Here is a 226,704-nt window from a genome sequence, read left to right as displayed (position 1 = left end):
ACGCCGAGCCCCGCCAGGCAGGCCTGCGCGACCGTGCCGAACTGCTCGAACTGCATGCCGGGGCCGGTCGGCGCGTCGAGCTCCTGATGCTCGAACCATTCGCTCCAGGCGTCGGGACGCGTTGCCATGTGCAGCAACGGCAGGCGGCCGATATCGGCCGGCGTCGCGACCTTCCGCTGCGCCAGGAATTCGGGCGCGGCGACCGGCATCACGGTCTCGCGCATCAAAAGCGTGCAATCAGCGTCCGGCCAATCAGGCATGCCGTGGTGGATTGCGGCGTCGAGCCGCTCACGCGCGAAGTCGAAGCGGCCAATGCGCGTGGCGAAATTGATCGTGATGTCCGGATGACGGGCGACGAAATCTGGAATGAGCGGCATCAGCCAGCGCGTGCCGAAGGTCGGCAGGATGGCAAGGTTGAGAACACCGCTATGCCGATTGCTCATCAATCCAAGCGCCGCATCGCGCAATTGCGCAAGTGCTGAGCGCACCGCGCCGGCATAGATTTCGCCCGCCGTGGACAGCCTGACATTGCGGCTGTCGCGTTCGAAAAGCCGGCGCCCGAACTGCTCTTCCAGCAGATTGATCTGCCGGCTGACGGCACCTTGCGTGAGATCGAGCTCGCGGGCCGCGGCGGTGAAGGAGCCGAGACGCGCCACCGCCTCGAAGGCGGCAAGCGCGCTGATGTTTGGCAAGAGGCGACGCTGGACGTTCATGATCTATTACTATCGCTCATTGATGCTTGATGCAATTTCGTTTGATTTTTTCCAGATGGAGGCGGATAAGCCGGGCCATCCAAGATTTTACCGGGAGACCCACCTCATGGCCGCCGAGAAGAACGCCTTCGTCTGGAACGATCCCTTCCTGATCGAGGACCAGCTTTCCGAAGACGAGCGGATGGTGCGCGACGGCGCAGCGGCGTTCGCCGCCGACAAGCTGGCGCCCCGCATCGAGGAAGCCTATGCCGATGAGAAAACCGATCCCTCGATCTTCCGCGAGATGGGCGAGGCGGGCCTGCTCGGCATCACCATTCCGGAGGAATATGGCGGGCTCGGCGCCAACTACGTCACCTACGGGCTGGTGGCGCGCGAAGTCGAACGCATCGATTCCGGCTATCGCTCGATGATGAGCGTGCAGTCGTCGCTGGTCATGTATCCGATCCATGCCTACGGCTCGGAAGAGCAGCGCAAGAAGTACCTGCCGAAGCTCGCCTCCGGCGAATGGATCGGCTGCTTCGGCCTCACCGAGCCGGATGCCGGCTCCGATCCGGGCGGCATGAAGACACGGGCCGAGAAGACGGCGAACGGCTACAGGCTTTCCGGCTCCAAGATGTGGATTTCCAACGCGCCGATCGCCGACGTCTTCGTCGTCTGGGCAAAGTCGGCCGCGCATGACAACCAGATCCGCGGCTTCGTGCTGGAAAAGGGCCTGAAGGGGCTGTCGGCGCCGAAGATCGGCGGCAAGCTTTCGCTGCGAGCCTCAATCACCGGCGAGGTTGTGATGGAAGGCGTCGAGGTCGGCGAGGAGGCGCTGCTGCCCAATGTCTCGGGCCTGAAGGGACCCTTCGGCTGTCTCAACCGCGCGCGCTACGGCATCTCGTGGGGCGCCATGGGCGCGGCCGAGGATTGCTGGCACCGCGCGCGGCAGTACGGCCTCGACCGCAAGCAGTTCGGCAAGCCGCTCGCCGGCACGCAGCTCTTCCAGAAGAAGCTCGCCGACATGCAGACCGAGATCGCGCTCGGCCTGCAGGGTTCGCTGCGCGTCGGCCGGCTGATGGACGAAGGCAAGATGGCGCCGGAGATGATTTCGATCGTCAAGCGCAACAATTGCGGCAAGGCGCTCGACATCGCCCGCCAGGCTCGCGACATGCATGGCGGCAACGGCATCCAGATCGGCTATCACGTGATGCGTCATGCCCAGAACCTGGAGACGGTCAACACCTATGAGGGCACGCATGACGTGCATGCGCTGATACTGGGTAGGGCGCAGACGGGGCTTCAGGCGTTTTTCTAAGCCGGCAACGCTGCTTAAATTAGGTGCAGCGCAACATCTCTGCTTGGAGAATGCCCAGCACTTATGTCAGGGTTCGGCGATTGAAACGTCGTTCCCCGGGGCACCATGGCAATTCTGGCAGCCGTCCACCACCTGACCCATTACAAATACGACCGGCCGGTCGTTCTCGGCCCTCAGGTGATCAGGCTGCAGCCGGCGCCGCATTCGCGCACCAAGGTGCTCAGCCATTCGCTGAAGGTCGAGCCGAAGAACCATTTCGTCAACCTGCAGCAGGACCCGTACGGCAACTTCCTCGCCCGCTTCGTCTTCCCGGAGCCGGTGACGGAACTGAAGATCCAAGTCGATCTCGTCGCCGATATGACGGTCTATAATCCGTTCGATTTCTTCGTCGAGGAATCAGCCGAGAATTTCCCGTTCGAGTACCCGGAAGAGATCAGGCAAGACGTCGCCATATACCGCACGCCCGAGCCGGCCGGCCCGTTGCTGTCGGCCTTCCTGAAAACCATCGACCGCAGTCCGACAAACACGGTCAACTTCCTGGTCGGCCTCAACGCGCGGCTGCAGCGCGAAATCGCTTATATCGTGCGCATGGAGACCGGCGTCTATTCGCCGGAGGAGACGCTGGCCGCCGGCAAAGGCTCGTGCCGGGATTCAAGCTGGCTGCTGGTGCAGATCCTGCGCAACCTCGGCATCGCAGCGCGTTTTGTCTCCGGTTACCTGATCCAGTTGAAGCCGGACCTCGTCTCGTTGGACGGACCGCCTGGAACCTCGGTCGATTTCACCGACCTGCACGCCTGGTGCGAAGTCTATATTCCGGGCGCCGGCTGGATCGGTTTCGACCCGACTTCCGGTTTGCTCACCGGCGAAAGCCATGTGCCTCTGGCGGCGACGCCGCACTTCCGCAATGCCGCGCCGATCTCCGGCATGGCGAGCTTCGCCAATGTCGATTTCGGCTTCGACATGCGCGTCCAGCGCATCGCCGAGCATCCGCGCATCACCAAGCCGTTCTCGGATGAAAGCTGGGAGGCGCTCGACGCCTTGGGCAACAAGGTCGACGCGGTTTTGCGGGAACAGGATGTGCGGCTCACCATGGGCGGCGAGCCGACCTTCGTGTCGATCGATGATTTCGAGGCTGCCGAATGGAACACGGCGGCCGTCGGGCCGACCAAGCGCGACAAGGCGGATCAGCTGGTCCGGCGGCTGCGCGAGCGCTTCGCGCCGGGCGGTTTCCTCCACTACGGGCAAGGCAAGTGGTATCCGGGCGAGAGCCTGCCGCGCTGGACCTTCTCGCTCTTTTGGCGCACCGATGGCGAGCCGGTCTGGCGCGACCCGTCGCTGATCGCGCGCGAAACGAGCACCGTCTCTGTCGGGCCTGAGCAGGCCGCAAGCTTGCTCACGGCGATCGCCGCCGAGCTCGGCATCGACAAGGCGATGGTCGGCGAGGCCTATGAGGATCCGGCCGAATGGCTGCTCAAGGAAGGCAAGCTGCCGGATAATGTCGACCCGTCCAACTCGAAGCTGGAGGATCCGGAAGAGCGCAGCCGCATGGCACGTGTGTTCGAGCGCGGCCTGACCAAGCCGTCAGGCTATGTGCTGCCGGTGCAGCGCTGGAACAGCCAGGCCGCCGGGCAGCGCTGGCGTTCGGAAAAGTGGAAGACGCGGCGCGGCCGGCTGTTCCTGGTGCCGGGCGATTCCCCGGTCGGTTATCGGCTGCCGCTCGGCGCGCTGCCTTACGTGCCGCCGGGGCAATACCCCTATATCGTGCCGGTCGATCCGTCGCTGCCGCGCGCTACGCTGCCGGCGCGCGACGCTCTCTTGCCGGAACCTGCCCCAGCAGAACTTGAGGGCCCCGACGAAATGGCGCGCCGCCAGCTGGCAGCGTCCTTCACCGCGACAACGGGCCAGCAGGACCGCGTCGAGCAGGAGATCACCGAGATCGGCGGTGCGGTGCGCACGGCGCTCACCGTCGAGCCTCGTGACGGGCGGCTCTGCGTGTTCATGCCGCCGGTCGAGGCGCTTGAGGACTATCTTGAGCTGGTGGCGGCGGCCGAGAACGCGGCCAAGGCGATCGGCCTGCCGGTGCATATCGAGGGTTATGGGCCGCCGCACGACCCGCGCCTCAACGTCATCCGCGTGGCGCCCGATCCCGGCGTCATCGAGGTAAACATCCACCCGGCCGCCGACTGGCGGGAATGCGTCGCGACGACCGCGGCGATCTATGAGGAAGCCAGGCAGTCGCGGCTCGGCACCGACAAGTTCATGATCGACGGCCGTCACACCGGCACGGGCGGCGGCAATCATGTCGTTGTCGGCGGCGCGACGCCCAACGATAGTCCGTTCCTGCGCCGGCCGGACCTGTTGAAGAGCCTGGTGCTGCAATGGCAGCGGCACCCATCGCTTTCCTATCTGTTTTCCGGCCTGTTCATCGGCCCCACCAGCCAGGCGCCGCGCATCGACGAGGCACGGCATGATTCCCTCTATGAACTCGAGATCGCGCTCGCCCAGGTGCCGCATCCCGACAAGGGCGAGGCGCCGTTGCCGTGGCTGGTCGACCGGCTGTTCCGCAATCTCTTGACCGACGTGACCGGCAACACGCACCGTTCGGAAATCTGCATCGACAAATTGTTCTCGCCGGACGGTCCGACGGGACGGCTCGGTTTGGTCGAGTTCCGCGGCTTCGAAATGCCACCCAATGCCCGGATGTCGCTCGCCCAGCAATTGCTGGTCCGCGCTATCATCGCGCGGGCTTGGAAGAACCCGCTCGACGGCCGCTTCGCGCGCTGGGGCACGTCGCTGCATGACCGTTTCATGCTGCCGCATTATGTCTGGGCGGATTTCCTCGACGTGCTGGAAGATCTGAAGCTCAACGGCTTCGACTTCCGCCCGGAATGGTTCGCAGCCCAACTCGAATTTCGCTTCCCGTTCTGCGGCGAGGTGCAGCATGGCGGCGTCAAGCTGGAGCTCAGGCAGGCGCTCGAGCCCTGGCATGTGATGGGCGAGCAGGGCGCGATCGGCGGCACGGTCCGCTTCGTCGATTCGTCCATCGAGCGGCTGCAGGTGAGGACGCAAGGCCTCAATCCGGAGCGTCACGCGGTCGTCTGCAACGGCCGCATCGTACCGATGAAGGCGACCGACAGCAGAGAGGTCGCGGTGGCAGGCGTGCGCTTCAAGGCCTGGCAGCCGGCCTCCGGCCTGCATCCGGCCCTTCCGGTCAACACGCCGTTGGTGTTCGACATCTACGACCGCTGGTCGGGCCGCTCGTTGGGAGGCTGCGTCTATCATGTCGCGCATCCGGGCGGCCGCAACTACGACACCTTCCCGGTCAATGGCAACGAGGCGGAGGCGCGGCGGCTGGCCCGCTTCGAGCCGCGCGGCCATACGCCGGGTGCCTATGTGCTGCGTGAAGAACAAGGTTCTGAAGAGTTTCCCATGACCCTTGACCTCAGGCGACCGGCGAGATTCTGATCGAGCATGGCCAAGGGGAATCAGAAACGGGCGGGCGGCAGGCCGCGGGCGCAGAGCCTGTTGGAGCATTACCGGCCGATCGAAGGCGTCGTCGACGAGATGGTCGACGCGTCGGGCAATCCGCGCCCGGCCTGGCAGTCCTTCATCGGAGCGCTGGACGATCTGGGGGCTGAGGCGCTCGGACAGCGCTTTGCCCGCGCCGACCAATATCTGCGCGATGCCGGCGTCTACTACCGCGTCTACGACAAAGCCGGCGCCAACGAGCGCGAATGGCCGCTGGCGCATGTCCCGCTGCTGATCGACGAAAAGGAATGGGCCGAGATCAGCGCCGGCCTCGTCCAGCGCGCCGACCTGTTCGAGACGATACTGGCCGACATTTACGGGTCGAACCGGCTGATCGAGAAGGGAATCCTGCCGGCGGGGCTGATCGCGGCGAGCCCGGAATATCTGCGCCCGGTGGTCGGCGTCCGTCCGGCCAGCGGCCATTTCCTGCACATGGTCGCCTTCGAGCTCGGCCGCGGCCCCGACGGCCGCTGGTGGGTTCTGGGCGACCGCACGCAAGCGCCGTCGGGCGCCGGCTTTGCGCTGGAGAACCGCGTTGCCACCACGCGCGCCTTGTCTGACATCTATGGCGAGCTGCATGTGCATCGCCTGGCCGGCTTCTTCCGCCGCTTCCGTGATGCGCTGAACGGCATGGCGAAGGATTCCGGCGGCCGCGTCGCCATCCTGACGCCCGGACCGCTCAACGAGACCTATTACGAGCACGCCTATATCGCGCGTTATCTTGGCATTATGCTGCTCGAAGGCGAGGACCTGACGGTGTCCAGCGGCCGGCTGATGGTGCGCACGGTTTCGGGCCTGATGCCGATCGGCGTTTTGTGGCGGCGGCTCGATGCCGCTTTCGCCGATCCGCTGGAGCTCAAACCGGACTCGCAGATCGGCACGCCGGGGCTGGTCGAGGCGATCCGGCGCGGCACCGTCTCGGCCGTCAACGGGCTCGGTTCCGGCTTGGCGGAAACGCGGGCGCTGCTTTCTTTCCTGCCGCGGATCGCGCGGGAATTGCATGGCGAGGAACTCAAGCTGCCGAACATTGCGACCTGGTGGTGCGGACAGCAGGCCGAACGCGACCATGTGCTGGCCAATATCGACCGCATGGTGGTTGGCCCGGCGCTGTCGACACGGCTTGCCTTCGAGGACGATGGCGCGACCAGGCTCGGTTCGGCGCTTTCGGCCGGCGAGCGGGCGGAGCTTATCGCGCGGATCGAAGCCGACGGGGTTGGCTTCGTCGGCCAGGAGGCGGTCACGCTCTCGACTACGCCGGTCTTTGCCGGCGGCCGCTTGGAGCCGCGGCCCGCCAGCCTGCGCGTCTACCTGGCGCGAACACACGAAGGCTGGACGGTGATGCCCGGCGGCTTTGCACGCGTCGGCTTCTCGCTCGACCCGACCGCGATGGCCATGCAGCGCGGCGGTCAGGCTGCGGATGTCTGGGTAGTCAGCGACAGGCCTGTCGAGCGGGAGACGCTGCTGCCGCAGGAGAGCGACGGCTTCACCCGCACCATGCCCGGCAGCCTGCCGAGCCGCGCCGCGGAAAACCTGACCTGGCTCGGCCGCTATATCGAGCGCTCGGAAGACACGGTGCGGGTGCTGCGCGCTTATCACGTCAGGCTGGCGGAGACATCCGATCCCGAGATGCCGCTGCTCGCCGACATCAGAGACTATCTCGAACCGTTCGGCATCGAGGTCGAAACCGCGATCCCGCTTGGATTGATCGGCACATTGGACAGCGCGGTCTACAGTGCCGGCCAGATCCGCGACCGCTTCTCGCCGGATGGCTGGCTGGCGCTGAAGGATCTGTCGAAGACCATCCACAAATTCGCTGAGACGGTCGCGCCGGGCGACGACGCGACGCGGGCGATGACCGTGATGCTGCGAAAGCTTGCGGGCTTCTCGGGGCTGCTGCACGAGAACATGTACCGCTTCACCGGTTGGCGCTTCCTGGAGATCGGCCGCCGACTGGAACGTGGCATCCAGATCGCGCGCACGCTAGCCAGGCTGACAAAGGCAGACGCGCCCGACGGCGCACTCGACATGATGCTGGAGATCGGCGACAGCGTCATGACCCACCGCCGGCAATATCCGGTTCAGTCAGGCCGGCGCACGGTTATAGACCTCTTGGCGCTCGATCCGCTCAACCCGCGCTCGATCCTGTTCCAGCTCGAGCGGCTCAAGGCCGAGATCGGCATGCTGCCTTCCGTCGGCGGCGAGGGACATATGTCGCCCGCGGCGAAAGAAATCCTGCAGCTCAACACGGCGCTCGCCGTGATGGAGCCTCAGGACATGACCGCGAAGGTGCTGGACGATCTCGCCATTCAGATCGGCGATCTCTACAACAGTCTCGCCAAGGCCTATTTCGGATAAATGCTCTACGACATCAGGCTTCATCTTCATTACGGCTATGCGGCCGCAGCCGGCGGCGGCAGGCACCAGGTGCGCGTGCTGCCGCAGACGATCGCCGGCGTGCAGCGGGTTATCGCCGCCTCGCTGTCGTTCCAGCCGAATCCGGCCGAGCGCGCGGATTTTTCCGATTTCTTCGGCAACAACGTCACTGCGATCGCCGTTCGCGACGCGCATGAGGAGCTCCACGTCAGGATGAGCGCCCGTGTGTCGGTGTCGCGGCCGGAAGCCGGCCTCGACGTCTCTCCCGACATTCACGGCTTGAGGGCGGAACTCGACGCGGTGCGTTCGCTGTCCCCCGACGCGCCGCATCACTTCCTCGCCGCCAGCGACCACGCCAGCATCGATCCGGTAATCACGGATTATGCGCGGGAAAGCCTCGCCGGTTCGGCGATCGCCACGGCGGTCGATCTCTGCAATCGGATCCACCGCGATTTCACCTATGACGGCAAGGCAACTACCGTGCAGACGCGCGCCAGCGATGCCTTTGCGCTTCAGCGTGGGGTTTGCCAGGATTTCTCGCACATCATGATCGCCGGGCTGCGCGGGCTTGGCATCCCCGCCGGTTATGTCAGCGGCTTCCTGCGCACGATCCCGCCCAAGGGTAAGCCGAGGCTCGAAGGCGCCGACGCCATGCATGCCTGGGTCAAGGCCTGGTGCGGGCGCGATGCCGGCTGGCAGGAATTCGATCCGACCAACGGCATGCGGGCGAGCAACGACCATATCACGGTGGGATACGGCCGCGACTATTCCGACGTGGCGCCGATTGTCGGCGTCCTGAAAACCACCGGCGAGCAGATCGGCGAGCAGGCGGTCGACGTCATCCCGGTCGCTGCCTGAAGGCGCACGATCGGTGATGCGGCTGCTTCTCAAATCGCGATCCCGCCGCTATCTTGCCGCCGGACCGTGGACCGGCCTGCCGGGCACTTGCGCGGAGTTCAATTGTTGACATCGGTCAGCATCATCATTCCAGCACACAATGCGTCGGCAACCGTTGCAGACACGTTGGCAACCTTGCGCTCGGAAGCCGAGGTCATCGGCGAAGTGATACTGGCCGACGATTCCTCGACGGACAACACGGCGGCCGTGGCCGCGGACGCAGCCTCGCGGCTGGCGCTGCCGTTCCGGGTCATCCGGTCCAATTGTCGGGACGCGGGCGGCTCCCGCAATCTTGCGCTGGCCGAGGCGCGCTTCCCCTGGATTTACATGATCGACGCCGACGATCTGCATATCGAGGGTGGGTTGCGGACGCTGCTGTCCAAGAGCAGGACCAAGCCAGGCGCCGACATGGTGGTCGGCGCTTACCGCCGGCGGACCGATGGCCGGAACCGACAGTTCAAAACGCCGGCCGGCTACATGGCTGCCGGGCTCGCCAATGCCTCCGCCTATGTGGAAGGCAGGATACGGTCGATTGCCGTCGGCAGCGCGCTGGTGTCGCGGCATACGGTCGGCGACACGCGCTTCCCGACCGGGCTTGCCTACGATGAGGACACGTTGTTCTGGGCGCGGGTTATGAGCAAGGCATCGCTCGCGGTCGCGACACAACCGATCATGATCTACTTCGTATCGTCGGACCGTTCGGATGACCGCTTCGCGATAAAGCCTGCGCGACGCTTCCTCGAATGGCGCCTGGCGCTGCGCGAACTCGCCGACTGCGGCATTGCGAAATCGTCGTTGAAAGCGAGGGAAGGGCTTGTGGCGCTCAAGATCGCTCGCGTTCACTACGCCCGCGGCGATCTCGAAACGGCGGCAAGATTCCTGGCGGTTGCCGAAGCCGCGCCCAAGGTTTCGACCGATATCTGGCGTTGCATGCGTTATCGGCTCAAAATCGCGGCGCGGCGCCGGTTCCCGGCTCATCGCGTCCAGTTGCAAAGTGCCTGATGGCCGACGGGCCGGAACTTGCAGTCGTGGTAATAGGTTTTCGGGCTCCGACCGATCTGGTCGCGGCGGTCAGGTCGGTGCTCGGCCAGAACATCCCGCTCGAGGTGGTGGTCGTGAATTCCGGCGGCGGGAATGCCCAGGCGCTTCTGGCCAATGCCGGACTCGACGTGCCAGTCATCGAGTGCGAAGAAAGGCTCTTTGCCGGGGCCGCGAGAAATCGCGGCATAGCGGCGACGAAAGCTCCTTTCATCGCCTTTCTCGCGGATGATTGCCTGGCATGCCCGCGATGGGCAGAGGTCCGGCTGCGCCATCACCGGGAAGGCGTCGCGGCCGTGGCAAGCGCCATCGCCAACAGTCATCCGCGCAATCTGGTCGCGTGCGCGGCCCATCTCGTTACCTATATGCGGCGCCTGCCAGGTCTTCCCGCTCATAAGGCACTTCGCTACGGTGTTTCTTTCGACCGAAAATTGTTCGATCGGTATGGGCTATTCGACGAACAAATGGCGACGGGAGAAGACACGGAATTCCTGGAAAGACTGCCGAAGGCGATAGCGCCGCTATGGGAGCCGGCGGTGCTTACCGTCCATCGCAACGAGACACGGCTGATCCGAGTGATTGTCGACCAGTATCTGCGCGGATACCGATATGGGACCTACCTCAAATCCGTTGGGCACCGAAAGCCATTGCGGATTTTCAAAGGGGTGTTTCGGGACCGGCGCAATGTCGGCAAGTTCGCAAAAGAAGGCCTGGCCGAAGAGGATAGACGTTTCGCGATGTTATCGCTGCCGATCGTATGGGCGGCATTGTTCGCAAAATCGCTGGGGGCAGCCGTCGGCGTAACGCATGGCGATAGGACAGGCACGCGGCCATGATCACCATGGAGATGAAGCAGCCGCGCCGGCGGCGCGGTCGATGGCTTTGGTCGCGGCAAAGGATCGTCGCCATTTTCAGCTATCGCTACGATGCGCATCTGGTGCCAGACCTCCTCGCCAATCTCGATGCAATCGTCGATGGGTGGATCGCCTATGACGATCGGGCGGCGGATGCGGTCTTCAGCAATGAACCGCAGAGGCGGCGCGCGCTTGTTGCCGCGGCCTATGAGGCGGGTGCCGATTGGCTTTTGGCGATCGATCCGGACGAAAGGCTGGAAGATGCCGTGGCCAGCCGGATCGGCCAACTGACCAGCGGGTCGAGGCGCAATGCCTGGGGATTTCGCCTAAGGGAGATGTATACGCCGGCAAGCTATCGCATCGACGGCGTCTGGGGCCAAAAGATGCAGCACAGGCTTTTCCCCGCCTATCACCCGGATCTGAGCCGGTCGCAAGGGCTGCATGACGCCTGGTTCCCCGAACATCTGCGCTTCAAACTTCGGGACAGCGGCCTTAACCTTTATCATTTGAAGATGATCGAGCCGAAACGGCGCGCGGCACGTCGCGACCTCTACAATCATCTCGATCCGGAGCAACGTTTGCAGCAGATCGGCTACGACTATCTGACGGACGAGTCGGGAGCGGTTCTGGAAGCGATACCGGCCGGGCGAGACTACTTTCCCACCCATGTCGACGACGGCAGGCTTTGGATGGCTGAGGTGTCCGCCGACCGGCGGAGCTGAAGGACGCTCTCTGGGGACGGGCGGAACCAGCCGCTGTCGCGCGGCTTATCTACGGACCAGTTCCGTGGAGTTACCATGCTGCAACGAGCACAATCGTCCTTCGGCCGCCTGGCGGGTGGTCTGGAAATACAAGGGAACGGCGCGCAGAGTTCCGCCGAGCGCGCCGCGCTCAGCTATGTCAGCGATGCCGATCCGGGCATCCGGCGCCTGAGAAAAGGCAAGGGATTTTCCTATGTCGGCCCGAACGGGAGTGCGGTCACCGCGGCGACGCTCGACCGTATCAAGGCGATCGTCATTCCGCCGGCGTGGACGGATGTATGGATCTCGCCCGACCCGAACGGCCATATCCAGGCGACCGGCCGGGATCAGCGCGGACGCAAGCAGTACCGCTATCATCCGCAGTGGACCGAGGAACGGGACGGCGTCAAATACTCCAGCCTCGTTGCTTTCGCGGAAAGCCTGCCCTCCTTGAGGCGCCAGGTCGATGCCGATCTGCGCCGTCATGGACTGCCACTGGAGCGCGTTGTCGCCTCTGTCGTCTGGCTGCTCGACAACACCATGATCCGTGTCGGCAATGCCGCCTATGCCCGCGACAACAAGAGTTTCGGCCTGACCACGCTGCGCGACCGCCATGTCGAAATCACTGGTTCCAGCCTGCGCTTCTCCTTCATGGGCAAGTCCGGCAAGGAATGGAAGCTGAAGCTCGTCGACCGACGCATCGCCAAGATCGTGCGCGGCGCGCAGGACCTGCCTGGCCAGAAGCTGTTTCAGTATCTTGATGACGAGGGAACACGCCGGCCGCTGCGGTCGGAGGACGTCAACCGCTATATTCGCGAGGCATCTGGCCCGGAGTTCAGCTCCAAGCATTTTCGCACCTGGGGCGGCACCATCCATGCGGCATCCCTGTTCGCGCAGGCGGAGTTGCCCGAGAGCATCACCCAGAAAAACCGCGTGATGAACAGTATCGTCGACAAGGTCGCCGAACGACTCGGCAATACGCGAGCCGTCTGCCGCCGGTGCTATATCCATCCGCTCGTATTCGAGGAGTGGGCCGAAGGGAAGCTGCTCGGCGAAATGGCCGAAGCCAACAAACGAAAGCGCCTTATACCGGGCCTCGACGAGGAGGAGACGCTGGTGCTGAGATGGCTGCAGGCGCGCGAAGCCTGACCACACCCGGGTGACAGTGTAAACCCGTGATCGCCCTACAACTTTTTTGTCGACCATGTGTCGGGAAGGGTCTTACTGTTGCGTCCTTTGATACGGAAAGGACGCGCCATGCTTTATGCCATTCTCTGCTATGCCTCCGAAGACGTCGTCTGCTCCTGGAGCAAGGAACAGGACGAGGACGTCATGGCAAAGCTCCTCAACGTACAGGACAAATACGCCAGGGCAGGCCGGCTGGGGCCGGTGGCGCGCCTGCTGCCGACCACAGCCGCGACGACGCTTCGCAAGGTCAAGGGCGAATCGGTGGTGCTCGACGGCCCGTTCGCCGAGACCAAGGAGCAGTTCCTCGGCTTCTACACGCTCGAATGCAATCACCTGGACGAAGCCGTCGAGTTCGCCCGCGAACTCTCCGAGGTCAATCCGAGCGGTGGTTCCTACGAGATCAGGCCGATCTCGGTCTTCAATCCGACAAAGGTTCCCGCATGACCGAACTTGCCTGGATCAGCAACGCGATCAGCACCGCCCGTCCGCAGGCGATGGGCGCGCTGCTGCGCTATTTCCGCGACCTCGACGCCGCGGAAGAAGCTTTCCAGGATGCGTGCCTGAGGGCGCTGAAGAACTGGCCGAAAAACGGGCCGCCGCGCGATCCGGCGGCCTGGCTGATCTTCGTCGGCCGCAACAGCGGCATCGACGCGGTGCGCAAGCGCGCCAAGCAGGCGCCGATGCCGGAAGAGGATCAGATCTCCGATCTCGAGGATGCCGAAGGCGATATGGCCGAGCGGCTCGACGGCGCGCATTATCGCGACGACATCCTGCGGCTCCTGTTCATCTGCTGCCATCCCGATCTGCCGGCGACGCAGCAGATCGCGGTCGCGCTGCGCATCGTCTCCGGCCTGACGGTCAAGCAGATCGCGCGCGCCTTTCTCGTCGGCGAGAGCGCCATGGAGCAGCGCATCACCCGCGCCAAGGCGCGCATCGCCGATGCCGGCGTGCCGTTCGAGACCCCAGGCGCGATCGAGCGTTCCGAGCGCTTGGCGGCGGTCGCGGCCATGATCTATCTGATCTTCAACGAGGGCTATTCGACCAATGGCGGCGAGGCGCCGGCCCGCGCGCCGCTCTGCGAGGAGGCGATCCGGCTCGCCCGGCTGCTGCTCAGGCTGTTTCAGCAGGAACCGGAGATCATGGGGCTGACGGCGCTGCTGCTTCTCCAGCATGCGCGCGCGCCGGCGCGCTTCGACGCGCATGGCGAGATCGTGCTGCTCGAGGATCAGGACCGGTCGCTCTGGAGCCGCAAGATGATCGACGAGGGCCTTGCCCTGGTCGACAAGGCGCTGCGTCATCGCAAGCCTGGCCCATACCAGGTGCAAGCGGCGATCGCGGCATTGCATGCGCGGGCGGCAACACCCGAGGATACGGACTGGACCGAGATCGACCTGCTCTACGGCTTGCTCGAGCAGATGCAGCCGTCGCCGGTAGTGACGCTGAACCGCGCGGTTGCGGTAAGCAAGGTGCGCGGCCCCGAAGCGGCGCTGGCAATGATCGAACCGCTCGAAGATCGGCTGGCAGGCTATTTCCACTTCTTCGGCCTGAAGGGCGGCCTGCTGATGCAGCTCGGCCGCAGCGAGGAGGCGCGCGTGGCCTTCGACCGCGCGATCGCTTTAGCCAATACCGCCGCCGAAGCCGCTCATATCCGCATGCATATCGACCGGCTGATCAAGGAAAGCACCGAGACGTCGCAGGCCAAGAAGGCGCGCTGATCCCACTTTCACTGCTGGCCCAATTTTGCGCGCCGGGGTTGGACCATCCCGGGGTGGCGGTTTTTCCCTGAAACGAGTAATGCCACGCCATGAAAGCGCCGTCGTGCCTCAGGGCGGCGACAAGACGTGGCGCAAGGCTTCGACGCTCGCCATATCCAAGGCGAGATCTGAAAAGGAACAAACATGACGATTGCGAAGGAAACGGCCTCACTTCTCGAGAAGCTTGGCGTCGCCAAGGATACGCTTTCCGGCGGCGACCTCATCGTGCGCAGCCCGGTGACGGGCGAGCAGATCGCGGCACTGAAGTCGATCTCGGCGGTCGATGCCGGCAAGGCTATCGATGCCGCGCACAATGCCTTCCAGGCCTGGCGGCTGGTGCCGGGGCCGAAGCGGGGCGAACTGGTGCGCCTGCTCGGCGAGGAGTTGCGTGCTCACAAGGCGGAGCTCGGCCGGCTGGTGTCGATCGAGGTCGGCAAGATCCCGTCCGAGGGTCTCGGCGAAGTACAGGAGATGATCGACATCTGCGATTTCGCGGTCGGTCTTTCCCGCCAGCTCTACGGCCTGACCATCGCCACCGAGCGCCCTGGACACCGCATGATGGAAACCTGGCATCCGCTCGGCGTCGTCGGCGTGATCTCGGCCTTCAACTTCCCCGTCGCGGTGTGGTCGTGGAACGCGGCACTTGCACTCGTGTGCGGTGACGCGGTGGTGTGGAAGCCGTCGGAAAAGACGCCGCTGACGGCGCTTGCCTGCGAGGCGATCTTCGAGCGCGCCGCCAGGCGTTTCGCCGATGCGCCGGAAGGCCTGCTCCAGGTGCTGATCGGCGACCGCGCCGTCGGCGAGGTGCTGGTCGACCATCCGAAGGTGCCGCTGGTCTCGGCCACGGGCTCGACCCGCATGGGCCGCGAGGTCGGTCCGCGGCTGGCCAAGCGTTTTGCACGCGCGGTGCTCGAGCTCGGCGGCAACAATGCCGGCATCGTCTGCCCGAGCGCCGATCTCGACATGGCGCTGCGCGCCATTGCGTTCGGCGCCATGGGCACCGCCGGCCAGCGCTGCACGACGCTCAGGCGTTTGTTCGTGCATGAGAGTGTCTATGACGCGCTGCTGCCGCGCCTGAAGAAGGCCTATCAGAGCGTTTCGGTCGGCAATCCGCTGGAGACCTCGGCGCTGGTCGGTCCGCTGATCGACAAGGCCGCCTTCGACAATATGCAGAAGGCATTGAAAGAAGCGGAAGCACATGGCGGCAAGGTGACCGGGGGCAAGCGGTTCGAGAACGGCCATCCCGATGCTTACTATGTGCATCCGGCGCTCGTCGAAATGCCGAAGCAGGTTTCGCCCGTGACGGAAGAAACCTTCGCGCCGATCCTCTATGTGATGAAATATGCCGATTTCGACGAGGCGCTCGACCTGCACAACGCGGTCGGCGCCGGCCTGTCGTCCTCGATCTTCACCCGCGACCTGCAGGAATCGGAGCGCTTTCTCGGCGTCGACGGTTCGGACTGCGGCATCGCCAATGTCAATATCGGCACGTCGGGCGCCGAGATCGGCGGCGCATTCGGCGGCGAGAAGGAAACCGGCGGCGGCCGCGAGAGCGGCTCGGACGCCTGGAAGGCCTATATGAGGCGCGCCACCAACACGGTGAACTTCTCGAAGGCCCTGCCCTTGGCGCAAGGCGTATCCTTCGACATCGACTGAGGACATAGAGCGGTTCACCGTTTCACGGAAACGGCAAACCGCCCTATCTCTTTGATTTGACAATTCCGGACGGAAAACCGTTTCGCAATATCCTGGAATTGCTCTGAGCGCCGCGTCATCGTCGAAGCGGCTCAACGGCGCGTCTCTTTGCGCGCCGTCACGGCAAGCTCGGAGCAGGCGCCGCGGCGCTCAGCCTTCGCTCGCGCCGGAAAAACACGCCTCGAAGGCTGCGTCGACGATCGCGAGCTTGGCTGCCTGAACGGCCATATACTCGTCGAAGAACTGCCGCGACACCCACATGACGGAATGTCCGCGCTGCCCGACCCAGCCGATGCTGCCGAGCGCCTCGGCGTCGCGGAGCTTGCGCGCCAGATGCGTGCGCGACAGTTTCAGCCAATGCGCGAATTCGCTGATCGAAATGACGCCGGTCGGAATCTTCTCGAGGCTGGCGTCCTCCGGATCGATACCCGACATCAGCCAGTCCATGACGATGCCGCCGTTGTTGAGCCAGATGAACAACGAGAAGGTTTGCTGGGGTTCCCGCACCGGAATGGATGCGAGCAATCCGTCGCAGATCAATGGCTGCAGCTTGGCCAGCATATCGGGGTGTTCGAGGAAAGTCGTCAGCCGGGCTCCGCCATCGATGCGGTCGAGCGTTCGCAAATGGGCATGGATCCAGCCGGTAAAGGTCTCGATGGTGGCCGCGGTCACCCGCAAGGGATGAGCTCGGCCATCGCCACGCGACGAAATGTATTCGGCGACGTTGTAATGGAGCATTTCCTTGACGAACGCTTCGGCGGTGTTGCGGCTGGCAACTGAATTGCGGCGCACGACCTCGATGAAACGCGCTACGGTCATTTCGGTGCGGCGGTCATCGGGGTCGCGCCTGAAATGCAGCGCAAGTCCGACATGGCCGAGTAGCCAGCGCTGCTGGGTGGCAAAAACGGCGGCAAGGCGCGGGCTGGTTTCGTAGATATGGATGAGCGCGCGCGACTGCTCCTTGACACCGCGCAGAGCTGCCGGATGACTGGCGATTTCTTCGGCGCTCAGGGGCATTTCCTCGGGCACTCCATTCAATTCGAAGCAACGACCAAAGAAGATTCCCCGCCTTCGACGGTCGTGTCCAGTTGCCCATTGGAACAACGGCTGATGTTTCGGGCGCGTTCTTGCTAACCCTTTGCATCGATTCGAAAAACCCGGATAGCAATCCGCTCGACGGTCTAGCGTTCAATGGGCGGCCTCTTCGCCGAATCGGCGAAGGAGCATCGACGGTTGGGCTTCGTGGCGTGGACAGGTCGGCAACGTCCAAAACCGGTCTTTGCAACCTGCTGGCGGCGACCTATCCTGGCGACTTAAAATCCGTTGCCGCGCCGAGTGAAGCCATGCCGAGAACGATCCGGACGCTGACCGCCAGCGAGGTGGAAACGCTCGTCGAGTGGGCGGCGGGGGAGGGATGGAATCCGGGCATCGGCGATGCCGCCGCGCTCAGGGCCGCCGATCCGGAAGGATTTGTCGGTGCCATCGTCGGCGGCGAGATGGTGGCCGGCATCTCGGCCGTCGCCTATGGCGCGGAGTTCGGTTTCATCGGCCTCTATATCTGCCGGCCCGATCGGCGCGGTGAAGGCCATGGCAAGGCGGTCTGGGATGCCGGCATGGCTCGGCTCGGCGACCGCATTGTCGGCCTCGACGGCGTAGCCGAGCAGCGGGCCAACTACCAACACAAAGGGTTCGTGCCGGCTTATGAGACCGTCCGCTTCAGCGGTCGTCCGGCGGGACTGACCGGGGGGCGGGAAATCCGGTCCGTGGAGGCCGCCGAGACAGCCGAGATCCTGGCCTATGACCGCCAGTGCTTTCCGGCGCCTCGGGAGGCCTTCCTGCGGGAATGGCTGCGGCCGCCCCGGATCGCGATGATGTCCACTGGCTCGACCGGCCTTGCCGGCTACGGCGTGGCGCGCCGATGCCGCGAAGGTTTCAAGGTCGGTCCGCTGTTCGCGGATGACATGGAAACAGCTCTGGCTTTGATGGTGGAACTGACGGGAAGGACGGCGGGCGAAGCCTTGCATATCGACGTGCCGGCCACTCAGATCGGCTTTACCGCCGTGCTTCAGGCTGTCGGCATGGTCCCCGGTTTCACGACGACCCGCATGTACCGCGGCGGGAAACCAGGCAATGCGCCGTCGAAGGTTTTCGGCATCACGACGCTGGAGCTGGGGTGATCGCGAAGCGAATGGCTTCGGTCCTGTGATCATTGATTGTCGGGCTTGGCGCATGCGAGATGTCTCTCCGACGTGGTTCGGATGCCGGACTGTGTCTCGCCGCAACGCTCATCGCACAGCGGAGGTTATCGAATGGCTGGAAGAACCGTCCTGATCGCGGGCGGCGCCGGGGGAATGGGTCTTGCGACGGGGCTGCGCCTGGCGGCTGACGACGAGCGGATCGTGCTCGCCGACCTTCCCGGCGCGAAACTCGACGAGGCCGTGTCAAAGATTGCTGCGACCGGTGCGAACGCGATCGGTCTGCCGCTCGACGTCCGTTCCGTCGCCGCCTGCCGGGAGGTTGTGGACAAGGCGCGCGAGTGGGGAGGCGGCCTGGACATTCTCGTCAACGCCGCCGGCGTCTGGCTCGAGGGAGCGGCAAGCGAGGTCCGCGAAGAGCAATGGGACCTGGTGCTGGATGTCAATCTCAAAGGCGCCTTCTTCCTGATCTCGGCCGCCATTCCGCACCTGTCGGCGGCGCAGGGCGTTATCATCAATATCGCCTCCGACGCGGGCATCGTCGGCAACAGCGGCGCGGCGGTCTATTGCGCCTCCAAAGGCGGGCTGGTGCTGCTGACCAAGGCTCTCGCCCTGGAGCTTGCGCCGCACGGCATTAGGGTCAACGCCGTCTGTCCTGGCGACACGGCGACGCCGATGATCGAGTATCAGGCAAGGACCTATGGCGGAGATGACCCGGACGGCTACAAGCGCCGGCTCCTTGGGCACTACCCGCAAGGGGAAAGAGCACGGTTCATCGGCGTGGAAGAGATCGCCTCCTTCATCCATTATCTTTGCCAGCCCGGCGCGGCGCCGATCACCGGGGCCGCGCTTTCGATCGATTTCGGCATCAGCGCCGGATACTGACTCGCGGCATTGGCGTCATCGCCTTGGAGGGCTCATGACCACGTTTCGCAAATCCCGCACAGCGCTGGTGACCGGCGCGGGCGCCGCCGACGGCATCGGCGCCGCGGTGGCGCGTGCGCTCGGAGACGCCGGGCTTGCGGTCGCGATCACCGCCTCGTCGCATCGCGTCGAGCAGCGCGCCGAAGAGCTGCGGGCGGAGGGGCTCGACGTTCGTGCGGTGGTGGCCGATCTGACGCGTGCAGCGGATGTCGAGCGGCTCTGCTCGGAGGTCGGCGAAATCGATATCCTCGTCAACAATGCCGGGATGGGAACAGTCGCCCAGCCGGCGCTGCAGCGGCGATTTCTCGATCTCAGCGAGAGCGACTGGGACCGCGGCATCGATGTCAGCCTGAAGACCACATTCCTTGCCACACGCGCATTTCTGGCCGGCATGGTCCGACGCGGTCATGGACGCGTGGTGAACATGGCCTCGGTCACCGGCCCTTACGTCTCCAACGAAGGCGAGGCCGCTTATTCCGCCGCCAAAGCAGGCATGGTCGGGCTGACGCATGCGCTTGCGCTGGAGGTCGGCCGCAGCGGCGTCACCGTGAACGCCGTGGCGCCGGGCTGGATCGCGACGGGCGCCTCGACACCGGAAGAGCTCGTCGCCGCGCAAAACACGCCGCTTGGACGCGCCGGCGCTCCGGAAGAGGTCGCCGCGGCTGTGCTGTTCCTGGCGTCCGACGGCGCCAGCTATGTCAACGGAGCCGTCCTCGTCGTGGATGGCGGCAACATCCTTCAGGAGCGCAAGGGCTAACCGCGAAGGTCAACCGGTCGGCCGCCGCCATCGGTCGCTACTTGTTCGTGTCGGCAATCGCGTCCGGCACCACCACCAGCTTGCCGACGAAGTCCTTGGCCATGAAGTCGGTCTGGGCGCGGTGGAAGTCCGACAGCTTGTAGACGCCGCCGACCAGCGGGCGGATCTTCTTCTCCTCGATGTAGCGCACGATGCGGCGGAAATCGGCCCTGGTGCCCTGGCTCGAGCCGTGCAGCTGAAGCTGCTTCAGATACATGGTGCGCAGGTCCAACTGCACCACCGGCCCCGCGATGGCGCCTGCGGTGGTGTAGCGTCCCTCGGGCCGCAGGATGCGCAGCAGATCATTGAAAATGGCGCCGCCGACAAGGTCGGCGACCACGTCGATGGGTTGGCCAGCGGTCGCTTCGTTGACGGCGGCAGGCAGGTCGGCCACGCCGCGCGTGACCACTTTCTCGGCGCCGATGTCGAGCACCGCTTGCTCCTTGCCCTTGCCGACCACGGCATAGGGAATGGCGCCCCGCGCCCGCGCCAGCTGCACGATGCCGGAGCCGACACCGCCGGAGGCGCCGGTGACCAGCACCCGTTCGCCGGCCTTCAAGCCTGCACGTTCCAGCATCTGCTCGCCGGTGAGATAGGCGCAGCAGAAGGTGGCGAGCTCGACATCGCTCAAATCGGTATTGACGACATGCGCGTTCTCGGCCGGCAGCGCCTGGTATTCGGCATAGCCGCCGTCACGGCCGTGGCCCATATAGTCGATGTCGGCAAGCGAATCGTCGTCACGGTTGTAGATGGAGAAGTCGACCATGACGCGTTCGCCGATGCGCTCGGAGGGTACACCGTCACCGACGGCGACGATGGTGCCCACCGTATCGGTGCCCTGGATGCGCGGAAAGGTCAGCGTGTTGCCTTGCCGGCGCCAGGTCGACACGGCGGCCGCGTCTTCCTCGGTGCCGTAGGCGCCCTGGCGCACCCAGACATCGGTGTTGTTCATGCCGCAGGCGCTGACCTTGACCAGCACCTCGCCGGCAGCCGGCGGCGGCACCTTCACATCGGTGCGATAGACGAGTTTTTCCAGGCCGCCGTGGCCGGTGAGTTGCACGGCGGCCATCGTGGCCGGGACGGTTCTGGTTATGGCATTCATGTCGGTCTGTTCCTTTGCTTTCACGCAACTCCGGACGGAAAACCGTTCACACCTTTCCTGGATTGCTTCAGAGGCTGGCAAACACGCTGTTCACGGCGTCGGCGGTCTTGGCGACGATGGTGTCGGCCTCCTCGCGCGTCAGGCAAAGCGGCGGCGCGAAGCCGAGGATGTCGCCCTGCGGCATGGCGCGGCCGATGACGCCGCTTGCCGCGAGCGCCGTGGCGATCTGCGGGCCCACTTTGAGCGCCGGATCGAAGAAGACGCGATCGTCGCGATCCCTGACGAACTCGACCGCAGCCAGCATGCCGTCGCCGCGGACCTCGCCGACGTTTCTGTGGCCGCCGACGGCCTTGGTCAGTTCGGCGCGGAAATAAGCGCCGGTCTCGCCGGCATTCCTCACCAGATCCATCTCGTCGATCAGTTCGAGATTGGCGACGCCCGCGGCGACGCAGATGGGATGCGCCGAATAGGTCCAGCCGTGGCCCAGCGAGCCGAGCTTGTCGGAACCCCTGACCAGCACCTGCCAGGCCTTGTCGGACACGATGACGCCGGAAAGCGGCGCATAGGCCGAGGTCAGCCCCTTGGCGATGGTGATCAGGTCCGGCTTGATGCCGTAATGGTCGGAGCCGAACATGGTGCCGAGACGGCCGAAGCCGGTCACCACCTCGTCGGCGACAAGCAGCACGTCGTATTTGTTCAGCACCGCCTGGATCTTTTCCCAATAGCCGGCGGGCGGCGGCACGATGCCGCCGGTGCCGAGGATTGGCTCGCCGATAAAGGCCGCGACTGTCTCCGGGCCCTCGGCGAGGATCATCTCCTCCAGCTTGTCGGCGCAATATTGCGAAAACTGCTCCTCGCTCATCGAGCGGTCGGCGCGGCGGAAATAATAGGGTGCCTCGGTGTGCATGATCGGCGCGCGCGGCAGGTCGAAGGCGTTGTGAAACAGCTCGAGCCCGGTCAGCGATCCGGTCATGACGCCAGAGCCGTGGTAGCCGCGCCAGCGCGAGATGATCTTCTTCTTCTCCGGCCGTCCCAGAACGTTGTTGTAATACCAGATCAGCTTGATGTTGGTCTCGTTGGCGTCGGAACCCGAGAGGCCGAAATAGACCCTTGACATGCCCTTCGGCGCGCGGTCGATGATCATCTTGGCGAGCGTAATCGAGGCCTCGGTGCCGTGCCCGACATAGGCGTGGTAATAAGCTAGGTTCTTGGCCTGATCGGCAATGGCATCGGCGATCTTGTGGCGGCCATAGCCGACATTGACGCAATAGAGCCCGGCAAAGGCATCGATGCTCTTCTTGCCGGTGTTGTCCCAGACGGTGACGCCTTCGCCGCCGGCCATGATGCGCGCCGGGGACTCGCCCCGCGCATGCGTGCCCATATGCGTCGAGGGATGGAAGAAGTGGTCGCGATCCCAGGCCGAAAGTTCGTTGGACTGTTCGAGCATCTTTTTTCTCCTTGCAGGGAATTCTTCCGGCGTGCGCTAGGCGACGTCCAGACAAAGGTATTTCAGATCGGTGAAGGCTTCGAGGCCATGGCGCGAGCCTTCGCGGCCGATGCCGGACTGCTTGACTCCGCCGAACGGGATCGGCGCGCCGGTGATCTTCACCCGGTTGATCGCGACCATACCGTATTCCAGCGCGCGACCCATGCGCGCCTGGCGCGCGCCGTTCTCGGTCACGACATAGGCGACGAGGCCATATACGGTAGCATTGGCGCGGGCGACGACTTCCGCTTCCTCGTCGAACGGGGTGACGGCGGCGACCGGGCCGAAGGTTTCCTCATGCATGATCAACGCCTCGTCCGGCACATCGACGAGCAGCGTTGGCTGATAGAACAGCGGCCCGGCCGCATGGCGCTTGCCGCCGATGAGGCAGCGCGCGCCGCGAGCCAGCGCGTCTGCGACCTGCTCCTCCACCTTCTTGACGGCGCGCTCATGCATCAGCGGGCCGATATCGGCGTCGGGCGAAAGCCCGTTGCCGGCGCGCAGACGCTCGATGCGACGGGCGAGGGCGGCGCAGAAGCGGTCATAGATCTGGCGCTGCACATAGATGCGGTTGGCGGCAAGACAATCCTGGCCGGAGGTGGCGAATTTGGCGTCGAGGGCGATCGTCACCGCCTTTTCGATATCGGCATCACCGAAGACGATCAGCGGCGCATGGCCGCCGAGCTCCATGACCAGCCGCTTCATCGTCGGCGCGCTCTGCGCGGCAATCAGCCGGCCGACGTCGGTCGAACCGGTGAAGCTCATGGCGCGCACCCGGGCGTCAGCGCACATCGCGCCGACGATGGTGCGCGCATCCCCGGTGACAACGTTGAAGACGCCGGCGGCCAGGCCGGCACGCTCGCCGAGCTCGGCTAGCGCCAGCGCCGAAAGCGGCGTTTCCGAGGACGGATGCGCCACCACGGTGCAGCCGGCGGCAAGCGCCGCAGCGGCCTTGCGGGTGAGCATGGCCGACGGAAAGTTCCATGGGGTGACGACGCCGACGACGCCGAGCGGCTCGCGGCTAACGGTCATCTGAGCATTCGGCAGATGGCTGGTGACGCTTTCGGCATTGAGGCGCTTTGCTTCCTCGGCATACCACTCGACGAAGGAGGCGGCGTAGTCGATCTCGCCCAGCGATTCCTTTAGCGGCTTGCCCTGTTCAAGCGTCATCAGCAGCGCCAGGTCGTCCTTGCCGGCGACGATCAGCTCGAACCATTTTCGCAAGATTCTGGAACGCTCTTGCGGCAGCGCGGAGCGCCAGGCCGGCAGGGCACGCGCTGCAGCGTCGACAGCCTCCGCCGTTTGGCTTGCGCCGAGCGCGGCAACGAAGGCGACTGTGGCGCCGGTGGCCGGATCAGTGACTGCGAAGCTCGCGGCCGAGTCGCCGGCCGTCCAATGTCCCCCGATATAGCCGAGATGGCGCAGCAGCCGGTGATCGGCGAGACGATCCAGTGCTTCGTGGCGGTGTGGGCGTGCAAAATGCGCGGACATCGTTTGTCTCCCGGTGCCAAGGCGATGCGGAGAGATTAGCCGCGCGACCGAGACAGAGAGGCTTTTTCGTCAGCCGCCAGGAGAGAGATTGTCTCTCATCGCCCGCCGGGCCAGACGATCTCTCCGGCTTCAGCCTGGCAACAGGTCGGCGACAGGCACCACGGACTCCTCCTTCACCGTCTTGGTGACAATGTAGGTGAAGTAGCGGTCGATGCCGATCTCGCGTTCCAGAAGGGCGTCGACCAGCCGCTGATAGGCGTCGATGTCCCGCGCCATCACTTTCAGCACATAGTCGACGCCGCCGCCGACCGACCAGCAGGCGACGATCTCGGGCACGTCGCGGATGACCCGCTCGAAACGGTCGAAATCGGCTTGCCGGTGGCTGGCCAATGTCACCTCCATCAGCACGGTCGCCACCGGCGCGATCGCGCGCATGGCGATTGCGGCGTGGTAGCCGGAGACGATGCCAGCCTTTTCCAGCTTGCGCAGCCGCATCCAGCAAGGCGTCGGCGACAGGCCGACCTTCTCGGCCAGCGCCAGCTTGGTGATGCGCCCGTCGCGCTGGATGGCGTCGAGGATCTTGAGGTCGATCGGATCGAGTTTCGCTGCCGCCATGCCGGCCCCGCTTTTTGTTCCGGCCACCATGACGATGCATTATTTCGATTGTCAATTGCACTGATTTCGATCTCTAATAAAGTCATGACATTATGGCAGCCAGATCCTGCGCTCATCCGCCGCCCGGCCTACCTCTCGCTGGCCGATCAGTTCGCGCGCGCCATCCATGACGGAAAGCTCGCCAATGGCGCGCGACTGCCGACGCACCGGCGGCTTGCCGACGACCTGAAACTTTCGGTCCAGACGGTCAGCCGCGCCTATGAGGAACTGATCCGCCGCGGTCTGATTGCCGGCGAGGTCGGCCGCGGCAGCTTCGTGCAGACGCAGCGCCGGGAGCCGGAGCCGCCCTACCTTCCGGAACGGTTGGGCGAGGTCATCGACCTCTCGATCCTGAAGCCGGTCTGCGAGCCGATGCATCTGGAGAAGCTGAAGCAGGCGTTGGGGTGGCTGGCCGAGAACCTGCCGTCGAGTTCGGCGCTGTCGTTCCGGCCGAACATGGTGTTCCCGCGTCATCGCACGGTGGCGGTCGGATGGCTGAAGCTCTGCGGCCTCGACGCCTCACCGCAGAACATCAGCCTCACCAACGGCGCCACCGCCGGCATGACGGTAGCGCTGATGAGCGTCGCACCGCCCGGCTCGACGGTCGCCACCGAGGCGATCGGCCACCACACGCTGGTGCCGCTCGCCCGCTATCTCGGCTTCAATCTCGAAGGCCTGCCGATCGACGACAACGGCCTGATCCCGGAAGCGTTGGACGAGGCCTGCCGTCTCTCCGACATTCGCGCCGTTTTCGTCCAGCCTTCGGTCATCAACCCGACGGCGAGCTTGATGGACGCCAGCCGGCGCGAGCAGATCGCCGCGGTCGCGCGCAAACATGACATCGCCATCATCGAGAACGACGTGCTCGGGCCGCTCGTCGAAGGCCGGCCTCCGGCGGTTGCCGCCTTCGCGCCCGAGCGGACGCTCTACGTCACCTCCTTCACCAAGATCACCGTGCCCGGCCTGCGCATCGGCTATCTCGCGGTGCCCGACCGCTATGTCGCGGCCGTCGCCAACCGCCATCTCGTCTCGAACTGGATGGCGACGCCAATGGTGGCGGAAATCGCGACGCGGTGGGTGAACGACGGCACGGCTTTTGAGTTGGTCAACTGGCAGCGCGGGGCGCTGAGACGCCGGCAGGAAATCGCAGCCGAAATGCTGGCCGGTGTCGACTATCGCTCCCATCGCGACGGGCTGCATCTGTGGCTCGAATTGCCGGGCGACCGCGCCGAGGAAAGCTTCGTTGCGCAGGCGCGCCTGCGCGGCGTGGCGATTGCCCCGGGCACGTCGTTCCGCATCGCCGACACGCCGTGGCACCCGGCCGTGCGCATCTCGCTCGGCTCGACCACCGAAGGGGAACTGCGCGCGGGCTTGAGCGTTGTCGCCAAGCTCCTGCTGGGCGATCCGGAGCATCTTCTGCTCGCCATCTGATGCAAATGCGGAGCGCCAATTGCCCCGAAATTGTGCAGCGCTCGAAAAATTGTCATGATATTATTTTCCTAATTGACATGATTTAGCGCGTTTCGCATCGTTAGGACCATAGGCCGCTTTAGAACGGGGAAATGGATTGCCCGCGCCCATCATCAAGGTCGACGCCATTTCGAAAAGCTTCGGCGCCTTCAAGGTGCTCGACGGCCTGTCGATGCAGGTCATGCCAGGCGAGAAGCTGGCGCTGATCGGCCCATCCGGATCGGGCAAGACGACGATCCTGCGCATCCTGATGACGCTGGAAAAGATCGACGGCGGCAATATCCAGATCGACGGCGAGCAGCTCTATCACATGGAGCGCAACGGCCAGCTGGTGCCGGCTGACGAGCGGCACCTGGCCAAGATGCGCCAGAAGATCGGCATGGTCTTCCAGCTTTTCAATCTGTTCCCGCACAAATGCGTCATGGACAACGTCACGCTGGCACCCATGCTGACCAAGGGCGTGGCGCGAGCCGCCGCCGAAAAACGGGCGATGGAGCTGCTCGACATGGTGGGCCTCGCCGATAAGGCGAAGAGCATGCCGGCACAGCTTTCCGGCGGCCAGAAGCAGCGCGTCGCGATCGCCCGCGCGCTGGCGCTGTCGCCCAAGATCATGCTGTTCGACGAGGTCACCTCGGCGCTCGACCCCGAGTTGGTCGAGGAGGTGCTCAACGTCATGCGTAAGCTGGCCGCCGAAACCGACATGACGATGCTGCTCGTCACTCATGAGATGGGCTTTGCCCACGACTTCGCCGATCGCGTGCTGTTCTTCGATCGCGGCAGGATCGTCGAGGAGGGCAAGCCCGATGAGATTTTCCGCCATCCCAAGCAGGAACGCACGCAGGGCTTCCTGAAGAAGATCATCGCGGCCGGACATCGCGTCTGACCGCCATGCCAGGGCGGCGAAGCCGTCCCGAAAGCCAGAAACGGGTGGCAAGTACGCCATCCGAACCGAGCGAACCAAGAAGAGAAACAAGGAGTTGGGAACGATGAAGAAACTTGGCATCCTGGCTGGCGTCGCCGGTCTCGCCGTAAGCACCATGCTGCTCGCCTCCGGCGCGCGTTCAGCAGACGACGCAAAGTTCGAGCAGCTCAAGCAGCAGGGCTTCGCCCGCGTCGCCATTGCCAACGAGCCGCCCTACACCGCGGTCGCCGCGGACGGCAAGGTCTCGGGCGCCGCACCCGACGTAGCGCGCGAGATCTTCAAGCGCCTCGGCGTCAACGATATCGTCGCCTCCATCTCCGAATATGGCGCCATGATCCCCGGCCTGCAGGCCGGCCGCTTCGATGTCGTCACCGCCGGCCTGTTCATGAAGCCCGAGCGCTGCGCGGCTGTCGCCTATTCCGAGCCGGTGCTGTGCGATGCGGAAGCGATGCTGGTGAAGAAGGGCAACCCGAAGGGTTTCAAGAGCTATGAGGACGTCGCCAAGGACACGTCGGCCACTATCGGCGCGCCGGGCGGCGGCACCGAGGAGAAGCTGGCGCTCAATGCCGGCGTGCCGCGCGACCGCGTCATCGTCGTGCCGGACGGCCAGAGCGGCCTGAAGATGGTGCAGGACGGCCGCATCGACGCCTATTCGCTGCCCGTTCTGTCGATCAACGACCTCATCAAGAAGGCCAATGATCCGAATCTCGAAGTGATCGCGCCGGTGCAGGGCGCGCCGGTCTATTGCGACGGCGCCGCCTTCAAGAAGGGCGACGAGGCGCTGCGCGATGCCTATGACGTCGAGCTCGCCAAGATGAAGAAGTCCGGCGAGTTCGCCAAGATCATCGAGCCCTACGGCTTCTCGGCCAAGGCGGCGATGTCGACGACGCGCGAGAAGCTCTGCGCGGCGAAGTAATCTCCCTTCTTACCACCTGCGGGGAGAAGATGGCTCGAAGAGCCGGATGAGGGGCGGCGCGCCAGCATTTCAAGGTCAGCGCTGCCCCTCATCTGCCTGCCGTCATCTCCTCCCCGTGGGCGGGGACAAGGCTGTCGCAGCCTCTCGCAACGACTGCAAACGTTAGGAAAATTTGAAACTCAATGACCCAGTGGTCCGGCTATCTCGGCCTGATATTGCAGGGAGCGCTTGTCACCATCGAGCTGACGCTGATGGGGTCGGTGCTTGCGCTCGTCATGGCCTTTCTCGCCGGCATGGGACGTGTGTCGCGCTTCTTCATCGTGCGCGCGATCGCCACGACCTATATCGAGTTCTTCCGCGGCACCTCGATCTTCGTGCAGCTGTTCTGGGCCTATTTCGTGCTGCCTTTCGCCGGTCTGTCGCTGACGCCTTTGCAGGCCGGCGTGCTGGCGCTGGGGCTCAATGTCGGAGCCTATGCGGCGGAAGTCGTGCGCGGCGCCATCCTGTCGATCGGCCGTGAGCAATATGAGGCCTGCACGGCGCTTAATTTCGGCCGCTGGCAAGGCATGCGCCACGTCATCCTGCCGCAGGCGCTGCTCATCATGCTGCCAACCTTCGGCAACAACGCGATCGAGCTGCTCAAGGCGACTTCGGTCGTATCGCTGATCTCGCTTGCCGATCTCACCTTCCAGGCGCAAGTGGTGCGCTCGCAGACCGGCAGCACGCTGATGCCCTTCCTCTCCGTTCTCGTCATCTATTTCGCGCTCGCGCTGATCATCTCCTGGGGCGTGCGCTCGCTGGAGCGCCGCATGGCGCGCGGTCTCGACGGAGTGCGTGTCTGATGGAATGGGCCCGCTGATGGAATGGGATTGGAACTTTGTCTGGGAGATCATGCCGACCCTGATCCAGGGGGTGAAGATCACGATCCTGGCGACCGTGCTCGGCTCGATCCTGGCCGGGATCGTCGGTCTGGCGATCGCGCTGGCGCGGCGCTCGCCTAACCGCACGGTGTCGCGCAGCGTCGGCTGGTTCGCCGAATTCATCCGCGGCACGCCGCTTCTGGTGCAGCTCTATTTCATCTTCTACGTGCTGCCCGATATCGGCATCCTGCTGCCGCCCTTGGTGGCGGGCGTCATCGGGCTTGGACTGCACTACGGCACCTATACGGCCGAGGTCTATCGCGCCGGCATCGACAATGTGCCGCGCGGCCAGTGGGAGGCCGCCAAGGCCTGCAATCTTAACGGCCGCCACACCTGGACGCATGTCATCCTGCCGCAGGCGATCCCGCCGATGATCCCGGCTTTGGCCAACTACTTCATCGCCATGTTCAAGGAGACGCCGCTGCTTTCGGCGATCACCGTGCTGGAGCTGATGAACCAAGCCAAGAGCGTCGCCAATACCTATTACCGCTACATCGAGCCGATGACGCTGGTTGGCGCCTTCTTCCTCGTCATCAGCCTCTGCTCCGTCGTGCTGTTGCGCTGGCTGGAGCGTCGTTACGGCAGGATCGAGAGATGAAAGTCATGAAACTGTTGCCCGAAATCGAGCTGGCATCGACCCGGCCCGCACTCGATGCGCGTCCGCTCGAAAAGCGCGTCGGGCTGATTGCTTTGGCCACCGATCATACCAGCGAGGTCGACTTCCGCCGCATGGTGGCGAGCGAGCGGATCGGCGTCTACGTCGCGCGCATCCCCTACGCCAATCCGACGACGCCGGACAATCTGCGCAAGATGCAGCCCTCGCTTTCGGCGGGCGCGGCACTGATCCTGCCGGACGAGACGCTCGATGCCGTCTGCTATTCCTGCACGTCTGCTTCCGTGGTGATCGGCGACGCCGAGATCGAGCAGGCGATCCAGGCGGCCAAGCCGAATGTTCCCGTGGTCACGCCGCCCATGGCCGGCGTGCGCGGCCTCAACGCTTTTGGCGTGAAGCGGATCAGCATTTTCACCCCTTACACTGTCGAGACCAGCCGGCCGATGGCCGCCTATTTCGCCGCGCACGGCTTCGACATCGAGAGCGTCACCTGCCTCGGCTTCGAGGACGATCGGGAGATGGCACGCATCGAGCCTACCTCGCTCGTCGATCTGGCGCGCAAGGCGACGCATGCGCAGGCGGATGCGCTGTTCGTTTCATGCACCGCGCTACGCGCGGCGCTCGCCGTTCCAGGCATGGAGGAGGCAATCGGCCGCCCGGTCGTCACCAGCAACCAGGCGAGCGCCTGGAACTGCCTGCGGCTTTGCGGGGACGACACGGCGCGGCCGCAGTTCGGCCGGCTGATGACGAAGCCATTGGCCCGGTGAGCGGGCATGCCAATGACCAAAACGGAAGTCACGCTTCAGCATATCCGCGCTGCGCGCGAACGCATTGCCGGAAAGGTCGAGCGGACGCCGACTGTGTTGTCGCAAAGCCTCTCGGATCGGGCGGGACATCCCGTTCACCTCAAGCTGGAACATCACCAGACGACCGGCGCGTTCAAGCTGCGCGGCGCGTCCAACGCGATCGCCGCGTTGAGTCCGGAGGAAAGGTCGCGCGGCGTCGTCGCGGCATCGACCGGCAATCACGGCCGCGCGCTGGCCCATGCGGCGAAGCTCGAGGGCATGCGCGCGGTGATCTGCATGTCGAGGCTGGTGCCCGAGAACAAGCTCGACGCAATCCGCCGCCTCGGCGCGGATATTCGCATCGTCGGCAACAGCCAGGACGATGCCCAGCAGGAGGTCGACAGGCTGGTCGCGGAGGAGCGGCTGGTCATGCTGCCGCCCTTCGACCATCCCGACATCGTCGCCGGGCAGGGCACGTTGGGGCTGGAGATCATGGAGCAGGTTCGGGACGCAGCAAGTGTGCTGGTGCCGCTCTCCGGCGGCGGCCTGGCAGCCGGCGTTGCCGCGGCGGTCAAGGGGGTGAGCCCGGCCACCAAAGTCGTCGGCGTGTCGATGTCGCGCGGTGCCGCGATGAAGGCGAGCCTCGATGCCGGCCGCCCCGTGCAGATCGAGGAATTGCCGACGCTTGCGGACTCGCTAGGCGGCGGCATCGGCCTCGATAACCGGCTGACCTTTGCCATGTGCCGTGAGCTGCTCGACGACGTCATCCTGCTTTCCGAGGACGAGATCGCCGCCGGCATTCGGCATGCCTATGAGGAAGAGCGCGAGATCGTCGAAGGCGCGGGCGCGGTCGGCATCGGCGCGCTGCTTGCTGGGAAGGTCACTGCGAAAGGACTGGTGGTGGCCATCCTGTCTGGCCGCAACATCGACATGAGCCTGCATCGCCGCATCGTCTGCGGCAACGCTGCACTGACGGAGCGCCCCACATGAGCCGCATGACCATCCTCACCGAAGCCGAGCTGCGCAAGATCGTGACGCTCGATCTGGATGCGGTCGCCTGCGTCGAGAACGCGTTTCGGGCTTTGGTGACAATGCCGGTGGCGATGCCGCCAATCTTGAGGATTGACATTCACGAGCATCGCGGCGAGGTCGACGTGAAGTCCGCCTACGTGCCCGGCATAGATGGCTTCGCCGTCAAGATAAGCTCCGGCTTCTTCGACAATCCGAAGCTCGGCCTGCCGAGCGGCGGCGGCATGATGGTGCTGCTTTCGGCCAAGACCGGTGTGGTCGAGGCGCTGCTGCTCGACAATGGCTATCTGACCGATGTGCGCACCGCCGCAGCCGGCGCGGTCGCGGCCAAGCATCTGTCGCGCGAAGACTCCAGCATAGCGGCGATCTTCGGCGCCGGCTTGCAGGCCGGCCTGCAATTGGAAGCGCTGCGCCTCGTCAGGCCGATCGCGGAGGCGCGCGTCTGGGCGCGCGATGCGGCCAAGGCCGAGGCGACCGCGGCCCGCTTGCGCGAGAGACTGGGCATCATGGTGCGTGCCGAGCCGGATGCGGCGAGGGCGGCAGCGGGCGCCGACATCATCGTCACCACCACGCCTTCGACCGAGCCGCTGATCAAGGCCGGGTTCGTCTCGGCCGGCCAGCACATCACCGCGATGGGCTCGGATGCCGAGCACAAGAACGAGATCGCGCCGGCGATCCTTCGCCTGGCAGATCTCTATGTCGCAGACAGCGCGAAGCAGACGCGGCGCTTGGGCGAGCTTCACCACGCCATCGAGGCAGGGGCGATGGCGGCCGACGCGGAAGTCATTGAGCTCGGCCAGGTCATCGCCGGGAAAAAGCACGGACGACGATCGGCCGGCGACATCACCATCGCGGATCTCACCGGCACCGGCGTGCAGGACACCGCGATCGCCACCTTAGCCCGCGACCGCGCTGGGGCGGCGAAGACGGGAACGATTTTCGAAAGCTGAATATGGCCGCGAGGCCCAACAAACGAGGACCAACAAAATGCAGCCGAACCTGAAATTCTCGCGAGGCGAATTTGCCGATCGCCTGGCCAAGACGCGGAAAGCCATGGAGGCCAAGGGGGTCGATCTGCTGATCGTCAGCGATCCGTCCAACATGGCGTGGCTGACCGGCTATGACGGCTGGTCCTTCTATGTGCATCAGGCGGTCATCGTGCCGCCTTCGGGCGAGCCGGTCTGGTATGGCCGCGGCCAGGACGCCAACGGCGCCAAGCGCACCGCCTATCTCGCGCATGACAACATCATTGGCTACGCCGATCACTACGTGCAGTCGACCGAGCGGCACCCGATGGACCATCTCGCCAGCGTGCTTGCCGATCGCCGCTGGGACAAGCTGACCATCGGCGTCGAGATGGACAACTATTGGTTCTCGGCGGCGGCCTTCGCCTCGCTGCAGAAGCACCTGCCCAACGCCCGCTTCGTCGACGCCACCGCGCTGGTCAACTGGCGGCGCGCCGTGAAGAGCCCGACCGAGATCGACTATATGCGCAAGGCCGCCCGCATCGTCGAGGCCATGCATCAGCGCATCGTCGACAAGATCGAGGTCGGCATGCGCAAATGCGATCTGGTCGCCGAGATCTATGATGCCGGCACGCGCGGCGTTGAGGGCATCGGCGGCGACTATCCGGCGATCGTGCCGCTCTTGCCATCGGGCGCCGACGCCTCGGCGCCGCATCTCACCTGGGACGACCAGCCGATGAAGGCGGGCGAGGGCACCTTCTTCGAGATCGCCGGCTGCTACAACCGCTACCACTGCCCGCTGTCGCGCACCGTCTTCCTCGGCAAGCCGACGCAGGCCTTCCTCGACGCCGAGAAGGCGACGCTCGAGGGCATGGAGGCGGGCCTTGCCGCCGCCAAGCCGGGCAATGCCTGCGAGGACATCGCCAATGCCTTCTTCGCCGTGCTGAAGAAGTACGGCATCGTCAAGGACAACCGCACCGGCTACTCGATCGGTCTTTCCTATCCGCCGGATTGGGGCGAGCGCACGATGAGCCTGCGCCCCGGCGATCGCACCGAGCTCAAGCCCGGCATGACCTTCCATTTCATGACGGGTCTGTGGCTCGAGACAATGGGACTTGAAATCACCGAATCGATCCTGATCACCGAGACCGGCGTCGAGTGCCTAGCCAATGTGCCGCGCAAGCTGTTCGTGAAGGATTGAGGCCTATGTCAGCTCTGCCTCCATCGCCGATCACGCCGACGGTCGATTTCGAGCGCGACGGTGTCCAGCACGGCTTCCTGCGCCTGCCCTACAGCCGCGACGATTCCGCCTGGGGGTCGGTGATGATTCCGATCTGCGTGATCTGCAACGGCAAGGGGCCGACGGCGCTGCTTACCGGCGGCAATCACGGCGACGAGTATGAGGGGCCACTGGCGCTCTACGAGCTCGCTCGCACGCTCGACCCGAAGGATGTCACCGGTACCGTCATCATCGTGCCGGCGATGAACTATCCGGCGTTCCGCGCCGGCAGCCGCACCTCGCCGATCGACAAGGGCAACATGAACCGCAGCTTTCCTGGCCGGCCGGACGGTAGCGTGACGGAAAAGATCGCCGACTATTTCCAGCGCGAATTGTTGCCGCGGGCGGACATCGTGTTCGACTTCCACTCCGGCGGAAAGACGCTGGACTTTGTGCCGTTCTGCGCCGCGCATACGCTGCCGGACAAGGAGCAGGAGGAAAAGGCCTTCGCCGCGGTCGAGGCCTTTTCGGCTCCGTTCTCGATGCGCATGACCGAAATCGATACCGTTGGCATGTATGACACCGCGGCCGAGCAGATGGGCAAGGTCTTCGTCACCACCGAGCTCGGCGGCGGCGGGACGGCCCGAGCCGTGACGGTGCGCATCGCCCGCCGCGGCATCCTCAATGTGCTTCGCCATGCCGGCATCGTTGATGGCGCCGTCGAGAAGAGCCAAACCCAATGGCTCGACATGCCTTCGGGCGACTGCTTTGCATTTGCCGAAGACGAGGGCATGATCGAGACCATGATCGATCTCGGCGAGAAGGTGGAAGAAGGCCAGGTCGTGGCGCGCATCCATTCGACCGGTCGCACCGGCACCGCGCCCCAGGAGATCAAGGCGAGAATGTCGGGGCTCTTGGCCGCGCGTCATTTCCCCGGCCTGGTCAAGGCCGGAGATTGTGCCGCGGTGCTTGCCGTCGAGATTGACTGAAGCGCGCCAGGTAGAAGCGACGCCGTAACGCCGCCAAGGCCACCTGCGTTACGGCTCGAATTCAACTGTGGAATAGGTAGGCGGCGATCGAGTCCGGCTTCATCTCGATCGAGAAGCCCGGCGCCGTCGGCGGCATGTAGGCCGCATTCTCAATGACACAGGGCTCGAGGAAATGCTCGTGCAGGTGATCGACATATTCGATCACCCTTCCATCCTTGGTGCCCGACACCGCGATATAGTCGATCATCGACAGATGCTGGACATATTCGCACAGGCCGACGCCGCCGGCATGCGGCCAGACCGGCAAGCCGAACTTGGCGGCGATCAAAAGCACGGCCAGCACCTCGTTCAGGCCGCCCATGCGGCAGGAATCTATCTGCACGATATCGATCGCGCCGCCGGCGATGAACTGCTTGAACATGATGCGGTTCTGGCACATCTCGCCGGTCGCAACCTTGATCGGCGCCACCGCCTTGCGGATCTTGGCATGGCCGGCGACATCGTCCGGGCTGGTCGGCTCCTCGATGAAGAAGGGCTTGGCGAAGGCAAGGTCGCGCAGCCAGTCGATCGCCTGGTCGACCTCCCAGACCTGGTTGGCGTCGATCATCAGGTAACGGTCCGGACCGATCACCTCGCGGGCGATCCTGAGACGGCGGATGTCGTCGTCGCGGTCGCGGCCGACCTTCAGCTTGATGTGATTGAACCCCTCGTCGACTGCTTCCTGGCAGAGGCGCCTCAGCTTGTCGTCGGGATAGCCGAGCCAGCCGGCCGATGTGGTATAGCAGGCATAGCCTTCGCGCTCGAGGCTGGCGATGCGCTCGGCCTTGCCGGCCTCGGCCTTCCTCAGGATCTCCAGCGCTTCGGCCGGCGTGATCGCATCGGTGAGATAGCGGAAGTCGACGATGCGCACGATCTCTTCCGGGCTCATGTCGGCGACAAGGCGCCAGACCGGCTTGCCGGCTTCCTTGGCCCACAGATCCCAGACCGCATTGACAACCGCGCCGACGGCGAGGTGCATGGCGCCCTTGTCCGGGCCGATCCAGCGCAACTGGCTGTCGCCGGTCACGTGATGCCAGAAGCGGCTGGGATCTTGCTTGACCCAGTCGAGGTCGATCCCGACAACAAGATGGCGCAGCGCCTCGATCGCCCCGCAGCAGATCTCGTTGCCCCGGCCGATGGTGAAGGTGAGCCCGTGGCCGCTGAGCCCCTCGCTATCGGTGTCGAGGATGACATAGGCGGCCGAATAATCGGGGTCCGGATTCATCGCGTCCGACCCGTCGAGGCTCTGCGACGTCGGGAAGCGCAGATCGAAGACGCGAAGATCGGTAATGCGGGTCATGCTCGGTGCCTCATCAGATCGACCAGCCGCCGTCGATATTATAGGCCTGCCCGGTGGTATAGGTGGCGCCGGCGAGATAGACGGCAAGGTCGGCGATCTCCTCCGCCGTGCCCAGCCTTCCCATCGGCTGGCGGGAGATGAAGGCGGCACGGGCGGCCTCATAGTCGCCCTGCGCCCGCATGCGGCTTTCGAGCGAGGGGCTCTCCACCGTGCCGGGGCAGATCGCGTTGCAGCGAATGCCGCCGCCGACATAGTCGGCGGCGATCGATTTGGTCAGCCCGATCACGGCCGCCTTGGTCACGCCATAGGCGAAGCGGTTCGGCACGCCTTTCGGGGCGCCGGCGACCGATGCCATGTTTATGATCGAACCATCGCCGCGCTCCAGCATGCCGGGCAGCACGGCGCGGATAGTGCGGATCATGGCGCGCACATTGAGGTTGAAGGCAAAGTCGAGGTCCTCGTCCTTCATGTCGAGGATCGAGCCGGAATGGACGAAGCCGGCGCAGTTGAACAGCACATCGACGCGGCCGATTTCGGCGAAGGCGGCCTTCACGGCCTCGTCGTTCAGCACGTCGAGCTTGCGAGTCTTGATGACCGAGGTGTTGCCGAGCTCGGCCAGCGCCGCTTCATTTATGTCGGTGGCGTGGACGATCGCGCCAGCCTTGGCGAAAGCCAACGCGCTAGCCCGGCCGATGCCTTGCGCAGCGGCCGCTACGACCACCACCTTGCCTGTCAGATCAGCCATGTTGTTTTGTCTCCGTCTTCAGCCGAGCCGGGGGCGCCGCTCGACGATATAGATGTGATCGGCGGCCAGCACGACTTCGTCGCGCTGGTTGATGACCTCGACGCGTTCGATGACGCGCCCGGAGTCCGGCCGCTTCGGATCGTCTTCCTTCGCGGCGATCGTCGTGCGCGTGCGGATCGTGTCGCCGATGAAGACCGGCTTGATGAAGCGCAGCCTGTCATAACCGTACGAGAAGGCGACCGGGTTGATGACGCTCGCGGTCAGGCCGACGCCGACCGAGAACACCAGCGTGCCATGCGCGATGCGCTGGCCGAAGGGCGTCGTCTTCATGAACTCGGCGTCCATGTGGTGCGGAAAGAAATCGCCGGTGTGGCCGGCATGGACGACAAAGTCGGTCTCGGTGATGGTGCGGCCGCTGGTCAGCCGCGACGAGCCGATCTCGTAGTCCTCGAAATAGGTGACCTGTTCCATGCCGTTCCTTACGGTTTTGCGGTGAGCGGCATCGCTGGCGCGGCGCTCGAACGATAGGCGGCTTCCACCAGTGCCATGGTGTTCCAGGCATCTTCGACGGAGCTGACCAGCTCTTTGTCTTCCCCGGAGGCGAAGCGCTGCACATTGGCCATGCGCCCGACAAAGGCGTCGGGGAACCATTCGCCGGTGAGCGGCACGCCGACCCAATCGGAGCCGCCTTTAGGGTAGATTTCGAGCACGTCGGGCTCACCGCGCGGATAGTCGAGATTGAGGCCAAGCTTGACGTAGGCGGCGCCCTCGGTGCCGCAGATGCGGAACTCGCAGGCCTGATGCCGCCGTCCGAACTTATGATCGTGGTTGATCGAGAGCGCGCAGCGCACCGTGTCGCCATAGTCGAGGATGGCGCTGGTACGGGTCTGCGCGACCTTGTGATGGGGATGGCCGAGCGTCTTGGCATGCACGCCCCTCGGGTCGCCGAGAAGCTGCCGGATCAGGTCGAGATAGTGGATCGAATGCATGGCGATCTCGACGCGCGGCGCCGCGAGCAGGAATTCCCAGAGCTGCCACGGCGTTGCGAGCGCCAGCCAGGCGTCGAAGTCGACGACATCGCCAAGCCAGCCCTTGGCGATCGCGTCCTTCAGCGCCAGCATCATCGGCGCGAAGCGAAGCTGGAAATTCACTGCAACCTTGAGCTTCTTGGCGCGACAGATTTCAAGGATCTCGGTTGCCTCGCCAAGGTAGTTGCCCATCGGCTTCTGGATCAATGCGACCGCGTCGTCGGGCAGGGCCTTCAGCACCTCGGCGTGCCGGCCGGGCGGCGTTGCGAGATCGAAGATCGCATCCTTGACGGCGGCCGCCTCGTCCACCGAGCCGAATGCCGTCACGCCCCATTGTTCGGCCAGTTTCCGAGCCTTGGCCTGGTCCGGATCGTAGAGACCCACCATTGGAAAACCAGCCTTGCGATAGGCCGGGAAATGCGCATCGCCGACGATCGAGCCGGCGCCGAAGGTGACGATCGGACGCGGCTTTGCAGGCCTTGGCCAGGATTGCGCCAGCGAGGCGGGATCGAAGGCATCAGTCATGGTGGAAGACTTCATCCATCGTCGTCCACCACTCGGCCTCCTGCCGTGTCGGCAAGGGTTCCTGGCATGGCATGCAGACCGACCACCATTCCTGGGTCTTCGGATCGGCGGCCATCTTGGCCATGTCGGCGGCATAGTCGGTGCCGTGATACTCGAAATAGGAGAACAGCAGGTTCTCCGGCCGCTTGAGGTAGATCGAGTAGTTCTTGATGTTGCAGGCGGAGATCATCTCGAGCACGTCCGGCCAGACGGCGGCGTGCAGGCGCACGTATTCCTCGACCTTTTCCGGCTTCAGGCCAAGCACCATGCCCATTCGCTGCATTCTCAGTTCCTCCGTTCCGTGACGGTGACGCTGAATTCGGCGATGCTCACGGCCCTAATCGCATCGAAATCCCAGTCGATGCCGAGGCCCGGCTCGTCCGGCGCCAGCGCGTGCCCGTTTTCGATCACCATCTTCTTGCCCGTCAACTCATCCAGCTGCGGAATATATTCCACATATTTGCCGTTCGGCACCGCGCAGGCCAGGCTGACATGCAGTTCCATCAGGAAATGCGGGCAGATCGGCATGTCGAAGGCTTCCGCCGTATGTGCCACCTTCAGCCAGGGCGTGATGCCGCCGATGCGGCCGACATCGACCTGGACGATGTTGCAGCCGCCCTTCTGCATATATTCGCGGAAATGGCGGATCGAATAGAGCGACTCGCCGACGGCGATCGGCGTCGCCGTCGAATTCGATAGCCGCACATGGCCGTCTATGTCGTCGGCCGGCAGCGGCTCCTCGATCCAGGCGAGATCGAGATCGCGCAGCCGCTCGGCGCGCCGGATGGCTTCGTCGACGGTAAAACCCTGGTTGCAGTCGGTCATGATCTCATAGCCGTCGCCGACCGCCTTGCGCACGGCCGACAACCGGGCAAAATCCTCGGCGCCGTGCGGCTTGCCGATCTTGACCTTCGAGCCGGTGAAGCCTTTCGCCTTGGCGGCCAGCGCATCTTCGACAAGCGCTTCAGTCTCGATGTGCAGCCAGCCGCCTTCGGTGGTGTAAAGCGGACAGCGGTGCTTGGCGCCGCCGGCAAGCTTCCAGAGCGGCAGCTTCTGCTTCTTCGCCCGAAGGTCCCAGAGCGCAGTGTCGATGGCGGCGAGCGCGATGGCCGTGATGGCGCCGATGGTGGTGGCGTGCGTGGCGAATTCGAGATCGTGCCAGATGGCCTCGATCCGGTCGGCATCCTCACCGATCAGGCGCGGCGCGAGGTGGTCGGCCAGAAGCCGCATCACCGAAGAGCCGCCGGTGCCGATCGTGTAGCTGTAGCCGATGCCGACCGCCCCGTCGACGTCGGTGATGGTGACGATCGGCGTCTCCTGGCTGACGAAACTCTGGATGGCGTCGGTGCGCTTCACCTTCGGCACCAGATCGACCATTGCAAGCTCGACTTTCTCGATCTTCGCCATCGTCAGGCCCTCAAGGATTTGCCGGTTTCCGCGGAAAAGAGATGCGCCTGCGACAGGTCGAAGCTCATCGCCACGCGATCGCCCGCCCTCAATGGCCTCGGGTTCAGCATCCGCGAAACCCAGTCGCGGCGGTCGAACTCGGCGAACACCAGCGTCTCGTTGCCGAGCGGCTCGGTCACCGTCACCGGCAGCTCGATCTCGTGGACGTCAGCGGCATCGCCCGAATGCAGGCCGTGGCCCACGGGGTAGAGGTCGTCGGGACGCAGGCCGAACACTACCTTGTCGCCGGCGTTCACCTTGGCCTTGAAGCGGCCTGGCAGCGGCAGGCTCTGTCCGCCGGAAAAGACGATTTTGCCGTCGTCCACGGTCGCCTCCTGCAGGTTCATCGGCGGCGAGCCGATGAAGCCCGCCACGAAGCGTGTCGCCGGCCGCTGGAAGACCTCGTCCGGCGTGCCGACCTGCTCGATGTTGCCGTCCCGCATGATGACGATGCGGTCGGCGAGCGTCATCGCCTCGACCTGGTCGTGGGTGACGTAGATGACCGTGGACTTCACCTTGGCGTGCAGCTTCTTGATCTCGGTGCGCATCTGCGTGCGCAGCTTGGCGTCGAGATTGCTGAGCGGCTCGTCGAACAGGAAGACGTCCGGATCGCGCACGATGGCGCGGCCCATGGCGACGCGCTGGCGCTGGCCGCCGGAAAGCTGGGAGGGGCGGCGCTCGAGCAGCGCATCGAGGCCGAGAATGGCCGAGGCCTCGGCGACGCGACGGTCCATCTCTTCCTTCGGCGCGCCGGCGATCTTCAGGGAGAAACCAAGATTTTCGCGCACCGTCATGTGCGGATAAAGTGCGTAGGATTGGAACACCATCGAGATGTTGCGCGAACGCGGCGGCAGATCGTTGACGATGCGGTCGCCGATCTCGATCGTGCCGCCGGAGATGTCTTCCAGCCCGGCGATCATGCGCAGCGTGGTCGACTTGCCGCAGCCGGACGGCCCGACCAGCGCGATGAATTCGCGGTCGGCGACATCGAGGTCGATGCCGTGCACGATCTCCATGTTGCCGTAACGCTTGGTCAGTTTCTTGAGCGAGACAATCGCCATCGGATCAACCTTTCACCGCGCCGGAAGTCAGGCCGCCGACGAGGTGTTTCTGGACGATGAAGGTAAGGAGCAGCGCCGGGATGATCATCACCACCGCCAGCGCGCACATGCCGCGCCAGTCGATGGTGAATTCGGCGGTGTAGTCGAGCAGCCCGACGGGGAGCGTCTTGGAATTGATCGAGCGCGTCAGCTGCGAGGCGAGCGCGAATTCGTTCCAGGAGGTAAGGAAGGCGAAGATGCCGGCCGACGCGATGCCTGGCCCGGCGAGTGGAAACTCGACCTGCCAGAAGGCCTGCCAGCGCGTGCAGCCGTCGATTTGCGCGGCCTCGGCGAGATCCTTCGGCACCTGGCGGAAGAAGCCGTCGATCAGCCAGATGGTGAACGGCACATTGAGCGCGACATAGGCGAGGATCAGGCCGAAATGCGTGTCGATGATGTCGAGCCGCGCATAGACGAAAAACAGCGGCAGCGACAGCGCGATGCCGGGCACGGTGCGGGTCAGCATCAGGCCGAGGAACATCGCCGACTTGCCGCGGAAACGGTAGCGCGCGAAAGCGTAGCCACCGGCCATGCCGATGGCGATGGCAATGACGGTCGAGGTCACCGAGATGATCAGGGAATTGCGGAAATAGTCGAGGACGGGAATGCCGCCCTTGCCGACACCGCTGAACATGGCGACGTAGGCATCGAGCGAGACCTGCTGCGGGATCCAGACCGGCGGCTTGGCAAGGATCTCGACCGTCGGCCGCAGCGAGGACAGCACGATCCAGATGCCGGGCAGACAGATCAAAAGCATGGCGAGGAACAGGCCGACGCGGTGGGCGACGACGCCGGCGCGGCGCCTCAGACGGGCGGATGCGTTGGCGTCCATCGTCACCACTCCGCGCCGATCTGGGTCCGCGCCGCTGCGAGCTTCTTGAAGAAATAGACGGTGAAGACGATCGACAGCAGGATCGAAAAATAGGCCATCGCATTGGCCACGCCCATGCGCGCGTCACTGTATGCGGTGCGCGCGACCAGCGTCCACAACAGTTCCGTGCGGCCGGCCGGGCCGCCATCGGTCATGATCTTGACGATGTCGTAGGCGCGCGCAACGTCGAGCGAGCGGATGGTCATGGCGATATAGGCGAAGGGCATGATGAAGGGCCAGGTCACATAGCGGAAGGTTTGCCACGGCGTGCAGCCGTCGACGCGCGCCGCTTCGACCGGCTCCTTCGGCATGGCAAGCAGGCCGGCGAGGATCAGGATCGCGAAGATCGAGGTCGACGACCAGATCTCCGCGACTGAAATGGCGATGAAGGCGAGATGGCCTTCGATTAGCCAGGGGATGGCGTCCCGCGTTATGCCTAGCGACTGCAGCGCGTTGTTCACCAGGCCGATATTGTCGTTGAACATGAACTTGAACTGGAAGCCGACCAGGATCGGCGAGAACATCATCGGGAACATCATGATGGTGCGCAGCAGCCGCTGGCCGCGGCTCGCCTTCTCGACCAGCAGCGCGAGGCCGAGACCGAGCAGCATTTCGAGATTGAGTGCGATGGTGAGGAGGAGCACGGTGCGGCCGAAGGCCCACCAGAAATTCGCGTTGGACAGAATGTTGCGATAGTTGCGCAGGCCGATGAAGGTGAAGAAGGTTTCCGGCCGCGTCAGCCTGAACGGCGTGAAGCTCGAATAGAAGGACAGGCAGAGCGGCACGACCACCACCGCCGCCAGAACGAGCACGGCCGGCAGCAGAAGAAGCGTTGGCGCGGAAAGCCGCTTGGCCGTCATGCAGTGTCCCAGAATAATTTGCACGGCCGGCGATCCAATCGCAGGGCGGCCGCTTCGGTCAAAGCGGCGCCGGTCGCGAAGACCGGCGCCGCTGGGAGGATAGTCCTTAGAGCTTGCCGGCGTCCTCGAGTATCTGCGTCGCCTTGGCGGCAGCGTCGTCGAGCGCCTGCTTGGAGGTCTTGTCGCCCAGAATGGCGGCCTGAAGTTCGGGATAGACGGCGTTGGAGATCTCGATCCATTCCGGCGTCTGCGGCACCGGGAAGGCGTTCTTGGCGGCTTCCTGGAAGGCCTGCAGCACTTCGGTTTTGTAAGGATCGGACTTGGCCTGCTCGAGGTCCCATTCCCACACCTTGGTGCGGGTGGGCAGCGGGCCAGCCGCGGCTTCCAGCTTCCGGCTGTCCTCGTTGGTCAGCCACCAGACGAGGGAGGCGGCGGCCTCCTTGTTGGCGCAGTTTTCGGTCACCGAGAAGCCATGCGCGCCGGACCAGCCCGAGCGCTTGCCGGATGAGCCCTTCGGCTGCACCTTGACGCCGACATTGCCGGCGACCTTGGACGACTTCGGGTCGTTGAAGAAGCCGGCCCAGCCCGGCCAGTCGAGGTTGAGCGCCACCGTGCCGGACGCGAACCCCTGGCCGAGATCATCCCACAAATAGTTGGTCGTGCCGGCGGGCACAGCCTTGGCCTTGTAGAGCTTGACGAACCAGTCGAGCGCCTTGACGCCGGCCTCGGAGTTGAAGGCAGGCTTGCCGTCCTTGTCGAGATATTCGCCGCCGTCGGCGATCAGCATCTCGTAGAAGCGGCCGTTGATCGCCTCTTCCTTGCCGGCATATTGCGTGCCGTAGAAGTCGGGCGGGCTGGCGAAGAATTCCGCCTGCTGAGCCATCTCGTCGAAGGTGTCCGGCGGGGCGAGCTCCTCGCCGTACTTCTCCTTGTAGGCCTTCTTCTTGGCCTCGTCCTGGTAGAGGCTCTTCTGGTAGTAGAGCGCCGAGACGTCGAACTGCGCGCGCGGCAGCATCACCAGCTTGCCGTCGAGCGTACCGGCGGCGATGTTGGCCGGGACGAAAGCGTCGATCTCCTCCTTCGGCAGCAGCTTGGCGAGGTCAGTGTAGATGCCTGGATATTGGGGCGCGAACGAGGTGTGGTTGGAGCCGACGCACCAGGTGATCGAGTTGGAGGCGATGTCCGACTTGATCTCCTTGTCGAGATCGAAGTGGTTCTTCTTGGAGATGACGTTGACCTTGGCGCCGGTCGCCTTCTCCCACTCGCCGATGCGCGCGTAGAGTTTTTCGTATTGCTGGCCGCCGATCAGCTTGGCGTCGATCGTGACGCCGGTGAACTTGCCCGGCAGGTCGGCCGCAAAGACCGCACCCGATGCCATGAGCAATGCGCCGGCGGCGACGCCGGAAAGCAGTCTGTTCATGAATATCCTCCCTGGAACGGCCGCAGGCCGTCATGGCTGAAGCTCCATGCTTCATTCATATGCAAACAAATTATTCATAAGTCGTCAAGCCGAAACTTCTTCCCTATGAAGGCTGTCTTGCGTATATGAAGATCACTATTCACCAGAGGGCATCGGGTGCAGGACGACGAGGAAGACCGCTATCGCGCGCCGGCACTGGACAAGGGGCTGGACATTCTGGAACTGCTCGCCAGCGTCGATGGCGGCCTGACCCAGGCCGAGATCGCCAAGCGGCTCGACCGCAGCCCGAACGAATTTTACCGGATGCTCGACCGTCTGGTGAAACGCGGCTACGTCACCCGGCCAGACGGCGACCGCTATTCGCTGACGCTGAAGCTCTTCGGGCTTGGCCAGCTGCATGCACCGGTGCGCAGGCTGGTCTCCTACGCCACCTCGATCATGCGCGAGCTGGCCGAGACCTCTTGGCAGGCAAACCAACTCGTCGTGTTCGACCGGGGCAGCGCCGTGGTCATTGCCCAGCAGGAAGCGCCGCGATACTGGGGCATCTCGATCCGCGTCGGCTCGCATATCAGCCTGTTCGACACCGGCTCGGGACATGTGCTGCTGGCCTTCCGCTCACCGGAAGAGCGCGAGATGATGATCGCCGAGCATTTGCGCAGCAACGAGGAGATGAAGTTGTCGCCCGACTTCTTCGCACGCCTCGACCAGGTGCGCGATCGTGGCTACGAGATGATGGCTTCGTTGCAGACCGCCGGCGTCTACAATCTGTCGGCGCCGGTGCTCGGTTCCGACGGGCACGGCATCGCCGCGCTCACCATACCTTATATCACTCTGGTCAACGCGCCGGCAGCGCCCGATATCACCAGGACCATCACGCTGCTCCAGGCAGCAGCGGCCCGCCTGTCGCAACTCGCCGGGTCGGATGTGAGGTCATAGGAACAATTCTTATTTGAATGATGAATTCTCCCGTGAGATGATCGAGCTCATTTTTGAAGCATGTCGTTTGCGCAAAAGCCGCTGCGCAATTCGGCCACGTGGATAGCGCGACAAGGGAGGAAGCCATGATCGTCGATACGCACCTGCATCTCATCGACAGGGCGGCGCTACGCTATCCATGGCTCTCCGGCGTGCCGGCCCTCGACCGCGATTTTTCCCACGACGAATACGCCACCGAGGCGCGCCGCGCAGGCATAGAATTGGCGCTCCATATGGAGGTCGACGTCCACCCGGCCGATATCGCGGCCGAGACAGCCCTTGTCGAAGGCCTGTCGAAGAAGCCCGGCAGCCTGGTGCGGGGCGCGATCGTGTCGTGCCGGCCGGAAGAACCTGGCTTCGCCGCCTGGCTGGACAAGGTGAAGGCCGATCCATTTGTCAAAGGATTCCGCCGCGTGCTGCATGTCGTGCCCGACGACGTCTCCGAGGGCGCCCTGTTCCGCGAGAACATCAGGCGCATCGCCGGCAGCGGGCTGACCTTCGATCTTTGCGTCCTGCCGCGACAGATGAGCCAAGCGATCGCGCTGGTCGATCTGGCGCCTGACGTGCAATTCGTTCTCGATCATTGCGGCGTGCCCGACATCCGGGGCAAGGCCGAGCATCCCTGGCGCGAGCAGATCGCCGAGATCGCCCGGCGCCCCAATGTCGTCGGCAAGATCTCCGGCGTCGTCGCCTATGCCGATCCGGCGAGCTGGACCGTCGAGACCCTGCGGCCTTATGTCGAGCACACGATCGGCAGCTTCGGCTGGGATCGCGTCGTGTGGGGCAGCGACTGGCCGGTCTGCACGCTCGGTGGCGGGCTGCTCGGCTGGGTAGCGGCGACGCACGCGCTCCTTGCCGGGGCGAGCGAAACCGAGCGCGCGAAACTGCTCTCCGGCAACGCGAAGAAGCTCTGGCGGCTGTGAGCCGCAAGGCCGATGCCCGACTGTATTAGCGGGGCGCCGCGAAGCTCTGCCGGAACAGGCGATTGATGTCGGCGACGACGCGGGGGGCGTCCTGCCGGCCGGCAAGACCCTCGTTGAGGCGATCGGACGCCGCCTGCTGAAACGCCATGTAGCCGTCGTGGCGCGGGCGCACCCAGGCGCCTTCCAGCGTCGCCCGCGTGCCGCGGTAGAAGTCGCCCGTCGCGACATTCACGGCTTCGTCCTCCCAGGCGGCGGCATGGCCGGGCTGGCCGCCGGCGGCGGCATAGAGGCCGCGCTGCACGTCGCCGTTGGCGATCCAGTAGGCGAAGTCGATCGCTTCCTCGCCGGCAGCGGAAAAGGCGGAGACGGCGATGCCGGTGCCGCCGAGCGCGGAGCCGACCGGGCCGTTGCCGCCCACAGTCGGCATGTCGCAAAAGAAGAGCCGGTTCGGCCGGAAGCCTGCAGTGGCATAGGGCACGTAGCCATAGATCAGCGGCGCGCAGGCGATGCGCGAGCCGGCCTCGGCCATCTTTTCGAACACCGCAATCGGATCCATCGTAAGGCACTCGGGATCGAGGAGTGCCGCGATCTCACGCAGCATTTCGAAGACGGTCTCGCCGGTATCGGGATCGATCAGATCGCTCGGGCTTTCGACTGCACATGGCCGGCCGAGATCGGCGGCAAGCGTGAAGAAGCACATCAGCGAGTGCGGCGGCCTGAGCGGCAAGAGCACGCGGCCCCGCTGGGCAAGCTCCAGCACTTCGGTCCAGATCTTCGGCGCGGCGTCTATCAAATCGGGTCGCCAGGCCTGCACCTGCGTCGCGGCGTCGATCGGAAAGGCCCATTGCCGGTCCTGCCAAGTGTAGCTCGGATAGGACCGGCCGACGCTTGCCTTCGCCAGCGCTTCGCGCTCCGCCTCGCGGCCGGGCACGTCGAGCGGGGCCAGGCACTTCTCGGCGGTGATCTGGCCGACATGCGGATGATCGATGACGATCAGGTCGTAGGCGCGGGCGAGTTCTTCGACAGAGAAGGACTCGAAGTCCTGCAGCGAGCGCTTCTCCCACTCGATAGAGACGCCGGTCTTTTCCCGCCAAAGCCGGGAGCAGGCGACCATCGGATCATAGCCGCGCGGATGGTTCCAGGTCATGCCCTTGAGCGTCGTCACAGGCCGAACTCCTTGCGGATTTTTGCGCTGTGCTCGCCGACGCGCGGCGCCGCCTGCTCGACTTTGGCGCGCATGCCGTCGATCCTGAGCGGTGACCGCGTGGTATCGATCGAAACACCGTCCTCGCGCGTCACGGTCTGCAGCAGGTCGAGCGCCTTGAAGCCGTCGCTTTCCAGCACCTCTTTCCAGTTCAGCACCTTCGCGCACCAGATGTCGGCGGGCTCGAGGATCGCCAGCCATTCGTCGACCGACTTCTGCGCGATGCGCTGCGCGATGATCGCCTTGATCTCGTCGCGCGCCGTGAACCAGGTCACCGGCTGGTCGCGATAGGGCGCCAGCGCCTCGATCTCGAGCAGGTCGGCGAGCTTCGGGATCGGCGTCATGGCGATCGCCAGGAAGCCGTCCTTGGCCGGATAGACTCCGTAGGGCGCCGCCAGATAGGCGTGGGCGCTATGGAACGACGAACGGCGCGGCAGCCGCCGGCCGTCATTGAGATGGGTCGTCAGCACCTCGAACTGGAGGTCGATCAGCGCTTCGAAGAGGCTGGTCTCGATATGGCCGCCCGCGCCGGTGATGCCGCGCCGGACCAGTGCTGCGAGGATGCCTTGCGCACAGGCGGCGCCGGCCAGCATGTCGGCGATTGCCAGGCCGAACGGCACCGGACCCTGATCTTCGTCGCCGTTCAGCCACATGACGCCGGAGCGCGCCTGGGCAAGCAGGTCCTGGCCCGGACGCTTTACCCACGGTCCTTCCTCGCCATAGCCGCTGATCGAGGCGTAGACCAGGCGCGGATTGATCGTGCGCACATGCTCGTAATCGAGGCCGAGCCGCTCGATGACGCCGGGGCGGAAGTTCTGAATCAGCACGTCGGCCTTGGCGAGCAGCCCGCGCAGCGCTTTAAGGTCGTCCTCGTTCTTCAGATCGACCGCAAAGCTTTCCTTGGCACGGTTGATGGCGTGGAAGATGGTGGAATCACCACCGATCTCGGTGTCGCTGAGATAGAGCCGGCGCGACAGGTCGCCACCATCGGGCCGCTCGATCTTGATGACGCGGGCACCAAGGTCGAGGAGCCTCAGCGAGCAGTAAGGTCCCGACAGGAACTGGCTCATGTCGACGACGACAAGGCCGGACAGCGGCTGTTCGGCGGCCATCATTGCTTCTCCGTCTTGCCGGCGAAGTCGGCCGGGTCCCTGTATTTCACCGTCTGCAGATGCTCGCAGTAGAGCACCAGGTCGCCTTCGCCCTTGAACACTTCATAGCTGGCGCGGATCAGCCCCATGTCCTTGTAGCGGGGCTTCTTTTCCATGTTGGTGCGGATCGAATAGATGGTGTCGCCGATGAAGACCGGCTTTATGAAGCGGAGCTTGTCATAGCCGTAGGAAAAGGCATTGACGCAGTTGGTGGCGACTAGACCAAGCCCGGCCGAGAAAACGAAGGCGCCCGCCACGAGGCGCTTGCCGAAGATACCTTCGCGCTCGGCGAACATCTGGTCCTGCACATAAGGGTGGATGTCGAGCACCAGGGTGTTGAAGAGATGGCTGTCGCCTTCGGCCATAGTGCGCCGGAGCGAGCGGATTTTCTGACCGATCGGCCAATCCTCAAAGAACCAGTTTTCGGCATTCCATACCGGCAGCAGGGCGTGATCGGCCGGCATGTCGGCAGGGCAGGTCGAAGCGACGCCGACGGTAGGCGGGAAGCTGGTCATTGCGCTGTTCGTCCGCTCCGGGAGAATGGCCGCAGCTCCGGCAAGCCGAAGTCGGATGCGATCGATCCTCCAAATCTTCTTTTGTGAATATTATATTCACATATGAGATTTCGGCACAAGCCGGTTAGGTAGAAATTTTGCGCCTTGGCAGAACCGGCTCGCCGGCAGCGTGAAAGCGTAGCGAGCGCTTCGGCCGTGCCTCGCGGCGGAATGCATTTGCACTCCAGCGCAAGGGGTCGCGGTGGGCTAGGGCTGGGCAGAGCAGATCCATGTGACGGGTTTGCGAGAAATCCCGGGGAAGACATATTAGCTAATTGAACAAGCATTAACTGCCAAAAGGTTGTAAAGCTCGCTTGTCGGTTGCACGGGCGCAGAGTGACGTAGCATCGCCAAACGGATCAGTAAAATTGACTTCTGTGACGATGCAATTCGTTGGTAATCGATCGCCAAGGATAATACTGACTTCGGCGACATCCAGTGCTTTTCTCTTGAGTCGACTATGGCGGTTCTCGGCGCATTCCCTCCCGGTATCGGTTGCCGGCCCTTCGACGAGAGGGATTGGGGAGGCGTGGCGGATTGCCTGCACCGAGGGTTTCCGGAGCGCAGCAGGAGCTATTGGATAGAAGCGCTGACCCGCCTGTCGCAGCGGCCAGCGGTCGCCGATTTTCCGCGATATGGGTTCGTCCTGGAGAAGTCGGGCTGGATCGTCGGCGCGGTGCTTACGCTCTATGCCAAGCACAGAAGCCTGGAAGGCGATGAAATCCGCTGCAATCTCTCGAGCTGGTCCGTGGACGCGGAATTCCGGCCCTATGCCAGCCGGATGATCGCGACGGTTATCCTGCGCAAGGATGTGGTCTACACCAATATTTCTCCATCGCCCGGGACAGTGAGGCTCAACAAAGCCTTCGGTTTTCGCCTGTTTTCCGGCGGACAGATCGCCTTCTTGCCCATTCTGAATGGTATGCCGCGTCCGGACCGGGTGTTGGAAGCCCATGCGGACCTCGCCGAAATGGCTGAACTCATCGACAACGAAAGATACATATTGCTCGAGCACGCCGCGTTGGGCTGTCTTTCGCTGGTCTGCGTCTGCGACGGTCTGGCGTTGCCGCTTGTTCTGAAGCCGCGCCGGATATTGCATGGCCTCGTGCCGTGCTGCCAGGTCGTCTACTGCCGATCCCACGCGGATCTGGTCAGGTGCGCCGGGGTCGTGGGCCGCTTTCTCCTGCGGCGCGGACAGCTGCTTTGCCTCGTCGATGCGATGGGGCCGGTTCCCGGTCTGTCCGGCAGGTATTTTCCGAACAAGGGAATCAAATATTTCAAGGGTCCGAAATCGCCTTCTCCGGGAGACCTGACGTTCACCGAAATGGTGCTGTTCGGTTCCTGAACGAAATCGCGAAGCCAGTCTGGAATCAGCCGATGCGAAGTCAGCCCGCCGCTTCGGCTCTTGCCGCCGCGGCCATGCGCCAGCGTGTTCCCAGCGAGACGCCCACGAGCAGCAGACAGAAGGCGAGGGCAAGAGGGGAGTAGAAAGCCTCCTCCTGCAATACGGCATTGGCCGAAATGGTGACGATGCCGACAAAGCCGAACAGGAAATCCGGGTCGCCGGTCTGGATAAGCTGCCGTCGCAATGCCACGGCCAGCGCCGCCAGGAAGCCGAAGAAGACGAGGCTCCCCACGCCCATCTGGTAAAGCATGACACCGACCGCGCTCTCGACCGGCACGGAGGCGGCGCCTTCGGCCTGGGCGGTCTGCCAGTTGAGATTGATGCTGGTGCTCGACAGGTTGCCGCCGAGACCCAAGCCCTGGCCGAGCGGATCAGCCAGGAAATCGCGCATGCCGGCAATCAGACCGAGGACGTGATAGTCGCCATGGGTGGCGCCATAGCCGATCGCCGCCGTCGTCCAGACCACGGCCAGGGCCATCGCGCCCATGAGCGCCAGACCGGCGCGGGAGGGGCTGTGGATCAGCCGCACGGTAATTGCGACGAAAAGCATGAAGGTCGCGCCCTTGGAGCCGATGACGAGCAGCAGCGGCAGAGCCGCGAGAGGCAGCACCCATCGTCCTTTGAAGAGCAGCCAGGCCGAAATGATGCTTAAGGCGTAAGCATAGCTGATCGGATGGAAGTTCGGGCCGCCGATGCGGAAGACGCTTGGCAGGATGTCGTTGAACAGGGGCGTGTTGAAGAAGGTCGTGGTCATCACGTCTTCGATCCCACGGTAAACGAAACCGGTTTCCTGAAGCGCTTTTTCCCACACGCCGGTCTCGACCTGCCGCGAGATGCTGCGCTCGACATATTGGTCGCCGTGGAACAGTCCGAGGAAATCCATGGTGAAGGTCAGTTCCGCATAGCCATAGACGATCGCGCCGGCGCCGAGCCACAGCATGCTCTTGCGCAGATCGACGGGATAAAGGCTGGCGGCGAGGACCGCGACGTGGAAGCAGGCGAGCGGCGTGATCGTGTTGCGGAAATAGACGACAGCGTCCTTGGGGTCGCCATGCACGACGCCGAGAGCGAAATAGAAACAAATCGTTCCGCACAGGACCATGCTCAGCAGCAGCCACGGGCGCAACTCGGTCAGCGCGCGGACGCGGTACTGAAATGAGGCGGCCAGGAAAATGCCGAACGCTGTCATCAGGATGATGAAGTTGGTGCCGCGCAGCGCGTCGAACGTGTCGTTGTCGGGAATGTAGGGGGTGAACCAGGCGACCACGAGGTTCTGAAAGAGAAAGGCGCAGATGATCAGCACCGGAACGCCCGCCGGCATCGCGTTCGAAACGATCAGCGTCAGCACGAATGTTGCGGCAATCCCGAACGGCGTCCACACGGCAAATGCGGAGACGGCCAGCGCAACGACAAGCAAGGCCGTGCCGACATGGAGCATGGTTTCGGGCGTATTCCTGCCCGGCAAACCCAGTCCGACGGGCGAAGAGACCTGCGTCGTGCTCATCGCTGATCCGCTCCGCTCGTCACTTGTCCCAGCAAGCGTAGATGGCGCCTGTCGTCCATTTCCGGCTTAACCTCCAAGGAGCGCGGCAATCATTGAGCCGTCGAAACCCTCGACGCTCTGCCTGGTCCTGATGAAGCCGAAACCCTGATCGAGCTCCCAATAGGTCCATGCCACATGGTTCGCTTCAGCCGCCTTGCGCACGGCGCGTACCCAGGAGGCGCGGCTTTCGGCATCCACGCAGAAGTTGAGCACACCGAATTCGTTCAGCATGACCGGGCAGCCGTTGGTCGTGGACCAGCGCGCCAGATCGGCAAAATCGGAGCCGATCCGCGCGCCCGTCCAAGGCGCCGACAATTCCTCTTCAACGAGGTTGGCGGCTTCTTCGTCGCCGGCCGACCGCAGTTTTGAGATAAGCCGGCTCACCTGGGCCATTTCCTTGCTTGCGGGAAAGGGCAGGTCCGCGATGCGGGCAAGCGGCGAGGCATCCCAGGTCTCGCACTGGTGGGTGAAGGCCAAGGGGGCGTAATAGTGAACGGCGGCAATCTGGTTGTCGTCGGCGAGCGGCGGCGTGTCGGCGATTTCCCAGATACCCTGAAACCGTGCCGGTCCCCAGATCAGCGTGTGGTGCGGACATTTCGCCCGCAGCGCCGCGGCGATCCGTTCCCGCAGCACCAGCCAGGCGCTCCGTTCCATCGGGGGCTCGTTCAGCAGCTCGGGATAGACCCACTCCGCAGGCAGATCGGCAACGACGGCACGTAACGCCATCCAGGCCTGAAGCACTCTTCCTGCGGCCGCCTCGGCATCGTTTCGAAAAGCCGCCACGAGCTCGCCAGAAGGATGCATGTCGAGGAGGACCGAAAAGCCCAGCCCGACAAGATCCCTGATCCCGTTCTGGATGCGGCGAAGCGTTGCCGGGTCGCCGTTGGAGACGAGATCGCCGTTGACCGGCAGCCGGATCGTTTCGAAGCCTGATTGGCGCAGCTTCTCAAGCGTGGCCGTGGCGGGAGCAAGCCCATCGTTTCGGTCGAGCCATCCGGGAAGGTTGAAGCCGTGCGACGGAACGTGGCCGGCCGTCGCGAGCGCAGCGGATTGCGGCAGAGGGGAGGCCGCGAAAACGGCTCCGGCGGCAAAGGCCAGCGCCTGTCGCCTCGACACCTTGGGCGGCGATGTCATCGATGCACCGCCTCCACGGTCTAGCCCCGGGCGGCGGCGCTGCGGCGCTGCTCGCCGGCCGCTCGCGGACTGTCGATCGCCGCGGCTGGCCGCGCGTCAGCCGGCGCGACGACAAGAGTGGCACTGCGACCGATCTGGCCGGCACCGAATTTTTGCGCGAGCAGCCTGGCGGCTTCCGAAGGCTGCTCGGAGGGGCTGAGCGCCAGAAGCGCAAGATCGGCTTTGGCGAAGAGCTCCGGATTCCAGCCGTTCTCATTGAGCGAGGGCGCGATCACGAGCACGAAATCGAACGCGCTCCCGGCTTCGGCCAGAATGCCACGGAACGAGTTGCGATCGGCAACGCCAGGACTTTTTTCCGCCACTGAGCTGCACACGATCGCCTGCAGACCGGTCGCGCCATCGATGAACAATCCGGCGCCGTCTGTCGTCGCGCTGGACAGACGATCGCCAATTTCCACCATCAGCACGTTCTGATCGGCCCGTTGCATGCCTATGCCCAGCATCGCGCCCGCAATCCTTGCCTCGAAACTGCTGTGGATCGAAGACACGAGGATGACGAACGGTTTGCCGTGGTCGTTCAGGTGCAAGACCATCTGTCGCATGATCTTCAGGGCGGCGAGCGACAGCGTTTCGTTTCCGGTCTGGAAGAGCTGTTTCCTGATCGCCTTGATGTTTGAATAGGCGGTCCCACCGGCGACGCCGGGCAGACGGTACTCGCCGAAATTGGCTGGCATCGGCAATGGCCGGGGGCTGACCGGCGCGCTGTCCTTACGGTCCACGACCGGCTGCGGCACGGCCGCCTTCGGCGCCTGCGGGTCCTCTTGCGGCTGCGGGACCGGACCAAGCGCCAGAGCGAGGCCGCATCCGGCGAGGAGCCCCAGAACGGCGCTCACCAAGAGAAGCAGGACCGGCTTCGGCCATGTCGGCTGGACAGGCGGCGAAGCCACGCCGATCTTGCGCGCTTCGGAAGTCTGCACGCCCTGCATCTGCGACGTTTCCTGCGCCCGCTTGAGATAGTCGTCGAGCACGGCGCGCGCCGCCTGGGCTTTCGATTCCAGCTGCCGCAGCTGTACCTGCGCGATGTTCGAGTTCGTCGACTGTTGGCGCAGAGCTTCGAGCTTGTCCTGCAGCTTGCCGACATTCTGCACGGCGAGATCATAGCTGGCCTTCAACTGCTGCCTGATGCGATCCGCCTCGGCGGACATCAGCCGCTTCAACCGCTCCAGCTCGGACTGCAGCCGCCCGATGGTCGGGTGGCGCGGCCCGTACATGGTTTGCAGGCTGGCAAGCTCGGTGGCGCGCTGGTTGTAGTCGTCGCGCAACTTGATGGCCGAGGTGGAGGTAAGAATATCCGCAAGCTTGGCGAGCCCGGCCGGCGAACTGCCCGCAGCCAGCGCCTGATTGTAGCGGTCCTTGGCCTGGTCGGCGTCGCCCTGGGCGGCGATCAGCTGCGTCGTCAGCTGATCGAGCTGCGACTGCAGCGTGCCGCCGTCCGTCGAATTGACGATATTGTGTTTCGTCTTGAAGTCCTCGACCGCCCGCTCGGCGTCGCTGACGTCCTGCTGCAGGCCGGAGATCCTGTCCGTGAGCAGCGTATTCACGTCGCTGTTGGCGCTCTCGCGTTCTCCCACCAGGCCTGCCCGGTACTGATCGACGATGGCATTGGCGATGCGCGCGGCCTTTTCCGGCGACGGCGACGTGAAGCTGACATTGATGACGTAGGTCAGCCCTTCGCGCTCGACAGAAACCTTGCTCTGGAAGCGCTTGAAGGCGGCGTCCTGCGGCGCGCTTGCGCCGGCTCCGAACAGACGTGAAGCAAGGCCGCCGCCGGCGAATTCCGGATCGCTGTCGAGCTTCTGGCTTTTGAAGACGGCGCCGAGCAGGTCTGGCGACTGGATGACGAAGACCTGGCTGGCGATAGCGGCGCTGTCGGAGCCGATCCCCGGAAGCACGTTGTTGAAATTGGTCGCGCGCGTGTCGCGGGGGTCGATCAGTATCGAGGCCGTTGCGGTATAGCTTGGTTTGGTCACCGCAAGATAGGAGAGCGCCAGCAGCACTGCCGCGCCGGCGATGGCAAGCACCATCACGCGTCGCGCCCAAAGGATGGCCCACACTGCACCTATGTCGAACAACGGCGTAAGAGTGCGCTCGTCGATACTGGCTGGCTTCATCGATTTTCCTCGTCGAGAGCCGCGACTTCACGACCTCACTCGTCTCCACAGTATTAAGGATTATCGTTAGCCATCCGTTAAGCTTGGCGGCGTGACGATGCGCTCGGCGCTGGCGATGCCGGTAACCATGCGAAGCGTTCGCGCTGGCGCGGTTGCGGCATTTTGCTTATGCAGGATCGGGTTTTGAGCGTCGTCGTAGGTGCGGGTAGCCCATCGCCGATCGTCTCAGGAGGCGAGGTTGAAGGACAATAAAGGGAACCGCGAGGCCGCCCCCGGGGCAGGGGCCAGCCCGGCGACCGACATACGCATGTCGGTCACGGCGCTTGCCAAGAGCGGCGCCGTGGCCGGCATCATCAAGCTTGCCAGCGCGGGCCTGTCCTTCCTGATGTTCGTGGCCGTGGCAATGGTGACGAACGAACGCGAGTTCGGCCTTTACAGCGCTGCCTATGCCGGCGCGAGCCTGGTTTCCTTCTTCGCTTCGGTGGGCCAGCAGAGCACCGTGCTCAGGTTCTGGCCTCAATATGCCGGGCTGGGCGATCTCGGCTCGGCTCACGGGCTGATGGCGCGTGCCATTCTCGTGGCGCTGGCCGGGCTTGTCGGCACCAGCCTGCTCATCATCGTGGTGGGATTCCTGCCCTTCGTCGGCAGGGGAACGCCGGAATGGCTGCCGCTATGCGTGGCGGCGGCGGTGCTGTCGTTCTCGCTCGGCTGGTCGGAGTTTACCTCGGGCGCCTTCCGGGCCAAGAACGCGCTGATATCGGGCCTGCTGCCGCGGGACATCATTTGGCGCGCGGCGACAATCGCCGCCGTTGCGGCGCTGCACTTCATGCAAGTGAAGATCGATGCGATCGCGGCGACATATCTGACGGCGCTGCTGCTCATCCTCTCGGTCGTCCCGCAAACAATTGTGCTGTTGCGCGACACGGCGCGGGCAGATCGAGGTGGTCTCACGGAAGGGCAAAAGCAGGAATTCAAGACGGTGACGCTTGGCCTGTGGGGCGTCACCTCGCTGCCGCCCGCGCTCGGCCAGGTCAGCACCCTGCTCGTGGCGATGATCCTCGGGCCAGAGGCGGCAGGCGCGATCTTCGTGGCGGACCGGACCACGCGCTTCGTGACCCTTGCCCTCAACGGCATCAACCAGGCGCTGGCGCCGCAGATATCGGCGGCCTTCTACAGCGGCGACAGGGCTCACGTTCAACGCATCACCAGCCTCGCCGCGCTTGGCGGCTCGGCCATTGCGCTGTGCGTGCTGGCGTCCTTCTGGATATTCGGCGACTTCATCCTGTCCATCTTCAATCCGGCCTATGCGACGCCGACCATGAGGGCGACGCTGGTCATCTTCGGCATCGGGGCGACGTTCGGCACCGCTTGCGGCCCGATCGAAGTCCTGTTGCAGTTGACGGGTCTGCAGCATGCGCTCTTCAAGGTGCTGGTCATCGTCAACGTTGTCGGACTTTGCGTGACGGCCGTGGCAACTTACTACCTCGGGTCCATAGGAGCGGCCCTCAGCATTGCCGGAACCGTCATCGCATGGACGGCTTTCGGGGTATTGATCGCCCGGCGCAGAATCGGCATCAACCCGTCGATCCTCGGCTTGTCCCTGGACAGGATCGGGCTGGTGCCTCATGCCCTCCTGAAAGGGCGCACGTGAAGATCGTCCAAGTGCAGACCCAGGCGGAGGCTGCGGGGGCGCAGCGCATCTCCGACATGGTGGGCGAGGGATTGCGGGTGCGGGGGCACGAGGTGCGCACCGTCTTCATGTACCGCAAGACCGAAGCCTACGACCGCGATCCCAATGTGGATTTCGTCCTGACGGATAGACCGCGCGGATTGCCCGGGCAGATCCGGGCGACCGTCGGCTTGGCGCGATATCTGCGCGCGGCACGCCCCGACGCAGTCATCACTTACCAACACTATGGCAACATCTTCGGCACGCTCGGCGCCCGGCTGGCCGGCGTCAGGCACATCGTCGCAAACCAAAGCGGCGCCCCGCAAAGCATCGGCGTCATGGGGCTGCTCTCCCAGATCGACAAGCTGATGGGCACGGTCGGCCTTTACCAGGCGAATGTCGTCAATTCCGGCTGGACGCAAGCGCAGTTCGATCGCTATCCGCGCTCCTATCGGCGGCGTATGCGTCGCATCGATCACGGCGTACCCGCGCCGGGCGAGGAATTCGACAAGGCAGCGGCGCGCGCCGCCTTCGGCCTGCCGCAGCACGTTTGGCTGGCCGTATCATCGGGCCGACTGACGCCGATGAAGAACCAGATCGCGCTTGTCGGCGCGCTCGATCGACTGCCCGACGTCCATGTCGCGCTGGCAGGCGCGGGGCCGGAGCGCGAGGCGCTCGTCGCCTTTGCCGAAAGCCGCGGCATTGCCAACCGCCTGCATCTCGTCGGCGAGGTTCCGCCGACGCGCATCTTCGAATTCCTCGCGGCCGGTGATGCCTATGCGTTTGCCTCGATGACGGAGACCTTCGGCCTCGCCTGCGTCGAAGCCGCCATTTCCGGGCTGCCGGTCGTGGCGAGCAACCTCGACGTCTTGCGCGAGGTGCTGACCGCGGAGGACGGCTCTCCCGCCGCACTGTTCGTCGAGGCCGACGCCGCCGGCATGGCCAGGGGCCTTGGCGATCTGTTTGCGCGGCCGGAAGCCAAGGCCAGGCTTTCAGAGGCGGGACGGCGGCTGCGGGATAAGTATTCGCCGGCCAGGATGTGCGCGGGCTACGAGGCGCTACTGCTTGCCTGACCGCTTGCGCACGGCGGCGATCCCGTCGATCACTTCCAGGCGCCCGGCCCGATTGAGTGTATGGATTTTCGGATAAGGAAAGTCGCCAGCCGCATCGATCGGCCGCGGCGGCGACAGCCGCACCGTCTGCTGATTGAGCTCCAGCAACTCCGAAAGGCCCAGCCCGCCGCCATAGCCCAGCGTTCCGTCCTGGACCGGAAGAAGCACGCGGCCGTCGCGGTTGCGGACGAAGGCTCCGCCGGGGCGGGCCATGCGATGGTCGATTAGGACCGGGTTCACCGGATGCGGCCGCCACGGACCGGCAAGCGCGGGGGCGGAGAAAATCACCAGCGTGTCAGAAGTGCTTCCATGGCCGTCACGGTCCGTGGCGAACAGCCAGAGCATGCCTTCATGCTCGAACAAGGTGGCATCGGAAATCTCGCCTTCGACCAGCACGGTCTCGGCAAGCCAGCTGTCCGGGAAGCCCGACGCGCGGTAGAGCGTGAGCTTGCCGCCGGCGCTCGCCTCCGGCAGCATCCAGATCGCGCCGTCGCGCTCGAATACCTGCGGGTAGGAGAGGTGGTGAGCCTCCTCCAGCACGACCCGAGGCTCAACTGGAACGCCATCCGCATCAAACGGAACAACGGAAATGACCGCCTTTCCGGTCGCGTGCGGATAGTCCTCGACGAACACGAAGGGCTGACCCTGCCACCAGAAGGGGAACGGGTCGGCATAGAAATGATCGCCCGGGTCCGGCAGCACCGACCAGCCGGTGCCGAGCTTGCCGGTATCGGCGACGCCCAGGGCATCGGTGAAGCGATAGCCGACACGCCAATGCGCGTGGCGGAAGCGCGCGCGCCGAAGCGCTTCCCGGCCGAGCCGCGGCAGCGCCGCGCCGAGATAGGCGGATGTGAACCCGCCTCGCTCGCCACGACCATGGATTTCAGCCACTGCCTCTCGTGGCAGCCGGTCCGCCGCGAACGCGCGGGTGACCGACTGAACCAGAGTAATGGCGCGGGCGAACACGTCCTCGGTGCCGAGTGCGGTGGATTCCCGCTTGTCGACCATGGGCCGCGCCTGGCCGACCACCGTCTTCCTGTCGAGCACGGCCTCGATCACCGGGAGCCTGCCGGCCGCGACGGCGATTGCAGCCGACAGATCGGCGCTGGATCCGTCGAAGCGAAGGCCGATGGTGGGGACATTCGACAAGGCCGCATCGCCGGCAAGATCGAGCCTCAGCGCGGCGGGGCGCCCGCCGGGCCGTGCCGGGATTGCTTGCACCGCGGACCCGAGAAGGGGTCCGCGCCGGCGGAAAAGACGTTGCTCGAACTGGAAGGCGGCTTTTGCCGCGGCCGGCCAGGTCGACGGCCCGGGCTGATGCGCCACCGCGACATCGTGGCCGTCCGCCTCCAGCCGCTCTATGGCGAGCTGCTGCCAATGGCGGGGCGCCGATTGCGGAACGATGACCTCGATCGCCAGCATGTCTTGGGCGGCTATGTCCTGCTCGGATTTCCAACAATAAGGAGCGAGAGACTGGCCGAAAATACTTACATCGGCGTTACACGCAAAACCGGATTTCTACTTTTCCGGCATGATTTTCGACTTGCGATCCCGAAGCGGTTGTGGTCGTCCGCCCCGGCCTGCCATGCAACGCAAGATTAGCGGTTTCGGCATATACCAAGATTCCAACAATCGCGGCGGCCGGTCTTGACCTGGAACGTAAGAAGTCGTGGATAGCCGCTGTCCCTGCCGGTTCGGATCACATGTTTGAAGTCACTGCCGAGGATGCGTTCGATTTCCGTTCGACGGAGTACGCCGAGCTCTTCGCCAGCTCGGCGGCAACCGCTTTTCAGCATCCGATTTGGCTCGCGCAACTTTATGAGAGGCTCGTGCGGCAAGGCGCCGCCACGCCACTGATCATCGTCGTCCGCGTGCGTGCGAGCGGAAGGCTCGCGATGGTCCTGCCGCTGGTGAGGCGCCGCTACACGCTGCTGAAGGTCGTGGAATTCGCGGATATGCGGGTTTCGGACTATGTCTCGCCCGTCGCCGACGAGGAGACCTTCTCCCGCATTCTTGCCGACGCCCGCACCGTCGCCGCCATCCGCAAGCATCTGCGGCCATACGATCTCCTGCGCATAGGCAAGCTGGCGGACCGCTCCCTGGCGATGGAGCGCCTGCTTGGCGTCGACAAGCGCGACAGCATGGGCATGAGCGCCTATTCCAGCAAGCTGGAGCCGACATTCGCCGGCTGGCGCGAGCAGCGGCTGGACCAGTCCTATCGCAAGGAGCTGGACAAGAAATCTCGGCAGCTCAACCGCATCGGGGAGGCGCGCTTCGAATGCGTTGACGGCCCGGCCGCGGTCCGCACGACATTCGATGCCCTCAAGCTCTATCGCGGCAAACGCTTCGACGGCAGCAACGGTCCGGCCGACCTTTTGCAGCTGCCTTCCTATTTCGATTTCTACCTGGCCGTGGCCAATGAAGGGTGCGGCGGCTTCGCCCGCACCTATGCATTCTGGATGAACGGCCAGCCGATCGCCGGCGCGCTCGGGCTCAAGCACCGCGGCTCGCTCCTGGTCATCCTCGGCGGTTTCGACGAGGCCGGCTACCGGAAGCAGTCGATCGGCAGCCTGATGTTCGAGCAGATCGCCCGCGATTGCATCGAGCGCGGCGATCAACACCTCGATTTCACCATCGGCGACGAGCCCTACAAGCGCGTCTTCGGTGGCCGGCCTTCACCGATGTGGCAAATCTACCGCGCAGGCAGTCCGCTCGGCTATGCGGCGCATCTGACGGTGCAGAAATTGCCGGCGGCCAAGGCGCTGGCGCGGCATATCCTTGAGGCCGCGCATGTCAAGAAGGCCAAGCCTTCGGCTGTCATCGTGCCGCCGGCTGCCGATGAAGCCGCCGAGTCGTCCTAGTTGAAGCGGGTCGGATCGGACGCCTTACGCTAGCTTCAGGCGGTCGCGCACGCCTATGCCGAAGCGTCCTTTGAACGAAATGCGCCGGCTGACCCGCAATCAGGTCACGGCTTCCACTTGCGGCCGCTTGAGACCGCGCAGCCGCGCGGCAAAGCTCGGGCTGAACTTGTCGATCTCGTGCAGGATGCGGCGACGGCTGAAATGAACCTGCCGGCGCGCGCGCCAGCGCAGGTCCGTGTCGATGGTCAGGCTGCGGCGGAAATTTGCCAATTCGAGCCCCCGTTCATCCATCGCCTGCTTCATGGGATCATCATAAAAGGTGGCGATCTTCGCCGCCGCCATGCCGGGCGAGGCCATCCACTGCGGCACGTGCACCATGCACAGGCGCTCCACATCGGTGAGGAGGCGGCTGACACCTGTTCCGGCGGCCGGACAGGATGTCTGATAGGCGTCTCCGATCAGGACGACGCCGTCGCGCTTGCAATTTTCGGCTACGGTGATGTCGGTGAGCCAGCTCGAGACGCGGTCGATGACCTCGAAATCGCCAAAGGTCTTGAGGAGTCCCGGAAGCGTTTCAATGAGCGTTTCGCGCGGGCGGTCGCGCAGCGCCTTGACCCACGGGTCGGTATGCTCCCGGAAAACAAAGAGGTTGGCGCGGGTAACGCCGCCGGCCGGGAAGAAGTTGAGGTAATCGATGCCGTCCGAAACGCGTTCGCCGTAATAGGTCAGCGCCGGATGCTTGAACGCGCTTGCTCCCGCCGGCCGGACATTGAAACCGAAAGTCAGCGATTGGCGCTGGTGGACGAACCGGCGCTCGATGCCGACGTCGCGCCGCAGGATGTCGCCCATGCCGGTGGCGAGCACAAGCAGGCGAGCCGTCACATCCGGCTGCCCGATGATCGACACACGCTGCCGCTCTGGGCCGGCCTCCACAGCGCTCACCCTGCCGGCGACGAAGCGTACGGCCTTGGGCAGTTCGGCCCGCATCGCCGCGACGAGGTCGTCGTAAAAAATGCCGTAGTGGCGGGCTCGCGTGCGGTCGAGTACTCGCCCCTTGCGCACGTTGACGATCTCGTCGAATGCCGCGGCCGCCGTGGAAAGACTGTCGAGGAGGCCGATCCGGCGCAGCTTGTCGATTTGGTCGCCGGCGATCTTCTCGACACGGAACTCGCGCGGAAAAACGGGGTGGCGGTCGATCAATGTGACACGGTAGCCCGACCGGCCGAGGAGAGTCGCGGCAAGTGTCCCGGAGAGCCCGCCGCCGACGACAGCGATCTCCGTGTCGGTTCCCTCCGGCAGCGGACGAAGCGAATGTTCGGCTGTCATTGGGAATACCTCAACAGGGCATAAAGGGCACGCGGATTGGTGGTGAAGTAGCGCCAGAACAGCCGGCGCGGCTCCATCAACATGCGCCACAGCCATTCGAAACCCGCCTTCTGGACCCAGAGGGGGGCGCGCCGGACCTTGCCGGCAATATGGTCGAACAGCCCTCCGGAAGTCTTGATCACACCGACATTCGAGAGCCGCGAGCCAAAATCGCGGACAAAGATCTGCTCGCGCGGCACGCCGAGGCCGAGCCACAATATGTCCGGTGCAAGCGCGTCGATCTCTTCGAGCTTTTTCTCGAGCGCTTCGCCGGTGAGGTAGCCATGGCTGTGGCCGACGATGCGCAGGCGCGGATAGCTGGCTTTGATGGCGGCCACGGCCTTGGCGTTCCCGGCCTCCGTCGATCCAAGCAGGTAGAAGGTCGCGGCCTCGTTCTCGGCGAGCTTTGCCACATCGTGGAACAGATCGGTGGTGGCCACCCGTTCCGGCAACCGCGTGCGGCACAATAGGCGCGAGGCGAGAACAAGCGGCTGGCCGTCGGCGAAGATCTGATCGGCTTCCCGGAAGAGGGCGGCGATCTCCGATTTCGCGCGAGCCTGGGCGATGACGTCGCCGTTGGCGGAGGTGAAGTAGTAGGGACGGCTGCCATGGCGGTGCTGCCGCGCCGCCGCGAGCATCAGGCGGGCGGCGCCCTGCCGGTCGATCACGGTGACAGGCAGCCCGCCAAGCTGCACCGTCGGCAATGCAGGCAGGTCCTGCCGGGAAGGGGCTGCTTCCAGCGCTGCCACGGCGGTCACGCTTGGACGTCCGGTCGAAGTCTGGTGCTGCAACCGGGGAAAACGAGAGGTCTCATGGTTCGCGGACGTCAGATGTTGGCTGGAGTGGAGCGGATCCGATCCGCCGGTCGTAGCGCTGTGTTGTTCAAAATCTCTTTTTGAAGTTTCTAAAACTTTTCGCATAGGAGAAGTCGCCCCACTCTCCGGTAGTTCAAACTACCTCCTTCATGGCACCATACCTAAAAAAATCAAAAAGTTAAGCGACATGTTAATAGTTAGTTAATATGGACAATTTGAATCGAAATATAAATCAGTTTAACCTTTTGACCTCGACTTCACTTGCTTTTTGGGTGATTTTGAAGCTGCGTTTTCAACACGAATGCGATGCGATCGCCACTGGTGCGACCACATTGCAATGCCAACAAGCTCCTGATCTATCCTGGGTGATCCTGGGCCACGAAATAGTTGGTGAGGCGGGCAGCGACATGCATGGCGCCCGCCAGACGGGCAAAGCGGAAATCGTCCGGCGTCAGCTACTCCGGCAAAGGCCAAGACCGATCTTCATGGCTCTATTTCACACCGATGCCGGCGGTCAGGCCGCCGTCTATCTTGTAATCCGCGCCGGTGCAGAAGCTCGCTCTGGAGGAGCACAGAAAGGCGATGAGTTCGGCCACTTCTTCCGGTTCGCCGATGCGGCCAAGCGGATGCGCCGCACCGAAGCGCCTGTACGCTTCCTCGACATCGGCATCGCTGCCGGTTTCGCCACGCGCGGCCTTCTCCAGGATCGGTGTGCGGATCGAGCCTGGGCTGACCGAATTGACCCGGATGCCGGCCGCCGCATAATCGAGCGCCAGCGAACGCGTCAGCGTGTGGATGGCGCCCTTGGTCGTCGCATAGGCGGCGACGTTCTGCTGACAGGCGAAACCCTGCACCGAGGCGACATTGACGATGGCGCCGCCCCCGCGGCGGATCATTTCGGGGATGCCGAAATGTGCCGTCAGGTAGATCGAGCCGACATTGACCGTCATGGCCTTGTTCCATGTTTCCCAGTCGGTCGTGGTCGCGGTTCCGTAGGGATGGACGGCCGCCGAATTGACGATCACGTCGAGGCCGCAGAACCGTGCCACCCCGGCAGCGACGGCATCGCGGACCTGATCCGCCACGGAGACGTCGGTGTCGACGACCAGCGCGCCGGCTTCGGAGCTTTCCAGCTCCGCTCTCATTGCCGCATTGGCCGAGCGGTCGATGCCGCAGGCGATGATCGCAGCACCCCCTGCGGCGAGGCGCCTGGCGGTTGCCAGACCGATTCCCGTCGTCCCCGTCACCAGGGCGACCTTGCCAACAAAATCCTTCATTGCGGGAACTCCTTCAGTCACGTGTCGGAACCCGGCTCTTCCGGCAGGAATCGCAGGGCGAAATCCAGATGGCGGCTCATCAGGTAGGCGTAGGCCACTCTGTCGCGCGCGCGCAGGGCGGCGACGATCTCGCCATGCGCGGCGCGGGTGTCGGCCAGGACCGGGCGCATCTCCTTGCCGATGGTCATGATCCGCAGGATCACCGGGGAAAGGAAGGAATACATGTCCGACAGCATGCGGTTGTCCGCCAGCCCGATCAACGCCATGTGGAAGTCGAAATCATTCTCGGCGGCCTCCTGGATCGAGCGGCTCTCGACGATCCGCGCGTTGACCGCGTCGAGCGCTTCGATCTGCTCGTTGGTGGCGTTGAGCACGATGTGGTCGCCGATGCCGACTTCGATGATGCGCCTGAAGCCCTGAATGTCGGCGAAGGAGGAGCGCGAGACATCCATATGCGCGGCAAAGAAATTCTGGATGGCGATGCTATGCCCGTCCGCGAGCACCGCCCCGACGCGGGGTTTCGGTTCGATCAGCCCGTAGGTCCGAATGGCGCGCAAAGCCTCGCGCACGGTGTTGCGACTGGCGCCGGTGATCTCGCTGAGCTCGCGCTCTGTCGGCAGCACGTCGCCGACATTCAGCTGCCGCGAGCGGATGAGATCGAGGATCCGCCCGGCCGCGGCATCGACCGCCGAGCTGCCGCCGGCGTGCCGGCGGGCGCCGCTCTCGCGCGCGGCGTGAGAAGTTTCCAATGACGAATCCCCCAAATTGTTGGACCAGGATATCCCAAGTTTCCGGGAAAACAATCGAGTTGGACGCCGTCTCGATCAGTTTGCCGCGCTACCTGTCGGCCGTCAGGCGTTCGAGAAGCCGAAATTGTCGATTGACTCTCATCCTGGTCCAACAATAACTTGCCGCTCCCTCTCAAAGGAAGGCAGCAAATGGAGCAGTGCTGGCGTTGGTATGGCCCGGACGATCCGGTGACGCTGGATCACGTCAAGCAGGCCGGGGCGACCGGAATCGTCTCGGCGCTGCACGACATCTATGACGGACGCGCCTGGCCGCTGGAAAACATCCTGGAGCGCAAGCGGATCATCGAGGCGGCGGGGCTGACCTGGTCGGTCGTCGAGAGCATCCCCGTCCACAACTCGATCAAGATCGGCTCGCCGGAACGGCTGCGCTATGTCGGCTTTTACAAGGATACGATCCGAGCGCTGGCGAAGGCCGGCATCGCGACGATCTGCTACAATTTCATGCCTGTGGTCGACTGGACCCGCACCGATCTGGCGTATCGCCTTCCGACGACGGGTTATGCATTGCGTTTCGACGCGATCGATTTCGCGGCCTACGACCTGTTCGTGCTGAAGCGACGGAATGCCGAGGCCGGCTACAGCGCCGCGCGCATTGCCGAAGCGGAAGCGCGATTGAAAGAGCTCAGCGACGAGAAAATCGACCGGATCGAGCGTAACCTTATCGCCGGACTGCCCGCCACCGAGCGCAGCTACAACCGGGACACTTTTCGCGAGGCCTTGGCCGAGTACGATTCGATTGGGCCAAGGGAATTGCGCGACAATCTCGCCTGGTTCCTGCGCGAGATTATTCCGGTCGCCGAACAGGAAGGGGTGCGCATGTGCATCCATCCCGACGATCCGCCCTTCTCGCTCTACGGCCTGCCGCGCATCGTTTCGACAGCTGACGATGCGCGATTCATCCTCAATGCCGTGGACAGCCCGGCAAACGGGCTGACATTCTGCACCGGCTCCTACGGCACGCGCGCCGACAACGACATCGTCGCCATGGTCAAGGAGTTCGCGGGCCGCATCCATTTCGTCCATCTGCGCAACGTCACCATCGAGGATGACGGCTCCTTCTATGAGGCCGAGCATCTCGAGGGCGGCACCGACATGGCGCATGTCATCCTCGCCCTGATGCAGGAGGAAGCGCGCCGTCGGAAGGAAGGCCGCGCCGACTGGCGCATTCCGATGCGACCCGATCACGGACATCTGCTCGCCGACGACATCGGCAAGACCAGGATCAATCCCGGTTATTCGCTGATCGGCAGGCTGAAGGGCCTCGCCGAACTGCGCGGCATCATGCGGGCCGTCGAACGGTTCGGGCTGGCATAGAATCGAAACTTTCCACCGACATTACCGGCGAGCGCAATTCGCTGCATAATGACCGCGCTGGCCGAGAATCGGTGTTCGGCAAGCCGATCCTCCACGGCGGCGTCAGTTCTGGTATTCTCAATGCCCTGGTCGCGGAGGATTTGCCCTGGCCCGGGACGGTCTTTCTCGAAATCGCATGGAAGTTCGTCAAGGTGGTCGGCGTTGACGAGGCGATCACCGGACGCGTGGAGGTCAAGAAGTTGCGCCCCGACAAGCCGATCTGCAAGATCGAGACCAGCCTACGCAACGGCCAGGGGAGCTTTGTCCCACCGGCGCGGCGACCGTGTTGACCGTCCCGCTGCAAGGCGCATGAGCGCGGTGAGCGGCAGCCCGCTTGGCATGGCCGCCGACGGCGGCCGCTGGCGCGTGCTGTCGCTGCTTTGCCTGGCGGTCGTTCTGTCGCTGACCACCTGGTTTTCGGCGACCGCCATCCTGCCCGAACTGAGGCAGGAGCTTGCGCTCGGCGCCGGCGGGGAGGCCTGGCTGACCAACGGCGTTCAGGTCGGCTTCGTGATCGGTGCGCTGGGGGCGAGCCTGGTCAACCTTCCCGATTTGGTGCGGCTCAGCCGGCTGATGGCGGCCGCCGCTTTTGTCGCCGCGCTCGCCAATGCGAGCCTGCTGTTTCATCTCGGGCCGGGCGGCGTGATCGCCGCGCGTATTGTCACCGGCGCAGCACTTGCCGGCGTCTATCCGCCGGCGCTGAAGCTCGTCGCCACCTGGTTCACGCGCGACCGGGGGCTGGCGCTCGGCGCAGTCATAGGCGCGCTCACCATCGGCTCGGCGCTGCCGCATCTTTTTCGCGCTGTCCTGACCGCGCTCGACTGGCGGCCGGTGGTCGCGGCCGCCAGTCTAGCAACGACGGTCGGCGCGCTCCTGTTTCTCTTGTTCGCAAGGGAGGGGCCCTATCCTTTCGGCAAGGCGGTGTTCGAGCCATCGCGCATCGGGCAGGTGTTTCGCGAGCGGCCGCTGCTCCTGGCCAATCTCGGCTATCTCGGCCATATGTGGGAACTCTACGCCATGTGGGCGTGGCTGCTTGCCTATACGCGCTCGGCATTCGAGGCGCAGGCGATCGGATCGGCCGCTGCCGCCTCGCTTTCGACCTTCTTCGTCGTCGCCTCCGGCATCATTGGCTGCCTGTTGGGCGGCTATCTGTCGGACCGCATCGGCAGAACCGCGACCACCGCCGGCATGATGATCGTCTCGGGAAGCTGTGCGCTGCTGATGGGCTTCCTGTTTGCCGGGCCGCTTTGGCTCTTCATGCTGGTCGCCGTCGTCTGGGGTATTTCGGTGATCGGCGATTCGGCGCAATTCTCAGCCGCAGTGACCGAGCTCGGCGATCGCCGCTTCGTCGGCACGGCGCTGTCGGTGCAGCTTGGCGCCGGCTTTGCGCTGACGGTGCTCGCCATCTGGCTGACGCCGCGCTTCGCCGACTTCATCGGTGGCTGGCGCTGGGCCTTCCTGCTGCTGGTGCCGGGTCCGCTTCTTGGGGCGGCCGCTATGCTGTGGTTGCGAAACTTGCCGGAGAGCGAGAAAATGGCCGGCGGCCTCCGCTAGCGCTCTTGCTCCTCGACTGTCTAGCGCTGGAGCCGATTGAGAACTTCGTCGCTACGCAAATCGCCAGCGCACGGCCCGCGCTGCTCCGTTGGGCGTAAGGTTGGCGATTGCACATTTGCCGGGAACAATGCAGCCTAGCTTCGAGGCTCGAAAGCTGCCTCCCGGAGCGGGGCTATGCAGGCAGGATACGCGGCACAGTTACTGGTGCAGATGTCATGACACGCGCCCAGTTGGCCGGCGTCATCCTGGGTCTGTCGCTGGTCGCAGCGCTTACCATTGTCCGGGCGAGCGACCCGCAGCCGTTGAGACTCGCCCGCGAAGCGACGTTCGACCAGTATCAGAGGCTGGCACCTCGCCGCTTCGAGTCGATGCCCGTCCGCGTGGTGGACATCGACGAGGCCTCATTGCAGCAGTTCGGGCAGTGGCCGTGGCCCAGGGATCGCATGGCGGCCCTGGTCGAAAAGCTGACGGAGCTTGGTGCGGCGGCCATCGCATTCGACATTCTTTTCGCCGAGCCCGACCGTCTGTCGCCTCGCACTGTCCTCCGCGACGTGCCGGGCATCGATCCGGCCCTGCTCGACCGCCTGCCCGACAATGACGAGATCTTCGCCGGGTCGATCGCCGGCAAGCCAGTTATCCTGGGCTACGGCATCTCCAACGAAGGGAACTATCGGCCGCAAATCAAGGCTGGCATTGCCTTTATGGGCGAGAGCCCGATCGCTGCTCCTCCGCCTATCAAGGCAGCCACGCCGCTGCGGCCGCAGCTTGAGGCCAATTCAGCCGGCATCGGACACATCAGCCTCAATCCCGGCAGATCGACCGCTGTGGTGAGGACAGCCCCACTCTTTCTGACTGATGGCGAGCAGCTTTATCCGGATCTTGCCCTCGAAGCCATAAGAGTAGCGCAGGGGGCCTCCACCTACCTCATTGCCGGCGCGCCGGATCGGCAGGGCATAATGACCTCCGTCAAGATCGGCGACTTCGTTATCCCGGTGACCTCGGCCGGCGAACTCTGGCTCTATGTCAGTCCCGACAGGGCCGAGCGTTATGTTTCGGCGAAGGACGTGCTTGCACCCGGCGGCGTCTCGTCCGAAACGAGGGCCGCGATCGAAGGCAGTATCGTGTTTGTCGGCACTTCGGCCGCCGGGCTGCAGGACATTCGTGTCACCGCGCTCGGTGAGAACGTGCCGGGCGTCTCGATCCACGCGCAGATCGTTGAACAGGTGCTGTCCGGCCACTATCTGTCTCGGCCTGATTGGGCAAACGGGCTGGAAATCGCGTCGATCGCGATGCTCGGCAGCCTCCTGGTGATTCTGACGATTTTCGTAAGCCCCGCGATTGCGCTCGCCTGCGGCCTTGCGATCACGGGACTGGCGCTCGTCGCATCATGGTTTGCCTTTTCGCTTGCGGGACTGCTGTTCGACCCGTTTGCGCCGATCCTCATGGGCACGATCACGCATTTCGCGACAACCTCTTTCCGCTTCCTCGTGACTGATCGAGAGCGGCGCGCGATCCGGCGGGCCTTCGGTCAGTATTTGTCGCCATCGCTTCTCTACCGGATCGAGCACACGCGCGACGCGCTTCGTCTTGGCGGCGACGACCGAGAACTGACCGTGATGTTTGTCGATGTGCGAAACTTCACGGAGATCAGCGAAAGACTGCCGCCCACCGCCGTCGTGCGGTTTTTGAACACGCTTCTCGACGCGCTCAGCCGTCATGTCACCGCCAATGAAGGCACGCTCGACAAGTTCATCGGCGATTCGATCATGGCCTTTTGGAATGCCCCGGTCGACGTCACCGATCATCCCCGCAAAGCCGCTCGCGCGGCATTGGCGATGCGCGAGACGATTGCCCGCCTCAACGAAAGCGATGCATTCGGATTCGGGGCCGGGCAGACGGTTCGCATCGGTATCGGAATCCATACCGGCGTCGCCTGTGTCGGAAATATGGGCGCCGAGTCGCGTTTCAACTATTCGGCCGTTGGCGACGCGGTGAACATCGCAGCGCGTATCGAGACAACGTGCAAGACGGTGAGTTTCGATATCCTCGCGTCCGACGACACAGTAAAATCGCTGCAAGGCTGGGCCTTGCTCGACGCGGGATCGCTGGAACTCAAGGGAAAGAGCACGAGGACCAGAATCAATGCCGTCGTAGGCGATGAAAACGTTGGGTCGTCGCCGGATTTTGCCGAATTGCGGCTTCTCCACGGCAAGCTCGTGGAGGCGTTGCAATCGCGGTTGCCAGGCACCCGAAAGATGATCGCGGCGGCCAAAGTCAGGGCTGCGGGCCTGCCGACAGGGTTGCAAGAATTCTATGGCCGGATCTCGCGCAGAGCGGATGATTTTGTTGGCAAGCGGGCGGGAGCGGCGATGGAAGCGAATGCCGGCTATGCGGAGCAACAATTCGGCTCCGGTTCCTGACCTTCATTGATGTAGCGCGGTCGACCGCTCGACTCGGTGGTGTTCAAGGGCAACAATTTCGTCCACCCCGACGTAGGGGCGAGTTGGCCCAGACCGGTTGGCGAAGTCGGATACGGACGCGCCGAGAAAAAGAGCGGCTATCCGCTCTTGCCACTGCCGGCCACCCCTGCCGCTACTTTTTGCCAGGACCCTTGGATTTTCCGGGATTGCTGGGATCGTGCTTGCCCGGATCATTTCCATGGCCGTTGTTGCCGTCATCTTTGTCGCCCCGCGGCGGGCTCGGCGGATCGGGGGTGCCCGGACTGGGTGGTGCCGGTGAGTTGCGCCGCTCCGGCCGCGCCGTATGCTCCTGCTGAATGGCAGCCGTAAGCCCGCAATTTCCGCCGATTGCGTCAAAGCCTCCCGAGAGCTGCTGATTGCCGGTCAGAAACGGCAATGCCCGCGAGGTGCCGAGTGTGGTGAGCACAGATCGATTGACCTTGATAACGTCGGACATCGCGCCTGACGGCGTCGCGACCACGCAATCGCAGCGCCGCTTCAGTTCCCTGCATCCGCCGCCGCTGCAGAATCGGGCCGACCCCTTCAGCAGCACGACGGCGGTTTTGCCGTTGGGCGCGATGTGGACATCGAATGCTGTTCCCCGCACGCCTATTGTGCCTGCGGGCGTCACAATCTGGTAGGCGGACGAAGGCGAGTTCCCGCTTATCCAGCGAAACGTTCCCTTGGCAGCGCGGATGGTGAGCTTCTTCACCGAATTATCATCGTTGAAGACGTATTTGTCGAGGACGACGGAAGAACCCCACCCCACCGCCAGCTTGGTGCCATCCCGGAACACGAATTGGCCAAGCCCGGTATTGGATGTCCTGATTCGTTCGTCCCGATGAACGGGTGCGCTGACCACCAGTGGTCCGGTTGCGCCGGTAACGGCAGTCTTGATCACGACTGCCCGGCCCACTGCTTCGGCGGCTATGGTCGGTGTCGCATTGATGAGATTCGCGGCAAGCGCGACAACTGCAGCCCACCTCAAGGACGGCATGGCATCCTCCCCGAAACGACTTTATTAGCACATGCTTGAAAGGCTGTCCCCGCGGAGTCATACCTCAATTTGAGTAGGATATGGCTCTTTCGCTTGGGCGACGCTCGAAGGCACAATCGTCGACGTTAGGTCCTGCGCTTGGGTGGGCCGCGCGGGTTGCCCCCTCACTCATCGGGTCGGAGGTGGGATAACGCCAATGCTGTTACTGAATTCGTCTGGCTGAGGGACAAGGCGATGTTCTGCGTGGGCGGCGCGAGAGCGCCCGCATCTGGGGCATCGATCATGGTTTGTGTCGGCGCGCTGTCTTTGAAGATCTTCAGCCCATTCTTGGGCAGTTTAGCCGCTCGGCCACGAGGGAGGAGCGCCATCGCCCTGGCCGCTTTTCTGAAAGCAAGCAATCGGCCAGCCCGCGACCCGTCTCGATACAAGTGCATGTATCCGCCGTGATCTATCTGCAGCGCACGAGGCCGACAAGGCAAATAGGCTGGGCTCGCATCCAATGTGCATAGCAGCTGAGCAGACGCTGCTCAGCATATGAACCCTCTTGGGTAATATAATTTGAAAAAATTGCTCCCTCATGTTCAAAACAGGTCGATAGACCCGCGAGAAATGGGTTGGAATCCTGCGGGGGGCCCGCGGTCCTCAGGCGAGAATTCTAAAGAGGTTCGACAATGACCCAGCACGTACAAGATGCTCGAATTCTCATGTACAGCCACGACACGTTCGGGCTCGGCCACTTGCAGCGCTGCCGCACGATCGCGCATTCCCTGGTCGAGGATTTCCACGGACTTCAGGTGCTTATCATTTCGGGCGCGCCTATCGCCGGCGCCTTCGACTACCGCGCCCGCGTCGACTTCGTGAAGATCCCGAGCGTCATCAAGTTGCGCAACGGCGAATACACCTCGCTGGAAAAGGATATCGATCTGCATGAGACGCTAAGAATGCGCCAGTCGATCATTCGCCACACAGCCGAGACGTTTCGGCCGGATATCTTCATCGTCGACAAGGAACCGCTCGGGCTGCGCGGTGAGATCGAGGACACGCTGTCGTACCTCAAGACGCGAGGCACTACGCTGGTGCTTGGCCTGCGCGAGGTGATGGATGCGCCGCATCTGCTGGAGGCAGAGTGGGAACGCAGGGATGTGATGCGCAAGATAGGCCTGTTCTACGACAAGGTCTGGGCCTACGGTCCGCCGGATTTTTACGATCCGTTGACCGGCCTGGATGTGCCGCCGGCTATCAGGGCAAAGATGAAGTTCGTCGGTTTCCTGCAACGGAGCCTGCAGAAGAACGAGTTGCCCGGCCACCGCCCCCAGGGCGACTATATCCTCGTTACGACCGGTGGCGGCGGCGACGGCGCCGATCTGATCCACAACGTCATCGATGCCTATCAGCAGGATCCGCAATTGCAGCATAGGGCGCTGATCGTGCTTGGGCCCTACATGCCGGCGCGCAAGCGCAACAAGTTTCTTAAGAAGGGGTCCAAAATCCCGTATATCAAGATCATCGAATTCGACAACCGCATGGAAGAGCTGATTGCGGGCGCCAAGGCGGTAGTGGCGATGGGCGGTTACAACACCTATTGCGAGATACTGTCCTTCGACAAGCCGGCGCTGATCGTGCCGCGCATCAAGCCGCGCGAGGAGCAACTGATCCGCGCACGGCGAGCAGCCGAACTCGGTCTCATCAAGATGCTTTCGCCGGAAGAAGCCGAGGATTCCCAGCGGTTTGCCGATACACTGAAGGTGCTGCCGGATCGGCCCCGCCCATCGCAGAGCAATCCGCATCTGAGGCTGGAAGGGCTGCCTCATATTTCCGCGATCGTCGCGGAACTGCTCGACAGGCGTGCCGGCCATCACCTTTCGGTCATTGAAGGCATCAACTGAGTTGCAACATCGCAAGATCGTCGTGGTTCTGAAGGGTTATCCGCGGCTGTCGGAAACCTTCATCGCGCAGGAACTGCTCGGGTTGGAGCGAGCGGGGTTCGACCTGATACTCGTCGCGCTGAGACGGCCGACCGACACAAAACGCCATCCGGTGCATAACGAGATCAAAGCGCCCGTCCATTATCTGCCGGAATATCTGCATGAAGAACCGATGCGGGTGGCTCGCTCGCTGTTTGCTTGTCTGCTGCGGCCAGGCTTCTGGCGCGCGTTCGGATCGCTGGCTGCCGACATCCCTCGCGACTTTACGCGCAATCGCGTACGCCGCTTCGGGCAAGCGCTGGTGCTGGCGGCCGAATGGCCGGAAGATGTGGGCTGGCTGCATGCGCATTTCGCGCACACACCGGCATCGGTGACACGCTATGCCAGCCAGCTTCGCGGTCTGCCCTGGAGCTGCTCGGCCCATGCCAAGGACATCTGGACTTCGCCTGACTGGGATCTCGCCGGCAAGCTTTCCTCGGCCCGCTGGACGGTCACTTGCACGAAAACCGGCTTCGACCGTCTGAAAAAACTCGCTAACGGCAACTCGTCTTTGCATCTGAGCTATCATGGGCTCGACCTTGATCGCTTCGGCAGCTTCCGCGAGGCGCGGAAACAGCATGACGGCTCGGCACCGGACGAACCGGTTATCGTTCTGAGTGTCGGGCGCGCCGTTGAAAAGAAAGGTTACGATACCTTGCTGGAGGCTCTTGCCCTCCTGCCTGGTGATTTGGCGTGGCGTTTCGAGCATATCGGCGGCGGCGAGGAACTGGAACGGCTCAAGGCGCTGGCGCAAAAGCTCGGCCTGGATGGTCGCGTCTCTTGGAGAGGCGCGCTTGCTCAGGAGGAGGTGCTTGAGCACTACCGCCGCGCCGACATCTTCGCCCTGGCCTGCAGGATCACCGCAAACGGCGACCGGGACGGTCTGCCGAATGTTCTGGTTGAGGCGGCCAGCCAGCGGCTTGCCTGCGTGTCGACCGATATTTCCGGCGTGCCGGAGCTTTTATCTGCGGATGAAACCGGGCTGCTGGTCCCGACAGAAAACCCAATTGCCCTGGCACAGGCGCTGGAGCGCCTTATCCGTGATCCCGTGCTGCGCGCCCGCCTCGGTGACGCTGCAGAGTGGCGCGTGCGCGCCAATTTCGATCATCTGACAAGCATTGGGCAGCTCAAGGAACTGTTCGAGCGGGAGTGGCGGGCCGCCGAATGAAGCGACTGCGCGCCTTCTTCTATGTCCAGCACCTCCTGGGTATCGGCCATCTTGCGCGCGCCAGCCGCATTGCGGCGGCTCTGGTCGATGACGGGTTTGACGTAACCGTGGTGACGGGCGGCGCGCCGATCGCGGGGTTTCCAGGATCGGGCGTCAAATCTGTATCTCTCCCTCCCGTCACCTCCGGCGATGAGGGATTTTCCGGACTTGTCGACCTGCAGGGCAAACCCATCGACGATGCTTTCAGGAGATGGCGTTCGGAGATGCTGTTGCAGGCCTATCGGGATTGCGGGCCCGATATCGTCATTGTCGAGGCGTTTCCATTTGGACGCCGGCAGATGCGTTTCGAACTCCTGCCGCTGATCGAGGCCATCGACGCGACATCACCCAGACCGCTGCTGGCGACGTCCGTCCGTGATATCCTTCAGGAGCGCGTCAAGCCGGGCCGAAACGAGGAAACGGTCGATCTCATCAACAGGCATTTCGACCTTGTCATGGTCCACGGCGATCCGGCTTTCGCGACCATCGACAAGACCTTTCCACTGGTCGGGGCGATCAGGGCCAAGGTCGCCTACACTGGGCTCGTTGCCGCGCCGCCACCGCCCGCGGTCTCCGAGCGCTTCGATGTTCTGGTGTCGGTTGGCGGCGGGGCTGCCGGAAAGAGCCTCGTTAGTGCCACTGTTGCAGCGGCGCGGAATGCCAACAGCGCTTGGAAATGGTGTTTGATCACCGGTCCCAACCTGCCGAAAGGCGATTTCGACGCGATCGCACGCGATGCCACGCCGGGCCTGTCCGTCTTCCGGTTCCGCGAGGATTTCGCCAGCCTGCTGACCGGCGCCCGCCTCTCGGTCTCGCAGGCGGGTTACAACACGGTCTGCGACGTCCTTCGCGCGGGTTGTCGCTCCCTACTCGTTCCATTTGCAGCGGGCGCGGAAACCGAACAGACGGTTCGCGCCCTGATGCTCGAAGAACTCGGTCTTGCAACGGTGCTGACGGAAAAGGACCTAACGCCTGAAGGTTTGGCGCGAGCGATCGAACAGGCGCTTGCTGGACCGAGGCCGTCCGCGCATCGTCTCGATCTGGAAGGCGCGCGTCGCTCGGCCCAAATCCTGCGCGAGCGACATCGAACATGGTCCCTGAAAACGGAACTCTAGCTAACGCGCGTCGCCCCGGTGAGATTCGCGCGACGTCGTTATTCGACAGCCGTCACGCTTCTTTAGAGCGAAATGCGTTAAACAGTTCCAATCAGCATGAAACGCGTATAATTTTTGGTCGGCAGTTCGCCCGCGAACCGCACCTCCCGTAGCGGCGCCATTGCTTCGAAGGCTGCCAGTGAAGCCACGCAGTTGACGTGCGTCGGCTCGCTGAAATAATCGTTGGATTGCAGCAATACATTCGTGCCCCGCGGAAGCAGGGCAAGCCAGGCGCGCAGATCGACTATGTGTTCGCAGCTCGTATTGACCACCAGGTCGGGCTGCGCGGCCACATAGTCAACGGCGTACATATCTGCCGTCAGCGCGCGGAACCGGTCAACGGCATCCCGGTTGAGGGTCCGGGCGACCGGCGCGACTTCGGGATCGATGTCGATGCTATCAATCGCCCCGATGTCGAAGCGAGCATCGTTGAAAAGCATTGCCGGCAATACGCCGTACCATCCACCCAGAACCCATATGCGGCCGAACCGGCCGCCGCAGCTGTCGAACAGCCTGTCGAGCGCCCACATCTTGCAGGCGACCTGCTTGTGGTTGAAGGCGTTGGCGATATCGGCCTGCGGATGCTTGGCGATGACGCGCGCCAGCCCTGCCACGAGAGGGTGGTTGACATAGGCGGCAATTCCCCGCGTGAGGTCCAAGGCCTGTTCGTGCCCGTCCATGCCCGCATTGCGTGGTTGCGTGACATCCATCATACTCGTCTTGTAGGTTGGGATTTTGGGCGACACAACGCAATCTTGCCCCGGCAAGGCTGGTTGGTTCGCGGACGTTGATCATGCTGCACGCCGCTTCGCCATTGCCCCGTGCCGGAGAGGGGCTGTCCCATCAGTCCGGACCAACGGCGTTCATGCGCCAGCATCAGCAGCGCAGCTGTGGCGGCCGTTCGCCAAAACGCCACGGCAGCCGTCAATCGTTTGGCCAGCTGCTTTCGCTGATCAACAATGCCCGTGTTGCGGTCATCGACGATGCGCCTGAACTGGATCGCGCCGCCTCGCAGCGTCCTTTCATCGTTGAGCGCAGGACAATCACGGTGCACTGTGGCTCGAAGCATGTCGTTGGCGATGAAGAAATTGCCGATGCGCCATTAGCCAGCAGGTGCTTCTATGTCCTGCAGCCTTGCAATTGAACGGTCCATGGTCGGATGGAACCCAGTCTAGCCCGCTATATCTGGACGCACACCAAGAAGCAGCAGGTCTGGATATTGATGATCGTCGTGCTTTCGATGATCCCCTATTTCATATCCTTCGATCTGCCGAAGCTGATCGTCAACGGCCCTATCCAAGGTAAGGGTTTCGGAGAACCCGGCGCGACCCAGCCGTTCATGAGGCTGCACTATGACCTGCCGTTCATTGGTGAGGTGCAGTTCTTCTCCGGCTTTCAGCTCGACCGCACGGAGACGCTGTTTGCGCTGAGTATTGTTTTCCTTTTGCTAGTCATCATCAACGGCCTGTTCAAACTCTACATCAACACATACAAAGGCCGACTTGGCGAGCGCATGCTGCGGCGTATCCGTTTCGATCTGATCGATCGCGTGCTGCGGTTTCCCCCGATTTACTTCAAACGCGTGAAATCCGCCGAAGTGGCGACCATGGTGAAGGACGAGGTGGAGCCGCTGGGGGGCTTCATCGGCGATGCCTTCCTGCAGCCGGTGCTGCTCGGCGGTCAGGCGCTGACGGCCATGCTGTTCATCATGGTGCAAAACTTCTGGCTCGGAACGATTGCGGTCGTGATCGTGGTGATCCAGATCGTGCTCATCCCGCGCATGCGGCGGCGGCTGATCGTGCTCGGGCGCGAACGGCAGTTGACGGCGCGCGCGCTCTCGGGCCGGGTCGGCGAAATCGTCGACGGCATCGGCGCGGTTCACGTCCACGACACCTCAAACTACGAGCGCGCCGACATAGCTGCCCGGCTCGGCCTCATCTTCAAGATCCGCTTCGATCTTTACCAATGGAAATTCATGGTGAAGTTCCTCAACAATTTTCTGGCGCAGCTCACGCCCTTTCTGTTCTACATGATCGGCGGCTACCTGGTCATCCGGGGGCGGCTGGACGTCGGCCAGCTGGTGGCCGTGATCAGCGCCTACAAGGACCTGCCCGGACCGATGAAGGAACTGATCGACTGGGATCAGGCTCGCCAGGATGTCCAGGTCAAATACCAGCAGGTCGTTGAACAATTCACCGTCGAGGGTCTCATCGCGCCGAGCATTGGAGCGTTGAGGATCGACGCTCCCGGTCCGATGACCAACCCGCTGTCGGCGATCAATCTGTCCATAGCGGACGATGGCGGAGGAATGCTCCTCGACCGGATCTCGCTCCAGGTCAAGCCGGGTGAGACGGTGGCGCTGGTCAGCACCGCAACAGGTGGAGCGGAGGCGCTGGCAGAAGCCTTCGCGCGGTTGAACTGGCCGGACAGCGGAAAGATCGCTTCGGGCGCCGACGACCTGCTTGAACTTCCCGAAGCGGTGACCGGGCGGCGCATGTCCTACGCCTCGTCGGATGTTTTCCTGTTCCATGCAAGCCTCCGCGATAACCTGCTCTACGGGTTGAAGCATGCGCCGCTGACATCGGTGCCTTATGAGGGTGCTGCGGCAGACCAGCAGCGCTGGAACATTCACGAGGCGCGGCGGTCGGGCAATTCGGACCTCGATATCCGGAGCGACTGGATCGACTATGCTTCCGCCGGGGCCACCGGCCCGCACGACCTCTTTGAGGCGGTGCGCCGGGTGCTCGACGCGGTTCTTCTGTCGCGCGACATTCTGGATCTCGGCTTGCGCTCCTCGGCTGACCTGACGCGTCACACGGAACTCGCCAGGCGCATCGTCGAACTGCGTGCGGCGCTGCGAACCAGGCTGGAACAGGAAGGGCTGAGCGGACTGGTGGTTCCTTTCGAACCAGGCGCCTACAACAAGGAAGCATCGATCGGCCAAAACCTGCTCTTCGGCGCCGCCGCCGGCCCCGAACTGGCCGACAAGGCGCTAGCGGCCAATCCCTATTTTGCGTCTGTGCTGAGGCAAGCCGGCCTCGACCGCACGCTTTTCGAGATGGGCATGGAGATCGCCGAACAGGCGATCGAGCTGTTTGCCGACTTGCCGCCCGATCACCAGTTCTTCCAGCAGCTCGCCTTCATGGGCGCCGAAGAGATACCCGCCTACGAAACCTTGCTACAACGGCTCAAGAACCGGCCCTATGAGGCAGTTTCGGAGAACGATCGCGCCATGATCGTTACACTGAGCTTTGCCTATATCGAGCCCCGGCACCGCTTCGGTCTGCTGAGCGAGGATCTGATGAGCAAGATCGTCGCTGCACGCAACCGGTTCTATGAAACCCTGCCGTCCGAACTGCAAAATGCGATCGAACGGTATGATCCTGCCAAATACATTGCCGCGGCCAGCGTCATGGATAATGTCCTGTTCGGGCGTGTGGGCAACAACCATCCCGACGCGCCGGATCGCATCCGCTCCATCGTCTATGACATTCTCGACGAATTGGGGCTTTATGCCGAACTTCTGGATGTTGGCCTGGACTTCAACGTCGGCGCCGGCGGCAGGCGGCTGACCGCTGGACAGCGGCAGAAGCTCGACGTTGCCCGGGCCCTGCTCAAGCGTCCCGATTTTCTCATTCTCAACCGGCCGCTGTCGGCGCTCGACCAGCGTGCGCAGGACAAGGTGCTGCGAAACGTGCTCGACGAAGCCAGGTGCGACGGCCATTCGCCGGCAATTGTGTGGGTCGTGACGAATCCGGCAATGGGGATGATGTTCGATCGCGTTATCGTCTTCGACTCGGGTAAATTGGTGGAAGACGGAACGCTCGAGACACTTTTGGCAGGGAAGGGTATCTTCAAGGAACTGCTGTCTTAGACCAACGGGCATTGAGATGGGATCGTTCTGTCGGTGGGAATTGGCTGCAAGGCCACGGGATACGGCGCCTGGCAAACGCGAATTTTGAGAAGGTTTGCGACAATGCTGCTCAAGGATGAAGTTGGAATGCTGCAACGCGTTCCCTTGTTCTCCGGCATCGAACCGACAAAGCTCAAGCTGCTTGCGTTCACATCCGATCGCGTGAGCTACAGCGTCGGCCAGATCCTTTTCCGGCAGGGCGACGAGGGAGACGCCGCCTATGTCATCCTCTCAGGCAGGGCGGATGTTCTGGTCGATTCCGACAGCGGGCCGATAAAAGTTGCCGAACTGCTGCCAAATTCGATCGTTGGCGAGATCGCCATCTTGTGCAACAGCTCCCGCACTGCCACCGTCAGAGCGGCAAGTCCGCTGGAAGCCTTGAAAATCAGCAAGGATCATTTCCTGAGGCTTATGAAGGAGTTCCCGGAGATGACCATCGAGATATTGCGGGTTCTTGCCGATCGTCTAAGCCATACGACCGCGGACCTGATCGACGCACGAAACGCCTAGCAGCAGTTGTTTGGCCACGACGGGCGAAGGAGCAGCATGGATTTCCTGGTCAGGTTTTGGGGCGTGCGCGGCAGCATTTCGGTATCGGGACCAGAATTCTCTCGCTATGGCGGCAACACGAGCTGCATTGAGATGCGATGCGGCAAGCATATGCTTCTGTTCGACGCCGGCTCTGGCCTAGGGCTTGCCGGCAGAGCGTTTCGGGCCGCGGGCGTGACCGATTTCGAGCTGTTTTTCACCCATTGCCATTACGATCACATCATCGGGCTGCCGGCTTTCAAACCGATCTATGACCGGAGCGTCAAGGTCAGGCTTTGGTCCGGCCATCTTGCAGGACGCATGACGACCCGTCAGATGGTCGATGAATTCATGCGGCCGCCGTGGTTTCCGGCCAAGCTCGACATCTGCAAGGCAAGCATCTACTGCCGCGATTTCGTATCCGGAGACGTTCTAAGGCCGCGCGAAGGAGTGGTCGTCCGGACCGGCAGTCTCAACCATCCGGGAGGCTGCATAGGTTACCGCGTCGAATGGGGCGGCCGCGTCGTGGCGGTGATCACAGACACTGAGCACGAGCCGGGTAAGCTCGATCAGGCGGTGCTCGACCTGATCGAAGAGGCCGACCTCGTCATCTACGATTGCACCTATACCGAGGACGAAATGGAAGACCGTCGTGGCAACGGGCACTCGACATGGCAACAGGGCGTCAAACTCTGTGAGGCAGCCGGTGCCCGAGGGCTTGGGCTGTTCCACCACGATCCGACACGCACCGATGAGCAATTAGATGAGATCGAGAAACTGGCCAAAGCCAGGTTTGCCGGCGCTTTTGCCGCGCGGGACGGCCAGACGCTCAAATTTCCAGTCTCATTGCACAAAAAGCGCTGAGCTATTTTGCTCTATCTTATTGTTTTGACGCAATTCCGGACGGAAATCCGCTCACACTTTTCCTGGAATTGCTCTACCGCCGCTACGCCCGATCAATGTCCTGATCGGAAGCCATGCGCAGGCTTCAGTCTGTGCGGCGACTGTGAACAGCCGTTCGAGAAAAAGCCAGGCCGGTTCATCGAGTACGAGATGGTGGGTGAGCAGGCCGACCGGTTCGCCACCGTCGAATGCATGCCGCAATTGCGCAATGATGGCCTGAACCAAGGGCCCATGATCGCGACAGCCGCGCGTGCCATGCCAATCGATGATGTCGACATTGCTGTTGATGACCGGCACTGGGGCCGGCTTCGGCGGCCCAAAGACCGACAATGCCGCAAATCCTACCGATCCAAGCTCCGATACCAAGCCGGCGTCGATTCTGTTCCAGGGTGGCACCAGCATCGGAACGGCACGCGCGCCGTGCAACCCGGTTAGGCGGGACAGCCCGCGGGCCATCTCATCGAGCACCGCCTGGCGTGGCCGATGGGCGCCGAGTTCCTGCTTTTTCTGGTCCTGCGGCGCATAGTTTCGGTGCGCCCAGCCATGGATGGCGACCGAGGCATGCGGCGCCTCGTCAAGCCGGACGACAAGCCTCTCGTCGGTCAGCGCCGGAATGACGGCCAGAGTGAGCGGAACCTCGAATGCACGGGTGAGTTCCAGCAGCCGATCAAGCGCAGCCGTCGGATCCACAGCGTCGTCGTCGCGCAACCAGAACTCCGCCTTGCGGTCCGCCCGTCGCCAGCACGCCAGTTCTTCCACCAAGGGCTGCCAGATCTGATCGAATGTCATGCAACCGCGATCTTCGCAAGAAGTTCGGAAAGCCGCGCCGCTGCAGTACCGAGAGAGCGTTCTTCGAGGATGAAACGTCTGGCGTTGCCGGCCATGGCGGTTCTTTCGTCGTCACGGACCAGAAGCCTTTCAATGGCAGACGTGAACGCTGCCACATCGCCCGGCGGGGTGAGAAATCCGGTCTGGCCATCCCGCACGACCTCCGGCACGCCGGCGATGTCCTGCGCCACCACCGGAAGGCCGGCAGCCTGTGCTTCAAGATAGGCAACGCCATAAGCTTCGCCGCAACCCGGCCAGACGTAAATCCCTCCACTGTAGAGGACATCCGGCACGGCGGCTGGCTCGATCGCGCCAAGCCATTCGATCCGGTCGGCGGGCAGGCCGGCGAATTGCGCTTTGACCTCGTCACGGGCAGGCCCGTCCCCGACGACCGACATGGTCCAGGGCAGGTGGCCGATCGGAGCGAGGGCGTGCGCGAGCATGCGATAGCTATCGACCTTGTCGCCCGGTCGCATCATGGCGACGGTAACGAGACGCGTCGGACAACCACGCGCCGGCAGTTCCCGGAATACCGATGTGTCGATGAAGGGCGAAAGCATGCCGAAAACGGCGTCTGGAAGAGCGTCTGTCAGTCCCCGACGATCCCTTTGCGTGAAGCAGATGTTCAGCGCCGCCTGTTCGACGGCTCGCGCCACCAAGGCTTGCATATCGGTCCAAAAACCGAAGTTGCGCCGCTTCGAATAGGAGGCTTCCGCGGTCACATAGGGGATGGCAAAGGCCGACGCCAGCTCGGGCCCGATCAGGTCGGGCGCCTTGTAATAGAGATGATAGGAGAACCAGAGGTCGGGCTTGCCGTCACGCTGCCAAAGCTCTGTCAGCCGCGCGACTTCCTGTCGGGCTTCGACCTTGAGCGCATCGAAACTTTTCGACTCCGGTTCGCGTAGATAGAAGCGCAATTCGGATGCCAGATCGACGCGATGCCCTCCATGCTCAAGCGCCTTGATCAACATCCGTGCCATCTGACGGTCGCCAGAGGCAACGGCATGATTGGGCGACTTCAGCGGCGCGTAGAAGGCAATTCGCATCGCCGGAGCCTATCATTCGAAAGCCTGCGCAAGTCAATTTCGAAGCATGATCGAGTTTCACCTTCAAGCAGTGGAATGTGCTATTGCATGCTCATGGAAACAGCCGCAGCGTCCGACCCGTTCGTCGCTTCCTTGCCGGTGTTCGCGAAGTTCGAAAGCGTTGCCGACATCGACAACTATCGGCCGCTCCCCGATGGCTGGGCGCTGGCCACCGCCGACATCGTCGGCTCGACCAAGGCGATCGGGGCCGGGCGCTATAAAACCGTGAATATGGCCGGCGCCAGCGTCATTTCGGCGCTGCTCAATGCGCTGGGTCGGCAAGATCTTCCCTTTGTCTTCGGCGGCGACGGCGCGCTCGTGGCGTTTCCGAGTTCGGCGCTGGAGATCACGCGCAACGCCCTGGCGGCCGTCCAGCGATGGGTGGCGGACGAGTTGGCCCTGACCTTGCGCGCCGCAATCGTGCCGATAGAGGATATAAGAGCGCAAGGCCTCGACGTTCGGGTAGCGAGGTTCCGGGCCTCCGAAGCGGTGTTCTATGCCATGTTTGCCGGCGGCGGCGGCAGTTGGGCGGAAGCCGAGATGAAAGCGGGGCGCTACCTGATCGATCCTGCGCCGGCCAACGCGCGGCCGGATTTGACCGGTCTCTCCTGCCGCTGGAGCCCGATCGAAGCCCGGCATGGCGAAATCGTCTCGATCATAGCCATTCCGGGGGCCTCGCGCGATGTGCGCGGTTTTCAGGTTCTGGCTTCCGACATCATCGCCCTTGTCGGTCGACAGGAACGCGATGGCCATCCGGTGCCGGTGAACGGGCCGGCCTACGGTTTTTCGCCCGCCGGCCTCGATCTCGAGGCCCGGGCCGTCGCGCCGGCGGGAAGGCGGTGGTTGTCGAAGCTGTGGATAGTGTTCCTGTTGTCGCTTGCGGCTGTCACCGATCGATATGGCTGGACGATCGGGAGGTTCGATCCGAAGATCTACAAACGCGACGTGGCCAGCAATTCGGATTTCCGGAAGTTCGATGACGGCTTGAAGATGACCGTCGACGTAGATGCGGATTTGTTGCAGCGGATCGAGAACCGGCTGCAGCAGGCCGAAGAGGCGGGCATCTGCACCTATGGCCTGCACCGCCAGCAATCGGCCTTGATGACGTGCCTCGTCGCCTCGCCGCTGCAGCGCGATCACGTTCATTTCATCGACGGCGCCGCCGGCGGTTATGCGATGGCTGCCGCAAGCCTGAAGGCGAAGGTGTCGGCCTGACGACGGCTTGCGGAGATCCATTTTCCGCAATATGCCTCGGGGTTGTTGGGCCCACATGAGCCTCGCCGTGGAAGCGGGCAGTCTGTCCACATTGAGGAAAACAGATTTTTGGACGCCTCACGATCGACATATGACAGTCTGCTGAACCGGATTTCGACGCGCACCGCGCAAGTCGGGGTGATCGGACTGGGTTATGTCGGATTGCCACTGGCCGTCGCGGTAGCACGCGCCGGCTTCCCGGTTTTCGGCTTCGACATTGAAGCCCAGAAGGTCGAGAATCTGAACAGCGGGCAATCATATATCGAGGCGGTGACGTCCACTGCCCTTGCCGTCGAGGTGGCGAGCGGACGGTTTCGCGCCACTGCGGATTTTACCGAACTGGCCGCCTGCGATGTCATCGTCATCTGCGTTCCGACGCCGCTGACGAAAAACCGCGAGCCAGACCTCTCCTTTGTCAGGAACACGGCAGGCACCATCGCGAAGCATCTGCGTCTCGGCCAGCTGGTCGTGCTGGAATCGACCACCTATCCCGGCACCACCGACGACGTGATCAAGCCCATCCTGGAACAAACCGGCTTGCAGTCGAAGATAAACTTCTTCCTTGGCTTCTCGCCCGAACGCGAGGATCCCGGCAACCGCAGCTTTGAAGTCGCGACGATCCCCAAGGTCGTGGCAGGCGACGGCATTGAAGCCGCGGCGCTCGTGAAGGCTTTCTACCAGGGTGTGGTCAAGACCGTCGTTCCGGTTTCCACCACGGCGACCGCCGAGGCGGTCAAGCTGACGGAAAACATCTTTCGCTCGGTCAACATAGCCCTGGTCAACGAGTTGAAGGTCGTGCTCGGTGCGATGGGCATCGACATCTGGGAGGTGATCGAGGCGGCAAAGAGCAAGCCCTTCGGCTACATGCCTTTCTATCCTGGGCCCGGACTTGGCGGGCACTGCGTCCCCATCGATCCTTTCTACCTGACGTGGAAGGCGCGCGAATACGAACTGCCGACCCGCTTCATCGAGCTGGCGGCAGAGATCAACACGGCTATGCCGCGTCATGTGGTCGATGAACTGGCCAGGGCGCTGGACCAGCGTTGCGGCAAGGCGCTCAGCCGCTCGCGCATTCTCATCATTGGGCTCGCCTATAAGAAGAATGTTCCGGACATCCGCGAGAGCCCTTCATTGCGGCTCATTGAACTCATCGAGGAATGGGGCGGCAAGGCCGAATTCCACGATCCGCACGTCAGAGAAATTCCGACGACACGGGAGCATATGGCGATCAAGGGGCGTCGGTCTGTCGAATTGAGCGAGGCAACCTTGAAGGATTTCGATGCTGTCGTCGTTGCAACCGACCACGACGCGATCGACTATCAGGCGATCGCCGATCACGCCCTTCTGATCGTCGACACGCGCAATGTTTTTGGCCGCCTCGGGCTAGCCCGAGAAACGGTGGTGAAGGCCTGACGGCGGTCTGAGCCGGCCAATTCTTTGCTCGATGTCAGGATCGTGGTTGCACTCGGCCGGCAGCGTCGACACATAATGCCCCAGTTAATAGATACAGTTACGCCTGTCGCTCGCCCGCACGGACAGCCAGTTGCGAAGTTCTTCGCCGGCTTTTCCTGCCAAAGCTGGCTTCATTGACTTCGGGGATCTCTTCTTGGGGTCGTTGGCGAACTGTGTTGTGGGCGGATCAAAGGACAATGCCTCGTCTTCGAGGAGTTTCGAGATAGCATGAGCACAACGCAAGCAGAAATTTCCACCATTCTCATGGATAAGGTAGCCGATTGGCTGAACCAATCGGTACTTGCCGGCAACGACCTGGAAACATTGGTAAAAGGCTTTTGCGAACGGCTGGCTGCTGCCGGCCTGCCGTTGAAGCGGGTGCATTTGAGCTTTTCGATGCTTCATCCGCTTTATGATGCGCTTGGCTTCACCTGGGTTCGCGGCCGAGGCTTAGAAATCGAAAGCTTCCGCAATGAGCCCGGCGCGCCGTCCGACAGGTTCCTGACCAGCCCATACTATCATCTGCTCAGCAATAAGCTCGACCACCTGCGACGCCGGCTCGACCCGTCGCTGCCTTCAGAGTTTCCTGTTTTCGATGATCTCAGGCTTATAGGCGTCACCGACTATTTGGCTTTCGTGCATTCCTTCAACGGCAACGCCAGTCAGGGCATGATGGGGTCCTGGTCCACCGACAGTGCCGCAGGGTTCAGCGACAGCATGATTTCGGCGCTGCTGCGCATCCAGAACCATCTCGCTATGGCAACCAAGATGGCGGTGCTCACCAAGCTCGCCGACAACATGATGACCACTTATCTCGGCGGCGACGCCGGCAGGCGCGTGCTTGACGGTCAGATCAAGCGCGGCGAGGGCGATACAATCCGGGCCGCGCTGGTCATGGGCGACATGCGCGGGTCGTCAAGGCTTGCCGAAACCTCCGGCCGTGAAATCTATATCGATACGCTGAACCAGTTTTTCGACGCCGTTGCAGCACCTTTCAATCGCAAAGGTGGGCAGATCATGAGTTTCATCGGGGATGGCTTCATCGCCGTTTACCCTTGCGAAAGGCATCGCTCGCAGTCCGAGATCGCCTGCCAGGCTGCTCTTGCGGCAGCGCGCAGCGCCACAGCGCGCGTGACGGATCTCAATCTGCGCAGAAAGGAAAAGGGGCTAACCGACATAAAATTTGGTATCGGCCTACATGTCGGCAATGTGATGTTCGGCAATGTCGGGCTTACCGACCGGCTCACATTCTCCGTCTTCGGCTCGGCTGTAAACGAGGTCCAGCGCCTCCAGGTACTGACCAAGAAATATCCGCACAGCATTCTCGCCAGCAAGGACTTCGCCAGCTATTGCGGCGCCAGCAACTGGCTGACGCTCGGCAGCGAGGAACTGGCTGGCATCAAGCAGAAACTGACGGTGCTCTCACCCGATCTGTCGGGTGCTCTCGCAGTCGATGAAGACGGTGCGCTGGAGCCGGTTTATGACCGAAGATCGGACGCCGAGCAGGTCATGCTGCTTCACCGCGATGCCGCGCGGCTGTCGGCGGGCGACCCGAGCAAGCTCCAGTAACCGCCACGACCTGATCCGAAGGGCCCCAGATAGACAGTCCGCTCGCCGGTTCCGCCGCTGGCGACCGTTCCGAATCCAAGTTGCTCTAAGCTGGCAATAGGTTAGTCTCGCTTCCGAACCTGCCAGATTGGGGCTGGTGTGGAATGAATTCGGGTGTTGATCTGCTGCGGATCGAGGATGTTGGCATCTCTTTTGCCATCATCGGCGGACCGTTGCATGCCGTCAGGCGCGCAAATCTTCGCGTCCTGCCCGGCAAGGTTACCGCGCTTGTGGGCGAGTCCGGCTCCGGAAAATCGGTTCTCAGCAAGGCAGTGATGGGCATTCTGCCGGGATCAGCCCATGTTCGCGGCCGTATCCTGTTCTCCGATCCTGAAAGGCCCGGCACCACGCAAGATATCCTGAAGATGCCACGTGACGGACCCGAAATCCGGGCATTGAGAGGCAGCCGCATCGGCAAGATCTTTCAGGAGCCGATGACATCGCTGTCGCCGCTGCACACGATCGGCAACCAGGTCAGCGAATCCTTGCAGATTCATACCCCCATGGCTCGGGCGGAGCGCAAGGCGCGGACCGAGGAAATGCTCGGTCTTGTCGGCTTTCCGAGTCCCAAACGCGCCTATGATATGTATCCCTTTGAGCTTTCAGGAGGATTGCGTCAGCGCGCCATGATCGCCATGGCGCTTATCTGCCGGCCCGCCCTGTTGATCGCCGACGAGCCGACGACGGCGTTGGACGTCACCATCCAGGCGCAAATCCTACATTTGCTGCGCGGCCTTCAGACCAAGCTGAACATGGCGATGTTGCTGATCACCCACGACCTCGGCGTGGTCGCCAACGTCGCCGACGAGGTCGTGGTCATGTACCATGGCGAGATCATGGAAGCGGGACCTGTCGAGGCGATATTCCGCCGACCAGGTCACCCCTACCTGAAGGGCCTGATGGCAGCCGTTCCGCATTTCGACCTGAAGCCTGGCGAAAGGCTAAAGGCGCTGCGCGAGGTGCCGGTGAATGTCGAGAACCTGCTCGGCAAGCAGACGGCGCCGCCGTCGAAGGGGCCAGACGATATCCTGTTGTCGGTCAGGGATCTGAAAAAGACCTTCACAATCCGCAAGTCCGGATTGTTTGGCGGGGATCATCAAACCACGGTTCGCGCCGTGGGCGGCGTGAGCTTCGATATCAGGCGCGGCGAGTGCCTGGGGCTGGTCGGCGAAAGCGGCTCCGGCAAAACCACGGTCAGCAAGATCCTTATGCGGGCTATCACCCCTAGCGGCGGCTCTGTGACGTTCAACGGCCGCGATGGAGCGATCGACGTCTTGCAAGGCGAGGGAGACGCCCTGCGCATGCTGCGCGCCAAAATCCAGATGGTCTTCCAGGATCCGGTTTCATCGCTGTCACCTCGCATGACGGTGGAGAACATCCTGAGCGAGCCGCTGGAGATCCATCAACGTGGCGATGCCGCGTCCCGACTCGCCACTGTCAAAAGCCTGATGCAGGCGATCGGGCTCGATCCGCGCTTCATCAAGCGCTATCCCCACAGTTTCTCCGGCGGGCAGCGTCAGCGTATCGGCATCGCGCGCGCGTTGGCGCTGGGCCCTGAACTGCTGATCTGCGACGAGCCGGTTTCGGCGCTCGACGTCTCTGTCCAGGCGCAGATCTTGAACCTGCTGAAGGACCTGCAGAAGGAACTGGGCCTGACCTACCTGTTCATATCGCACAATCTGGCGGTGGTGGACTACATGGCAGATCGAATCGCGGTGATGTGCGGTGGGCGTATCGTCGAGCTTGCGCCGCGCGAAACTCTGCTGAGGAAACCGATCCACCCCTACACGCGCTCACTCGTCGCCGCAGTACCTTTCCCCGACCTCGACAGGCCGATGGATTTCAAGACGCTGAAGCTCAGCGGCGCTTCCGACACCAGCGCATGGGGACCGCAATTCCGCGATGAGGGCGACGAGGATGTACTGTCGCCACTCGATCTTGGTGGCGGCCACCTCGTGCTGGCCCGACGTTCGGCCGATGTCAGCGAGCTACGCCATTGATCAGCCGGCGCACCGTCCTTGGACTCATGGCTTCCGCGTTTGTGCCGGGCACGTTGCGCGCAGGCGATCTGGAGCCGGAATTTCTTCAGCCGCTGCTGAAGGCCCTGGCGCTGCCGGCACTCTCCGAGCGCTTGCCCAAGAGCCCGCGCGTGTTGAATCTCGCTGCGATGGGGCGGCAGCCCGGCCAGTATGGCGGCACGCTGCGCACGATCATCGGCAGTCAGAAAGATATCCGGATGATGACGATCTACGGATATGCTCGCCTCGTCGGCTATGACGAAAAGCTCAACTTGCAAGCCGACATTCTTGAAAGTTTCGAGGTGGCAGACGATCGCGTCTTCACCTTCAAGATACGGGAAGGACATAAATGGTCTGACGGTAGCCTGCTGACGCCGGAGGATTTTCGCTATTGCTGGGAAGATGTCTGGCTGAACGACGAACTTTCGCAAGGCGGGCTCGCCCCGGCCCTGCTGGCCGACGGCAAACCGCCACGCTTCGAGATCGTCGATCCGTTGACGGTCCGTTATACCTGGGATGCGCCGAATCCCGACTTCCTGCCCAAGCTCGCTGCTGCTTCGCCGCTATCGCTTGTTCTGCCGGCCGCCTATCTCAAGCAGTTCCACAAGAAATACCAGGATCCATTCCGGCTCGCCGGCCTGATGGAGGAGAACAGGGCCAAGAAATGGACGCTCCTGCATATCCGCATGTCGCGGCAGTATCGCCCGGAGAACCCGGAACTGCCGACGCTCGATCCCTGGCGGAACCGGACCAAGCCGCCGGCTGAGCAGTTCGTCTTCGAGCGCAATCCGTTCTTTCACCGCATAGACGAGAATGGCCGGCAACTGCCCTATGTTGACCGGATTGTCATGAATGTGAGCTCGTCGGCGATTATTTCCGCCAAGACCGGCGCGGGCGAGAGCGACCTGCAATGCATGGGAATTGATTTCAGCGATTACTCCTTCCTGAAGGACGCGGAGAAGCGCTACCCGGTCAAGATGCATCTCTGGAAACGCACACAGGGTTCGCGACTGGCGCTGCTGCCCAATCTGAATTGTGCCGACCAGGTCTGGCGTGGCCTTTTTCGCGACGTGCGCGTGCGTCGAGCACTGTCGCTCGCTGTGCACAGGCGCGAGATCAATATGGCCGTGTTCTATGGATTGGCGCAGGAAAGTGCCGATACGGTCCTGCCGGAGAGCCCGCTCTACCGGCCCGAATTCGCGAAAGCCTGGGTTACCTACGATCCTGATCAGGCCAATGCCCTACTCGACGAGGTCGGGCTTCAGACGCGTGACAATGACGGCCTGCGGATACTTCCCGATGGACGCCGGGCGCAGATCGTCGTGGAAACGGCCGGCGAAAGCACGCTGGAAACGGATGCGCTCGAGCTCATCAGCGATCACTGGCGCCAGATCGGTATCGCCCTGTTCATCCGGACTTCGCAGCGCGACATCTTTCGCAGTCGCGCGCTTGGCGGCCAGATCATGATGTCGATGTGGTCGGGCATCGACAATGGCGTGCCGACCGCCGACATGAACCCGTACCAGCTGGCCCCCACCATTGACGACCAACTGCAATGGCCGCTCTGGGGTGCTCACTACTTGTCTCGTGGCAGGCTCGGCGAGGCGCCCGATCTTCCGCCGGTGGTCGAGTTGATGACCTTACTCAAGCGCTGGAACGCATCGACCGAAGCCACGGAGCGCGCTGAAATCTGGAATTCAATGCTGTCGATCTACACCGATCAGGTGTTTTCGATCGGCACGGTGAACGGAACATATCAGCCGGTTCTGGCCTCCTCGCGGCTGCGCAATCTGCCTGACAAGGCGCTCTACGGCTACGACCCGACCGCCTATTTCGGTGTCTACATGCCCGATACATTCTGGCTTGGAGAGTCCTGAGCGTGCTTCGATATATTGTCTGGCGCCTTGCCGTAATGGTTCCAACGCTGCTGATCATATCGGCGCTTGTGTTCACGATCATCGAACTTCCCCCAGGCGACTATTTCGACAGCTATGTTGCCGAGCTTCGGGCTCAGGGCGAAGCGGTGGATTCCGACCGCATCGAGATGATGCGGAAGGACTATGGTTTCGACAAGCCGCCGGTCATTCGCTACTTCTACTGGGTCGGCGGGATGCTGCACGGCGATTTCGGCTATTCCTTCGAATATGAGCTGCCGGTTCGCGACGTGATCGGGGACCGAATGTGGCTGACCGTGCTGGTTTCCTTCGTGACGATCCTCTTCACCTGGCTCATCGCCTTTCCGATCGGCATGTACTCGGCCACGCATCAATACAGCTGGGGCGACTACGGCCTGACTTTCTTCGGCCTTCTCGGCCTTGCCATCCCGAACTTCATGCTGGCGCTGATCCTGATGTATTTCGCCAATATCTGGTTCGGCACGTCCGTCGGCCATCTCATGGACCAGCAATATCTCGGCGAGCCGATGAGCTGGGCCAAGGCGAAGTCGATCCTCGCCCATCTCTGGATCCCGGTCTTGATCATCGGCACCGGGGGCACGGCAAGCATGATCCGGCGGCTGCGCGCCAATCTGCTCGATGAGCTTCACAAGCAATATGTCGTGACGGCGCGCGCCAAGGGCCTTCATCCCTTCAGGACCCTGGTCAAATACCCGCTGCGCATGGCGCTCAATTTCTTCATTTCGGACATCGGCTCTATCCTGCCGGCCATCATTTCCGGTGCCGAAATCACGGCGATCGTGCTGTCTTTGGAAACGACCGGGCCGATGCTGATCAAGGCGCTGCAAAGCCAGGACATGTATCTGGCAGGGTCGTTCCTGATGTTCCTCGCCTTCCTGACGGTCATCGGCGTGCTGATTTCCGATCTGGCGCTGGCACTGCTTGATCCACGAATTCGTTTGCAGGGCGGCAGTACCAAATGAACACGCAATCGCCACTTCCCGCTCCGGGTGCTCCGCTGCAACACTATGTTTCCATCGCGCCCTTTGACCTGCAGTCGGTCGAGGCAATGACGCCGGAGCAGTCGAAGGTCTTTCAGGCGTCGCAGTTGCGGCTGATGTGGTGGAAATTTCGACGGCACCGGCTTGCTCTTGTATCCGGCATATTCCTGGCGGTGCTCTATTTCGCGATACTGATCTGCGAGTTCCTGGCGCCCTACAATCTGCACACGCGCAACATGGACTACATCTATGCGCCGCCGCAGCGGGTGCACCTGTTCCACAACGGCCAGTTCGTCGGGCCGTTCGTCTATGGCCGCCAGATGACGCTGGATATGGACACGCTGAAGCGAAACTACATCGACCAACAGGACGATGTTCAGCGGATCCGTTTCTTCTGCAAGGGCGACAGCTACCGGTTCTGGGGCCTGATCGAAGGTGACAGGCATTTTGTCTGCCCTGCCGAAAACGGCCAGCTCTTTCTGGCCGGCACTGACAGGTTGGGGCGCGATGTGCTCTCGCGCATCATCTATGGTGCACGCATTTCCCTGACGATCGGCCTCGTCGGCATCAGTTTCAGCTTCCTGCTCGGTATAGTCATCGGCGGACTGGCCGGCTATCACGGCGGCATCTTCGATCTGATCGTTCAACGGATAATCGAAGTTCTGCAATCGATCCCCAGCATTCCGCTATGGCTGGCTCTGGCGGCGATCATGCCGATAACCTGGAGTCCGATCCTGATCTATTTCGGCATCACCGTCATCCTCGGGCTGCTCGACTGGACCGGATTGGCGCGGGCCGTGCGTTCAAAGCTTTTAGCGTTGCGCGAGGAGGATTACGTTCTGGCCGCGCAATTGATGGGCGCCAGCAGCGGCCGCATTATCCGGCGGCACCTCATTCCGGGCTTCATGTCGCATCTGATCGCGACGGCGACGATCTCCATACCCGGCATGATCCTGGGCGAGACGGCGCTGAGCTTCCTCGGGCTCGGCCTGCGGGCGCCGATAACCAGTTGGGGCATCCTGCTCACCGAGGCGCGCAGCGTCAGCGTGATCGCGTTTTATCCATGGCTACTTTTGCCGATCCTCCCCGTCATTCTCGTCATTCTGGCGTTCAATTTCCTGGGCGACGGCTTGCGGGACGCGGCGGACCCCTACAAATGACATCGCCAGTCCGCCGCGCTTCAAGGCGCAGACTCCGCCCGGTTCGTCGGGGGCCTGTTCTGTTGCTGTGTTGACCGTTCGCCTCTATATGCGGCGACGCCGGATCGGGCTAACACGTTGCTCTCGGGCTTCATCCTGGTCGCAGGCATTGCCGGTCTCTTGAGCTGGTTCAGGACACACAAACGCATATGAGTCGCCTCGAAAGTTTCATCCGCAGGCTGACCGCACAGCGCGACATTCTCGATCAAGTCTGCGCGGAGGTGGCGAAGATCGAGGGTCCCATCCTTGAGCTCGGCCTCGGCAATGGCCGGACGTTCCACCATCTGCGCGAGCGTCTGCCCGGCCGACGGATCGTGGCGTTCGACCGCGCACTTGCCGCACACGCCAGCTCAATTCCCGAAGCTGAAAACCTCGTGCTCGGCGAAATCCGCGAGACGGCGAGCAGGTTCATCGGCATCGAGGCCGCTCTTGTTCATGCCGACATCGGCACCGGCTATGAAGATCGCGATGCAGTGACCTCTACCTGGCTCCCTGAACTGACCGCGCGCCTGCTTCGCGTCGGAGGCATTGCGGTCAGCGGCACGCCGCTCGACCACCCGCAGTTGCAACGCCTTCCACTGCCGCCTTCGGTACCCGCCGATCGCTATTTTGTCTGCAGGCGCGTCTGAGGTCCGCAACGGCCCAAGTCTTCAGGGGATCGTGTATACCGCTATCTCCCTCTCGATGCCCCGCAGCGAGACCTCGTGTGGCACGGGCGTCAGCGCGTTCCTGTGCAACAGATCGGCGGTGAGATTGTCGTCGACCACCGCGCGCGTGGCGAAGATCGCCTGTGCGTTGGCAAGGTTCTGAACCCGCGAAGCAATGTTGACCGTCTGGCCGAAATAGTCCTGTCGCTCGTTCATAGACACGGCAATGCACGGGCCGGCATGGACTCCGATCTTGAGCAGCAGATCCTCGCGCCCGCTCTTCTCATTGAGCGCACGCATGGCATCGCGCATCCTCAGGGCCGCGGCAATCGCACGATCCGGCGTCGCGAAGGTCGCCATCACCGCATCGCCGATCGTCTTCACCACCGCGCCTGCCTCGGACGCGACGATCTCGTGCAGGACCTGAAAATGCACGCGCACGAGATCGAAGGCTGAAAGATCGCCCACCCGCTCGTAAAGCTCGGTCGATCCGCGCAGGTCGGTGAACAGGAAGGTGAGGCTAGTGATCTTCAGGCGCTGGTTGATGTCGAGCGTATCGGTGCGATAGAGATCGCGGAAGGTCTGGTTGGTGAGCAGGCGCTTGGCTGTCAGGAACGGCCGGCGTTTGCCCAGGAGATCATGCAATTCCTGGCCGGCGATGAAGACCGTCGGCAGCACGCGGGTGTCGGTCCTGTTTTCCAGCGAAATGCGCAACGGGCCGGGTTGCATCTCCAGCGTCTGGTTCTGGACATGCTCGCGGTCGAAGACCAATGAGAGGCTTCGGCGCTCTCTTGTCGGTTCGCCCTTGACGTCGATGAACTGCACTGAATGGGTGACCGGCTCGAAGACGATGATGAATTCGGACGGAAGCTGTACGGGCAGAACAGCCTTTTCACCGGGCGCAAGCTCGATATCCTCCAGCGAGAACGCTTCCATCGTCTTGGCGAAATCCTCTTCCGGCAGGTCGACGCCGGACGCCCAGTAGATCTGGCGGAAATATTCCACCAACGGCAGTTCGTGTGGATTGTGGGCGGCAATCTTGCGCACGCGAGGACTGACCGTGAATGTCACCTCGACCATCTCGTCGAGGGTCGGTGAATAGCCTTCGGAACACAGCGCGCAGGTATATTCGTCCTTCTGCAGGGTTTTCAGCGTGGCGTTGCTGTCGAGCACGCCGCCACAGCCGGGGCATAGAACATTCCAGGAAATGTCGAACAGGCCCACCCGCGCCGCATGCAGAAAGGCGCCTATGGCGCGTTCCTCATCGAGGCCATGCTTGCTGGCGAAGGCTAGAGCATTGATGCGGCAAAGCTCGCGGTCCTTGCCCTCCGCGATGGTTCGCTTGATCGCATCAATTGCCGCCGGATCGACATCGGTCGATTGCCGCAGAAGCGAGAACAGATCTTGAGCTTCGTTCATCGTGCAGGCTCCGGAAGAAGTGCGCCGCCGAAACGTGTCGACCGGACCGGTCTTGGTCCGAATGCGCCATTTTACTTCGAAACGGACCCTACGGCCATTCGAATAGACAAGCCGGGCGATAGCTCAAGTCCGTTTGGCGGATTTCGCCGGCCGCAAGCGGCACTATGATGATCCATGGCCATTTATTTACGCGGGCTCTCCGATGCCGACATCCGACAATCCGCCGTTTCCCGCCACCCTGCGCCTCTTTTCCTTGGTGGTCATTATCGTCCTGGTCGTAGGCGCCGGCCTGTTCTTCGCGCCCGTGCTGGTCAAGCCGCGCTGGCCGTGGGCCGTCACCCCGTTCAATGCCCGCTTCCTTGGTGGCTTCTACACCGCCGAAATGGTCGTGATGGCGGCGCTGCTGTTCTGGAATCGCTGGTCGCCTGGCAGGCTCGTGCTCGTCATGGCGCTCATCTTCACCGTCATCGTGTCGGTGGCGTCGTTCATCAATCTCGGCTATTTCAACTTCGGGCGCAAAGCGCCCTGGCTCTGGTTTCTGGTCTATCTTGGTTCGGTCGCGGTATCCGGGCTGTTCTTGTGGCGGGCCAGGGCCCGTCCTTCTGCAAAAGGCGTGACCTTAAGGCCCGCATGGCGCCGCTACATGCCGGTGGAATCGGCAGTCCTTGGGCTCTATGGCGTCGGCCTGTTGCTGTTCCCCCTGACATTCGGCAGCTTCTGGCCATGGCCGGTCGATGGCTTCCACGCTCAGGTCTACAGCGCCATCTTCCTCGCGGGGGCGGGCGGCATATATGTCGTCTGGAGAAGCGCGCCGCGCGAGGAACTGCTGGTGCTGGGCTTGGCGCAGTTGCTGGTTGGCCTGCTTGCCATTGTTGGACTCGTCATCACCGACGCTGCCGTGCACCGGATCGACTGGGCGGCGATCGGGACATTGTGCTGGCTCGCCCTTTTCGGCTGGATCGGCATCAGCGGCGTCTTCAAAATCTGCGCCGCCACTCGGTATTTTAGGGCGCAATCGGCATCATAGGTTCTAGAGACAGCTGGATTTTCAGGTGACGTAGGGTGCATCGTACCGTGCCGATTGCCATCGCCGGGCACGTTATGACCAACACAACCTCGCCATCCCCCGAGAAAATCCAGCCGCAGCTCCGATCCGTTCGGCTAAGCGATGCGGAGGCGCTTTGCGCCATCTTCAACATGCCGGGCTTCCGCTGGGGCACGCTCAGGATGCCTTTCGAGATGGTGGAGCAGGTGGAGCGGCGCATCGCCAAGTCCGGCCAGGAAACCACCTGGATCGTTGCGGAGGTGGAGGGCAGGGTCGTCGGCCATGGCAGCCTGGTCGTGCAGGGCTCGCCGCGCCGTTCGCATATCGGCGAGATCAATATGGGTCTTGACGATGCCTTTGTCGGCAAAGGCATCGGCTCTGCCATACTTGGCGCGCTGCTCGACGTGGCCGACAACTGGCGCGCTCTGAAGCGGGTCGAATTGACCGTCTATGCCGACAACGAACCGGCCATGCGCCTCTACAAAAGCCACGGCTTCGAGGTCGAAGGTCGGCATGTGAAAGCCGGCTTTACCGACGGCCAGTACCACGACCTCCTCAGCATGGCCCGGCTGCGATTCTGAAATCCGCTGTTCGGTCATAACTGTTTAGCCGATCTACAAATCAAGCCGAGTTGGCGAACTGGTGGTTGCCGATGGAGAACTCTGTAGGATAATTTCATCTCACACCGTTCTGATCGAGTTGACGATCCATGTGTGGGCCGGCATCCAGGAAGTCTGGTCTCCCTTGCCGTTTGCACCGCGAGCCGCCAGACGGGACATATGACCGCCGTGGCTGACCCAATCCCTGCGCCTCCGGCGGAAATTCTGGCTGTGCTGTCGCTGCTCTGCCCGGAGGTCGTGCGTGACATCGAGCAGAACTGGAATGCACCGGTTTCCGATTATGCCCGCCATCTGTGGCGGCCGGTGGCAAGGCCTGCATCGGGCCCGGCGATCGCTGCCCGCTCGATCCTGCGCGACGTGCTGCATCAGCGTCTTGGTGCGATCATGCAGCCTGAAGAGGTCGGGAAGGCCCTCGACGAGTTCGAGCACAGACCGGTCATTCAGTCCGGCCTGCACTGTCTGCTTCTGATGGACCGGATCACCTTCGACGCCCTCCTGCTTGCCTGGCTCGGCGCGGTCGAAAGCGGGCTCTCGGCCTTCTTCTGCTTCATGGGAACGACGATGACCATGGAGACAATCGGCCGGGAGGGGCCCGGATGGCTCGATGTCGGCGACGACAAGGTCAACCTGTTTGGCATGGGACGCCACAAGCTTTGCCGCAAAAGCGCCTGCGCGGCCGGTCCCGTCTTCCTCAACAAACGCGCGCTCGAAGCGATGGGTGATGAAACGGATGCCAGCCGCTGGCTGGGCACACTGCTTGCCAGCCGCGACAAGAGGTTTGCAACCGCGGCCGACGCGGTCACAGCCCTCAACGAGGATCTGGTCGCCAATTGGGATGGTTCCGACATGGCCCGGCCGGTTTTCAACGATGATCGGCTGGCCGCGGCCGCCATGGCTCGGCATCTGGAATATGACGGCAGCCTTCTTTCCAGGCTGCTCTTTGAGCCCGCGAGGCGCCAGCGTCTCGAACGTGCCTTGCAAGAGACCGCAGCGAGCCCATTTGGCAGATTCCTGCCCAATGCCACAGCCTATTTCTGGGGCATCCGCGACGAGCGCGTGCGCAAGCTCGTCCTCGAGAACGGCCACCTGATCGAGCCCGACAGGCCGCATGGTCTTTCCATCCCGTTTGAGCGAGTACATCTCAAGCAGGCGCTACTGGAAGGCGTGCTGCTGCCGAACTTGTTCCTGACGTTCCTGGTTCTTGCCATACTGCCGCGCGTGCGGGTGGTGGGCGGCCTGAGACAGATTGGCTATGTGGCGCTTTTCCACTCGATCCTGCTGGCGGTGCTGGACGAGAACGCGCCGGAAGAGCGCGATCTGGCTCAGGAGCTGCAGGTTCGGGAAAATGCCTGGGGCGTGCGGGTCATCGATGAAAAGATTTCGGTCCGCGAGCAGCTTGCTGGCCTGCCGGAAGGGGCGCTCTTCCCGAATCTGTTGCGGCAGTATCGCTTGCAAACACTTGCCGAGACGACCGACGACCTGAAACTGGTTCGAGAAGACGCCCGATGGCGCAAGGTCGGCCAGGCAGAGATCAAGGCGACCTGAGGTTCGCATCAGGTTTTATTCGCGGAGAGTCCATCGCGATCGGCCGCAGTTCAGGGCCTGCCTGACATGGCCTCACCTGTCATTGCACGATACCGGCCTTGCGGAGCCCGTCGACGATGAGTTCGAAATCGGCAGGGTTCTTGTAGGGCAAGACCTTGCGTCGGTAGTCCAGCGAATAGTCGGGATTGACGCGAAGCACCTCCTGCCATGCCTCGCGGGCCTCGGCGAAACGGCCCAGATGGCCGTAGCTGGCGGCCAGAAGCGCGCGCGAGACATCGGTGACAGCGTTGCGAGCCAGCCGTTGCAGCAAGAGGTCAACGGCCTCTTCGTACCTTCCGAGTTGAAACGATGCCAAAGCCTGGAAATGCAGAAGCACATCCGGAAAGTATGGATTCAAGGTCTTGCCCCGGGCGTAACTCTCGAGCGCCTCTTCGGATCTGCCCGAATAGTGCAGCGCCTCGCCGAGGATCACGTGCCCTTCGGCGAAGTTCGGGTTGAGAGCTATCGCGTGCTCGGCCTCGTCGATGGCCTCATCGTGCCGTCGTGTATACAGCTTCACGATAGCCAGTGCCCAGTGCGCCCAGGGATCGCTGTCATCCAGCGTTACCGCTCGCGTTGCAGCCTCTTCCGCTTGCGCCATCGATTCCGGCGGCGACGCACTCCACCTGTTCAGGTAATCGAGCCCGTGCGTGAGGGCGAGGAAGGCGTGGGCAGAGGCAAACTTCGGGTCCAGTTCGATCGCACGTTGCAAGAGGTCGCGGGCTGCGACGTTCGTCTCCTTCGTCAGCCGGTGCCACAGCTCCCGGCCCCGCATGAAATAGTCATACGCCTGCGTGTTGCGCGCATACTCGGGCGCCAGCCGCTGACGGTCGCCTTCGGTGAGATTGAGCGCCAACGCTCCGACGATCTGCTGCGTCACGTCGTCCTGCACGGCGAATATATCGGTCAGGTCCCGATCGAACCGCTCCGCCCAAAGATGGCCCCCCGAGGCTGCATCGATGAGCTGCGCGGTGATGCGCACCCTGTTCCCCGACTTGCGTACGCTGCCCTCGAGTACATGCCGCACGCCGAGCTTCGAGCCCACCTCCTGCACATGGACGTTCTGCCCCTTGAAGGTGAACGACGAATTGCGTGCGATGACGAAGAGCTGCGACAGTTTGGACAGCGCCGTGATGATGTCCTCAGAAATGCCGTCGGCGAAGTAATCCTGTTCGGCGTCACCGCTCATGTTGGCGAACGGCAGGACGGCGATCGACAGTTTCGGCGGCGCTGCCGTCGCGGGCCGGCTCGCCGCGGTTTCCGGGGTCGCGGCCGCCTTGGTCCCGGCGCTGCCGACTTGCAGCGAATAGACCCGGATCGGCTCGGCGATGTTCTTGAGTTGTGTGCTGCCGAGATCGCTGACCGAGAGGTCGAGCCGCGCCTTGACCTGGCGATAGGCATCCTCGGACAGGCAGATGGCGCCGGGCGCCGCGACGCCCTCTAAACGCGAGGCGATGTTGACGCCGTCGCCCATCAGGTCGCCGTCGCACTCTTCGACCACATCGCCCAGATGGATGCCGATCCTGAACTCGATGCGGCGGTCCTGCGGCACGCCGGCATTGCGCTCGACCATGCCGTTCTGAACCTCAATGGCGCAGCGCACGGCATCCACCACGCTGCGGAACTCGACCAGCGCTCCATCCCCCGTGCGCTTGATCACCCGCCCGTTGTGCACTGCGATGATTGGATCAATCAGGTCGCTGCGCAGTGCCCGCAACCTCGCCAAAGTACGATCTTCGTCCTCGCTCGCGAGCCGGCTGTATCCAACCACATCTGCAGCGAGGATTGCGGCCAGCTTCCGGTTTTCGCTCATGGGCACGTGTCCTCGGCTCCATAATAGCAGGAAGGCGGAGGCTAAGAGGGAATTTTCGTGGACGACGGCTACGCAGACGCGCGAGTCGGCAGCGCTCTGCCACCGGGCCTGGACCGATCGCTCGATGCCCCATTTGCGCTGCCGCTTGCTGGCCGACGACTATCGGTTCATTCTTGTCTGAATACCCGGCCGTGAAGTGCGTGGCGAGATCACGCCGTCATGGCTCCAGTGAGGTCTTGCTCGATGGACTGCTCGGGCTGCGGTTTCGAGGTTGAGGGCGGTTTCGCTTTCTGTCCGAAGTGTGGCAGGCGCCAGCCCGTGCCATGCGCCAACTGCGGCTACCTGTGCGCACCCGATTTCGAGTTCTGTCCGAAATGTGGGGCAAGCGTCGGTGCGACTGTAAAAGCCGTCGAACGGCCTGCTCCGACATCAAGCCGGACCATTGTGCCGCCTTCTCGAACTCCGTCGCTGCTCGCGAACATCGAAAGCGAAGATGATGGGTTGCATCCCGTCTCTGAAGCCGATCGCAGGACGGTGACGGTCCTGTTCGCCGACCTTTGCGGCTTCACGACACTCAGCGAGCAGCTCGACCCCGAGGTGATGCAAGCGCTGCAGAACCAACTGTTCAAGGAATTGACGGCAGCCGTGCGAAACTTTGGCGGTTTCGTCGACAAATTCATCGGCGATGCATTGCTTGCCTTGTTCGGTGCGCCGGTCGCGCATGAGGACGATCCGGAACGTGCGCTTCGCGCCGCTCTCGACATGATGGCCCGGACGACGCGGCTCGGCGAAAGCGCTCCCCACTCCGGCTCGCCTCTGTTGCTCCACATCGGCATAAACACTGGTCCGGTCGTCACTGGCGGATTGGGCATCGGCACCGCCAAATCCTATTCGGTGACCGGCGACACAGTGAATACGGCGCAACGCTTGCAATCGCTGGCCGCACCGGGTGAGGTTCTGGTAGGCGAACTCACTCACAGGCTGACCCGGCATGCCTTCTCTTTTGAGCCGCTGGGTGATGTTGTGCTTCGCGGCAAAGCAGGCAGTGTGCTCGTCCATCGACTGGACGCACCGCTTGCGTTGCCGCGCGCAGCGCGTGGGCTCGAGGCGCTCGGCCTCAGCGCGCCGATCATAGGTCGTGGTGCGGAGCTCCATAGAATGCTGGCCAGCCTTGACCAGGCGTGCGGCGGCTCGGCCCAACTTGTTCGCCTCGTCGGAGAAGCCGGTATCGGGAAATCGCGGCTGGTGAAGGAGTTTGTCGCCCGCGTCGGCGACGAGGATCGTTTTCGCAACGTCGCCGTGCGGCAGGCCACATGCTCCCCGCTGGGCGAACAATCCTTTGGCGCCTTGGGCGCAGTGGTGCGCAGCGCTGCCGGGATGATGCAAAGCGATAATGGGGACGAAATGCGGGCGAAGCTCGCAGGCTTGCTGACCGACCTCGGCCTGCAGGGCGAGGAGGCGAAGCGGCTGATGCCTTTGCTCTACCATGTGCTTGGCCTTGGCGACCCCGATGCCACCTTGCAGCATGTCGAGCCCGAGCAGCTGCGGAGGCAAATTCTCTACGCAGTCCGCACGATCATCGAACGGCGGCTTGCGTTGTCGCCGCTGTTGATTGTCGTCGAAGATCTGCACTGGGCCGACGCCGTGTCGCTCGAGGCGCTGCGTTTCGTGATGGACAGGTTGGAACGCACGCGGTTGATGTTGCTGGTCACGCATCGTCCGGCGCCGGACAACGACCAGCTCGACTCAAGCCGGGTCAGTCACACAGCGCTCAGGCTTTCGCCGCTCAACACTGATGACGGACGCGGGCTGCTGGCGGCGCTGTTCGGTGAGAGCTGGGTAAAGTCCGCAGGCAGGCTTGTCGACCAGATCCTCGAGCGCGCCGGCGGCAACCCGCTTTTTATAGAGGAGATCGTTCGCGGCCTGATCGATCGCGGTGTGCTGATGCGCGAGGGCCAGCGATGGCGGACTGCGGCAGGCGAAGTCGCAACCGGCATTCCCGCCACTATCCAGGCAATGCTGCTTGCCCGGGTCGACCGGCTGCCCCAGGAGGTGCGCCGGTTGGCCCAGGAAGCCGCGGTGATCGGCCCGCGCTTCGATGCCACACTTTTGAAAGCCGTGACAGCCGAACCCGGCCGCTTGGAAGCCGGCTGCGAACTGCTTTGCGATGCCGAAATCATCGAGGAGGTCGCCGGATCAGGCTCGATCTCGTCGCCAAGCTACCGCTTTACGCAAACGTTGCTGCAGGACGTGATCTACCAGAATCTGCTGTTGCAACGCCGGACCGATATCCACGGGCGGGTCGGTGCCGCCTTGGAGCAGCTGTGTGGCGACAAGCCGGAACGGCTCGAGGATTTGACCGTGCTCGGTCATCATTTCGCGCAGAGCGCGGAGCGGGAGAAAGGCGCGCATTACTTGCAGGCGGCGGGCGATCGCGCTCGCATGATATACGCCAACGACGACGCCCTTCGTTTCTACGAGCGAGCGTTGACTGCGTTGAGCGCGATCGGGCAAACGCCGCTCAAACTGGCAATCGCGGAGCGCATTGCCGATTTGAGCGGCCCGGTAGGCCGCCGCGAAGTCGCGCACCAACACTACGAAACGGTGCTGCAGGCATATCGGGAGTCAGGCAATCGCGTCGCGTCGGCACGAGTTTTGCGCAAGATCGGTCGGCTGCTCTGGGACGTCGGCAAGCGGGACAACGCAGAATCCCGCTATGCGGAAGCCGCAGCGCTACTCGAAGGAGCGGATGCCCCGATCGAGCAGGCGCAGCTGTGGCAAGAACGTGGCCGACAGGCGTTCCGTAGCGGAGATCACGCTCGCGCAGCAAAATGGGCAGACGCGGCGCTGGATGGCGTACGCGCTCTGACAGCGGAGCATGTCTCCGAGGAAGGGCGTGACGCCACTCTTGTGACCGCCGAGGCACTCAATACCAAGGCTGTCGCGCTGGCTCGCCTTGGGCGAAATCTTGAAGCGGTGCGCCAGATCGAGCGTAGCATTGAATTGGCCGAAGCCGCCGGCCTGCTGGGCGCGGCCTGCCGCGGCTACACCAATCTCGGCGTGCTTTACACGACCATCGATCCGGCACAGGCCATAAAGGTCTGTCGGCGCGGTCTTGAAGTGGCGCGCCATATTGGTGATTTGGGTTTTCAGGCGCGCCTCCTCGCGAACCTGGCGGTTGCTTGTTGTACTTTCACGGATCGCTGCCCAACGGAGGGCGTGCCTGCTGCCGAGAAGGCCATCGAGATCGACCGGGCACTCGACCAGCGCGAGCATCTGCCGGTGCCGTTGATCGTGCTTGCGCAGATCCACCAGTGCAACGGTCGTCCGGAACTGGCGGTTGGCTTGTTCCACGAAGCACTGGACGTAGCGCGCGAAACGAGTGAACCCCAACTGCTGTTTCCGTGCTATGATGGTCTGGCAACGCTTAATCTCGACCTCGACAATTTGGCCGAGGCCGAACGCTACTTTTCCCTGGCGCAGGGTATATGCGCCCAGCACGGGCTAGACCCGGAAGCGCTTGTGGTGCTGCCTTTTCTCGACTAGCCGGGTGGGAGGTTGAACAATGTCCGCGCGTATTGACTTGGTACCGCTTCAACCGGGCGATCGTGCGCCGAACGTGGTGCTCGACGCCATAACCCAGGAAGGCAAGATCGCGCTTGACGACTTCCGCGGACAAAAACCGGTGCTGGTTGGCCTTTTTCGAGGTCTGCATTGTGCGTTTTGCCGACGCCATATCGCCGCCCAGGCGCGGCTTGATCCGGAACTGCGCGAAAAGGGGGTGGAAAGCCTGACGGTGGTCAACACGCCGATCGAACGGGCGCGTCTCTATTTCCGCTACCACCCGATGCCGAATCTGCTTGCGGCTTCCGACCCTGAACGCGCTTCGCATCGTGCTTTTGGACTGCCCAATCTCGAATTCACCCAGGACGACACGAACTGGCCGTACAAGGTCTCGATGGCAGCGGCAAAGGATATGCGGATCGACATACCAGGCGAGTTGCCCGCTCCCATGGATCCTTTTGCGGCCAGCGAATTCCTCGACAAGAAGGACCAATACGAAGTGACCGAGGCCGACCAGCAGATGATGGCAACGGGACACGGACAACTGATCGGTCAATTCCTGCTGGACCGGCAGGGGGTGGTCCGCTGGAGCTTCACGGAGGTTCCAGAGGGTGGGCGATACATGTTTGGGGCGCCAAACCCGCAGGAGCTGATGTCAGCCGTATCCCAGGTCGTTCAATAGACTTGCGAACAAGGTAGTCGGGCGGGACACCGATAAAAAAGCAGAACCCGGTTTGTTCACCGTTCATCCGAGCACGGCCTCGACACGCGCAACAAAGTCTTCGAGCGAGCGATCCCCGCGAACCTCGATGCGCGGAAGGTCGATGGGATCGCAATCGAGATCCGCCGGCCCGTGTTTGCCGCCGAAGCCGATCCGATAGCCGCACTCCCTGGCCAGCCGGCCAAGCCGTCGGTCGGTGACAGAGAAGGGTGCCGCGAACGCCGTGGTTGGCCGCCCGGTCCACCGTTCGACGAACATGCGAGAGCGCAGGAGCTCGGCGGCCAAATCAGAACTCGACAGACCATCGATCGCGCGATGCGTCGCCAGATGGCTTCCGAAGAACGCACCTTCGCCGGCGAGACGTCGCACCGTCCCAGCGTCCATAAGCTGCGTCGGCGGACCGCTGTCGATGTCCCACCGTGCACTTTCCCCTACCAAGTCCGTTACCAGGAACACTTCCGCGGTCAGGTCGTTCGCGCGCAAGATCGGCCAAGCATGGTCGGCAAAATTCTGGAAGCCGTCATCGAAGGTGATGAGCACCGGGCGGCCAGCGAAAGGTTCACGGTTGGCGATGGACCATCCCAGTTGCTCGGACGTGATGGCGTGAAAGCCATTGGCGCGCAGCCATGCCATCTCTCGGTCGAATGCGGCGGGCGTGAGCCGAAAACGGGCGAGCGCGGCTGGACCATCATCGGCGATGCCGTGGTACATGAGGACAGGGACATGCTGCCGCCGCTCGCTGCGCGCGACGTCGCGGCGCAAGGCCCGTGCCCCGCCCCAGACGATATTTCGCGCGACTCCAACACCGATGGGCGCGTGGATTGGCACATGATCAATCACCGGGTCCGTCGCCACGCCGTCCGGTGACAGGCGGCGGAAGCGGTCTATGCGATAGAGCTCGGTCTGGATCGACCGCTCGAGGACGAGGCCTTCGGTCGCCGCCAGCGTCTCCGAGATCGCTTGTGCGCCGAATGTGTTCCAGTCGAAGCCCGTCCTCTCAACATTGTCTCGGAGCACGAATGCGTGTGCGCTGACGACACTCCCGCCAGGCGTCAACGCCTCAACAAATTTCTTGGCGATGCGCCGCAACTCAGCGAGATCGTCCAGGTAGTAGAGCACTTCCGAACAGACGATCAGATCCATCTTGCCCGGAAGCGTTTCCGCGGAGAAATCCAGTACGCCGAAGTCGACATTCGGCTGATCGCTGCATCGCGCGCGCGCCCGCTCGACGGCTACGCTGGAGATGTCAGTTGCGGTCAAATGGCCGACACGCGGCGCCAGCTGCCGCGTGAAGTGGCCCTCCGCGCAGGCCAGCTCAAGCGCCCGTCCGATGAGACCGGCAGGCAGAATTTCGAGCTGCCGCTCATACTTTTCCTGCTCATAGGGCGAACGATAGTTCCAGGGATCCTCGGTCGCGAAACGGCGATTCCAGAACGACGTGCGATCAGTACCGTTGTCATCCGCGGCCGGTTTAGGGCGCGGTGCCGCAAATGGCGCTGCAGGTTCGGCGCTCGACCGAACCAGTTCCTGCGCTTTCGCGGCCAATCGCGCCAGCTTGCCGAAGTGGCTGTCCGGATCGGACGGAGGCTCCGCCATGGACAACGATGCCCCGGCTTCAGACATGTTTGACTTGTCGGCAACGCCGCTCTGCGAGGCCAACTCGATCCAATGGCTCCTTGTCACTTTCCCAAGCGCGCCGAACTGCACGCGAGCCTCGATCCGGCCGGCCATCATCAGATAGGCATAAATTCGATCGATTCCTTCCGGAAGTTCGGTGGAGGCCGGATTTCCGGCGTCGACGCGAATTCCGAGTGTCCGCGCCAATCTGCGCGGCGCGGCGAGATCGTCGGAGTCGAGAAGCATTTGCTCAAGGTGATACTGGACGCGGCGACCCGCTGCGGGATCGTCCCAGACCCTGCCGAGTTCGACGATCAACTCGGTGAGGGGGCCACCGAACCTGTCCCACCTGGCAGCCAATTGCGCTGGCACCGACAGGCTTCCTACCATAAGGCCATCGAAGACCACCCTGGCGATCTCACGCGCCCATTTGCGTGCTGCCGGGACCGCGCGCAGGGACTGCGCGTCGATTGAGCAGGCGCCGCGGCCGCAATCCGACGCGGCGTTCCACAGCTCGAACCACGCGAGTGCTTCGGCAGCGGAGCAGCCGTTCGCGTCGATCGCTCCATTGGCGTGAACCGATGCCGGGTGTTCGACCCTGGGATCAGGAGAAAAGCCGCGGACGATCACGATTGCCGCATCTGCCAGCATCTGCGTCGAATTGCAGGAGAGCGAGTTGGGGCTGACCCGATGGAAAGCGAGAGGCTCGTCGACCATCACCCAACGTTTGCCCAGACGTGCGAGACGCTGCCACAGGTCCCAGTCCTCGCAGGTGCGCAGCGACACATCGAAACCGCCCAACTCGACAATTGTCTTCCGATCGACCAGCAGCGCGTGAGTGCGAATGGCGCGCCGGCGCGCGAAAGTTTCGAAGGGCTCGATCGCAACCTCTGTTGAGATGCTCGACGGGGTCAGTTCGCCGTCGGGCATCACGCGCCGAGAACCGCAATAGGCGGCCACCGCATCGGGAGCGGTTTTCAGAGCGGTCAGCATTTTTGCAAGGAAGCTGGCATCCACCCAATCGTCCGCATCCAGAAACATGAGCCATTGGCCGCGCGCGACCGAAATCCCGCTGTTGCGCGCACCGGCGGCGCTATACGCGCAAGAGCTCAACGTGCGAAATCGGGCATCGTGCTCAACATAACCGGCGATGATCGCGGGGGTGCGATCCGTAGAGGCGTCATCGACGATGATCGCCTCCCAATCCGCTATATCCTGATCGAGAAGGCAATCGAGTGCGCGCCCCAGCGTTGCCTCGGCGTTGTGCGCAGGAACCACGATTGAAACCAGAGGATTATGCGCCACGCCGTCTTACCCGCGCCTGCTTCGAAGGTAGAACAAAAGTCCCAAACCATAGCCCGCGATTTCCTGCACGCAAACAAGACTTGAAAACAGGCTTGAATGGCCCAGCGCGCTCATGCCCCACGATTTGGTCTAGCGTTAGGGCCGATGCGCCGGGACGCTATTCTCGCGTCACATCCGAGACACTCGCGCATGCCGAAGGGGCTGTCGGGGCAGACTGGATTAGCGTAAGCTGCTGTCCACAAGGGGTGCAAACATGCACCGTGTCATCGCCCTAGCGATCGTAATTCTGGCGGCCGTGTTCAGTTCCGCGAGGGCTGAAGTGCTGATCGGGGTCTCGTCTGCGATGACAGGGCGGCTTGCCTGGATTGGCGAGCAGGGGCAACGCGGCGCGGAGAGGGCGGTGGCCGACCTCAACGCGGCGGGTGGCGTGCTCGGCCAGAAGGTGAGGCTGATCTCGGTCGACGATTTCTGCGATCCCGAGCAGGCGGTCGCGGCCGCCCAGAAGCTGGTGGCCGACGGGGTGGTGCTCGTCGTCGGGCATTATTGCTCCGGAGCCTCGATCCCCGCATCAAAAGTGTACGAGGCGGCGGGCGTCGTGCAAATATCCCCAGGCTCGACCAATCCGCAGCTGACCGAACAGGGCCGTGGCAATGTCTTCCGCACCATTGGTCGCGACGACGCGCAGGGTTTCATCGCCGGCAACTACCTTGCCGATCACTGGGGCGACAAGAAGATTGCAATCCTTCACGACAATTCGACCTATGGGAAGGGTCTCGCCGACGAGACCAGGAAGCAGCTGAACAAACGGGGCGTGACTGAAGCTTTTTACGACGCATACAGGCCTGGGAAGGACGACTATTCAGCCGAGGTCGCTGCGTTGCAGACCGCCGGCATTTCGGCCTTGTATGTGGGCGGGTATCATGCCGACGTTGCGCTGATCGCTCGCGCTGCAGGCGACCGGGACTACACGCTTCAGCTCATATCCGGAGATGCTTTGGCTACCGAGGAATTCGCCCTGATCGCAGGCTCAGCGGCGGAGGGAACCCTGTTCACCTTCCCGGCGGACCCGCGGCGAAACGCCGGCGCGGCCGCGATCGTGGAGCAGTTCCGTGCGCAAAACTTCGAGCCCGCGGGCTACACGCTGTTGAGCTACTGCGCGGTGCAGGTCTGGGCCCAGGCGGTGGCGAAGGCAGGTTCGCTGGCGCCAAAGGCGGTGATAGCGGCACTGCGCGAACAGCAATTCGACACTGTCATTGGCAGGGTCGATTTCGACGCCAAGGGCGACCTCACGAGGCAGAGCTGGGTTTGGTACGTCTGGCGGGGCGGGGAGTACGTGCCGGTTGAATAGGGTGCGCCGAACGCCGGCGTGACGCTGAGACGTCTAGTCTGATGCAGACCAGTGTGGCTGGATTGTTCCGACTCCCCACGATGCTTGAACGCCTCGGCATACGCGGTCGGCTGTTGCTCGCCTTTTTCGGGATCAGCGGCCTTGCGGTGCTGGCTACCGCCGCGGCGCTTTATGCCTTCCTCGAAGTCGGCGACGTCGTCGACCGAATTACCAGGGATCGGGTGCCATCGGCGCTGGCCTCCCTCCAGCTGTCGCGCCAGGCCGAACGGGTCGCCGCTGCCGCGCCATCGGTGCTGGCGGCGACAAGCAGGGCTCAGCACAGCAAGGTCTCGGCGGCCGTCGCGCTAGAGATGTCCCGCCTCGAGGCCCTGCGTACGGATCTCAGAGATGCTACACTGGGCACAGTGCCTTTAGCTGAGATCGAGGAAGCTGCGGTTGTTTTGAGGCGCAACCTGAAGGAGCTCGACTCTCTTGTTGTCGCCCGCCTCGATGTGGTCGCCCGCAAGGAGGAACTCCTGAACCGCCTCGCCGCGACGACGACCGGCAGCCAACGCCTGCTGGCCACCGGCATCGTGGTGATGGATTCCAGGCTCCCGCAATGGCGGGCGGTCGCGGCCGATACGTTGCTGTCGCCCGATCGACGCGCAGCGGCAATGGCCGACATGGTCCACGCGATTGCGGCTTACATCCCCCAGCAGAAGGCGCTGCTGGAGATCTCGGCGGTCAACGACGCGCTGGTGAAGGCCGCGACCGCGCCGACGCGAGGCGACCTGGCGTTGATCCTGTTTCCGCTGCACCGCTCGCTTGCCGCTCTGGAAACGGCTTCCTCGGAGATCGACGAAAAGCTGCAAACCCGTTTTCGGCTGCGGGTGGACGAGTTCGAGGCACTCACCGATGGTGAGAGCAGCATCCCGAAGGCACGGGAGGAGGAGCTTGCGGTCCTCGCGCAGGGCGAAAAACTTCTGGCCGAAAACAATCGGCTGTCGCGCAGTCTGACCGCAGCCGTCGACCGTCTTGTCGCCGCAGCGGACCGCGAGATCGCTGCCTCCGGTCGCGAAGCCGCGCTCGTCCAGCGCTACGGCACCGGAGTTGTCCTCGGCTCTGCCTTTCTCAGCCTGTTGAGCTCGGTTCTGGTCGTCTGGCTCTATGTCGACCGCAGCCTACTCGCCCGTCTGGGAGCGGTGAGTCAGGGCATGCTCGCGATCGCGGGCGGCGACCTTCGTGCGCCGCTGCCGGCGGCGGGCAGCGACGAAATCGGGCGCATGGCCGAGGCGCTGAGCCTCTTCCGGGATACCGCTGTCGAGGTCGAGGAAAAGAACCTGCGCGACGTTGCAGAAGCGCGTCAGCGGCTGGTCGATGCCATCGAAAGCATTTCCGAAGGTTTCGCTCTCTATGACAAAGAGGACTGGCTTGTCCTTAGCAACAGCCGCTACCGCGAACTGCTATACGCCGGTCTGGAGGCAGAGCTAACCCCCGGCATGGCATTCGAGGAGATCATTCGCCGATCCGCGGAGCGTGGCTACATCAGGGATGCCGAGGGTCGGGTCGATGAGTGGGTCGCGGAGCGCCTGTGGCGGCACCGTAACCCCGGCGAACCATGGGTGCAGCGGCGGGGCGACGGACGATGGATCATGATAAGCGAGCGGCGGATCAGCGCCGGCGGCACGGTCGCCGTCTATTCGGACATCACCGAGCTGAAGCAAAGAGAGGAGAACCTCGCCGAGAAGTCCGCTGCCCTGGAAGCGCTTTCCAGCAAGCTGGCGAAATATCTGGCGCCCCAAGTGTACAGCTCGATATTCACCGGCCGCCAAGACGTTAGAATCGCCAGCCAGCGTAAGAAGCTGACCATATGCTTCTCCGATATCGCCGGCTTTACCGAGACCACCGACAAGATGGAATCCGAGGATCTCACCCAACTCCTCAATCACTACCTGACGGAAATGTCGAAAATCGCGTTGGATCATGGTGCCACGATCGACAAGTACGTCGGCGACGCGATCCTGATGTTTTTCGGCGACCCTGAGACGCGCGGCGTCAAGCAGGATGCGCTGGCTTGCGTGCAGATGGCGCTTGCCATGCAAAAGCGGATCAGCGAGCTTACGGAGGTCTGGCGGGACATGGGGATCGAAACACCGCTGCGCTGCCGCATCGGCATCCATACCGACTACTGTACCGTCGGTAACTTCGGCAGCGAGGACCGGATGGATTACACGATAATCGGCGGCGCCGTGAATCTCGCCTCGCGCCTGGAACAAGAGGCGGCTCCGGGGACCATCCTCATTTCCTACGAGACGTTTGCGCAAGTGAAGGACACGATCGATTGTGAGGAGATGGGGCACGTCCAGGTCAAGGGGATCGCCTATCCCGTCGCCACCTACCGCGTCATCAAGGCCAATCTAGCGGGCGCCTGTCGCGTTGTTCGAACCGAGCTGCCGCACTTCAGGCTGGAACTTGAACCGGGGCTGATGTCCGCCGATGAGCGTGGCGGTGCCGCCACTGCGCTTCGAGACGCGCTGGACCGGCTTTCCCACAAGCCCGGGCAGTAGGAGTTGGGCGCCGCGCCTGCCGGCAAATCACCGAAGCCGCGTCCGAGCAAGTCACGACATATGTATCCGGGCCGGATATGGGTTGAGGTGGTAGCGGAGGAGGGACTTGAACCCCCGACCCCAGGATTATGATTCCCGTGCTCTAACCAACTGAGCTACTCCGCCAGGAGCGGCGAAGAGGCTCGAAGAACCACACCGGTCGTGGGCAATTCGAGGCGTTCGCCAAGGTCGCGCGGATATAAGGTTGGCGGGGCAAAGCTGTCAAGCCGCACGCATCAGCATAATCTCATCACGGAAAAGCCGCGCCGGGCAGATGCCGAAGCGCATGCATCGGGGTTGAGTTCGACGGGGCACGTCGCTATGTCTCGGCCACGAAATTCTAGAGTTTGAACGAATGAAGCCGCGCATCGCCGTCCTCGGTTGCGGATACTGGGGCAGCAACCACATCCGCACCCTCAAGGCGCTTGGCGCGCTCCATGCCGTTTCCGACGTCAACCGTGCCCGCGCCGAAGGCTTTGCCAGCGAGCAGGACTGCCTGGCGATCGGGCCGGACCAGCTGTTCGAGCGCGCCGATGTCGACGCCATTGTCATGGCGCTGCCGCCGCAATTCCATGCCGACATGGCGCTGCGCGCCATCGAGGGCGGCAAGGACGTGTTAGTGGAAAAGCCGATCGCGCTGACGGTCGCGGACGCCGAGCGTTCGGTGCAGGCGGCCAGGAACAATGGCCGCGTCTTCATGGTGGGCCACGTGCTGCGCTTCCACCCCGCCTTCGAGACGCTGAAGGCGCTGATCGACAATGGCGAGCTTGGTGAGGTGCGCTACATCCACTCGCACCGGCTCGGCCTTGGCAAGTTCCACACCGAGAACGACGCGCTCTGGGACCTTGCGCCGCATGACCTCTCGATGATCCTCGCCATCACCGGCACCGAGCCGATCGAGGTCAGGGGCGAGGGCGCGGCACTGCTCGACAACCTCAGCGACTTCGCGCATCTGCACATGCGCTTTCCGAACGGCGTGCGCAGCCATCTCTTCGCTTCTCGTCTCAATCCCTATCGCGAGCGCCGGCTGACCGTGGTCGGAACCAAGGCGATGGCGGTGTTCGACGATGTCGAGCCGTGGGAGCGCAAGCTTGCCGTCTACAGGCACGCTGTCTGGCAGGACAGCGGCCAGTGGGCGTTCACCGCCAACGAGCCTTCCTACGTTGCGGTCGGCGAAGGCATGCCGCTGACGCGCGAGCTCGCCCACTTCATGCAGTGCATCGAGACGCGCGCCGAACCCCGCACCGACGGCGAGGAAGCGATCCGGGTGCTGCGCATCCTGACGGCTGGGACGGTGGCGCATAGCGGGTCGCCCGCTTAAGGCGCGTCCACAAAAGGGAATCCTGAGGCAAAGCGCCCGATTGAAGGGTGGGTTACTCGGCGGGGACGTGCGCGGGCTGCTGCGCAAGCCTGGACAGCATCGCCTCGGCCTCGGCGCCGCGCTCGGAGCGCTCGATAAAGCCGCCGCCATAGACTCGCGCCTCATCGCCGTCATCGGAATAGAGCACGCAGGCCTGTCCGGGCGCGATGCCGGATTCGCCGTCGACCAGCTCGACCGAGGTCACGCCGTCGCGGTGATGCAGCACGGCCGGGCGCGGCGGCCGGGTCGAACGGACTTTTGCGAAAAGCTCGATCCCGCCGGCCGGAACATCGGAGAGCGGGCCGTCGCCGAGCCAGTTCATGGCGCGCAGGTAGATTCTGTGCGTCTCCAGAGCCTCGCGCGGGCCGACAATGACGCGGGCGCGGTCGGCGTCGAGATGGACGACATAGAGCGGCTCGCCCGAAGCGATGCCGATGCCGCGGCGCTGGCCGATCGTGTAGCGCAAGATGCCTTCGTGACGCCCGAGCACGCGACCGTCGATATGGACAATATCGCCCGGATTGGCGGCCGCCGGCTTCAGCTTGGCGATAATGTCGGAGTACTTGCCCTGCGGCACGAAGCAGATGTCCTGGCTGTCCTGCTTGGCGGCAACCGTCAGCCCCATCTCCTCGGCGATCGCCCGCACCTGCGGCTTGGGAAGTCCGCCGAGCGGGAAGCGCAGATAGTCGATCTGCGCCTGGGTCGTGGCGAATAGGAAATAGCTCTGGTCGCGGTCTGCATCGACCGGCCTGTAGAGCGCGCGATGCGCGCCATTGGCGCGCGAGCGGATGTAATGGCCCGTGGCCAAAGCATCGGCGCCGAGATCCTGGGCGGTGGCCAAAAGGTCCGCGAACTTGACCGTTTGGTTGCAGGACACGCAGGGGATGGGCGTCTCGCCGGCGACGTAGCTCTCGGCGAAGGGATCGATGACGGCCTTGCGGAAGCGCTCTTCATAGTCGAGCACGTAATGCGGGATCCCGAGCGTCTCGGAAACGCGGCGGGCATCGTCGATGTCCTGGCCGGCGCAGCAGGAACCGGCGCGGTGCGTTGCCGCGCCGTGGTCGTAAAGCTGCAGGGTGACGCCGACAACATCATAGCCTTCGCGCTTCAGGATGCCGGCAACGACCGATGAATCGACGCCGCCCGACATCGCGACGACGACGCGGGTGTCTTCTGGGCGTCCGGGAAGATCGAGGCTGTTCATGGTTCTTTCAATCTGCGTGGCGCTGGCTGCCAATGGCCGGAATATAGGTCAAGCATCCCGGCGGCGCCAGCTTGGCTCCTCAAGCGATTTTATCGGGCAAAATCAGGGCCGGACCGCGATTATCTCAAATGCCGAACGAAAACCTAACGCGACGTTCACGATCCTTACCTAGTCATTAGGCTTCGCTTAGGCAATTTTTAAAGCTGTGGCGGTACGGTGGCGGGGATTGGGTCTTTGAGTTTTTAGTAGAGAGTACGATGACCGATCTGGTTAGACCTAGAGTCAAATATGTTATCGGGCCCGACGGCAGCCCTCTCACGATAGCCGATCTACCGCCGACGAATACACGGCGCTGGGTTATCCGGCGCAAGGCGGAAGTGGTCGCGGCGGTCCGCGGCGGACTGCTCAGCCTGGAAGAGGCCTGCCAGCGCTACAAGCTGACCACCGAGGAGTTTCTCTCCTGGCAGGCATCGATCGACGAATATGGCCTTGCCGGGCTGCGCACGACGCGGATCCAGCAATATCGCCACTAGGCTCCGACTGCCGGAAACCAAAGAAGGGCGCGGAACTCCGCGCCCTTCTGCTTCCGGGATCTGCGCTGATCAAACCGTCAGCACAACCTTGCCGATCGGTCGGGTGGCGAGGAAGGCATGGGCGGCACCTGCCTGGTTCAGCGGAAAAGCCTTCGCCACGTGCACGGCGAGCTTCCTGGCATCGACTAGCCTGGCGAGTTCCACCAGCCCCTCGCGATCCGGCACCACCGACATGCGCTCGACGCGGATGTTGCGCTCCCCGGCCTTGGCCCTTGTCGCATCATGGACGTTGAGCAACGACACCAGCACGCCGCCTTCGCGCAGCACTTTCAGCGACCGGTCGGCATGGTCGCCGCCCATTGCGTCCAGCACTAGGTCGATATCGCGGACCCGTTCGGTGAAATCGCCGTTGGTGTAGTCGACGACCTCATCGGCGCCGATCGAGCGGACGTAATCAAGCTTGTCCGGGCTCGCAGTGGCGATGACCCAGGCGCCGCGCGCCTTGGCGATCTGCACAGCGAGATGGCCGACGCCGCCGGCGCCGGCGTGGATCAGGACGCGCTGGCCGGATTGCAGGCCGCCGTGGCGGACGAGACCCTGCCAGGCGGTCAGTCCGGCCAGCGGCAGCGCCGCGGCTTGGGCATGGTCGACGGCGGCAGGCTTGGCTGCGATCTCGTCCACCGGCGTGGCGACGAACTCGGCATAGGCGGCGGCCTGCTTGGGGAAGCGCGGCATGCCGAAGACCGCATCGCCGACCTTGAAGGCGGTCACGCCGGTGCCCAGCGCCTCGACGGTGCCCGAGATATCCCAGCCGAGAATGAAAGGTGGTTCGCCGATGAGAGGGAAGTAGCCGGCGCGCACCGCGCCATCGACCGGGTTGATGCCCGCGGCCTTGACGCGGACCAGCACTTCGCTGGCCTTGGGCGCGGGGGCCGGCTGTTCGGCGACGAAGAGGACGTCGGGTTCGCCAACGGTATTCTGGGTAACGGCACGCACTGTATGGTCTCCTGCTTGATTGCTGCCGATATCATTTGGATAGTAACAATCTCTTGTCTAGTATGCACCTTTCGGATATATAGATACCTCATGGATAGTGAAGACAGCGGTTCCTTTGGCTACGATGCATTCCGGCGCACATGCCCGTCGCATACGGTGCTCGAAATGCTGGCCAGCAAATGGGTCTATCTGACAGTTTGCGCGTTGCGGCGCGGCCGCCTGCGCAATGGCGAGCTCGCCCGCAAGCTGGAAGGCATCACGCCGAAAATGCTGACGCAGACGCTGCGCGTGCTGGAGCGCGACGGGCTCGTCCGGCGCGAGGTCTATCCGGTCATACCGCCGAGGGTCGAGTATGAATTGACGGAGCTCGGCCAGAACCTTGCGGGACTGCTCAGCCAGATCAGGTCCTGGGCGGAAGAGCATGCCCCCGACATCAAGGATGCCCGTGCGCGGGCGTCGGCGGACCATCAGGATGATGAGACGGCGATGCTGCCCTAGGCCGGAGGCCGGGCTTTTCGGCTCGTGGTTCGACACCACGATGCCGGCAGTCCTCCGAGGTATCAATTGCGTTCGGCGGTCAGCCGATCATGGCGCTGCGGCCGCCCACTTCCGTGTCGCGGATCTTGCTGTCGCGCGATTCCAGCATCTCCGCCTTGGAAAGCTCCGCTTCAGCTTCGCCGAGTAATGATTCGGCCATGGTTCGCTGCTGGGCAAGATCGTTCTGCGAGTTCCTGAGGTTGTCGCGGCGCAGGCGTGCCGCCTTGGCGAAGGTCGGATAGGCAAAATGATTGATGTCGGTGATGCCGGCTTTTTTCTCTTCGGCGACGATTTGCGCCTCCAACTCGACGGCCATGCGTTCGAATTCGGCGATCATCATGTCCAGCTGCAACAGCTGGCGCCGCTTCTCATTCACCTGAAACTGCTTCAGCCGAACGAGGTTTTCACGTGACTTCATGACTCGGTACTCCGCAAAACGCACACCTGCATATCGTCCCATCGACCTCGAAAGGCCTACGCGTCGCCCGTTTCCACCGGCTTTCCCCGCTCTATGGGAAACAAAGCCCTAAAGATTTTTGCCGGCGGTAACCATTCGTTTACGGGCATTGTTAATCATACGGGCGAGGACTTAAGGCCGGGTAAAAATTCCGGACAGCGGCAGGAAGCGCGGCCTGCGAGTCTCTGGAGTGACTTAGGCTTGCTTATTAATGTGGTACATGAGCGATTTGGGTCTACGATTCGTTATTAGATTCAAGTGGGTGTAGAAAGGGGTTAAAAAATCTGATATCGTGGCCGACACGAAATTAGGATTTGTTAACCAGTCGGTGGCACCTTCTGTTCAGGCAATCACTGCTCCGGGTTCGGGACGGGTCGTGACGCGACTCGGCGGCAGAAAAGGGGAATGAAATGCGTGTTCTGCTGATTGAAGACGACAGTGCAACCGCACAGAGCATCGAGTTGATGCTGAAATCGGAAAGCTTCAACGTCTATACGACCGACCTTGGCGAAGAAGGGGTCGATCTCGGCAAGCTCTACGATTACGACATCATCCTCCTCGATCTTAACCTTCCCGACATGTCGGGCTACGAGGTGCTGCGCACGCTTCGCCTCTCCAAGGTCAAGACGCCGATCCTGATCCTCTCCGGCATGGCCGGAATCGAGGATAAGGTGCGCGGCCTCGGCTTCGGCGCCGACGACTATATGACCAAGCCTTTCCACAAGGACGAGCTGGTGGCGCGCATCCACGCCATCGTGCGCCGCTCCAAGGGCCACGCCCAGTCGGTCATCACCACCGGCGACCTGGTGGTCAATCTCGACGCCAAGACGGTCGAGGTGGGCGGCCAGCGCGTGCACCTGACCGGCAAGGAATATCAGATGCTTGAGCTGCTCTCGCTGCGCAAGGGCACGACGCTTACCAAGGAAATGTTCCTCAACCACCTCTATGGCGGCATGGACGAGCCGGAACTGAAGATCATCGACGTCTTCATCTGCAAGCTGCGCAAGAAGCTCGACGCAGCGTCCGGCGGCCAGAATTACATCGAGACGGTGTGGGGCCGCGGCTATGTGCTGCGTGAGCCGGAAGACATCCGCGTCAGCGCCTGATCCTCTGCCAATTCACACAAAACCCGGCTCAGGCCGGGTTTTTGTTTGGGGTGTCGAAAAGCTCAGGCCGCGATTTTCAGGAAGCGGAAGCTCTCGAGCAACTGCGCGCGGTTGAAGGGCTTCAGCAGGTAACCCTGGGCGCCGGCACGTTTCGCCCGCATGATCGAGCCGACATCGACTTCGACGAGCGAGACCAGGATCTGCGGCTTGACGGGGTTTTCGATGGCACGGATGCGGCGAATGAGGTCGACCGCCTGCATATCCGGCAGGCCGCCGTCGACAACAATGACATCGGGCATGTCGCCGGAGCAGATCTCGATCGCATCAAGCCCGCTGGCCGCCTCGAAGACCACGATGTCCGAGCCGCCAAGGATACGCTTCGCGACCTTCCTGATGACGCTCGAGTCGTCCACGAACAGGCAGCGTTTCATTTCCGGGTCCTCTTTGCCAACTGCCGAACCGGCAATCCGGTAACCGTGAGGCACCCTAGAACAATCTGGTAAAGAAGCCGAAAAGCGGTTAGGTAAAGTTTTTCCAAAGAACCGCTTTGCGCGATTTTGGCCTGCGATGCACTACAGTGCCAGGCGGCAGGCAATGCTTCGATCGCACTGCCAGCTGCAAGATCAGCGACAATGGATACTTGACCTGTTCTTGGCTGTAGCCTCAGGCTGCCGACAACACGATCTCATCGGCCGTCGCATGGATCGAGATCGTCATGTTCGCCTCGCGCGCCAGAAGCAGCGTGTAATAAGGCTGGACCGAGTGGGCGTCGATCGGCTCCTCGGGCTTGTGGCCCGAATGCAGCTCGAGGAATTTCGGCGGCACCCGCAGCATGGGGCCGCTCGCCGACAGCGAGAAACGCGGTTCGGTCTCGAGGTTCTCCAGCGTGACAACCAGCCTGCCGCCACGCGGTATGGCGGCATTGGCGACAAGAATGAGATTGAGCAGAAGCTTGACCTTGTTCTTGGGCAGCAGCGCGCGGGCGCCGTTCCAGACAAGTTCCGGCTTCTCGTTTTTCAGGAAGGCAATGGCCACGGCCTCGGCGTCGCCGGTATCGATCATCATGCCGGCGGAGCCCGCGGCGCCGAAGGCGATGCGGGCAAACTGCAGCCGCGCCGAGGCGTTCCTGGCGCTCTGGCGAATCAGCTTCATGGCGTCTTCGTCAGCGCCGCCTTCATCGAGCAGTTCGAGGCCGTTGTTTATGGCACCGACCGGCGAAATGATGTCGTGGCATACGCGGCTGCACAAAAGCGCAGCCAGATCGGGGGCGGAGAGGGTGAAGAGCTCGGCCATCGGAGAAATCCCTGCTGGTTCACATGTCATGGCCGAACGTTGTCGCGCCCGCTACGCGAATCACGCTCTTTTCCAAGGCCTTCTGAATACACAGCGCCCGTCCATGCATCAACAAATCCACAGCTGCGGACAGCGAAAATGGTGCCTGATGCCGCGAAATTGAGGCTGATAGAGATCGTGTCAGGCCCTTCAGCCCTCGAACCGCCATCTTCCTGCGCCAGCTTAATGGTTGAAAAAGGATTACGGCATAGTTTGCCTGTAACAGTCATCTCGAAACGGCCGCCAAGAGCCGTAGGGATACGAGGCGTCGGCGAAAGTGCTCCCTGACGGAGATTGGAAGCATGTTTTCCCGATTCTTTGACCGGATGTTCGTCCGCGTCCTCACCATGACGATCGCCCTCTCGGGTGCTCTCATCCTCTCAACCTCGGCGTCGCGGGCCCAGGAATACACCGCGCAAGAGATTGTCGATTCCGGCCACAAGTTCTTCGGCGCGACGTCGGGAGGCCTCGCCACCGTGGTCGAAAAGGTGTTCGCGTCCTACGGCCTGCCAAACGGTTATCTGCTCGGCGAGGAGGGATCCGGCGCGCTGATCGGCGGCCTGACCTATGGCGAGGGCACGCTGTACACCAAGAACGCCGGCGACCATAAGGTGTTCTGGCAAGGCCCATCGCTCGGCTGGGATTTCGGCGGCGAAGGCTCGCGCGTGATGATGCTGGTCTACAATCTCGACGATATCAGCAGCCTCTACAACCGCTTCGGCGGCGTCGCCGGATCGGCTTATGTCGTGGCGGGCGTCGGCTTCAACGTGCTGCAAAGCAACAGAGTGCTGCTCGTTCCGATCCGCACCGGGGTCGGTGCCCGGCTCGGCGTCAATCTCGGCTATCTGAAGCTGACCGAGCGGGCGACGTGGAATCCGTTCTGACCGGACAGGATTGCCACAGCCGCTCGGATAAGACTGATCGTGCCGCGGCGTGCTCTTGCCGCGGCGCTGGATTTCCGCCATGCCAAGGTGGCACAGTCGGCATGGCGGGTTGCCGCCTCGCATACGGATAGTCCACCTTGGTCCAATCGATCCTGTTCTTCGCACTCGGCTTCCTCTGCGCGGCCTTTCTGGTGTCGCTGATCGCGCCGGCCGTCTGGCGGCGGGCCGTCGTGTTGACACGCCGGCGCCTTGAGGCCTCGATGCCGCTGACGCCTGCCGAGATGCTGGCCGAGAAGGACCGTATCCGCGCCGAGTTCGCCATGAACACGCGCCGACTCGAGATGAACATCAAAAAGCTGAAGGAAAAGGTGGCCGAGCAACTGGTCGAGATCGGCCGCGCCCAGGAGGCCCTGAAGGGACTGGCGGTCGAGAAGAAGGACAAGACTCAGGCGCTTTCCGATCTGCAGGCCAAGAACGCGGAGCTCAGGCTGCGCGAGGAAGAGTTGCACAAGCTTACGGAAAAGCTGGCGCAGGCGGAGCGCTCGCTGGAGAAGCGCGCGCTGGAGCTGCAAAAGCTCGAGCAGATGTATGACGAAGCCAGCTTTTCTTCCTCAAACCGCCAGATCGAGCTCGTCGCCCGCGAATCGGAACTGGACAAGCTTGCCAATGACATTGCGGTGCTGCGCAGCCAGCGCAAGGAAGCGGACCGGCGCAATCAGGAACTGGCAGCGGAAAGCAAAGCCGCCAGGGACGCGCTCAAGGCGGAGAAGAAGCGGACGGCCGAGCTGGACAAGAAGGTCGAACGGCTGCTTGCAACCCTTGCCGACCGCGAGGAAAAGCTGGACAGGCGCGAAAAGGAGCTTGCGCGGATGCGCGAACGCCCAAGCAAAGATCATGCGGTAAATGGCGGAACGCATAAGGCCGACGAAGTCCAAGGGATCGACAATGCCATCGCCAAGCTCGAAGGCGATCGCGAGCGGCTAGAGGCGCGGCTGACGGCGCTTGCGCGGGAGAACAAGCGGCTCAAGACCGATCTTGCCGCGCTCGAAACGGCACAGCCCGAACAGGCAGGCGAGGCACCGCGCGCCGGTGCGGCGCTTCGCGAACAAATGAACGAACTGGCCGCCGAGGTCGTCAACCTGACGATGAGGCTGGAAGGGCCGGATTCTCCGATCGCCAAGGCCTTGGCGACCCCTCGCGACGAGCGGCAAGATATTGGCGAGCGCGGCATCAGCCTCGCGGACCGTGTCAGGGCCTTGCAGAAGGCCAACGCAAGCAACTGATCCGAATGCCGTGGCGAGCGGAGCGTCTTGGTCGCTGCGCCGCTATCGTTTCGAGAAGTGATGCAGGGCAATGGCCGATGCGGCTGCAACGTTCAGGCTGTCGAATCCCTCCGCCATGCCGATCCGTACGGTCCGGAGGCGACTGAGCAGGGTCTCGGGCAGGCCTTCGCCTTCCGTGCCGAGAAAGAGGGCCAGCCGAGACGTTCTTTCCGCAGCGCGGATGTCCGTTTCGCCGCGCGGCGAGAGCGCGAACTGGCCGAAACCCATCCGGTCAAGCGTTGCGGTCACGCTCATCGCATCGTCGAAGGAGCCGAAGGGCACCTTCAGCGCCGCGCCGACCGAAACGCGGATCGCCTTGCGGTAAAGCGGATCACAGCAGGTGGGATCGAGAAGCACGGCGTCCGCGCCAAAGGCTGCGGCGTTGCGGAAGATCGAGCCCATATTGTCGTGATTGGATATGCCGACCAGAACCACGACCAACGCGCTTGCCGGCAAGCTTTCGAGCAGCACCTCGGCCGGTCGAGGAGAGCCCCGAACGCCAATCGCCAATACGCCGCGATGCATGTGGAAGCCGGCGATCCGGTCCATGACGTCGCCGTTGACGACATAGATCGGGAAGTCGGCTGGCGCCTTGCGCAAGACACCTTCAAGGCCTGCCCGCCTGTTCTCCAGAATGAGGGCCGATTCCGCCGCGAAGCGTCCGGCCGACAGCAGAAGATCCAGCACGACCTTGCCTTCGGCGACGAAGCGCCCATGTCGTCCGACGAGATCGCGCTCGCGGATATCGAGATAGGCGGCGACACGCGGATCCCGCGGGTCGTCGATAGGGATGAGGTTCATAGAAATCTCGCCGGCGAACGGTCGTCAGCAAGGTAAGGGGCTTTGCAGAGCCCGGGTCAAGTCCCGGCGCGGCGCATCCTGTAGGCCATCTGAGACAGGTCGCCGTCGCCGAAAATGCCTTCCAGCGTGCGAAGCAGCTCGCGCACCGCGTCGGAGTTGCAGGAATAATAGATCATCTGGCGATCGCGACGCGTCTCGACGATATCAAGCGCTCTCAGCTTGGCCAAATGCTGCGACAGAGCGGACTGGCTCAACTGGACTTTCTCGGCGATGGCGCCGACGGACATTTCGCCCTCGATCAGATAGCTGACGATCAGCAGCCGCTTTTCATTGCCCATGAGCGTCAGAAACGCGGCAGCCGATTCGGCGTTGGCGACTAGCTTGCTTGAGATCATGGATCCCCCATGTTTTCTGGCTCATCCAGCTGCCATGGGGGCAATGGCGGCTGATTTCCACGATATTCAGGTCAGGGAGCGCCGCTGAATCGGCGCTGCAACAAAAGGTAGATCATTTTACCTAAATCTCAAGAGTTGCTTTCGATCCGGGACGATTAACTTTCGCTACTGTGCCCGGCCTGCGGCGCGCCCGGCCTTTGCCATCTCGACCAGCACGGACCGCAACTCGCCGGCAGTGCCGAGAGGCCGAGGGAAGAAGACCCTGCAGGTGGCATCCGGAGAAGCCAGATCCATGCCGTCCGCATCGAAACCCGTAGCGATCCAGCCATCGCCTTCGGCCCGGCCGAAATGGCGCGCATAAATGCAAAGCGCATCGCGATGGTCGGCATTCATGTGGTCCACCGCCGACTGTTCGCTGGCCGCCAGCTCCTCGACGATCGGGCCGCCGGCGATCAGGTCGGCGCGATCCAGAAGATAGGCTTTGCCGAAGCCGCCATTGAGACTGGCGCGTTCAGGCTCGAGCCGGAATATCGAGAAGTCGCCGAGCCCGGCATAGAGTTTCGCCTTCGGATTGCGGTTGAGATAGCGCCGTTCGGCGCGGGCGTGACCCGCCGATCCGCGCTCCAACCGCAGCGCCTGGCATACAAGCGAGATGCGGGGATGGGCGAGCGGATCGCCCTTGCCGGGTTCGCCGACGAGCAGCGAGCAGCGCGGGTCGGCGAGAAGCGCGCCGGTATGCGCCGACAGCATCGAGACCAGGATCAGCGGCGCGCCGTCGATGTCGGTCGCCACGCCGACCCGGCTTGCCAGCGGCGCCCCGGTGCCGGGCTCGATCGCCGCAAGCGCGCCGAAGCGGGCCGAGCGGACCAGAGTCTTCGCCAGCCTGACGGCCTCGGTGTCGGTCTCGCGGATGACATCCTTCCTGGTCTCGGTCACAGCGCTCACCGCGATAAGTTGATTTCTACTCTCCGGCTATCTGCCAAACAGGCCGGACCTGACAAGGGCTTCAATTTCAGTCTCGTCGATGCCGAAGCGTGCCAGCACAGCCGAAGGCCGGCGGTCGGCGACGGTCGGCGCCGCGGCAAGCGTCGAGGCGGCGTTGGAGAAGCGCGGCGCCGGCGTCGGACGTTCGAGCTCGCCCGATCTTGCAAAATTTTGCCGGGCACGGCTCTGCGGATGATCCCTGGCTTCGGTCAGCGACAGGACCGGAGCGACGCAGGCGTCGGTCGGTCCAAAGACCTCGGCCCACTCGTCGCGTGTCTTCTCTCTGATCCTCGCGGCAATGGCAGCGCGCATGTCGGGCCACGATGTCCTGTCATATTGGCTGCCGACAAAACGCCGGTCGAGCGGCAACAATCGGGCAAACTCGGCAAAGAACTGCGGTTCGAGGCAGCCGATGGCGACATGCCGTCCCTCCGCGGTCTCGTAAACATCATAGAAGGGGGCCCCGGAATCGAGCAGGTTCTCACCGCGTCGCTCGCTCCAGAGGCCGGCTGCCATGAAGGCATGGATCGGAGCCGCGAGCATCGATGCACCCTCGACCATGGCGGCATCGATCACCTGACCTTTGCCGGTGCGCGAGCGCTGGAACAGGGCCGCCAGCACGCCGGCGATCAGCATCATGGCGCCGCCGCCCTGGTCGGCGACAAGGTTGAGCGGCGGCACGGGCGGCGCTTCCTGCCGGCCGACGGCATGCAGCAGGCCGGCATAGGCGAGGTAGGTGATGTCATGACCGGCGCGGCGCGATAGCGGCCCGTCCTGCCCGAAACCCGTGAGGCGGCCGTAGATCAGCGCAGGATTGCGTTCCAGCACGACATCAGGCCCAAGCCCCAGCCGCTCCATGACGCCTGGGCGAAAGCCTTCGATGAGGACGTCGGCCCTTTCCGCAAGGCGCAGCAGAAGCTCCGCGCCGTCCGGCCGCTTCAGGTCGAGCCTGAGGATGGAGCGGCCGTGGCGGTCGAGGTCGTGGGCCTCGGGCAAGGACAGAAGCAGCTCTTTGGCGTCCGCCCGCTCGATGCGCAGGACGTCTGCGCCCATCTCCGACAGCATCAAGGCGACGAGCGGCACCGGGCCGAGGCCCGCCATCTCGATCAGCCTGAGGCCAGCCAACGGTCCTGTCTTGTCGGCGGCTGTCGGCGGCGTGCTCATTTCCTTTTATTTGGGCGCCATGCGGATCGCGCCGTCGAGACGGATGGTCTCGCCGTTCAGCATCTGGTTCTCGATGATGTGGAGCGCGAGTGCTGCATATTCGGAGGGCTCGCCGAGGCGAGGCGGGAAGGGGACCGAAGCGCCGAGCGAATCCTGCACCTCTTGCGGCATGCCGGCCATCATCGGGGTCTTGAAGATCCCTGGGGCGATGGTGCAGACGCGAATGCCCGAGCGCGCCAGGTCGCGCGCCACCGGCAACGTCATGCCGACGACGCCACCCTTGGACGCCGAATAGGCAGCCTGGCCGATCTGGCCGTCATAGGCGGCGACCGACGCCGTGTTGACGATGACGCCGCGTTCGCCGCCGGCGAGCGGGTCGAGTTTCGCCGCCCGGTCGGCGACCAGGCGGATCATGTTGAAGGTGCCGATCAGGTTGATCTCGATCACCTTGCGGTATTGATCCAGCGGGTGCGGGCCATCCTTGCCGACCGTCTTCACTCCAATGGCAATACCGGCGCAATTGACCAGGATGCGCGGTTCGCCGAGCTTTGCCGCCACTTCGGCGATCGCCGCGCTGCCACTGTCTGCGCTGCTGACATCGCATTGAACCGCGATGCCGCCGATATCGGCGGCAACCTTGGCCGCGCGATCGATGCCGATATCGAGTATCGCTATCTTGGCGCCCTTGGCGGCAAGGGCGCGCGCCGTCGCTTCGCCAAGGCCGGAGCCACCGCCGGTGACGATCGCGATCTGGCCGTTCGGGGTCATGCCGGCGTCCTCCCAGAATTTCCGATCATGCTACGAAGCGCGCTGCTGCGGCGCAACCTGAATGACCGGATCGATCGAGGACTGCGGATTGGCCGAGGCGCGGACCGCGACCTGGGCCAGGTCGGCAACTCGCGCCGTATCGGCATGACAGACCTCACCGACGAACCGGGCCACTGCGCCAGGCCTGATTTCGTGATGGAGCAGCCGGTCGAGATCGACCGGACGAGGCATGGTGATCTGCCCGCGCGGGAAGCGCTTGAAGCCGAGCGGCCCGTAGTAGGGCTCATCACCGACCAGCATGACGGCCGGCGCGCCGGCCTTCGCGGCGGCTTCGAGCGCGATCGCGACCAGCCTGCGGCCTATGCCGAGATTCTTGAAGGCGGGCCGGACGGCAAGCGGGCCAAGCATCATGGCGCGTCCGGCGCCTGCCGCCACGCGCGTCATGCGCACCGAGGCGATCACCGTCTCGTCCTTGACGGCGACAAAGGACATCGAGCGGTCGTGCCCGCCGGCCTTGCGGATCTTATAGGCGGCCAGCACGAAACGGCCCGGCCCGAAGGCCTCGTCGTTGATGGCTTCGATTTCAGGATCGTGCGCCGGGGTCTCCGGCAGATATTTCACGTCGGCAAGGCTCATGGTCTTTGCGTTCCGGTATGCGAGGAAAGGTTTGCTGCAAGCGGCAGCGTTCGCCAGTCAGCGCTTCATCAAGCGCGGGCGTCCTTTCGTCGTCGGTCGAACCGGATCGTGGCAAAGTCAAACATGGGCGCTTCCGCTAGCATCAATTGTTCCCGGCTGCAATCGGCGCTTTTCACCTTTCTTTTCGCCGTTTGACGAACTGTTCAGCGCCTGGGGGCTTCGACATTCCGGGTAAGCGCCTAGATGTCTGTTGGAACCGCAGGGAGATTTCGCATGGGATTGCTGGTTGAAGGCAAATGGCAGGACTGCTCGACCGTTGCCGACAGCAGCGGCAAGTTCGTGCGTGCCGAAGCGCAATGGCGCGACTGGGTGACGCGCGACGGTGCGCCGGCGCAAGGGCGCAAACGCGGTTTCAAGGGGGAGCCCGGGCGCTATCACCTTTACGTCTCGCTCGCCTGCCCCTGGGCGCACCGGACCTTGATCTTCCGCGTCTTGAAGAAGCTGGAAGACATCATCTCCGTCTCCTTAGTGCACCATTTCATGGGCGAGAACGGCTGGACCTTCACAGCCGAGGACGGCGCGACCGGCGACACGCTCTACGGCCTCGACTTCCTGCACCAGATCTATGCCAAGGCCGATCGCGGCTATTCGGGCCGCGCGTCCGTACCGGTGCTGTGGGACAAAAGGCAGGAAACCATCGTCAGCAACGAGTCGTCAGAAATCATCCGCATGCTCAATTCCGGCTTCGACGAATGGGGTGATGCGAGCCTGGACTTCTATCCGCAGGCGTTGCGTTCCGAGATCGACAGGATCAATGCGCTGGTCTATCCGGCGATCAACAACGGCGTCTATCGCGCCGGCTGCGCCACCTCGCAGGAAGCCTATGAGGAAGCGTTCGGCGAGCTGTTCGCCGCACTCGACACGTTGGAAGACCGGCTGTCAAAGCAGCGCTATCTTGTCGGCGAGCGGATCACCGAGGCCGACTGGCGGCTCTTCACCACGCTGGTGCGCTTCGATCCAGTCTATGTCGGCCACTTCAAATGCAATCTGCGCCGGGTCGCCGACTATCCGAACCTGTCGAACTATCTGCGCGACCTCTACCAGGTGCCTGGCGTGTCAGGCACGGTCAGCCTGCATCACATCAAGTCGCATTACTACGGCAGCCACAAATCGATCAATCCGACGGGGATCATCCCGGTGGGACCTGAACTCGACTATGCCGCGCCACATGATCGCGGCCGGTTCAGGAAGGCGGCATGAGTTACCAGTAGGGCGAGACCTGCTCGCCGCCGAAAATTTCGGCAATCCGACGTCGCGTCGCCGGCGTCGCATCTGCCGGCAAACGGTCGAGCGGAAAGAACGCCGCCTCGGCGATCTCATGGTCCGCCGATTTCGGCGCCGTCTGGTTGAAGGCTTCGACCAGATAGAGGCCAACGTGGTCGCGTGTGCTGGCGCGACGGTTGAAGTGCATCGATCTCAGCACCGGCGGAGCCGTCAACGCGATGTTGCCCTCCTCGGCGAGCTCGCGCGCCAGCGCCTCGACAAGCGTCTCGTCGACCTCGACGCCGCCGCCAGGCAACTGCCAGCCCGGAACATAGGTGTGGCGGATGAGGAAGACGGAGTTGGATGCGCGGTCGTAGATCAAGCCGCGCACGCCAAGCGTCATCGGGCGCCGCAGCAGGAAATAGAGATGGAACAGCCTTGCCCGCAGTCCCGCCCAGCCGGTCTGGTGGAACGCCTGTTCCGGATCGGCGCCAGTCATCCACGAAACCGCGAGCGGACAGGAAACGTTGAGTAGAAAGCCCGGACCGGGTCGCTTAAGAAGGGGCTATGCTCAGGCTTGCACATATTTCCGATGTCCATCTGGGGCCGCTGCCCGATGTAACCTATCGCGATCTCGCGTCCAAGCGCGTGCTGGGTTACGTCAACTGGCAGCGCAACCGCCGCCGTCATATGCACGATGCGGTGATCGACACGATTGTCGGCGATATCAAAGCCAACGCCCCCGACCACCTCGCGGTCACCGGCGATCTCGTCAACCTGGCGCTCGATGGCGAGATCGAGATGGCGAAACATTGGCTGGAGACGCTGGGCTCTGCGAACGACGTATCCGTGGTGCCGGGCAATCACGATGCCTATGTGCCGGGCGCCTTCGACAAGGTCTGCCGGTCATGGGCGCCGTGGATGACGGGCGACGGCATCAACAGCCCGATCGACCGCAATTCCTTTCCCTATTTGCGGGTTCGCGGTGATGTCGCTCTGATCGGCGTCACGACGGCGCGGGCCACGGCGCCCTTCATGGCCAACGGCTTCTTCATGGAGGGTCAGGCGGAGCGGCTCGGCAACATCCTCGACGCGACGGCCAGACAGGGGCTGTTTCGCGCCATCATGATCCATCATCCGCCGGTGCGTGGCGCGGTCTCGCAGCATAAGCGGCTGTTCGGTATCGCGCGCTTCCACAAAGTCATTCGCCGGTATGGCGCCGAGCTTGTGCTGCACGGCCACTCGCACTTGCCTTCGCTGTTCACCATCGGTCCGCGCGGCGTCAAGGTGCCGGTGGTCGGCGTGGCCGCCGCCGGCCAGGCGCCGGGCGGCGATCATCCCGCCGCTCAGTACAATCTGTTCGAGATCGGCGGAAAAAAAGGTGGTTGGACCATCCGCCTGACACGGCGCGGCCTGACCGGTCCGGCACTGCCGCCGTCGGACATTCAGGTGATCGAGCTCGGTGCCGATATGCCGGTGGTGCGCGAGCCCGTCGTCAGAAGCTGATCTTCATCTGGGCGATGCGGTCCCAGAACAGCACCAGCGATACCGCCAGGCCGACCAGGGCGCCGGCGGCGATCAAGCCAAGGCCGGCGAAGAAGGTCGTCCAGCCGTTGCGGCGCGTTGCAGCCTGCAAGGGCGGCTCGGCTTCCCGGACCTCGGCTCGATGCAGGCCGGTCACCGCGCTCTCGACCGCGCCTTCCATCATCCGCTGCCGCTCGACGACACGCTCGGCCACGTATCGCGTAACGGCATCGGCGACGGGCTTCATGTCGGTCGATTCGGCCAGCACCACGCGGCCGATGCGCGTGTCCCTAAGGAAGCGGAAGGTGCGGCGATCCCGCCCCATGGCGACATGGCTCACGGCATCGACCCACAGCCGCGGCTGCAGGCCGGAGGAGACGGCGAAGTCGAAATTGTCGATATCCGCCGGCACGTCGGCGAAAACGGGGGCGAGCTCCGCGGCCAGCAACTCGAGCCGCATGCGGTGCGCCTCGCGCATGTCGACCACCACATCATCGCGGTCGGCGAAGGCGTTCTTGACGTCGCGGATCGCGTCCGCGAGCTTTCGCGATGGCTCGATCGGGGTGATTTTGTCGCCTGCATCCTTCATGGCGCTGCCTCGCTGTTGGTAAACAGCGAGTTAACACAGTCGCCGGCAAAATGCACTGCGAGATGGGCTCAGCTTGCGGCTGCGCTGAACACCGGTCTCTGGATTCTGCTGCGGCGACGCGTGTTGCGGCGCACGGCCTCTGCAATCAGGTCAGGCGCCTCCTCGACCAGCATGTGGCCCGCCTCCAGCACGTGGTGCAGGTGGAAATGCGGCGGCAAGTCCTCGGCCTGGGCGACGGGCAGGACGGGATCGTCCGTTCCCCAAAGCACCATCACCGGCATGCTCAGGGTTTCCAGACGTTCGCGCGGGATGATACCTTGTCGGTCTTCCCTGGTGATCACGGCTGCAGCACCGACGAGGGTCCGCAACTGGCCCGGCCGTTTGCGCATGCCGCACAGCGCCTCCACCACGTGTTGAGGAGGAGAACTTTGCGGCCCCGACATGGCGGCAAGACAGGCGCGGATCTCATCTCGATCGGCCGCGGCCGCATAGCGCCGCAGCAACGGACCGTTGATCTCGGGGCCGAAGCCGCCGGGCGCCAGCAAGGTCAGCGAGGCCACCCTTTCGGGATCGGCAGATGCCATCAACGTCGCGATCGCGCCGCCCATGGAATGGCCGACGACGTGAACTTTGCCCAGGCGGCGCTTGCCCAGATCGGTCAGGATAACCCCAGCGGCCTGCTTGACGCCTGCCGCCTGGCACTCCAGGGAGTTTCCGTGGCCCGGCAGGTCGTAGGCCAGTGTCCTCACATCGGGCGTCAATCCCGCAATCACGTCGCGCCAGATCGAATGGCAAGCGCCGAAGCCGTGCAGGAAGACGATCGTCTTCGAGCCAGCACCGCTTTCGGCGACGTGAAGAGAGTTAAACATCGAGATTGTTGGCTGTGAAGCAGTATGAGGGGCAATTCAAGATTGTGGCTGAATTGCTCCCTGAGCAGGTCGATAGCCAGTAAAATCTTCGCGAATTCGCCGTGCGCGCCCCAATCGAACGCGTAAGCAGGCCTAAGACTCGTTGAGTGTCGACGCCCGCTGTGCCGAGCAGATCCGGCGAGCGAATTTAATATTCCAATCAGTCCGCACGTCAGCGAATGCTCCACGTTCGCTCAGCTCGGATTGCCGATGCCCGCAGAGCGCAAGGATTGCACCAGCCGGTCGATGAGATCGGCGGGGTACTTCCTGTCAACAAAAGTGGCGCGCGGATTGGCGGCGAATTTCGGGAATTCGGCCGTGAGCTCGTTCGCCAATTCGTTTGCGAGCTTGTCGCGGCCTGAGATCTTGGCGCCGATCAGGCGCGCCGCCAGGTAATGCGATTTGGACGCGGTGGTCCGCAGCGACTCGCTGGCAATCGCTGCCCTCTGGGTGTCGCCTTGCATGAAGGCTCCGACAAACAGGCCATAGTCCCACCAGGTCGGATGACCGCCGAAGGCCTCGACGGCATGGCCCAGGATCGGCGTCCCTTCCTGGTATCTGCCAGCGAAGATCAGGCCATAGCCATAAGCGGCGGCCATGCCGAGATCGTAGGGGTTGAGCTCATAAGCCTTGCGCATCCAGCGGATCGCTTCGTCGGTGTTGCCGAGGCGCGAGTTGAGGTAGCCATAGGCGCGATGCGCGTGCGGGCTCATCGGTGCCATCTGAATGGCGCGGTGGGCAAACGACATGGCCTGCTCGACCGTTGCGCCGGGCGGATAGGCGTAGCGGTTGTTGACGGCTTCCAGTTGCAGGGAAGCCAGTTCCGAGTAGACGAGCGATGATTTGGTGCTTTCCCTGACCAGCTTCTCCAGACAGCGATACGCAGCTTCGTGCGCCTTGGCGCTCTGGTCGAGATAGTAGAGGTCGTCGAGCACCAGACATCCGATCTGGCTGGTCCGGATATCGCTCTGGTCGATATAGCTGTAGATCGCGCCCGAAGCGGGGACGGTAGAGGTTAGGAGATTGGCGATGTTGCTTTCGACCGCACCAGGCGCGCTTTCGGCCGGTGTCAGGTTGCGTGACAGGAGAACCCGTCCCGTCGCGACGCTCTGCAGCTCGATCATGACGTCGCCGGCGGCTGTCCCGGGGATAAGATCGAAAACGAAGCTGATCGGATCGGCGGAACGGTTGCGCCTAGAGTCGGCGTCGCGTCCGATGAAGTCTATCGTATCGAAGCCGGCGAGACCGGCGCGCAGCGAGGAAGCAACACGGGCCGCCTCGGGTCCGTCGGCTTTGATGGCCAAGTAGATCAAAGGCAGGCCGTCGAACGTTTGGGAAGCGACGCTGCCGGTCGCGCCTGCCGTTTCGACTTCAACCGGCGCGGCCGCGTCGTCACCACGAAGAAAGGCGTTACCCTGGCGGACGACAAGGATACCCAGCATGGCGATGACCAGCACCATGGCGGCCCAGAAGAACCGCAACTGGCGCGTCAGCGATGACGCGGATTCGGTCGGTGCCGGGGTCGTCGTCAGCGGCACGGCGTCGACCGGTGCGGCGGCGGCCTCGGGCTTCTCGAAATGCTTGGAAGGCCGGGCGATCGGGTCATCCGCGGGTTTGGCGTCGGCTGGGAGCCGTATGGCGTTCAACTCGTAGGAAGGCACATAGCCGCCGCGCGGAATGGCGATGCGCACCGGCTCGCCAATACCTTCGCTGGCGAAATATTGATCCAAAAGCTCGCGCAGCCGCCCCGCCTGGACCCTGACGACCGCGTCGGTCGATCCGTCGAAATCGCCGTCCTTGCCGAAGACATCCATGGCAATGGACACACCCTTCAGCCGGTCGGCTTCGCCTGCCTGCTCGCGTTCGACGAGATAGCGTAACAGCCTGCGGGCCCGCTCGGATCGTCCGAACGTTTCGCTGGCAAGCAGTCGCTCCAATGTCTCGCGCACTGCGGGGGCGGCAGGCGTGGCAGGCTCCAAGTGTCGGACCTTTCAGAGTCGGCACAGGTTAGGGCGCGATAATATAGCGCGCGCTCCAGCGCACAAGGAACCTTCTGTTATGTGATCGCGTAAGCCACGGGAAATTTACCGGCCGGTTAACGAATTTGAACGCGGCTCGCGCCTGCCGTGAAGCGTGGCACGTCCGATGAACGTGCCACGCCTTACAAGTCCAAAAATCAGGCGGCCTTGCGGCCCAGAATGCGGTTGGCGGCCGAGACCACGGCCTCCAGCGAGGCGGCGACGATGTTGGTGTTTATGCCTGCGCCGAAGAGCTTGCCGCCCGGATATTCCATCTCGACATAGGAAATGGCCGACGCGTTCGAGCCGCGCTGCAAGGAATGTTCGGAATAGTCGAGCACCGACATGTCGACGCCGATATGGCGCGAAAGCGCATCGACGAAGCCGTCGATCGGGCCGGTACCGGTGCCGGTGATGGTGACTTCCTTGCCGTTGTCGAGGATCTCCGCCTCGACCACGCGACGGCCCTTTACCGCAGTGTCCGGATAGGTGCGATGGTCGAGGAATTTCAGCCTGGCGCCGGGCTGGTCGACATAGGCTTCGAGGAAGCGCTCGTGGATGCGCTTGGCCGGCACTTCCTTGCCTTCGGCGTCGGTGATCGCCTGGATGTCCTGGCTGAACTCGATCTGCAGGTTGCGCGGCAGATTGAGGCCATAGTCGGCCTGCAGCACGTAGGCGATGCCGCCCTTGCCCGACTGCGAGTTGATGCGGATGATCGCCTCATAGGTGCGGCCGACATCAGCGGGGTCGATCGGCAGGTAGGGCACTTCCCACACCGGCGTGTTGGCTTTGCGCAGCGCCTTCATGCCCTTGTTGATGGCATCCTGGTGCGAGCCGGAGAAAGCGGTGTAGACGAGCTCGCCGACATAGGGGTGGCGTTCCGGGATCTTCAGCTGGTTCGAATATTCGTAGACGTCCTTCATCCGGTTGATGTCGGAGCAGTCCAGCTCGGGATCGACGCCTTGCGTGTACATGTTGAGCGCCAGCGTCACGATGTCGACATTGCCGGTCCGCTCGCCATTGCCGAACAGCGTGCCCTCGACGCGGTCGGCGCCGGCCATCAGGCCAAGCTCGGTGGTGGCGATGCCGGTGCCGCGGTCGTTGTGCGGATGCAGCGAGATGATCAGCTTGTCGCGGTTGTCGAGATTGCGGCACATCCACTCGATGCGGTCGGCGTAAACGTTGGGCGTCGACATCTCGACCGTCGACGGCAGGTTGACGATCAGCTTGTTGTCGGCCGTCGGCTTCACGATCTCGGTGACGGCGTTGCAGATCTCCAGCGCGACCTCGAGCTCGGTACCGGTGAAGCTCTCCGGCGAATATTCGAAACGGAAGCCGCCGCCGGCCTTGGCGGCCATGTCGGTGATCATCTTGGCGGCATCCGTGGCGATGCGCTTGATGCCGGCGACGTCCTTTTCGAAGACGACGCGGCGCTGCAGCTCGCTGGTCGAGTTGTAGAAATGCACGATCGGGCGGTGGGCGCCCTCGAGCGCCTCGAAGGTCCGCGTGATCAGCTCGGGCCGGCACTGCACCAGAACCTGCAGCGACACGTCCTTGGGCACGCCGCCCTCCTCGACGCACCAGCGGGCAAAGTCGAAGTCGGTCTGCGAGGCCGACGGGAAGCCGATCTCGATCTCCTTGAAGCCCATGTCGAGCAGCAGCGCGAACATGCGCGCCTTGCGCTCATGGCCCATCGGGTCGATCAGCGCCTGGTTGCCGTCGCGCAGGTCGACCGAGCACCAGATCGGCGCCTTGTCGATCACCTTGGACGGCCAGGTGCGATCGGCGAGGTTGACGGTCGGGTAGGGCTGATATTTGCGGGCGGCATCGGCCATGTGGCCGGGCGCTTGCACGCGCGTTTCGGCCTCGCCGGCGCGGATTGCTTCTCTTCTATTCATCGTCGTTTCTCCCGGCGGCTCGTGGGACCGCCTTCAGGCGGATCGGTGCCGAGCGGCGCCTTTATCAAAGAGTTTCGTTCGCTTGATGTGACTTGCCAATCTAGCCAAGGAGCAGGCGCCCAAAGCGGCGGTTTTCGACCGCCGGGCGCTCCTTCAGCGAACCCGGCGATCGCCAATAAGGCCGAGAAGGAGCAGGGTCGAAGCAAGCGCGCGCACGGTCTCGCCGGCAAAGCCGGGGCGAGGAGAAGCGACGGAGCGGGTGCGCGTGGTCATGCCGGCTCTCTTACAGGAGCGGCCATCCGGAGGCAAGTGCCGGCCCGGCTTTAAGTCTTTGGTTTCATGCATATCGTCTTCCTAAGACCGCTGCACAGTTTTGGTCGACATGCTTTGGCGCAGCTCTTCCCCGCATCAGGCAAATGCGCCACACTCGCCTCCGGAGGACCTGATCCGAGGGGAGGTCGTGCATGAATTTCGTGTTCTTCTCGCCGCATTTTCCGGCCAACGGCGCCGATTTCTGCGACCGGCTGAGGAAGGCCGGCGCTACCGTGCTCGGCATCGGCGACGCGCCCTATGAGACGCTGAACAGCAAGCTCAAGGCGGCGCTTTCGGAATATTATCGGGTCGCGGACATGGAGAACTACGATGCCGTATTCCGGGCGATGGGCCATTTCATCCACAAATGGGGCCGCATCGACCGCTTCGAGTCGTTGAACGAGCACTGGCTGGAGCTCGAGGCCAATATCCGCACCGACTTCAACATCTTCGGCACCAAGCTCGACTTCGTGAAGAACTTGAAGCGCAAGAGCCGCATGCGGGCCTTCTTCCGCAAGAGCGGCGTCGAGACAATCCCGCAACGCAAATGCTCCGATCGCGCCGGCGCTATGACCTTCATCCGCCGGGTCGGCTATCCGGTGGTGGTGAAACCGGATTCGGGCTCCGGCGCCTCGAACACGTTCAAGATCTCCAACGCGAAGGAGCTCGACCAATTCTTCAAGGACAAGCCCGAAGGCGTGACCTTCGTCATGGAGCAGTTCATCGAGGGGCTGGTGGTGACCTTCGACGGGCTGGTCAACCGCGACGGCGAGGTGGTGCTGGCGGCGAGCCACCGCTACGACCAGAGCGTCATGGAGGTGGTCAACCGCGACCGCCATATGAGCTACACCTGCTTCCCCGAGATCAAGCCCGCGGTCGAGGAGGCAGGCCGCAAGATCCTCATGGCGTTCGACGTACGCGAGCGCTTCTTCCACATCGAACTGTTCGAGACCAGGGACAAGCGCATCATTGCGCTGGAGGTCAACATGCGGCCGCCAGGCGCCTGGATGACGGATGCAATCAACTACACTTTCGACATCGACGTCTACGCCGAATGGGCCAACATGGTGGTGAAGGACGCGGCCGGCGGGCCCTACAAGGGCAAGTATTTCACGGCCTATGCCAGCCGCAAGCGGCACCTCGACTATTTGCACAGCCATGAGGACGTGCTAGCCGCCCACGGCGACAAGATCGTCCGCCATCAGGCCATCGAAGAGGTTTTCAGCCGCGCCATGGGGAACTACGCCTACCAGATGCGCTCGAAGGACCAGAAGGCGCTGCGTCACGCGGTCGACTATATCCACGCGGAAAAGGCGTGAGCCGATGGACGTCTCCTATCACAAGGCCCATGCCCGCAATCTCGGCCGCGACATGGAATACAAGCGCTACGGCCATGCCGGGCGGCCGGTGGTGGTGTTTCCCACCTCGCAGGGGCGTTTTTACCAGTTCGAGGATTCGGGAGGCGTCGCAGCACTCGCAGAATTCGTCGACACCGGCCGCATCCAGCTGTTCACGCTCGACGGCATCGATTCGGAATCCTTCTTCGACAAGCATGGCGATCCCGTCAGTCGCATCGCCCGCCACGAAGCCTATTTCCGCTATGTGCGCGAGGAGGCGCTGCCGGAGCTGCAGGCGGTTGCCGCCAAGGCCAATGGCGGACGCGCCCTCAAGCCGCTGTTCTGCGGCTGCTCGATGGGCGGCTACCACTCGTCGAACTTCGTGTTCCGCTTTCCGGAGCTGGCGAGCGGCGTGATCTCGCTATCCGGCGTCTATTCGACCCGCGACTTCTTCGGTCGGACGCTGGAGGGCAGCATCTTCTACAATTCGCCGCTCGACTATCTGCCGGGCATCGTCGACCAGAAGCTGCTCGGGCGGCTGAGGGCGCTGAGGCTGATCTTCTGCTGCGGGCAGGGCGCCTGGGAAGAACGAATGCTCGTCGAAACGCGCGAACTGGAGCAGGTGCTGCGCGAGAAATCCATTGCGGCCTGGGTCGACTATTGGGGCGGCGACGTCAGCCACGACTGGCCGTGGTGGCACAAGCAACTCGTCTATTTCTTTGGCCGCTGGCTGGATGACGACCTGATGCACCGGATCGACTGATGACCGCGCCCGACCCGATCCGCCGCTTGTCGAAGCCACCAATGCCGGCGACCCGGGGCCTTTCTCGAACCCTCACCGCCGATGCCTTGCTCACCGATTGGGGCCGTTCCTTCCGCGGACGCAAGAGATCGCGCGCTGGAACCAATCCGACAGTATCGGCGTACAATCCCTTTTGACGCGTCGCGGGGTTGGCCGCCACCTCGGGTCATGTGGAATGGCGGCGTGGGCGCGCTGTCGCGATCCTCGCTCAGTAGGTCGCGCGCCCGCCGGACAGATCGAAGGTGGCGCCAGTGGTGAAGGAATTCTCGTCCGACAGCATGAAGGCGACCATAGCCGCAGCCTCCTCCACCTCGACGAATCGACCGCGCGGCACCTTGCTGAGCATATAGTTCACCTGGGCCTCGGTGAGCTGTTCGAGGATGCGGGTGCGGGCGGGCGAGGGGGTCAGCGCGTTGACGGCGATGTCGCGGCCGGCGAGTTCCTTGCCGAGCGACTTGGTCAGCGCAAGCACGCCGGCTTTGGCGGCCGAATAAGCGGCGGCGTTGGGATTGCCTTCCTTGCCGGCCACCGAAGCGACATTGACGATGCGGCCGTAGTTGCGCGCGATCATGCCGGGCACTAGGCGTCGGCAGCAGTAAAAGACGCCGTTGAGGTCGATTTCGATGATCTGCCGCCAGGCGGCGGGGTCATAGTCCACCACGGTCGCGGCTGGCCCGGCAATGCCGGCATTGTTGACAAGGAGATCGACAGGCCCGAGCGCCTGCTCGGTCTCGATGGCGGCGCGGTCGACGGCCTCGATCTGCGACTGGTCGCAAAGCAAGGCTTCGACCCGGCCCAAGGGAGCAAGCTCGGCCACAGCGCTCGCCATCGCGGCCTGGTCGATGTCCCAGATGGCGACGCTTGCGCCCGACGACAGCAGGCGTCGGGCGACCGCAAGGCCGATGCCTTGCGCGCCGCCCGTCACGACCCCGACGCGGCCAGAGAGATCGACAGCATTCAAACGACGGTTCATGGCCAATTCCTCTGCTTCTCCATGCACTTGGTTAGCGCGGATCAGTCCCTGACGTTTCGCGCCACAAGCTTGGCGACGCTTGGCCCAACAAGCAGCACGACGAGGAAACGGGCCGATTGCAGCGCCATGACGAAGGAGATGTCGACGTTCTGCGCGGCGGCGGCGATGATGGCGACGCTGTCCATGCCGCCGGGGCTGGTCGCCAGATAGGCGGTCAGCGGATCGATGCCGAGCACGCGGCTGATGACGAAAGCCATGCCGCCGCAGAAGGCGATCAGCGCTACGATCGAGGCGATGATCTGCGGCAGGGCGCGTGCCGCGTGGCGCAGGATCGGCCGGGTGAAGTTCAGCCCGATCGACCAGCCGACCATGGCGTAGCTGACGGCCAGCAGCCAAGGCGGCAATTGCATCGGCACGCTGAAGCCGAGATGGATTACCGCGCCAAAGATGAAGGTGCCAAGGAAGAAGGGCGAGGGCAGTCTGAGCAGCTTGCCGAGCAGGCCGCCGACGACCGCGATGCCAAGGGTGGCGCCAAAGGCCAATGGATCGATCGGCGGAAACCAGATGATGGGCGGCACTTCGACGCCCGACGTGTCGACCCACATCTTGGCGACGAGCGCCGCCGTCACCGAAACGAAGATGACGCGCAGATATTGCATGAAGGCGACGAGGCGCTGGTCGGCACCGAAGGCGCCGGCCATCAGCACCATGGCGGTGGCGGCGCCCGGCGAGGAACCCCAGACCGCCGTGGTGCCTGGCAGGATGCGCCAGCGACTGATCAGCCAGCCTAGCAGGCTGGAGGCGGTGAGCGTCGCCACCACCGTTCCGAAGAAGAGCGCCCATTCGGCGTAGAAGACCGGAAATATGTCGACCGAGATCGAATTCGCCACCAGGCAGCCGACCACGGCCTGAGCGGAACCGAACAGCGCGCGGGGTACGCGCACCGTGGCGCCGTTGGTGCCGGCCAGGATCGCGGCAAGCATCGGGCCGATCAGCAGCGCCGCAGGCAAGGCGGCCAATTCCAGCGCGCCGGCAAAGAGCAGCGAGAGCACCACCAGCGCCAGCCACTGCTGCAGCGGGCGCAATCGCGTCATGCGTTGAACAGACGGTTGCTCCAGTGACGGTCCTTCTGATGAAGAGTCCATATCCGGCTCTTAGCCCGGGCACGGACAAATGCGAACCCATTTTCCCGCGGAAGTGCCGTTCGCGCCGGTCTCGTGCTCAGCTGCCCTTCTCGGAGGCCGGAAGGCCGAAGCCGCCGACAGGATGGGTCTCGACCTGGAATTCGAAGCCGGCGATGAAAGGACGCGCCTTGCCGATTGCCGCCTGGACTTCAGGCAATTGCAGGGACGCCTTATGGCTTGCCTGATCGGTCCACACTTCGGTGACCCAGATCGCGTCGGCATCGGCCGGATCGGTGGCGATGATGTAGCTCAGGCAGCCGGGCAGGGCACCGGTCGTCTCACGCAGCACGTCCATGACTGCATCGCGCTGGCCGCGTGCCGCCCGCATCTTGCCGATCAGTCCGAACATTCCCTTCCTCTCCCTCCAGGTTGCACGCTGAGCTGAGTATGCAATCGCCAGCTCACGGCATCAACTGGCCACCATTGACCTCGATCACCTGGCCGATGATGTAGCCGCTCAAGCGGTCGGAAGACAGGAACAGGTAAGCGCCGACACAATCTTCGGCCGTTCCGGCGCGACCCTGCGGAATGGTGGCGACCATGCCCTTCATCTGCTCGGCGGTGGAATAGCGCTCGTGGAACGGGGTCAGGATGGTGCCGGGCGCCACGGCGTTGACGCGGATGCCGAAGCCGATCAACTCCTTGGCCATGCCGCGCGTCACGTTGGAGACGAAGGCCTTGGACGAGCCATAGAGGCCGGCGCCGCCGCCGGCGCCGTTGCGGGCGGCGATCGAGGTGGTGTTGATGATGAAGCCGCCCTGGCGCTTCAGCCATGGGATCGCTCTGCGCGAGGCCGTCAGCACCGAGCGCGCGTTGAGATCCATCACCGCATCGTAATGCGCCTCGGTCTGGTCGGCATAGGCAACGCGGCCGAGCATGCCGCCGGCATTGTTGACCAGCCCGTCGAGCCGGCCGAAATGTTCAGCGCTCTCCTCGACCACACGCTCGACGTCGGCGGGAACCGAAAAATCGCCCTGCGTCAAGAACACCTCGCCGCCGTCGTCGCGGATGGTTTTGGCGACCTCTTCGGCGGCTTCCCGGCTTGAATTGTAATGCAGCGCAACGCGGCATTTCTGCCGGGCATAGGCGAGGGCGAGGGCTGCTCCTATCCCGGTCGACGCGCCGGTGACCAGCACCGCCTTGCCGGCAAGATCGGGAATGACAAGCGTGGTCGGGTCAGTTGGCACGTCGATATCTCCAGGATTGCGCTGGCAATTGGTAGACGCTTCCCGGCCAGGTGTTCAAGTCAAGGCAAGATCAGGGCGCGAATTCATGGCCGCAGATAGACATAGCCCTGGCGCTGCAGCTCCGCGAGCTTGACCACCCCGCCCTTCTCCGCGACCTGGAAGCCGGCAAGCAGGTCGGTCAGTGCGATGTCCATGCCATGCATTGTGTTGCCGCAGGCCTGCGGAACAAGTCCCTGCTGGACGAGGCCGGCAAAGCGGCTGGAGGTCGCTCCGGAAGCGCTCTTTGCCTTGAAGGCCGCAAGCGCCGGCCCGTGCACGACCAGCACGACCTCGACATTGCCGCCGGTGCCCTCATAGTGGTTCTTGATGTTGCCGAGGACGAAGTTGACCTTGTCGGCGTCGCTGAGATGGTAGGCGACCTTCAGCCTGTCTTCGGCGGCGGCGGCGCTCGCCTGTCGCAGACCGAAAAAACCGCCCACTCCGGCAAGACCGGCGCGGAAAACGTCACGCCGCAGCATCGCATCCTCCTCGATCCGGCGGCCCTCGCAAGTTTGCGTGGCCCAGCCTTCGTGCCTAGACTAGCATGAATCGCAATCACGTCCTGTCGGTGCGAGGAGAGGATCACATGACGTCGAGGATGGTGGCAGGTGCGGTGCTGGGTGCCGCGCTGTTCTTTGCCGGCGCGGCGCTCGCAGATGATGCCCCCAAGCTGACCGAACTCAGCCCGAACGGCGCCGACGTCTGCTTCGGCCGGGTCTATGATGCCGCCCATCTCAAGGCGCATCCGCACCAGAAGGTGGCGCGCATCTTCTTCTACCATGGCCACGATCCGGTCAGCCGGCCGAACGAGGAGCCGAGCTCGATGTCCGACGCTGCCTATAACGGCTTTCTCACCACCACGGTGCGCGGCGCCAAGAAGCCGGAATGGGCGGCTGGCTGGTGCAACAAGGAGGATCCGAGCGACAAGGCGAGCGGCATTCGCTGCGGCATGGAATGCGACCGCACGCTCGTCTCGCTGAAAGTCGACGACAAGGGCCGGCTGATCCTCTCCAACGTGCAGCGTGACGTCTATCTCGACGCCGGCGCGGAGGAGGATCTCGGCAAGGCGAAATACAACGAGCAGGCGCTGGGCAGCGAAGACGATAATTTCCGTCTCGATCCGATGCCGGCCGACACCTGCAAGGCGGAGTTCGCGCGCATCGATCCGGTCGATCCGGCGCTCGGGGCTCCGCTGCGCGAGCGGCTGAAGCCGGACCAGCCCTTCTGCTACGGCCGCGACTATGATGACGCGCATCTGAAATCCCATCCGGACCAGATGACGCAGTCGATCCGCGTCTTCCGCGGGCCGATCGAGCTTGCTTCCTTCGCCGCCGGTGGCGATGCCGCCAACTGGCCAGACGGCGCCGACATCGCCATCTCGGTGACGACCAGGCAGAAAGAGGCCAAGGTCACGCAGACCTATTCCTGCCAGGGCGGGGCCGATCAGTGGCGCTGCTCGGCCAGCTCCAAGATGAGCGACTTTGCCTGCGACATTTCGCAAAAGGAGGTTTTTCTCAAGCGCGGCGCCAGCGGCACGATGCTACTGGCCAACCCCAACAATGCGCTCGCCATCGTCGACCTCTGCTCGAAGATCGCGGGCGGCAAGACCACGTCCGACGACAAGGTGTACAGGCTCAATCCGATGCCGCAGTCGGCCTGCACGCCGTGAGTGTGCCACTTCGTCACTCTAAAGTGTGGCGCTTCGTCATCCTATGCGGAGCAAGGAGAGAGCGACGCGGCGCAGCCATAGGATCCATGCCGTTATGCTAAGGCGTTGAAACGGTGCAGAATTCTGCTTCGCTGCATGCTTCGGCCAAGGCAACGGCATGGATCCCAGGGGTCTCGGCGATGGAGCTTCGCTCCTGCTTCGTCCAGGGATGACGACACCGCGGAGGCCCGGCCAATTTTCCAAGGCGTGCCTGGAAATCGCTTCAGGCGAAAGGCACCGCCGTTGTGCCTTTCGGCAGCTTCGCCTCGTCGTCCGGCTCGACATGGATGGTGACGCGCACCGAGGGGATCTCGGCCTTCAGCGCGTCCTCGATGCGGTCGCAAATGACATGGCTGGCGCCGACCGTCATGTCGGCGTCGACGACGAGGTGGAACTCGATGAAGGTCGCTCGCCCGGCGATGCGGGTTTTCAGGTCATGCACCTCCAGCGCACCCTTCGAATTGGCCGAGATGATATCGCGGATCTGCATGTGCTCCTGGGTGTCGACGGCACGATCCATCAGTCCGCTCAGCGACTCTCCGGTAAGCTTCCAGCCCTGATAGAGAATGTTCAGCGCAACAAGAAGCGCAAGCAGCGGGTCGAGGATATGCCATCCAGTCATCACCGCGGCGACAAGGCCCACGATGACGCCGACCGAGGTAAGCACGTCGGTCATGATGTGCTGGCCGTCGGCGACCAGGGCCGGCGATCGTTCGCTGCGGCCGTTGCGGATCAGCACGAATGCCCAGACGGCATTGACGAGCGCCGCGCCGGCATTGATCGCCAAGCCCTGCCAGGGCTGTTCGAGCGACGCGGGATTCTGCAGCGATTGCCACACCTTGGCGATGATCAGCAGCGCCGCAACGACAATCAGAACACCCTCGAGCACAGCAGAAAAATACTCGGCCTTGTGATGGCCGAAGGGATGGTCGCTATCGGCCGGCTTATGGCTGATGCGGATCGCCCAGAGAGCGGCTGCTGAAGTGATGACGTTGACGATGGATTCCAAAGCATCGGAATAGAGGGCCACGGAGCCGGTCATCTGCCAGGCAACGAATTTCAGCCCCATCACCAGGAAGGCGATGACGATCGACCAGAAAGCGAGGCTGGCGATCTTGCGCTTCGCGGCGGCTCTTGCGGCCGCCGTCGCCGTGTCTTCCACCGCGGCCATCGTTGCTAGGCAGCCTTTTCCTTGGCCTTGCGCGGCAGATGCGCAACGATGTTCTCGATGATGCGCATGCCGGCATTGTGGCCGAGCGTCATGATCGATTCCGGGTGGAACTGAACGGCGGCGATCGGCTCCTTGCGGTGCTCGAAGGCCATGATGACGCCGTCCTCGGTCTCGGCCGTCACCACGAAACCTTCGGGCAGGCGCACCGGATCGGCGAAGATCGAATGATAGCGGCCGACGGTCACTTCCTTGGGCAGCCCCGAGAAGATGATGCCCGGCTTCGAGACGCGGATGCGCGAGGGCTTGCCGTGCATCGGAATGTGCAACTGCCGCAACTCGCCGCCATAGGCTTCGGCCAGCGCCTGCAGGCCGAGACAGACGCCGAAGACCGGCAGGTCGCGGGCGCGCGCTCGTCTGATGGTCGCGGCGCAATCGAAATCCTTCGGCGTACCCGGGCCGGGGGAGAGCACGACGAGATCGGGCTTCAGCCGCTCGAACACCTCTTCCGGCACCGGCGTGCGCACGGTGGAAACAGTGGCGCCGGTCTGGCGGAAGTAGTTGGCCAGCGTGTGGACGAACGAGTCCTCGTGGTCGACGAGCAGGATGTTGACGCCGTCGCCGACGCGCGCGGTGGTGCGTTCGGTGCCTGCGGCGTTGCCGGTCTTGGCGTCGCGTATGGCGGAGAGCATGGCGGATGCCTTCAGTTCGGTTTCGGCTTCTTCTTCCTCAGGAACGCTGTCGAAAAGCAATGTGGCGCCGGCGCGCACTTCGGCGATACCGTCCTTGATGCGGATGGTGCGCAGCGTCAGCCCGGTGTTCATGTCGCCGTTGAAATTGACCATGCCGATCGCCCCGCCATACCAGGCGCGCGGGCTCTTTTCGTTCTGCTCGATGAAGCGCATGGCCCACAGCTTCGGCGCGCCGGTGACGGTGACCGCCCAGGCGTGCGACAGGAAGGCGTCGAAGGCGTCCATGCCTTCGCGCAGCCGTCCCTCGATGTGATCGACGGTGTGGATCAGGCGCGAATACATCTCGATCTGGCGGCGGCCGATGACGCGCACCGAGCCCGGCTCGCAGACGCGCGACTTGTCGTTGCGGTCGACGTCCGAGCACATGGTGAGCTCGGACTCGTCCTTCTTGGAGTTGAGCAGCTTGAGGATCTGCTCGCTGTCGGAGATGGCGTCGTCGCCGCGCTTGATGGTGCCGGAGATCGGGCAGGTCTCGACCCGACGGCCGTTGACGCGCACGAACATCTCCGGCGAGGCGCCGATCAGGTACTCGTTTTCGCCGAGATTGATGAAGAAGGAATAAGGTGAGGGGTTGATCGACTTCAGCTTGCGGGAAATCTCGGAGGGCTGGGTCTCGCAGCGCTCGTAGAACATCTGTCCAGGCACAACCTCGAACAGGTCGCCGCGCTTGAAGCTCTCCATCGCCCGGCGCACCAAATTGGCATATTCGCCGGGTTCGTGATCGCCGCGCGGCGGGATACGGTCGGCGGTCCTGAACGGCTCGACATGAGCATCGCGCACCAAGCCTTCCGTGGAAAACCCTTCGCCGGAATAGTCGTAGCGGTCGGCCCAGGCCTTGGTCGAATAGTGGTCGACGACGAGGATCTCGTCGGGCAGGAACAGCACCAGGTCGCGCTGGCTCTGCTTACGCTCGAGCTTGTAGTCGACCGGGTCGAACTGGAAGGCGAGATCGTAGCCGAAGGCGCCGTAAAGGCCGAGATTGGCGTCCTCGGCAGTCTTGAACAAAGCCGTGATGGCGCGCAGCACCGTGAAGACGGACGGCACGCGGCTGCGCTCTTCCTCGGTGAAGACGCGGCCGGGCTTGGCGACATCGAGGCGGATCAGCTTTTTCGAGCTCTCGGCAATCGCCACCTCGCTCAGCTCGCCAAGCGCCTTGCCGATCACCGGCAGCAGCACTTCGCCGCGCTGGTTGAGCGCCTCGATCCGCATGGCGCGGCCGCGCGCCGAGATCACCAGCGGCGGATCGATGATGGCCGTGTCCCAGCGCGTGTAGCGGCCCGGATATTCGTAGTTCGAGGAAAACACCGCGCCGCGGCGCGAATTCAGGCCGTCGACATAGGCGTCGATCGCGCCTTCATAAGGCTGGTCATGGCGTTCTCGGGTGATCGTCACCCCGCCCGCGGTGACGAAGCGCTCCGCCCCGTTGTCCAGAACTGTAGTCGTCATTGCCGTCTCCACCAGCGTTTTGGGCAACGGACCCGGGAATGGCTTGGAAAAACAAATGGCCGCCCGGACATTCCGCTGCGGCCACCCTCATTTTCACGCATGCGCGTTCGAACCGGCCGCTGTCAGCGAGCCCACCACCAAACGGTCTTGTTCGAACGCATGTTCATGGCGACTCCCATAGCGGCGAATGACGGCCCGCGCAACTGGATTTCACGCGAACGGTAAAGCCGGCCCGTCAGTCCTCCAGCGTGCCGGAGCGCGCGTCGGCGCTCCTCTTGTCGCCGGCAAGCTTCAAAAGATCCTCGCCGGCCCGGATGATGCGGCGCGAACGACGGGTCAGGATGAAGCCCGACTGGGGCGCGAACACCTCGGCGCGGCCGCCGGCTTCGCCGGGCGCATGGACGATCGTCGCCAGCCGGTCGCCCTTGTTGACGCGGTCGCCGGGCTTGACGTCGTAAAGGATGGCGCCGGCCTTGGGCGAAGGCATCATCTCGATGTTTTCCAGCGGTACGACGGCGCCGGAGAAGCTGCTCGCCTTCGGGACGGAAGGGTCCCGGATGACGCCGCGCGTCACCAGCAAGCGGTAGAGGCCCGCGGCATCGGAGGCGGCCAAGCTGCTGTCGACATCCAGCATGCCGCGATATTCGACCGTGGTGACGACGCGTCGGTCGAAGCGCGCGACGCTCGCAGGCACATTTTGATACGGCATGATCGAGGCGCCCTCGAAGGTGCCGCTACTGTCCTCGCTCCACAGCAAGACGGCATCGATGCCCATCGCAGCCGCGCAGTCGGCCATATGCGGCCACAGGCTGGTGTGAATGTAGAGATAGGCAAGGCCTTCATCGTCGCAGTGGAGATCGAGCACGATGTCGTTGCCGAGCGAGAGTTCGACGAGCCGCTTCTTCAGCCGGCGGTCGGCGCCGCCGAGGTTGACATCCGCTAAAAGCCTGGCGTCCGGCGCGGCAAGCAGCGGGAAGGCACGGTTGAAGTTGGTGCGGGTACCGAGATTGAAGCGGCCCTGGTGCTCGCCGAAATGGTATTGCGCCCGACCGATTGGATTGGCCCAGGGCACCAACGTGATGGCGCCTCTAATGCGGCATTCCGCTTCCGCCTTGGCAAGCATCGGCATCAGCGCGTCGATGGCGACGACACCCGGCAATTCTCCGGCATGAAGCGCCGCCTGCAGATAGACCGAGGGCGCCGACTTGTCCGTGCCCTCGAAGCGGAAAACTGGGAACTCATAAGCAACGCCTTCGCTGTCGCCTGCGATGCGCTCGATGGTCTTTTGCATGGGGTTCCTCCGGTGGGTGGCCAGACATGCATGGTTACGGCCAGGGTGTCAGTGGTCCAGTCCGCCCGCGCGATAGGCGCAAGCCGACCGTCGGACGCCTTGAGCACTGTTTGCCAAGATCGAGAAGCCCCGACGTGGAGCGGCGATCTGCCGTTACGCCAGCGGCTTCAAGTCCTGGGCGATGGTCGGCAGAAGCTCCGAGACGTTGGGGTGGATGTGCATGGCGCGCGCCAGCGTCGAGATCGGCGCCTTGGCATACATCAGGTCGAGCACAGAGTGGATCGCCTCGTCGCCGCCCGGTCCGAGCACCGAACAGCCGAGGATCTCGCCGGTGTCGGCGTCGGCCAGGATCTTCATGAAGCCTTGCGTCTCGCCCTTTTCGACGGCGCGGCCGACACGGGTCATCGGCCGCTGGCCGACAAGCGCGCGGCGGCCGGATTTCTTGACAGCGGTCTCGGTCATGCCGCAGCGGCCGAGCGGCGGATCGATGTAGAGCGCATAGGCCTCGATGCGGTCGCTGACCTTGCGCGGATCGTTGTCGAGCAGATTGGCGGCGACGATCTCGTAGTCGTTGTAGGAGGTGTGGGTGAAGGCGCCCTTGCCGTTGCAGTCGCCCATGGCCCAAATGCCGGGCACATTGGTGCGCAACTGGTCGTCGACGACGATGTAGCCGCGCTTGTCGACCTCGACGCCGGCCTTGTCGAGGCCGAGGTCATCGGTGTTGGGAACGCGGCCGAGCGCCAGCAGCACATGCGAGCCGACCGCCGGCGGCTTGCCGGCAGAGAAGGTCACGGCGATACCGTTGCCCTGCCTGGCAAAGCCGATGTCCTCCGCGCCGACATGGACGGTGATGCCTTCGTTTTCGAGGATGGACTGGATCGCGGCCGAGACGTCCTCGTCCTCACGGCCCGTCAGCCGCGGCGCTTTCTCTATCACCGTGACCTCGGAGCCGAAACGGCGGAACATCTGGGCGAATTCGAGCGAGATATAGCTGCCGCCGACGACGACCAGATGGCTGGGCAGCACATCGAGATCCATCATCGAGGAGTTGGTGAGATAGGGGACGTCGTTGACGCCGGGCAGGTCTGGCACGGAGGCGCGGCCGCCGGTGTTGAGGAAGATTTTTGGCGCGGTCAGCAGGTCGTCGCCGACGCGCACTGTATTAGCGGATTCGAAGCTGGCATGGCCGCGATAAAGCGTGCAGCCCTTCATCCCCGCGATCCAGCTTTCGAGATTGCCGCGGGCGTCGTTGGTCACCTTGTCCTTGCGTGCCTTGATTCTTTGATAGTCGACCCCGACCGGACCGGAGAGCGCGACGCCATAGTCGGCGGCGCGGCGGGCAAGATGCGCGGCGTAGGCGCTCGCCACCATCGCCTTGGTCGGCATGCAGCCGGTGTTGACGCAGGTTCCGCCAATAAGCTTGCGCTCGATCAGCGCAACGCTCATGCCGGCGGCGTCGAGCCGGCCGGCGAGCGAAGGGCCGGCCTGGCCGGCGCCGATGACGATGGCGTCGAAGTTTTTCGCGCTCATGCGACCGCCGCCACGATCAGCAGGCCGCCGATGATCGCCACCGCGTCCTCGATGAAGGCGGCGGGCGAATCCTTGCCGAAGGCGGCAGCCATCCTGGCGCGTGCTTCCGCGCCGCCCAGCGTGCCGATCACCGCGCCGATCGCGCCGGCGATGAGGCCGCCGATGGTGGCGCCGACCGTGGCGCCGATCACCGCGCCGCAGAAGGCGCCCGTGACGATGCGCGCGCCGAACTGCTGCGGCACCTTGCGGCTCGGCGTCGACGGCAACTGGTCGGTGACGAGTTCGACGATCGCCAGGACGGTGAAGATGCCGACCGCGATCCAGTGGCCCATGAAGCTTGCCCAAGTGCCGGCGACCGGGAGCCAGCCGAGATACGAACCCCAGGCGACGGCGGCCGGCGCGGTCATGGCGCGAAGGCCGGCGACGACGCCAATCAGCAATGCCAGAATGTAGAGCATCATCATCCCCTCAAATTCGAAGCTCCGCACGGTTCGGCGGATGGCAAGCTAGCATAGACCTGGCGTTTGGCCACGGGCTTTTCCGGTCGGGCGGATTGTGCTTTGGCAGCAGGACGGGAACGGAGGAGCGGCCATGACGACAAGCGAACGCATGAAGATGGCGGCGGGTGAATGGTACAGCTGCATCGATCCGGAGTTGGAAGCGCTGCGCGTGGCCGCCCGCGATGCGGTGTTCGAGCACAACAGCATGCCGCCCCGGCAGCGCGGCGGCATCGGCGCGGCCCTGCAAGCGCTGCTCGGCGGCGCAGGCGAGGGCGCGCGCATCGAGGCGCCGTTCCACTGCGCTTACGGCTTCAACCTGTTCCTCGGCGAGGGCGCCTTCCTGAACGCCGGTTGCACCATTCTCGATACCGCTCCGGTGAAGATCGGCAGGAGGACGCTGCTTGGCCCCAATGTGCAGATCTATTGCGCCGAGCATCACCGCGAGGCCGCCGGGCGGCTGGCCGGATTGGAGATCGCCAAATCGGTGACGATCGGCGACAACGCGTGGATCGGCGGCAGCGCGGTGATCCTCGCCGGCGTCAGCATCGGCGAAGGCGCCATCGTCGGCGCCGGCGCGGTGGTGACGCGCGACGTGCCTGCCAATGCGACCGTGGTCGGCAACCCGGCGCGGGTGGTTACACGCTGCTGATGGCGACCTGTGCGCCGCCCTTCGAGAATTCGCGCCGGTACTGCATCGGGGAGGTTCTGAGCCGCGCCGCGAAATGCTGGCGCAGCGACGTGGCGCTGCCGAAGCCGGCCTCGAAGGCCACCATGTCCATCGACTTGTCGGTCTGTTCCAGCAGCCTCTGCGCCAGCGCCACGCGCTGTTCGGCCAGCCAGTTACCGAAGCTGGTGCCGGTCGTCTTCTGGAAGCGACGCGTGAAGGTGCGGCGGGTGAGGCCAGCTGATTCGGCGACGCTGTCCAGGGTGTGAGCTTCGCCAAGCGTTGCCCGCACCCCGTCAAGTGCCTTTGTGAACCGGTCGGCGTTCGGCGTCGGTGCAAGCGGGCGCTCGATGAACTGAGCCTGTCCGCCCTGCCGGTGCGGCGACAGCACGACGTGGCGGGCGAGCCGAAGCGCGGCCTCGGCGCCGTAGCGGGCGCGCACAATGTGCAGGCAGCAGTCCAGCCCGGCGGCGACGCCGGCCGAGGTGACGATGTCGCCTTCATCGACATAGAGCACATCGGCGTCGACGGCGATGTCGGGGTGCAGCGTCTGCAACTGGTCGGTATAGGCCCAATGCGTGGTGGCCTTGCGTCCCGCCAGCAGTCCGGCGGCGGCGATGGCGAAGGTGCCGAGGCAGAGGCCGACGATCAGCGCGCCGCGCTTATGTGCCCGTTCGAGCGCATGCTTGAGCGGCGCGGCCAGAGGAGCATCGAGATCTTTCCAGCTTGGGATGATGACGATGTCGGCCTGGTCGAGCGCCGAAAGATCGTGCGGGACCGAAATGCTCAAACCGGCATCGGTATGGATAGGTCCTAGCTCCGCCGCGCAGACGCGGAAATCGAAGCGCGGCAGGCCGAGCTTGGTGCGGTCCGCGCCGAAGACCAGGCAAGGCACGGAAAGGTGGAACGGGCTGATGCCGTCGAATGCGACGACGGCGACGATCGGATTGCGCATGGCAGACATCACCAGGTTACGGCAAAAGAGTGTCCCAATTCTTTCGAATAATGTCAATTGGGCCACTTTCTGGGAATAGATGTTCGGCCTAGCTTCGCCACCTATCAACCCGCTCGAAAGGAACCGCCATGTCAGCACCAGCCACCCAGCCACGCCGCGCACTCGTCGTCGTCGATGTCCAGAACGACTACAATGGCGGCAATCTCGCCATCCGGCATCCGCCCTTCGCCGACAGCGTCGCCAACGTGGCGCGCGCCATGGACGCCGCCACTGCTGCCGGCATCAAGGTCGTTGTCGTGAAGCAGATGGCGCCGGAGACTTCGCCGATCTTCGCCAAGGGCAGCCATGGCGGCGAACTGCATCCCGAGATCGCCGGGCGCGCCCGCGACCACTATGTCGAGAAGACGCTGCCCTCCGCCTTCACAGGCACCGACCTCGAGAACTGGCTACGCGCCAACCACATCGATACGATCGCGGTCGTCGGCTACATGACGCATAATTGCGACCTGTCGACCATCATCCATGCGGTGCATATGGGCTTTGCCGTCGAGTTCCTCTCGGATGCCAGCGGCTCGGTTCCCTACGCCAACAGCGCCGGCTACGCGTCTGCCGAAGACATCCATCGCGTGGTGAGCGTGGTGCTGCAGTCGCGCTTCGCCGCGGTGCTCAAGACCGCCGAATGGATCGATTGCCTGAAGACCGGCGCCCTGCCGGAGCGCGACACGATCTATGCGTCGAACCAGCGGGCGCTGAAGCGGAACGCTGCCTAAAGCATTCACCGTTTCACGGAAACGGCGAAATGCTCTGGCTTTTTGTTTTTGACGCAATTCCGGACGGAAAACCGCTCACACTTTTCCTGGAACTGCTCTAGCCGCACCAACTCCGAAAGAAAAAGGGCGCCGCAGCAGTGCGGCGCCCTTGGTCGTTTCAGCTCCCAACCCTGCCTAGAACAGGCCCTCGATCTGGCCCTGCTCATTGAGGAAGATCTTCTCCGAGGAGGGCGACTTGGGCAGGCCGGGCATGGTCATGATCTCGCCGCAGATGATGACGACGAAGCCGGCGCCGGCCGAGAGCCTGACCTCGCGCACCGGCACGGTATGGCCCGTCGGCGCGCCGCGCAGGTTCGGGTCGGTCGAGAAGGAGTACTGGGTCTTGGCCATGCAGACCGGCAGATTGCCGTAGCCTGCCTGTTCCCACGCATGCAACTGGTCGCGGATCGACTTGTCGGCGATCGCCTCGTCGCCGCGATAGATGCGCTTGACGATGGTGTTGACCTTCTCGAACAGCGGCATCTCGTCCGGGTAAAGCGGCGAGAACTGCGAAGCGCCGGATTCGGCGATCTCGACGACCTTCTTCGCCAGGTCCTCGATGCCGGCTGAGCCTTGAGCCCAGTGCTTGCACAGGATCGCCTCGGCGCCCTGCGCCTTGACGAAATCCTTCATCGCCTGGATTTCGGCGTCGGTGTCGGTGGTGAAGTGGTTGATCGCCACAACCGCCGGCACGCCGAACTGCTTCACGTTCTCGATGTGACGGCCGAGGTTGAGGCAGCCCTTCTTGACCGCTTCGATGTTTTCCTTGCCGAGATCTTCCTTCTTGATGCCGCCATTCATCTTCATGGCGCGCACGGTGGCGACGATCACGGCGGCCGCCGGCTGGAGCCCGGCCTTGCGGCACTTGATGTCGAAGAATTTTTCGGCTCCCAGGTCGGCGCCGAAGCCGGCTTCGGTCACGACGTAGTCGGCAAGCTTCAGCGCCGTCGTGGTGGCGACGACCGAGTTGCAGCCATGCGCGATGTTGGCGAACGGGCCGCCATGCACGAAGGCCGGGTTGTTCTCCAGCGTCTGCACCAGGTTGGGCTGGATGGCGTCCTTCAAAAGCACGGCCATGGCGCCGTCGGCCTTGAGGTCGCGGGCATAGACCGGCGACTTGTCGCGGCGGTAGGCTACGATGATGTCGCCGAGGCGTTTCTCGAGATCCTTGAGGTCGGTGGCAAGGCACAGGATCGCCATGACTTCCGAAGCGACGGTGATGTCGAAGCCGGCCTCACGGGGGAAGCCGTTGGCGACGCCGCCCAGCGAGCAGATGATCTCGCGCAGCGCCCGGTCGTTCATGTCCATGACGCGGCGCCAGGCGACGCGACGGGTATCGATGCCGAGCTCGTTGCCCCAGTAGATGTGGTTGTCGATCAGCGCCGAAAGCAGGTTGTGGGCCGTGGTGATGGCGTGGAAGTCGCCGGTGAAGTGGAGGTTCATATCGTCCATCGGCACCACCTGGGCCAGGCCGCCGCCGGCGGCGCCACCCTTCATGCCGAAGTTCGGGCCGAGCGAGGCTTCGCGGATGCACACGATCGCCTTCTTGCCGATGCGGTTGAGGCCGTCGCCGAGGCCGACCGTGGTGGTCGTCTTGCCTTCGCCGGCAGGCGTCGGGTTGATGGCGGTGACGAGGATCAGCTTGCCGTCCTTGTTGCCCCGCACCGATTTGATGAATTCGGCCGAGACCTTCGCCTTGTCGTGGCCATAGGGCAGCAGGTGCTCGTAAGGGATGCCGATCTTGGCGCCGATCTCCTGGATCGGTTTCTTCCTGGCGGCGCGCGCGATCTCGATGTCGGACTTCACTTCGGCCATGACGGCTTTCCTCTGGATTGGGCGGTGGAGGGGAGGGGTTCGATCACTACAGCAATTCCAGGAAAAGTGTGAGACGGTCTGCCGTCCGGAATTGCGTTAAAACGAGGAAACAGGGCGGTTCTGCGTTTCCGCCCGGACGCAAGGGCATGTTCTAACCCTGTCGCTGTCACGGCGTCAACTTTCATGCAACTATGTTTCCTGTGAAGAAATTACTGCGTTCCCGGCCGACCTTCCCAAGGGTCTTTGGCGCCCGGTCGTTGCGAGCGTATAGAAGCCAGAGCAGGGATCGTTCCGCCGTCTCAAAACAGCCGCGCAATGCACGGAATGCGACAGACGCGACGACGCAAATCCGCCACCGTCCTGCGGTGGCAGCAGCGCTATTGGCTGAGCACGTTGCTGATCTCGACCATGTTGGAGCGCACGCGCAGGATATAGAAGCCCATGGTCGTCAGATGCGTTGGCAGCAGCCAGCCGTCCTCGCGGCCGTTGGCGATGATAAAGGGCTGGATGCGCAGTGCCGAGACGAATTGCGCGTCCATGGTGTCCCACAAATTCTGCAGGTGCTTTTCCTTGATCACGTCCTCAAAGTCGGCCTGCGCCGCTTTCATCAGGCCGTAATAGGCGTAGAGCTGGCCATAGGCGAACCAGAAGCGGTCGTCGGCGCGGAAGTCGAACCAGCCGTCATTATGGTTCTCCGCGCGCTCCTTCAAGATCGCGGAGGTCGAGCCGATGTCGCTGGCGATGCGGTCGATATATTGCTTCAGATTGTCGGCGCGGGCATCGAACGTCGCCTGACAGCTGGCAAGGCGACCGTTGAAGGAGCGCAGCTTGCGCACCGCGTCGCGGTAGTAGCTCGGCGTCGGCGTCTTGGGGCCGAACGGGTTGAGGCCGAAATACCAGGTCTCTTCGTCGAATTGGAGATTGCCGCGTGCATCCTGCAGGTCGGCGTCGATCTGCGAGGTGGTGCGCACGCGGCCGAGATTGTCGGCAAGCTCGGTGGCGGTGCGCCGGACCGCCTGGTTGATGCCGCGCTGGAAGGAGGCCTTGTTGTCCATCCACGGCGTATGGTCCCAGTCGATGCCGAACAAGCCGAGCTTGTAAAGGATCATCGAGGAGACCCAGGCATTCTGGTTGACGTTGAAGTCCGTCAGATCGGCAGCCACCTGGGCTATCCCTGAGTTGCCGCAGGTCTTGGCGGTGTCGGTGCCAGCGCCGGCGGAGACCTGCTCGCCGGCCGAGACGCTGCGCTTCTCGAAGGTGTATTTGTCAGGATAGTTCGGGTCGAAATTGTTCCACCACTGGGTGGCGTAGAAGAAGTTGGCGTAAAGGCCGATCAAAACCAGCAAGGCAAGGCCGACCACCGCCTTCAGGATCCAGCCGCGCTGGCCGTACCAGCGGCCGGCCCATATGAACGGCCAGAGAATAATGCCGACGACGAAGCCTATGCCGCGGCCGATCCACTGGAAAATCCGGGTGAAGAAATTCACGATCGGATCAAGCATGGCTCTCGTCCCCCCTCAGTCCGTCAAGCCGTAAAGGCGCGCGCGGAATGCAGCCTTGTCCTTCAAATATGTGGTTTTCAGAACGTCCACAACATGCGATCGCCATGCATCGCTGAAGCCGTCGAAGTCCTTGTAGAAGCCCGGTTTATTGAAGACGTAGCGCGAGACGAAGTCCTGCGGCACGAAATCCGAGATCAACTGATTGGTGAGCCAGGCATCGGGATGATCGGGCTTGGCGCGCACAACCAGGAAGCGCTGGCGCGGCGGCACATCTTCAAGCTTCAGGTGGCCGAACTGGGCGATCTCGCGCTTGGCGGCGTTGAGGAAAGGGAAATTGCCGTCGCTGGCAATCAGGTCGGCATGGCTGTGGATCCAGGTCTGCAGCCAGACCTTGTCGACGTCCGTCAGGTTGCGGTTGGGCTCGGCATCGCGGATCAGCGCCCGGACCACAATCTCGGCGCGGTGCTCCAGATAGCCCGAGGTCTCGATCCAGGAAGCGCGCGGCAGGTCAAGACGGCCGGTGGCGGCGAGGAAGCGGAATACCTTGTCGGCGTCGTTGATCGACAGATAGCTCACCTGCCAGGGCCGCGAGCGGCGGAAGCCGGGCGCAGCCGGATCGCTGATCACCGTCGTCATGTCCGGGTCGACGAAGACGTACAGCCCGCCGAAATGGCTGGTCCAGTAGGCGTTGTGGCGGAAGATCACCTGATCGGGCACCAGCGCGTTCTCGCGGATGTCGCCGCAGACCTTGGCGAGGCCGACCATGCGCTCGAGCATGGCGTTGTCGCGCCAGGCGTCGGGTTCCTGCTTCAGCCGGTCGACCAGCTTGCCGAGTTCGGCCGCCTTGCCGAGCACGTCCTCGGCCGACAATACCTTGAACTCGACCTGGTTGATCGACAGCAGGTCCTCGATGTCGTCGACCTTGGGGACGGAGTCCTCGATCTCGCCGTAGATGACGTCCTTGATGGTCAGCGCGTCGATGGCACGCTGGTTCTTGGACATGAACTCGAACATCAGCTGCGAGGTGTTGGAGAAGGCGGTGTGCACGACCGGCAAATCGATCTGCGACGGGGTCAGGATGATGAAGCGGCGGTTGACCTCGTTGGGATCGAGATAGCCGTAATCGCCGCATTCCTCGGCCACCTCGGGCGAGAAACCGGTGCGGTCGATCTGGAAGCTCGTCAGCTTGGTCGGCTCGAGGCCGAAGGCGACGAGAGCCTTGTTGTAGCGCTGGATGAGATGCGGCTCATCGACGACGAGCAGCCTGCCATAGATCAGCTCGTTGTCGCGCAGAAGGTCGGGCTTTTTGGCGGGACGGGTCATTGGCAAAGGTCCGACGGATGTAGCCTCGAAAGGCGAAGCGGCGACGCCGACGCCCCCCTCTCCCCGTTCTTGACGGGGAGAGGGTAAGGGTGAGGGGCGGCGCCAACGATCAAAGATTTGTCTCCCCGTAGCCGCTGGCAGCAATAAATCGAAGCTCGTGCGTCTCGATCAGACGATCGAGACGACATTCGATCGCAGCAAGTATGGTTTCGAGCACCTCATCCCGCTTCTTCAAGACATCGACATTCCAGAAGCGGAGAACGGACCAATTGTTTGAGATCAGGAAGCGATCCCTGATCTGGTCGTAGCTGTTGCCTGCATGCTGGCTGCCATCGACCTCGACAACGAGCTGGCACTCCCTGCAGGCAAAATCAGCGAAATAATTGCCTATCGGAAACTGCCGCACAAACTTATGGCCGTTCAATCGTCTGTCGCGCAGTTCCATCCAAAGAGCTGTTTCCGCGTCGTTATCCGACTGCCGGAGGCGTCTTGCCCGTTTCGTTGTAGCGACTTCTGGTCCACGCACGGCGCTGCCCCTCACCCTTACCCTCTCCCCGTGACGGACGGGGAGAGGGAGGCGCCGACGTTGGCACCACATCCTTCCGCACTTGCGGGCAGCGAAGGAAGCCTACGCATTCCAAAGCCCCCTTTTCTTCAACTCCTCCATCTCGCGCGCGGCGCGTTCGCGGAGCCGCGCATCGCGCAAAAGCTTCTCGACCGCCGCGTCGTCGGACTTGTCGGAGTAGCGGAATTCGGAATCGGCGTAGCGGTTGATCTCCTGCATGACCATGTCCATCGAGAACGGCCCGCGCAACTCCTCGATCATCGCCTTCTTGTCGTCGTAGCTCTTGTGCATGAAGGCTTCCGGCTTCTCGAACCAGTCGTCCGGCAGCTCGATGTCCATGGCGCGCATCTTGATGGCGTCGGTGACGTTCTTGATGGCGCGGCCGGTGAAGCGCGGTTCGGCATCCTTGATCATGTGCAGGTAGGTGCCGATATCGGCCATCGTCTTCGGCGCGCCGTTTTCCTTCATGTAGCGCTCATAGACCTTCATCAGCCCATCTTCCTGCGGCTTCTCGTGCTCCTCATAAGCCGCAGTCACCGCCCGCTGGATTTCCTGCGCGGCATAGAGCTCGTGCTTGCCCAGCGGGATCTTGTGGTTCTTGCCGGCGAGCAGCACGAAGATGTCGATGTAGTCGTCGCGGCTCTGCGGGCCGTCGACCAGCCAGCGGGCGCCGGCGCGCTGGCGCAGCGCATCGTCGACATTTTCGGGGTAGTTGGAAAACATGCCGAAGGAGCAGTTGCCGCGCACCACGGTGGAAGCGCCGGCAAAGGCGTCCATGAGGACGCCCGTGATCTCCTGCTGGCCGGCGGATGCGCGGTCGTCGGAGCGTCGCGCCGCCACCTGGTCGATGTCGTCGATGGTGCCGAAACCGATAGCCCGCGGATTGAGCACATTGTTGATGAACTGGCGGCAGTTCTGGCCGGATTTGCCCTGGTAGGAAGAAATCTGGTCGACCCCGAAATTCTCGTAGACGAGGGGATAGCCGGCGACCTGACAATAGTTGTTGACGAGGCCGGCTATCATCTGGATCAGCGTCGTCTTGCCTGTGCCTGGCGCGCCGTCGCCGATGAAGGTGAACAGAAAGCCGCCGAGCTCGACGAAGGGGTTCAGCTCGCGTTCGAAATCATAGGCCATCAGCATCTTGGCAAGCTTTACCGACTGGTATTTGGCAATGTGATTGCCGACGACCTCGTCCGGCTTCTTGAAGGTCATCACCAGCGGCTTCAAGCGCTTGCCGGGCGCGACGTCGAAGCCGTCGAGCGTGAAGTCGTCGGCATCGATGCGGATATGCGCGTTCTCGAACGGACCGATGCCGTCGAAGCGCCCCTTGCGCGCGAGCAGCCCGTCGATGGCGACGCGGGCGAATGCGCGCGCCCTGGTCATCAGATCGGCATCGTCCTTGGAGCCGGCAATCGCCTTGTCGAGGCCTGCCACGATCGACTTCACCGCGTCCTGCGGCGTGTCGAACAGGAAGTCGGGTTCGGGACTGTCGTTCGGCGCCTCGCCGTCGCTGTCGATCAGCTGGAACAGGTAGGAGGCGAAGCTGAAAGCCGAAACGTAGGCGGAGGCCGACAGCAGCTTCTTGAATGTCGCCGCCTCGTCGCCTTCGAGCGGGGCACGCGCGTTCTTGGCCTGCAGGCTTTCGAGATCGGATCCCTCGGCAAAGACATCCGATATGGCCAGCGCGATCGCCAGGCCGCGGCGGGCGCGGTAGAGAAGCATGTGCTGGGGGATGCTCATCAGCTGGTCGTCGGGATGGATCGCGGCGACCGTTTTCGACAGTTCGACCTCGCGCGTGCGGCGCACCGAACCGGCCGAGACGGTCGAGACGAAGCGCCGGTTGGTGCCGGCGAGCGCGGTGCCGGACTCGCGCGATGGATCCTCCAGCACGACGATGCGGGTGATGAAGCTCTGCGCGGTGGCGCGATGCTTTTCGATTGTCGATTCCGAGATCGTGGTCAGCCCGGTGTCCATTACGGATACTCCGCGGTTCGACGGTCACACATCGCTGATGACCTGCCCTTTGGACAGGATGTGGACCTTGTAGCCGGAAAAGATCTTCTGCGCTTCGCCCGCGGCGTAGAGCGCCTGATAGGCCTCGTGCGGGATCAGCGCGTGGTTCTCATAGCTGGAGACGCCTTGGCGCGCGGCTTCGAGGTCGTCGGTGTTGATGAAGAATTCCTGCGTCGTCTTTTCGCTGGAGAACAGCCCCTTGCGGCCGGGCTTCTCGGACTTGGAAAAGACTTCCTGAATGGTCCAGGTGAGCAGCCAGGCGTTCTCCGGCCTGCGCACCTTGGCCAGAACCTCGGTAACGGTCGAATTGTTCTCGGTGATCCCGGCCGAATAGAACGGGCCGAGCACGACGCGCCGCAACTGCTTCGGGTGCAGCGGCTCGAAATCCTTGTCGAGATTGACCGCGATGGTCGCCGGCGACAGCGTGTAGGCGGAATTCTTCTCGGTGAAATCGTCGAAGCGGTGGGCAAGCTCGGGGTTGAGCAGGCCATCGACAGGAAGCGGAATGTCGATCTTCTCGTTCAGCTTGCCGTTCGCGTCGACGAGCTGTCGCACCATGCTCTCGGAGGAGTCCTCGACCGTCACCATATAGATCAGCGGCAGGTTGGCGCTGCCGTCGAACGAGGCCCAGTGGACGAGATAGTAAGGCCGCATGGTCTTGGGATTGACCGAGACTTTGGCCGTCTGCGCCAGCGTGAACGGACCGAAGGTGGTCTCGCTCTTGACGCCCTCCAGATAGAGCCGCTCGGCCATCGACCTTTGCAGCGCCACAGGGAATTCCTTGTGGCGCAGGATGAAGTCGGCCATCTCCTCGCGCAACTCGCCGGCCTGCGGAATGTTGGCCAGCCGGCTATCGGCCTGTCGGCGGTCGTTCTCCAATTCGAGCAGGTTCTGGAACACCGGATAGCCGCTGTCGGCGCGCGAAATGCGGAACGTATCCATGAAGCCCAGCCGGTTGCGCCAGCAGTCGAATGAATTTTCCAAGCGGGCGATGTATTCGGCGACGATCTTGGCGACGATGCCGTGCCGGTAGAGCGGCGAGCGATCGTCGCGCATGAACACTTCCAGCCCGCTCAGCGCCGCGGTGATGGCGAAGAAGTAGCGCGCCGCCGCTTCTTTTTGGGGGGTCATGGCACCGCCGTGTCGAAGAATGCCGTCACACCGCCTACTGCTGCACGTAGTTCGCCGAATTGTGCTTCTTCATCACCTCGTCGAAGCGGCGGGCGAAGGCGTCGTCGGCGAGTTTCTTGCGGCGCTGGATGTCGGCGGTGGCCACCATATTCTTCTCGTGCATCTCCAAGAGATCGCCGATGTGCTTCTGCGAAGCGGCGCCGATGCCGGCCATCGTCTCCTCGGCCGTGTTGTCGACCTGGCTGCCCAGCGTGTTGATCTTGTGGGCGACGTCCTGCTGGGCGGCGGTCTTCAGCGAGTCTTCCAGAGCTTTGTAGAGCACGATGCGCTGCTCGGTGTCGATTGTCAGCTTGTTGATCAGCGTCGACTGCGCGGCGATCTGGTTGTTGAGGGAATCGACAAACGTCTGAAACATCGAGGTGTAGCGCTCCAGCGTCTGGCTTTCGGCCAGCAACTCCTGCTCCTTGGCCTGCTTCTCGTTGTACTCGGTCGCCATCTTCGAACGCTCGCCCTCGAGCTGGGTGCGCTCCTTCTGGCTGGTCGAGGCGGCGATCTTGTTCTCGACGTCGAGCAGCATCGGGTTGAGTTCCTCGATGCGTTTCTGCACCGCCTCGAGATTGGTCATAGTCGCCTTGCGGCGCTCGATCACCTGCGACAGGCTAGCTTCGGAGGTCTTGTAGCGCTGGTCGAGGATCTGCTTCTGGGCTTTTAGGATGCCGACGATGGTGTCGGATTTCGCCAGCAGCTCCTGCAAATTGCCGGCGAGCGACATGTTGCGCACGCGGTCGGTGCGCATGCGCTGCTTGCGCTGCTCGGAGAAGACGCCGACGAGATTTTCCCAGCCGGTGTAGCTCTTCATGCTCTCGAATTCGGCGCCGAAGACATTGGTGGCGTCCTCCAGCCCGATGATCAGGTCGGCGATATTGCCTTCCATGACCTTCTGCTGTTTCAGCACGTCCTCGATGCGGGCGTTCTCGAGGTCGAAATTGGCATCGCCGATCTTCCTGTCGGCCTGCGCCAGCGTGTCGAGCACGGTTCCGGACTGCTCGATCTTGGTGCGCATGTCCTCGACGACCTGCTTAGTCTTGGCAATTTCGGCATCGAAATTCTGCAACGTCGCCATAGGGGCCTCCCGCTTCGGCATCCGGTTTCGTGTCGCACGTCGCCGAATATATGTGGGGGCTCAAGCGATTGAAAGAAGGAAGACAGGGAGACGTGGCAAAACAAAAGAATTGGCCAGGTCCTTGAAAGATAAGGCAAGCATGCTCATGGCCAGAGTAATGCGCGCCGCCTTCAGGCAGCTTTAGCTGGTATGCCTTAAGCTCTTGTTTTTGCGGACAAGCTGCGGCGCTGGGAAGTGTGCAAAATCTCTTGTGGCGGATCGTGGCAATCAACCGGCCATCGGCCGGCCGATGGCAGCGATTGCCCGCCTTCGTCGGACGTCGCTCCCCGTCTCAGTTGCGGGCAAAGCCGATGAAGTCGTCGGGCGCAGCCCTGCCCATTTCCTCTTCCCAGTGCCGGCGGCAGAGCGAGACATAGACGTCCTTGCCGATCGCCACCTGCTCGCCTTGCTTTGCCACCTTGCCGTCGGGACCGAGGCGAACGACCATCGTCGCCTTGCGGCCGCAGCGGCAGATGGTGCGCACTTCGCGCAGATCGTCGGCGATGGCGAGCAGCGCGCGCGAGCCGGAAAACAACTTGCCCTGGAAATCGGTGCGCAGGCCGTAGCACATGACCGGGATGTTCAGCCGGTCGGCGATGCGGGCCAGCTGCCAGACCTGCTCCTCCTCGAGGAACTGCGCCTCGTCGACGAAGATGCAATGCACGGTGGTATGCTCATGATGCTCGGCGACGCGGGCGTAGAGATCGTCGCCGTCGCGGAACATCTCGGCCTCGGTTTCGAGACCGATGCGCGACGAGATCAGTCCCTTGTCGCCGTTGCGATAATGGCCGGCGACGAACAGCATCGTCGTCATGCCGCGTTCGCGATAGTTGTAGGATGCTTGCAGGAGCATCGTCGTCTTGCCGGCATTCATCGTTGCGTAGTTGAAGTAGAGCTTGGCCATATGGGTGTTTAAGCTCAATTGCCGCGGCGCGGGGAAGGGGCCGCGGGCTCCTTCCACCAAAAAAGCGGGCCCGCCGGAAAGCGCGGCATGTCGCTGAATGGCAAGCGCGCGCCGTTGATCGCGGTGTGGAACCGCTTGAAACCGCATCAAAATGGTGTTTGGCTGGCGAAACAAGGCGGGCGCAAGAACCGTGACTTCGCGCCGCTTTAAAAAACCGCAATGGGAGAAAGTTCATGTCGCGTATGAAATCCTTCGTCGCCGGCCTCGGGCTGGCGGCGCTTCTGTCCACGACCGCGGCCTATGCCGGCGATCCGGCGAGCTGCAAGGCCGTGCGTCTGTCCGATGTCGGCTGGACCGATATCCAGGCAACCACCGGGGTGGCTTCGGTGCTGCTCACCGCGCTCGGCTACGAGCCGCAGGTGATCCAGCTTTCGGTGCCGGTAACTTATGCGTCGCTGAAGAACAAGGACCTCGACGTCTTTCTCGGCAACTGGATGCCGTCGATGACCAATGACATCAAGGACTATACCGCCGACGGCTCGGTCGAGACGGTAAGCACCAACCTGACCGGCGCCGGCTACGGCATCGTCGTGCCGACCTATGTCGCAGATGCGGGCGTCAAGACGCTGACCGATCTCGGCAAGTTCAAGGACAAGTTCAATGGCAAGATCTACGGCATCGAGGCCGGCAATGACGGCAACCGCATCATCCTCGACATGATCAAGAACCCGAAGGACAATCTCGAAGGCTTCGAGCTGGTCGAGTCCTCGGAAGCCGGCATGCTGACGCAGGCCGAGCAGTCGATGAAGAACAATGAGTGGATCGCCTTCCTCGGCTGGACGCCGCATCCGGTGATGGGCGCCATGAAGATCACCTATCTCGACGGGATGGGCGACAGCGGTTTCGGCGCCGCCACCGTCTATACGAACACGCGCAAGGGCTACACCACCGAGTGCCCGAATGCCGGCAAGTTCATCTCCAACCTGAAATTCAATCTCGACATGGAAGGCGAGATGATGGACGCGATCCTGAAAGGCGGCGATGCCCAGACGGTCGCCACCGACTGGCTGAAGAAGCATCCGGACGCGATCGCGCCCTGGATCGCCGGCGTGACCACCTTCGACGGCGGCGATGCGGCTGCGGCCATCAAGACTGCGCTCGGGAGCTGAGCCGGCTTTGAGTCCGGCATGATCTCCGGAAAGGGGCAGCCGCTGGAAAAGGCTGCCCTTTTTCATATGCTGTGAGAAGGTGACCGCTCGGCAAGGGCGGCAAGGATCAAAGAGGGGAAAGATGGATCCGATCTCGAAATTTCTGGTCGCCTACAAGATCCCCATAGGTCCATGGGGCAAGGCCTTCTTCGGCTTCCTCACCGAGAATTTCGACACCGTCTTCAGGGCCTTTTCGAACGGCCTGAACTTCATCCTCGACGGGGCGGTGGACCTCCTGCTGATGCTGCCGCCGGTGCTGCTGGCGCTGGTCGTCGCCGTCATCGCCTGGTTCCTGCAACGCTCCCGGCCGCTCGCCATCGGGGTCTTTATCGGCCTCATCTTCATCATCAACCAGAACCTCTGGAAGCAGACGGTGCAGACACTGGTGCTGGTGGTGGCCGCCGCCGCCATGGCAATGGCGATCGGCGTGCCGCTCGGCATCTGGGCGGCGCACAAGCCGAAGGTCTACCGCGTGATGCTGCCGGTCCTTGACCTGATGCAGACGCTGCCGACCTTCGTCTACCTGATCCCGGTGCTGACGCTGTTCGGGCTGGGCAACGCGCCCGGCCTCATCGTCACCATCATCTTCGTCATCCCGACGGCGGTGCGTCTCACCCATCTTGGCATCGTCTCGGTGCCCAAGGCGATCATCGAGGCGGGCGAGTCCTTCGGCGCCACCAAGAACCAGCTTCTGTGGAAGGTCGAATTGCCCTCGGCGCTGCCCACGATCATGGCGGGGCTGACCCAGTCGATCATGCTGTCGCTGTCGATGGTGGTGTTCGCGGCGCTGATCGGCGCCGGCGGTCTGGGCACCGAAATCAACCGCGCGCTGGGCTCCCGCAAGATCGACCTCGGGCTTGAAGCAGGCCTTGCCATCGTCGTGCTCGCCATCGTGCTCGATCGCATGACCCGCATCGGCGTTGGAGGCAAGAAATGACCGTCGCCGTCGATTTCAAGAATGTCGATATCGTCTTCGGTGCCGACCAGGCGCAATCCCTCGCGCTGATCGACCAGGGCGCAACCCGCGCCGAAATCCTCGAAAAGACCGGCAACGTGCTGGGCTGCGCCGGCGCCAACCTCACCGTGCATGAGGGCGAGATCTCGGTGCTGATGGGGCTTTCCGGCTCCGGCAAGTCGACGCTGCTGAGAGCCGTCAACCGGTTGAACGTGGTGTCGCGCGGCCAGGTGCTGGTCAATGACGGCGACCGCACGGTCGACGTGGTCACCTGCGATGAGCCGACGCTGAGACGCCTGCGGCAGAAGCAGGTGGCGATGGTGTTCCAGCAGTTCGCCCTGCTGCCATGGCGCACGGTCGAGGAGAATGTCGGCTTCGGCCTGGAGCTCGCCGGCGTGCCGGAGGCCGAGCGCAAGGCACGGGTGCAGAAGCAGCTCCAACTGGTCCATCTCGACCAATGGTCGAAGAAATACGCGCATGAACTTTCGGGCGGCATGCAGCAGCGCGTCGGCCTCGCCCGCGCCTTCGCCACCGAGGCGCCGATCCTGTTGATGGACGAGCCGTTCTCGGCCCTTGATCCGCTGATCCGCACCAAGCTGCAGGACGAGCTCCTGCAGCTCCAGGCGGCGCTGAAGAAGACCATCATCTTCGTCAGCCACGACCTCGAGGAGGCGCTGAAGATCGGCAGCCACATCACCATCATGGAAGGCGGGCGCATCGTCCAGACCGGCGCGCCGGAAGACATCGTGCTCAGGCCGGCCAACGACTATGTCCGCGACTTCATCGCCAATGTGAATCCGCTCTCGGTGCTTACCGCCTGGAACGTGATGCGCGACCGCCGCGATCTCGAGCAGGGCGAGAATGGCTGGGTCTGGCTCGACCGGCGCAAGACAACGCGCTTCAAGATCGACGAGCATGGCCTGGTGGCGGCGGCCGAACGCGACGGCAAGCCGGCGGTGTGGGTATCCTGCGCCGAGGTCGAGAGGCAGCCGGAGGAGGGTGCGCAGGTGTTCTGGGCCAATCCCGGCACGTCGCTGAAGACGGTGATGCTCGCCATGCACCGCTCGCAGACGGCACCGGTGGCGCTGTTCGACGAAGGCTCGCGCTTCGTCGGCGCGATCGGCATCCGCGACGTGCTGAGCGCGGTGCTGAGGCGGTAGGAGCTCGGCCCTTAGATCGGCATGAAGTGTTCGCTGGCGGGCACCTCATGCTTGTTCTAGACTTGGTCGGCAGCCGGGGTTGGGCCGCTCGCGCATGGGGCCGATAAAATGATCTTCCGTCAGCTTTTCGATTCCGTTTCGGGCACTTATTCCTATCTTCTCGCCAGCCGCCGCGGCGGCGAGGCGCTGATCATCGATCCGGTGCTGGAGAAGGTCGAACGCTACCTGCAGCTGGTCAACGAGCTCGACCTCAGATTGGTCAAAGCGGTCGACACACATCTTCACGCCGACCACATCACCGGGCTCGGCGCGCTGCGCGACAGGACGCATTGCGTCACCGTGATGGGTGAGCAGACCAAGGCCGACGTCGTGTCGATGCGGCTTGCCGACGGCGACAAGCTTGCCATCGAGGGACTGGCGCTGGACGTCGTCTATACGCCCGGCCACACTGACGATTCCTACAGCTTCGTCCTGCCGGACCGCGTCTTCACCGGCGACACGCTGCTCATTCGCGGCACCGGCCGCACCGACTTCCAGAATGGCGATCCGCGCCAGCAATATGAATCGATCTTCGGCCGCCTGCTTAAGCTTCCCGACGAGACGCTGATCTTTCCGGCACACGACTACAAGGGCGAAACCGTGTCGACGATCGGCGAGGAAAAGGCCTTCAATCCGCGCCTGCAGGTGAAGTCGGTGGACGAATACGTGAACATCATGAACAACCTGAAGCTGTCGAATCCCAAAATGATGGATGTGGCCGTGCCGGCCAACATGCGGGTGGGGCTGCATCAGGACGACATCGCCAGCCGCGGCTGGGCAGTGACCGCCGAACAGGCGCTGGCGCTGGTCGGTCGGCCCGACGTGGCGCTGATCGACCTGCGCGAGCAATCCGAACGGGATCGCCACGGCGTCATTCCCGGCGCGATCCATCTGCCCTATGCGCGGCTGCAGGAGAACATGGCCGCCGGCGGAATGCTGCATGAGCTGGCGAGATCGACAGCCAAGCAGATCCTGTTCTATTGCGCCTTCGGCGAGCGCTCGGCGATGGCCGTGCAGGCGGCGCAGGATCGCGGGATATCGACCGCCCGCCACATCCAGGGCGGCATCGATGCGTGGCGGAAGGCGAGCGGTCCGCTGATGCGCTAAGGTCTATTGATATTCAGTTGATGCCGGCCTGCAAACGCCGCGTTCCTGGTCGCCATTCTCGGCTCGGCCAGACCTCGGTCAATTCAATCCGATCAGCATCGCGCCTCTGCGGAACAGGGCTTCGCCGTCCCGGTCGAAGCGGAAGGTGGCGATGAAATCGTCCGCCCGATAGTCGGGCCACGTGGTGCGGATCGCGGCGGCGAAGTTTCGTGCCTCGTCCTGGCGGCCGGCCAGCGCCAGGCAATGCGCGGCGATCGCCAGGATGATGACATGGGCGTTGGGCCTGGCCGCAGCTTTCAGCGCCCATTCGGCGGCTTCATCGTATTCGCCCAGCCGCGCATGGGCCATGGCCCGCGCGCCCATCATGCCGAACAGCAATGGGTCAAAGGGGCTGAGATGGCGCGAGTGATCGGAGGAGCCGATCGCCGATTGCGGATCGCCCGACTGCGAATGGACAAAGGACAGGGCATAGTGGCCGAGCGCGAAGTTCGGGCTGAGGTCGACGGCCTTTGCCAACTCGAGCAGCGAGCCGTCCTGCTCGCCGCGCAGCCACAAGGCGCGGCCCATCGCCCAGTGCGCGGCCGGATTGCGGTCATCGACCAGGAGGCTGTGACCCGCGGTTGAGAAAGCCAGCGACGCCTCACGGTCGCGATCGCCCCAACGCTGAAAGGCATTCTGCCAATGCGTGAAGGAGAGGCCTGCATAGGCTCGGGCGAAGGTCGGGTCGAGCTTCAGGGCGTCATTGAAGAACTGCTGCGCCAGTTCGTTTTCCTGGCGGGTAAAGCGGTACATGTGCCAGAGCCCGCGATGATAGGCTTCCCACGCATTCAGCGAATTCGGCGCCTTCAGCATTGCCCGGTTTCGCTCGACAGTCGCGATCTCGGCGGCGATCGAAGAAACGATGCTGTTGCCGATGTCGTCTATCACCGTGAAGATCTCGTCCGGCCTGTGCTCGAAGGTCTCGGCCCACACGATCCTCGCGGTGCGGACCTCGACGAGCTCGACTGAGACGATGACCCTGCCTGAAAGGCTGCGGACCGAGCCCGTCGCCACATAATCGACATTCAGCCGGCGACCGGCGTCCTCCGGTGCGATGTCCTTCTCGGCAAGCGCGAAGACCGATCCGCGGGCAATGACGAAGAAATCGCGAAGCTTGGCGAGCCGCGTTATGATGTCGTGGGTCAGGCCGTCGGCAAGCCCGCCACGGAAATTGACGGCGCTTTCCGCGAACGGCATCACCGCCAACGAGGCCCGGCGCACCGATGCGGGTTCGGATTCGACGGCAACGATCGGTGCTTGTGGGGCCGGAAGAGCTAGTCCGGATCGCGCGCATGGCGTTGCGCTGGAATGGCGTGCCTTGATCTCGTGCCATGCTTCCCGCAACGGAGCGACATCCAGCTCCTCGGAGCGGAAGAGTTCCGCCGCGGTTGCAATATGCTCCTCACCGGCGCCGATCTGTCCCCGCCGCGCAAGGTTTTCCAGCAGCGCCACATGGGCGCGGCCATCGAAGGGCGCGAGTTCCAGCCATCTGTCCAGATAGGCGCCCGCTTCATCGGCTCCCTGGGGGAGCAGGCCGATGATGTGCTCCAGAACGGCGACGTGGCACGAGCTGAAACGGCGGCGTTGCGCGGTCAGCCAACTGGTGAAATGCGGGCTCCGATCGAGCTCCAGCCCGTCAAGGAAATCGCCGGCGAAGAGCTGCGCAAGCGTCCGAAGACGCCCGAGGCTGAGCGTCTCGATCCCTTCGGCGACCGCTGCGGCGGCTTCGACGGCATCGACGTTCGTATCGGCAAGACGAAGCGCCACGGTGTCGCCCTCGGTCTCGATCCGGTGCAGGCCCGGTTGGTCCAGCGCGCCGCGAAGCTTGCTCAGGCACCAGCGAAGCTCGCCGCGCGGATCGTTCGGCACATCCCACAGAAGCTCGCAAAGCCGGCTGCGGCTGACGGGATGTGGCGCGAGCGCCAGATAGGCCAGCAGCGCGCGCAACTTGCGCGAAGAGGGCAATTTAACCGGCTCGCCGCCACGCGCGATCGTCAGTTGCCCAAGCAGTCGCAAGGACAGGGCGGCGGCAGTGTCGTTCGGGCTCGATCGGCTGGATTCCACGTATGTTCCCACGCTTTCTCCAACGCTCACCAGTTGGTCCATGTTCTATCACCAAAGACGACAGGAAGCATCCGGCAGCCCAATTCCATGCCGGAATGCCGCCGTTGCCGCATTCGCGGCAGGTCAAGCAACCTAACGCGGCAAGGTGTCGAAACCGCGCCGCCCAAGTCGCCGGTCTGTAACCGGCGCGTGAGATCGCGAGGAGAAAAGCCCATGTTGCAGAAGTTGAAAATCAGGACCACTGCCGGTCGCGGCCGGCTGTTCGATAGCATTCTCGACACCGTCGGCGACACGCCGGTCATCCGTATCAACAATCTCGGCCCCGGCCACGCGACCATCTATGTGAAGGCCGAGTTCTTCAATCCGGCGGCCTCGGTGAAGGACCGGCTGGCGCTCAACATCATCGAGGAAGGCGAGCGCAGCGGCAAGCTGAAGCCGGGCCAGACCGTCGTCGAGGCGACCAGTGGCAACACCGGCATCGGCCTTGCCATGGTCTGCGCGCAGAAGGGCTACCCGCTGGTGGTGACGATGGCCGACAGCTTCTCGATCGAGCGCCGCAAGCTGATGCGCATGCTTGGCGCCAAGGTGGTGCTGACGCCGCGCGCCCAGAAGGGTTTCGGGATGTACAAGAAGGCGGTGGAACTCGCCGACGCCAACGGCTGGTTCCTGGCGCGCCAGTTCGAGACGGAAGCCAATGCCGCCATCCACGAGGCGACCACGGCGCGCGAGATCATCAACGATTTCGCAGGGTCGCGCCTCGACGTGCTGGTCACCGGCTACGGCACCGGCGGGACCGTGGCCGGCGTCGGCCGGGTGCTGCGCCGCGAGCGGCCGGATGTCCGCATCGTGCTTGCCGAACCGGCGAACGCGCAGCTTATCGGCAGCGGCAAGCCGCAGGAGCGTGGCCAGGGCGGTGCGCCGTCCGCCAGCCATCCGGCCTTCGAGCCGCATCCGATCCAGGGCTGGACGCCGGACTTCATCCCCAACGTGCTGCAGGAGGCGATCGACAAGCGCTACTATGACGATGTGGTGCCGATCGCCGGCCCGGAAGGCATTAAATGGGCCAAGGCCCTGGCGCAGCAGGAAGGCATCTTCACCGGCATTTCAGGCGGCGCCACCTTCGCCGTCGCGCGCCAGATCGCGGGCACCGCTCCGGCTGGCTCGGTGATCCTGTGCATGCTGCCCGACACCGGCGAGCGCTACATGTCGACCCCGCTCTTCGACGGCATCGAGGCTGAGATGGATGCCGAGGAGACGGCACTGTCGCGCTCCACACCAGGCTGCCAGTTCGACGCCTGAGGACAAATCGCGGCGCTGCTGTCCACTCGGATGGCGGCGCCGCGCGACGATCCAGGAATGATGGCGGGGGAGCAGCGAATGGACACTTTGCAGGAAGCAGCGGTGATGGATGAGACGCTCGACCCGCCAGACTGGGCCGAGATGCAGGCCCTGTCGCATCGGATCGTGGAGGATGCTGTCGCTTATCTCAAGGATGTCCGGGACCGTCCGGTGTGGCGCCAAATGCCGGTCGAGGTTCGCGCCTTCTTCTCGGCGCCGCTGCCGCGCTCGCCGGCACCGATAGCCGAGGTCTATGGCGATGTCGCCCGCAACGTCATGGCCTATCCGATGGGCAACATCCATCCGCGCTTCTGGTCCTGGTATATGGGGTCAAGCAATTTCACGGGCGCGCTGGGCGATTTCCTGGCGGCGATCCAGGGCTCGAACCTCGGCGGCGGCAATCACGCCGCCGGGCTGATGGACAGCCAGGTGGTCGACTGGTGCAAGGAGATGGTGGGCTTCCCGGCTTCGGCCAGCGGCACGCTTGTCAGCGGCGGCTCGATGGCCAACCTCATCGGTTTGACTGTGGCGCGCAATGCCAAAGCAGGCGTCGACGTGCGCGAAAGGGGTGTCGGGGCGATCCCAAAACCGTTGCGCTTCTATGCCTCGGACCAGGTCCATTCCTGCCACCGCAAGGCCATGGAAGCGCTCGGCCTCGGCAACCGGGCGCTGCGGCGGGTCTCGACCGACGCCGATCTGCGCATCGATGTCGATGCGCTCAAGACCGCCATCGCGGAAGACCGCGCGGCAGGTTTCAAGCCGGCTTGCATCATCGGCACCGCAGGAACCGTCAACACGGGCGCGATCGACGACTTGCGGGCGTTGGCCGTGTTGGCGGCAGAGGAAGACCTCTGGTTTCATGTCGATGGCTGCATCGGCGCCCTGATCGCCATCGCGCCTGAAAACAGATCGCTCGTCGCCGGCATCGAACGCGCCCATTCCATCGCGCTCGACCCGCACAAATGGCTGCACGCGCCCTTCGAAGCGGGCTGTGCGCTGGTTCGCGACGCCGTCGCCCACCGCAACGCCTTCGCCGTCACGCCGGAATATCTGGAATCGACGCCGCGTGGCCTCGCCTCAGGGCAATGGCTGCACGACTATGGCCTGCAGACATCGCGCGGTTTTCGCGCGCTCAAGATCTGGATGTCGCTCAAGGAGCATGGCATCGAGAAATTCGGGCGGCTGATCGACCAGAACATCGCCCAGGCCGGCTATCTGACCGAGCTGATCCGGGTCGAGCCGGCGCTCGAGCTGACGGCGCCGACCACCATCAACATCGTCTGCTTCCGCCATCGCCTGGACGGCGCCTCCGAGGAACAGCTCAAGGCGTTCAACACCGAAATCATGCTCAGGCTGCAGGAAGAAGGCATTGCAGCCGTGTCCGACACCACGGTGCACGGGCAGCACTGCCTGCGGGTCGCGATCACCAATCACCGAACGCGGCGCGACGACCTCGATCTCCTGCTGCGTGAGACGCTTCGCATCGGATTGGAAATCAAGACCGCGGCGCTACCAGACTGACGAGAGAGCGCCAAGACATGTCATTCCGGGAGGCCGGCCAGCCGTAGCGCCTCGACATATTTGGCGAAATATTCTGGCCTGATCTGCCCCACCCGGTGCTTGAGGTTGGAAAGCTTCAGTTGCGGGTCGAGCTCCAGCGAGCGCGCGATGTGCCTGCTCGCGGCATCCCGCCTGCCGGCCATGGCGTTGCTGGCGGCCGCCACACGCAGGCCGGTGAGATAATAGGGCTGCGCGCGCGACGCCGCCTCGGCGAGTGGCCAGGCGGCATCGTAGCGGCCGGCCACGAAGTGAGCGAAGGCAGTGAAGGTCTGCATGAAGAAGGTCAGCGGATCGAGCGGGCTCAGCCGCCTTGCCCGCGACATGTGCTCGATTGCGATGTCCGGGTCGTCATGGCAGGCCTTGAGGCAGCCGCTGGCGCTCCAGGCGGCTGCGCAGTTCGGGTTGAGCACGAGCGCGCGGTCGGCCAGTGCCGATCCGGCCTCGTAATCGCCGGTGACATAACCCAGCGCCAGGCCGCTGAAAGCCAGCGCCATCGCATCGTCCTTGCCGGCGATAGCCACGTCGCCGACCAGCCTGGATACCTCGGCTGTTTCCTTCTGCCGGTCGATCATCCAGCCATTCGCCATGCGCCAGAAATAGCACCAGGCGGCAGCGCCTTCCGCGGCGGCAAAATCGGGGTCGAGCTGGATGGCCCTGTAGAACTGTGGCAACGCCTCCTCCAGCCCTTCTCTCGTCCAGCGGTAAAGGCTCGCCATGCCGCGCAGATAGTGGTCATAAGCGTCGAGGCTCTCGGTGGGCTTGCGCTTGGCCCGCGCCATCTCGGCCTGTTCGAGTCTGGGTGAAATTGCGCCGATGACACTGGAGGCAACGAGGTCCTGCAGTTCGAACACCTCCGAGACATCGCCTTCGAAGCGGTCGGCCCAGAGATTTACTCCCGCCGACGCCTCGATAAGCTGACCTGCCACCCGAAGCCGGCTGCCGGCCTTGCGGACACTGCCCTCCAGCACATAGCGCACCCCGAGCTCGCGTGCCACGCGGGTGACGTCGACCGCCTGGCCCTTGTAGGCGAAGGCGGAATTCCGCGCGATCACGAACAGCCAGCTGACATGCGACAGCGCCGTCGTGATCTCCTCGACAACGCCGTCAGTGAAATATTCCTGCTCGGCGTCGCCGCTCATGTTCTGGAACGGCAGGACCGCGATCGACGGCTTTTCCGGCACCGAAACGACAGGGCGAGGCGCCTTCGCTTCCAGGCGGGAAAGTTCGGCCTCGGGCTGGCCATAGTCGGCTATCGAACCCTTCAGCGCCATTGGCGCCTCGATGCGTTCGATCAGCGCCCGCGTCGCTTCCTCAGGCTCGACGCCGAGCTCGCGCTTGAGCGCTTCCTTACAGGCCAGGAACTGACGAAAGGCGTCGTTGGTCCGGCCGTGGCGGCGGAAGACGCGGATCAGGGCGCGGTGGGCCTGCTCGGCGCATGGGTCGGACGTCACTAGCCGCTCAGCCAGTCTTTCGCAGGCCTGCTCCTCGCGTTCACCGAGTTCCGGCAGGAGGCTCAGCCGTTCGGCCAGGTCCGACGCCTTGCGGGTGTAGTTCGCCCGAAGCGGCGCAAGCCATTCGTCGATTTCGCCGGGGGATGGCAGTCCGTCGAGCAGGTCGCCCCGGTACAGGTCGGCAGCTGCAGCGAGGCTCGCGCCGTCATCGGCCTGGCTGTTCCGGTCGAAAATCCAGATGTCGGCCTCGTTGTCATTCGCCACCAGCCAGATGGTGTCGGCATTGCCTTCGATGCGAATGGCCTCGTTGCCGGTGGACGGAAACAGCCGCCTGATGTCGACCAGGGCCTGGCGCAGGCTGTTTCGCGCCTGCTGCTCGCCGCTGTCGGTCCACAGCATCGCCGCCACCTTCTCGCGGCGAAGCCCTTTCGGGCCGGCCAGAACCAGCGCGGCAAAGAGCAGCGACGTCTTGCGCGTCGCGAAGTGCAGAGGTTGCCCGCCTGCGGAGACAACCTCGATGCCGCCAAGCAATCGAATGTGCATCCGGGGCCCCGTGAAACAGCGTTAAGCAGAATACCATGTCCCGCCGCCGACTTAACGACGATTTTGCGGGGTTTTTCCTGCGGTTTCACGCCTGGACGAACGTTGCCAAAGCGCGCCGATGAGACACTGCCCTCGTGAGTTCGAACGAGGGAGAATGACAATGACCTACATCAATATCAGAACCTGCCAGCCGAGCACCCGAGTTGCCGGCACGCTCGCCGCCAAGATCGCGTTAATCTTCGCCGGGTTCCAGCGCCGGTATCAGGACGCCATGCAGCGCAGGGCTTTGGCCGGTCTGTCCATTTCGGAGCTGAAGGATTTCGGCTATCCGGCCGATGAAGCCCCCGCGGATGCTGCGGCGCGCAGCCGCACCGCCGGGCGCCGCCCGCTGCGGTGAATCCGTCGCTTCTCCCGGAATTCAGGCCAGCGGCGCGCCCGGCAGATAAAGCGCAATCGGCCGGATCTCGTAGACGGCGGTGGGATTGACGCGCCTGAGATCGCGCGCCACCGCTATCGCCTCGTCCTGGTTGGCGCAATCCAGCACATAGAGGCCCAGCAACTGCTCCTTGGTCTCGGCAAAGGGGCCGTCGATCACCATGCCGTCGCCCGGACCGCGCAGCGTGACGGCTTTCGCCGTCTCGCCCAGCCTTGCCGCCGGGCCCAGCTTGCCGGCGCGGGTCAGCCTGTCGTTGATCTCGAGCAGGTCTTTCATGACGGCTGCATCCTCGTCGGGCGTCCAGGACTGGACGGTCTCTTCGACGTGATAGGCAAGGATTGCGTAGAACATGGTTCGGTTCCTCGTGCGGGGATCCGAAAATCAGAATCGATTTTTGCGTCGCTGACCTTCGGTTCGGTAAGGGTCATGCACCAAATTGAAGTGCTACGGCATCCCGCGTCCTGGAGGACGCACGGCGCTTTAGGGCGGGCTGCACTATCACAAGGATGGCGCGGCTGATCCAGTCCTCTGGAGCAGCCGGGAAAGCGCTTGCTGACTCAAGCTGCCAGCGGCAGGCGCAGCTCCGTCAGCAGGCCGCCGCCGGGATGGTTGGAAAGGCTGATCTCGCCGCCGGCGCCGCGGGCGATGTTGCGGGCGATGGTCAAGCCGAGGCCAAGCCCGCCGGTCTCGCGGTTGCGCGACTGTTCGAGGCGCACGAAGGAACCGAACACCTGATCCAGCTTTGCCTGCGGAATGCCCGGCCCTTCATCGCGGATGCTGAGCGTGATTGTGTCGCCAGAGCGCTGCACGCCGATATGCGCCTTCTTGCCATAGGTGACGGCGTTCTGGACTAGATTGGTGATGCAGCGGCGCAGCGCCACCGGCCGCGCGATGCAGACCAGGCCGCGCGAAGGCGTGGCGTCCTCGTCGAACGAAGCGTCCTCGAACATGTCGGCGACCGCCTCCACCAGCGACCAGAAGTCGATCCGCTCGGCCTTTTCCTCGGTGACCTCGAATTTGGCGAAGTCGATCACCGAGCTTGCGATGCTCTCGATGTCGGCAAGGTCATGCGCCAGCGCTTCACGGGCCGGCGATTTGCGCAGCAACTCGAGACGCAATCGCATCCTGGTCAGCGGCGTGCGCAGATCATGCGCCAGTGCCGCCGCCAGGTGCTCGCGGTCCTCGACATAGTCGCGCAGGCGCATCTGCATGGCGTTGACCGCCTTTGCCGCGGCGCGGATCTCGCGGCTGCCGGTCTCGGCGATGGGCGGGCTTTTGAGGTCCTTGCCGATGCGGTTCACCGCGGTCTCCATCATGCGATAGGGTGCGGTCAGCCGGCGCAGCGACCAGATCGACATCACGATGATCAGTCCCGCTATCAGCGAATAGAGCGGTAGGCTGTCCCAACTCAGGATCGGCCCAGCCGGCGTGATCGGCTCGGTGAAGTTCAGCCACTGGCCGTCGGAAAAGCGCAGCGACGCCGTCAGCTTGTCGCTCTGGGCGAAATCCGCGGCCAGCACCAGCAGATCGCGTTCGACCTGGCCGACATCCTTGTTCATCACCTGGCCGTCCGGGACATCGGCTTCCTGCGTTGCCGGATCGCGCCGCACACGCGCGTCGGTGATGCCGAACTTGGACAGGCGGCCGACCAGGATGTCCTCCAACTCGGCTAGCTGGTCATCGCCGGCGATCGAGGAAGTGACGGCGGGGGTGTCCGAAACGGTCAATGCGTAGGTGGCATTGAACAGACCGGAAGCGGTCGTCTTGCGTTCTTCAGGCGTGGCGTCATGCATAAGCTGCACCAGCGAATAGGCGCGGTCGTTCAGCCGGTAGAGATCAACCACATCGTTGGCGGCGGCGCGGTCGCGCGCCACGATATAAAGCGTCGCGACCTGGCTGATCATCAGGCCGGCAATGACGATGAGCAGAACCCAGACAGGCAGGGTTTGCGGCAGCAAGCGTCTCATTCGGAGGTCGTTTCGGGCAGAAACTGATAGCCACCGCTGCGAACAGTCAAGATCAGTTTCGGCGTCTTGGGATCGTCCTCCATCTTGCGGCGCAGGCGGCTGACCAGGATGTCGACGCTGCGATCGAAGCTGTAACCGGTGTCGCCGCCGGACAACTCGATGAGCTGCTCGCGGGTGAGAACGCGTTGCGCGCTCTTGACGAAGGTCTGCAGCAGGTTGAACTCCGCCATCGTCAGTTCCACCCGCACGTCGTCAGGCGCCGTCAGCCGGCGGCGCGAGCAATCCATGGTCCAGCCGGCAAAGCGGTAGATCTGCTTGGCTGTGGGCCGGCGCGGCTCGGCCGTGCCGTTGCGCCTCAGCACCGCTCGGATGCGGGCGAGCAATTCGCGCGGATCGAAGGGTTTCGGCACATAGTCATCAGCCCCCATCTCGAGCCCGACGACGCGATCCGTCGTCTCGGTCACCGCGGTCAGCATGATGATCGGTGTCGTGTGATTGGCGCGGATCTCGCGGCACAGTTCCAGCCCGCTTTTACCGGGAAGCATCACATCGAGCACGATCAGGTCGACCTGCGCCCGGCGCAGGATCGACTCCATCTCGGTGCCGTCGGCGGCCACTGTCGTGCGCAGCCCCCGCTTCTGGAAAAACTCCTGAAGCAGGTCGCGTATGCCCTTGTCGTCATCGACGATCAGTATGTGCGAGTCGGATTTCACGAGAACCCCGCGATTTGTGTAGCCAAGCTGCCCTTCTGTGATCACCCACACGATAGAATTCGGGCCACATCTTGGCCAGTGGCGGCGACGTGGGACGGAATGGCTTCCCCAGAAACAATTCAGAAACAAAATTCTACACTCGGGAAAAACTCGTGAAAAATTTCAAGGGCATAACTGGTGCCGTGGCGGTCAGGTCATCGGCTGCGACGCAAGTTTCCGGAGTAACGGGCAAGACCGATGCAGAGGTTCTGGATCAGCGTGATGGGTGCTTTGCTTAGCATGTCGCTCATCACAGCCGCAGTCGGGGCCTCCAACGCAAAGGTAACGCCGCTGACCCGGACCGAGCGCTGCACCAATCTCAACCGTCAAGTTGACGAAGCCCTCGAAACCCATGCCGCGGCAACGCAGGTCACCGCGGCGAAGGCACTTCAAAGAAAGGGAAACCGGTTCTGCGCTGCCAAGAAACAGGCGCAGGGCATCCGGATGCTCGCAAACGCTTTGAAGCTGCTTGGAGTGACACCGATCGACCCGGTTCAGTGACGCTCAACTCCTCGACCCGCATGAAAAAGGAAATGAAGCCATGACAAAGTCCCTCCTCTCCGCCCTCGGCCTCGCTGTTGCTCTCGCTTTCTCGATGCCGGCTGTCAGCAACGCCGCCGCCACGACGACCGCCGCTCCGGCCGCCTCGACCACGACCACGGCTCCGGCCGCTGACGCTACGGCGAAGACCGCTCCGAAGAAGGTCGCCGCCAAGAAGGCCTGCAAGGTGACCAAGACCCACAAGTGCCCGGTCAAGAAGGCCCCGAAGAAGTCCTAATCCAGGCTTCGATCCTGATCTTTCAAGACCGCTCCGGCCGAAACCGGCCGGGGCGGCTTCCAGCGGCCGAATCCTGACACCGGCAGCTTGCGCCGCGCCACTTCCTTAACCCGATCGCAATGCCGGTGCCGTAGGACAATCCGCATGAAGAAGCGGCTTTCGTCCATGATGCGCTCGCTGGCTCTCGGCGGCTTGGTTGCCACCGCGGCAGCAAGAGCGCTGATCATCTTGACAGCCAGCCCAGTGCCGGATCCCGCCAGCGGCAGGACCGAGCCGGAACTTTTCGCACCGGCCATCTCATCGAGCTTCGACTACATCACGCCGGCACAGAGCTGGATCCTGATCGCGCTGACGGGCGCGACGCTGATCGGCTTCGCCGCCTGGATGATTGGCGCCTTCATGGAGCGCGGTTCCAACATGGACGACGGTGCGTCGCACGATCGGTCGGCAGGGGCGTTGAAGCGCAAACAACGCTATCCCACATAAGCCTTCATCGTCCCTCGATTCTCCGCCCTCCAGCGGACAAATGGACAAATGCTTCCCTGCCTGAGGGAGTGCAAGCCAGACCCAGTTTCCAGCTGGTGAATTCCAATGCCTGAGACCGTCCTCAAACCGCGTACCAAGACGCAGCCGAAGACCGAGCGGCCGAAGCTCTACAAGGTCATCCTGGTCAATGACGACTTCACGCCGAGGGAGTTCGTGGTGACGGTGCTTAAAGGCGAGTTCAAGCTCAGCGAGGATCAGGCGCATCGCGTGATGATCACTGCGCATACGCGCGGCGTCTGCGTGGTCGCCGTCTTCACGCGCGACGTTGCCGAGACCAAGGCCGCGCGAGCAACCGACGCCGGCAAGGCCAAGGGCTATCCGCTGCTGTTCACGACCGAGCCGGAAGAGTAGGGCGGCTCTGCCTCGCGCCATGTACTGAGAGGGAAAGCGAGGCCGCCGGCCGAGCAGGGTGAGGGTGGGACCAAGCGCCGTATTTGATTGTTGCGCGCCGCCCCTCATCCGCCCTTTCGGGCACCTTTCCCCGGAAGGGGAGACGGAAAAGGCTCTACCTTCCTTCTCGATACCACATCGAGCCGATGGCCAGGAGCAGCAAGCCGAGGCCGAGGAAGCCGCCGAACAGCGGCACGCGCGAGACGGCCTTCAGCGTGCTGTCGTCGGTGGTGCGCAGCCCGATCCAATCGTTCCCCGATGCCGCTCCCGAGGAGCGGACCGGTACGATCGATGGCAATGCCACACCGCCCGCAAGATCGCCAAGCATGGAGGATGGCGCGAGCCGGCGCACGCTGCCGCCGGTCGCCTCGGCCGGCGCCTTCAGCCTGTCCTCGGTGGAAACGACATCGGCGAATTCAGGCGCATTGATCGGGCCGACATGGGCAAGCGCGGAGAGGTCGCCGTTGCCGACCTGATAGAGGCCGATCTCGCTGGTCTGCAGGCTGCCCGTGAAAATCCCTGGTTCGGCTTTTTCCAGCTTGACGGTCATCGTCTTGCCGGAAGGCGTGATCACCTGAGCGGGGCCGGGATCGTCGCTCATCGTCTGGCGGCGGATTTCCAGCACCATGCCGCGACCGTCGGCGGTTAGCCGCTCTTCTTCAAGTTCGGGTTCCTTCATCAGCCAATGGGCGATGCGCCGATAGAGCTGGACATGCGGCCCGCCGCCTTCGAAGCCGCGCGCCCACAGCCAGCCCTGATCGGAAAGCAGCATGCCGACCCGGCCTTCGCCCTTGCGGTCGAGCACAAGCAGGGGGCGGTCGTCGGCCCCTTTCATCACCACCGCGCCCTCGGGATTCTTGACGCCGATGGTGCGGAACCAGCGGCTCCAGCGGGGCGGATCGGCGGCGGAGCCGTCGAGCCCGCGCGTGACCGGGTGGCGCTGGCCGAGATCGGTGAGACGCGGATAGAAGGCCTTATCGACGACCTCGCCGCTCGGCATCGCGGGCAGGGCCGACATCAGCGGCGTTCGGGCGATGGAGCTTTCGCCGGCATATTCGGGGCCGGCGGCAATCAGCAGCGCGCCGCCCTTTTCGACATATTCGGAGATGTAGTCGTAATACAGGATCGGCAGCACGTCGCGGTGCTGATAGCGATCGAAGATGATCAGATCGAAGTCCTTGATCTTCTCGACGAACAGCTCGCGCGTCGGGAAGGCGATCAGCGACAGCTCGTTGATCGGGGTGCCGTCCTGCTTTTCCGGCGGTCGCAGAATGGTGAAGTGGACGAGGTCGACCGAAGCGTCGGATTTCAGCAGGTTGCGCCACGTGCGCTCGCCGGCATGCGGCTCGCCGGAGACCAGAAGCACGCGCAGATGATCGCGAATGCCGTCGACCAGCGCGATGGCGCGGTTGTTGGTGTCGGTCAGCTCGCCCGGCTCGTGGTCGATCGAAAGCTGGACGATGTTGCGGCCCGCGTTGGGAATGGTGACTTCAAGCTTCATCGGCTGACCGATGGTCGCATGCTCGACAGAGACCTGCTCGCCATTGACCGAGACCCGCACGTCGACCGGGCCGCCCTGACCTTCGGTGGAAAGCACCCGAGAGCTCATGTCGAGCGGCTTGCCGACGAGGCCAAAGCGCGGCGCGTTCTCGAAGCGGATGCGGCGGTCCTTCTCGTGCTCGTTGCCGGTGATCAGCGCATGGAGCGGCGCGTTGAATTCCGGAGCGCCGGCCGGCGCGTCATGCACCTCGCCATCGGTGATCATGATGGCGCCGCCGATGCGCGAGGGCGGCACATCGCGGAAAGCGCTTTCCAGCGCGCCGAACAGCCTGGTTTCCGTGCGCTCATCGGCGGCCTCGGATTTGCCGGCCTCGACGACGCGGACGTCGAATTGCTTGAAGCGGCCGAGGCGCTGCTGAAGGCCCGTCAGCGCTTCGTCGGTCTGCTTGGTGCGGTCGCCGATGTCCTGGCTCTGGCTGCGATCGACGATGACCGCGACGACGCTCTTCAATGCCTCGCGTTCCTCGTCGAGGAAAACGGGATTGAGCAGTGCCGCGCCCAGCGCCAGCAGGGCGATGAAGCGCAGGACAGAGCCGCGCTGACGGAACCACAGGCCAGCCAGCGCGAGCAGCGCGAGCGGCACGATGACGACCCAGAACAGCGGCCAGGAAACGAGCGGCTCGAAGGAGATCGACCAGTTCATGAACTACTGTCCCAGCCGTTCGAGCAGGACGGGCACATGCACCTGGTCGGATTTGTAGTTGCCGGTCAGCATGTACATCATGATGTTGACGCCGGCGCGCAGCGCGTAGACGCGCTGCATCGGATCCGGCGGCACGGTCGGCAGCATCGGATCGCCGTTCTCGTCGACGGCCCAGGCGCCGGCGAAATCATTACCGGTGATCATGATCGGGGAGACGCCGTCGCCGGTGCGCACGGGACGGTTCTCGGTATTGCTGGCATCGAGCGAGGCTTCGACCCAGAGCGGACTGCCGTTGAAGCGGCCGGGAAACTCGGGAAGGATGAAGAAGGACTTCGTCAGCACATGGTCCGAGGGCACCGGCTCCAGCGGCGGCACGTTCAGATTGCCGAGAATATCGCGCAGCCGCTCGGTGGCCGGGCTTGCCGAGCCGGCGCCGATGCCGTTGGAGAACTGGTCGCGCGTGTCGAAGAGAACCGTGCCGCCCTGCTGCATATAGGCGTCGATGCGGGCGATCGCGGCTTCGCTGGGCATCGGCGCGGTAGCGTCGATTGGCCAGTAGATCAGCGGATAGAAGGTCAGTTCATCCTTGGAGATGTCGACACCCGCCGGCGGGCCGGGTTCCAGCGCGGTCTTCTCGATGAGGAAGCGGGTGAGGCCCTCAAGGCCGGCGCGGCTGATTGAATCGACGCCGGGCTCGCCGGTGATGACATAGGCGATGCGAGTTTTCGAAATGTCCTCGATGGCCTGGGCATCGCCCGGCTTCGAATCATCGGCGCGGGCAAAGTCGGCGTGGCCGAAGAGCCCGCCGAACACGATCAGCAGGGCAGCGGCGGTCGCCGCGGCGCGGCGCGGCCGGCGCGAGAACAGCCCACCCATCCAGAACACGGCAAGCGTGTCGAGCACCATCAGCAAGAGGGCCAATGTGACCAGCGGGCCTTTCAGGTTCTCCGATTCGTCGAAGGCGTAAGGGATGGCCGTCACCGGCAGCGAGACCTGTGGCCGAGCAAGCGGCGTGAATGTGCTCGAGGCGTTGAGCAGGTTATGCGCGAAAACGCCGGTTTCCGAACCGTAGAGGCCGGGCGGGTTTTCCAGCGTCACTGGAAGCGGGCCGGCGGCGGGCACGAGCGGCCGCGCATCGGGTGTCGGCGGCACCAGCGCGCCGTCGGCGCCGATCATGCGATAGGGCGCCAGCGATGCTGCGGCCGCCTCGGCATTGGCGACCGCGGCGCCCTGGTTGCGCGACAATTGCACTATGCGTCTCAGCATCTCGACGAAGCTGCCGGAGATCGGCAGGTTCGACCAGGTCGCCTCCGGTGTCACGTGGAAGAGTACCAGCGTTCCCTTGTCCTTCTTCATGCCCGTGACCAGCGGCGTGCCGTCGGCAAGCGTCGCCCAGGTGCGCTCGACGATGTCGGGCGTCGGCTCGGCCAGCACCTGCCGGCTGACCGTCACCTCCGTCGGCGGCGCGAGGTCGGCGAACGGGCCGTTCTTCGGGAATTCGGTGACCGGTTGCGGCGTCGTCCACGAAAGCGCGCCGCCCAGCGCGCGCTCGCCGCTGCGCAGCCGGACCGGCAAGAGATCATCGTCGTTGCCGGCGGCAGCCAGCCTTGAACCGGCAAAACGCACCAGCGTGCCGCCATTGTTCACCCAGTCGACCAGCCGTTGCCGGACCTGCGCAGGGATGGTGCCGACATCGGCCATGATGATCATCGCCGGCTTCTGGTCGAGAAGCTGCGGAATGGCATCGGCCAGATCGGCGCTCGACGGCTCCACCAGATCGGCGAAAGGCTGCAGGGCGCGGCGAATGTAATAGAGCGGCGACAGCAGCGGCTGCGCCTGGTCTGCCTCGGCCTGCGAAAGCAGACCGACGCGGCGGCGCTTGGAGCTCTCGTCCAGCACGCGAACGGCACCGGCCTGGTGCTCGCCATCGAGTGCTATCGAGGCGAAGTCGTTGCGCAATTCGAACGGCACCTTCATCGTTCCGGTGGCGGTGGCCTGACCCGGCGCGAAGGTCAGAGTCGCGTCGGCGATGCGGCGGCCCTTGTCGTCGAAGGCGCCCGCGGTGACCTGCGCCGGCGCCGGGTCGCCCGGCGCGCGGATGGCGGTCAGCGTGAAGCCGTCGACCTGATTGTCGGCGCCGGTCAGGCCGGTGAGCGAAAGCCGGTCCGAGGTGACCCAGACCAGCCTCGCGGCATTCTTTTCCAGGAGCGTCTTGAACGCCGCTTCGTCGCCGGTGGCGGCAAGGCCATCGGCAAGCACGGCAACGCTCGCGCCGGGCAGGCGCTCCAAAGTGGCTGCGACGCGGGCATAGACGGCGGGGCGGTCGGTCGGGATCGGGCGCGGCTTTGCCGCGCGCAGGCGGTCGAGCGCGGCCGATGCATCGAAGGGGCCGATCTCGGCATTCGGCTTCTCGGCGGTAAAGGCGATGACGACCGGCACGCCGTTCGAGCCGGCGTCGGCAATCAGCCGCTCGGCGGTGGCGACGCGCTTGCCCCAGTCGACGGCGCTTGCCCAGTCATTGTCGACGACCAGCGCGAGAGCCGAGCCCTCAGCCGGCAGCTTTTCGCGCGGATTGAAGATCGGCTCGGCGAGCGCCGTGACGACAAGGGCGGCCATCAGCAGGCGGAGCAGCGTCAGCCACCAGGGGCTTTGATGCGGCGTCTCTTCGCGCCTCAGGACGCGGGCGAGGATCCTCAGCGGCGGAAAGACCTCAGTCCGCGGCCTGGGCGGCGTCAGCCTCAGCAGGTACCAGATCACCGGCAGGGCCAGCAGCCCCCACAGCACCATCGGCGCGCCGAAGGAAAGCGGCAGCCAACTCATGCGACCGCCTTTCCGGCATCACCGCCAGCGGTCAGCCCTGCATGACCGCCACCGGCGGTCAGCCCGGCATGACCCGAGGTCAGACCCGGACGGCTGCTGTCGGCGGTCATCGCCATGTGGACGCGCACGAGCGCCTCGGAGGCGAGGCGGTCGGTATGATTGACGGTAAAGCTCCAGCCGAGGCGCTTGCACCAGCCGGCGAGTTCCTGGCGGCGAGCGATATAGAGCAGGCGGTATTCGTCTTTGAGCGTTTCGGCGCGGCCGGCGGTCAGCTTGTCGCCGGTCTCGGGATCGGTGAATTCGGTGCGGCCGGCATAGGGGAAGGTCTCCTCGGCCGGGTCGGCGACCTCGATCAGATGCGCGCGCACGCCGTGACGGGCGAGCACGTCGAGCCAGGCCATGGTCTCCTCGACCGGATCGAGAAAGTCGCTGACGATGACGATGTCGCAGAAGCGGCGGATGGTGGAGAGATCGGGCTTCGCCGCCAGGTTGCCGGCATGGCTGAGCTGGGCCGCGATGCGTTCGGCGCCGTTGCGGGCGGTGAACGGGTCGGTGAGGCCCGGCCAGGCGATGCGCTCGCCGCTGCGCGACAGGAGCTCGGCCAACGCAAGCGCCAGCACCAGAGCGCGCGATTCCTTGGAAACGCCGGCTCCCGAGGATTTGTAGAGCATGGACGGGGAGGGGTCCGACCAGAGCCAGACGGTATGGGCCGCCTCCCACTCGCGGTCGCGCACATAGGTGTGGTCGTCGCGGGCCGAGCGGCGCCAGTCGATGCGCGAGGCATCGCCTTCGACATAGGGGCGGAACTGCCAGAAATTCTCGCCGATGCCGCGCTTGCGGCGGCCATGCCAGCCGGCGATCACCGTGTTGACGATGCGGCGCGCCTCGACCAGCAGATCCGGCACCAGAGAGGCCCGCAACCGGCCACGGGCGAGCGCGTCGCGCGTCGCAACCGGTGCCTGGACCTCGCCTATTCGACCCATCAGATGCCTTTTGCCAGTTTCGCCACCACGTCGCGCACGGATGTGCCTTCCGCGCGGGCGGCGAAGGTCAGCGCCATGCGATGCTGCAGCACCGGTTCGGCGAGGGCACGGATGTCGTCGACCGACGGCGCCAGCCTGCCATCATATAGGGCGCGTGCTCGGGCGCACAGGGTCAGCGCCTGGCTGGCGCGCGGACCAGGACCCCAGGCGACATGCTTGTCGGTGTCGGCAATCCCCTGACCGGGACGAGCCGAGCGCACCAGCTTGAGGATCGCTTCGACGACGCTTTCAGGCACCGGCATGCGGCGGATCAGCGTCTGAATTTCCTTCAGCCTGGCTGGCTGCAGCACATTGTCGGCCTTGGCCTCCTCGACGCCGGTGGTTTCGAGCAGGATGCGGCGTTCGGCCTCGATCTCCGGATAGAGGATGTCGACCTGCATCAGGAAACGATCGAGCTGCGCTTCCGGCAGCGGATAGGTGCCTTCCTGCTCCAGCGGGTTCTGCGTCGCCAGCACGTGGAAGGGCGAGGGCAGGTCGTGGCGAACGCCGGCAATGGTGACGTGATATTCCTGCATCGCCTGCAGCAGCGCCGACTGGGTGCGCGGCGAGGCACGGTTGATCTCGTCGGCCATCAAAAGCTGCGAAAAGATAGGCCCGCGGAGGAAGCGGAAGGATCGTTTGCCAAGCTCATCCTGCTCCATGACTTCGGAGCCGAGGATGTCGGACGGCATCAGGTCGGGCGTGAACTGGATGCGGCGTGAGTCGAGGCCGAGCACGATGCCCAGTGTCTCGACCAGCTTGGTCTTGGCGAGGCCTGGCACGCCGACGAGGAGCGCATGCCCGCCCGCAAGCAGCGCAACCAGCGTGCGCTCGACAACGGCTTCCTGGCCGAAGATCACGCGGCCTACGGCGTCGCGGACCTTGGAGATGTCAGACAGCGCCTTCTCGGCCTGCTCGATCATCGCCTTGTCGCTCAACGGGCTTTCCTTGATCATCACGCTCATGCCGTTCGATCCTTGTGGTTGGAAATACCGGCTTGCATTCTCGATTCGCAGAATGCCGCGATTCGGCCTCGCCCGGCGCCTGCGATTGAACTTAAATCACAGGCTTGGGCTGACAAGGCTGACAATCCGGACAACAGTGACTATTTCGTGACCATGACGCATCGCACAGAATCCGGTGAAAAGGGCCTGACCAGCGCCACCGAGGCGCGCGGGCTGGAGGCGCTGATCTCGCGCGCGGCGCGCACCGGCAAGGGGCCGGCTCCGGTGGAGCGCTGGAATCCGGACTTCTGCGGCGACCTCGATATGGAGATCAGGGCCGACGGCACCTGGTTCTACCTCGGCACGCCGATCGGGCGCATGCCGCTGGTGCAGCTCTTTTCCAGCGTGTTGCGCAAGGACGCCGACGGCAAGACCTATCTGGTGACGCCGGTGGAGCGCGTCGGCATCCGCGTCGCCGACGCGCCCTTCATCGCCGTCGAGATGAACGTGTCCGGGACCGGCTACGGCCAGGTCATCACGTTCCGCACCAATGTCGGGGACGTGGTCACCGCCGGGCCCGGCCATCCGCTGCGCTTCGTCGACGAGGACGCCACCGGCGGGCTCAAGCCCTATGTGCTGGTGCGCGGGCGGCTGGAAGCCTTGGTGGCGCGGCCGGTGATGTACGAATTGGTCGAGCATGGAGAGGTGATCGACGTCGGCGGCAGGACAATGTTCGCCGTCCGCTCCGGCGGCGAAGTCTATCCGATCATGCCGGCCGAAAAGCTCGACCGGCTAAGCGCGTGATGGACCAGGTGGCTCCGGTGCCGTTCTCGATCGCGGATTTTCGCGCCCGCGCAGCGGCGCAGGCCGAGGTCCAATCCGGCGACGAGTTCGGCGACCACCGCTTCAATCCAGGGCATCCCAGGCTGAAGCACATAAAACCGCTGCGCGACGCAGCGGTGCTGATCCCGGTCATCGATCACGCCGACGGCGCCACGGTGCTGCTCACCAAGCGGGCGGAGAAGCTGCGCAGCCATTCCGGCCAGGTCGCCTTTCCCGGCGGCACCATCGATCCGACCGATCCCACCCCTGAGGCCACAGCGCTGCGGGAGACATTCGAGGAGATCGGCCTCGACCGCGATCACATCGAAATTGTCGGCCGCATGCCCGATTATGTATCCGGCAGCGGCTACCGCATCGTGCCGGTGCTTTCGGTGGTGCGGCCAGGCTTTTCGCTGATGCTCAACGCCGACGAGGTCGACGCCGCCTTCGAGGTGCCGCTGCGCTTCCTGATGGACCCTGTCAACCACGCGCGCGACAGCCGCATGTGGAACGGCCTCGAATGGTTCTTCTACGAGATGCCCTATGACGGCCAGCGGATCTGGGGCGTCACCGCCGGCATCATCCGCACACTCTATGAAAGGCTCTATGCGTGAGCGCTGAGGTGTCTCTCTCGGGCAGGGCCGATTGGCTGGGCGAAAAGCATCTGCAGAAGCTGCTTGCCGCGCTGAAGGAGGGCGGCGAGGAGGCGCGGGTGGCCGGTGGAGCGGTGCGTAATGCACTGATCGGCCAGCCGGTCGCCGACATTGACATTGCCACCACGACGGTGCCCGAGGACACGATCCGCCGCGCCCAGGCCGCCGGCTTCAAAACCGTGCCGACAGGGATCGAGCACGGCACCGTCACGGCAATCGCCGGCGGCAAGGCCTATGAGGTCACGACGCTCAGGGCCGACATCGAGACCGACGGTCGGCGGGCGAAAGTCATCTTCGGGCGCGACTGGAAAGCCGACGCCGCGCGGCGCGACTTCACCATCAATGCGCTTTATGCCGAAGCCGACGGCGCCATCGTCGACCTTGTCGGCGGCGTCGCCGATATCGAGGCGCGGCGGCTGCGCTTCATCGGCGATCCGGAAGCGCGCATCCGCGAGGATTATCTGCGTATCCTGCGCTTCTTCCGCTTCTTCGCCTGGTATGGCGATGGCCGGCCCGACGCCGAGGGCTTGAAGGCCTGCGCCAGGCTGAAGGACGGGCTCGGCAGGCTTTCGGCCGAACGCGTGTGGTCCGAACTGAAGAAGCTGCTTTCGGCGCCCGACCCCTCGCGCGCCCTGCTGTGGATGCGTCAGGCCGGCGTCCTCACCGCCGTGCTGCCGGAGAGCGAGAAATGGGGCATCGACGCCATCCACGGGCTGGCCAGGACCGAAAAGGATCTCGGCTGGGATGCCGATCCGCTGCTCAGGCTGGAGGCCGTCGTTCCGCCGGATGCCGCGCGCATGAAGACGCTTGCCGAAAGGCTCAGATTTTCAACCGCCGAGGGGGAGCGCCTGCGACACTGGGCACTGACGGTTCCGCCTGAACCCAAGACGACCGAGACGGAATTGTCGAAGAAGCTCTATTTCGGCGACCGCGAAGGCTTCGTCGATCGCCTGCGGCTCGCGCTCGCCGCCGCGCGGACACGGGCCATCGAGGACGATCGGGCGATGATGGAAGCCGGCAGTTTCTCGCGCCTGCTCGGCTTCGCCTTGAAATGGCAAAAGCCGAGCTTTCCGATAAAGGGGGCCGACCTGACCGAACTCGGCGCCGCGCCCGGCCCGAAGCTTGGCGCCACGCTGAAGAATCTCGAAAGGGAATGGGTGGATTCAGCATTCGCCATGGATCGCGGCGCGCTGCTCAAACGCGCCGCGCAGGCACTCGAGGCTTAGATGAGTCCTACATCGTGGCGCCGCTCAGCGTATCGCGACCGGGGCCAGGGCGCGCGAAAGGCTTGCCTCGCCCTTGCCGTAGACTGAGGGGTTGTAGTTGACCAGCGTGTCGGTGCGAGCCGTGTTGAGCAGGTCGTTGGTGATCTGAACCGGGGTCGCCTTGGTGAATTTGCTGCCGATGATTGCGGCATATCCGGAGACGATAGGCGCGGCGAACGACGTGCCGTAAAGGCCGGTCTTGTCGCCTTCGACGCCGACCACCAGGAAATGGCTCTGCACGGTCGGGTCGGAGCCGGCGTAATTGGAATACCAGGCAAGCTGAGCCTTGTTTGACGCCGTGCCGTTTGTGGACAGCGCGCCAACAAAGATCGCCGTCGGTTTGCCGATCAGAGCGAGATCGAGATAATCCTGCTGTCCGCTGGTGACGCCGCCGACCGCAACCGAATCGTTGCCAGCCGCTTTCGAGACGATGGCCGATCCCTTGCTGGCGTAGGAGATGATCGATTGCTCCTCCGGGGCCCAGCGGATCTGGTTCACGCTGTAACCCGCGTTCGCGTACATGCCGTAGCTGAGGTTGAGGACGTTGCGGCCACTTGCCAGCGGGACGGCCGAACCCGTCGAGAAGTCCTTGGAGCGGATGGTCGCCGCAGGAGCGATCATGCTTGCTTCCTCGCGCGTCCACTCTCCGTGCCGCTGATATTGCGTGCCGAGGCCGAAATTGCCGGAGAAGCGCGATGAGCTGCTGAAGTCGTCGATGATGGTGATGGTGACGCCCTTGCCCTTGTAGCCAGCCGCCCACGCGGCGCCGACATCGGGGCTCATCCAGCTCTGCACCGCTTGTGTCGTGCGCGCAACCGGTATCTTTGCGCTTACGCATATGGACCCGCCGCCGTGGCACAGCGCGGCCGCCTGGTCCGCGTCGAGAGCTTCCTGCGCCGACGCGATGGATGCCGGCAGAATGGTCAGTGCCGCGGCAATGCCGAGCTTCCAGAAATTACCAGACATGGTCTTACTCCCGGTCAAAGCAGGAACGAGGACGGACGCTCGCGAAGTTCGGGAGCAGGAAGATTTCTCATGCGCGGCATCCCGGCGATCAGAAAGTAACACGGTAGTTGAGCCACAGGCGCAGCCTTTCGGGGGTAGCGTTAACCAGATATTTCAGCGTGTCCTCAGGCGCCGTCTCCCCGGCCGCAAGCCGGCAGTTGACGCTGTAGGTGCCCAGATCCCCATAGTCGGCCACGCAGGGCTTTTCGCTCAGGTTGCCGCCGAAGGTCGAGGTAACGGAAAGGGAGAGAGTGCTGTTGAGGCTCGGATGGGTCTGGGTGAGAAAACCGAGCTTGAGGCTCGGCGCGATGCGGTACTTCTCGGCTTGTTCCCCGGTTCCCACTCCCCACAGAAAGCCGCTGTCTTCGGTAAGTTGCGTGATGAAGTCGACGTGCATGTCGACCCAATCGCTGTGGTACCAACGATTGAACGAGACCCAGCTCCCGTCCTGCAGCTCATAGCCGCCATTGCCGAGAGCTCTGGCGCGGTCGCTGAGCCATGACCCCTGGTGGATGTTCACGAGGGACGTGGTCATTTCCTGGGCCATCGACGGCGAGGCGCCAACGACTAGGCACAGCAACAGTGCGGCTGCGCCGAAACCGTCTCGTTTGTTGGATCTTTCGCGCATGCGCGAAGCACCTCGCCCCACCGGATCCAGACGCGCCTTGTGGCGGACGGCTCCTCGAGCAGCCGCGGTCGCCGGATCATGCGCGACGATCGCATGGAGACCGTTACCGCGGGGTTATCCAAGCCGGTACGAATATAAGTTTTTGCTTGAATTCGGCGAAGCCAGGCCGTTGCCAGCGATCAGACGCAAACGAAGCGAGATGCGCCGGATGCTGCATCCAACTCGCCGGCTTTGCCAATGGTCGTCCGAAAACGGTGACCCGATGCCTCAGGCCGCGTCGCGGACCTTTTGGATGCGCGAGCGGATCGCCTCGATCATGGTCTCGCGGATGGTGGTTTCGCCATGGGTTTCACGCATGTGCTCGACGGCGCGGCGCATGACCTCGGCTTCCTCCTCGGCGCGCGTGTGCCAATCGCAGCCCGGGACGAGTGTCCCGCATTGGAACTCCTTCATGGTTTTTCCTTTCCTAGGTCCGGAGCCCTGATTCCGCTCCTTGTTGTCATGCAATTCCGCATGGAAGCCGCATCGCATTTTCCTGAAATTGCCCCGGTGGAAAACCATAACACATGTCGCCGGCTTCGGTTGCATTGGAGCCGGTGGCGAATTGTTTTTTCACGGTCTCCGCGCGAAATCAAAGGCGGAGCATTGCTGCTCCGCCCGTTGCCACCTGGTTTCCGTCAAACGATGAACCGCTCTGTCTTTTTGTTTTGACGCAATTCCGGCGGAAACCGCTTCAACTGTTCTGCAATTGGAGGCCGTCACTTCATGATCTTGACAGCCTCGGCAATCTTGTTCTTGCCGCTCATATCCCAGGAAACGCGAACCTTCTCGCCCGGCTTTATGCCCGGATCCTTGAAGGCCTTGGACAGCGTGAAGGTCGATCCGTTGTCCAGAACAAGGCTCATGGCCGTTCCATCAAAGCTCTTCACTGTTCCCGTGGTGTGCTTGACCGCGGCGAACGCGGCGCCACCGGAGGCGAGAAAGGCGGCGGTTGCCGCCGTCACAATAAGCTTGCGCATAGGATGTTCTCCTGGGATGCGGGCACCATTGGGAAGGCACTCCGCTCGATCAGGGCCGTCCGGACGCGTCGGGTCGCGGCTCGTAGCAGTGACGAGCCGCCGGCGCTTCCCGACCCGGCACGTTAAATAGATCAATTTTTTCAAAAGGATATTAGACGAAAAAGAAATCGCCCCTGCCACATTGCCGGTCAAAATTCGGCGAATGAGACAGCAATGCGGCTGGCCTTCCACTCACCGGATTTTTACGGCCACTTTACCTCGGGCGGCAGGCTGGAGAGGATCGAGGCGACATTGCCGCCGGTTTTCAGGCCGAAGATGGTGCCGCGATCGTGAAGCAAGTTGAATTCGACGTAACGGCCGCGCCGGACGAGTTGTTCCTCGCGGTCGCCGTCGGTCCAGTTCTGGTTGAAATTGCCACGCACCAAATGGGAATAGACGACGAGGAAAGAGCGGCCGACATCCTGGACGAAATTGAAATCGGCGTCCCAGCCGCCCTTGCCCTCATCGGAATGCAGCCAGTCGAAAAAGATGCCGCCGACTCCGCGCGCCTCGTTGCGATGCGGCAGGAAGAAGTACTCGTCGCACCACGCCTTGAATTTCGGATAGTCGGCCACCCCGGCGTTCTTCTCGCAGGCGAACTGCATGGCGCGGTGGAAGGCGATCGTGTCGGGATCGTCCTGGGTACGGCGGCGGTCGAGCACCGGCGTCAGGTCGGCGCCGCCGCCAAACCAGTGGCGGGTGGTCACGACCATGCGTGTGTTCATATGCACGGCCGGAACGTTGGGGTTCCAGGGGTGCGCGATCAGCGAAACGCCGCTCGCCCAGAAGCGCGGATCCTCGTCGGCGCCCGGGATCTGCTTGCGGAATTCGGGACAGAATTCGCCGTGGACGGTCGAGGTATGCACGCCGACCTTCTCGAAGACGCGGCCGCGCATCATCGACATGGTGCCGCCGCCACCTTTGCCGCCGTCGCGCTCCCACGGCGTCTGATCGAAATGCCCGGGCGACCATGCCGATTGCGGTCCAGTGAGTTCCTGCTCGATCTGCTCGAAGGCGGCGCAGATGCGCTCGCGCAGCGCTTCGAACCAGAGGCGGGCCTTCATCTTCTTCTGCTCGATGTCGTCAGGCAGGCCCACCGCAATGTCGGGTCGTTCCAATTCCGTCTCCAGTCCAGGCTGCTTGCCCGACAAATGACTCGTTTTTTCTGCGCGCGATCCCTAATCTCTTAAGGGCAAGGGTCAAGTCCTGTCTGACCAAGGTGCAAGGAGTTTGCTCGTGCGCACCCCGGCAAGACCGCCGCTGGATGGCTTGAAGAAGAGGCTGGAGCGCTCACGCGCCGAGCGCGAAAGAGAGCCGCGCGACGGATTTTTGCGCGAGACTTTCGTGCTGCCGCGGCCGGCCGCGCGCCTCAAGGCCAAGGAATGGTTCGAGCGCTTTCCCAAGCAGGCCTATTGGACCGAGATCGAAAGCTGGTTCGAGCGCCCGGGCGACGTCATCGAATTCACCATGCGACGGCTGCCGGCGGCAGATTGAAAAATCCTCAGGGCACCAGTAGCCGTCTCGCTCCAGTTCCCTCTCTGGCCAGTCGGTCCTCCTTGTTCCGAAGCGGGCATTTGTCGATCGACATGCAACCGCAGCCGATGCAGTCGGTCAGGCCGTCGCGCAGCTTCTTCAATTGGGCGATCTTATGATCGAGGCCGTCGCGCCAAGCCGTTGAAAGCAGATTCCAATCCTCGCGCGTGGGCGTGCGGCCCTCGGGCAGGGAGTGGAATGCCGCGCCGATTTCGGCGAGCGAGATGCCGACCTCCTGGGCGACGCGGATGATCGCCACCCGTCGCAGCACGTCGCGGCCGTAGCGCCGTTGGTTGCCCGCGGTGCGATGGCTGCGGATCAGCCCGCGCGCTTCGTAAAAATGGAGCGCCGAGACCGCGACGCCACTGCGCATCGCCACCTGACCGACCGTCAATTCCTTCACCGGAGCCATCTCGCACTTTCCGCTTGACCTCAAGTTAGGTTGAGCTTGTAGCGAGGAAAGCCTGACAAGGCAAATTGAGGAGAAGGCGATGTGCGCCTGGGTGAGACTGACGCCGCAAGTGGGAGGCGTTCGCGACGACGAGCAGGGCTTGAGCAGCCTATCCGAGCTGGCGGAGCGCTTCGCCCGCGACCATCGCGACGGACAGCGCGACATTGATGCTGCGGGCGCCCGGCCGCATCGGAATGGTCAGTCGCGCATCCGCCGCCTGATGAACCTCTTCCGGCGCGCCGGCGGATTCGCGGCCGAACAGAAGGACGTCGCCGGCGGCGAAAGCAAACTGCGTGTAGGCGGTCTCGGCCTTGGTGGTGAGCAGCACAAGGCGGCGCGCGTTCGTTCGGCGCCATTCCTCGAAGGCGTGCCAGTCGGCATGGCGGGTAAGCGCCGCCATTTCGAGATAGTCCATGCCGGCGCGTTTCAGCGCCCGATCGGAGAGCGGGAAACCGGCCGGCTCGATGATGTCGACGCCAAGATCAAGGCAGGCGGCGAAGCGCAGGATCGTCCCGGTATTGCCGGCGATATCCGGTTGGTAGAGCCCGATGCGGAGACGGTCGTTCATTTCCGCATCCTTCTAATAAGTGGCAGAACGGCCACAGGCGGCTCCGGCTTTTGGCGATTTCTAGACTGGCGGGTGGCCATTTTCTGCGAAGTCGAGTATACGCCCATCATCGTCAACCCGAACCGAAGGAGAGGGACCACATGATGACCATGCACTTCCAGCCCTTCTCCGGGCAGCTCCTCTTTGGGGCCCACGTATGCCCAACGGCGGTTTCGGTACGACGATTCTTCTGACACTTTAAGACCTCATCGCACCGATTCCCGCCGAACCCAGTTTTCGGCCTTCGAAGGAATCTTGCGATGTTTCTCAAACTGCCAAAGCGGCGCTGCGCCCCACCTGAACGTGTCGACACCGACGCTTGGCGTCATGTCGGGACTGACGCTTGCCGTCATGTCGGGACTGCGTCGCGTCCCTCCGGCCGAATGCCGGAGGTCGAGCTCGCATCACCCTTTTTAACGCATTTGCACATGGAGGACGGACCGATGTTCGATCCCTTTAAGATACCGGGTTCAAGAAGCTTGCATGAGCGCAAGGTGGCGACCTGGGCGCTGCTGATCGGCGAGACTTACTCGTCGGCGGTGCACGCCGAGACGCGCCGGCGTCCGCATCGCGGCATGCTGCCGGACGTCGACTTCTCGCGCGCGGTGCCCGATCCCGGCCGACCCTCGCTGGTGCGCCGGATCATCCGCATGGTCCGGCCCGGCAAAACCAGCGCTGGCGACAGCTTGTCGTCAGGATCCTCTGGCAAGCCTGTCGGCGAAAAGCCCGCGACACCCTATATTGCGCGAAGCAGGGCCGGCGATACGGACAATTCCGTATCGCCGGCCCGCGGCGCCGTGCGGCCGAACGGCCTTACCAATCAACCCCGCGCCGCGTGAGCGCACAGACCGTCGAGTGCCTCGAATGTTCCGCTGGTTTGAGAAGAGGCTCGATCCGTTTCCCGCCGCGGAGCCGGTCGAGCCGCCGAAGACGCTGGTCGCCTTCTGCGTGCATTACACGCGCGGGGCCTGGCCCTATATCCTCGTCGATGCCGTGCTTGTGGCAGCGATAGCCCTTGCCGAAGCGTGGATGTTCGGTTTCATGGGCCGCATCGTCGACTGGCTGTCGGCGCAGAACCGCGAAACCTTCCTTGAGACGGAGCGCTGGAAACTCGCCGGCATGGCCTTCATCGTGCTGTTCGCGCTGCCGGGCACGGTATGGCTGCATTCGCTGCTCAACCAGCAGACGCTGATGGGCAATTATCCCATGCGCATCCGCTGGCAGGTGCATCGCTACCTGCTCAAGCAGTCGATGGCCTTCTACCAGGACGAGTTTGCCGGCCGTATCGCCACCAAGCTGATGCAGACCGCTCTTGCCGTGCGCGAATGCGTCATCAAGCTGATCGATGTCCTAAACTATGTCGTCGTCTACTTCCTCAGCATGCTGTTCATCGTCGGCTCGGCAGACTTGCGACTGGCTGTGCCCTTGGGTGTATGGCTGGTCGGCTATATCGGGCTCTTGCGCTTTTTCATCCCGAAGCTCGGCAAGGTCGGCGAGGAGCAGGCCAATGCGCGCTCGACCATGACCGGCCGCGTCGTCGACAGCTACACCAACATCCAGACGGTGAAGCTGTTTTCGCATGCCCGCCGCGAGGCAACTTTCGCCAGGGAGGGCATGGCGAGCTTCCTCGATACGGTCTACCGCTCGATGCGGCTGGTGACGCAGTTATACGGGATGCTCTACATCCTGAATTCGCTGCTTCTGTTTTCCGTGACGGCGATCTCGCTGTGGCTATGGCTGGGCGAGGCGGTGACGATCGGCGCAGTCGCCGTGGTTATCGGCCTGGTGCTCAGGATGTGGGGCATGTCGCAGTGGATCATGTGGGAGATGTCGAGCCTGTTCGAGAATATCGGCACGGTGCAAGACGGCATCCAGTCGATCTCGCTGCCGCGGCTGGTCGAGGACCGCCCGGGCGCCAGCGACATCGCCGTCAGCCAGGGCGAGATCCGTTTCGAGGAGATCCGCTTCCACTACGGCAAGCAGAAGGGCGTCATCGAGAACCTGTCGCTCACTGTGAAACCCGGCGAGAAGGTCGGCATCGTCGGCCGCTCCGGCGCCGGCAAGTCGACGCTGGTCAACCTTTTGCTGCGTTTTTACGACCTGGAAAGCGGCAGGATCCTCATCGATGGCCAGGAGATCGCCGGGGTAACGCAGGATTCGTTGCGCGCGCAGATCGGCATGGTGACGCAGGACACCTCGCTGCTGCATCGGTCGGTGCGGGAGAATATCCTCTACGGGCGCCCTGACGCCACCGACGAGATGCTGATCGAGGCGGCCCGGCGGGCGGAGGCGCTCGATTTCATCGGCGCGCTTTCGGACCATAACGGTCGCAAGGGATTCGATGCACATGTCGGCGACCGCGGCGTCAAATTGTCCGGCGGTCAGCGGCAGCGCATCGCCATTGCCCGCGTCATGCTGAAGGACGCACCGATCCTCATCCTCGACGAGGCGACGTCGGCGCTCGATTCGGAAGCCGAGGCGGCGATCCAGGAGAACCTCTACAAACTGATGCAAGGCAAGACCGTGATCGCCATCGCGCATCGGCTGTCGACCATCGCTGCGATGGACAGGCTCGTCGTCATGGACAAGGGGCGCATCATCGAGGAAGGCTCGCACGAAGAGCTTGTCACCAAGGGCGGCCTTTATGCCCAGCTCTGGCAGCGCCAGTCGGGTGGGTTCCTCCTCGATGATGCGCAGGCTGAGTCCGATGCCAAAGGGTCTCACTCCGAGATGGCGGCGGAGTAACGCGATCGCGACTGGCATCAAGGTTACGGCAATTGCGGGGAATCGATCCCGGGCGTAACCACGACCTGTCAGAGGCCTGCCGGGGACCAAATTGGGTGCCGGCGGGGTTCCGGCATCTACGAGAGAAAAATGTTCGACCGCATCTTCACCTGGTTCGAAAGCCACTATTCGCCGGTGGCGCTGGCCGAAGACAGGCAGCCGCCAATGGGACTTTGGCGGTTCTACTGGTATTTCATAAGACAGTTTCGCGCCGCCTATTGGCTGCGCATGATCATCGTTGCCGTCGCGGCAATAGTGGACGCGATGCTGCCGATTTTCGTCGGCCTGATCGTGGGCCTGCTCTCCAACACCAGGCCGGGCGATTTCTTCGCCGCGCATGGGCCGCTGCTCGTCATCATGGCGATCGTCGTGCTGCTGCGTCCGCTGTCCATGGTTATCGACGCGCTCATCCGCAACCACGCCATCGCACCGAACCTCATCGACCTCATCCGCTGGCAAAGCCATTGGCATGTCGTGCGTCAGGACTGGTCATTCTTCCAGAACGACTTCGCCGGCCGCATCGGAACGAAGGTCATGCAAAGCGGCGACTCGGTGGAGATGAGCGTCAATCTCACCGTCGATGCCGTCTGGTACGCGCTGGTCTTCGTCGCGGTCGCCATTGTTGTGCTGGCGCGGCTCGACCCGCTTCTTCTGGCTGTGGTGGCGGCCTGGCTGGTGTTCTATTGCATGATCTTCTGGTTTGCGATGCCGAGGATCACCCAGCGCTCGTCCCAACTGTCGGAGCGGTGGTCGCAGGTGAGCGGCCGCATGGTCGACAGCTACACGAACATCCTGACGCTCAAGACATTCTCGACCGGCGAGCACGAAGACAAATATGTCTCGCAAGCCGTCGTCGAGCACGCCGACACGTTTTACCAGCTGATGCGCGTTTTCACACTGATGTGGTCGGCCCTGTTCGTCCTCAACGCTGCGCTGCTTATCGCCATAAGCTGGCTGGCGCTGGCCGGCTGGAACGCCGGCGCCATGACCACGGCGGCCGTGGCGACGGCGATACCGTTCGCGCTGCAGATCGCCAACATTTCCGGCAGGATCCTCGATGTCGGCGCCAACGTCTTCCGGCAGATCGGCGTCGCCAGCAATTCGATGACGACGATCGCGCGCCCCATCACAATGCAGGACCAGCCGGACGCGCCGGCCCTCGTGGTCAAAGCCGGCGGCATCGAGTTCGAGCAGGTGAACTTCAACTATTGGCGCAAGGACGGCAAAGGCGGCGTCATCGACAATCTGTCGCTGAAGATCGCGCCGGGCGAGCGGGTCGGCCTGATCGGCCGTTCCGGGGCCGGCAAGTCGACATTGGTCAATCTCGTGCTGCGGCTGTTCGACGTGCAGGACGGCAAGGTGCTGATCGACGGACAAGACATCCGCAACGTCTCGCAGGAAAGCGTTCGCGCGGCGATCGGCTTCGTCAATCAGGATACGTCGCTCTTGCATCGATCGGTTCGCGAGAACCTCAAATATGGACGACAGTCCGCCAGCGATGAGGCGATGTTCAGCGCCGCCAAGGCCGCGCAGATCGACGATGTGATCGCGGGGCTGACCGATCCGCATGGGCAAAGCGGCTATGAGGCGCTCGTCGGCGAGCGCGGCGTGAAGCTGTCCGGCGGCCAGCGGCAACGCATCGCCATTGCCCGCGTTATGCTGAAGGACGCGCCGATCCTCATTCTCGACGAAGCTACGTCTGCGCTCGATTCCGAGGTGGAGGCCGCCATCCAGGAGAACCTCTACAAGCTCATGCAGGGCAAGACGGTCATCGCCATCGCCCACCGCCTGTCGACCATCGCGGCAATGGATCGGCTCGTCGTCATGGACAAGGGCCGCATCGTCGAGGACGGCTCGCATGAGGCGTTGATCGCCAAGGGCGGGCTCTATGCCCAGCTCTGGCGGCGCCAGTCGGGCGGCTTCCTGCTCGAGGAAAAGCAGGCGGCCGACGATCTGCCGACGAAAGGTGAAGCCGCGGAATGATGAAGGCCGTCTATCGCTGGTTCGAAAGCTGGGTCTACCCGTTCCGCGAGCCGACGAACCTTCGTCCACCTGCCAGCGTCGGCGGCTTCCTCTGGCACTATGTCGGGCAAGCGAAGCTCGCCTTCTTCGCCATGCTGATCATCGGCGGCATCGCGCCGCTGGTCGAGGCCGGGCTGTTCTATTTCGTCGGACGGCTGGTCGATATCCTCGACCAGCTTCCCGGCGAACGCAGCTGGCACGCGCTGTGGGGGGCCGCCGGGCCAGAGCTGCTGTTCATGGGCGCGGTGGTGCTGATCATCCGCACGCTGGTGGTCGGCCTTTCGGCGCTGGTCGACGAGCAGACGATCACGCCGGGCTTCTACAGCCTGGTGCGCTGGCAGGCGCATCGGCATGTCTCGCGCCAGTCCTACGCTTTCTTCCAAAACGACTTCGCCGGGCGTATCGCCACGAAGGTCTGGCAGGCGGGGCAGGCCACTGGCGACCTCATGGAAAGCTTCATCGAGGTCGTCTGGTTCATGATCGTCTACACGGTGACGACGCTGGCGCTGGTCGCCGGCCTCGACCTCAGGCTGGCGGCGCTGGTGGTGATCTGGATCGTCGCCTTCGGCTGGCTGGCCAGGCTCCATTTGCCGGCAATCCGCAAGCATGCCGAGGCGACCGCCGAGGCCGGCTCGATGATCACCGGCCGCTTCGTCGATTCCTATTCCAATGTGCAGACGCTGAAGCTGTTCGCGGCCGACGGCGACGACCGCTACATCCGCAACGGCTTCGACATCTATCTCGATGCGCTGCGGCCCTTCACGCGGCGGCTGACCGGCGTGCGCGTGGCGCTGACGACGCTTTCCGGCATCATGATCACGGCGATCGCCGCCTTTGCAGTCTATCTGTGGGTGGAAGGCTCGATCACCGTCGGCGCCGTCGCCTTCACGCTCTCGCTTGTGCTGAGGCTCAACATGCTGCTGGGACGGCTGATGATGCAGCTCAACAGTATCCTCAGGAATCTCGGCGTGCTGGAAAATTCCAAGGCGCTGATCTCGCAGTCGCTCGGCCTGACCGACGCCCCGGATGCCAAGGAGCTGGTGGTTGCGGGTGGCCGCATCGACCTCAAGAACGTCACCTTCCACTACGGGAAAGGGGCAGGGGTCCTCGAAGGCATCGACCTCGTCGTGCGTCCAGGCGAGAAGGTCGGGCTGGTCGGTCCGTCCGGCGCCGGCAAGACGACGCTGGCCAATCTCATCCTGCGCCTTTACGATCTCGAGGGCGGCAGGATCCTGATCGACGGCCAGGATATCGCCGGCGTGACGCAGAATTCGCTGCGCGCCAATATCGGCGTGGTCAGCCAGGACACGGCGCTGTTCCACCGCTCGCTGCGCGACAACATCAAGCTCGGCATGCCGGACGCTACCGACGCTGAGGTGATCGCCGCGGCGCGCAAAGCCGAGGCGCATGACTTCATCATGGGGCTGCGCGACAATCGCGAGCGCCTTGGCTACGAAGCTTATGTTGGCGAGCGCGGCGTCAAGCTCTCCGGCGGCCAGCGTCAGCGCGTGGCGATCGCCCGCCTCTTCCTCAAGGATGCGCCGATCCTCATCCTTGACGAGGCGACCTCGGCACTCGATTCGGACATCGAGGCGGCGATCCAGGAAAACCTGGCAAGGCTGATGGAGAACAAGACCGTCATCGCCATCGCCCACCGGCTTTCCACCATCGCAGCGCTCGACCGGCTGGTCGTGCTCGACGGCGGCCGCATCGTCGAAGAAGGCACGCATGATGAGCTGGTGGCGCTGGACGGCCTTTATGCGCGGCTCTGGAAACGGCAGTCCGGCGGCTTCCTCTTCAATGAGGAAAGCGCGCTGGAAGAGACGCGCCCGGCGGAGTAGAAACGCAGCCATGTCGGTCAGAATGCCCAGTAATTTCGGACGGTCAGGCGCGCAGGAAAGCGCTCTCGATCTGCTCGGCCACGAAATACTCGCTGAAAAGGCGGCCGCCCTCGGTCGCGCCGGCCAGCGCGTCGAAGAGGCCTTGACGAAGCTGCGCGAAAATGGGGAAGGCAGGGATCGCAACCGGCTGCTCAAGCAAGCCGCGGCGGCCGTCCACGCCTATTTCATTCAGCGCGAACTCTGCGGGCTGCGCAAGCACGACGCCGTGATCCGCGAATACGACATCCCGCGGGCGGTGCTGGTCAGGCTCGGCGCCAGCTAGGCGCTGACTTCCTTCCGAAAGCGCGCCAGGCGCAAGGCGAGCGCTCCGGGATTCTCATCGGCGACGAAGTGGCCGCTATCGGGGATGATGTCGCCCTCGACGTTGGAGAGGCCGGCGGCCTTCAAGCCATTGAGGTAATCGCTGATCTCGCCGGTCTCGGCAGCGCCCCTGAGGCAGAGCACCGGCGTGTCGATCGGGCTTGCCGGCGGAACGGCATTAGCCTTGGCGTCCTCGGAAAAGGCGCGGTACCAGTCGAAGCCGGCCTTGAGGCTTTCCGGCCGCGAATAGGCCTTGGCGTAGATGTCTCTTGCTTCGGCCGGGATGGCGGATTTCTCCTTCGAAAGGGTGTCGAAGAAGAAGTCGAAATAGGCGCGCTCGTGACCCCCAACCAGCAGTTCCGGGAGAGCAGGAACCGCGTGGAAGGCGAAATGCCAGAGGTTTGGATTGCGGATGACCTTGTCCCACGGCGCCACGCCCGGAACGACAACATCCATGATCGCAGCGGCGGAGAGGATTTCCGGATGGTTGCGCAAAAGCGCGAAGACGATCTGGCCGCCGACATCATGGCCGGCCACTATGACCTGTCGCAGGCCGCAGGCGTCAATCAAGGCCGCTATCACCCTGGCCAGATAGGCTTTCTCACCGGTTTTGCGCGTGCCTTGCGAGCCGCCTATACCCGGCAGGTCGGGCGCGATCACGCGCTGATCGGTGGCCAGCCGACCGATCACGTTCTCGAAGGCATGGGAACTTTGAGGCCAGCCGTGGAGCAGCACGAGGCCGGGCGCATCCCGTGGTCCGGCTTCGCGGATCGCAATGGTCAGTCCTTCAACCTCGATGCTGGAAGTTTCCATCCGCCCGGCCTTCACCTGTCCGATCGCTCCGACCGACAGAACTAGGCGGGAATCGGTCCGCGGACAGGGCCTGTCTCTCGAATAAGCCGCATCACTCCAGCCATTCGGTGATGAAGCTGCCGTTCTCGTGGATGTCGGTGGTCTCGAGCGGACCGGGGCCTAGATTGGTGAATTTGTGCGGCGTGTCGGCCGGCACGATCAGAATTTGGCCTGCGGTGGCCGTTATCTGCCGGTCGCCGACCGTGAACAGGCCGGTACCGGAACGGATGACGAAGATCTCCGCGTAAGGATGCTTATGCAGACGCGGGCCGCCGCCGATCTCGGGCTGATAATTGAAGATCAGGCAGGAGTTGGAGCCAAATGCACCGCATTGCAGCTCGCCTTGCCAACGGTCGGGCGTGCTCGCCCATTTGTCGCGGTCGATGACATGCGCCATGGCTCGACAATAGACCGGGCCGGCGGTCGCTGTCGAGGCAAGCGGAGTTCCGATTTACCGCTGAAGTTAGCGCTATTTAGCGCTGTTCGGCGGCACGGTCATCAAGCCGTTGCGCGGGCCGCGGCATGTGCCCGCGACAATGTGCCCTTGTGCCTCCACGCGTCTGGACAAAAACGGGCTTCACGCATAAACCGAACCTCCAAATGCCGGAGGAATTCGCTAGCCTGTTCGCCATGCGCTGTCAGGCCGGCGCGATTGAGCGGGGACAAGGCTCGGCCGCCGGCACGGAAAGAGGCGAAAGGATCAGGCACCCGTGAGCGCAACCGACATCCACGATCCCAACCGTCGCGATTTTCTCTATATCGCCACCGGCATGGCCGGCGTGGTCGGCGCTGGGGCCGTCGCCTGGCCGTTCATCGACCAGATGCAGCCGGATGCCTCGACGCTGGCGCTGGCCTCTGTCGAGGTCGATGTCTCCTCGCTGCAGCCCGGCAGCTCGCTGGTCGTCAAGTGGCGCGGCAAGCCGGTCGTGGTGCGCAACCGCACCGACAAGGAAATGAAGGACGGCGCGGCGGTTAGCCTCAACGATCTCAAGGATCCGATCGCCCGCAATGCCAATTTGCCGGCCGATGCGCCGGCAACCGACGCCAACCGCACCACGCCCGGCAAGGAAGCCTGGATGGTCATGGTGCAGGTCTGCACCCATCTCGGCTGCATCCCGCTCGGCCAGGAAGGCGATTTCGGCGGCTGGTTCTGCCCGTGCCACGGCTCGGTGTACGATACCGCCGGCCGCATCCGCAAAGGCCCGGCGCCGGAGAACATGGCGATCCCCGTGTTTAAATTCATTTCCGATACCAAGATCCTTATCGGTTGAGGCAGGGGGATATTTCGATGAGCGAGGGACACTCCACCTACACACCGAAGACGGGTCTCGGACGCTGGTTCGACGCCCGTATGCCGCTTCCCCGGCTTGTCTATGACAGCTTCATTGCCTATCCGGTGCCGCGCAACCTCAACTACATGTGGACGTTCGGCGGCATCCTGTCGATCATGCTGGTATCGCAGATCCTCACCGGCATCGTGCTGGCCATGCACTACACGTCCGACACCACCCTCGCCTTCGATTCGGTCGAGAAGATCATGCGCGACGTGAATTCGGGATGGCTGTTGCGCTATCTCCATTCCAACGGCGCCTCGTTCTTCTTCGTGGCCGTCTACATCCACATCTTCCGCGGGCTGTTCTACGGCTCCTACAAGGCGCCGCGCGAGCTGCTCTGGATCCTCGGCTGCATCATCTATCTCCTGATGATGGCGACCGGCTTCATGGGCTATGTGCTGCCATGGGGACAGATGAGCTTCTGGGGCGCCACCGTCATCACCGGCTTCTTCAGCGCAATCCCGCTGGTCGGCAACTGGATCCAGGAACTGCTGCTCGGCGGCTTCGCCGTCGACAATCCGACGCTGAACCGCTTCTTCGCCCTGCATTACCTGTTGCCGTTCATGATCGCCGGCGTCGTCGTGCTGCACGTCTGGGCGCTGCATGTCGTCGGCCAGTCGAACCCGACCGGCATCGAGGTCAAGTCGAAGACCGACACCGTCGCCTTCACGCCCTATGCGACCATCAAGGACGCGTTCGGCATGATCGTGTTCCTGTTCTTCTTCGCCTATTTCGTCTTCTACCTGCCGAACTACCTCGGCCATCCGGACAACTACACGGTCGCCAATCCGCTGAAGACGCCGGCCCACATCGTTCCGGAATGGTACTTCCTGCCGTTTTACGCGATCCTGCGCGCCATCACCTTCAACATCGGGCCGATCAACTCCAAGCTCGGCGGCGTGCTGTGCATGTTCGGCGCCATCGCCATGCTGTTCCTGGTGCCGTGGCTCGACACCTCCAAGGTGCGCTCGGCGGTCTACCGGCCCTGGTACAAACTGTTCTTCTGGCTGTTCGTGGCCGACGCCATCCTGCTCGGGTGGCTGGGCTCGCAGCCGGCGGAAGGCTCATACGTGTTCATGGCGCAGATGGCGACGCTGTTCTACTTCGCCTTCTTCCTGGTCGTGATGCCGGTGCTCGGCCTGATCGAGACGCCGCGGCGGCTGCCGAACTCGATCACCGAGGCGGTGCTGGAAAAGAAAAACAAGGGAGCCGGCGGGCATCCGGCAGGCGCGGTCAGCGCGCCGGAAACCAAGGGCTGAGAATCTGAGGGGATTTGGCATGAAGAAGATTCTCACCGCGCTGGCGCTGCTTGGCCTGGTGGTCGCGGGCACCGCTGCCATCGCCGCCGAAGAGGAACACAACGCGGCGGCCCCGACGCATTTCCCGATCAATGAACCGAAGGAAATGAGCTGGAGCTTCGCCGGGCCGTTCGGCACCTACGACAAGGCCCAGCTGCAGCGCGGCCTGAAGGTCTACAAGGAAGTCTGCTCGGCCTGCCACTCGATGAACCTGGTGGCGTTCCGCACGCTGGAAGGCCTCGGCTACTCGGAAGCGCAGGTCAAGACGCTTGCCGCCGAGTACACCATCCATGACGGCCCGAACGATGCCGGCGACATGTTCGACCGCCCGGGGAAGCCGTCGGATCACTTCCCGTCGCCGTTCCCGAACGAACAGGCCGCCGCCTCCGCCAATGGCGGCGCCGCTCCGCCCGACATGTCGCTGCTCGCCAAGGCGCGCGGCGTCGAGCGCGGCTTTCCGCGTTTCATCTTCGACATCTTCACCCAATATGCTCAGGGCGGCCCGGACTACATCCACTCGCTGCTCACCGGCTACGACCAGACGCCGCCGGCCGGCATGGTCATCCCCGAAGGCACGCACTACAATCCATACTTCCTGTCCGGCGTGTCGCTGAAGATGCCGAAGCCGCTTTCCGACGGCCAGGTGACCTATGACGACGGTTCGCCGCAGACGGTCGACCAATATTCGCGCGACGTGTCGGCGTTCCTGATGTGGGCCGCCGAGCCGCATCTCGAAGAGCGCAAGAAGACCGGCTTCCGCGTGCTGGTGTTCCTGCTGCTGTTCGGCGCGCTGGTCTACCTGACCAAGCGCAAGGTGTGGGCCGAAGTGGCGCACTGAGCCGCGATCGGTCCGACACTTTCGAGGGGCGCCGCAAAGGCGCCCTTTTCATATTTCGGGACCGCTTTGATCCGGCCATGTCACATGGCTGTCATTGCGCATCGCGATCCTGCGTTGGCTCACCTCAAAGGATCGTGCCCATGAAAAGACTTGCGCCGCTTGCAGCCGTGGTGCTGCTTCTTGTCGCCTCCTCGGCAGTCCGCGCCGAGGACGCCCAGCCCTTCGTCACCAACAAGGACATCGACCTGACGATGATCCTGCCGCCGCCGCCGGCCAATGATTCGGCCGAGACCAAGGCAGAACTCGGCGAGGTGCTGACCCTGCAAGTGACGCGCACGCCCGAAATGGAAAAGCGTGCTATCGCCGATGCCGAAGAGGATGTCTGGCGCTTCGCCGATGTCATGGGACCGAAATTCAGCAAGGAGACGCTGCCGAAGTTCAGCGCCTTCTTCGACCGCGTGGTGGCGACCGAAGGCGCGGTCGTCGATCCGGCCAAGGACGTCTGGAAGCGGCCGCGTCCGCATCAGCTCAGTGATCTGGTCAAACCGGCGGTGAAGCTGTCGAATTCCGGTTCCTGGCCGTCGGGCCATGCGACGGTCGGCACCATGATGGGCATCATCCTGTCCGACATGGTGCCGGAGAAGCGGCCCGAGATCATGGCCCGCGCGGCCGAATATGCCCATAACCGCGTGGTCGGCGGCATCCACTATCCGTCGGATGTCGAGATGGGCAAGATTTCCGGCAGCGCGATCGCCGCGGTCCTGCTCAGCCGGCCCGATTTCAAGACCGAGTTCGAGGTGGCGCGATCCGAGCTGCGGTCCGACCTCGGCATGTGAGCCGTCCGTCGCCGACGTTTCTGCAAGGGCGCCAGCGGGCGCCCTTTTCGCTTGCGGCGCCGGCACGGGAGCAAGGCAGGCGATGCCGATCCTTTGCCGGATGCGCTTGTCTCCCGGGCTCCATCGCGGTAGCCGTTGTTGGTTGCGTTGCGCCGGGCGCGACGACGCCGTTATACCCGACAGCCGGACACGCGGAGCTCGTCTCATGAAACCCTCGCTCGAAGACACGCTGCTTGCGGCCATCCGCACCATTCCGGATTACCCCAAACCCGGCATCCTGTTTCGCGATATCACCACGCTGCTCGGCGACGCTCGCGCCTTTCGCCGCGCCATCGACGAGCTTGTGCATCCTTACGCCGGGCTGAAGATCGACAAGATCGCCGGCATCGAGGCGCGCGGCTTCATCCTGGGCGGTGCAGTGGCGCATCAGCTTTCGGCGGGTTTCGTCCCGATCCGCAAGAAGGGCAAGCTGCCTTACGAGACCGTGCGCGTCGCCTACAGCCTCGAATACGGTCTGGACGAGATGGAGATGCACAAGGACGGCGTCTCGCAAGGCGAGAAGGTGATCCTGGTCGACGATCTGATCGCCACCGGCGGCACGGCGGAGGCGGCCGTCAAGCTGCTCAGGCAGATCGGCGCCGACATCGTCGCCGCCTGCTTCGTCATCGACCTGCCGGATCTCGGCGGGCGCCAGAAACTGGAAGCGCTCGGCGTGCCGGTAAGGACGCTGATCGGCTTCGAGGGGCATTAATCAGTGTTGAATGGTGAATAGTGAATGGTGAATAGGGAATGGTTCACTAGTCACCATTCACTATTCACCATTCGCTACTCCACCTTCACCAGCACCGCGCTGTCGAACTCGATGACCTTATCGCCGCTGGAGTCGAAACCTTCGGAACGCAGCGTGAGCAGGCTCCAACCGGGGCGGCCGGCAAGGGGTCGATGGGCAAGCGCTGTGCGGGTGAAGGTCACGGTTTCGCCGGCATAGACCGGCTTCAGCCATTTGAGGTTGCGAAACCCGGGCGAGGGGCCAAATTCGGGCTGCGGGCCGGGACCGGTCCAACGCACGCCCTCGGTCTCCATGCGCTTTTCGAGGTTGTATTTCATCCAGGTGGCGGCGGTGTGCCAGCCGGAGGCGCAGAGACCGCCAAGCATGCTCTTCTTCGCCGCCTCCTCGTCGACATGGAAGATTTGCGGATCGTATTTCCTGGCGAACGCCTTGATCTCGTCGGCCTCGAATCTGTGCGAGCCGAGGGTGACGGTTTGGCCGATGAGGAAATACTCGTCCAGGGTCACGCGACGGCCCCGCGGGTCAGAAACATGCCGGTGTTCTCAAGCTCGAAGACGCATTCGCCGCGCTGGTTGAACAGCTCGCTGCGCATGCTGACGAGGCCGATTTGCGGCCGCGACCTGGACTGGCGCTTGGAAAGCACGGTGACCTTGCCGGAGAGACGGTCACCGGCCAGAACCGGCTTCTTCCATTTGACATGCTCGATGCCGGGTGAGCCCTGCGAGGTCGAATCGAGCAGGAAGGCATCGCACAGCATGCGCATGAACATCGCGCAAGTGTGCCAGCCCGAAGCCGAAAGGCCGCCCAGGATGCTGGCCTTGCCGGCCGCCTCGTCGAGATGCATCGGCTGGGCATCGAATTCGCTGGCAAACTCGATGATCTCGGCGGCGCTCACATTCTTGCTGCCGAGGTCGAGCGAGGCGCCCTCGACGAAATCCTCATAGGCCCAGGTCTTTCCGGTCATGTCGGCAATCCGGTTGACGAACGCGTGATCCCGAAGGTCGGGCATCCCGGATGGAGGCCCGAGCCAATTTGGTCAAGTCCTTTCTGGTGAGCCAGCCAGGCACTCAGGTGTTGAACTTGAACAGCATGATGTCGCCGTCCTGGACGACATACTCCTTGCCTTCGTCGCGCGCCTTGCCGGCTTCCTTGGCCGCCACTTCGCCGCCGAGCGTGACGAAGTCGTTGTAGGAGATCGTCTGGGCGCGGATGAAACCACGTTCGAAGTCGGTGTGAATGACGCCGGCAGCTTGCGGTGCCTTATCGCCCTTGTGGATGGTCCAGGCGCGCGTCTCCTTCGGCCCGACGGTGAAATAGGTGATCAGATGCAAGAGCTCGTAGCCGGCGCGGATCACCTTGTTGAGGCCCGGCTCGTCAAGGCCGATCGAGGCGAGGAACTCCATTTCCTCCTCGTCGGAAAGCTGGGCAACTTCCGCCTCGATCGCCGCCGAGATCACCACCGTGCCGGCGCCCTGCGCGGCGGCCATCTTCTCCACCGCCTTTGTATGCTCGTTGCCGGTGGCAGCGTCCGCCTCAGGGACGTTGCAGACATAGAGCACGGGATGGGATGTGAGCAGGTTCAGGCCCTGCAGGATGCGCAGATCCTCCGCCGCGATGCCATTGAGCAGGACGCGGGTCGGGCGACCTGCCTGCAGCAGTTCGAGCGCCGCCTCCATCATCGGCAGAACGGTCATTGCTTCCTTGTCCTTGCCGGCGGCGCGCTTGCGGACCTGCATGATGCGGCGCTCCAGGCTTTCGAGATCGGCGAGCATCAGCTCGGTCTCGACGGTCTCGGCGTCGGCGACCGGATCGATGCGGCCCTCGACATGGGTGATGTCGTCATCCTCGAAGCAGCGCAGCACATGCACGATGGCGTCGACCTCGCGGATGTTGGCGAGGAACTGATTGCCTAGACCTTCGCCCTTGGAGGCGCCGCGCACCAGCCCGGCAATGTCGACGAAGGAGATGCGGGTCGGGATGATCTCCTTCGACTTGCCGATCACGGCGATCTTCTGCAGCCGCGGGTCCGGAACCGCCACCTCGCCGGTGTTCGGCTCGATGGTGCAGAAAGGATAGTTGGCGGCCTGCGCGGCAGCCGTCCTGGTCAACGCGTTGAACAGCGTCGACTTGCCGACGTTGGGCAAGCCAACGATGCCACATTTGAAACCCATGTTCGTCCAGTCCTATCGGGAATTCGAGATTTGGTGAGGGCTATGGGCGAAAGCGCGGACGATCGTCAAGCCCTTGGCATGATCGTTTCGACGCTCAGTCTTTTCCGAACAGCTTCTTCAGCATCGCGGCCATCGGCCCGCTCTCGGGAACCTTCGCCGGCGGCTGCTGTGGGCGGGCCTGGCGGATATGGCTCTGCTGTTTTGGCGCCTTGGGCGGAGGCCGATCGTCATCGCCGGTCGGCACGAGCTTTTCGCGCAGCGCCAGGGTAATGCGGTTCATGAAGGAGTTGTCGTCGCCCTTGGCCAGCAATCGGGCGTCGTCGGCGATCGCGTCAAGCAACACGTCGAGCCATTCACGGTCGGCTTTGGCGAAATCGCCGAGCACATGCCCGTGCACCATCTCTTTGACGCCGGGATGGCCGACGCCGATACGCACCCGGCGATAGGCGTTGCCGACATGCTGGTCGAGCGAGCGGATGCCGTTGTGGCCGCCGGAACCGCCGCCGACCTTGACCCTGAGCTTGCCGGCGGCAAGATCGATCTCGTCGTAGAAGACGGTGAGGGCGGCGGCATCGAGTTTATAGAAGCGCAACGCCTCGCCGACCGACTGGCCGGACAAATTCATGAAGGTCTGCGGCTTGATCAAAAGGATCTTCTCGCCGCCCAGGGCGCCCTCGGCGATCAGGCCCTGGAACTTCTTCGACCAGGGCGAAAAGGAATGGCGGCGGGCTATCGCGTCCGCCGCCATGAAGCCGACATTGTGCCGGTTGTTCTGATATTTCGCGCCCGGATTGCCGAGGCCTGCAAAGACAAGCATCGTCGTCTCCTGGCGCCGAGAGAATTACTTCTCTTCGGCCTCAGCGGCCTCAGCTTCCGGCGCCGCCGCTTCGGCAGTCTCCTCCGTCTCCGGCTTCATTGCCGCGGAGCCGGCGATGGTCGCGATGGTGAAGTCGCGATCGGAGATCACCGGCTTGACGCCGGCCGGCAGGGCAACCGCCGAAATGTGAATCGAGTCGCCGATTTCGGTGCCGGCGAGATCGACGGTGATGAATTCCGGGATCGCGTTGGCAGGGCAGTGGAACTCGACTTCGTGACGAACGATGTTGAGCACGCCGCCGCGCTTGATGCCGGGCGACTTGTCCTCATTGATGAAGTGGACGGGCACGTCGACATTGACCTCGGTGTCCTTGCCGATGCGCAGGAAGTCGACATGGACCGGGAAGTCCTTGACCGGGTCGAGCTGAAAATCCTTCGGCAGAACCTGGATCTTCTTGCCGTCGACATCGATCGTAGCGATCGTGGTCAGAAACCCGCCGCCGTGGATCTTGTAGAAGATGTCCTTGTAGTTGAGGGCGATCGCCAGGGGGGGCTGCTTGTCGCCGTAAATAACTGCAGGCACTTTGCCGTTGCGGCGAACTGCACGGGCGGACCCCTTACCGACCTGTTCGCGCGCTTCGGCCTTGAGCTCGTAAGCCTCGTGGCTCATGGCATTTCCTTTCGCGTGTTATGGAGCGTTCGCGGCGGGCAAGCCCATCCGTAAACGTCGAAAGCCGTCGCGGCCTCGCATGGTCGATCCAACGCTTTTGGCTGTCCAAACGCTTCGGGGATCATGCAGGCCTGGCCGGCCTTCCTCCGCGTTGCCTCCAAGGGTGTCTACGCGGGTGGCGGCTCTATAGCGGAAGGCGGGCAGGGGCGCAAGCCGTTGGACCGCAAGGTGTCGTAAGCACATGAGTTGTCCGGATTAGGTAGCACGAGTTGTCCGGTTTTATCGGCAGTCCGGATGGAGGCTGCGCGATGATATCTGGTCGGGGAGGCATAGCCGACGCGTTGCTTCGCTGCAAAGTCGGATCTGGCGAGTTGCGCCGGGTCCCGCCCGCATGGGTCATGTAGCATCGGGCCGGTTTCAAACGTCCTTGGCAGGCAATCGAAGGACCGGAGATCGACATGAAACTACTGTTTAGCCGCAATCCCAATCCTCGCCTCGCGGTCGCGGCGGCGCGTTATCTGAAGGCCGATGTCGCCTTCGAATTCGCCTCGCCCATGGCGCCGGGGCAGGCCGAGCGCTACCGCGCGCTTAACCCCAATTTGACTTTGCCTATCCTGGTCGGCCCAGGATGGAGCCTGTGGGAAGCCGATGCGATCGCCTGCCGGCTCTCGCGCGACATGCATTCGGATTTCTGGCGCACCGGCGACGACGAGCCGCAGATGATCCGCTGGCTGAGCTGGGGCAAGGAGAATTTCGTCAGGGCCTGCGACATGGTGCATTTCGAGCGCGGCACGAAACAGCGCTGGGGACTGGGGCCGATCGACAAGGCGTTGGTCGAGGAGGGGCTGAGGCAGTTCCACATGACAGCCGCCATCCTTGAAGCAGAGCTTTGCGGGCGCCAATGGCTGGTCGGCAATTCGGTTTGCTATGCCGACTTTCGTATGGCGACCTTTCTCGCGTTCAATGATGCTGCCCGGTTGCCGCTCGATGACCATCCATCGCTCAGCCGCTGGTATCGGCGGATCGAGCATATCGATGCCTGGCGCGACCCGTTCCAGGGGCTGGATGCGCCGCAACTGCCGCCGGTCAGCAGCGAGGAGCAAGCAAGTATTTTGAACGTTCCGTCTTGAAAGGACCATTGTCGAGGATGCCTGCCAAGCCGCGGCGGAAATGGCTCGCCCCTGCGATGGGACGCGGGCCGTGGCCTGCACTAAGCAGACTTTGTCCGGCGTTTGGAGGTCAGGCAGCATCAACCGATTGGTCGCCGCTCAACGCATCGCGCAACGCCCGGACTTTTCGCGTGAGAGCATCGATCTCGGCCGAGGTCATGCCTGAACGCTCGACCAGCGTTTCGCCCAGACAGCTGCATTGCGTGAGCAGCGCCCGGCCTGCCGCGGTGAGATCGACCTGCACCTGCCGCTCATCGTCATGGCTGCGCTGGCGGGTCACCAGACCCGCCTGCTCCATGCGCTTGACCAGCGGCGTGACGGTGCTCGATTCCAGCGCCAGCCGGCGCGCTATGGTGCCGACCGACATGCCATCGGCCTCTCCAAGCGCATTGAGCACGAGATACTGGGGATACGTGATCCCCATCTCGTCGAGCATGGGCTTGTAGGTACGATTGATCGCCATGCTCGTGGCGTAGAGCGCGAAACAGAGCTGATTGTCCAGGGGCAGAGGCATCGCGCCATGATCCTTTTGTCGACGTCGTGAGGCTCTTTAGCACAAAAAATCATATCGCGATACATATTATCGTGGACAAGAAGTCATCGTTGCGCTAAACATATCATTATCGCGATATCATTTATCGCGGCATCTAAAACGGAGATTGAGATGACTGAAGCTTCACATGCGAAGGCCGGCTCGGGCAGCGGCACGATCACCACCAAGGACGGCACGCAGATCTACTACAAGGATTGGGGCACCGGTCAGCCGGTCGTCTTCCACCATGGCTGGCCACTGAGCAGCGACGACTGGGATGCCCAGATGCTGTTCTTCCTCTCCAAGGGCTATCGGGTCATCGCCCATGACCGCCGCGGCCATGGCCGCTCCAGCCAGACTGACACCGGCAATGAGATGGACACCTACGCCGCCGATGTGACGGCGCTGGTTGCGCATCTCGACCTCAAGAACGCCATCCATGTCGGGCATTCGACCGGCGGTGGCGAAGTGGCGCGCTATGTCGCGCAGTACGGTTCCGGAGGCCGTGTCGCCAAGGCTGTGCTGATCGGCGCGGTGCCGCCGATCATGCTCAAGACCGCTGCCAATCCCGGCGGCTTGCCTATCGAAGTGTTCGACGGCTTTCGCTCGGCGCTGACGACGAACCGCGCCCAGTTCTTCCGCGACGTTCCGGCCGGCCCTTTCTACGGCTTCAACCGTCCAGGCGCGACGGTGTCGGAAGGTGTGGTCGACAATTGGTGGCGGCAGGGCATGATGGGCGGCGCCAAGGCGCATTACGACTGCATCAAGGCGTTCTCGGAAACCGACTTCACCGAGGACCTGAAGAAGATCGACGTGCCGGTGCTGGTCATGCATGGCGACGACGACCAGATCGTGCCGATCGCGGATTCGGCGCTGCTCGCGATCAAGCTGCTCAAGAAGGGCGAGCTCAAAGTCTACAAGGGCCTTCCGCACGGCATGGCGACGACCCATGCGGAGGTCATCAATGCCGACCTCCTGGCTTTCTTCCAGGCCTGAGTCCCAGCGCCAGAGAAGCACCCGCCATCGCGCGGGTGCTTTGCTCTCTGGAGCTCGTCCGGAGTGGCCGGCTCAGGCTTTCCTGGCCTCCTTCATGTTCGGCAGGAACACGGTCAGCAGGCCGAGGAAGGGCAGGTACGAGCAGACGTGGTAGACGAAGTCGATGCCTTTCATGTCGGCGATGACGCCGAGCACGGCCGCAGCGATGCCGCCCATGCCGAAGGCGAAGCCGAAGAAGATGCCGGCGATCATGCCGACGCGGCCGGGAACCAGTTCCTGCGCGAAGACGACGATGTTGGAGAAGGCCGACGACAGGATCAGGCCGATCACAACGGTAAGCACCATCGTCCATTCCAGATTGGCGTAAGGCAGCGCCAGCGTGAAGGGCAGAACGCCGACGATCGAGAACCAGATCATCGCCTTTTGTCCGTAGCGGTCGCCGAACGGGCCGCCGAGCAGGATGCCAAGCGCCGAGGCGCCGAGGAACAGGAAGAGCATGACCTGCGACATCTGCACCGAAACGCCGAACTTATGGATGGCGTAGAAGGTGTAGTAGCTGGACAGCGAGGCGATATAGGCGTTCTTGCTCAACACCAGCAGCGTCAGCACCGCCAATGCCCCCATGACCTTTTTGCGTGGGAAGGGCGAGACGTGAGCCGCCGGCTTGCGGCTGGCCATCGAGGCGCGCAGCCGGCTGTACCAGCCGCCAACCTGCCACAGCACGACGATGCCGATCAGCGAGCCGACGGCGAACCAGGAAATGCTGGTCTGGCCGAAAGGCACGACGATGAAGGCGGCGAGCAGCGGGCCCATTGCCTGGCCGAAATTGCCGCCGACCTGGAACAGCGATTGCGCGAGACCGAAGCGGCCGCCCGAGGCGAAGCGGGCGATGCGCGAGGATTCCGGATGGAAGATCGCCGAGCCGATACCGATCAGCGAGGCGCCGATCAGGAGCAGCCAGTAATGGCCGGCATGCGCAAGCACCACCAGCCCGACCAGTGATGAGGCCATGCCCCAAGGCAAGGAATAGGGCATCGGTCGCTTGTCGGTGATCATGCCGATCACAGGCTGCAGCAGCGAGGCCGTTACCTGGAAAGTGAACGTAAGAAGGCCGATCTGCCAGAAATCGAGACCGTAATTCTCTTTGAGCAGCGGATAGATCGCCGAAAGCAGCGACTGCATGATGTCGTTGACGCAGTGGCAGAAGCTCACCGCAAGAATGACGGTGAAGGCCGTCGCTTGCGCCGAGGTGTGGCTTGCCGGCGCTGGGGTGGCGACGGCGGTGGCGGTCGTATCGGTCAAGGCAATGCTCCGGGTCTTTTTGGCGGCGAACCGCAGCCAGCCAGCTTTATTGGCCGCTTGTCTTATAATCGGCTTGAATGGCGACTTCTTTCGTGGTTTGGTCCAATAGTTTCGCAAGTGGGCCACATCGAATGCCGCATGGCCGGGAAATCTTCAGGGGCGATGCCGCCGAGCTCGGTCGGCTGCATGAAAGCCGCTGGCAGTGGCTGGAGCAAGCGGTCGGGCCGGCGGTCGCGTTGCCGACCGAATATCCCGACGGCTACCACGTGCCGCGGCACCGCCACAGCCGCAGCCAGTTGCTGCATGCGCTTGTCGGCGTCGTGCTGGTGACGACCAAGCACGGCCGCTGGATGGTGCCGCCCGACCATGCGATGTGGATACCGGCCGGCATCGAGCATTCGGTCGAGATGCTGGGCGACGTCTCGATGCGCTCGGTTTATGTGGTGCCGGATGCAATTCCCGGCCTGCCGGAGGGCTTGCGCGTCGTCGGCATCACCGAGCTGATGCACAGCCTGATCGTGGAATCGGAGAAGCTGCCTCAGGGCGGCGAGCTCGAAGGACGCGCCGGGCTGATCATGGGGCTCCTGCTGCATGAGATCCCGAACCTGCCGGAGCGGCCGCTCGGCCTGCCTTTTCCGTCGGATCCGAAGCTTGCGGCGCTCTGCCGGCGCTTTGTCGCGGCGCCTTCGCCGCATGCGACGATCGACGAATGGGCGGATGCCGCTGGCATGAGCCGGCGCTCCTTCACACGCGCCTTCCACCGCCAGACCGGGCTGTCGCTCTCCACTTGGCGCCAGCAGGCCTGCCTGTTCGCGGCGCTGCCGAGGCTCGCCGACGGCGAACCCATCACCAGGGTGGCGCTCGATCTTGGCTATGACAGCGTGCCTGCCTTCATCACCATGTTCAAGCGCATGCTCGGCAGCTCGCCGCGCGGCTATATGCGCGGCGCGCGCGAGTCAGGCGAGGGGGCAAAGCGATCAAGCGGCCCGGTTCAGGCCAGCAGCGCCGCGGTCTAGTCGAACAGGCTCGAGACCGATTCTTCGGTCGCCGTGCGCGAGATCGCCTCGCCCATCAGGTCGGCGATCGAGATGACGCGGATGTTGGGCGCGTCGAGCACGGCCTGGCTGGGCTGGATGGAATCGGTGATCACCAGTTCCTGCAGTTTCGAGCCACTGATGCGGGCAACGGCGCCGCCCGAGAGCACGCCATGGGTGATGTAGGCGGTGACGCTGGTCGCGCCGTTGGCGAGCAAGGCATCGGCCGCGTTGCAGAGCGTGCCGCCGGAATCGACGATATCGTCGATCAAGAGGCAATCCTTGCCGGCGACGGCGCCGATGATGTTCATCACCTCGGATTCGCCGGGCCGCTCGCGGCGCTTGTCGACGATGGCGAGCTGCGCATCGAAGCGTTTTGCAAGCGCACGCGCCCGCACCACGCCGCCGATGTCGGGCGATACGACGACGACATTGCCGAGCTGCTTGTATTTCGCCTTTACGTCGCGGGCCATCACCGGCACCGAGAACAGATTGTCGGTCGGGATGTCGAAGAAGCCCTGGATCTGGCCGGCGTGGAGGTCGAGCGTCAGCACGCGATCGGCGCCGGCGCGGGTGATCATGTTGGCGACGAGCTTGGCCGAAATCGGGGTGCGGCCTGAGGCGCGGCGGTCCTGCCTGGCGTAGCCGAAATAGGGAATGACCGCCGTGATGCGCCTTGCCGAGGAGCGCATGAAGGCGTCCATCATGATGAGCAGCTCCATCAGATGGTCGTTGGTCGGATAGGAGGTCGACTGCAGGATGAAGACATCCTCGCCGCGCACGTTCTCCTGGATCTCGACGAAGATCTCCTGATCGGCGAAGCGCCTGACGCTGGCCTTCCCCAGCGGGATGTTGAGATAGCGAGCGACAGCTTCGGCCAGCACCCTGTTGGAATTGCCCGCAAAAAGCTTCATGCACCGTTCCTGGTGAAGGATGGAGAGACCGGACAGACTCTCATGAGCCTTTATGCCGGGCTTTTAGCGGCCCGCGCCGGTATTGCAAGCCTCGTGATCGGGAATCGTTCGACAAGGCGCAACAAAGGCCGGCTGGATCGCAAGCCGGCAACAGGTTGGTCGATCAACCGGCGCCGCCGCTGCCGAGCCACGCGGTGAACTGGTCGATCGTCTGGTCGGCGATGGCCTGCATGGTGGCCGGCGCTACCGCCGGCCAGCCTTCGCCGCTGCCGACGGAAACCGCTTTCTGCTGGCCATTGATGCGATGCAGGCGGTTGCCCGACGGATCGTAGATATCCCAGACATAGATGACTGTGGTGTCCTTGCCTTCGGACATCGTCGAGAAATAACCCTTCAGCACATGCGTCGCCGTCTGGTCGGTGCTGCCGACAAGGGTCACGCCGCGCTGCCTGGCGCGCGTCTGCAATTCCGCCGTCAAGGGTGCTGCGGCCTCCACCGAGGCGCCGACGATCGGCGCTACCTGCAGCCGGGTCTTGGCGATGGCGGCGGCCTGAGCCGGCGTGGCAGGCGTTGAAGCCGCCGCGGTCGCTGTGGGCGCGGGCGCGGTGGTCGTTGTGGGCGATGCGGTGGCCGACGTGCCCTGGGTGGCCGGCAGAGCCTGGGCCGAACCCGCCGGCGGCTTGACGGCAGAAGGATCGAGGACGTCCTTGGCGTTGGTGCAGGCGGCCAGCGCTAGCGCCGCAAGCAATGACACGGTCGTCACCTGCGATCGTCTCATTTGCCCGACAACTCCCTGGTGGCGAACGCCCCCGCGTGAACCAACCATTATGGATTCACTGCACGATCAAGTCGAGATCATGGCGCGAGAGCGGCTTCGGCGCCGATTCCGTGGTAAGATAGGTGCGGCCGAGCGTCATCGCCGTATCGGTTTCCGAATCCATGATGATCATATGCGCGAACAGCGTCATGCTGGGCGCGATCGGCTCCGGATTGCCCTGGTAGAACATCGGCATGTCCATCCAGGACGGCGTGAAGCGGGCGCCGAGCGAATAGCCGCAGGCGTTCAGCCGGTGCTTGGTCAGATTATGCGCCTCGAGCGTGCGGGCATGCGCGTCGAAGACGTCGCCGAAGGAATTGCCCGGCGTCATCGCCTTCTCGACGGCAAGCAGAGCCGCGCGGGCGGCATCGAACAGTTCCTGGTGGCGCTTCGAGACCTTCCCGGTCAAAACGGTGCGCATCATCGCCGCGTGATAGTGATGGAAGACGCCAGCCCATTCGAGCGTCAGCTGGTCGTTCTTGGTGAGCTTGCGGCGGCCGGCCTTGTAGCGGCAGAGCAGGGCATCGGCGCCGGACCCGATGATGAATTCGTTGGCGGGATAGTCGCCGCCGCCGGCAAAAACTGCTCCTTGCATGGCGGCCAGGATCAGCGCCTCGTCGCCACCCTGCTTGATCAGCGGCAGCGCGGCATCGAGCGCATCGTCGGCGAGGCTTGCGGCTTTTTCGGCCTTGGCGATCTCGGCCGGACTCTTGAAGAGCCGCAGCCGGCCGACGATCCCGGAAGCATCGGCGATCTGGCCGAAGGTCTGCAACTGCTCGTCCACGCGACGGCCATTGTAGGCCGTGAGGCCGTGCGTATCGTATTCCACGCCGATGCGGGCGCCAAGCAGATCGAGATCGTTGAGCAGGTTGCGCAGGTCGATCGCGGGATTGGCGCCATCACGATCGGTCCACAATACGATATTCTCGATGGTCGAGGTGTTTCGCGCCTGCCTCAAATCGGCCGAGCGGGTGAGCAGCACCATCGAGCCGTCGCCCTTTACCACCAGGCACTGGAAGAAGCAGAAGCCGAAAGTGTCGTAGCCGGTCAGCCAGTACATGCTCTCCTGCGCGAACAAAAGCACGGCGTCGAGCTTCTTCTCGGCCATCTCGATCAGCAGCCGGTCGCGCCGCGCGTCGAATTCCGAACGTTCGAAATGCAGCGCCATTTACTCTTTCTCCAGAACGATTGCCGAAACCTGCCGCCCGTAATCCGCTTCCTTGCGGTGGGTGGTGCGGCGGTAGGAATAGAAAAGGTGTTCTTCGGCGTAAGTGCAGCGGCCGAGCCCGTCGGCGGTCACGCCAGCCTTGCGCAACCGGTCGACCGTATATTGGTTGAGGTCGAACATCGAGTGGCCAGGGTTCTGCGACGATCTGAAGTAGAGTTGATTGCCGGGGTCGGCCTCGACGAAGCGAGCGACGAATTCCGGTCCCACCTCGTAATTGTCGGGTCCGATGGAAGGGCCGAGCACGGCGACGATGCGATCGCGGCGGGCGCCGAGCCCTTCCATCGCGGCTACGGTGTTTTCGAGCACGCCGGTGAGGGCGCCTTTCCAGCCGGCATGGGCCGCGCCGATGACGCGCGCCTCCGCGTCGGCGAACAGCACCGGACCGCAATCGGCCGTCGAGGCGCCGACAGCGATGCCTGGCCGATCGGTGACGATGGCGTCGGCCTTGGGGCGAGGGCCGGCAAAAGGCTCCCTGGCGATAACGACATCGGGAGAATGGACCTGGTGCGCGGTGAGGAGATGATCCGCCGCCACGCCCATCCAGTAGGCAACGCGGCGACGGTTCTCCGCGACCAGCGTCTGGTCGTCGCCGGAGCCTGTGCCGATGTTGAGACCTTGGTAGATCCCGCTGGAGACGCCGCCGATGCGGGTGAAATAGCCGTGGCGTATGCCTGGCGCCTTCGCAAGCAGCGGCGAGCGTACTGGATCGGGTCTGGTCTGATTCAGCATGGAAGGGTTTGTTGTCCGCGTGGGCGATTTCGTCAAGGTGGAGTTCGGGAGGGGGTATGTGGCTCGGGCAAGTGGCAGGGCCAGCTTGCACGGGTTGCCCGCCGATGTCAGCCAGTTTTCGCGGCCGGCAGAATCTTCATCACCTTGAACAGCTCGCCCATCGCATCCGGACCCGCAAGGCGCTCAACCGCCTCGGAAATCGCCTGACGCGCGACGTCATCGGCCCGGGCGCCGAGCGCGCCGGCGCGCTCGAGCAGGCCCATGCCGAGCAGGAATTCGCTCTGCGTGGTCAGTTCCGCCTGGAGGCCGTGCTCCCGGACGGCTGCGGCCAACGCGGCGAAATCGACATGAGCGGTAAGGTCGGCCTCGCCGGGATTGACCAGCACGTCTTCGTGATCGTGCCTGCGCACAGCCTGCAATGTGTCGCCGAAGCCCGGCTCAAGATGGCCGTAGTCGATGAACAGCCCGGCGCCGCCATGGCCGGCGATACGCTCGGCAATCGCTGCCATCAGCGCGGCGCGGGCCGGCGCCACCTCGACGATCGCGCCTTGCAGAGCATCGGCCGCGCCGGCCGGCAGCAGCGTCGGGTCGACGGAACCCGCGCCGGCGAAGAAATGAAGATTGTCTTTCTCGTCGAGCCCGACCACGCGCTCGCGCCAGCCGGCGCCGACATAGACGAACTGGCGGATCGGCACCGCGTCGAACAGTTCGTTGCCGACGATGAAGAGCGGCTGCTGCGGCAGCGTGTCGATGGTTTGGTGCCAGCTCAGGGCCGAGTTCTGGCCGGCAAGCGTCTCTTTCTGGATTTCGGCCAAGCGCGGACTGGTCTCGATCATGGCGAAGGAAGCCTCGGCGGCAAGCGCCGGATCGAGGCGGGACCAGGTGCGCAGCATGTCCTTCATCAGCGTGCCGCGACCGGGGCCGATTTCGGCGAAGGTGGCTGGCAGCGGACGCCCGCCGCCTTGCCAGGCCTGGTAGAGCCAGACGGCGACAAGCTCGCCGAACATCTGGCTGATCTCCGGCGCGGTGACGAAGTCGCCGGCGGCGCCGAAGGGCTCGCGCGTCGTATAATAGCCGTCCTCAGGGTCGAACAGGCAGAGCGCCATGTATTCGCTGATTGGGATCGGCCCCACCGCGCCGATCAGGCCGACGATGCGCTCCTTCAGCCTGGTCATGCCGGCTGCGTCTGCGTCGTCGGCTTTGCGGTGGCCATGGCCCAGATGCCGGCAAGCACCATCGGCGAGGACAGGACCATGCCCATGGTCAGCCAGTTGGTGCCGAGCAGATAACCGAGCTGCTGGTCAGGCTCGCGGAAGAACTCGACGAAGATGCGAGACAGGCCGTAGCCGCAGATGAAGGCGCCGCCGACGAAGCGCGGTGTCTTCAGCTTCAGCCGCGAGTGGGTGAGAAAGCGCAGCACCAGGAAGAGCACAAGACCTTCCAGCAGCGCCTCGTAGAGCTGGCTGGGATGCCGGGTGAATGGGCCGCCATTGGGGAATTCGATCGCCCAGGGCACGTCCGACGGACGGCCCCACAGCTCCGAATTGATGAAATTGGCCACACGCACCAGCCCAAGGCCGACCGGCACGCCGGCCGAGACGACGTCAAACAGCGTCCAGGTATGAATGCCGCGCTTGAGCGAAAAGAGGGTCATGGCGAGGATGACGCCGAGCAGTCCGCCATGGAACGACATGCCGCCCTGCCAGACCGCCAAGATGTCGAGCGGATGCGCGATATAGCGTGGAAGGTCGTAGAAGAGGACATAGCCGGTCCGCCCGCCGAGCACCACGCCGATCGCCGCCCAGACGATGAAATCGTCAAGATCCTCGGGCTTCATCGGCAGCTTGCCGTCCGGCCAAAGGCTGGCATTGCTGGCCAGGCGCTTGGCGTACCACCAGGCGAACAGAATGCCGACGATGTAGCCGACGCCGTACCAATGCACCGCCAGCGGCCCGATATGGACGATGACCGGGTCGATATTGGGGAAGGGCAGGGAGGCCAGCGGCAGCAGGAAATATTCGCTCAAACTGGGTCGCTCCGGTTGCGGTCGTCTATCGGGCGCGGACCATGCGGCAGGGTTTTGGCGGGGTCAAGGCACGCTTCGCTTGCAATCCGTGCCGCGCGCCACTACGTCAAAATAATCAAGCGAGGATTTGCCATGTCGACCGGAACGAACCGCATTCTCGACGAATTCGCCAAGCTGATGACCGATGCCGCGGGGGCAGCCCAAGGCGTCAGGCGCGAGATGGAGACGGCCTTCCGCAGCCAGGCCGAGCGCCTGCTCAACTCCATGGATGTGGTGAAACGCGAGGAGTTCGAGGCCGCGCGCGAGATGGCCGTCAAGGCAAGAGAAGACAACATCCAGCTTGCGGTGCGCGTCGAAGCGCTCGAGGCCAAGCTCGCCGAATTGACCGGGCAAGCCGCACCTGCGGCTGCGGCGAAGCCCAGATCAAAAAAATAATCGTAAACTTTTCCACAAAGCACGATCCGAAAAATCGCTTTGCCGTGAATCGCTTACCGGCATTGCATGAATCTTTTTGACAGCGCCTTTCCACATGCGAATGACGCAGTGCGAAAAATTGGGCTGTTCACGCGACTCCCGATCAATAGACTGAATTTGTTGCATGATTCGAAGCAGGGTCATGCGCCGGGCGGTGGGGTCCGGTTGGGGTCTTTGCGTTGGAAAGCCCTGGCCGTCCGAGTTCTAGACAAGATTGTTCGTTGTGCGTGCCCTCTCTCGCGGAGCGTGTGGCGGCGCTCTCAGAACGACAGGAAGCATTCATGGAACTCCTCGAACTCGAATTCTCCCGCGAAATCCACCCGGTGGACGTCATCGAGCAAGTGGCCCACAACAATGACTGGTCCTTCGAACGCGCCGGCGACGACGAGATTTCGATTTCGGTAACAGGCAGCTGGACCGACTATCATGTCTCCTTTTCCTGGATGGAAGATTTCGAAGCGCTGCATCTGGCCTGCGCGTTCGACATCAAGGTGCCGGAAACGCGCGCGCTGGAGGTGATGCGACTCCTTTCGCTAATCAACGAACAGATGCTGTTTGGCCATTTCGACCTGTGGGAGCAGGAGGGCGCGATCATGTTCCGGCAATCGCTGCTGCTCGCCGGCGGCGTCGAGCCGTCGAGCCAGCAGGTCGAGGTGCTTCTGTCATCGGCGTTAGAGGCCTGCGAATGCTATTTCCAGGCCTTCCAATTCGTCGTCTGGTCGGGTACGTCGGCCAAGGACGCGCTGTCGAGCGTGCTCTTTGAAACCCATGGAAGCGCCTGAGCGAAGCCAATACCGCCGATGAGTTCCAGCAGCGAGCGCAAGCCGGAGATCAGCTTTGCCGATTTCGATCGTGTCGACATCCGTGCCGGCACGATCGTCGAGGCTGAGCCCTTTCCGGAGGCGCGCAAGCCGGCATTCAAGCTGAAGATCGATTTCGGCCCGGCGATCGGGGTGAAGAAGTCGTCGGCGCAGATCACCAAATATTATGCGCCGGAGACGCTGATCGGCCGGCAGGTCTTCGCGGTGGTCAATTTCCCGCCGCGCCAGATCGGCCCGTTCATGTCGGAAGTGCTGACGCTTGGCTTTCCGGACGAGGAGGGCGCCGTCGTGCTCGGCGCCATCGAGCGCAAAGTGCCGGACGGCGGGCGTCTATTCTAGAACAAGCCTGGGCCGGCCCGACGTCACCGCGTTCTGATCGGCGCGCTTGCGCGGCATCCCCAGCGCTTCTTCGACAACGTCGAGGAACATCTCGGCGCATGACTTCCAGCTGTAGCGCAGTGCGCGCTGGCGCGCCTCCGCGCGGTCAATGTGAAGCGCCTTGAGCGCCGCCTCGCGCAAATCCTCGGATACGGCCCCACCGACGCCGTCGCCGACGATGTCGATCGGTCCGGTCACCGGATAGGCGGCCACCGGCGTGCCGCTGGCCAGAGCCTCGATGATGACGTTGCCGAAGGTGTCGGTGCGGCTCGGAAAGACGAAGACGTCAGCCGAAGCGTAGATTTCCGCCAGTTCGTCGTTCGGGCGATGGCCGAGGAAATGCGCGTTCGGATAGCGGGCGCTGAGCTTTGCCAGTTCCGGCCCTTCGCCGACCACCACCTTGCTGCCGGGGAGATCTAGATCGAGGAAGGCGGTCAGGTTCTTTTCGATCGCGACACGGCCGACGCAGAGGAAGATGGGGCGGGGAAAGCTGGTGTCCTTGCGTTTGTTCGGCCGGAAATGATCGGTGTCGACGCCGCGAGTCCAGGGCCTCAGCTTATCGAAGCCGCGCGAGGCAAGGTCGTCCGCCAACGATTGCGTAGCGACCAACGTGCCCTGTCCGGAATTGTGGAACTCGCGCAGCCAGTTATAGGCCCACCTCTCCGGCACCGGCAGGCGGGCGCTGAGATATTCGGGGAAACGCGTGTGGTAGCTGGTGGTAAAGGGACGGCCGGCCTTGCGGCAGTAGCGGCGCGCCATGATGCCGAGCGGCCCTTCGGTGACAATGTGGATGTGGTCGGCCTTTCCCGCTGCGATCAGCCGCGCGACATGACTGGGGGTTGTCAAGGCGAGCCGAATGTCCGGGTAGGTCGGCAGCGGCAAGGTGCGGAAGATGGTCGGCGTCAGAAAATCGACCTGGACGTCGAAGGATTTCAGCGTTTCGGTAAGCCGCTCCAGCGTGTGAACCACGCCGTTGACCTGCGGTCGCCATGCATCGGTGACCATCAGGATTCGCATGGCGACCCTTCGCACAGATTCTTGGGCGCGCCGGCACGATGGCGGAACGGCAGCCAGGCTGCAGCTCGCGCTTCGCTCCAGCGCACCCGGGCGGGTGCGGGATCGAAGCGGGGCGGCATGGCCGAATCAATAAAGGTCGCGCGCTTCATGCGCGCTCTTGACCATGATTTCATGACGAGGGGATGAAGGCCGTCTTTGTCCGACTAAGCCGGCACCTTGATCACGGCTCGCAAACCGCCCAGCGGGCTGTCTTCAAGCATGATGTCGCCGCCATGAGTTCGGGCGATGTCGCGGGCGATCGACAGACCAAGGCCGGTGCCGCTGGCATCGAGATTACGCGCTTCGTCGAGCCGCAGGAATGGCTTGAACACTTCCTCGCGCTTGTCCGGCGCGATGCCGGGACCGTCATCGTCGATGGTGACGGTCAGCGAGCCGCGGCCGTGATTGGCATGGACCTCGACCGTCTTGGCATATCGGAAGGCATTGCCGATGACGTTGGACATCAGCCTGGCAAAGGCGTTCGGCCGCACATGCACGGTCGGATCGCCGGTCAGTGTCGTCGACAGCTTGCATTTGCGCAGTTGCGCTTCCTCGCCAAGCTTCTGGAAATAGGCATCAAGATCGAAGCGGCCGGTGTCTTCCGCCGCCTCGCCGCGGGCAAAGGAGAGATAGCCCTCCAGCATCGACTGCATGTCGTCGATGTCCTGGTTCAGCGCTGCCTTGGTCTCGGCCTTGCCGCCAGCCAGGGCCAGCTGCAGCTTGAAGCGGGTGAGAATGGTCCTGAGATCATGGCTGACGCCGGTCAGCATGGCGGTACGCTGCTCGATCTGGCGCTCGATGCGCTCGCGCATCTGGATGAAGGCGAAGCCGGCGCGGCGCACTTCCTCCGCGCCGCGCGGACGGAAATCGCGCGGCATCGGCCGGCCCTTGCCGAAGCTCTCGGCGGCTTCGGCCAAGGTCAAGATCGGCCTTATTTGATTGCGCAGGAAGGGGATGGCGATCATCAAGAGCACCAGCGAGGTGCCGACCATCCAGATCAGGAAGATATGGGTGTTTGAGGCATAAGCCTGGCTGCGACGCACGAAGACGCGCAGGACCTTGCCTTCGAGCTGGACGCGGACCTCGACGACATTGGAGTTGCCGACCGTGTCGATCCAGAAGGGACGGTTGATCTGTCGGGTAATCTCCGATGACAGGGCCGTGTCGAGGATTGAGAAGAACGGCTTCGGCCCGGGGGCCGGCAGCGGATCGGGCGGCAGCAGATCCACTTTCAGCTGCATGCGGTCCTGGGCGATGCGGATGATGTTGGCGTAATCGGCGTCGTGGGGATAGGTCTCCATCATGTCGATGATGGCAGCGATGTCTGCGATCGTCGCCTGCGACAGGCGTTGGGTAACAGTCTGCCAGTGGCGCTCCATGAAGACGAAGGCGACGACCGACTGCAAAAGAATCATCGGCGCGATGACGATGATCAGGGAGCGGGCATAAAGCCGCTTCGGCATGTAGAGCGCGACCAGGCGCCAGAACCGGTTCCAGGCGCGCGGCATCGCCCTCAGCGTCCGCAAAGCGAGATCGCCGGGGCTCCCGGTCTTGGGCTTTTCCAGTTGCGTGGTCGCCATTGGCCCTTCCGCTCGTAGACGGCCATTCAGCCAAGGCCGTCTGCGAGCATGTTATTCCACGCTGAGCCGATACCCAATACCGCGCACGGTCTGCAGCCACACCGGATTGGACGGATCGCGCTCGATCTTGCGGCGCAGCCGGTTGATCTGGACGTCGATGGTCCGCTCGCCGACATCCGATTCGTCGCCGACGAGCTCGTGCCGCGGTATGGTTTCGCCCGCCCGGGCGGCGAAGATCGCCAGGATTTCCTGCTCGCGGTCGGTCAGCTTCAGCGCCTCGCCGCCACGCTTCAGTTCGCGCTTGGCGATCTGGAACGTGTAGGGGCCGAAGACGAGCTGCTCGACTTTCGGCGTCGCCGCCGGGCCGCCGCGGCGCAGGATGTTGTTGATGCGCAGGATGAGCTCGCGCGGATCGAAGGGCTTCGGCAGATAGTCGTCGGCGCCGGCCTCGAGCCCGGTGATACGGCTGTCGGTTTCCGACAGCGCCGTCAGCATCAGGATCGGCACGTTCTTCTCGGCCCGCAGCGCCTTGGTGAGGTCGACGCCGGTTTCGCCGGGCATCATGACGTCAAGCACGAGCAGGTCGAAGTCCAGCCCGGCGAGCTTGCGCCGGGCCTCGCCGGAGTTGCCGGCGACGGTGACGCGAAAACCGTTCTCGGACAAATATTGCTTGAGCAGATTGCGGATGCGGGTGTCGTCGTCGACCACCAGCAGATGCGGCGCATCATCGCCGGGCGCTGCCGGATGATCAACCTTCTCAGTGGTCTCCATTTTTCTTCCCCGATGTTTGCGCAGGCACAATGTCGATCTGCGCTCTAAGTTCCGGATTGACCATCGCCTCGAGGAATCTCTCGATCGATGCGCGTTCGGCGGTCCCGGAATCTTCCAATGCAGCACGGATGCGGCGCGACTGTGGCCGTGCCAGCGCCAGTGCCAGCGCGCGGCCCTTGGCAGTCGGGTAGAGCTCGCGCTGCCGGCGGTCGCGCAACCCTTGCACCTGGACAATATGGTCCGTGTCGATCAGCTGCTTCAACACCCGCGCCAGGCTCTGCTTGGTGATCTTCAGCACGTCGAGCAGCTCGGCAACCGTCAGTCCGGGCCTGCGGTTGACGAAATGCAGGACGCGGTGATGGGCACGGCCGAAGCCGTAATCGGCAAGGATCTGGTCGGGATCGGAGGTGAAGTCGCGATAGGCGAAGAAAAACAGCTCGATGATGGCAAAGTCGATGCCGTCCTCGTCGGTGATCGCCGTCCTGATCGGTTTTCCGGCTGCGGGGCTTCGTTCCGTCATCATTTCTCCATGCCAAGCGGGAATTACGTCAGTACTGTTGACGTAATTTCCCGCAAATGATAATTTTTGACAAGCTTTTCGGCGGATTGCGAACGAAAAGGCAAGCGGAAGCCGTTTTTCCGGAACTTCCTAAGTTTGCCAGGGATTGAATATCCGCCTACGCTTCCAGACACAGGCCGGCGGTTTCGGACCCAGTGGCGGGGCCGATACGAAAGGCCATAAGACACAACGATTGGCGGGCGCCCGCCCGCGGGAGGTTTCCATGGCATCCGTTCCCTTCGATCAACTGGACGGCTTCATCTGGATGAACGGGGAGTTCGTCAAATGGGGCGAGGCCAAGATCCACGTGCTGACCCATGGCCTGCACTATGCCAGCGCCGTCTTCGAGGGCGAGCGCGCCTATGGCGGCCAGATATTCAAGCTCACCGAGCACAATGAGCGCCTGCATGAATCGGCGCGCCTGCTCGGCTTCAAGATTCCCTATTCGGTCGGCGAGATCGACGAGGCTTGCCGCACGCTTCTGAAAAAGCAGGCTTTCAAGGACGCCTATGTGCGTCCGATCGCCTGGCGCGGCAGCGAGCAGATGGGTGTTTCGGCGCAGAACAACCGCATCAACTGCGCCATCGCCATCTGGCAGTGGCCGAGCTATTTCGACCCGGCGCAGAAGCTGAAGGGCATCCGCCTCGACGTCGCCGAATGGCGCCGGCCCGACCCGCGCACCGCGCCATCCAAGTCCAAGGCTGCCGGCCTCTACATGATCTGCACGCTTTCCAAGCACGCCGCAGAGGCCAAGGGCTACGCCGACGCCATGATGCTCGACTGGCGCGGCCAGGTGGCAGAAGCCACCGGCGCCAACATCTTCTTCGTCAAGGACGGCAAGATCCACACGCCGACGCCCGACTGCTTCCTCGACGGCATCACCCGCCGCACCGTTATCGGCCTGGCCAAGGACCGCGGCATCGAGGTGATCGAGCGCGCCATCATGCCCGAAGAGCTCGATGGCTTTGAGCAGTGCTTCCTTACCGGCACGGCCGCGGAAGTCACGCCGGTCTCGGAAATCGGCCCGTACCGATTCGAGGTCGGCGAGATCGCCAAGACGTTGATGAACGACTATTC

At 63.5% G+C, this 226,704-nt stretch carries 206 protein-coding genes and 1 tRNA gene (2 of these 207 running past the window's edge); 102 read left to right on the top strand and 105 right to left on the bottom strand.

Annotation, left to right across the window (positions count from 1 at the left end):
• Positions 1-713, bottom strand: partial view of a LysR family transcriptional regulator gene (locus CK218_RS01625; RefSeq protein ID WP_067002349.1) — the 5' portion only. 199 nt of this gene lie to the left of the window's left edge; only the first 713 of its 912 coding nucleotides appear in the window; the start codon lies at positions 711-713; its stop codon lies off the left edge, out of view.
• A gap of 106 nt (positions 714-819) precedes the next feature.
• Here CK218_RS01625 and CK218_RS01620 point away from each other — a divergent pair, with 106 nt between their 5' ends.
• From CK218_RS01620 to CK218_RS01570, 11 genes are all read left to right on the top strand, one after another.
• Positions 820-2,010: an acyl-CoA dehydrogenase gene (locus CK218_RS01620; RefSeq protein ID WP_067002729.1), complete on the top strand. Its 1,191-nt coding sequence runs from the start codon at positions 820-822 to the stop codon at positions 2,008-2,010.
• 105 nt (positions 2,011-2,115) lie between these two features.
• Positions 2,116-5,475, top strand: coding sequence for a transglutaminase family protein (locus CK218_RS01615; protein WP_095826672.1), 3,360 nt, complete (start codon positions 2,116-2,118; stop codon positions 5,473-5,475).
• 6 nt (positions 5,476-5,481) lie between these two features.
• The gene (locus CK218_RS01610; RefSeq protein WP_095826671.1) at positions 5,482-7,893 is read left to right on the top strand and encodes a circularly permuted type 2 ATP-grasp protein; all 2,412 of its coding nucleotides are present in this window, start codon (positions 5,482-5,484) and stop codon (positions 7,891-7,893) included.
• Positions 7,894-8,769, top strand: coding sequence for a transglutaminase family protein (locus CK218_RS01605; RefSeq protein WP_067326134.1), 876 nt, complete (start codon positions 7,894-7,896; stop codon positions 8,767-8,769).
• A 105-nt stretch (positions 8,770-8,874) separates the two neighbouring features.
• Positions 8,875-9,810 (top strand): glycosyltransferase family A protein, encoded by a 936-nt coding sequence (locus CK218_RS01600; RefSeq protein ID WP_095826670.1) that lies wholly within the window; start codon positions 8,875-8,877, stop codon positions 9,808-9,810.
• Positions 9,810-10,682 (top strand): glycosyltransferase, encoded by an 873-nt coding sequence (locus tag CK218_RS01595; protein ID WP_095826669.1) that lies wholly within the window; start codon positions 9,810-9,812, stop codon positions 10,680-10,682. The genes CK218_RS01600 and CK218_RS01595 overlap by 1 nt, the downstream gene beginning before the upstream one ends.
• Positions 10,679-11,422, top strand: coding sequence for a hypothetical protein (locus tag CK218_RS01590; protein ID WP_095826668.1), 744 nt, complete (start codon positions 10,679-10,681; stop codon positions 11,420-11,422). The genes CK218_RS01595 and CK218_RS01590 overlap by 4 nt, the downstream gene beginning before the upstream one ends.
• 75 nt (positions 11,423-11,497) lie before the next feature.
• On the top strand, positions 11,498-12,589 hold the full coding sequence (locus CK218_RS01585) for a DNA topoisomerase IB (protein ID WP_095826667.1): 1,092 nt from the start codon (positions 11,498-11,500) through the stop codon (positions 12,587-12,589).
• 108 nt (positions 12,590-12,697) lie between these two features.
• Positions 12,698-13,072 (top strand): YciI family protein, encoded by a 375-nt coding sequence (locus tag CK218_RS01580; RefSeq protein WP_095777191.1) that lies wholly within the window; start codon positions 12,698-12,700, stop codon positions 13,070-13,072.
• On the top strand, positions 13,069-14,343 hold the full coding sequence (locus CK218_RS01575) for an RNA polymerase sigma factor (RefSeq protein ID WP_095826666.1): 1,275 nt from the start codon (positions 13,069-13,071) through the stop codon (positions 14,341-14,343). The genes CK218_RS01580 and CK218_RS01575 overlap by 4 nt, the downstream gene beginning before the upstream one ends.
• A 183-nt stretch (positions 14,344-14,526) precedes the next feature.
• Complete coding sequence (locus tag CK218_RS01570; protein ID WP_095826665.1) at positions 14,527-16,038, top strand: aldehyde dehydrogenase family protein; 1,512 nt, start codon at positions 14,527-14,529, stop codon at positions 16,036-16,038.
• 189 nt (positions 16,039-16,227) lie between these two features.
• Here CK218_RS01570 and CK218_RS01565 read toward each other — a convergent pair whose 3' ends face one another.
• Positions 16,228-17,094, bottom strand: a complete 867-nt coding sequence (locus tag CK218_RS01565; protein WP_095826664.1) for a hypothetical protein — start codon at positions 17,092-17,094, stop codon at positions 16,228-16,230.
• A 71-nt stretch (positions 17,095-17,165) separates the two neighbouring features.
• On the opposite strand from CK218_RS01565, the gene CK218_RS01560 reads away from it, so the two are divergent.
• The 3 genes from CK218_RS01560 to CK218_RS01550 all read left to right on the top strand — a co-directional run bounded on the left by CK218_RS01560 (position 17,166) and on the right by CK218_RS01550 (position 19,953).
• Positions 17,166-18,254 (top strand): GNAT family N-acetyltransferase, encoded by a 1,089-nt coding sequence (locus CK218_RS01560; protein ID WP_348628708.1) that lies wholly within the window; start codon positions 17,166-17,168, stop codon positions 18,252-18,254.
• Between the two features lie 132 nt (positions 18,255-18,386).
• The gene (locus CK218_RS01555) at positions 18,387-19,157 is read left to right on the top strand and encodes an SDR family oxidoreductase (protein ID WP_067002323.1); all 771 of its coding nucleotides are present in this window, start codon (positions 18,387-18,389) and stop codon (positions 19,155-19,157) included.
• A 34-nt stretch (positions 19,158-19,191) separates the two neighbouring features.
• Positions 19,192-19,953, top strand: a complete 762-nt coding sequence (locus CK218_RS01550; RefSeq protein WP_095826663.1) for an SDR family NAD(P)-dependent oxidoreductase — start codon at positions 19,192-19,194, stop codon at positions 19,951-19,953.
• Between the two features lie 37 nt (positions 19,954-19,990).
• Here CK218_RS01550 and CK218_RS01545 read toward each other — a convergent pair whose 3' ends face one another.
• The 4 genes from CK218_RS01545 to CK218_RS01530 form a co-directional block, all read right to left on the bottom strand.
• Positions 19,991-21,094: an alcohol dehydrogenase family protein gene (locus CK218_RS01545; RefSeq protein ID WP_095826854.1), complete on the bottom strand. Its 1,104-nt coding sequence runs from the start codon at positions 21,092-21,094 to the stop codon at positions 19,991-19,993.
• A 67-nt stretch (positions 21,095-21,161) separates the two neighbouring features.
• Complete coding sequence (locus CK218_RS01540; protein WP_095826662.1) at positions 21,162-22,541, bottom strand: aspartate aminotransferase family protein; 1,380 nt, start codon at positions 22,539-22,541, stop codon at positions 21,162-21,164.
• A gap of 36 nt (positions 22,542-22,577) precedes the next feature.
• Positions 22,578-24,071, bottom strand: a complete 1,494-nt coding sequence (locus CK218_RS01535; protein WP_095826661.1) for an NAD-dependent succinate-semialdehyde dehydrogenase — start codon at positions 24,069-24,071, stop codon at positions 22,578-22,580.
• A gap of 129 nt (positions 24,072-24,200) precedes the next feature.
• Positions 24,201-24,686 (bottom strand): Lrp/AsnC family transcriptional regulator, encoded by a 486-nt coding sequence (locus CK218_RS01530; protein WP_095781181.1) that lies wholly within the window; start codon positions 24,684-24,686, stop codon positions 24,201-24,203.
• An 84-nt stretch (positions 24,687-24,770) separates the two neighbouring features.
• Between CK218_RS01530 and CK218_RS01525 the strand changes: the two genes are divergently transcribed.
• From CK218_RS01525 to doeB, 10 genes are all read left to right on the top strand, one after another.
• Entirely contained in the window at positions 24,771-26,156 is a 1,386-nt protein-coding gene (locus tag CK218_RS01525; RefSeq protein ID WP_095826660.1) for a PLP-dependent aminotransferase family protein, read from the top strand.
• A gap of 136 nt (positions 26,157-26,292) precedes the next feature.
• The gene (gene ehuA / locus CK218_RS01520) at positions 26,293-27,078 is read left to right on the top strand and encodes an ectoine/hydroxyectoine ABC transporter ATP-binding protein EhuA (protein ID WP_095826659.1); all 786 of its coding nucleotides are present in this window, start codon (positions 26,293-26,295) and stop codon (positions 27,076-27,078) included.
• 154 nt (positions 27,079-27,232) lie between these two features.
• Positions 27,233-28,033, top strand: a complete 801-nt coding sequence (ehuB, locus tag CK218_RS01515; RefSeq protein WP_245434863.1) for an ectoine/hydroxyectoine ABC transporter substrate-binding protein EhuB — start codon at positions 27,233-27,235, stop codon at positions 28,031-28,033.
• A 182-nt stretch (positions 28,034-28,215) separates the two neighbouring features.
• Positions 28,216-28,875 carry an ectoine/hydroxyectoine ABC transporter permease subunit EhuC gene (ehuC, locus tag CK218_RS01510; RefSeq protein ID WP_095826657.1) on the top strand — a complete coding sequence of 220 codons (660 nt, stop codon included), beginning with the start codon at positions 28,216-28,218 and terminating at the stop codon, positions 28,873-28,875.
• Between the two features lie 16 nt (positions 28,876-28,891).
• A complete protein-coding gene (gene ehuD, locus CK218_RS01505) occupies positions 28,892-29,551 on the top strand; it encodes an ectoine/hydroxyectoine ABC transporter permease subunit EhuD (RefSeq protein WP_067002307.1) in 660 nt (219 codons plus the stop codon).
• Positions 29,552-29,556: 5 nt separating this feature from the next.
• On the top strand, positions 29,557-30,333 hold the full coding sequence (eutA, locus tag CK218_RS01500; RefSeq protein WP_095826853.1) for an ectoine utilization protein EutA: 777 nt from the start codon (positions 29,557-29,559) through the stop codon (positions 30,331-30,333).
• Positions 30,334-30,345: 12 nt separating this feature from the next.
• Positions 30,346-31,341 carry a hydroxyectoine utilization dehydratase EutB gene (eutB, locus tag CK218_RS01495; RefSeq protein ID WP_095826656.1) on the top strand — a complete coding sequence of 332 codons (996 nt, stop codon included), beginning with the start codon at positions 30,346-30,348 and terminating at the stop codon, positions 31,339-31,341.
• Positions 31,338-32,330: a cyclodeaminase gene (locus CK218_RS01490; RefSeq protein ID WP_095826655.1), complete on the top strand. Its 993-nt coding sequence runs from the start codon at positions 31,338-31,340 to the stop codon at positions 32,328-32,330. The genes eutB and CK218_RS01490 overlap by 4 nt, the downstream gene beginning before the upstream one ends.
• Positions 32,331-32,367: 37 nt before the next feature.
• A complete protein-coding gene (gene doeA, locus CK218_RS01485; protein WP_095826654.1) occupies positions 32,368-33,546 on the top strand; it encodes an ectoine hydrolase DoeA in 1,179 nt (392 codons plus the stop codon).
• Between the two features lie 5 nt (positions 33,547-33,551).
• Complete coding sequence (doeB, locus tag CK218_RS01480; protein ID WP_095826653.1) at positions 33,552-34,553, top strand: N(2)-acetyl-L-2,4-diaminobutanoate deacetylase DoeB; 1,002 nt, start codon at positions 33,552-33,554, stop codon at positions 34,551-34,553.
• Positions 34,554-34,614: 61 nt separating this feature from the next.
• Here doeB and CK218_RS01475 read toward each other — a convergent pair whose 3' ends face one another.
• The 10 genes from CK218_RS01475 to CK218_RS01430 form a co-directional block, all read right to left on the bottom strand.
• Complete coding sequence (locus tag CK218_RS01475; RefSeq protein WP_095826652.1) at positions 34,615-35,892, bottom strand: L-fuconate dehydratase; 1,278 nt, start codon at positions 35,890-35,892, stop codon at positions 34,615-34,617.
• Between the two features lie 13 nt (positions 35,893-35,905).
• Positions 35,906-36,637 (bottom strand): SDR family oxidoreductase, encoded by a 732-nt coding sequence (locus tag CK218_RS01470; RefSeq protein WP_095826651.1) that lies wholly within the window; start codon positions 36,635-36,637, stop codon positions 35,906-35,908.
• An 18-nt stretch (positions 36,638-36,655) separates the two neighbouring features.
• Positions 36,656-37,108 (bottom strand): MaoC/PaaZ C-terminal domain-containing protein, encoded by a 453-nt coding sequence (locus tag CK218_RS01465; protein WP_095826650.1) that lies wholly within the window; start codon positions 37,106-37,108, stop codon positions 36,656-36,658.
• An 8-nt stretch (positions 37,109-37,116) separates the two neighbouring features.
• On the bottom strand, positions 37,117-38,190 hold the full coding sequence (locus tag CK218_RS01460; RefSeq protein ID WP_095826649.1) for a Gfo/Idh/MocA family oxidoreductase: 1,074 nt from the start codon (positions 38,188-38,190) through the stop codon (positions 37,117-37,119).
• Positions 38,183-38,512 carry an L-rhamnose mutarotase gene (locus CK218_RS01455; protein ID WP_095826648.1) on the bottom strand — a complete coding sequence of 110 codons (330 nt, stop codon included), beginning with the start codon at positions 38,510-38,512 and terminating at the stop codon, positions 38,183-38,185. The genes CK218_RS01460 and CK218_RS01455 overlap by 8 nt, the downstream gene beginning before the upstream one ends.
• A 2-nt stretch (positions 38,513-38,514) precedes the next feature.
• A complete protein-coding gene (locus CK218_RS01450) occupies positions 38,515-39,636 on the bottom strand; it encodes a mandelate racemase/muconate lactonizing enzyme family protein (protein WP_095826647.1) in 1,122 nt (373 codons plus the stop codon).
• 2 nt (positions 39,637-39,638) lie between these two features.
• Complete coding sequence (gene ugpC / locus CK218_RS01445; protein WP_095777214.1) at positions 39,639-40,736, bottom strand: sn-glycerol-3-phosphate ABC transporter ATP-binding protein UgpC; 1,098 nt, start codon at positions 40,734-40,736, stop codon at positions 39,639-39,641.
• Between the two features lie 4 nt (positions 40,737-40,740).
• Positions 40,741-41,607: a carbohydrate ABC transporter permease gene (locus CK218_RS01440; protein ID WP_095777215.1), complete on the bottom strand. Its 867-nt coding sequence runs from the start codon at positions 41,605-41,607 to the stop codon at positions 40,741-40,743.
• A gap of 2 nt (positions 41,608-41,609) precedes the next feature.
• Positions 41,610-42,506 carry a sugar ABC transporter permease gene (locus CK218_RS01435; protein ID WP_095826646.1) on the bottom strand — a complete coding sequence of 299 codons (897 nt, stop codon included), beginning with the start codon at positions 42,504-42,506 and terminating at the stop codon, positions 41,610-41,612.
• A gap of 106 nt (positions 42,507-42,612) precedes the next feature.
• Positions 42,613-43,926 (bottom strand): sugar ABC transporter substrate-binding protein, encoded by a 1,314-nt coding sequence (locus CK218_RS01430; protein WP_095826645.1) that lies wholly within the window; start codon positions 43,924-43,926, stop codon positions 42,613-42,615.
• A 156-nt stretch (positions 43,927-44,082) separates the two neighbouring features.
• Here CK218_RS01430 and CK218_RS01425 point away from each other — a divergent pair, with 156 nt between their 5' ends.
• Positions 44,083-44,862: an IclR family transcriptional regulator gene (locus CK218_RS01425; RefSeq protein ID WP_095777217.1), complete on the top strand. Its 780-nt coding sequence runs from the start codon at positions 44,083-44,085 to the stop codon at positions 44,860-44,862.
• Positions 44,863-44,987: 125 nt separating this feature from the next.
• Entirely contained in the window at positions 44,988-45,824 is an 837-nt protein-coding gene (locus CK218_RS01420) for an amidohydrolase (protein WP_067002721.1), read from the top strand.
• A 25-nt stretch (positions 45,825-45,849) separates the two neighbouring features.
• On the opposite strand, the gene CK218_RS01415 is transcribed toward CK218_RS01420, so the two are convergent.
• The 3 genes from CK218_RS01415 to CK218_RS01405 are packed head-to-tail and all read right to left on the bottom strand — an operon-like array spanning position 45,850 to position 48,694.
• Entirely contained in the window at positions 45,850-46,971 is a 1,122-nt protein-coding gene (locus tag CK218_RS01415; RefSeq protein ID WP_067002719.1) for an extracellular solute-binding protein, read from the bottom strand.
• Positions 46,972-46,985: 14 nt separating this feature from the next.
• Positions 46,986-48,143 carry a CaiB/BaiF CoA-transferase family protein gene (locus tag CK218_RS01410; protein WP_095826644.1) on the bottom strand — a complete coding sequence of 386 codons (1,158 nt, stop codon included), beginning with the start codon at positions 48,141-48,143 and terminating at the stop codon, positions 46,986-46,988.
• On the bottom strand, positions 48,140-48,694 hold the full coding sequence (locus tag CK218_RS01405) for a MaoC family dehydratase (RefSeq protein ID WP_067002273.1): 555 nt from the start codon (positions 48,692-48,694) through the stop codon (positions 48,140-48,142). The genes CK218_RS01410 and CK218_RS01405 overlap by 4 nt, the downstream gene beginning before the upstream one ends.
• A gap of 499 nt (positions 48,695-49,193) precedes the next feature.
• On the opposite strand from CK218_RS01405, the gene CK218_RS01400 reads away from it, so the two are divergent.
• Positions 49,194-50,078 (top strand): hypothetical protein, encoded by an 885-nt coding sequence (locus CK218_RS01400; protein WP_245434830.1) that lies wholly within the window; start codon positions 49,194-49,196, stop codon positions 50,076-50,078.
• A 40-nt stretch (positions 50,079-50,118) separates the two neighbouring features.
• Here CK218_RS01400 and CK218_RS01395 read toward each other — a convergent pair whose 3' ends face one another.
• From CK218_RS01395 to CK218_RS01385, 3 genes are all read right to left on the bottom strand, one after another.
• Complete coding sequence (locus CK218_RS01395) at positions 50,119-51,642, bottom strand: hypothetical protein (protein ID WP_095826642.1); 1,524 nt, start codon at positions 51,640-51,642, stop codon at positions 50,119-50,121.
• A gap of 66 nt (positions 51,643-51,708) precedes the next feature.
• Positions 51,709-52,815 carry a cellulase family glycosylhydrolase gene (locus CK218_RS01390; RefSeq protein WP_095826641.1) on the bottom strand — a complete coding sequence of 369 codons (1,107 nt, stop codon included), beginning with the start codon at positions 52,813-52,815 and terminating at the stop codon, positions 51,709-51,711.
• Between the two features lie 20 nt (positions 52,816-52,835).
• Entirely contained in the window at positions 52,836-54,986 is a 2,151-nt protein-coding gene (locus CK218_RS01385; RefSeq protein ID WP_095826640.1) for a GumC family protein, read from the bottom strand.
• Positions 54,987-55,224: 238 nt separating this feature from the next.
• On the opposite strand from CK218_RS01385, the gene CK218_RS01380 reads away from it, so the two are divergent.
• Together CK218_RS01380 and CK218_RS01375 are read left to right on the top strand one after the other, a co-directional pair.
• Positions 55,225-56,637: a lipopolysaccharide biosynthesis protein gene (locus CK218_RS01380; protein ID WP_095826639.1), complete on the top strand. Its 1,413-nt coding sequence runs from the start codon at positions 55,225-55,227 to the stop codon at positions 56,635-56,637.
• On the top strand, positions 56,634-57,728 hold the full coding sequence (locus tag CK218_RS01375; RefSeq protein ID WP_095826638.1) for a glycosyltransferase family 4 protein: 1,095 nt from the start codon (positions 56,634-56,636) through the stop codon (positions 57,726-57,728). Before CK218_RS01380 ends, CK218_RS01375 begins: the two co-directional genes overlap by 4 nt.
• Here CK218_RS01375 and CK218_RS01370 read toward each other — a convergent pair.
• A complete protein-coding gene (locus CK218_RS01370; protein WP_095826637.1) occupies positions 57,714-59,189 on the bottom strand; it encodes a hypothetical protein in 1,476 nt (491 codons plus the stop codon). The two genes, CK218_RS01375 and CK218_RS01370, sit on opposite strands and share 15 nt — an antisense overlap.
• Positions 59,190-59,470: 281 nt before the next feature.
• On the opposite strand from CK218_RS01370, the gene CK218_RS01365 reads away from it, so the two are divergent.
• Complete coding sequence (locus CK218_RS01365) at positions 59,471-60,628, top strand: GNAT family N-acetyltransferase (RefSeq protein WP_095826636.1); 1,158 nt, start codon at positions 59,471-59,473, stop codon at positions 60,626-60,628.
• Between the two features lie 99 nt (positions 60,629-60,727).
• On the opposite strand, the gene CK218_RS01360 is transcribed toward CK218_RS01365, so the two are convergent.
• From CK218_RS01360 to CK218_RS01345, 4 genes are all read right to left on the bottom strand, one after another.
• Positions 60,728-61,954: an NAD(P)/FAD-dependent oxidoreductase gene (locus tag CK218_RS01360; protein ID WP_095826635.1), complete on the bottom strand. Its 1,227-nt coding sequence runs from the start codon at positions 61,952-61,954 to the stop codon at positions 60,728-60,730.
• Positions 61,951-62,631, bottom strand: coding sequence for a WecB/TagA/CpsF family glycosyltransferase (locus CK218_RS01355; RefSeq protein ID WP_245425805.1), 681 nt, complete (start codon positions 62,629-62,631; stop codon positions 61,951-61,953). Before CK218_RS01355 ends, CK218_RS01360 begins: the two co-directional genes overlap by 4 nt.
• Positions 62,632-63,299: 668 nt before the next feature.
• Positions 63,300-64,085 (bottom strand): SDR family oxidoreductase, encoded by a 786-nt coding sequence (locus tag CK218_RS01350; RefSeq protein ID WP_066994025.1) that lies wholly within the window; start codon positions 64,083-64,085, stop codon positions 63,300-63,302.
• A gap of 17 nt (positions 64,086-64,102) precedes the next feature.
• Positions 64,103-64,834, bottom strand: coding sequence for an FCD domain-containing protein (locus tag CK218_RS01345; protein ID WP_095826634.1), 732 nt, complete (start codon positions 64,832-64,834; stop codon positions 64,103-64,105).
• A 189-nt stretch (positions 64,835-65,023) separates the two neighbouring features.
• On the opposite strand from CK218_RS01345, the gene uxuA reads away from it, so the two are divergent.
• From uxuA to CK218_RS01325, 4 genes are all read left to right on the top strand, one after another.
• Complete coding sequence (gene uxuA / locus CK218_RS01340; RefSeq protein WP_095826633.1) at positions 65,024-66,208, top strand: mannonate dehydratase; 1,185 nt, start codon at positions 65,024-65,026, stop codon at positions 66,206-66,208.
• A gap of 71 nt (positions 66,209-66,279) precedes the next feature.
• Positions 66,280-66,537 (top strand): MaoC/PaaZ C-terminal domain-containing protein, encoded by a 258-nt coding sequence (locus tag CK218_RS01335; RefSeq protein WP_245433006.1) that lies wholly within the window; start codon positions 66,280-66,282, stop codon positions 66,535-66,537.
• A gap of 19 nt (positions 66,538-66,556) precedes the next feature.
• Positions 66,557-67,801, top strand: a complete 1,245-nt coding sequence (locus CK218_RS01330; RefSeq protein WP_095826632.1) for an MFS transporter — start codon at positions 66,557-66,559, stop codon at positions 67,799-67,801.
• A 215-nt stretch (positions 67,802-68,016) separates the two neighbouring features.
• Positions 68,017-70,221, top strand: coding sequence for an adenylate/guanylate cyclase domain-containing protein (locus CK218_RS01325; protein ID WP_095826631.1), 2,205 nt, complete (start codon positions 68,017-68,019; stop codon positions 70,219-70,221).
• A 172-nt stretch (positions 70,222-70,393) separates the two neighbouring features.
• Here the strand turns inward: CK218_RS01325 and CK218_RS01320 are convergent, their stop codons facing one another.
• Positions 70,394-71,257 (bottom strand): FecR domain-containing protein, encoded by an 864-nt coding sequence (locus tag CK218_RS01320; RefSeq protein ID WP_067326280.1) that lies wholly within the window; start codon positions 71,255-71,257, stop codon positions 70,394-70,396.
• 671 nt (positions 71,258-71,928) lie between these two features.
• Between CK218_RS01320 and CK218_RS01310 the strand changes: the two genes are divergently transcribed.
• The 3 genes from CK218_RS01310 to CK218_RS01300 are packed head-to-tail and all read left to right on the top strand — an operon-like array spanning position 71,929 to position 75,543.
• The gene (locus CK218_RS01310) at positions 71,929-73,143 is read left to right on the top strand and encodes a glycosyltransferase family protein (RefSeq protein ID WP_095826629.1); all 1,215 of its coding nucleotides are present in this window, start codon (positions 71,929-71,931) and stop codon (positions 73,141-73,143) included.
• 1 nt (position 73,144) lies between these two features.
• Positions 73,145-74,389 carry a glycosyltransferase family 4 protein gene (locus CK218_RS01305; RefSeq protein ID WP_095826628.1) on the top strand — a complete coding sequence of 415 codons (1,245 nt, stop codon included), beginning with the start codon at positions 73,145-73,147 and terminating at the stop codon, positions 74,387-74,389.
• The gene (locus CK218_RS01300; RefSeq protein ID WP_095823334.1) at positions 74,386-75,543 is read left to right on the top strand and encodes a glycosyltransferase family protein; all 1,158 of its coding nucleotides are present in this window, start codon (positions 74,386-74,388) and stop codon (positions 75,541-75,543) included. The genes CK218_RS01305 and CK218_RS01300 overlap by 4 nt, the downstream gene beginning before the upstream one ends.
• Positions 75,544-75,620: 77 nt before the next feature.
• Here CK218_RS01300 and CK218_RS01295 read toward each other — a convergent pair whose 3' ends face one another.
• A complete protein-coding gene (locus tag CK218_RS01295; protein ID WP_095826852.1) occupies positions 75,621-76,292 on the bottom strand; it encodes an SAM-dependent methyltransferase in 672 nt (223 codons plus the stop codon).
• Between the two features lie 83 nt (positions 76,293-76,375).
• Between CK218_RS01295 and CK218_RS01290 the strand changes: the two genes are divergently transcribed.
• From CK218_RS01290 to CK218_RS01275, 4 genes are all read left to right on the top strand, one after another.
• Positions 76,376-76,726, top strand: a complete 351-nt coding sequence (locus CK218_RS01290; RefSeq protein WP_143749591.1) for a hypothetical protein — start codon at positions 76,376-76,378, stop codon at positions 76,724-76,726.
• A gap of 15 nt (positions 76,727-76,741) precedes the next feature.
• The gene (locus CK218_RS01285; protein WP_095826626.1) at positions 76,742-79,456 is read left to right on the top strand and encodes an ABC transporter ATP-binding protein; all 2,715 of its coding nucleotides are present in this window, start codon (positions 76,742-76,744) and stop codon (positions 79,454-79,456) included.
• 102 nt (positions 79,457-79,558) lie between these two features.
• Complete coding sequence (locus CK218_RS01280; protein WP_095826625.1) at positions 79,559-80,005, top strand: cyclic nucleotide-binding domain-containing protein; 447 nt, start codon at positions 79,559-79,561, stop codon at positions 80,003-80,005.
• A gap of 36 nt (positions 80,006-80,041) precedes the next feature.
• On the top strand, positions 80,042-80,887 hold the full coding sequence (locus tag CK218_RS01275; protein ID WP_095826624.1) for an MBL fold metallo-hydrolase: 846 nt from the start codon (positions 80,042-80,044) through the stop codon (positions 80,885-80,887).
• A gap of 51 nt (positions 80,888-80,938) precedes the next feature.
• Here CK218_RS01275 and CK218_RS01270 read toward each other — a convergent pair whose 3' ends face one another.
• Complete coding sequence (locus CK218_RS01270; RefSeq protein ID WP_095826623.1) at positions 80,939-81,715, bottom strand: polysaccharide deacetylase family protein; 777 nt, start codon at positions 81,713-81,715, stop codon at positions 80,939-80,941.
• Positions 81,712-82,800 carry a glycosyltransferase family 4 protein gene (locus tag CK218_RS01265; protein WP_095826622.1) on the bottom strand — a complete coding sequence of 363 codons (1,089 nt, stop codon included), beginning with the start codon at positions 82,798-82,800 and terminating at the stop codon, positions 81,712-81,714. Before CK218_RS01265 ends, CK218_RS01270 begins: the two co-directional genes overlap by 4 nt.
• Positions 82,801-82,893: 93 nt before the next feature.
• On the opposite strand from CK218_RS01265, the gene CK218_RS01260 reads away from it, so the two are divergent.
• The 8 genes from CK218_RS01260 to CK218_RS01225 all read left to right on the top strand — a co-directional run bounded on the left by CK218_RS01260 (position 82,894) and on the right by CK218_RS01225 (position 93,895).
• On the top strand, positions 82,894-84,054 hold the full coding sequence (locus CK218_RS01260) for a DUF3095 domain-containing protein (RefSeq protein WP_095826851.1): 1,161 nt from the start codon (positions 82,894-82,896) through the stop codon (positions 84,052-84,054).
• A 108-nt stretch (positions 84,055-84,162) separates the two neighbouring features.
• A complete protein-coding gene (locus CK218_RS01255) occupies positions 84,163-85,506 on the top strand; it encodes a nucleotide sugar dehydrogenase (RefSeq protein WP_095826621.1) in 1,344 nt (447 codons plus the stop codon).
• Positions 85,507-85,773: 267 nt separating this feature from the next.
• Complete coding sequence (locus CK218_RS01250) at positions 85,774-87,114, top strand: adenylate/guanylate cyclase domain-containing protein (RefSeq protein WP_066994087.1); 1,341 nt, start codon at positions 85,774-85,776, stop codon at positions 87,112-87,114.
• A gap of 143 nt (positions 87,115-87,257) precedes the next feature.
• The gene (locus CK218_RS01245; protein WP_095826620.1) at positions 87,258-89,153 is read left to right on the top strand and encodes an ABC transporter ATP-binding protein; all 1,896 of its coding nucleotides are present in this window, start codon (positions 87,258-87,260) and stop codon (positions 89,151-89,153) included.
• Positions 89,150-91,048, top strand: coding sequence for an ABC transporter substrate-binding protein (locus CK218_RS01240; protein WP_095826619.1), 1,899 nt, complete (start codon positions 89,150-89,152; stop codon positions 91,046-91,048). The genes CK218_RS01245 and CK218_RS01240 overlap by 4 nt, the downstream gene beginning before the upstream one ends.
• Positions 91,049-91,050: 2 nt before the next feature.
• The gene (locus CK218_RS01235; protein ID WP_066994096.1) at positions 91,051-92,049 is read left to right on the top strand and encodes an ABC transporter permease; all 999 of its coding nucleotides are present in this window, start codon (positions 91,051-91,053) and stop codon (positions 92,047-92,049) included.
• Positions 92,046-93,227 (top strand): ABC transporter permease, encoded by a 1,182-nt coding sequence (locus CK218_RS01230; protein WP_066994099.1) that lies wholly within the window; start codon positions 92,046-92,048, stop codon positions 93,225-93,227. The genes CK218_RS01235 and CK218_RS01230 overlap by 4 nt, the downstream gene beginning before the upstream one ends.
• Positions 93,228-93,415: 188 nt before the next feature.
• The gene (locus CK218_RS01225) at positions 93,416-93,895 is read left to right on the top strand and encodes a class I SAM-dependent methyltransferase (protein ID WP_067326330.1); all 480 of its coding nucleotides are present in this window, start codon (positions 93,416-93,418) and stop codon (positions 93,893-93,895) included.
• A 21-nt stretch (positions 93,896-93,916) separates the two neighbouring features.
• Here the strand turns inward: CK218_RS01225 and CK218_RS01220 are convergent, their stop codons facing one another.
• A complete protein-coding gene (locus tag CK218_RS01220) occupies positions 93,917-95,332 on the bottom strand; it encodes an adenylate/guanylate cyclase domain-containing protein (protein ID WP_066994105.1) in 1,416 nt (471 codons plus the stop codon).
• Between the two features lie 133 nt (positions 95,333-95,465).
• Here CK218_RS01220 and CK218_RS01215 point away from each other — a divergent pair, with 133 nt between their 5' ends.
• From CK218_RS01215 to CK218_RS01205, 3 genes are all read left to right on the top strand, one after another.
• Positions 95,466-96,359, top strand: a complete 894-nt coding sequence (locus tag CK218_RS01215) for a hypothetical protein (RefSeq protein ID WP_245434829.1) — start codon at positions 95,466-95,468, stop codon at positions 96,357-96,359.
• A 74-nt stretch (positions 96,360-96,433) separates the two neighbouring features.
• Positions 96,434-96,958 carry a GNAT family N-acetyltransferase gene (locus tag CK218_RS01210; RefSeq protein WP_095826617.1) on the top strand — a complete coding sequence of 175 codons (525 nt, stop codon included), beginning with the start codon at positions 96,434-96,436 and terminating at the stop codon, positions 96,956-96,958.
• A 198-nt stretch (positions 96,959-97,156) separates the two neighbouring features.
• The gene (locus CK218_RS01205) at positions 97,157-98,542 is read left to right on the top strand and encodes a hypothetical protein (RefSeq protein ID WP_095826616.1); all 1,386 of its coding nucleotides are present in this window, start codon (positions 97,157-97,159) and stop codon (positions 98,540-98,542) included.
• Between the two features lie 79 nt (positions 98,543-98,621).
• On the opposite strand, the gene CK218_RS01200 is transcribed toward CK218_RS01205, so the two are convergent.
• Complete coding sequence (locus tag CK218_RS01200) at positions 98,622-100,394, bottom strand: adenylate/guanylate cyclase domain-containing protein (RefSeq protein WP_095826615.1); 1,773 nt, start codon at positions 100,392-100,394, stop codon at positions 98,622-98,624.
• 243 nt (positions 100,395-100,637) lie between these two features.
• On the opposite strand from CK218_RS01200, the gene CK218_RS01190 reads away from it, so the two are divergent.
• Together CK218_RS01190 and CK218_RS01185 are read left to right on the top strand one after the other, a co-directional pair.
• On the top strand, positions 100,638-103,940 hold the full coding sequence (locus tag CK218_RS01190) for an adenylate/guanylate cyclase domain-containing protein (RefSeq protein ID WP_143749590.1): 3,303 nt from the start codon (positions 100,638-100,640) through the stop codon (positions 103,938-103,940).
• A gap of 19 nt (positions 103,941-103,959) precedes the next feature.
• Positions 103,960-104,640, top strand: a complete 681-nt coding sequence (locus CK218_RS01185; RefSeq protein WP_095826613.1) for a peroxiredoxin-like family protein — start codon at positions 103,960-103,962, stop codon at positions 104,638-104,640.
• Positions 104,641-104,703: 63 nt separating this feature from the next.
• Here the strand turns inward: CK218_RS01185 and CK218_RS01180 are convergent, their stop codons facing one another.
• On the bottom strand, positions 104,704-107,601 hold the full coding sequence (locus tag CK218_RS01180) for a trifunctional glycosyltransferase/class I SAM-dependent methyltransferase/polysaccharide deacetylase (protein ID WP_095826612.1): 2,898 nt from the start codon (positions 107,599-107,601) through the stop codon (positions 104,704-104,706).
• A gap of 253 nt (positions 107,602-107,854) precedes the next feature.
• Here CK218_RS01180 and CK218_RS01175 point away from each other — a divergent pair, with 253 nt between their 5' ends.
• The gene (locus CK218_RS01175; RefSeq protein ID WP_095826611.1) at positions 107,855-108,949 is read left to right on the top strand and encodes a branched-chain amino acid ABC transporter substrate-binding protein; all 1,095 of its coding nucleotides are present in this window, start codon (positions 107,855-107,857) and stop codon (positions 108,947-108,949) included.
• 80 nt (positions 108,950-109,029) lie between these two features.
• Positions 109,030-111,495: an adenylate/guanylate cyclase domain-containing protein gene (locus CK218_RS01170; RefSeq protein WP_095826610.1), complete on the top strand. Its 2,466-nt coding sequence runs from the start codon at positions 109,030-109,032 to the stop codon at positions 111,493-111,495.
• An 88-nt stretch (positions 111,496-111,583) separates the two neighbouring features.
• Here the strand turns inward: CK218_RS01170 and CK218_RS01165 are convergent.
• Positions 111,584-111,660: transfer RNA gene (locus CK218_RS01165), tRNA-Met, on the bottom strand.
• 229 nt (positions 111,661-111,889) lie between these two features.
• Here CK218_RS01165 and CK218_RS01160 point away from each other — a divergent pair.
• Positions 111,890-112,855 carry a Gfo/Idh/MocA family oxidoreductase gene (locus CK218_RS01160; RefSeq protein WP_095777253.1) on the top strand — a complete coding sequence of 322 codons (966 nt, stop codon included), beginning with the start codon at positions 111,890-111,892 and terminating at the stop codon, positions 112,853-112,855.
• Between the two features lie 52 nt (positions 112,856-112,907).
• Here the strand turns inward: CK218_RS01160 and mnmA are convergent, their stop codons facing one another.
• Complete coding sequence (gene mnmA, locus CK218_RS01155) at positions 112,908-114,098, bottom strand: tRNA 2-thiouridine(34) synthase MnmA (protein ID WP_095781230.1); 1,191 nt, start codon at positions 114,096-114,098, stop codon at positions 112,908-112,910.
• A 257-nt stretch (positions 114,099-114,355) separates the two neighbouring features.
• On the opposite strand from mnmA, the gene CK218_RS01150 reads away from it, so the two are divergent.
• Positions 114,356-114,631, top strand: a complete 276-nt coding sequence (locus CK218_RS01150; protein WP_006203587.1) for a DUF1153 domain-containing protein — start codon at positions 114,356-114,358, stop codon at positions 114,629-114,631.
• Between the two features lie 69 nt (positions 114,632-114,700).
• On the opposite strand, the gene CK218_RS01145 is transcribed toward CK218_RS01150, so the two are convergent.
• Complete coding sequence (locus CK218_RS01145; protein ID WP_095826609.1) at positions 114,701-115,627, bottom strand: NADP-dependent oxidoreductase; 927 nt, start codon at positions 115,625-115,627, stop codon at positions 114,701-114,703.
• Positions 115,628-115,717: 90 nt separating this feature from the next.
• Here CK218_RS01145 and CK218_RS01140 point away from each other — a divergent pair, with 90 nt between their 5' ends.
• Positions 115,718-116,125, top strand: coding sequence for a helix-turn-helix domain-containing protein (locus CK218_RS01140; RefSeq protein ID WP_066994146.1), 408 nt, complete (start codon positions 115,718-115,720; stop codon positions 116,123-116,125).
• Between the two features lie 79 nt (positions 116,126-116,204).
• Here the strand turns inward: CK218_RS01140 and CK218_RS01135 are convergent, their stop codons facing one another.
• Positions 116,205-116,582, bottom strand: a complete 378-nt coding sequence (locus CK218_RS01135; protein ID WP_066994149.1) for a flagellar export protein FliJ — start codon at positions 116,580-116,582, stop codon at positions 116,205-116,207.
• A 449-nt stretch (positions 116,583-117,031) separates the two neighbouring features.
• Here CK218_RS01135 and ctrA point away from each other — a divergent pair, with 449 nt between their 5' ends.
• On the top strand, positions 117,032-117,727 hold the full coding sequence (gene ctrA, locus CK218_RS01130) for a cell cycle two-component system response regulator CtrA (protein WP_006203583.1): 696 nt from the start codon (positions 117,032-117,034) through the stop codon (positions 117,725-117,727).
• Positions 117,728-117,789: 62 nt separating this feature from the next.
• Here ctrA and CK218_RS01125 read toward each other — a convergent pair whose 3' ends face one another.
• Positions 117,790-118,158, bottom strand: coding sequence for a response regulator (locus CK218_RS01125; protein ID WP_066994154.1), 369 nt, complete (start codon positions 118,156-118,158; stop codon positions 117,790-117,792).
• A gap of 232 nt (positions 118,159-118,390) precedes the next feature.
• Entirely contained in the window at positions 118,391-119,020 is a 630-nt protein-coding gene (locus tag CK218_RS01120) for a histidine phosphotransferase family protein (protein ID WP_067326376.1), read from the bottom strand.
• 386 nt (positions 119,021-119,406) lie between these two features.
• Between CK218_RS01120 and CK218_RS01115 the strand changes: the two genes are divergently transcribed.
• Together CK218_RS01115 and CK218_RS01110 are read left to right on the top strand one after the other, a co-directional pair.
• Complete coding sequence (locus CK218_RS01115) at positions 119,407-119,943, top strand: EipA family protein (RefSeq protein ID WP_245299591.1); 537 nt, start codon at positions 119,407-119,409, stop codon at positions 119,941-119,943.
• 137 nt (positions 119,944-120,080) lie between these two features.
• The gene (locus tag CK218_RS01110) at positions 120,081-121,226 is read left to right on the top strand and encodes a hypothetical protein (protein ID WP_095826608.1); all 1,146 of its coding nucleotides are present in this window, start codon (positions 120,081-120,083) and stop codon (positions 121,224-121,226) included.
• A 42-nt stretch (positions 121,227-121,268) separates the two neighbouring features.
• Here CK218_RS01110 and CK218_RS01105 read toward each other — a convergent pair whose 3' ends face one another.
• The 6 genes from CK218_RS01105 to CK218_RS01080 form a co-directional block, all read right to left on the bottom strand.
• Positions 121,269-122,066 carry an RNA methyltransferase gene (locus CK218_RS01105; protein ID WP_095777260.1) on the bottom strand — a complete coding sequence of 266 codons (798 nt, stop codon included), beginning with the start codon at positions 122,064-122,066 and terminating at the stop codon, positions 121,269-121,271.
• Positions 122,067-122,122: 56 nt separating this feature from the next.
• Complete coding sequence (locus tag CK218_RS01100) at positions 122,123-122,461, bottom strand: metalloregulator ArsR/SmtB family transcription factor (RefSeq protein WP_066994170.1); 339 nt, start codon at positions 122,459-122,461, stop codon at positions 122,123-122,125.
• Positions 122,462-122,626: 165 nt separating this feature from the next.
• Positions 122,627-123,397, bottom strand: a complete 771-nt coding sequence (locus CK218_RS01095) for a HugZ family protein (RefSeq protein ID WP_095777261.1) — start codon at positions 123,395-123,397, stop codon at positions 122,627-122,629.
• 36 nt (positions 123,398-123,433) lie between these two features.
• Complete coding sequence (locus CK218_RS01090) at positions 123,434-124,609, bottom strand: CaiB/BaiF CoA-transferase family protein (RefSeq protein ID WP_095826607.1); 1,176 nt, start codon at positions 124,607-124,609, stop codon at positions 123,434-123,436.
• A gap of 6 nt (positions 124,610-124,615) precedes the next feature.
• Entirely contained in the window at positions 124,616-125,377 is a 762-nt protein-coding gene (locus tag CK218_RS01085) for a 3-hydroxyacyl-CoA dehydrogenase (protein ID WP_095826606.1), read from the bottom strand.
• Positions 125,378-125,407: 30 nt separating this feature from the next.
• On the bottom strand, positions 125,408-126,013 hold the full coding sequence (locus CK218_RS01080; protein WP_095826605.1) for an N-acetyltransferase: 606 nt from the start codon (positions 126,011-126,013) through the stop codon (positions 125,408-125,410).
• A gap of 273 nt (positions 126,014-126,286) precedes the next feature.
• On the opposite strand from CK218_RS01080, the gene CK218_RS01075 reads away from it, so the two are divergent.
• Entirely contained in the window at positions 126,287-127,273 is a 987-nt protein-coding gene (locus CK218_RS01075; protein WP_095826604.1) for a glutathione S-transferase family protein, read from the top strand.
• Between the two features lies 1 nt (position 127,274).
• On the opposite strand, the gene CK218_RS01070 is transcribed toward CK218_RS01075, so the two are convergent.
• Positions 127,275-127,775, bottom strand: coding sequence for an NUDIX domain-containing protein (locus CK218_RS01070; RefSeq protein WP_095826603.1), 501 nt, complete (start codon positions 127,773-127,775; stop codon positions 127,275-127,277).
• Positions 127,776-127,843: 68 nt separating this feature from the next.
• Between CK218_RS01070 and CK218_RS01065 the strand changes: the two genes are divergently transcribed.
• Complete coding sequence (locus CK218_RS01065; RefSeq protein WP_066994187.1) at positions 127,844-128,782, top strand: metallophosphoesterase; 939 nt, start codon at positions 127,844-127,846, stop codon at positions 128,780-128,782.
• Here CK218_RS01065 and CK218_RS01060 read toward each other — a convergent pair.
• From CK218_RS01060 to leuA, 4 genes are all read right to left on the bottom strand, one after another.
• Entirely contained in the window at positions 128,772-129,389 is a 618-nt protein-coding gene (locus tag CK218_RS01060; RefSeq protein WP_095826602.1) for a hypothetical protein, read from the bottom strand. The two genes, CK218_RS01065 and CK218_RS01060, sit on opposite strands and share 11 nt — an antisense overlap.
• Positions 129,390-129,457: 68 nt before the next feature.
• Positions 129,458-130,258: an alpha/beta fold hydrolase gene (locus CK218_RS01055; protein ID WP_095826601.1), complete on the bottom strand. Its 801-nt coding sequence runs from the start codon at positions 130,256-130,258 to the stop codon at positions 129,458-129,460.
• Positions 130,259-130,491: 233 nt separating this feature from the next.
• Entirely contained in the window at positions 130,492-132,276 is a 1,785-nt protein-coding gene (locus CK218_RS01050; protein WP_095826600.1) for a tetratricopeptide repeat protein, read from the bottom strand.
• 197 nt (positions 132,277-132,473) lie between these two features.
• A complete protein-coding gene (leuA, locus tag CK218_RS01045; RefSeq protein ID WP_164748231.1) occupies positions 132,474-134,150 on the bottom strand; it encodes a 2-isopropylmalate synthase in 1,677 nt (558 codons plus the stop codon).
• A 527-nt stretch (positions 134,151-134,677) separates the two neighbouring features.
• Between leuA and CK218_RS01035 the strand changes: the two genes are divergently transcribed.
• On the top strand, positions 134,678-135,844 hold the full coding sequence (locus CK218_RS01035) for an ATP-grasp domain-containing protein (protein ID WP_095777269.1): 1,167 nt from the start codon (positions 134,678-134,680) through the stop codon (positions 135,842-135,844).
• 4 nt (positions 135,845-135,848) lie between these two features.
• Positions 135,849-136,625, top strand: a complete 777-nt coding sequence (locus CK218_RS01030) for an alpha/beta hydrolase-fold protein (RefSeq protein WP_095823306.1) — start codon at positions 135,849-135,851, stop codon at positions 136,623-136,625.
• Between the two features lie 247 nt (positions 136,626-136,872).
• Here CK218_RS01030 and CK218_RS01025 read toward each other — a convergent pair whose 3' ends face one another.
• The 5 genes from CK218_RS01025 to CK218_RS01005 all read right to left on the bottom strand — a co-directional run bounded on the left by CK218_RS01025 (position 136,873) and on the right by CK218_RS01005 (position 140,526).
• On the bottom strand, positions 136,873-137,625 hold the full coding sequence (locus CK218_RS01025; RefSeq protein ID WP_095826850.1) for an SDR family NAD(P)-dependent oxidoreductase: 753 nt from the start codon (positions 137,623-137,625) through the stop codon (positions 136,873-136,875).
• Positions 137,626-137,678: 53 nt separating this feature from the next.
• The gene (locus CK218_RS01020; RefSeq protein WP_095826598.1) at positions 137,679-138,782 is read right to left on the bottom strand and encodes an AbrB family transcriptional regulator; all 1,104 of its coding nucleotides are present in this window, start codon (positions 138,780-138,782) and stop codon (positions 137,679-137,681) included.
• A gap of 76 nt (positions 138,783-138,858) precedes the next feature.
• Positions 138,859-139,170: a putative quinol monooxygenase gene (locus CK218_RS01015; protein ID WP_095826597.1), complete on the bottom strand. Its 312-nt coding sequence runs from the start codon at positions 139,168-139,170 to the stop codon at positions 138,859-138,861.
• Positions 139,171-139,222: 52 nt separating this feature from the next.
• The gene (locus tag CK218_RS01010) at positions 139,223-140,008 is read right to left on the bottom strand and encodes an SDR family oxidoreductase (protein WP_082980440.1); all 786 of its coding nucleotides are present in this window, start codon (positions 140,006-140,008) and stop codon (positions 139,223-139,225) included.
• A gap of 83 nt (positions 140,009-140,091) precedes the next feature.
• Positions 140,092-140,526 carry a DsrE family protein gene (locus CK218_RS01005; RefSeq protein ID WP_066994212.1) on the bottom strand — a complete coding sequence of 145 codons (435 nt, stop codon included), beginning with the start codon at positions 140,524-140,526 and terminating at the stop codon, positions 140,092-140,094.
• Positions 140,527-140,633: 107 nt separating this feature from the next.
• On the opposite strand from CK218_RS01005, the gene CK218_RS01000 reads away from it, so the two are divergent.
• Entirely contained in the window at positions 140,634-141,716 is a 1,083-nt protein-coding gene (locus CK218_RS01000) for a hypothetical protein (protein ID WP_095826596.1), read from the top strand.
• 262 nt (positions 141,717-141,978) lie between these two features.
• Here CK218_RS01000 and CK218_RS00995 read toward each other — a convergent pair whose 3' ends face one another.
• The 5 genes from CK218_RS00995 to CK218_RS00975 form a co-directional block, all read right to left on the bottom strand.
• Positions 141,979-142,926, bottom strand: coding sequence for a cation diffusion facilitator family transporter (locus CK218_RS00995; protein ID WP_095801702.1), 948 nt, complete (start codon positions 142,924-142,926; stop codon positions 141,979-141,981).
• A 5-nt stretch (positions 142,927-142,931) separates the two neighbouring features.
• A complete protein-coding gene (locus CK218_RS00990; RefSeq protein WP_095826595.1) occupies positions 142,932-145,121 on the bottom strand; it encodes an anthranilate synthase in 2,190 nt (729 codons plus the stop codon).
• Between the two features lie 235 nt (positions 145,122-145,356).
• Complete coding sequence (locus CK218_RS00985; RefSeq protein ID WP_095826594.1) at positions 145,357-146,412, bottom strand: succinylglutamate desuccinylase/aspartoacylase family protein; 1,056 nt, start codon at positions 146,410-146,412, stop codon at positions 145,357-145,359.
• Between the two features lie 153 nt (positions 146,413-146,565).
• Positions 146,566-147,942, bottom strand: coding sequence for an FAD-containing oxidoreductase (locus CK218_RS00980; RefSeq protein ID WP_095826593.1), 1,377 nt, complete (start codon positions 147,940-147,942; stop codon positions 146,566-146,568).
• Positions 147,939-148,400 carry a DUF4126 domain-containing protein gene (locus tag CK218_RS00975; RefSeq protein WP_095826849.1) on the bottom strand — a complete coding sequence of 154 codons (462 nt, stop codon included), beginning with the start codon at positions 148,398-148,400 and terminating at the stop codon, positions 147,939-147,941. The genes CK218_RS00980 and CK218_RS00975 overlap by 4 nt, the downstream gene beginning before the upstream one ends.
• A gap of 133 nt (positions 148,401-148,533) precedes the next feature.
• Between CK218_RS00975 and CK218_RS00970 the strand changes: the two genes are divergently transcribed.
• Complete coding sequence (locus CK218_RS00970; RefSeq protein ID WP_095826592.1) at positions 148,534-149,091, top strand: sugar O-acetyltransferase; 558 nt, start codon at positions 148,534-148,536, stop codon at positions 149,089-149,091.
• On the opposite strand, the gene CK218_RS00965 is transcribed toward CK218_RS00970, so the two are convergent.
• Positions 149,078-150,061, bottom strand: a complete 984-nt coding sequence (locus CK218_RS00965) for a helix-turn-helix domain-containing protein (RefSeq protein ID WP_095826591.1) — start codon at positions 150,059-150,061, stop codon at positions 149,078-149,080. The genes CK218_RS00970 and CK218_RS00965 overlap by 14 nt on opposite strands.
• A 128-nt stretch (positions 150,062-150,189) precedes the next feature.
• On the opposite strand from CK218_RS00965, the gene CK218_RS00960 reads away from it, so the two are divergent.
• Positions 150,190-150,831: a cysteine hydrolase family protein gene (locus CK218_RS00960; RefSeq protein WP_095826590.1), complete on the top strand. Its 642-nt coding sequence runs from the start codon at positions 150,190-150,192 to the stop codon at positions 150,829-150,831.
• A gap of 174 nt (positions 150,832-151,005) precedes the next feature.
• On the opposite strand, the gene CK218_RS00955 is transcribed toward CK218_RS00960, so the two are convergent.
• The 8 genes from CK218_RS00955 to CK218_RS00920 all read right to left on the bottom strand — a co-directional run bounded on the left by CK218_RS00955 (position 151,006) and on the right by CK218_RS00920 (position 161,285).
• Positions 151,006-152,685 carry a formate--tetrahydrofolate ligase gene (locus CK218_RS00955; protein ID WP_095781256.1) on the bottom strand — a complete coding sequence of 560 codons (1,680 nt, stop codon included), beginning with the start codon at positions 152,683-152,685 and terminating at the stop codon, positions 151,006-151,008.
• 377 nt (positions 152,686-153,062) lie between these two features.
• Positions 153,063-154,187 (bottom strand): DUF2333 family protein, encoded by a 1,125-nt coding sequence (locus tag CK218_RS00950; protein WP_095826589.1) that lies wholly within the window; start codon positions 154,185-154,187, stop codon positions 153,063-153,065.
• Positions 154,188-154,202: 15 nt separating this feature from the next.
• A complete protein-coding gene (locus CK218_RS00945; RefSeq protein WP_095826588.1) occupies positions 154,203-155,510 on the bottom strand; it encodes a DUF6638 family protein in 1,308 nt (435 codons plus the stop codon).
• Positions 155,511-155,619: 109 nt separating this feature from the next.
• Positions 155,620-156,036 carry a DUF559 domain-containing protein gene (locus CK218_RS00940; RefSeq protein WP_095826848.1) on the bottom strand — a complete coding sequence of 139 codons (417 nt, stop codon included), beginning with the start codon at positions 156,034-156,036 and terminating at the stop codon, positions 155,620-155,622.
• Between the two features lie 102 nt (positions 156,037-156,138).
• Positions 156,139-158,049 (bottom strand): AAA family ATPase, encoded by a 1,911-nt coding sequence (locus CK218_RS00935; protein WP_095826587.1) that lies wholly within the window; start codon positions 158,047-158,049, stop codon positions 156,139-156,141.
• A 24-nt stretch (positions 158,050-158,073) separates the two neighbouring features.
• Positions 158,074-159,219 (bottom strand): hypothetical protein, encoded by a 1,146-nt coding sequence (locus CK218_RS00930; protein ID WP_095826586.1) that lies wholly within the window; start codon positions 159,217-159,219, stop codon positions 158,074-158,076.
• A 34-nt stretch (positions 159,220-159,253) separates the two neighbouring features.
• Positions 159,254-160,342: a hypothetical protein gene (locus CK218_RS00925; RefSeq protein WP_095781261.1), complete on the bottom strand. Its 1,089-nt coding sequence runs from the start codon at positions 160,340-160,342 to the stop codon at positions 159,254-159,256.
• 331 nt (positions 160,343-160,673) lie between these two features.
• The gene (locus CK218_RS00920; RefSeq protein ID WP_066994253.1) at positions 160,674-161,285 is read right to left on the bottom strand and encodes a thymidine kinase; all 612 of its coding nucleotides are present in this window, start codon (positions 161,283-161,285) and stop codon (positions 160,674-160,676) included.
• Between the two features lie 87 nt (positions 161,286-161,372).
• Here CK218_RS00920 and CK218_RS31355 point away from each other — a divergent pair, with 87 nt between their 5' ends.
• From CK218_RS31355 to CK218_RS00900, 5 genes are all read left to right on the top strand, one after another.
• The gene (locus tag CK218_RS31355; RefSeq protein ID WP_259979959.1) at positions 161,373-161,495 is read left to right on the top strand and encodes a hypothetical protein; all 123 of its coding nucleotides are present in this window, start codon (positions 161,373-161,375) and stop codon (positions 161,493-161,495) included.
• A 23-nt stretch (positions 161,496-161,518) separates the two neighbouring features.
• On the top strand, positions 161,519-162,454 hold the full coding sequence (locus CK218_RS00915; protein WP_066994256.1) for a choline ABC transporter substrate-binding protein: 936 nt from the start codon (positions 161,519-161,521) through the stop codon (positions 162,452-162,454).
• A 121-nt stretch (positions 162,455-162,575) separates the two neighbouring features.
• The gene (gene choW, locus CK218_RS00910; protein ID WP_066994259.1) at positions 162,576-163,430 is read left to right on the top strand and encodes a choline ABC transporter permease subunit; all 855 of its coding nucleotides are present in this window, start codon (positions 162,576-162,578) and stop codon (positions 163,428-163,430) included.
• Entirely contained in the window at positions 163,427-164,608 is a 1,182-nt protein-coding gene (choV, locus tag CK218_RS00905) for a choline ABC transporter ATP-binding protein (RefSeq protein ID WP_095826585.1), read from the top strand. The genes choW and choV overlap by 4 nt, the downstream gene beginning before the upstream one ends.
• Positions 164,609-164,716: 108 nt before the next feature.
• The gene (locus tag CK218_RS00900; RefSeq protein WP_095826584.1) at positions 164,717-165,754 is read left to right on the top strand and encodes an MBL fold metallo-hydrolase; all 1,038 of its coding nucleotides are present in this window, start codon (positions 164,717-164,719) and stop codon (positions 165,752-165,754) included.
• A 78-nt stretch (positions 165,755-165,832) separates the two neighbouring features.
• Here CK218_RS00900 and CK218_RS00895 read toward each other — a convergent pair whose 3' ends face one another.
• Entirely contained in the window at positions 165,833-167,899 is a 2,067-nt protein-coding gene (locus tag CK218_RS00895) for a BTAD domain-containing putative transcriptional regulator (RefSeq protein WP_095826583.1), read from the bottom strand.
• Between the two features lie 171 nt (positions 167,900-168,070).
• On the opposite strand from CK218_RS00895, the gene CK218_RS00890 reads away from it, so the two are divergent.
• Complete coding sequence (locus CK218_RS00890; RefSeq protein ID WP_066994265.1) at positions 168,071-169,156, top strand: pyridoxal-phosphate dependent enzyme; 1,086 nt, start codon at positions 168,071-168,073, stop codon at positions 169,154-169,156.
• 78 nt (positions 169,157-169,234) lie between these two features.
• The gene (locus CK218_RS00885) at positions 169,235-170,716 is read left to right on the top strand and encodes an aspartate aminotransferase family protein (RefSeq protein ID WP_095826847.1); all 1,482 of its coding nucleotides are present in this window, start codon (positions 169,235-169,237) and stop codon (positions 170,714-170,716) included.
• A gap of 20 nt (positions 170,717-170,736) precedes the next feature.
• On the opposite strand, the gene CK218_RS00880 is transcribed toward CK218_RS00885, so the two are convergent.
• Positions 170,737-172,749 carry a BTAD domain-containing putative transcriptional regulator gene (locus CK218_RS00880; RefSeq protein WP_095826582.1) on the bottom strand — a complete coding sequence of 671 codons (2,013 nt, stop codon included), beginning with the start codon at positions 172,747-172,749 and terminating at the stop codon, positions 170,737-170,739.
• Between the two features lie 160 nt (positions 172,750-172,909).
• On the opposite strand from CK218_RS00880, the gene CK218_RS00875 reads away from it, so the two are divergent.
• A complete protein-coding gene (locus CK218_RS00875; RefSeq protein WP_040996927.1) occupies positions 172,910-173,146 on the top strand; it encodes a hypothetical protein in 237 nt (78 codons plus the stop codon).
• A 21-nt stretch (positions 173,147-173,167) separates the two neighbouring features.
• Here CK218_RS00875 and CK218_RS00870 read toward each other — a convergent pair whose 3' ends face one another.
• The 3 genes from CK218_RS00870 to CK218_RS00860 all read right to left on the bottom strand — a co-directional run bounded on the left by CK218_RS00870 (position 173,168) and on the right by CK218_RS00860 (position 175,865).
• Positions 173,168-173,536, bottom strand: coding sequence for a YciI family protein (locus tag CK218_RS00870; RefSeq protein ID WP_066994274.1), 369 nt, complete (start codon positions 173,534-173,536; stop codon positions 173,168-173,170).
• 206 nt (positions 173,537-173,742) lie between these two features.
• Positions 173,743-175,152 (bottom strand): ATP-binding protein, encoded by a 1,410-nt coding sequence (locus CK218_RS00865; RefSeq protein ID WP_095781266.1) that lies wholly within the window; start codon positions 175,150-175,152, stop codon positions 173,743-173,745.
• Positions 175,149-175,865 carry a response regulator transcription factor gene (locus CK218_RS00860; protein WP_066994281.1) on the bottom strand — a complete coding sequence of 239 codons (717 nt, stop codon included), beginning with the start codon at positions 175,863-175,865 and terminating at the stop codon, positions 175,149-175,151. The genes CK218_RS00865 and CK218_RS00860 overlap by 4 nt, the downstream gene beginning before the upstream one ends.
• 237 nt (positions 175,866-176,102) lie before the next feature.
• Here CK218_RS00860 and CK218_RS00855 point away from each other — a divergent pair, with 237 nt between their 5' ends.
• From CK218_RS00855 to clpS, 4 genes are all read left to right on the top strand, one after another.
• Complete coding sequence (locus tag CK218_RS00855; RefSeq protein ID WP_066994286.1) at positions 176,103-176,405, top strand: hypothetical protein; 303 nt, start codon at positions 176,103-176,105, stop codon at positions 176,403-176,405.
• A 40-nt stretch (positions 176,406-176,445) separates the two neighbouring features.
• Entirely contained in the window at positions 176,446-176,682 is a 237-nt protein-coding gene (locus tag CK218_RS00850) for a hypothetical protein (protein WP_095826581.1), read from the top strand.
• A 144-nt stretch (positions 176,683-176,826) separates the two neighbouring features.
• Positions 176,827-177,168 (top strand): hypothetical protein, encoded by a 342-nt coding sequence (locus CK218_RS00845; protein ID WP_245434828.1) that lies wholly within the window; start codon positions 176,827-176,829, stop codon positions 177,166-177,168.
• A gap of 105 nt (positions 177,169-177,273) precedes the next feature.
• Entirely contained in the window at positions 177,274-177,579 is a 306-nt protein-coding gene (gene clpS, locus CK218_RS00840; RefSeq protein WP_040989718.1) for an ATP-dependent Clp protease adapter ClpS, read from the top strand.
• Positions 177,580-177,733: 154 nt separating this feature from the next.
• On the opposite strand, the gene CK218_RS00835 is transcribed toward clpS, so the two are convergent.
• The 4 genes from CK218_RS00835 to CK218_RS00820 are packed head-to-tail and all read right to left on the bottom strand — an operon-like array spanning position 177,734 to position 184,628.
• The gene (locus CK218_RS00835; protein ID WP_095826580.1) at positions 177,734-179,821 is read right to left on the bottom strand and encodes a hypothetical protein; all 2,088 of its coding nucleotides are present in this window, start codon (positions 179,819-179,821) and stop codon (positions 177,734-177,736) included.
• 3 nt (positions 179,822-179,824) lie between these two features.
• Positions 179,825-182,641 (bottom strand): DUF4159 domain-containing protein, encoded by a 2,817-nt coding sequence (locus CK218_RS00830; protein ID WP_095826579.1) that lies wholly within the window; start codon positions 182,639-182,641, stop codon positions 179,825-179,827.
• On the bottom strand, positions 182,638-183,624 hold the full coding sequence (locus CK218_RS00825) for a DUF58 domain-containing protein (RefSeq protein WP_067326514.1): 987 nt from the start codon (positions 183,622-183,624) through the stop codon (positions 182,638-182,640). Before CK218_RS00825 ends, CK218_RS00830 begins: the two co-directional genes overlap by 4 nt.
• A complete protein-coding gene (locus CK218_RS00820; RefSeq protein ID WP_095801682.1) occupies positions 183,624-184,628 on the bottom strand; it encodes a MoxR family ATPase in 1,005 nt (334 codons plus the stop codon). Before CK218_RS00820 ends, CK218_RS00825 begins: the two co-directional genes overlap by 1 nt.
• A 153-nt stretch (positions 184,629-184,781) precedes the next feature.
• Between CK218_RS00820 and CK218_RS00815 the strand changes: the two genes are divergently transcribed.
• From CK218_RS00815 to CK218_RS00805, 3 genes are read left to right on the top strand one after another with little or no spacing between them, the layout of a single operon-like run.
• On the top strand, positions 184,782-185,411 hold the full coding sequence (locus tag CK218_RS00815; protein WP_095826846.1) for a DUF1285 domain-containing protein: 630 nt from the start codon (positions 184,782-184,784) through the stop codon (positions 185,409-185,411).
• Positions 185,411-186,043, top strand: coding sequence for a CoA pyrophosphatase (locus CK218_RS00810; RefSeq protein ID WP_095826578.1), 633 nt, complete (start codon positions 185,411-185,413; stop codon positions 186,041-186,043). The genes CK218_RS00815 and CK218_RS00810 overlap by 1 nt, the downstream gene beginning before the upstream one ends.
• Positions 186,040-187,308, top strand: coding sequence for a CCA tRNA nucleotidyltransferase (locus tag CK218_RS00805; protein ID WP_095826577.1), 1,269 nt, complete (start codon positions 186,040-186,042; stop codon positions 187,306-187,308). The genes CK218_RS00810 and CK218_RS00805 overlap by 4 nt, the downstream gene beginning before the upstream one ends.
• Positions 187,309-187,332: 24 nt before the next feature.
• Here CK218_RS00805 and CK218_RS31015 read toward each other — a convergent pair whose 3' ends face one another.
• From CK218_RS31015 to hemF, 5 genes are all read right to left on the bottom strand, one after another.
• Positions 187,333-188,313 carry a S8/S53 family peptidase gene (locus CK218_RS31015; RefSeq protein WP_082980442.1) on the bottom strand — a complete coding sequence of 327 codons (981 nt, stop codon included), beginning with the start codon at positions 188,311-188,313 and terminating at the stop codon, positions 187,333-187,335.
• A gap of 88 nt (positions 188,314-188,401) precedes the next feature.
• Complete coding sequence (locus CK218_RS00795) at positions 188,402-188,980, bottom strand: hypothetical protein (protein WP_066994307.1); 579 nt, start codon at positions 188,978-188,980, stop codon at positions 188,402-188,404.
• Positions 188,981-189,247: 267 nt separating this feature from the next.
• The gene (locus CK218_RS00790) at positions 189,248-189,433 is read right to left on the bottom strand and encodes a DUF1059 domain-containing protein (RefSeq protein ID WP_066994310.1); all 186 of its coding nucleotides are present in this window, start codon (positions 189,431-189,433) and stop codon (positions 189,248-189,250) included.
• A gap of 305 nt (positions 189,434-189,738) precedes the next feature.
• Positions 189,739-189,999 (bottom strand): DUF1344 domain-containing protein, encoded by a 261-nt coding sequence (locus CK218_RS00785; RefSeq protein ID WP_066994313.1) that lies wholly within the window; start codon positions 189,997-189,999, stop codon positions 189,739-189,741.
• 242 nt (positions 190,000-190,241) lie between these two features.
• On the bottom strand, positions 190,242-191,156 hold the full coding sequence (gene hemF, locus CK218_RS00780; protein ID WP_095826845.1) for an oxygen-dependent coproporphyrinogen oxidase: 915 nt from the start codon (positions 191,154-191,156) through the stop codon (positions 190,242-190,244).
• A 118-nt stretch (positions 191,157-191,274) separates the two neighbouring features.
• Between hemF and CK218_RS00775 the strand changes: the two genes are divergently transcribed.
• Entirely contained in the window at positions 191,275-191,532 is a 258-nt protein-coding gene (locus tag CK218_RS00775) for a hypothetical protein (RefSeq protein ID WP_066994316.1), read from the top strand.
• Positions 191,533-191,539: 7 nt separating this feature from the next.
• On the opposite strand, the gene soxR is transcribed toward CK218_RS00775, so the two are convergent.
• Both soxR and CK218_RS00765 read right to left on the bottom strand, forming a co-directional pair.
• Entirely contained in the window at positions 191,540-191,983 is a 444-nt protein-coding gene (gene soxR / locus CK218_RS00770) for a redox-sensitive transcriptional activator SoxR (RefSeq protein WP_067326530.1), read from the bottom strand.
• Positions 191,984-192,131: 148 nt separating this feature from the next.
• Positions 192,132-192,590 carry a tRNA (cytidine(34)-2'-O)-methyltransferase gene (locus CK218_RS00765; protein ID WP_095826576.1) on the bottom strand — a complete coding sequence of 153 codons (459 nt, stop codon included), beginning with the start codon at positions 192,588-192,590 and terminating at the stop codon, positions 192,132-192,134.
• A gap of 482 nt (positions 192,591-193,072) precedes the next feature.
• On the opposite strand from CK218_RS00765, the gene CK218_RS00760 reads away from it, so the two are divergent.
• The 5 genes from CK218_RS00760 to CK218_RS00740 all read left to right on the top strand — a co-directional run bounded on the left by CK218_RS00760 (position 193,073) and on the right by CK218_RS00740 (position 199,598).
• The gene (locus tag CK218_RS00760; protein WP_082980461.1) at positions 193,073-193,468 is read left to right on the top strand and encodes a hypothetical protein; all 396 of its coding nucleotides are present in this window, start codon (positions 193,073-193,075) and stop codon (positions 193,466-193,468) included.
• A 25-nt stretch (positions 193,469-193,493) separates the two neighbouring features.
• Positions 193,494-195,374, top strand: coding sequence for an ABC transporter ATP-binding protein (locus tag CK218_RS00755; RefSeq protein ID WP_066994328.1), 1,881 nt, complete (start codon positions 193,494-193,496; stop codon positions 195,372-195,374).
• Between the two features lie 129 nt (positions 195,375-195,503).
• Positions 195,504-197,396, top strand: a complete 1,893-nt coding sequence (locus CK218_RS00750) for an ABC transporter ATP-binding protein (protein WP_095777294.1) — start codon at positions 195,504-195,506, stop codon at positions 197,394-197,396.
• Positions 197,393-199,276 carry an ABC transporter ATP-binding protein gene (locus tag CK218_RS00745; protein ID WP_066994331.1) on the top strand — a complete coding sequence of 628 codons (1,884 nt, stop codon included), beginning with the start codon at positions 197,393-197,395 and terminating at the stop codon, positions 199,274-199,276. Before CK218_RS00750 ends, CK218_RS00745 begins: the two co-directional genes overlap by 4 nt.
• 10 nt (positions 199,277-199,286) lie before the next feature.
• Positions 199,287-199,598: a DUF6665 family protein gene (locus CK218_RS00740; protein ID WP_095777296.1), complete on the top strand. Its 312-nt coding sequence runs from the start codon at positions 199,287-199,289 to the stop codon at positions 199,596-199,598.
• Here CK218_RS00740 and CK218_RS00735 read toward each other — a convergent pair.
• Together CK218_RS00735 and CK218_RS00730 are read right to left on the bottom strand one after the other, a co-directional pair.
• Complete coding sequence (locus CK218_RS00735; protein ID WP_095826575.1) at positions 199,595-200,449, bottom strand: alpha/beta hydrolase; 855 nt, start codon at positions 200,447-200,449, stop codon at positions 199,595-199,597. The genes CK218_RS00740 and CK218_RS00735 overlap by 4 nt on opposite strands.
• Before the next feature lie 91 nt (positions 200,450-200,540).
• A complete protein-coding gene (locus CK218_RS00730) occupies positions 200,541-200,885 on the bottom strand; it encodes a cupin domain-containing protein (RefSeq protein WP_066994340.1) in 345 nt (114 codons plus the stop codon).
• Positions 200,886-201,198: 313 nt separating this feature from the next.
• Here CK218_RS00730 and petA point away from each other — a divergent pair, with 313 nt between their 5' ends.
• The 5 genes from petA (at position 201,199) to CK218_RS00705 (ending at position 205,545) form a co-directional block, all read left to right on the top strand.
• Positions 201,199-201,759, top strand: coding sequence for a ubiquinol-cytochrome c reductase iron-sulfur subunit (gene petA / locus CK218_RS00725; protein WP_066994342.1), 561 nt, complete (start codon positions 201,199-201,201; stop codon positions 201,757-201,759).
• 17 nt (positions 201,760-201,776) lie between these two features.
• On the top strand, positions 201,777-203,081 hold the full coding sequence (locus CK218_RS00720) for a cytochrome b N-terminal domain-containing protein (RefSeq protein WP_066994345.1): 1,305 nt from the start codon (positions 201,777-201,779) through the stop codon (positions 203,079-203,081).
• Between the two features lie 19 nt (positions 203,082-203,100).
• Positions 203,101-203,958 (top strand): cytochrome c1, encoded by an 858-nt coding sequence (locus CK218_RS00715; RefSeq protein ID WP_066994348.1) that lies wholly within the window; start codon positions 203,101-203,103, stop codon positions 203,956-203,958.
• 140 nt (positions 203,959-204,098) lie between these two features.
• Positions 204,099-204,794: a phosphatase PAP2 family protein gene (locus CK218_RS00710; protein WP_095777299.1), complete on the top strand. Its 696-nt coding sequence runs from the start codon at positions 204,099-204,101 to the stop codon at positions 204,792-204,794.
• Between the two features lie 205 nt (positions 204,795-204,999).
• Positions 205,000-205,545, top strand: coding sequence for an adenine phosphoribosyltransferase (locus CK218_RS00705; RefSeq protein WP_066994354.1), 546 nt, complete (start codon positions 205,000-205,002; stop codon positions 205,543-205,545).
• 74 nt (positions 205,546-205,619) lie between these two features.
• Here the strand turns inward: CK218_RS00705 and CK218_RS00700 are convergent, their stop codons facing one another.
• The 5 genes from CK218_RS00700 to CK218_RS00680 all read right to left on the bottom strand — a co-directional run bounded on the left by CK218_RS00700 (position 205,620) and on the right by CK218_RS00680 (position 209,241).
• Positions 205,620-206,090 carry a MaoC family dehydratase gene (locus tag CK218_RS00700; protein ID WP_095826574.1) on the bottom strand — a complete coding sequence of 157 codons (471 nt, stop codon included), beginning with the start codon at positions 206,088-206,090 and terminating at the stop codon, positions 205,620-205,622.
• Positions 206,087-206,548 carry a MaoC family dehydratase gene (locus CK218_RS00695; RefSeq protein ID WP_095826844.1) on the bottom strand — a complete coding sequence of 154 codons (462 nt, stop codon included), beginning with the start codon at positions 206,546-206,548 and terminating at the stop codon, positions 206,087-206,089. Before CK218_RS00695 ends, CK218_RS00700 begins: the two co-directional genes overlap by 4 nt.
• A gap of 103 nt (positions 206,549-206,651) precedes the next feature.
• Positions 206,652-207,755, bottom strand: a complete 1,104-nt coding sequence (ychF, locus tag CK218_RS00690; protein WP_095826573.1) for a redox-regulated ATPase YchF — start codon at positions 207,753-207,755, stop codon at positions 206,652-206,654.
• 94 nt (positions 207,756-207,849) lie between these two features.
• Complete coding sequence (gene pth, locus CK218_RS00685; protein WP_095826572.1) at positions 207,850-208,572, bottom strand: aminoacyl-tRNA hydrolase; 723 nt, start codon at positions 208,570-208,572, stop codon at positions 207,850-207,852.
• A gap of 24 nt (positions 208,573-208,596) precedes the next feature.
• On the bottom strand, positions 208,597-209,241 hold the full coding sequence (locus CK218_RS00680; protein WP_066994365.1) for a 50S ribosomal protein L25/general stress protein Ctc: 645 nt from the start codon (positions 209,239-209,241) through the stop codon (positions 208,597-208,599).
• A 458-nt stretch (positions 209,242-209,699) separates the two neighbouring features.
• Between CK218_RS00680 and CK218_RS00675 the strand changes: the two genes are divergently transcribed.
• Positions 209,700-210,371 carry a glutathione S-transferase family protein gene (locus CK218_RS00675; protein WP_095777303.1) on the top strand — a complete coding sequence of 224 codons (672 nt, stop codon included), beginning with the start codon at positions 209,700-209,702 and terminating at the stop codon, positions 210,369-210,371.
• A gap of 109 nt (positions 210,372-210,480) precedes the next feature.
• Here the strand turns inward: CK218_RS00675 and CK218_RS00670 are convergent, their stop codons facing one another.
• The gene (locus tag CK218_RS00670; RefSeq protein ID WP_095826571.1) at positions 210,481-210,924 is read right to left on the bottom strand and encodes a MarR family transcriptional regulator; all 444 of its coding nucleotides are present in this window, start codon (positions 210,922-210,924) and stop codon (positions 210,481-210,483) included.
• 150 nt (positions 210,925-211,074) lie between these two features.
• Between CK218_RS00670 and CK218_RS00665 the strand changes: the two genes are divergently transcribed.
• Positions 211,075-211,938, top strand: coding sequence for an alpha/beta hydrolase (locus CK218_RS00665; protein WP_095826570.1), 864 nt, complete (start codon positions 211,075-211,077; stop codon positions 211,936-211,938).
• A 72-nt stretch (positions 211,939-212,010) separates the two neighbouring features.
• On the opposite strand, the gene CK218_RS00660 is transcribed toward CK218_RS00665, so the two are convergent.
• Positions 212,011-213,240 (bottom strand): MFS transporter, encoded by a 1,230-nt coding sequence (locus CK218_RS00660; protein WP_176477688.1) that lies wholly within the window; start codon positions 213,238-213,240, stop codon positions 212,011-212,013.
• 131 nt (positions 213,241-213,371) lie between these two features.
• On the opposite strand from CK218_RS00660, the gene CK218_RS00655 reads away from it, so the two are divergent.
• Positions 213,372-214,256 carry a helix-turn-helix transcriptional regulator gene (locus CK218_RS00655; RefSeq protein WP_095826569.1) on the top strand — a complete coding sequence of 295 codons (885 nt, stop codon included), beginning with the start codon at positions 213,372-213,374 and terminating at the stop codon, positions 214,254-214,256.
• Here CK218_RS00655 and CK218_RS00650 read toward each other — a convergent pair.
• From CK218_RS00650 to lgt, 6 genes are all read right to left on the bottom strand, one after another.
• The gene (locus tag CK218_RS00650; protein ID WP_066994382.1) at positions 214,253-215,188 is read right to left on the bottom strand and encodes a ribose-phosphate pyrophosphokinase; all 936 of its coding nucleotides are present in this window, start codon (positions 215,186-215,188) and stop codon (positions 214,253-214,255) included. The two genes, CK218_RS00655 and CK218_RS00650, sit on opposite strands and share 4 nt — an antisense overlap.
• Before the next feature lie 163 nt (positions 215,189-215,351).
• The gene (locus tag CK218_RS00645) at positions 215,352-215,966 is read right to left on the bottom strand and encodes a hypothetical protein (RefSeq protein ID WP_066994385.1); all 615 of its coding nucleotides are present in this window, start codon (positions 215,964-215,966) and stop codon (positions 215,352-215,354) included.
• Positions 215,967-216,021: 55 nt separating this feature from the next.
• A complete protein-coding gene (locus tag CK218_RS00640; protein ID WP_066994388.1) occupies positions 216,022-217,173 on the bottom strand; it encodes a Xaa-Pro peptidase family protein in 1,152 nt (383 codons plus the stop codon).
• Positions 217,174-217,962, bottom strand: a complete 789-nt coding sequence (gene pgeF, locus CK218_RS00635; protein WP_095826568.1) for a peptidoglycan editing factor PgeF — start codon at positions 217,960-217,962, stop codon at positions 217,174-217,176. It abuts the gene before it with no gap.
• 107 nt (positions 217,963-218,069) lie between these two features.
• Complete coding sequence (locus tag CK218_RS00630) at positions 218,070-219,137, bottom strand: class I SAM-dependent methyltransferase (RefSeq protein WP_095826567.1); 1,068 nt, start codon at positions 219,135-219,137, stop codon at positions 218,070-218,072.
• The gene (gene lgt, locus CK218_RS00625) at positions 219,134-219,988 is read right to left on the bottom strand and encodes a prolipoprotein diacylglyceryl transferase (RefSeq protein ID WP_095777309.1); all 855 of its coding nucleotides are present in this window, start codon (positions 219,986-219,988) and stop codon (positions 219,134-219,136) included. Before lgt ends, CK218_RS00630 begins: the two co-directional genes overlap by 4 nt.
• A 132-nt stretch (positions 219,989-220,120) precedes the next feature.
• Here lgt and CK218_RS00620 point away from each other — a divergent pair, with 132 nt between their 5' ends.
• The 3 genes from CK218_RS00620 (at position 220,121) to CK218_RS00610 (ending at position 221,622) form a co-directional block, all read left to right on the top strand.
• Complete coding sequence (locus tag CK218_RS00620) at positions 220,121-220,423, top strand: accessory factor UbiK family protein (RefSeq protein WP_066994397.1); 303 nt, start codon at positions 220,121-220,123, stop codon at positions 220,421-220,423.
• A 320-nt stretch (positions 220,424-220,743) separates the two neighbouring features.
• Positions 220,744-221,244 carry a YbjN domain-containing protein gene (locus CK218_RS00615; protein ID WP_066994911.1) on the top strand — a complete coding sequence of 167 codons (501 nt, stop codon included), beginning with the start codon at positions 220,744-220,746 and terminating at the stop codon, positions 221,242-221,244.
• A gap of 18 nt (positions 221,245-221,262) precedes the next feature.
• Positions 221,263-221,622: a tRNA-binding protein gene (locus CK218_RS00610; protein ID WP_066994400.1), complete on the top strand. Its 360-nt coding sequence runs from the start codon at positions 221,263-221,265 to the stop codon at positions 221,620-221,622.
• On the opposite strand, the gene CK218_RS00605 is transcribed toward CK218_RS00610, so the two are convergent.
• The 4 genes from CK218_RS00605 to CK218_RS00590 form a co-directional block, all read right to left on the bottom strand.
• A complete protein-coding gene (locus CK218_RS00605) occupies positions 221,614-222,678 on the bottom strand; it encodes a glycosyltransferase family 1 protein (RefSeq protein WP_095826566.1) in 1,065 nt (354 codons plus the stop codon). The two genes, CK218_RS00610 and CK218_RS00605, sit on opposite strands and share 9 nt — an antisense overlap.
• A 203-nt stretch (positions 222,679-222,881) precedes the next feature.
• Entirely contained in the window at positions 222,882-224,225 is a 1,344-nt protein-coding gene (locus CK218_RS00600; RefSeq protein WP_067327137.1) for an ATP-binding protein, read from the bottom strand.
• 123 nt (positions 224,226-224,348) lie between these two features.
• Positions 224,349-225,068 carry a response regulator transcription factor gene (locus tag CK218_RS00595; RefSeq protein WP_059188911.1) on the bottom strand — a complete coding sequence of 240 codons (720 nt, stop codon included), beginning with the start codon at positions 225,066-225,068 and terminating at the stop codon, positions 224,349-224,351.
• Positions 225,055-225,588, bottom strand: a complete 534-nt coding sequence (locus CK218_RS00590; RefSeq protein WP_095777371.1) for a MarR family transcriptional regulator — start codon at positions 225,586-225,588, stop codon at positions 225,055-225,057. Before CK218_RS00590 ends, CK218_RS00595 begins: the two co-directional genes overlap by 14 nt.
• A gap of 262 nt (positions 225,589-225,850) precedes the next feature.
• On the opposite strand from CK218_RS00590, the gene CK218_RS00585 reads away from it, so the two are divergent.
• Positions 225,851-226,704, top strand: partial view of a branched-chain amino acid aminotransferase gene (locus CK218_RS00585; RefSeq protein WP_066994408.1) — the 5' portion only. The gene runs 40 nt beyond the window's last position; the window shows 854 of its 894 coding nt (coding positions 1-854); the start codon lies at positions 225,851-225,853; its stop codon lies beyond the right edge, outside the window.

The sequence above is a fragment of the Mesorhizobium sp. WSM3879 genome, assembly GCF_002294915.1.
Taxonomy (GTDB): Bacteria; Pseudomonadota; Alphaproteobacteria; order Rhizobiales; family Rhizobiaceae; genus Mesorhizobium.
Note: the sequence above shows the minus strand (reverse complement) of the source record. Positions and strands in the feature narration are given on the sequence as shown.

Excerpts from the sequence above, each read along its gene's own strand:
- CK218_RS01620 (WP_067002729.1), top strand. The coding sequence starts at position 820 with ATGGCCGCCGAGAAGAACGCCTTCGTCTGGAACGATCCCTTCCTGATC.
- CK218_RS01615 (WP_095826672.1), top strand. The coding sequence starts at position 2,116 with ATGGCAATTCTGGCAGCCGTCCACCACCTGACCCATTACAAATACGAC.
- CK218_RS01610 (WP_095826671.1), top strand. The coding sequence starts at position 5,482 with ATGGCCAAGGGGAATCAGAAACGGGCGGGCGGCAGGCCGCGGGCGCAG.
- CK218_RS01605 (WP_067326134.1), top strand. The coding sequence starts at position 7,894 with ATGCTCTACGACATCAGGCTTCATCTTCATTACGGCTATGCGGCCGCA.
- CK218_RS01595 (WP_095826669.1), top strand. The coding sequence starts at position 9,810 with ATGGCCGACGGGCCGGAACTTGCAGTCGTGGTAATAGGTTTTCGGGCT.
- CK218_RS01590 (WP_095826668.1), top strand. The coding sequence starts at position 10,679 with ATGATCACCATGGAGATGAAGCAGCCGCGCCGGCGGCGCGGTCGATGG.
- CK218_RS01585 (WP_095826667.1), top strand. The coding sequence starts at position 11,498 with ATGCTGCAACGAGCACAATCGTCCTTCGGCCGCCTGGCGGGTGGTCTG.
- CK218_RS01580 (WP_095777191.1), top strand. The coding sequence starts at position 12,698 with ATGCTTTATGCCATTCTCTGCTATGCCTCCGAAGACGTCGTCTGCTCC.
- CK218_RS01575 (WP_095826666.1), top strand. The coding sequence starts at position 13,069 with ATGACCGAACTTGCCTGGATCAGCAACGCGATCAGCACCGCCCGTCCG.
- CK218_RS01570 (WP_095826665.1), top strand. The coding sequence starts at position 14,527 with ATGACGATTGCGAAGGAAACGGCCTCACTTCTCGAGAAGCTTGGCGTC.
- CK218_RS01565 (WP_095826664.1), bottom strand. The coding sequence starts at position 17,094 with ATGCCCCTGAGCGCCGAAGAAATCGCCAGTCATCCGGCAGCTCTGCGC.
- CK218_RS01555 (WP_067002323.1), top strand. The coding sequence starts at position 18,387 with ATGGCTGGAAGAACCGTCCTGATCGCGGGCGGCGCCGGGGGAATGGGT.
- CK218_RS01550 (WP_095826663.1), top strand. The coding sequence starts at position 19,192 with ATGACCACGTTTCGCAAATCCCGCACAGCGCTGGTGACCGGCGCGGGC.
- CK218_RS01545 (WP_095826854.1), bottom strand. The coding sequence starts at position 21,094 with ATGAATGCCATAACCAGAACCGTCCCGGCCACGATGGCCGCCGTGCAA.
- CK218_RS01540 (WP_095826662.1), bottom strand. The coding sequence starts at position 22,541 with ATGCTCGAACAGTCCAACGAACTTTCGGCCTGGGATCGCGACCACTTC.
- CK218_RS01535 (WP_095826661.1), bottom strand. The coding sequence starts at position 24,071 with ATGTCCGCGCATTTTGCACGCCCACACCGCCACGAAGCACTGGATCGT.
- CK218_RS01530 (WP_095781181.1), bottom strand. The coding sequence starts at position 24,686 with ATGGCGGCAGCGAAACTCGATCCGATCGACCTCAAGATCCTCGACGCC.
- CK218_RS01525 (WP_095826660.1), top strand. The coding sequence starts at position 24,771 with ATGACATTATGGCAGCCAGATCCTGCGCTCATCCGCCGCCCGGCCTAC.
- ehuB (WP_245434863.1), top strand. The coding sequence starts at position 27,233 with ATGCTGCTCGCCTCCGGCGCGCGTTCAGCAGACGACGCAAAGTTCGAG.
- ehuC (WP_095826657.1), top strand. The coding sequence starts at position 28,216 with ATGACCCAGTGGTCCGGCTATCTCGGCCTGATATTGCAGGGAGCGCTT.
- ehuD (WP_067002307.1), top strand. The coding sequence starts at position 28,892 with ATGGAATGGGATTGGAACTTTGTCTGGGAGATCATGCCGACCCTGATC.
- eutA (WP_095826853.1), top strand. The coding sequence starts at position 29,557 with ATGAAACTGTTGCCCGAAATCGAGCTGGCATCGACCCGGCCCGCACTC.
- eutB (WP_095826656.1), top strand. The coding sequence starts at position 30,346 with ATGACCAAAACGGAAGTCACGCTTCAGCATATCCGCGCTGCGCGCGAA.
- CK218_RS01490 (WP_095826655.1), top strand. The coding sequence starts at position 31,338 with ATGAGCCGCATGACCATCCTCACCGAAGCCGAGCTGCGCAAGATCGTG.
- doeA (WP_095826654.1), top strand. The coding sequence starts at position 32,368 with ATGCAGCCGAACCTGAAATTCTCGCGAGGCGAATTTGCCGATCGCCTG.
- doeB (WP_095826653.1), top strand. The coding sequence starts at position 33,552 with ATGTCAGCTCTGCCTCCATCGCCGATCACGCCGACGGTCGATTTCGAG.
- CK218_RS01475 (WP_095826652.1), bottom strand. The coding sequence starts at position 35,892 with ATGACCCGCATTACCGATCTTCGCGTCTTCGATCTGCGCTTCCCGACG.
- CK218_RS01470 (WP_095826651.1), bottom strand. The coding sequence starts at position 36,637 with ATGGCTGATCTGACAGGCAAGGTGGTGGTCGTAGCGGCCGCTGCGCAA.
- CK218_RS01465 (WP_095826650.1), bottom strand. The coding sequence starts at position 37,108 with ATGGAACAGGTCACCTATTTCGAGGACTACGAGATCGGCTCGTCGCGG.
- CK218_RS01460 (WP_095826649.1), bottom strand. The coding sequence starts at position 38,190 with ATGACTGATGCCTTCGATCCCGCCTCGCTGGCGCAATCCTGGCCAAGG.
- CK218_RS01455 (WP_095826648.1), bottom strand. The coding sequence starts at position 38,512 with ATGCAGCGAATGGGCATGGTGCTTGGCCTGAAGCCGGAAAAGGTCGAG.
- CK218_RS01450 (WP_095826647.1), bottom strand. The coding sequence starts at position 39,636 with ATGGCGAAGATCGAGAAAGTCGAGCTTGCAATGGTCGATCTGGTGCCG.
- ugpC (WP_095777214.1), bottom strand. The coding sequence starts at position 40,736 with ATGGCGATTGTCTCGCTCAAGAAACTGACCAAGCGTTACGGCAACATG.
- CK218_RS01440 (WP_095777215.1), bottom strand. The coding sequence starts at position 41,607 with ATGGACGCCAACGCATCCGCCCGTCTGAGGCGCCGCGCCGGCGTCGTC.
- CK218_RS01435 (WP_095826646.1), bottom strand. The coding sequence starts at position 42,506 with ATGACGGCCAAGCGGCTTTCCGCGCCAACGCTTCTTCTGCTGCCGGCC.
- CK218_RS01430 (WP_095826645.1), bottom strand. The coding sequence starts at position 43,926 with ATGAACAGACTGCTTTCCGGCGTCGCCGCCGGCGCATTGCTCATGGCA.
- CK218_RS01420 (WP_067002721.1), top strand. The coding sequence starts at position 44,988 with ATGATCGTCGATACGCACCTGCATCTCATCGACAGGGCGGCGCTACGC.
- CK218_RS01415 (WP_067002719.1), bottom strand. The coding sequence starts at position 46,971 with ATGACCTGGAACCATCCGCGCGGCTATGATCCGATGGTCGCCTGCTCC.
- CK218_RS01410 (WP_095826644.1), bottom strand. The coding sequence starts at position 48,143 with ATGATGGCCGCCGAACAGCCGCTGTCCGGCCTTGTCGTCGTCGACATG.
- CK218_RS01405 (WP_067002273.1), bottom strand. The coding sequence starts at position 48,694 with ATGACCAGCTTCCCGCCTACCGTCGGCGTCGCTTCGACCTGCCCTGCC.
- CK218_RS01400 (WP_245434830.1), top strand. The coding sequence starts at position 49,194 with ATGGCGGTTCTCGGCGCATTCCCTCCCGGTATCGGTTGCCGGCCCTTC.
- CK218_RS01395 (WP_095826642.1), bottom strand. The coding sequence starts at position 51,642 with ATGAGCACGACGCAGGTCTCTTCGCCCGTCGGACTGGGTTTGCCGGGC.
- CK218_RS01390 (WP_095826641.1), bottom strand. The coding sequence starts at position 52,815 with ATGACATCGCCGCCCAAGGTGTCGAGGCGACAGGCGCTGGCCTTTGCC.
- CK218_RS01385 (WP_095826640.1), bottom strand. The coding sequence starts at position 54,986 with ATGAAGCCAGCCAGTATCGACGAGCGCACTCTTACGCCGTTGTTCGAC.
- CK218_RS01370 (WP_095826637.1), bottom strand. The coding sequence starts at position 59,189 with ATGCTGGCGATCGAGGTCATCGTTCCGCAATCGGCGCCCCGCCATTGG.
- CK218_RS01365 (WP_095826636.1), top strand. The coding sequence starts at position 59,471 with ATGTTTGAAGTCACTGCCGAGGATGCGTTCGATTTCCGTTCGACGGAG.
- CK218_RS01360 (WP_095826635.1), bottom strand. The coding sequence starts at position 61,954 with ATGACAGCCGAACATTCGCTTCGTCCGCTGCCGGAGGGAACCGACACG.
- CK218_RS01355 (WP_245425805.1), bottom strand. The coding sequence starts at position 62,631 with ATGCTCGCGGCGGCGCGGCAGCACCGCCATGGCAGCCGTCCCTACTAC.
- CK218_RS01350 (WP_066994025.1), bottom strand. The coding sequence starts at position 64,085 with ATGAAGGATTTTGTTGGCAAGGTCGCCCTGGTGACGGGGACGACGGGA.
- uxuA (WP_095826633.1), top strand. The coding sequence starts at position 65,024 with ATGGAGCAGTGCTGGCGTTGGTATGGCCCGGACGATCCGGTGACGCTG.
- CK218_RS01330 (WP_095826632.1), top strand. The coding sequence starts at position 66,557 with ATGAGCGCGGTGAGCGGCAGCCCGCTTGGCATGGCCGCCGACGGCGGC.
- CK218_RS01325 (WP_095826631.1), top strand. The coding sequence starts at position 68,017 with ATGACACGCGCCCAGTTGGCCGGCGTCATCCTGGGTCTGTCGCTGGTC.
- CK218_RS01320 (WP_067326280.1), bottom strand. The coding sequence starts at position 71,257 with ATGCCGTCCTTGAGGTGGGCTGCAGTTGTCGCGCTTGCCGCGAATCTC.
- CK218_RS01310 (WP_095826629.1), top strand. The coding sequence starts at position 71,929 with ATGACCCAGCACGTACAAGATGCTCGAATTCTCATGTACAGCCACGAC.
- CK218_RS01300 (WP_095823334.1), top strand. The coding sequence starts at position 74,386 with ATGAAGCGACTGCGCGCCTTCTTCTATGTCCAGCACCTCCTGGGTATC.
- CK218_RS01295 (WP_095826852.1), bottom strand. The coding sequence starts at position 76,292 with ATGGATGTCACGCAACCACGCAATGCGGGCATGGACGGGCACGAACAG.
- CK218_RS01290 (WP_143749591.1), top strand. The coding sequence starts at position 76,376 with ATGCTGCACGCCGCTTCGCCATTGCCCCGTGCCGGAGAGGGGCTGTCC.
- CK218_RS01285 (WP_095826626.1), top strand. The coding sequence starts at position 76,742 with ATGGAACCCAGTCTAGCCCGCTATATCTGGACGCACACCAAGAAGCAG.
- CK218_RS01280 (WP_095826625.1), top strand. The coding sequence starts at position 79,559 with ATGCTGCTCAAGGATGAAGTTGGAATGCTGCAACGCGTTCCCTTGTTC.
- CK218_RS01275 (WP_095826624.1), top strand. The coding sequence starts at position 80,042 with ATGGATTTCCTGGTCAGGTTTTGGGGCGTGCGCGGCAGCATTTCGGTA.
- CK218_RS01270 (WP_095826623.1), bottom strand. The coding sequence starts at position 81,715 with ATGACATTCGATCAGATCTGGCAGCCCTTGGTGGAAGAACTGGCGTGC.
- CK218_RS01265 (WP_095826622.1), bottom strand. The coding sequence starts at position 82,800 with ATGCGAATTGCCTTCTACGCGCCGCTGAAGTCGCCCAATCATGCCGTT.
- CK218_RS01260 (WP_095826851.1), top strand. The coding sequence starts at position 82,894 with ATGGAAACAGCCGCAGCGTCCGACCCGTTCGTCGCTTCCTTGCCGGTG.
- CK218_RS01250 (WP_066994087.1), top strand. The coding sequence starts at position 85,774 with ATGAGCACAACGCAAGCAGAAATTTCCACCATTCTCATGGATAAGGTA.
- CK218_RS01245 (WP_095826620.1), top strand. The coding sequence starts at position 87,258 with ATGAATTCGGGTGTTGATCTGCTGCGGATCGAGGATGTTGGCATCTCT.
- CK218_RS01230 (WP_066994099.1), top strand. The coding sequence starts at position 92,046 with ATGAACACGCAATCGCCACTTCCCGCTCCGGGTGCTCCGCTGCAACAC.
- CK218_RS01225 (WP_067326330.1), top strand. The coding sequence starts at position 93,416 with ATGAGTCGCCTCGAAAGTTTCATCCGCAGGCTGACCGCACAGCGCGAC.
- CK218_RS01220 (WP_066994105.1), bottom strand. The coding sequence starts at position 95,332 with ATGAACGAAGCTCAAGATCTGTTCTCGCTTCTGCGGCAATCGACCGAT.
- CK218_RS01210 (WP_095826617.1), top strand. The coding sequence starts at position 96,434 with ATGACCAACACAACCTCGCCATCCCCCGAGAAAATCCAGCCGCAGCTC.
- CK218_RS01205 (WP_095826616.1), top strand. The coding sequence starts at position 97,157 with ATGACCGCCGTGGCTGACCCAATCCCTGCGCCTCCGGCGGAAATTCTG.
- CK218_RS01200 (WP_095826615.1), bottom strand. The coding sequence starts at position 100,394 with ATGAGCGAAAACCGGAAGCTGGCCGCAATCCTCGCTGCAGATGTGGTT.
- CK218_RS01190 (WP_143749590.1), top strand. The coding sequence starts at position 100,638 with ATGGACTGCTCGGGCTGCGGTTTCGAGGTTGAGGGCGGTTTCGCTTTC.
- CK218_RS01185 (WP_095826613.1), top strand. The coding sequence starts at position 103,960 with ATGTCCGCGCGTATTGACTTGGTACCGCTTCAACCGGGCGATCGTGCG.
- CK218_RS01175 (WP_095826611.1), top strand. The coding sequence starts at position 107,855 with ATGCACCGTGTCATCGCCCTAGCGATCGTAATTCTGGCGGCCGTGTTC.
- CK218_RS01170 (WP_095826610.1), top strand. The coding sequence starts at position 109,030 with ATGCTTGAACGCCTCGGCATACGCGGTCGGCTGTTGCTCGCCTTTTTC.
- CK218_RS01160 (WP_095777253.1), top strand. The coding sequence starts at position 111,890 with ATGAAGCCGCGCATCGCCGTCCTCGGTTGCGGATACTGGGGCAGCAAC.
- mnmA (WP_095781230.1), bottom strand. The coding sequence starts at position 114,098 with ATGAACAGCCTCGATCTTCCCGGACGCCCAGAAGACACCCGCGTCGTC.
- CK218_RS01150 (WP_006203587.1), top strand. The coding sequence starts at position 114,356 with ATGACCGATCTGGTTAGACCTAGAGTCAAATATGTTATCGGGCCCGAC.
- CK218_RS01140 (WP_066994146.1), top strand. The coding sequence starts at position 115,718 with ATGGATAGTGAAGACAGCGGTTCCTTTGGCTACGATGCATTCCGGCGC.
- CK218_RS01135 (WP_066994149.1), bottom strand. The coding sequence starts at position 116,582 with ATGAAGTCACGTGAAAACCTCGTTCGGCTGAAGCAGTTTCAGGTGAAT.
- ctrA (WP_006203583.1), top strand. The coding sequence starts at position 117,032 with ATGCGTGTTCTGCTGATTGAAGACGACAGTGCAACCGCACAGAGCATC.
- CK218_RS01125 (WP_066994154.1), bottom strand. The coding sequence starts at position 118,158 with ATGAAACGCTGCCTGTTCGTGGACGACTCGAGCGTCATCAGGAAGGTC.
- CK218_RS01120 (WP_067326376.1), bottom strand. The coding sequence starts at position 119,020 with ATGGCCGAGCTCTTCACCCTCTCCGCCCCCGATCTGGCTGCGCTTTTG.
- CK218_RS01115 (WP_245299591.1), top strand. The coding sequence starts at position 119,407 with ATGACGATCGCCCTCTCGGGTGCTCTCATCCTCTCAACCTCGGCGTCG.
- CK218_RS01105 (WP_095777260.1), bottom strand. The coding sequence starts at position 122,066 with ATGAACCTCATCCCTATCGACGACCCGCGGGATCCGCGTGTCGCCGCC.
- CK218_RS01100 (WP_066994170.1), bottom strand. The coding sequence starts at position 122,461 with ATGATCTCAAGCAAGCTAGTCGCCAACGCCGAATCGGCTGCCGCGTTT.
- CK218_RS01090 (WP_095826607.1), bottom strand. The coding sequence starts at position 124,609 with ATGAGCACGCCGCCGACAGCCGCCGACAAGACAGGACCGTTGGCTGGC.
- CK218_RS01085 (WP_095826606.1), bottom strand. The coding sequence starts at position 125,377 with ATGACCCCGAACGGCCAGATCGCGATCGTCACCGGCGGTGGCTCCGGC.
- CK218_RS01080 (WP_095826605.1), bottom strand. The coding sequence starts at position 126,013 with ATGAGCCTTGCCGACGTGAAATATCTGCCGGAGACCCCGGCGCACGAT.
- CK218_RS01075 (WP_095826604.1), top strand. The coding sequence starts at position 126,287 with ATGGGATTGCTGGTTGAAGGCAAATGGCAGGACTGCTCGACCGTTGCC.
- CK218_RS01070 (WP_095826603.1), bottom strand. The coding sequence starts at position 127,775 with ATGACTGGCGCCGATCCGGAACAGGCGTTCCACCAGACCGGCTGGGCG.
- CK218_RS01065 (WP_066994187.1), top strand. The coding sequence starts at position 127,844 with ATGCTCAGGCTTGCACATATTTCCGATGTCCATCTGGGGCCGCTGCCC.
- CK218_RS01060 (WP_095826602.1), bottom strand. The coding sequence starts at position 129,389 with ATGAAGGATGCAGGCGACAAAATCACCCCGATCGAGCCATCGCGAAAG.
- CK218_RS01055 (WP_095826601.1), bottom strand. The coding sequence starts at position 130,258 with ATGTTTAACTCTCTTCACGTCGCCGAAAGCGGTGCTGGCTCGAAGACG.
- leuA (WP_164748231.1), bottom strand. The coding sequence starts at position 134,150 with ATGGCCGATGCCGCCCGCAAATATCAGCCCTACCCGACCGTCAACCTC.
- CK218_RS01035 (WP_095777269.1), top strand. The coding sequence starts at position 134,678 with ATGAATTTCGTGTTCTTCTCGCCGCATTTTCCGGCCAACGGCGCCGAT.
- CK218_RS01030 (WP_095823306.1), top strand. The coding sequence starts at position 135,849 with ATGGACGTCTCCTATCACAAGGCCCATGCCCGCAATCTCGGCCGCGAC.
- CK218_RS01020 (WP_095826598.1), bottom strand. The coding sequence starts at position 138,782 with ATGGACTCTTCATCAGAAGGACCGTCACTGGAGCAACCGTCTGTTCAA.
- CK218_RS01015 (WP_095826597.1), bottom strand. The coding sequence starts at position 139,170 with ATGTTCGGACTGATCGGCAAGATGCGGGCGGCACGCGGCCAGCGCGAT.
- CK218_RS01005 (WP_066994212.1), bottom strand. The coding sequence starts at position 140,526 with ATGCTGCGGCGTGACGTTTTCCGCGCCGGTCTTGCCGGAGTGGGCGGT.
- CK218_RS01000 (WP_095826596.1), top strand. The coding sequence starts at position 140,634 with ATGACGTCGAGGATGGTGGCAGGTGCGGTGCTGGGTGCCGCGCTGTTC.
- CK218_RS00995 (WP_095801702.1), bottom strand. The coding sequence starts at position 142,926 with ATGGCCGCGGTGGAAGACACGGCGACGGCGGCCGCAAGAGCCGCCGCG.
- CK218_RS00990 (WP_095826595.1), bottom strand. The coding sequence starts at position 145,121 with ATGACGACTACAGTTCTGGACAACGGGGCGGAGCGCTTCGTCACCGCG.
- CK218_RS00985 (WP_095826594.1), bottom strand. The coding sequence starts at position 146,412 with ATGCAAAAGACCATCGAGCGCATCGCAGGCGACAGCGAAGGCGTTGCT.
- CK218_RS00980 (WP_095826593.1), bottom strand. The coding sequence starts at position 147,942 with ATGAGCGCGAAAAACTTCGACGCCATCGTCATCGGCGCCGGCCAGGCC.
- CK218_RS00975 (WP_095826849.1), bottom strand. The coding sequence starts at position 148,400 with ATGCTCTACATTCTGGCATTGCTGATTGGCGTCGTCGCCGGCCTTCGC.
- CK218_RS00970 (WP_095826592.1), top strand. The coding sequence starts at position 148,534 with ATGACGACAAGCGAACGCATGAAGATGGCGGCGGGTGAATGGTACAGC.
- CK218_RS00965 (WP_095826591.1), bottom strand. The coding sequence starts at position 150,061 with ATGCGCAATCCGATCGTCGCCGTCGTCGCATTCGACGGCATCAGCCCG.
- CK218_RS00960 (WP_095826590.1), top strand. The coding sequence starts at position 150,190 with ATGTCAGCACCAGCCACCCAGCCACGCCGCGCACTCGTCGTCGTCGAT.
- CK218_RS00955 (WP_095781256.1), bottom strand. The coding sequence starts at position 152,685 with ATGGCCGAAGTGAAGTCCGACATCGAGATCGCGCGCGCCGCCAGGAAG.
- CK218_RS00950 (WP_095826589.1), bottom strand. The coding sequence starts at position 154,187 with ATGCTTGATCCGATCGTGAATTTCTTCACCCGGATTTTCCAGTGGATC.
- CK218_RS00945 (WP_095826588.1), bottom strand. The coding sequence starts at position 155,510 with ATGACCCGTCCCGCCAAAAAGCCCGACCTTCTGCGCGACAACGAGCTG.
- CK218_RS00935 (WP_095826587.1), bottom strand. The coding sequence starts at position 158,049 with ATGGACACCGGGCTGACCACGATCTCGGAATCGACAATCGAAAAGCAT.
- CK218_RS00930 (WP_095826586.1), bottom strand. The coding sequence starts at position 159,219 with ATGACCCCCCAAAAAGAAGCGGCGGCGCGCTACTTCTTCGCCATCACC.
- CK218_RS00925 (WP_095781261.1), bottom strand. The coding sequence starts at position 160,342 with ATGGCGACGTTGCAGAATTTCGATGCCGAAATTGCCAAGACTAAGCAG.
- CK218_RS00920 (WP_066994253.1), bottom strand. The coding sequence starts at position 161,285 with ATGGCCAAGCTCTACTTCAACTACGCAACGATGAATGCCGGCAAGACG.
- CK218_RS31355 (WP_259979959.1), top strand. The coding sequence starts at position 161,373 with ATGTCGCTGAATGGCAAGCGCGCGCCGTTGATCGCGGTGTGGAACCGC.
- CK218_RS00915 (WP_066994256.1), top strand. The coding sequence starts at position 161,519 with ATGTCGCGTATGAAATCCTTCGTCGCCGGCCTCGGGCTGGCGGCGCTT.
- choW (WP_066994259.1), top strand. The coding sequence starts at position 162,576 with ATGGATCCGATCTCGAAATTTCTGGTCGCCTACAAGATCCCCATAGGT.
- choV (WP_095826585.1), top strand. The coding sequence starts at position 163,427 with ATGACCGTCGCCGTCGATTTCAAGAATGTCGATATCGTCTTCGGTGCC.
- CK218_RS00900 (WP_095826584.1), top strand. The coding sequence starts at position 164,717 with ATGATCTTCCGTCAGCTTTTCGATTCCGTTTCGGGCACTTATTCCTAT.
- CK218_RS00895 (WP_095826583.1), bottom strand. The coding sequence starts at position 167,899 with ATGGACCAACTGGTGAGCGTTGGAGAAAGCGTGGGAACATACGTGGAA.
- CK218_RS00890 (WP_066994265.1), top strand. The coding sequence starts at position 168,071 with ATGTTGCAGAAGTTGAAAATCAGGACCACTGCCGGTCGCGGCCGGCTG.
- CK218_RS00885 (WP_095826847.1), top strand. The coding sequence starts at position 169,235 with ATGGACACTTTGCAGGAAGCAGCGGTGATGGATGAGACGCTCGACCCG.
- CK218_RS00880 (WP_095826582.1), bottom strand. The coding sequence starts at position 172,749 with ATGCACATTCGATTGCTTGGCGGCATCGAGGTTGTCTCCGCAGGCGGG.
- CK218_RS00875 (WP_040996927.1), top strand. The coding sequence starts at position 172,910 with ATGACCTACATCAATATCAGAACCTGCCAGCCGAGCACCCGAGTTGCC.
- CK218_RS00870 (WP_066994274.1), bottom strand. The coding sequence starts at position 173,536 with ATGTTCTACGCAATCCTTGCCTATCACGTCGAAGAGACCGTCCAGTCC.
- CK218_RS00865 (WP_095781266.1), bottom strand. The coding sequence starts at position 175,152 with ATGAGACGCTTGCTGCCGCAAACCCTGCCTGTCTGGGTTCTGCTCATC.
- CK218_RS00855 (WP_066994286.1), top strand. The coding sequence starts at position 176,103 with ATGCAGAGGTTCTGGATCAGCGTGATGGGTGCTTTGCTTAGCATGTCG.
- CK218_RS00850 (WP_095826581.1), top strand. The coding sequence starts at position 176,446 with ATGACAAAGTCCCTCCTCTCCGCCCTCGGCCTCGCTGTTGCTCTCGCT.
- CK218_RS00845 (WP_245434828.1), top strand. The coding sequence starts at position 176,827 with ATGAAGAAGCGGCTTTCGTCCATGATGCGCTCGCTGGCTCTCGGCGGC.
- clpS (WP_040989718.1), top strand. The coding sequence starts at position 177,274 with ATGCCTGAGACCGTCCTCAAACCGCGTACCAAGACGCAGCCGAAGACC.
- CK218_RS00835 (WP_095826580.1), bottom strand. The coding sequence starts at position 179,821 with ATGAACTGGTCGATCTCCTTCGAGCCGCTCGTTTCCTGGCCGCTGTTC.
- CK218_RS00830 (WP_095826579.1), bottom strand. The coding sequence starts at position 182,641 with ATGAGTTGGCTGCCGCTTTCCTTCGGCGCGCCGATGGTGCTGTGGGGG.
- CK218_RS00825 (WP_067326514.1), bottom strand. The coding sequence starts at position 183,624 with ATGGGTCGAATAGGCGAGGTCCAGGCACCGGTTGCGACGCGCGACGCG.
- CK218_RS00820 (WP_095801682.1), bottom strand. The coding sequence starts at position 184,628 with ATGAGCGTGATGATCAAGGAAAGCCCGTTGAGCGACAAGGCGATGATC.
- CK218_RS00815 (WP_095826846.1), top strand. The coding sequence starts at position 184,782 with ATGACGCATCGCACAGAATCCGGTGAAAAGGGCCTGACCAGCGCCACC.
- CK218_RS00810 (WP_095826578.1), top strand. The coding sequence starts at position 185,411 with ATGGACCAGGTGGCTCCGGTGCCGTTCTCGATCGCGGATTTTCGCGCC.
- CK218_RS31015 (WP_082980442.1), bottom strand. The coding sequence starts at position 188,313 with ATGTCTGGTAATTTCTGGAAGCTCGGCATTGCCGCGGCACTGACCATT.
- CK218_RS00795 (WP_066994307.1), bottom strand. The coding sequence starts at position 188,980 with ATGCGCGAAAGATCCAACAAACGAGACGGTTTCGGCGCAGCCGCACTG.
- CK218_RS00790 (WP_066994310.1), bottom strand. The coding sequence starts at position 189,433 with ATGAAGGAGTTCCAATGCGGGACACTCGTCCCGGGCTGCGATTGGCAC.
- CK218_RS00785 (WP_066994313.1), bottom strand. The coding sequence starts at position 189,999 with ATGCGCAAGCTTATTGTGACGGCGGCAACCGCCGCCTTTCTCGCCTCC.
- soxR (WP_067326530.1), bottom strand. The coding sequence starts at position 191,983 with ATGGCTCCGGTGAAGGAATTGACGGTCGGTCAGGTGGCGATGCGCAGT.
- CK218_RS00765 (WP_095826576.1), bottom strand. The coding sequence starts at position 192,590 with ATGAACGACCGTCTCCGCATCGGGCTCTACCAACCGGATATCGCCGGC.
- CK218_RS00760 (WP_082980461.1), top strand. The coding sequence starts at position 193,073 with ATGTTCGATCCCTTTAAGATACCGGGTTCAAGAAGCTTGCATGAGCGC.
- CK218_RS00755 (WP_066994328.1), top strand. The coding sequence starts at position 193,494 with ATGTTCCGCTGGTTTGAGAAGAGGCTCGATCCGTTTCCCGCCGCGGAG.
- CK218_RS00750 (WP_095777294.1), top strand. The coding sequence starts at position 195,504 with ATGTTCGACCGCATCTTCACCTGGTTCGAAAGCCACTATTCGCCGGTG.
- CK218_RS00745 (WP_066994331.1), top strand. The coding sequence starts at position 197,393 with ATGATGAAGGCCGTCTATCGCTGGTTCGAAAGCTGGGTCTACCCGTTC.
- CK218_RS00740 (WP_095777296.1), top strand. The coding sequence starts at position 199,287 with ATGTCGGTCAGAATGCCCAGTAATTTCGGACGGTCAGGCGCGCAGGAA.
- CK218_RS00735 (WP_095826575.1), bottom strand. The coding sequence starts at position 200,449 with ATGGAAACTTCCAGCATCGAGGTTGAAGGACTGACCATTGCGATCCGC.
- CK218_RS00730 (WP_066994340.1), bottom strand. The coding sequence starts at position 200,885 with ATGGCGCATGTCATCGACCGCGACAAATGGGCGAGCACGCCCGACCGT.
- CK218_RS00720 (WP_066994345.1), top strand. The coding sequence starts at position 201,777 with ATGAGCGAGGGACACTCCACCTACACACCGAAGACGGGTCTCGGACGC.
- CK218_RS00715 (WP_066994348.1), top strand. The coding sequence starts at position 203,101 with ATGAAGAAGATTCTCACCGCGCTGGCGCTGCTTGGCCTGGTGGTCGCG.
- CK218_RS00710 (WP_095777299.1), top strand. The coding sequence starts at position 204,099 with ATGAAAAGACTTGCGCCGCTTGCAGCCGTGGTGCTGCTTCTTGTCGCC.
- CK218_RS00705 (WP_066994354.1), top strand. The coding sequence starts at position 205,000 with ATGAAACCCTCGCTCGAAGACACGCTGCTTGCGGCCATCCGCACCATT.
- CK218_RS00695 (WP_095826844.1), bottom strand. The coding sequence starts at position 206,548 with ATGACCGGAAAGACCTGGGCCTATGAGGATTTCGTCGAGGGCGCCTCG.
- ychF (WP_095826573.1), bottom strand. The coding sequence starts at position 207,755 with ATGGGTTTCAAATGTGGCATCGTTGGCTTGCCCAACGTCGGCAAGTCG.
- pth (WP_095826572.1), bottom strand. The coding sequence starts at position 208,572 with ATGCTTGTCTTTGCAGGCCTCGGCAATCCGGGCGCGAAATATCAGAAC.
- CK218_RS00680 (WP_066994365.1), bottom strand. The coding sequence starts at position 209,241 with ATGAGCCACGAGGCTTACGAGCTCAAGGCCGAAGCGCGCGAACAGGTC.
- CK218_RS00675 (WP_095777303.1), top strand. The coding sequence starts at position 209,700 with ATGAAACTACTGTTTAGCCGCAATCCCAATCCTCGCCTCGCGGTCGCG.
- CK218_RS00670 (WP_095826571.1), bottom strand. The coding sequence starts at position 210,924 with ATGCCTCTGCCCCTGGACAATCAGCTCTGTTTCGCGCTCTACGCCACG.
- CK218_RS00665 (WP_095826570.1), top strand. The coding sequence starts at position 211,075 with ATGACTGAAGCTTCACATGCGAAGGCCGGCTCGGGCAGCGGCACGATC.
- CK218_RS00655 (WP_095826569.1), top strand. The coding sequence starts at position 213,372 with ATGCCGCATGGCCGGGAAATCTTCAGGGGCGATGCCGCCGAGCTCGGT.
- CK218_RS00650 (WP_066994382.1), bottom strand. The coding sequence starts at position 215,188 with ATGAAGCTTTTTGCGGGCAATTCCAACAGGGTGCTGGCCGAAGCTGTC.
- CK218_RS00645 (WP_066994385.1), bottom strand. The coding sequence starts at position 215,966 with ATGAGACGATCGCAGGTGACGACCGTGTCATTGCTTGCGGCGCTAGCG.
- CK218_RS00640 (WP_066994388.1), bottom strand. The coding sequence starts at position 217,173 with ATGGCGCTGCATTTCGAACGTTCGGAATTCGACGCGCGGCGCGACCGG.
- pgeF (WP_095826568.1), bottom strand. The coding sequence starts at position 217,962 with ATGCTGAATCAGACCAGACCCGATCCAGTACGCTCGCCGCTGCTTGCG.
- CK218_RS00630 (WP_095826567.1), bottom strand. The coding sequence starts at position 219,137 with ATGACCAGGCTGAAGGAGCGCATCGTCGGCCTGATCGGCGCGGTGGGG.
- CK218_RS00620 (WP_066994397.1), top strand. The coding sequence starts at position 220,121 with ATGTCGACCGGAACGAACCGCATTCTCGACGAATTCGCCAAGCTGATG.
- CK218_RS00615 (WP_066994911.1), top strand. The coding sequence starts at position 220,744 with ATGGAACTCCTCGAACTCGAATTCTCCCGCGAAATCCACCCGGTGGAC.
- CK218_RS00610 (WP_066994400.1), top strand. The coding sequence starts at position 221,263 with ATGAGTTCCAGCAGCGAGCGCAAGCCGGAGATCAGCTTTGCCGATTTC.
- CK218_RS00605 (WP_095826566.1), bottom strand. The coding sequence starts at position 222,678 with ATGCGAATCCTGATGGTCACCGATGCATGGCGACCGCAGGTCAACGGC.
- CK218_RS00600 (WP_067327137.1), bottom strand. The coding sequence starts at position 224,225 with ATGCCGCGCGCCTGGAACCGGTTCTGGCGCCTGGTCGCGCTCTACATG.
- CK218_RS00595 (WP_059188911.1), bottom strand. The coding sequence starts at position 225,068 with ATGGAGACCACTGAGAAGGTTGATCATCCGGCAGCGCCCGGCGATGAT.
- CK218_RS00590 (WP_095777371.1), bottom strand. The coding sequence starts at position 225,588 with ATGACGGAACGAAGCCCCGCAGCCGGAAAACCGATCAGGACGGCGATC.